At 67.1% G+C, this 225,895-nt stretch carries 222 protein-coding genes, 3 tRNA genes and 1 other RNA gene (2 of these 226 only partly in view); 77 read left to right on the forward strand and 149 right to left on the reverse strand.

The features are described from left to right. From OB895_RS03730 to OB895_RS03745, 4 genes are all read right to left on the reverse strand, one after another. Positions 1-1,090, reverse strand: partial view of a ferredoxin reductase family protein gene (locus OB895_RS03730; protein WP_042538265.1) — the 5' portion only. The gene continues 332 nt to the left of window position 1, outside the view; 1,090 of the gene's 1,422 nt are visible here — the first part of the coding sequence; it begins with the start codon at positions 1,088-1,090; the stop codon falls past the left edge of the window. A 73-nt stretch (positions 1,091-1,163) separates the two neighbouring features. Next, positions 1,164-1,880, reverse strand: a complete 717-nt coding sequence (locus OB895_RS03735; RefSeq protein ID WP_136042897.1) for a VIT1/CCC1 transporter family protein — start codon at positions 1,878-1,880, stop codon at positions 1,164-1,166. A gap of 397 nt (positions 1,881-2,277) precedes the next feature. Further along, on the reverse strand, positions 2,278-2,793 hold the full coding sequence (locus OB895_RS03740) for a P-loop nucleotide/nucleoside kinase family protein (RefSeq protein ID WP_227991645.1): 516 nt from the start codon (positions 2,791-2,793) through the stop codon (positions 2,278-2,280). Between the two features lie 102 nt (positions 2,794-2,895). Further along, complete coding sequence (locus OB895_RS03745) at positions 2,896-3,537, reverse strand: tyrosine-protein phosphatase (protein WP_311879172.1); 642 nt, start codon at positions 3,535-3,537, stop codon at positions 2,896-2,898. Between the two features lie 214 nt (positions 3,538-3,751). Here OB895_RS03745 and OB895_RS03750 point away from each other — a divergent pair, with 214 nt between their 5' ends. The 6 genes from OB895_RS03750 (at position 3,752) to OB895_RS03775 (ending at position 8,680) form a co-directional block, all read left to right on the forward strand. Beyond that, positions 3,752-4,033 carry a metal-sensitive transcriptional regulator gene (locus OB895_RS03750; RefSeq protein WP_129172372.1) on the forward strand — a complete coding sequence of 94 codons (282 nt, stop codon included), beginning with the start codon at positions 3,752-3,754 and terminating at the stop codon, positions 4,031-4,033. Between the two features lie 32 nt (positions 4,034-4,065). After that, on the forward strand, positions 4,066-4,392 hold the full coding sequence (locus OB895_RS03755) for a heavy-metal-associated domain-containing protein (RefSeq protein WP_311879176.1): 327 nt from the start codon (positions 4,066-4,068) through the stop codon (positions 4,390-4,392). 55 nt (positions 4,393-4,447) lie between these two features. Further along, positions 4,448-6,568 (forward strand): heavy metal translocating P-type ATPase, encoded by a 2,121-nt coding sequence (locus OB895_RS03760; protein ID WP_311879178.1) that lies wholly within the window; start codon positions 4,448-4,450, stop codon positions 6,566-6,568. Between the two features lie 51 nt (positions 6,569-6,619). Beyond that, entirely contained in the window at positions 6,620-7,081 is a 462-nt protein-coding gene (locus OB895_RS03765; protein ID WP_311879180.1) for a DUF6153 family protein, read from the forward strand. Positions 7,082-7,163: 82 nt separating this feature from the next. Beyond that, complete coding sequence (locus OB895_RS03770; protein WP_056279253.1) at positions 7,164-7,754, forward strand: DUF305 domain-containing protein; 591 nt, start codon at positions 7,164-7,166, stop codon at positions 7,752-7,754. A gap of 59 nt (positions 7,755-7,813) precedes the next feature. Continuing rightward, positions 7,814-8,680, forward strand: a complete 867-nt coding sequence (locus OB895_RS03775; RefSeq protein WP_311879183.1) for a WD40/YVTN/BNR-like repeat-containing protein — start codon at positions 7,814-7,816, stop codon at positions 8,678-8,680. A 205-nt stretch (positions 8,681-8,885) separates the two neighbouring features. Here the strand turns inward: OB895_RS03775 and OB895_RS03780 are convergent, their stop codons facing one another. The 5 genes from OB895_RS03780 to OB895_RS03800 form a co-directional block, all read right to left on the reverse strand. Next, positions 8,886-9,764 carry a hypothetical protein gene (locus OB895_RS03780; RefSeq protein WP_311879185.1) on the reverse strand — a complete coding sequence of 293 codons (879 nt, stop codon included), beginning with the start codon at positions 9,762-9,764 and terminating at the stop codon, positions 8,886-8,888. Between the two features lie 383 nt (positions 9,765-10,147). After that, complete coding sequence (locus OB895_RS03785) at positions 10,148-13,642, reverse strand: RelA/SpoT-related domain-containing protein (RefSeq protein ID WP_311879187.1); 3,495 nt, start codon at positions 13,640-13,642, stop codon at positions 10,148-10,150. A 346-nt stretch (positions 13,643-13,988) separates the two neighbouring features. Beyond that, on the reverse strand, positions 13,989-14,339 hold the full coding sequence (locus OB895_RS03790) for a CU044_2847 family protein (protein WP_311879189.1): 351 nt from the start codon (positions 14,337-14,339) through the stop codon (positions 13,989-13,991). Positions 14,340-14,866: 527 nt separating this feature from the next. Next, a complete protein-coding gene (locus OB895_RS03795; protein ID WP_311879191.1) occupies positions 14,867-16,240 on the reverse strand; it encodes a restriction endonuclease subunit S domain-containing protein in 1,374 nt (457 codons plus the stop codon). Next, complete coding sequence (locus OB895_RS03800) at positions 16,237-18,237, reverse strand: type I restriction-modification system subunit M (protein WP_311879193.1); 2,001 nt, start codon at positions 18,235-18,237, stop codon at positions 16,237-16,239. Before OB895_RS03800 ends, OB895_RS03795 begins: the two co-directional genes overlap by 4 nt. Before the next feature lie 417 nt (positions 18,238-18,654). Between OB895_RS03800 and OB895_RS03805 the strand changes: the two genes are divergently transcribed. Next, the gene (locus tag OB895_RS03805; RefSeq protein ID WP_311879195.1) at positions 18,655-18,924 is read left to right on the forward strand and encodes a TIGR02391 family protein; all 270 of its coding nucleotides are present in this window, start codon (positions 18,655-18,657) and stop codon (positions 18,922-18,924) included. A 24-nt stretch (positions 18,925-18,948) separates the two neighbouring features. On the opposite strand, the gene OB895_RS03810 is transcribed toward OB895_RS03805, so the two are convergent. The 10 genes from OB895_RS03810 to OB895_RS03855 all read right to left on the reverse strand — a co-directional run bounded on the left by OB895_RS03810 (position 18,949) and on the right by OB895_RS03855 (position 26,839). Then, a complete protein-coding gene (locus tag OB895_RS03810) occupies positions 18,949-20,235 on the reverse strand; it encodes a nucleotide-binding domain-containing protein (RefSeq protein ID WP_311879197.1) in 1,287 nt (428 codons plus the stop codon). After that, positions 20,232-20,843, reverse strand: a complete 612-nt coding sequence (locus tag OB895_RS03815) for an SLATT domain-containing protein (RefSeq protein ID WP_311879199.1) — start codon at positions 20,841-20,843, stop codon at positions 20,232-20,234. Before OB895_RS03815 ends, OB895_RS03810 begins: the two co-directional genes overlap by 4 nt. Before the next feature lie 239 nt (positions 20,844-21,082). After that, positions 21,083-21,955, reverse strand: coding sequence for a DNA-processing protein DprA (locus OB895_RS03820; RefSeq protein WP_311879201.1), 873 nt, complete (start codon positions 21,953-21,955; stop codon positions 21,083-21,085). Continuing rightward, positions 21,952-23,481 carry a YifB family Mg chelatase-like AAA ATPase gene (locus OB895_RS03825; protein WP_079112746.1) on the reverse strand — a complete coding sequence of 510 codons (1,530 nt, stop codon included), beginning with the start codon at positions 23,479-23,481 and terminating at the stop codon, positions 21,952-21,954. The genes OB895_RS03820 and OB895_RS03825 overlap by 4 nt, the downstream gene beginning before the upstream one ends. Continuing rightward, positions 23,478-23,840 carry a YraN family protein gene (locus OB895_RS03830; protein ID WP_042541662.1) on the reverse strand — a complete coding sequence of 121 codons (363 nt, stop codon included), beginning with the start codon at positions 23,838-23,840 and terminating at the stop codon, positions 23,478-23,480. Before OB895_RS03830 ends, OB895_RS03825 begins: the two co-directional genes overlap by 4 nt. A 102-nt stretch (positions 23,841-23,942) precedes the next feature. Then, complete coding sequence (locus tag OB895_RS03835; RefSeq protein ID WP_042541663.1) at positions 23,943-24,269, reverse strand: DUF2469 family protein; 327 nt, start codon at positions 24,267-24,269, stop codon at positions 23,943-23,945. 47 nt (positions 24,270-24,316) lie between these two features. Further along, positions 24,317-24,976 (reverse strand): ribonuclease HII, encoded by a 660-nt coding sequence (gene rnhB / locus OB895_RS03840; protein ID WP_042541664.1) that lies wholly within the window; start codon positions 24,974-24,976, stop codon positions 24,317-24,319. Continuing rightward, positions 24,973-25,707 (reverse strand): signal peptidase I, encoded by a 735-nt coding sequence (lepB, locus tag OB895_RS03845; protein WP_042541665.1) that lies wholly within the window; start codon positions 25,705-25,707, stop codon positions 24,973-24,975. Before lepB ends, rnhB begins: the two co-directional genes overlap by 4 nt. A 118-nt stretch (positions 25,708-25,825) precedes the next feature. Next, complete coding sequence (gene rplS / locus OB895_RS03850; protein WP_042542128.1) at positions 25,826-26,173, reverse strand: 50S ribosomal protein L19; 348 nt, start codon at positions 26,171-26,173, stop codon at positions 25,826-25,828. 177 nt (positions 26,174-26,350) lie between these two features. Next, positions 26,351-26,839 carry an MFS transporter permease gene (locus OB895_RS03855; RefSeq protein ID WP_079112745.1) on the reverse strand — a complete coding sequence of 163 codons (489 nt, stop codon included), beginning with the start codon at positions 26,837-26,839 and terminating at the stop codon, positions 26,351-26,353. A 121-nt stretch (positions 26,840-26,960) separates the two neighbouring features. On the opposite strand from OB895_RS03855, the gene map reads away from it, so the two are divergent. After that, positions 26,961-27,743: a type I methionyl aminopeptidase gene (gene map / locus OB895_RS03860; RefSeq protein ID WP_079112744.1), complete on the forward strand. Its 783-nt coding sequence runs from the start codon at positions 26,961-26,963 to the stop codon at positions 27,741-27,743. A 24-nt stretch (positions 27,744-27,767) separates the two neighbouring features. Here map and OB895_RS03865 read toward each other — a convergent pair whose 3' ends face one another. Further along, complete coding sequence (locus tag OB895_RS03865; protein WP_079112743.1) at positions 27,768-28,505, reverse strand: class I SAM-dependent methyltransferase; 738 nt, start codon at positions 28,503-28,505, stop codon at positions 27,768-27,770. A gap of 90 nt (positions 28,506-28,595) precedes the next feature. On the opposite strand from OB895_RS03865, the gene OB895_RS03870 reads away from it, so the two are divergent. After that, complete coding sequence (locus OB895_RS03870; RefSeq protein ID WP_079113968.1) at positions 28,596-29,168, forward strand: histidine phosphatase family protein; 573 nt, start codon at positions 28,596-28,598, stop codon at positions 29,166-29,168. Here the strand turns inward: OB895_RS03870 and trmD are convergent. Genes trmD through rpsP form a run of 4 tightly spaced genes read right to left on the reverse strand, consistent with a single transcriptional unit; the run spans position 29,165 to position 31,155 of the window. Continuing rightward, positions 29,165-29,875 (reverse strand): tRNA (guanosine(37)-N1)-methyltransferase TrmD, encoded by a 711-nt coding sequence (trmD, locus tag OB895_RS03875; protein ID WP_079112742.1) that lies wholly within the window; start codon positions 29,873-29,875, stop codon positions 29,165-29,167. The two genes, OB895_RS03870 and trmD, sit on opposite strands and share 4 nt — an antisense overlap. Positions 29,876-29,894: 19 nt before the next feature. After that, positions 29,895-30,506, reverse strand: coding sequence for a ribosome maturation factor RimM (rimM, locus tag OB895_RS03880; protein WP_042541670.1), 612 nt, complete (start codon positions 30,504-30,506; stop codon positions 29,895-29,897). Continuing rightward, positions 30,499-30,729 carry an RNA-binding protein gene (locus OB895_RS03885; protein ID WP_042541671.1) on the reverse strand — a complete coding sequence of 77 codons (231 nt, stop codon included), beginning with the start codon at positions 30,727-30,729 and terminating at the stop codon, positions 30,499-30,501. Before OB895_RS03885 ends, rimM begins: the two co-directional genes overlap by 8 nt. Positions 30,730-30,735: 6 nt before the next feature. Further along, entirely contained in the window at positions 30,736-31,155 is a 420-nt protein-coding gene (gene rpsP / locus OB895_RS03890; protein WP_042541672.1) for a 30S ribosomal protein S16, read from the reverse strand. A gap of 209 nt (positions 31,156-31,364) precedes the next feature. Here rpsP and OB895_RS03895 point away from each other — a divergent pair, with 209 nt between their 5' ends. Next, entirely contained in the window at positions 31,365-32,516 is a 1,152-nt protein-coding gene (locus OB895_RS03895; protein ID WP_311879215.1) for a glutamate--cysteine ligase, read from the forward strand. A gap of 3 nt (positions 32,517-32,519) precedes the next feature. Here OB895_RS03895 and OB895_RS03900 read toward each other — a convergent pair whose 3' ends face one another. Continuing rightward, the gene (locus OB895_RS03900) at positions 32,520-33,491 is read right to left on the reverse strand and encodes a sugar-binding transcriptional regulator (RefSeq protein WP_042541673.1); all 972 of its coding nucleotides are present in this window, start codon (positions 33,489-33,491) and stop codon (positions 32,520-32,522) included. Between the two features lie 100 nt (positions 33,492-33,591). Between OB895_RS03900 and OB895_RS03905 the strand changes: the two genes are divergently transcribed. The 3 genes from OB895_RS03905 to glpK all read left to right on the forward strand — a co-directional run bounded on the left by OB895_RS03905 (position 33,592) and on the right by glpK (position 37,690). Continuing rightward, positions 33,592-35,301 carry a glycerol-3-phosphate dehydrogenase/oxidase gene (locus tag OB895_RS03905; protein ID WP_311879216.1) on the forward strand — a complete coding sequence of 570 codons (1,710 nt, stop codon included), beginning with the start codon at positions 33,592-33,594 and terminating at the stop codon, positions 35,299-35,301. A 92-nt stretch (positions 35,302-35,393) separates the two neighbouring features. Continuing rightward, positions 35,394-36,146 carry an MIP/aquaporin family protein gene (locus tag OB895_RS03910; RefSeq protein ID WP_042541675.1) on the forward strand — a complete coding sequence of 251 codons (753 nt, stop codon included), beginning with the start codon at positions 35,394-35,396 and terminating at the stop codon, positions 36,144-36,146. A 29-nt stretch (positions 36,147-36,175) separates the two neighbouring features. After that, entirely contained in the window at positions 36,176-37,690 is a 1,515-nt protein-coding gene (gene glpK / locus OB895_RS03915) for a glycerol kinase GlpK (protein ID WP_042541676.1), read from the forward strand. Between the two features lie 2 nt (positions 37,691-37,692). Here the strand turns inward: glpK and OB895_RS03920 are convergent, their stop codons facing one another. Then, on the reverse strand, positions 37,693-38,628 hold the full coding sequence (locus OB895_RS03920) for a LysR family transcriptional regulator (RefSeq protein WP_042542131.1): 936 nt from the start codon (positions 38,626-38,628) through the stop codon (positions 37,693-37,695). A 79-nt stretch (positions 38,629-38,707) separates the two neighbouring features. Between OB895_RS03920 and OB895_RS03925 the strand changes: the two genes are divergently transcribed. Continuing rightward, the gene (locus OB895_RS03925) at positions 38,708-39,619 is read left to right on the forward strand and encodes an EamA family transporter (protein WP_311879218.1); all 912 of its coding nucleotides are present in this window, start codon (positions 38,708-38,710) and stop codon (positions 39,617-39,619) included. Between the two features lie 6 nt (positions 39,620-39,625). Here OB895_RS03925 and ffh read toward each other — a convergent pair whose 3' ends face one another. From ffh to OB895_RS03945, 4 genes are all read right to left on the reverse strand, one after another. Next, positions 39,626-41,179, reverse strand: a complete 1,554-nt coding sequence (gene ffh, locus OB895_RS03930; protein WP_042541678.1) for a signal recognition particle protein — start codon at positions 41,177-41,179, stop codon at positions 39,626-39,628. 13 nt (positions 41,180-41,192) lie between these two features. Next, positions 41,193-41,714: an RNA polymerase sigma factor gene (locus OB895_RS03935; RefSeq protein ID WP_311879220.1), complete on the reverse strand. Its 522-nt coding sequence runs from the start codon at positions 41,712-41,714 to the stop codon at positions 41,193-41,195. After that, a complete protein-coding gene (locus OB895_RS03940; protein ID WP_153302170.1) occupies positions 41,711-42,328 on the reverse strand; it encodes a hypothetical protein in 618 nt (205 codons plus the stop codon). The genes OB895_RS03935 and OB895_RS03940 overlap by 4 nt, the downstream gene beginning before the upstream one ends. A gap of 74 nt (positions 42,329-42,402) precedes the next feature. Beyond that, positions 42,403-42,999, reverse strand: coding sequence for a TetR/AcrR family transcriptional regulator (locus OB895_RS03945; protein WP_042541681.1), 597 nt, complete (start codon positions 42,997-42,999; stop codon positions 42,403-42,405). A gap of 94 nt (positions 43,000-43,093) precedes the next feature. On the opposite strand from OB895_RS03945, the gene lipB reads away from it, so the two are divergent. Continuing rightward, positions 43,094-43,747 carry a lipoyl(octanoyl) transferase LipB gene (lipB, locus tag OB895_RS03950; protein ID WP_042541682.1) on the forward strand — a complete coding sequence of 218 codons (654 nt, stop codon included), beginning with the start codon at positions 43,094-43,096 and terminating at the stop codon, positions 43,745-43,747. Then, the gene (gene lipA / locus OB895_RS03955) at positions 43,744-44,733 is read left to right on the forward strand and encodes a lipoyl synthase (RefSeq protein WP_042541683.1); all 990 of its coding nucleotides are present in this window, start codon (positions 43,744-43,746) and stop codon (positions 44,731-44,733) included. Before lipB ends, lipA begins: the two co-directional genes overlap by 4 nt. Before the next feature lie 21 nt (positions 44,734-44,754). Here the strand turns inward: lipA and OB895_RS03960 are convergent, their stop codons facing one another. The 3 genes from OB895_RS03960 to smc are packed head-to-tail and all read right to left on the reverse strand — an operon-like array spanning position 44,755 to position 49,739. Then, entirely contained in the window at positions 44,755-45,255 is a 501-nt protein-coding gene (locus OB895_RS03960; protein WP_042541684.1) for a DUF2004 domain-containing protein, read from the reverse strand. A 44-nt stretch (positions 45,256-45,299) separates the two neighbouring features. Then, positions 45,300-46,172, reverse strand: coding sequence for a signal recognition particle-docking protein FtsY (gene ftsY, locus OB895_RS03965; protein WP_042541685.1), 873 nt, complete (start codon positions 46,170-46,172; stop codon positions 45,300-45,302). A gap of 24 nt (positions 46,173-46,196) precedes the next feature. After that, positions 46,197-49,739 carry a chromosome segregation protein SMC gene (gene smc / locus OB895_RS03970; protein ID WP_311879225.1) on the reverse strand — a complete coding sequence of 1,181 codons (3,543 nt, stop codon included), beginning with the start codon at positions 49,737-49,739 and terminating at the stop codon, positions 46,197-46,199. A 545-nt stretch (positions 49,740-50,284) separates the two neighbouring features. Between smc and OB895_RS03975 the strand changes: the two genes are divergently transcribed. The 5 genes from OB895_RS03975 to OB895_RS03995 all read left to right on the forward strand — a co-directional run bounded on the left by OB895_RS03975 (position 50,285) and on the right by OB895_RS03995 (position 54,845). Beyond that, positions 50,285-50,563: a hypothetical protein gene (locus OB895_RS03975; protein ID WP_042541687.1), complete on the forward strand. Its 279-nt coding sequence runs from the start codon at positions 50,285-50,287 to the stop codon at positions 50,561-50,563. A gap of 13 nt (positions 50,564-50,576) precedes the next feature. Continuing rightward, positions 50,577-51,665 (forward strand): GNAT family N-acetyltransferase, encoded by a 1,089-nt coding sequence (locus tag OB895_RS03980; RefSeq protein WP_311879226.1) that lies wholly within the window; start codon positions 50,577-50,579, stop codon positions 51,663-51,665. Continuing rightward, positions 51,662-52,741 (forward strand): GNAT family N-acetyltransferase, encoded by a 1,080-nt coding sequence (locus OB895_RS03985; protein ID WP_311879227.1) that lies wholly within the window; start codon positions 51,662-51,664, stop codon positions 52,739-52,741. The genes OB895_RS03980 and OB895_RS03985 overlap by 4 nt, the downstream gene beginning before the upstream one ends. A gap of 89 nt (positions 52,742-52,830) precedes the next feature. Next, positions 52,831-53,526, forward strand: a complete 696-nt coding sequence (locus OB895_RS03990; RefSeq protein ID WP_056376684.1) for an ABC transporter ATP-binding protein — start codon at positions 52,831-52,833, stop codon at positions 53,524-53,526. Continuing rightward, entirely contained in the window at positions 53,523-54,845 is a 1,323-nt protein-coding gene (locus OB895_RS03995; protein ID WP_079112732.1) for an FtsX-like permease family protein, read from the forward strand. The genes OB895_RS03990 and OB895_RS03995 overlap by 4 nt, the downstream gene beginning before the upstream one ends. 3 nt (positions 54,846-54,848) lie before the next feature. On the opposite strand, the gene mutM is transcribed toward OB895_RS03995, so the two are convergent. From mutM to OB895_RS04025, 6 genes are all read right to left on the reverse strand, one after another. After that, positions 54,849-55,712, reverse strand: a complete 864-nt coding sequence (mutM, locus tag OB895_RS04000; RefSeq protein ID WP_079112731.1) for a bifunctional DNA-formamidopyrimidine glycosylase/DNA-(apurinic or apyrimidinic site) lyase — start codon at positions 55,710-55,712, stop codon at positions 54,849-54,851. Then, on the reverse strand, positions 55,705-56,397 hold the full coding sequence (rnc, locus tag OB895_RS04005; RefSeq protein WP_042541693.1) for a ribonuclease III: 693 nt from the start codon (positions 56,395-56,397) through the stop codon (positions 55,705-55,707). Before rnc ends, mutM begins: the two co-directional genes overlap by 8 nt. 17 nt (positions 56,398-56,414) lie before the next feature. After that, positions 56,415-56,624, reverse strand: coding sequence for a 50S ribosomal protein L32 (rpmF, locus tag OB895_RS04010; protein WP_042541694.1), 210 nt, complete (start codon positions 56,622-56,624; stop codon positions 56,415-56,417). A 2-nt stretch (positions 56,625-56,626) separates the two neighbouring features. Beyond that, the gene (locus tag OB895_RS04015) at positions 56,627-57,175 is read right to left on the reverse strand and encodes a YceD family protein (protein WP_311879906.1); all 549 of its coding nucleotides are present in this window, start codon (positions 57,173-57,175) and stop codon (positions 56,627-56,629) included. Between the two features lie 83 nt (positions 57,176-57,258). Beyond that, entirely contained in the window at positions 57,259-57,756 is a 498-nt protein-coding gene (gene coaD / locus OB895_RS04020) for a pantetheine-phosphate adenylyltransferase (RefSeq protein WP_042541696.1), read from the reverse strand. Positions 57,757-57,786: 30 nt separating this feature from the next. Then, complete coding sequence (locus OB895_RS04025) at positions 57,787-59,961, reverse strand: ATP-dependent DNA helicase RecG (protein WP_194286026.1); 2,175 nt, start codon at positions 59,959-59,961, stop codon at positions 57,787-57,789. A 61-nt stretch (positions 59,962-60,022) separates the two neighbouring features. Between OB895_RS04025 and rsmD the strand changes: the two genes are divergently transcribed. Then, positions 60,023-60,625 carry a 16S rRNA (guanine(966)-N(2))-methyltransferase RsmD gene (gene rsmD, locus OB895_RS04030; protein ID WP_079112728.1) on the forward strand — a complete coding sequence of 201 codons (603 nt, stop codon included), beginning with the start codon at positions 60,023-60,025 and terminating at the stop codon, positions 60,623-60,625. Here rsmD and thiL read toward each other — a convergent pair. Further along, on the reverse strand, positions 60,595-61,590 hold the full coding sequence (gene thiL / locus OB895_RS04035) for a thiamine-phosphate kinase (RefSeq protein ID WP_079112727.1): 996 nt from the start codon (positions 61,588-61,590) through the stop codon (positions 60,595-60,597). The genes rsmD and thiL overlap by 31 nt on opposite strands. Positions 61,591-61,613: 23 nt before the next feature. On the opposite strand from thiL, the gene OB895_RS04040 reads away from it, so the two are divergent. Continuing rightward, positions 61,614-62,120, forward strand: coding sequence for a DUF3515 family protein (locus tag OB895_RS04040; RefSeq protein WP_079112726.1), 507 nt, complete (start codon positions 61,614-61,616; stop codon positions 62,118-62,120). A 15-nt stretch (positions 62,121-62,135) separates the two neighbouring features. Here the strand turns inward: OB895_RS04040 and OB895_RS04045 are convergent, their stop codons facing one another. From OB895_RS04045 to leuC, 6 genes are all read right to left on the reverse strand, one after another. After that, positions 62,136-63,218, reverse strand: coding sequence for a D-alanine--D-alanine ligase family protein (locus OB895_RS04045; protein ID WP_056376676.1), 1,083 nt, complete (start codon positions 63,216-63,218; stop codon positions 62,136-62,138). After that, positions 63,124-64,257 carry an NAD(P)H-dependent glycerol-3-phosphate dehydrogenase gene (locus tag OB895_RS04050; RefSeq protein WP_056376675.1) on the reverse strand — a complete coding sequence of 378 codons (1,134 nt, stop codon included), beginning with the start codon at positions 64,255-64,257 and terminating at the stop codon, positions 63,124-63,126. The genes OB895_RS04045 and OB895_RS04050 overlap by 95 nt, the downstream gene beginning before the upstream one ends. Beyond that, entirely contained in the window at positions 64,247-65,002 is a 756-nt protein-coding gene (locus tag OB895_RS04055; protein WP_079112725.1) for a lysophospholipid acyltransferase family protein, read from the reverse strand. The genes OB895_RS04050 and OB895_RS04055 overlap by 11 nt, the downstream gene beginning before the upstream one ends. Positions 65,003-65,007: 5 nt before the next feature. Further along, entirely contained in the window at positions 65,008-66,375 is a 1,368-nt protein-coding gene (gene murA, locus OB895_RS04060) for a UDP-N-acetylglucosamine 1-carboxyvinyltransferase (RefSeq protein WP_042541704.1), read from the reverse strand. A gap of 65 nt (positions 66,376-66,440) precedes the next feature. Beyond that, complete coding sequence (leuD, locus tag OB895_RS04065; protein ID WP_079112724.1) at positions 66,441-67,037, reverse strand: 3-isopropylmalate dehydratase small subunit; 597 nt, start codon at positions 67,035-67,037, stop codon at positions 66,441-66,443. Positions 67,038-67,039: 2 nt separating this feature from the next. Continuing rightward, positions 67,040-68,491, reverse strand: a complete 1,452-nt coding sequence (leuC, locus tag OB895_RS04070; protein WP_042541706.1) for a 3-isopropylmalate dehydratase large subunit — start codon at positions 68,489-68,491, stop codon at positions 67,040-67,042. 187 nt (positions 68,492-68,678) lie between these two features. Between leuC and OB895_RS04075 the strand changes: the two genes are divergently transcribed. Together OB895_RS04075 and OB895_RS04080 are read left to right on the forward strand one after the other, a co-directional pair. Then, on the forward strand, positions 68,679-69,974 hold the full coding sequence (locus OB895_RS04075) for an O-acetylhomoserine aminocarboxypropyltransferase/cysteine synthase family protein (protein ID WP_079112723.1): 1,296 nt from the start codon (positions 68,679-68,681) through the stop codon (positions 69,972-69,974). Then, a complete protein-coding gene (locus OB895_RS04080) occupies positions 69,971-71,284 on the forward strand; it encodes an LLM class flavin-dependent oxidoreductase (protein WP_079112722.1) in 1,314 nt (437 codons plus the stop codon). Before OB895_RS04075 ends, OB895_RS04080 begins: the two co-directional genes overlap by 4 nt. Before the next feature lie 21 nt (positions 71,285-71,305). Here the strand turns inward: OB895_RS04080 and OB895_RS04085 are convergent, their stop codons facing one another. Then, positions 71,306-71,803, reverse strand: coding sequence for a DUF427 domain-containing protein (locus tag OB895_RS04085; RefSeq protein ID WP_079112721.1), 498 nt, complete (start codon positions 71,801-71,803; stop codon positions 71,306-71,308). A 36-nt stretch (positions 71,804-71,839) separates the two neighbouring features. On the opposite strand from OB895_RS04085, the gene OB895_RS04090 reads away from it, so the two are divergent. Next, positions 71,840-72,433 carry an LON peptidase substrate-binding domain-containing protein gene (locus OB895_RS04090; RefSeq protein ID WP_042541710.1) on the forward strand — a complete coding sequence of 198 codons (594 nt, stop codon included), beginning with the start codon at positions 71,840-71,842 and terminating at the stop codon, positions 72,431-72,433. An 11-nt stretch (positions 72,434-72,444) separates the two neighbouring features. Here OB895_RS04090 and OB895_RS04095 read toward each other — a convergent pair whose 3' ends face one another. Further along, the gene (locus tag OB895_RS04095) at positions 72,445-73,449 is read right to left on the reverse strand and encodes a TerC/Alx family metal homeostasis membrane protein (RefSeq protein ID WP_042541711.1); all 1,005 of its coding nucleotides are present in this window, start codon (positions 73,447-73,449) and stop codon (positions 72,445-72,447) included. A gap of 340 nt (positions 73,450-73,789) precedes the next feature. Here OB895_RS04095 and OB895_RS04100 point away from each other — a divergent pair, with 340 nt between their 5' ends. The 4 genes from OB895_RS04100 to OB895_RS04115 all read left to right on the forward strand — a co-directional run bounded on the left by OB895_RS04100 (position 73,790) and on the right by OB895_RS04115 (position 77,326). Then, entirely contained in the window at positions 73,790-74,347 is a 558-nt protein-coding gene (locus OB895_RS04100) for an RNA polymerase sigma factor (RefSeq protein ID WP_079112720.1), read from the forward strand. Further along, complete coding sequence (locus OB895_RS04105) at positions 74,344-75,426, forward strand: DUF4349 domain-containing protein (RefSeq protein WP_079112719.1); 1,083 nt, start codon at positions 74,344-74,346, stop codon at positions 75,424-75,426. Before OB895_RS04100 ends, OB895_RS04105 begins: the two co-directional genes overlap by 4 nt. Before the next feature lie 113 nt (positions 75,427-75,539). After that, entirely contained in the window at positions 75,540-76,088 is a 549-nt protein-coding gene (locus OB895_RS04110) for an ArsR/SmtB family transcription factor (RefSeq protein WP_079112718.1), read from the forward strand. Further along, entirely contained in the window at positions 76,085-77,326 is a 1,242-nt protein-coding gene (locus OB895_RS04115; protein WP_079112717.1) for an MFS transporter, read from the forward strand. Before OB895_RS04110 ends, OB895_RS04115 begins: the two co-directional genes overlap by 4 nt. Before the next feature lie 82 nt (positions 77,327-77,408). Here OB895_RS04115 and OB895_RS04120 read toward each other — a convergent pair. Next, positions 77,409-77,481: transfer RNA gene (locus OB895_RS04120), tRNA-Glu, on the reverse strand. A gap of 153 nt (positions 77,482-77,634) precedes the next feature. Here OB895_RS04120 and OB895_RS04125 point away from each other — a divergent pair. Next, complete coding sequence (locus OB895_RS04125; protein ID WP_079112716.1) at positions 77,635-78,273, forward strand: MBL fold metallo-hydrolase; 639 nt, start codon at positions 77,635-77,637, stop codon at positions 78,271-78,273. A 2-nt stretch (positions 78,274-78,275) separates the two neighbouring features. After that, on the forward strand, positions 78,276-79,154 hold the full coding sequence (locus OB895_RS04130; RefSeq protein ID WP_079112715.1) for an aminoglycoside phosphotransferase family protein: 879 nt from the start codon (positions 78,276-78,278) through the stop codon (positions 79,152-79,154). On the opposite strand, the gene pepN is transcribed toward OB895_RS04130, so the two are convergent. After that, positions 79,151-81,634 carry an aminopeptidase N gene (gene pepN, locus OB895_RS04135; protein ID WP_079112714.1) on the reverse strand — a complete coding sequence of 828 codons (2,484 nt, stop codon included), beginning with the start codon at positions 81,632-81,634 and terminating at the stop codon, positions 79,151-79,153. The two genes, OB895_RS04130 and pepN, sit on opposite strands and share 4 nt — an antisense overlap. Positions 81,635-81,714: 80 nt before the next feature. Between pepN and OB895_RS04140 the strand changes: the two genes are divergently transcribed. Both OB895_RS04140 and OB895_RS04145 read left to right on the forward strand, forming a co-directional pair. Beyond that, a complete protein-coding gene (locus OB895_RS04140; RefSeq protein ID WP_079112713.1) occupies positions 81,715-82,161 on the forward strand; it encodes a MarR family winged helix-turn-helix transcriptional regulator in 447 nt (148 codons plus the stop codon). A 36-nt stretch (positions 82,162-82,197) separates the two neighbouring features. Further along, positions 82,198-83,055, forward strand: coding sequence for a 3-hydroxyacyl-CoA dehydrogenase (locus OB895_RS04145; RefSeq protein ID WP_042541725.1), 858 nt, complete (start codon positions 82,198-82,200; stop codon positions 83,053-83,055). Between the two features lie 6 nt (positions 83,056-83,061). Here OB895_RS04145 and OB895_RS04150 read toward each other — a convergent pair whose 3' ends face one another. Next, entirely contained in the window at positions 83,062-84,021 is a 960-nt protein-coding gene (locus OB895_RS04150; RefSeq protein ID WP_042541726.1) for a DNA topoisomerase IB, read from the reverse strand. A 210-nt stretch (positions 84,022-84,231) separates the two neighbouring features. Here OB895_RS04150 and OB895_RS04155 point away from each other — a divergent pair, with 210 nt between their 5' ends. Continuing rightward, positions 84,232-85,089, forward strand: coding sequence for a hypothetical protein (locus tag OB895_RS04155; RefSeq protein ID WP_153302169.1), 858 nt, complete (start codon positions 84,232-84,234; stop codon positions 85,087-85,089). A 53-nt stretch (positions 85,090-85,142) separates the two neighbouring features. Here the strand turns inward: OB895_RS04155 and OB895_RS04160 are convergent. Both OB895_RS04160 and gltX read right to left on the reverse strand, forming a co-directional pair. Further along, positions 85,143-85,214 (reverse strand) — tRNA-Gln (locus tag OB895_RS04160). A gap of 169 nt (positions 85,215-85,383) precedes the next feature. Further along, entirely contained in the window at positions 85,384-86,889 is a 1,506-nt protein-coding gene (gene gltX, locus OB895_RS04165; protein ID WP_079112711.1) for a glutamate--tRNA ligase, read from the reverse strand. Positions 86,890-87,061: 172 nt separating this feature from the next. Between gltX and OB895_RS04170 the strand changes: the two genes are divergently transcribed. Beyond that, a complete protein-coding gene (locus OB895_RS04170) occupies positions 87,062-88,306 on the forward strand; it encodes an acyl-CoA dehydrogenase family protein (RefSeq protein WP_228385695.1) in 1,245 nt (414 codons plus the stop codon). An 89-nt stretch (positions 88,307-88,395) separates the two neighbouring features. Here OB895_RS04170 and OB895_RS04175 read toward each other — a convergent pair whose 3' ends face one another. The 6 genes from OB895_RS04175 to OB895_RS04200 all read right to left on the reverse strand — a co-directional run bounded on the left by OB895_RS04175 (position 88,396) and on the right by OB895_RS04200 (position 95,088). Further along, positions 88,396-89,160, reverse strand: coding sequence for a class I SAM-dependent methyltransferase (locus OB895_RS04175; RefSeq protein ID WP_079112709.1), 765 nt, complete (start codon positions 89,158-89,160; stop codon positions 88,396-88,398). Continuing rightward, the gene (locus tag OB895_RS04180; protein WP_079112708.1) at positions 89,157-90,416 is read right to left on the reverse strand and encodes an MFS transporter; all 1,260 of its coding nucleotides are present in this window, start codon (positions 90,414-90,416) and stop codon (positions 89,157-89,159) included. The genes OB895_RS04175 and OB895_RS04180 overlap by 4 nt, the downstream gene beginning before the upstream one ends. Continuing rightward, positions 90,413-91,189, reverse strand: a complete 777-nt coding sequence (locus OB895_RS04185) for a fumarylacetoacetate hydrolase family protein (RefSeq protein ID WP_311879238.1) — start codon at positions 91,187-91,189, stop codon at positions 90,413-90,415. The genes OB895_RS04180 and OB895_RS04185 overlap by 4 nt, the downstream gene beginning before the upstream one ends. Positions 91,190-91,272: 83 nt before the next feature. After that, the gene (locus OB895_RS04190; RefSeq protein ID WP_079113965.1) at positions 91,273-92,373 is read right to left on the reverse strand and encodes a branched-chain amino acid aminotransferase; all 1,101 of its coding nucleotides are present in this window, start codon (positions 92,371-92,373) and stop codon (positions 91,273-91,275) included. Positions 92,374-92,433: 60 nt separating this feature from the next. Continuing rightward, on the reverse strand, positions 92,434-93,477 hold the full coding sequence (locus OB895_RS04195; protein ID WP_042541731.1) for a 3-isopropylmalate dehydrogenase: 1,044 nt from the start codon (positions 93,475-93,477) through the stop codon (positions 92,434-92,436). Positions 93,478-93,552: 75 nt separating this feature from the next. Beyond that, on the reverse strand, positions 93,553-95,088 hold the full coding sequence (locus OB895_RS04200; protein WP_079112706.1) for an MFS transporter: 1,536 nt from the start codon (positions 95,086-95,088) through the stop codon (positions 93,553-93,555). A gap of 112 nt (positions 95,089-95,200) precedes the next feature. On the opposite strand from OB895_RS04200, the gene OB895_RS04205 reads away from it, so the two are divergent. Continuing rightward, entirely contained in the window at positions 95,201-95,746 is a 546-nt protein-coding gene (locus tag OB895_RS04205; RefSeq protein WP_042541733.1) for a TetR/AcrR family transcriptional regulator, read from the forward strand. Between the two features lie 69 nt (positions 95,747-95,815). On the opposite strand, the gene serA is transcribed toward OB895_RS04205, so the two are convergent. The 3 genes from serA to OB895_RS04220 form a co-directional block, all read right to left on the reverse strand. Continuing rightward, a complete protein-coding gene (serA, locus tag OB895_RS04210) occupies positions 95,816-97,420 on the reverse strand; it encodes a phosphoglycerate dehydrogenase (protein ID WP_042541734.1) in 1,605 nt (534 codons plus the stop codon). 114 nt (positions 97,421-97,534) lie between these two features. Next, complete coding sequence (locus OB895_RS04215) at positions 97,535-97,888, reverse strand: hypothetical protein (RefSeq protein WP_042541735.1); 354 nt, start codon at positions 97,886-97,888, stop codon at positions 97,535-97,537. Next, positions 97,885-98,409, reverse strand: coding sequence for a hypothetical protein (locus OB895_RS04220; RefSeq protein ID WP_042542136.1), 525 nt, complete (start codon positions 98,407-98,409; stop codon positions 97,885-97,887). Before OB895_RS04220 ends, OB895_RS04215 begins: the two co-directional genes overlap by 4 nt. 76 nt (positions 98,410-98,485) lie before the next feature. Here OB895_RS04220 and OB895_RS04225 point away from each other — a divergent pair, with 76 nt between their 5' ends. Next, positions 98,486-99,418: a hypothetical protein gene (locus OB895_RS04225; protein WP_153302167.1), complete on the forward strand. Its 933-nt coding sequence runs from the start codon at positions 98,486-98,488 to the stop codon at positions 99,416-99,418. Between the two features lie 75 nt (positions 99,419-99,493). Here the strand turns inward: OB895_RS04225 and OB895_RS04230 are convergent, their stop codons facing one another. Genes OB895_RS04230 through OB895_RS04255 form a run of 6 tightly spaced genes read right to left on the reverse strand, consistent with a single transcriptional unit; the run spans position 99,494 to position 106,528 of the window. Next, complete coding sequence (locus OB895_RS04230) at positions 99,494-100,846, reverse strand: alpha-L-fucosidase (protein ID WP_042541736.1); 1,353 nt, start codon at positions 100,844-100,846, stop codon at positions 99,494-99,496. Then, a complete protein-coding gene (locus tag OB895_RS04235; protein ID WP_311879907.1) occupies positions 100,843-102,387 on the reverse strand; it encodes a M81 family metallopeptidase in 1,545 nt (514 codons plus the stop codon). The genes OB895_RS04230 and OB895_RS04235 overlap by 4 nt, the downstream gene beginning before the upstream one ends. A 56-nt stretch (positions 102,388-102,443) precedes the next feature. Beyond that, on the reverse strand, positions 102,444-103,424 hold the full coding sequence (locus OB895_RS04240) for an ROK family protein (protein WP_228385694.1): 981 nt from the start codon (positions 103,422-103,424) through the stop codon (positions 102,444-102,446). Next, positions 103,421-104,332 carry a carbohydrate ABC transporter permease gene (locus tag OB895_RS04245; protein ID WP_042541737.1) on the reverse strand — a complete coding sequence of 304 codons (912 nt, stop codon included), beginning with the start codon at positions 104,330-104,332 and terminating at the stop codon, positions 103,421-103,423. The genes OB895_RS04240 and OB895_RS04245 overlap by 4 nt, the downstream gene beginning before the upstream one ends. Continuing rightward, on the reverse strand, positions 104,322-105,227 hold the full coding sequence (locus tag OB895_RS04250; RefSeq protein WP_042541738.1) for a carbohydrate ABC transporter permease: 906 nt from the start codon (positions 105,225-105,227) through the stop codon (positions 104,322-104,324). The genes OB895_RS04245 and OB895_RS04250 overlap by 11 nt, the downstream gene beginning before the upstream one ends. Before the next feature lie 44 nt (positions 105,228-105,271). After that, the gene (locus tag OB895_RS04255; protein WP_042541739.1) at positions 105,272-106,528 is read right to left on the reverse strand and encodes an ABC transporter substrate-binding protein; all 1,257 of its coding nucleotides are present in this window, start codon (positions 106,526-106,528) and stop codon (positions 105,272-105,274) included. 201 nt (positions 106,529-106,729) lie between these two features. Here OB895_RS04255 and OB895_RS04260 point away from each other — a divergent pair, with 201 nt between their 5' ends. Continuing rightward, complete coding sequence (locus tag OB895_RS04260; protein WP_079112705.1) at positions 106,730-107,875, forward strand: ROK family transcriptional regulator; 1,146 nt, start codon at positions 106,730-106,732, stop codon at positions 107,873-107,875. Positions 107,876-107,894: 19 nt separating this feature from the next. Here the strand turns inward: OB895_RS04260 and OB895_RS04265 are convergent, their stop codons facing one another. From OB895_RS04265 to OB895_RS04300, 8 genes are all read right to left on the reverse strand, one after another. Beyond that, the gene (locus OB895_RS04265) at positions 107,895-109,157 is read right to left on the reverse strand and encodes an alpha-L-fucosidase (protein ID WP_042541741.1); all 1,263 of its coding nucleotides are present in this window, start codon (positions 109,155-109,157) and stop codon (positions 107,895-107,897) included. Between the two features lie 108 nt (positions 109,158-109,265). Next, a complete protein-coding gene (gene ilvC, locus OB895_RS04270) occupies positions 109,266-110,294 on the reverse strand; it encodes a ketol-acid reductoisomerase (protein ID WP_042541742.1) in 1,029 nt (342 codons plus the stop codon). 45 nt (positions 110,295-110,339) lie between these two features. Next, positions 110,340-110,849, reverse strand: coding sequence for an acetolactate synthase small subunit (gene ilvN, locus OB895_RS04275; RefSeq protein WP_042541743.1), 510 nt, complete (start codon positions 110,847-110,849; stop codon positions 110,340-110,342). A gap of 2 nt (positions 110,850-110,851) precedes the next feature. After that, the gene (locus OB895_RS04280) at positions 110,852-112,654 is read right to left on the reverse strand and encodes an acetolactate synthase large subunit (RefSeq protein ID WP_042541744.1); all 1,803 of its coding nucleotides are present in this window, start codon (positions 112,652-112,654) and stop codon (positions 110,852-110,854) included. A gap of 60 nt (positions 112,655-112,714) precedes the next feature. Next, positions 112,715-114,433 (reverse strand): dihydroxy-acid dehydratase, encoded by a 1,719-nt coding sequence (gene ilvD / locus OB895_RS04285; RefSeq protein WP_042541745.1) that lies wholly within the window; start codon positions 114,431-114,433, stop codon positions 112,715-112,717. Positions 114,434-114,442: 9 nt separating this feature from the next. Beyond that, the gene (gene otsB, locus OB895_RS04290; RefSeq protein WP_079112703.1) at positions 114,443-115,240 is read right to left on the reverse strand and encodes a trehalose-phosphatase; all 798 of its coding nucleotides are present in this window, start codon (positions 115,238-115,240) and stop codon (positions 114,443-114,445) included. A gap of 45 nt (positions 115,241-115,285) precedes the next feature. Then, complete coding sequence (locus OB895_RS04295) at positions 115,286-116,695, reverse strand: alpha,alpha-trehalose-phosphate synthase (UDP-forming) (protein WP_042541747.1); 1,410 nt, start codon at positions 116,693-116,695, stop codon at positions 115,286-115,288. A gap of 51 nt (positions 116,696-116,746) precedes the next feature. Then, on the reverse strand, positions 116,747-118,018 hold the full coding sequence (locus OB895_RS04300) for an MFS transporter (RefSeq protein WP_042541748.1): 1,272 nt from the start codon (positions 118,016-118,018) through the stop codon (positions 116,747-116,749). Positions 118,019-118,251: 233 nt separating this feature from the next. Here OB895_RS04300 and OB895_RS04305 point away from each other — a divergent pair, with 233 nt between their 5' ends. After that, complete coding sequence (locus OB895_RS04305) at positions 118,252-118,530, forward strand: hypothetical protein (protein ID WP_042541749.1); 279 nt, start codon at positions 118,252-118,254, stop codon at positions 118,528-118,530. A 4-nt stretch (positions 118,531-118,534) separates the two neighbouring features. On the opposite strand, the gene OB895_RS04310 is transcribed toward OB895_RS04305, so the two are convergent. Genes OB895_RS04310 through OB895_RS04320 form a run of 3 tightly spaced genes read right to left on the reverse strand, consistent with a single transcriptional unit; the run spans position 118,535 to position 121,186 of the window. Next, a complete protein-coding gene (locus OB895_RS04310) occupies positions 118,535-119,737 on the reverse strand; it encodes an acetyl-CoA C-acetyltransferase (RefSeq protein ID WP_311879246.1) in 1,203 nt (400 codons plus the stop codon). A gap of 23 nt (positions 119,738-119,760) precedes the next feature. Then, on the reverse strand, positions 119,761-120,411 hold the full coding sequence (locus OB895_RS04315; protein ID WP_194286025.1) for a 3-oxoacid CoA-transferase subunit B: 651 nt from the start codon (positions 120,409-120,411) through the stop codon (positions 119,761-119,763). Position 120,412: 1 nt separating this feature from the next. Then, positions 120,413-121,186, reverse strand: coding sequence for a CoA transferase subunit A (locus tag OB895_RS04320; protein ID WP_311879248.1), 774 nt, complete (start codon positions 121,184-121,186; stop codon positions 120,413-120,415). 103 nt (positions 121,187-121,289) lie between these two features. On the opposite strand from OB895_RS04320, the gene OB895_RS04325 reads away from it, so the two are divergent. From OB895_RS04325 to OB895_RS04340, 4 genes are all read left to right on the forward strand, one after another. After that, entirely contained in the window at positions 121,290-122,075 is a 786-nt protein-coding gene (locus OB895_RS04325; RefSeq protein WP_311879249.1) for an IclR family transcriptional regulator, read from the forward strand. 65 nt (positions 122,076-122,140) lie between these two features. Then, positions 122,141-122,578 (forward strand): MarR family winged helix-turn-helix transcriptional regulator, encoded by a 438-nt coding sequence (locus tag OB895_RS04330; RefSeq protein ID WP_311879250.1) that lies wholly within the window; start codon positions 122,141-122,143, stop codon positions 122,576-122,578. Next, positions 122,575-123,801 carry an MFS transporter gene (locus OB895_RS04335; protein ID WP_311879252.1) on the forward strand — a complete coding sequence of 409 codons (1,227 nt, stop codon included), beginning with the start codon at positions 122,575-122,577 and terminating at the stop codon, positions 123,799-123,801. Before OB895_RS04330 ends, OB895_RS04335 begins: the two co-directional genes overlap by 4 nt. 34 nt (positions 123,802-123,835) lie before the next feature. Continuing rightward, on the forward strand, positions 123,836-124,309 hold the full coding sequence (locus OB895_RS04340) for a YbaK/EbsC family protein (protein WP_042541755.1): 474 nt from the start codon (positions 123,836-123,838) through the stop codon (positions 124,307-124,309). Positions 124,310-124,316: 7 nt separating this feature from the next. Here OB895_RS04340 and OB895_RS04345 read toward each other — a convergent pair whose 3' ends face one another. After that, positions 124,317-124,730, reverse strand: a complete 414-nt coding sequence (locus tag OB895_RS04345) for a hypothetical protein (protein ID WP_311879253.1) — start codon at positions 124,728-124,730, stop codon at positions 124,317-124,319. Positions 124,731-124,836: 106 nt separating this feature from the next. After that, positions 124,837-124,909: transfer RNA gene (locus OB895_RS04350), tRNA-Lys, on the reverse strand. A gap of 147 nt (positions 124,910-125,056) precedes the next feature. On the opposite strand from OB895_RS04350, the gene OB895_RS04355 reads away from it, so the two are divergent. Together OB895_RS04355 and OB895_RS04360 are read left to right on the forward strand one after the other, a co-directional pair. Then, positions 125,057-125,854 carry an inositol monophosphatase family protein gene (locus OB895_RS04355; RefSeq protein ID WP_056376633.1) on the forward strand — a complete coding sequence of 266 codons (798 nt, stop codon included), beginning with the start codon at positions 125,057-125,059 and terminating at the stop codon, positions 125,852-125,854. A 22-nt stretch (positions 125,855-125,876) separates the two neighbouring features. Further along, on the forward strand, positions 125,877-126,440 hold the full coding sequence (locus OB895_RS04360; protein ID WP_042542141.1) for a hypothetical protein: 564 nt from the start codon (positions 125,877-125,879) through the stop codon (positions 126,438-126,440). A 30-nt stretch (positions 126,441-126,470) separates the two neighbouring features. Here the strand turns inward: OB895_RS04360 and OB895_RS04365 are convergent, their stop codons facing one another. Then, positions 126,471-126,785 (reverse strand): DUF7882 family protein, encoded by a 315-nt coding sequence (locus OB895_RS04365; protein ID WP_056376632.1) that lies wholly within the window; start codon positions 126,783-126,785, stop codon positions 126,471-126,473. Positions 126,786-126,872: 87 nt separating this feature from the next. Between OB895_RS04365 and OB895_RS04370 the strand changes: the two genes are divergently transcribed. Both OB895_RS04370 and OB895_RS04375 read left to right on the forward strand, forming a co-directional pair. Continuing rightward, entirely contained in the window at positions 126,873-127,727 is an 855-nt protein-coding gene (locus OB895_RS04370) for a transposase (protein ID WP_311879256.1), read from the forward strand. A 125-nt stretch (positions 127,728-127,852) separates the two neighbouring features. Continuing rightward, on the forward strand, positions 127,853-129,028 hold the full coding sequence (locus tag OB895_RS04375; protein WP_311879258.1) for a GmrSD restriction endonuclease domain-containing protein: 1,176 nt from the start codon (positions 127,853-127,855) through the stop codon (positions 129,026-129,028). A 94-nt stretch (positions 129,029-129,122) separates the two neighbouring features. On the opposite strand, the gene ssrA is transcribed toward OB895_RS04375, so the two are convergent. Continuing rightward, positions 129,123-129,492: a transfer-messenger RNA gene (gene ssrA, locus OB895_RS04380) on the reverse strand. Between the two features lie 142 nt (positions 129,493-129,634). Here ssrA and OB895_RS04385 point away from each other — a divergent pair. Next, positions 129,635-130,303: an SIMPL domain-containing protein gene (locus tag OB895_RS04385; RefSeq protein ID WP_311879259.1), complete on the forward strand. Its 669-nt coding sequence runs from the start codon at positions 129,635-129,637 to the stop codon at positions 130,301-130,303. A gap of 9 nt (positions 130,304-130,312) precedes the next feature. On the opposite strand, the gene hflX is transcribed toward OB895_RS04385, so the two are convergent. After that, positions 130,313-131,824: a GTPase HflX gene (gene hflX, locus OB895_RS04390; RefSeq protein ID WP_042541761.1), complete on the reverse strand. Its 1,512-nt coding sequence runs from the start codon at positions 131,822-131,824 to the stop codon at positions 130,313-130,315. 68 nt (positions 131,825-131,892) lie between these two features. On the opposite strand from hflX, the gene OB895_RS04395 reads away from it, so the two are divergent. After that, positions 131,893-132,534, forward strand: a complete 642-nt coding sequence (locus tag OB895_RS04395) for a class I SAM-dependent methyltransferase (RefSeq protein WP_042541762.1) — start codon at positions 131,893-131,895, stop codon at positions 132,532-132,534. 18 nt (positions 132,535-132,552) lie between these two features. Here OB895_RS04395 and OB895_RS04400 read toward each other — a convergent pair whose 3' ends face one another. From OB895_RS04400 to OB895_RS04480, 17 genes are all read right to left on the reverse strand, one after another. After that, positions 132,553-133,206 (reverse strand): HAD family hydrolase, encoded by a 654-nt coding sequence (locus tag OB895_RS04400; protein ID WP_311879262.1) that lies wholly within the window; start codon positions 133,204-133,206, stop codon positions 132,553-132,555. Continuing rightward, positions 133,206-134,078 (reverse strand): diaminopimelate epimerase, encoded by an 873-nt coding sequence (gene dapF, locus OB895_RS04405; protein ID WP_079112691.1) that lies wholly within the window; start codon positions 134,076-134,078, stop codon positions 133,206-133,208. The genes OB895_RS04400 and dapF overlap by 1 nt, the downstream gene beginning before the upstream one ends. A 22-nt stretch (positions 134,079-134,100) precedes the next feature. Continuing rightward, on the reverse strand, positions 134,101-134,574 hold the full coding sequence (locus tag OB895_RS04410; RefSeq protein WP_311879263.1) for a GNAT family acetyltransferase: 474 nt from the start codon (positions 134,572-134,574) through the stop codon (positions 134,101-134,103). Next, entirely contained in the window at positions 134,567-135,094 is a 528-nt protein-coding gene (locus OB895_RS04415; RefSeq protein WP_042541766.1) for a dihydrofolate reductase family protein, read from the reverse strand. Before OB895_RS04415 ends, OB895_RS04410 begins: the two co-directional genes overlap by 8 nt. A gap of 59 nt (positions 135,095-135,153) precedes the next feature. Then, positions 135,154-136,092, reverse strand: coding sequence for a tRNA (adenosine(37)-N6)-dimethylallyltransferase MiaA (gene miaA, locus OB895_RS04420; RefSeq protein ID WP_042541767.1), 939 nt, complete (start codon positions 136,090-136,092; stop codon positions 135,154-135,156). Between the two features lie 14 nt (positions 136,093-136,106). After that, entirely contained in the window at positions 136,107-137,654 is a 1,548-nt protein-coding gene (gene miaB, locus OB895_RS04425; protein WP_311879266.1) for a tRNA (N6-isopentenyl adenosine(37)-C2)-methylthiotransferase MiaB, read from the reverse strand. A gap of 70 nt (positions 137,655-137,724) precedes the next feature. Continuing rightward, a complete protein-coding gene (locus OB895_RS04430; RefSeq protein WP_311879267.1) occupies positions 137,725-138,564 on the reverse strand; it encodes a regulatory protein RecX in 840 nt (279 codons plus the stop codon). A gap of 39 nt (positions 138,565-138,603) precedes the next feature. Further along, a complete protein-coding gene (gene recA / locus OB895_RS04435) occupies positions 138,604-139,647 on the reverse strand; it encodes a recombinase RecA (protein ID WP_311879268.1) in 1,044 nt (347 codons plus the stop codon). 267 nt (positions 139,648-139,914) lie between these two features. Continuing rightward, positions 139,915-140,139, reverse strand: coding sequence for a DUF3046 domain-containing protein (locus OB895_RS04440; protein ID WP_042541771.1), 225 nt, complete (start codon positions 140,137-140,139; stop codon positions 139,915-139,917). Between the two features lie 24 nt (positions 140,140-140,163). After that, a complete protein-coding gene (locus tag OB895_RS04445) occupies positions 140,164-140,472 on the reverse strand; it encodes a helix-turn-helix domain-containing protein (protein ID WP_042541772.1) in 309 nt (102 codons plus the stop codon). A gap of 141 nt (positions 140,473-140,613) precedes the next feature. Further along, the gene (locus OB895_RS04450) at positions 140,614-141,102 is read right to left on the reverse strand and encodes a CinA family protein (RefSeq protein ID WP_311879269.1); all 489 of its coding nucleotides are present in this window, start codon (positions 141,100-141,102) and stop codon (positions 140,614-140,616) included. Further along, positions 141,099-141,674: a CDP-diacylglycerol--glycerol-3-phosphate 3-phosphatidyltransferase gene (gene pgsA, locus OB895_RS04455; protein ID WP_056376621.1), complete on the reverse strand. Its 576-nt coding sequence runs from the start codon at positions 141,672-141,674 to the stop codon at positions 141,099-141,101. The genes OB895_RS04450 and pgsA overlap by 4 nt, the downstream gene beginning before the upstream one ends. Continuing rightward, positions 141,674-144,412 carry an FtsK/SpoIIIE family DNA translocase gene (locus OB895_RS04460; RefSeq protein ID WP_079112685.1) on the reverse strand — a complete coding sequence of 913 codons (2,739 nt, stop codon included), beginning with the start codon at positions 144,410-144,412 and terminating at the stop codon, positions 141,674-141,676. The genes pgsA and OB895_RS04460 overlap by 1 nt, the downstream gene beginning before the upstream one ends. A gap of 82 nt (positions 144,413-144,494) precedes the next feature. Beyond that, positions 144,495-144,989: a GNAT family N-acetyltransferase gene (locus OB895_RS04465; protein ID WP_311879270.1), complete on the reverse strand. Its 495-nt coding sequence runs from the start codon at positions 144,987-144,989 to the stop codon at positions 144,495-144,497. Between the two features lie 73 nt (positions 144,990-145,062). Beyond that, the gene (locus tag OB895_RS04470; protein ID WP_042541777.1) at positions 145,063-146,739 is read right to left on the reverse strand and encodes a ribonuclease J; all 1,677 of its coding nucleotides are present in this window, start codon (positions 146,737-146,739) and stop codon (positions 145,063-145,065) included. Positions 146,740-146,807: 68 nt separating this feature from the next. Next, positions 146,808-147,785 (reverse strand): 4-hydroxy-tetrahydrodipicolinate synthase, encoded by a 978-nt coding sequence (dapA, locus tag OB895_RS04475; protein WP_042541778.1) that lies wholly within the window; start codon positions 147,783-147,785, stop codon positions 146,808-146,810. Between the two features lie 28 nt (positions 147,786-147,813). Beyond that, a complete protein-coding gene (locus OB895_RS04480) occupies positions 147,814-148,260 on the reverse strand; it encodes an EF-Tu/IF-2/RF-3 family GTPase (protein ID WP_082508924.1) in 447 nt (148 codons plus the stop codon). Positions 148,261-148,296: 36 nt separating this feature from the next. On the opposite strand from OB895_RS04480, the gene OB895_RS04485 reads away from it, so the two are divergent. Beyond that, a complete protein-coding gene (locus tag OB895_RS04485) occupies positions 148,297-148,836 on the forward strand; it encodes an NUDIX domain-containing protein (RefSeq protein ID WP_311879272.1) in 540 nt (179 codons plus the stop codon). Positions 148,837-148,880: 44 nt separating this feature from the next. On the opposite strand, the gene OB895_RS04490 is transcribed toward OB895_RS04485, so the two are convergent. The 3 genes from OB895_RS04490 to OB895_RS04500 are packed head-to-tail and all read right to left on the reverse strand — an operon-like array spanning position 148,881 to position 150,924. Beyond that, the gene (locus OB895_RS04490; RefSeq protein WP_311879274.1) at positions 148,881-149,642 is read right to left on the reverse strand and encodes an SDR family NAD(P)-dependent oxidoreductase; all 762 of its coding nucleotides are present in this window, start codon (positions 149,640-149,642) and stop codon (positions 148,881-148,883) included. Continuing rightward, positions 149,642-150,118: a dihydrofolate reductase gene (locus tag OB895_RS04495; RefSeq protein WP_311879275.1), complete on the reverse strand. Its 477-nt coding sequence runs from the start codon at positions 150,116-150,118 to the stop codon at positions 149,642-149,644. Before OB895_RS04495 ends, OB895_RS04490 begins: the two co-directional genes overlap by 1 nt. Further along, a complete protein-coding gene (locus OB895_RS04500) occupies positions 150,115-150,924 on the reverse strand; it encodes a thymidylate synthase (protein ID WP_042541782.1) in 810 nt (269 codons plus the stop codon). Before OB895_RS04500 ends, OB895_RS04495 begins: the two co-directional genes overlap by 4 nt. A 95-nt stretch (positions 150,925-151,019) precedes the next feature. Here OB895_RS04500 and OB895_RS04505 point away from each other — a divergent pair, with 95 nt between their 5' ends. The 3 genes from OB895_RS04505 to OB895_RS04515 all read left to right on the forward strand — a co-directional run bounded on the left by OB895_RS04505 (position 151,020) and on the right by OB895_RS04515 (position 152,534). Continuing rightward, entirely contained in the window at positions 151,020-151,433 is a 414-nt protein-coding gene (locus OB895_RS04505; RefSeq protein WP_311879277.1) for a thioredoxin family protein, read from the forward strand. 22 nt (positions 151,434-151,455) lie between these two features. Continuing rightward, a complete protein-coding gene (locus tag OB895_RS04510; RefSeq protein WP_042541784.1) occupies positions 151,456-152,019 on the forward strand; it encodes a DUF4395 domain-containing protein in 564 nt (187 codons plus the stop codon). Between the two features lie 89 nt (positions 152,020-152,108). After that, positions 152,109-152,534: an OsmC family peroxiredoxin gene (locus OB895_RS04515; RefSeq protein WP_042541785.1), complete on the forward strand. Its 426-nt coding sequence runs from the start codon at positions 152,109-152,111 to the stop codon at positions 152,532-152,534. 6 nt (positions 152,535-152,540) lie between these two features. Here OB895_RS04515 and OB895_RS04520 read toward each other — a convergent pair whose 3' ends face one another. The 6 genes from OB895_RS04520 to OB895_RS04545 form a co-directional block, all read right to left on the reverse strand. Next, complete coding sequence (locus tag OB895_RS04520; RefSeq protein ID WP_052493003.1) at positions 152,541-152,975, reverse strand: hypothetical protein; 435 nt, start codon at positions 152,973-152,975, stop codon at positions 152,541-152,543. Further along, positions 152,975-153,715 carry a 4-hydroxy-tetrahydrodipicolinate reductase gene (dapB, locus tag OB895_RS04525; RefSeq protein WP_042541787.1) on the reverse strand — a complete coding sequence of 247 codons (741 nt, stop codon included), beginning with the start codon at positions 153,713-153,715 and terminating at the stop codon, positions 152,975-152,977. The genes OB895_RS04520 and dapB overlap by 1 nt, the downstream gene beginning before the upstream one ends. 59 nt (positions 153,716-153,774) lie before the next feature. Beyond that, positions 153,775-154,377: a histidine phosphatase family protein gene (locus tag OB895_RS04530; RefSeq protein WP_042541788.1), complete on the reverse strand. Its 603-nt coding sequence runs from the start codon at positions 154,375-154,377 to the stop codon at positions 153,775-153,777. A gap of 80 nt (positions 154,378-154,457) precedes the next feature. After that, complete coding sequence (locus OB895_RS04535; protein ID WP_042541789.1) at positions 154,458-155,486, reverse strand: aldo/keto reductase; 1,029 nt, start codon at positions 155,484-155,486, stop codon at positions 154,458-154,460. Between the two features lie 215 nt (positions 155,487-155,701). After that, entirely contained in the window at positions 155,702-157,978 is a 2,277-nt protein-coding gene (locus tag OB895_RS04540) for a polyribonucleotide nucleotidyltransferase (RefSeq protein WP_042541790.1), read from the reverse strand. 305 nt (positions 157,979-158,283) lie between these two features. Further along, positions 158,284-160,209 carry a GDSL-type esterase/lipase family protein gene (locus OB895_RS04545; protein WP_228385691.1) on the reverse strand — a complete coding sequence of 642 codons (1,926 nt, stop codon included), beginning with the start codon at positions 160,207-160,209 and terminating at the stop codon, positions 158,284-158,286. Positions 160,210-160,363: 154 nt separating this feature from the next. Between OB895_RS04545 and OB895_RS04550 the strand changes: the two genes are divergently transcribed. Together OB895_RS04550 and OB895_RS04555 are read left to right on the forward strand one after the other, a co-directional pair. After that, positions 160,364-160,936: a DedA family protein gene (locus OB895_RS04550; RefSeq protein ID WP_311879281.1), complete on the forward strand. Its 573-nt coding sequence runs from the start codon at positions 160,364-160,366 to the stop codon at positions 160,934-160,936. Positions 160,937-160,975: 39 nt separating this feature from the next. Continuing rightward, positions 160,976-161,152 (forward strand): DUF5302 domain-containing protein, encoded by a 177-nt coding sequence (locus tag OB895_RS04555; protein ID WP_091232420.1) that lies wholly within the window; start codon positions 160,976-160,978, stop codon positions 161,150-161,152. A 60-nt stretch (positions 161,153-161,212) separates the two neighbouring features. Here the strand turns inward: OB895_RS04555 and OB895_RS04560 are convergent, their stop codons facing one another. Continuing rightward, positions 161,213-162,652: a cation:dicarboxylate symporter family transporter gene (locus OB895_RS04560; RefSeq protein WP_079113960.1), complete on the reverse strand. Its 1,440-nt coding sequence runs from the start codon at positions 162,650-162,652 to the stop codon at positions 161,213-161,215. A gap of 160 nt (positions 162,653-162,812) precedes the next feature. Between OB895_RS04560 and OB895_RS04565 the strand changes: the two genes are divergently transcribed. Both OB895_RS04565 and OB895_RS04570 read left to right on the forward strand, forming a co-directional pair. Further along, positions 162,813-164,093 (forward strand): sensor histidine kinase, encoded by a 1,281-nt coding sequence (locus tag OB895_RS04565; protein WP_311879283.1) that lies wholly within the window; start codon positions 162,813-162,815, stop codon positions 164,091-164,093. Next, positions 164,090-164,785, forward strand: coding sequence for a response regulator (locus OB895_RS04570; protein WP_311879284.1), 696 nt, complete (start codon positions 164,090-164,092; stop codon positions 164,783-164,785). The genes OB895_RS04565 and OB895_RS04570 overlap by 4 nt, the downstream gene beginning before the upstream one ends. Before the next feature lie 70 nt (positions 164,786-164,855). On the opposite strand, the gene OB895_RS04575 is transcribed toward OB895_RS04570, so the two are convergent. From OB895_RS04575 to OB895_RS04585, 3 genes are all read right to left on the reverse strand, one after another. Further along, on the reverse strand, positions 164,856-166,208 hold the full coding sequence (locus tag OB895_RS04575) for an FAD-binding oxidoreductase (protein WP_311879286.1): 1,353 nt from the start codon (positions 166,206-166,208) through the stop codon (positions 164,856-164,858). 81 nt (positions 166,209-166,289) lie between these two features. Then, entirely contained in the window at positions 166,290-166,934 is a 645-nt protein-coding gene (locus OB895_RS04580) for an FMN reductase (RefSeq protein WP_042541795.1), read from the reverse strand. Position 166,935: 1 nt separating this feature from the next. Continuing rightward, positions 166,936-168,159 (reverse strand): LLM class flavin-dependent oxidoreductase, encoded by a 1,224-nt coding sequence (locus OB895_RS04585; protein ID WP_056377024.1) that lies wholly within the window; start codon positions 168,157-168,159, stop codon positions 166,936-166,938. 109 nt (positions 168,160-168,268) lie between these two features. Here OB895_RS04585 and OB895_RS04590 point away from each other — a divergent pair, with 109 nt between their 5' ends. Next, positions 168,269-169,426 (forward strand): acyltransferase family protein, encoded by a 1,158-nt coding sequence (locus OB895_RS04590; protein ID WP_311879289.1) that lies wholly within the window; start codon positions 168,269-168,271, stop codon positions 169,424-169,426. Beyond that, positions 169,423-170,286 carry a serine hydrolase domain-containing protein gene (locus OB895_RS04595; protein WP_311879291.1) on the forward strand — a complete coding sequence of 288 codons (864 nt, stop codon included), beginning with the start codon at positions 169,423-169,425 and terminating at the stop codon, positions 170,284-170,286. The genes OB895_RS04590 and OB895_RS04595 overlap by 4 nt, the downstream gene beginning before the upstream one ends. Before the next feature lie 16 nt (positions 170,287-170,302). Here OB895_RS04595 and efeB read toward each other — a convergent pair whose 3' ends face one another. The 3 genes from efeB to efeU are packed head-to-tail and all read right to left on the reverse strand — an operon-like array spanning position 170,303 to position 173,818. Next, entirely contained in the window at positions 170,303-171,616 is a 1,314-nt protein-coding gene (gene efeB, locus OB895_RS04600) for an iron uptake transporter deferrochelatase/peroxidase subunit (RefSeq protein ID WP_042541798.1), read from the reverse strand. A gap of 22 nt (positions 171,617-171,638) precedes the next feature. Next, positions 171,639-172,871, reverse strand: a complete 1,233-nt coding sequence (gene efeO / locus OB895_RS04605) for an iron uptake system protein EfeO (protein ID WP_042541799.1) — start codon at positions 172,869-172,871, stop codon at positions 171,639-171,641. Then, positions 172,868-173,818 (reverse strand): iron uptake transporter permease EfeU, encoded by a 951-nt coding sequence (gene efeU, locus OB895_RS04610; RefSeq protein WP_311879294.1) that lies wholly within the window; start codon positions 173,816-173,818, stop codon positions 172,868-172,870. The genes efeO and efeU overlap by 4 nt, the downstream gene beginning before the upstream one ends. A 158-nt stretch (positions 173,819-173,976) precedes the next feature. On the opposite strand from efeU, the gene OB895_RS04615 reads away from it, so the two are divergent. Next, on the forward strand, positions 173,977-174,981 hold the full coding sequence (locus tag OB895_RS04615; RefSeq protein ID WP_311879295.1) for an isopenicillin N synthase family dioxygenase: 1,005 nt from the start codon (positions 173,977-173,979) through the stop codon (positions 174,979-174,981). A 7-nt stretch (positions 174,982-174,988) separates the two neighbouring features. On the opposite strand, the gene OB895_RS04620 is transcribed toward OB895_RS04615, so the two are convergent. The 3 genes from OB895_RS04620 to rpsO all read right to left on the reverse strand — a co-directional run bounded on the left by OB895_RS04620 (position 174,989) and on the right by rpsO (position 176,592). Next, the gene (locus tag OB895_RS04620; RefSeq protein WP_042541802.1) at positions 174,989-175,318 is read right to left on the reverse strand and encodes a transcriptional regulator; all 330 of its coding nucleotides are present in this window, start codon (positions 175,316-175,318) and stop codon (positions 174,989-174,991) included. Then, entirely contained in the window at positions 175,311-176,168 is an 858-nt protein-coding gene (locus OB895_RS04625; protein ID WP_042541803.1) for a hypothetical protein, read from the reverse strand. Before OB895_RS04625 ends, OB895_RS04620 begins: the two co-directional genes overlap by 8 nt. A 154-nt stretch (positions 176,169-176,322) precedes the next feature. Next, positions 176,323-176,592 carry a 30S ribosomal protein S15 gene (gene rpsO, locus OB895_RS04630; protein WP_017203073.1) on the reverse strand — a complete coding sequence of 90 codons (270 nt, stop codon included), beginning with the start codon at positions 176,590-176,592 and terminating at the stop codon, positions 176,323-176,325. 185 nt (positions 176,593-176,777) lie between these two features. On the opposite strand from rpsO, the gene OB895_RS04635 reads away from it, so the two are divergent. Next, entirely contained in the window at positions 176,778-178,070 is a 1,293-nt protein-coding gene (locus tag OB895_RS04635) for an MFS transporter (protein ID WP_311879298.1), read from the forward strand. A 28-nt stretch (positions 178,071-178,098) separates the two neighbouring features. Here OB895_RS04635 and OB895_RS04640 read toward each other — a convergent pair whose 3' ends face one another. From OB895_RS04640 to OB895_RS04655, 5 genes are all read right to left on the reverse strand, one after another. Then, positions 178,099-178,653 (reverse strand): YceI family protein, encoded by a 555-nt coding sequence (locus tag OB895_RS04640; protein WP_042541805.1) that lies wholly within the window; start codon positions 178,651-178,653, stop codon positions 178,099-178,101. 181 nt (positions 178,654-178,834) lie between these two features. Beyond that, a complete protein-coding gene (locus tag OB895_RS04645) occupies positions 178,835-179,203 on the reverse strand; it encodes an FKBP-type peptidyl-prolyl cis-trans isomerase (RefSeq protein ID WP_042541806.1) in 369 nt (122 codons plus the stop codon). Between the two features lie 222 nt (positions 179,204-179,425). Further along, positions 179,426-179,560, reverse strand: coding sequence for a hypothetical protein (locus tag OB895_RS04650; RefSeq protein ID WP_257788275.1), 135 nt, complete (start codon positions 179,558-179,560; stop codon positions 179,426-179,428). Next, positions 179,520-179,702 (reverse strand): alpha/beta fold hydrolase, encoded by a 183-nt coding sequence (locus tag OB895_RS18235; protein ID WP_042541807.1) that lies wholly within the window; start codon positions 179,700-179,702, stop codon positions 179,520-179,522. Before OB895_RS18235 ends, OB895_RS04650 begins: the two co-directional genes overlap by 41 nt. Before the next feature lie 13 nt (positions 179,703-179,715). After that, a complete protein-coding gene (locus OB895_RS04655) occupies positions 179,716-181,077 on the reverse strand; it encodes a PrsW family intramembrane metalloprotease (protein WP_311879307.1) in 1,362 nt (453 codons plus the stop codon). A gap of 88 nt (positions 181,078-181,165) precedes the next feature. On the opposite strand from OB895_RS04655, the gene OB895_RS04660 reads away from it, so the two are divergent. Continuing rightward, positions 181,166-182,035, forward strand: coding sequence for a fumarylacetoacetate hydrolase family protein (locus OB895_RS04660; RefSeq protein ID WP_079112664.1), 870 nt, complete (start codon positions 181,166-181,168; stop codon positions 182,033-182,035). A 58-nt stretch (positions 182,036-182,093) separates the two neighbouring features. Here OB895_RS04660 and OB895_RS04665 read toward each other — a convergent pair whose 3' ends face one another. Then, positions 182,094-183,554, reverse strand: a complete 1,461-nt coding sequence (locus OB895_RS04665) for an aspartate ammonia-lyase (RefSeq protein WP_042541809.1) — start codon at positions 183,552-183,554, stop codon at positions 182,094-182,096. Between the two features lie 93 nt (positions 183,555-183,647). Beyond that, the gene (locus OB895_RS04670; protein ID WP_311879311.1) at positions 183,648-184,562 is read right to left on the reverse strand and encodes a phosphodiesterase; all 915 of its coding nucleotides are present in this window, start codon (positions 184,560-184,562) and stop codon (positions 183,648-183,650) included. A 79-nt stretch (positions 184,563-184,641) separates the two neighbouring features. Here OB895_RS04670 and OB895_RS04675 point away from each other — a divergent pair, with 79 nt between their 5' ends. After that, positions 184,642-185,208, forward strand: a complete 567-nt coding sequence (locus tag OB895_RS04675; protein ID WP_311879312.1) for a TetR/AcrR family transcriptional regulator — start codon at positions 184,642-184,644, stop codon at positions 185,206-185,208. 25 nt (positions 185,209-185,233) lie between these two features. On the opposite strand, the gene OB895_RS04680 is transcribed toward OB895_RS04675, so the two are convergent. Together OB895_RS04680 and OB895_RS04685 are read right to left on the reverse strand one after the other, a co-directional pair. Next, on the reverse strand, positions 185,234-185,569 hold the full coding sequence (locus tag OB895_RS04680; RefSeq protein ID WP_042541812.1) for a peptidase: 336 nt from the start codon (positions 185,567-185,569) through the stop codon (positions 185,234-185,236). Further along, entirely contained in the window at positions 185,566-186,930 is a 1,365-nt protein-coding gene (locus OB895_RS04685; RefSeq protein WP_311879314.1) for an inorganic phosphate transporter, read from the reverse strand. The genes OB895_RS04680 and OB895_RS04685 overlap by 4 nt, the downstream gene beginning before the upstream one ends. Positions 186,931-187,089: 159 nt before the next feature. On the opposite strand from OB895_RS04685, the gene OB895_RS04690 reads away from it, so the two are divergent. Next, positions 187,090-189,189 carry a S9 family peptidase gene (locus OB895_RS04690; protein WP_079112661.1) on the forward strand — a complete coding sequence of 700 codons (2,100 nt, stop codon included), beginning with the start codon at positions 187,090-187,092 and terminating at the stop codon, positions 189,187-189,189. Positions 189,190-189,615: 426 nt separating this feature from the next. Next, the gene (locus OB895_RS04695) at positions 189,616-189,891 is read left to right on the forward strand and encodes an endonuclease domain-containing protein (protein WP_228385701.1); all 276 of its coding nucleotides are present in this window, start codon (positions 189,616-189,618) and stop codon (positions 189,889-189,891) included. A gap of 154 nt (positions 189,892-190,045) precedes the next feature. Here OB895_RS04695 and OB895_RS04700 read toward each other — a convergent pair whose 3' ends face one another. The 6 genes from OB895_RS04700 to truB all read right to left on the reverse strand — a co-directional run bounded on the left by OB895_RS04700 (position 190,046) and on the right by truB (position 196,361). Next, a complete protein-coding gene (locus OB895_RS04700) occupies positions 190,046-191,074 on the reverse strand; it encodes an ATP-dependent 6-phosphofructokinase (RefSeq protein ID WP_042541814.1) in 1,029 nt (342 codons plus the stop codon). 223 nt (positions 191,075-191,297) lie between these two features. Next, entirely contained in the window at positions 191,298-193,442 is a 2,145-nt protein-coding gene (locus OB895_RS04705; protein WP_042541815.1) for a DEAD/DEAH box helicase, read from the reverse strand. 209 nt (positions 193,443-193,651) lie between these two features. Then, positions 193,652-194,605 (reverse strand): bifunctional riboflavin kinase/FAD synthetase, encoded by a 954-nt coding sequence (locus tag OB895_RS04710; RefSeq protein ID WP_042541816.1) that lies wholly within the window; start codon positions 194,603-194,605, stop codon positions 193,652-193,654. Next, a complete protein-coding gene (locus tag OB895_RS04715; protein WP_228385689.1) occupies positions 194,602-195,048 on the reverse strand; it encodes a hypothetical protein in 447 nt (148 codons plus the stop codon). The genes OB895_RS04710 and OB895_RS04715 overlap by 4 nt, the downstream gene beginning before the upstream one ends. Positions 195,049-195,102: 54 nt before the next feature. Next, positions 195,103-195,471 carry a hypothetical protein gene (locus OB895_RS04720; protein WP_056376593.1) on the reverse strand — a complete coding sequence of 123 codons (369 nt, stop codon included), beginning with the start codon at positions 195,469-195,471 and terminating at the stop codon, positions 195,103-195,105. Continuing rightward, the gene (gene truB, locus OB895_RS04725) at positions 195,468-196,361 is read right to left on the reverse strand and encodes a tRNA pseudouridine(55) synthase TruB (protein ID WP_079112658.1); all 894 of its coding nucleotides are present in this window, start codon (positions 196,359-196,361) and stop codon (positions 195,468-195,470) included. Before truB ends, OB895_RS04720 begins: the two co-directional genes overlap by 4 nt. Positions 196,362-196,463: 102 nt before the next feature. Between truB and OB895_RS04730 the strand changes: the two genes are divergently transcribed. After that, a complete protein-coding gene (locus OB895_RS04730; RefSeq protein WP_269466657.1) occupies positions 196,464-197,363 on the forward strand; it encodes an iron-sulfur binding domain-containing protein in 900 nt (299 codons plus the stop codon). A 9-nt stretch (positions 197,364-197,372) separates the two neighbouring features. Here the strand turns inward: OB895_RS04730 and OB895_RS04735 are convergent, their stop codons facing one another. The 5 genes from OB895_RS04735 to nusA form a co-directional block, all read right to left on the reverse strand. Beyond that, a complete protein-coding gene (locus OB895_RS04735) occupies positions 197,373-199,328 on the reverse strand; it encodes a helix-turn-helix domain-containing protein (protein WP_079112656.1) in 1,956 nt (651 codons plus the stop codon). Between the two features lie 305 nt (positions 199,329-199,633). Next, a complete protein-coding gene (gene rbfA / locus OB895_RS04740) occupies positions 199,634-200,068 on the reverse strand; it encodes a 30S ribosome-binding factor RbfA (protein ID WP_042541822.1) in 435 nt (144 codons plus the stop codon). 71 nt (positions 200,069-200,139) lie between these two features. Next, on the reverse strand, positions 200,140-202,980 hold the full coding sequence (gene infB / locus OB895_RS04745; protein WP_042541823.1) for a translation initiation factor IF-2: 2,841 nt from the start codon (positions 202,978-202,980) through the stop codon (positions 200,140-200,142). A 95-nt stretch (positions 202,981-203,075) separates the two neighbouring features. Next, positions 203,076-203,330, reverse strand: a complete 255-nt coding sequence (locus OB895_RS04750) for a YlxR family protein (protein WP_079112655.1) — start codon at positions 203,328-203,330, stop codon at positions 203,076-203,078. A gap of 59 nt (positions 203,331-203,389) precedes the next feature. Continuing rightward, a complete protein-coding gene (gene nusA / locus OB895_RS04755; protein WP_079112654.1) occupies positions 203,390-204,373 on the reverse strand; it encodes a transcription termination factor NusA in 984 nt (327 codons plus the stop codon). A gap of 130 nt (positions 204,374-204,503) precedes the next feature. Here nusA and OB895_RS04760 point away from each other — a divergent pair, with 130 nt between their 5' ends. Continuing rightward, positions 204,504-205,859 carry a flavin monoamine oxidase family protein gene (locus tag OB895_RS04760; protein ID WP_079113958.1) on the forward strand — a complete coding sequence of 452 codons (1,356 nt, stop codon included), beginning with the start codon at positions 204,504-204,506 and terminating at the stop codon, positions 205,857-205,859. On the opposite strand, the gene OB895_RS04765 is transcribed toward OB895_RS04760, so the two are convergent. Beyond that, positions 205,828-206,868, reverse strand: a complete 1,041-nt coding sequence (locus OB895_RS04765; protein ID WP_079112653.1) for an LOG family protein — start codon at positions 206,866-206,868, stop codon at positions 205,828-205,830. The genes OB895_RS04760 and OB895_RS04765 overlap by 32 nt on opposite strands. Before the next feature lie 117 nt (positions 206,869-206,985). On the opposite strand from OB895_RS04765, the gene OB895_RS04770 reads away from it, so the two are divergent. Further along, positions 206,986-207,489 carry a pyridoxamine 5'-phosphate oxidase family protein gene (locus OB895_RS04770; RefSeq protein ID WP_042541827.1) on the forward strand — a complete coding sequence of 168 codons (504 nt, stop codon included), beginning with the start codon at positions 206,986-206,988 and terminating at the stop codon, positions 207,487-207,489. A gap of 72 nt (positions 207,490-207,561) precedes the next feature. On the opposite strand, the gene OB895_RS04775 is transcribed toward OB895_RS04770, so the two are convergent. Continuing rightward, on the reverse strand, positions 207,562-209,319 hold the full coding sequence (locus tag OB895_RS04775; RefSeq protein WP_079112652.1) for a proline--tRNA ligase: 1,758 nt from the start codon (positions 209,317-209,319) through the stop codon (positions 207,562-207,564). A 42-nt stretch (positions 209,320-209,361) separates the two neighbouring features. Then, positions 209,362-210,132: an isocitrate lyase/PEP mutase family protein gene (locus tag OB895_RS04780; protein ID WP_042541829.1), complete on the reverse strand. Its 771-nt coding sequence runs from the start codon at positions 210,130-210,132 to the stop codon at positions 209,362-209,364. A 216-nt stretch (positions 210,133-210,348) separates the two neighbouring features. Between OB895_RS04780 and OB895_RS04785 the strand changes: the two genes are divergently transcribed. Both OB895_RS04785 and OB895_RS04790 read left to right on the forward strand, forming a co-directional pair. Then, on the forward strand, positions 210,349-211,764 hold the full coding sequence (locus tag OB895_RS04785) for an RNB domain-containing ribonuclease (RefSeq protein ID WP_079112651.1): 1,416 nt from the start codon (positions 210,349-210,351) through the stop codon (positions 211,762-211,764). A gap of 17 nt (positions 211,765-211,781) precedes the next feature. Then, on the forward strand, positions 211,782-212,987 hold the full coding sequence (locus tag OB895_RS04790) for an NUDIX domain-containing protein (protein ID WP_079112650.1): 1,206 nt from the start codon (positions 211,782-211,784) through the stop codon (positions 212,985-212,987). 6 nt (positions 212,988-212,993) lie between these two features. Here OB895_RS04790 and OB895_RS04795 read toward each other — a convergent pair whose 3' ends face one another. Both OB895_RS04795 and ispG read right to left on the reverse strand, forming a co-directional pair. Next, the gene (locus tag OB895_RS04795) at positions 212,994-213,860 is read right to left on the reverse strand and encodes an alanyl-tRNA editing protein (RefSeq protein ID WP_079112649.1); all 867 of its coding nucleotides are present in this window, start codon (positions 213,858-213,860) and stop codon (positions 212,994-212,996) included. A gap of 31 nt (positions 213,861-213,891) precedes the next feature. Further along, positions 213,892-215,022, reverse strand: a complete 1,131-nt coding sequence (ispG, locus tag OB895_RS04800) for a flavodoxin-dependent (E)-4-hydroxy-3-methylbut-2-enyl-diphosphate synthase (RefSeq protein ID WP_079112648.1) — start codon at positions 215,020-215,022, stop codon at positions 213,892-213,894. 251 nt (positions 215,023-215,273) lie between these two features. Between ispG and OB895_RS04805 the strand changes: the two genes are divergently transcribed. After that, positions 215,274-217,157, forward strand: coding sequence for a chorismate-binding protein (locus OB895_RS04805; protein WP_079112647.1), 1,884 nt, complete (start codon positions 215,274-215,276; stop codon positions 217,155-217,157). A gap of 59 nt (positions 217,158-217,216) precedes the next feature. On the opposite strand, the gene OB895_RS04810 is transcribed toward OB895_RS04805, so the two are convergent. After that, positions 217,217-218,533 (reverse strand): M50 family metallopeptidase, encoded by a 1,317-nt coding sequence (locus OB895_RS04810; RefSeq protein ID WP_153302160.1) that lies wholly within the window; start codon positions 218,531-218,533, stop codon positions 217,217-217,219. 82 nt (positions 218,534-218,615) lie between these two features. On the opposite strand from OB895_RS04810, the gene OB895_RS04815 reads away from it, so the two are divergent. The 3 genes from OB895_RS04815 (at position 218,616) to OB895_RS04825 (ending at position 221,676) form a co-directional block, all read left to right on the forward strand. Continuing rightward, complete coding sequence (locus tag OB895_RS04815; RefSeq protein ID WP_079112646.1) at positions 218,616-219,188, forward strand: hypothetical protein; 573 nt, start codon at positions 218,616-218,618, stop codon at positions 219,186-219,188. Positions 219,189-219,277: 89 nt separating this feature from the next. Continuing rightward, the gene (locus OB895_RS04820; protein WP_079112645.1) at positions 219,278-219,964 is read left to right on the forward strand and encodes a YcnI family copper-binding membrane protein; all 687 of its coding nucleotides are present in this window, start codon (positions 219,278-219,280) and stop codon (positions 219,962-219,964) included. An 89-nt stretch (positions 219,965-220,053) separates the two neighbouring features. Then, positions 220,054-221,676, forward strand: a complete 1,623-nt coding sequence (locus tag OB895_RS04825; protein WP_194286024.1) for a Mur ligase family protein — start codon at positions 220,054-220,056, stop codon at positions 221,674-221,676. Between the two features lie 95 nt (positions 221,677-221,771). Here the strand turns inward: OB895_RS04825 and dxr are convergent, their stop codons facing one another. Further along, positions 221,772-222,854, reverse strand: coding sequence for a 1-deoxy-D-xylulose-5-phosphate reductoisomerase (dxr, locus tag OB895_RS04830; protein ID WP_079112643.1), 1,083 nt, complete (start codon positions 222,852-222,854; stop codon positions 221,772-221,774). A 36-nt stretch (positions 222,855-222,890) separates the two neighbouring features. Further along, positions 222,891-223,880 (reverse strand): FKBP-type peptidyl-prolyl cis-trans isomerase, encoded by a 990-nt coding sequence (locus OB895_RS04835; RefSeq protein ID WP_079112642.1) that lies wholly within the window; start codon positions 223,878-223,880, stop codon positions 222,891-222,893. A gap of 123 nt (positions 223,881-224,003) precedes the next feature. Here OB895_RS04835 and OB895_RS04840 point away from each other — a divergent pair, with 123 nt between their 5' ends. After that, entirely contained in the window at positions 224,004-224,783 is a 780-nt protein-coding gene (locus tag OB895_RS04840) for a lysophospholipid acyltransferase family protein (protein ID WP_042541839.1), read from the forward strand. A gap of 14 nt (positions 224,784-224,797) precedes the next feature. Here the strand turns inward: OB895_RS04840 and OB895_RS04845 are convergent, their stop codons facing one another. Further along, on the reverse strand, positions 224,798-225,292 hold the full coding sequence (locus tag OB895_RS04845) for an OsmC family protein (RefSeq protein ID WP_079112641.1): 495 nt from the start codon (positions 225,290-225,292) through the stop codon (positions 224,798-224,800). Positions 225,293-225,373: 81 nt separating this feature from the next. On the opposite strand from OB895_RS04845, the gene OB895_RS04850 reads away from it, so the two are divergent. Further along, positions 225,374-225,895, forward strand: partial view of an asparaginase gene (locus OB895_RS04850; protein WP_228385688.1) — the 5' portion only. Its footprint extends 474 nt past the window's final position; the window shows 522 of its 996 coding nt (coding positions 1-522); the start codon lies at positions 225,374-225,376; the stop codon falls past the right edge of the window.

The following is a 225,895-nucleotide window of genomic DNA, read 5'->3' on the forward strand; positions in this document are numbered from 1 at the left end:
CCGTCTCGAGCAGCGAGACGAGCGGTGCGACCCCGGCGCCTGCGCCGATCATAAGCAGCTTCGTCCCGGTCCTGCGCTCACCGGTCATCTCCCCGTATGGTCCTTCCACGATGACCCTGGTGCCAGGGAGCAGCGCGGTGAGGCGTCGCGTGCCGTCGCCCAGCACACGGGCAGTCAACGTCAGCTCGCTTCCCGGCGCAGCGGAGAGCGAGAACGGGTGCGCGCGAGTCCAGCCTGGTCCATCGAGGAACCGCCAGACGAAGAACTGACCAGCCCTGGCACCGAGCGTCGCGAGGTCGCGACCGGTGACCCGGATGGTGACGCCCCGAGCACCGTCCGCCTCGACCCCCGCCACCCGCAGGGCCCGACGAGTGGACCGCAGCAGCGGCATCCCGATGCGGAAGAGCAGTACCGATCCTGCGGAGAGCGCCCAGATCGACCACCAGTAGACGGTCGCGATCGGTGAGGACAGGAAGTCGGCGCCCGTCCACAGCTGGTGCGGCAGCGCGAGCCCGACGCCCAGGTACGCGTACAGGTGCAGGAGGTGCCAGGACTCGTACCGCAGGTGCCGACGAGCACGCCGGATCGAGGTGACGACCACGAGCAGGATCAGCAGAGTGCCGGCAGTCGCCAGGAGCATGCCGGGGTATTCCCAGATGAAGCTCCACAGCTGGACGAGCGGGTTGATGCCGGCAGCCATCGCGTAGCCCACCGCGAGCAGTGCGATGTGCGCGCCCATCAACCAGAACGACCAGAATCCGACGAAGCGATGCAGCCGCGTGATCCCGTCGCGACCGAATCCGCGCTCGAACAGCGGGACGCGCGCCATCAGCAGCACCTGATAGAGCAGCAGATTCGCCGCGACCAACCCGGTGAGGCGTCCGAGCGTCGTGACGGTCTCGGCGTTGACTCCCAGGACTGCGGTCACTCCACCACAGGCGATCCACAAAGCGACGACGAACAGGCTGGTCGCCCAGATCACCGTGATCGCCGCTGCACGCCAGACCCGCGCGCGGCCATGGGCTGCCCGCCGTGGCTCAGGGGAAGCGGCGGGGACGGAAGCACGCGGTCTCGTCGTCAGAGTGGTCATAGGGGAATCGTGCTGCGCCGACTCTGAGACAGGTCTAAGGAACGGCTCCCGATAGGCAACTCATATCTGTCTCTCAGGCAACGCCACTCGTCCCGAGCAGCGTACCGATCGCGAACGTGACCACCAGCGCGATCGCCCCACCGAGCACCACCCTGATCGTGGGCCTCAGCGCGGGGTTCCCGCCGATCCTCGCGCTCAGGAATCCGGTCAGCGCGAGCGCCAGCAGCACCACCGCGAAAGCGACCGGCACCCGGATCTCGGGAGGCGGGAGCAGTATCGCCAAGAGCGGAAGCAGCGCTCCGAGTGCGAAGGCAAGTGCGGAGGCCCCCGCCGCCGCCCACGGACTGACCACCTGATTCTCCGTGATGCCTAGTTCCGCTTCGAGGTGCGCGGTCAGCGGGTCGTGCGCGGTGAGCTCCTCCGCAACGAGGCGTGCGGTCGCCGGGCTAAGACCTTTCGCCTGATAGATGCCCGCCAGCTCCTCGAGCTCGGTCGCAGGATTATCGGCCAGCTCTCCTCGTTCCTTCTCGATCAGAGCCCGTTGGCTGTCTCGCTGGCTGCTCACCGACACGTACTCCCCGAGCGCCATCGAGATCGCACCGCCGACGAGACCGGCGACACCCGCGGCGAGCAGCGTCGCGGAATCGGTCGTCGCCCCCGCGACACCGACGACGAGCGACGCGACCGACACGATGCCGTCGTTCGCGCCGAGCACTCCGGCTCTGAGCCAGTTGAGCCGCCCAGCGAGATCGCCGCGGTGGGGTTCACCCGGATGCGTCGCCAACATCATCGCCCCGTTCTTTCTCCCGGCGCGGCTATGGAAGGCACATCCCGACGTAGGTCGAGCTCTGCGTGCGCGGAATGCCACTTCGTGAGAGGTCGAGTCATCGGACAAGAGTACGCCCGCCACAAACGCGCCCTCCGCAGCTCGACCGCTAGCAAGTCCGGTCGCGGCACCAACCGAAGGCCCATGCCAGAACGGGGTTCCGGCTCCCGTTAGCGGCGACCGCCCCGGCAACCAAGTGATACCGCGCCGGAAACGATCGTTTTCGGTGGGCCTCCGACCGCGAGCTTCTCATCAACGCTGACCCTGGTGAGACTGGACGTGAACACCCCTCGTGAGCCTCAACGCCGATCGTGGCCGGACAGTGATCGATCTTCAGGTCTGCGTCTCATCGATCGATCGCTCAGTGCGACGGTTCCGCGCCGAGCACCGTCAGGGGACCTTCCTCGGCGGTCGGGGGTTCGAAGTGGTCGAAGTAGTCTGCCGCGACGTCGTTGGAAAGCGCATAGTCGTCCGCGTGCTCGTGGCTCCGTGCCGCGAGTCGTCCCAGTGCGACTGCCCTTGGCGTCGCGAGATAGATCGTCTCAGGCACTACTCCAAGCGGGCGCAGCAAGTTCCGATAGATGAGACGGGCACGCTTGGACCAGAACGAGAAGTCGAGTACCACGTCTTGGTCAGCCGCGACGAGCGCGATGAGGCGGGCGCGGAGCTCCTGCTCGATCTCTTCATGCACATCGCTCGGCAGGGGCATCGTCCGGATGCCCCTGCGCCAGGCTTCCTGGTCGAATGAAAGACGAACCATGCCTTCCGCTTCCAGTCGCCTCGCAACGGTCGACTTTCCGGATCCCGCCGGCCCGCACATCAAAACAACTCTGATCATCACTCCGACGATAGCCCCGCCCGCTCTGGCAACGATCATTTACGGTAGACGCGAAGGTCAAACCGGGCGTAGTGAGGCAGCCGCTCCCCGCCACGTCTCGATGGCAACTCGTGTTTCAGGCGCGATGCACGATTCGCTAAATCAGGCTTCGAGATCCAAGTTCCCGTACATGTCGCGAAACGCGGATTCTGCGGCGTGGCCGAATCGGCCAAGGATTTGCTGTCGTTCTTCGACCTCAATAGATCGTTCGTGCAGCTCAGCCATCGCGTCCGCGTTCGAGAATGACTTGAGGTAGTCGGCGACGGCGGCATCGTCGGTGACATCGACCGCCCTCAGGAGTACGGCGGCGACGAGGCCGGTTCGATCCCACCCTGCCGAGCAGTGGAAGAGGATCGCTCCATCATCGGCGTCAGCGATCGCGTTCAGTACAAGCGCGAGTCTGTCTGGAAGCGCCTGGAGGTGCGCGAGATAGTAGAGGGGCGTGCCCCACCGGCCATCCTCTTCATACTGCTTCCAGAAGTCCGTCTCATCGCTGCTGTCAAGATCTACGTGGATGCGCTTGACCGCCGGGGGGACTTGTCCCGTCGACTCATCTGGTCGACGAAGGTCGATCACGGTGCGTACTCCGTGGGCGTGAATTGCTTGCCACCCCTCCGAGTCGACTCGTTCCAGCCTCTCCGAGCGAATAAACACGCCCGAGGGTGTCACGGTTCCATCTGTGCGCTCTAGACCGCCGAGGTCTCGCACATTGGCGAGACCATCGATGCGGAGCGTGGGTTTCATGTTTGCCAGTCTTGCCGAAAACCCTTGCCGAACCGGGGTTGTGGCAAACGTTAGCGGCAGTGATTCCCTGGCCCGAGGAGTGACAGCGCCGGAAACGATCGTTTACGGCAGGCGCACGAGTTCTCGTCGGACTCGCACCGCTAGAGCTACCAGTCACGCGGGAATGCACACGACTGGCCTTGAGTTGGATACCCCCAGGGGGTATGTTTTAATCATGAACGGGTACACCGACAACAAGGCTGATCTGCGTAAGCGGTTGAGTCGCGTCGAGGGTCAGGTGCGAGGGATCGCACGGATGGTCGACGAAGACAAGTACTGCATCGACATCCTCACGCAGGTTTCTGCAGCGACGAAAGCGCTCGAAACGGTGGCGTTGTCGCTGCTGAGCGATCATCTGAGTCATTGCGTCGCCGAGGCCAGCGCTGAGGGCGGCGAAGTCGCGGCAGAGAAGGTCCGCGAGGCTAACGAAGCCATTGCCCGCCTGGTCCGTTCATGACCGCCACGTCTGTCTACTTGAAGGAGCACACGATGACTGATCGCATTGAACTTGGCCTGAAGGACGAGAACGCTGGCTGCGCGTGCTGTGCCGTTCCATCGAACACCGAGGCATCCACACCCACTGCGGCCTCGTCTTCCTCGGAAGAGGTTTTGGTTGCGGGTATGACGTGCTCGCATTGCGTGTCGAGCGTCAGTGAAGAACTGGCGGCTGTGGACGGTGTCGAGTCCGTCGACGTCGACTTGAACGCCGGCGGCATCTCCCGCGTGACTATCCACAGCGCAGCACCGGTCGATCCTGCTGCTGTGAGGGCTGCGGTCGAAGAGGCCGGGTATACCCTCGCGACCAGCCAGGCCTGAGTCGCTAACTGTCTGCACCCGGGCTCAACCGGGCGCATCTGAGTAAGGAGTTCCGATGAGCCAGCATGAAGAACATAGCCATCGCGCCGCACACGAGAACCACGGCAGCGCGCCGACAACGGAGCATGACCACGCGGCGATGAGCCACGATCACGACGCTTCGCCAGAACATGGCGGCCATGGTGGGCACGGCGGACATGGTGGGCACGGTGATCATGTGGGACAGTTCCGGCGGTTGTTCTGGATCATGCTGATCCTCGCGGTCCCGGTCGTCGGGTTCTCGATGATGTTCTCGATGCTGCTCGGATACCCACTGCCAGACACCGCCTGGGTCGGGTGGATCTCCCCGGTTCTCGGAACCGTCATGTATGTGTGGGGCGGTGCCCCGTTCCTCACCGGCGCGGTGAGTGAGCTTCGCGCCCGCAAGCCCGGCATGATGCTGCTGATCGCCCTCGCGATCACGGTCGCATTCCTCGCATCATGGGGCGCGAGCCTGGGCCTGCTGCACCACGAACTGGACTTCTGGTGGGAGCTGGCCCTGCTGATCGTGATCATGCTGCTCGGTCACTGGATCGAGATGCGCTCTCTCGCGCAGACCACCTCGGCACTGGATTCCCTTGCCGCTCTGCTGCCCGATGAGGCGGAGAAGGTAGAGGGCGACACGACAACCACTGTCGCGCCTGCTGACTTGCTGGTGGGGGATGTCGTGGTGGTGCGCCCCGGCGGGCGGGTCCCCGCGGACGGGCGGATCGTGCAGGGCTCGGCGAGCATGGACGAGTCGATGATCACTGGCGAGTCCCGGCCGGTGCGCCGTAGCGACGGCGATCAGGTGATCGCCGGCACGGTCGCGACCGATTCTGGTGTGCGGGTGGAGATCACTGCGATCGGTGAGGACACTGCTCTGGCGGGGATTCAGAAGCTGGTGACCGAGGCGCAGAGTTCGTCGTCGCGGGCGCAACGGCTCGCTGACAAAGCTGCCGGGTGGTTGTTCTGGTTCGCGCTCGGCGCTGCCGCGATCACCGCGATCGTCTGGACGGTTGTCGGCATGCCCGACGCCGCGGTGATCCGCACGATCACCGTGCTCGTGATCGCGTGCCCGCACGCTCTGGGCCTGGCGATCCCGCTCGTTGTGTCGATCGCGACGGAGCGGGCGGCTCGTGGGGGTGTGCTGATCAAGGATCGTCTCGCGCTGGAAAGCATGCGCACCGTCGACACCGTCTTGTTCGACAAGACCGGCACTCTCACCAAGGGCACCCCCGCCGTCACCGCGATCGACCCCGTTTCCGGCACCGATTCCGACCAGCTGTTGGCCTGGGCCGCTGCCGCGGAAGCCGACTCCGAGCACCCCCTCGCTCGCGCGATCGTCAACGCGGCGAAGGAGAAGAACCTCACGGCCCCTGCCTCGTCCGACTTCGAGTCCTCGCCGGCGGTCGGGGTCCGTGCGCGTGTCGATGGACACATCGTGCAAGTCGGTGGACCGTACATGCTCGAGCAGGAGAACGCCCACGAGCTGCCGGTTGCCGACGAGTGGCGCAATGAGGGTGCGATCATCCTCCACGTCCTCGTCGACGGCAAGGTCGCGGGCGCACTGCGATTGGCAGACGAGATCCGCTCCGAGTCGCGTCACGCCGTCGAGGCCCTCCACGAGCGGGGTGTACAGGTGGTCATGATCACCGGTGATGCCGACGCGGTGGCCGCCTCCGTGGCGGGCGAGCTGGGTATCGACCGGTACTTCGCCGGGGTGCGACCGGAGGACAAGGCCTCGAAGGTGAAAGAACTGCAGGGCGAGGGCCGCAAGGTCGCGATGGTCGGAGACGGTGTGAACGACGCCCCTGCGCTCGCGCAAGCGGATGTCGGTATCGCGATCGGCGCGGGCACGGATGTCGCGATCGCCTCCGCGGGGGTCATCCTCGCCAGCGACGACCCCCGGTCGGTGCTGTCGGTGATCGAACTGTCACGGGCCAGCTACCGGAAGATGAAGCAGAACCTCTGGTGGGCCGCCGGCTACAACCTGCTCTCCGTCCCGCTCGCGGCCGGCGTGCTCGCCCCCATCGGGTTCGTGCTCCCGATGTCCGTGGGGGCCGTGCTGATGTCCCTGTCGACCATCGTCGTCGCGCTCAACGCGCAGCTGCTGCGCCGGCTGGATCTCCGCCCGGACGCAGTAGCGGGTAAGTAGCAAGAAACGGTCAGGGTGACGGACGTAGGCTGAGGAGAACGGGAGGTGGGTATGTCGCTGATCAACGTCGCACAACGGGTGCGGGGACCGCGCACGCTCACCCATACCGTCGTGGCCGTCCTCGCGGTCGCGGTGGGCGTCATCGCGGGTCTGCTGGCGATGCACTCCTTCAACTCGCACGCGACAACTGCCGGCCACCACGACACCGTCGCTGTCAGCACGCAGGCCGATGTATCTGCCCATCACCACGACACGTCCGAAGCCGCCGCCGTGCAGGACTCACCGCAAGTGGATGCGGGATGCGCGACGTGTGGGGGCGGGGACCCGATGACGTGGATGGCGTGCGTCCTCGCGCTCCTGGTCGGCACGATCCTGCTTGGGCGGATCGGGCTCGGCTGGCGGCACGCGACACTGATCGCAATACTTACGGCCGCGACCATACGCTGGCCCGCCCGTGCCCACGCCCTTCCGCCACCGCCTTCTCTCACGGTTCTCTGCATCAGTCGCACGTGATGGCGCGCTAGCCCGCTCTGCGGGCACGCACCCCTGGCACCGGCAATAGCCGGGCCTCATCACCGACCCTTGGAGAACACTCATGAAGATTCGACCCGCGGCCATCGCCGCACTCACCCTCACTGCCCTGCTCGCCCTCACGGGCTGCGTCGTCACGACCGGCTCCGATAACGGCATGGACGGCATGGACCACGGCAGCGGCTCCTCCGCATCCGCCGACGCGAACACCGACGACGTCATGTTCGCCCGCATGATGAAGGAGCACCACGAGCAGGCCATCGAGATGTCCGATCTCCTGCTCAGCAAGGACGGTGTCGATGAGCGCGTCGTCGCCCTCGCGGAAGAGATCAAGGCCGCTCAGGAGCCCGAGATCCAGAAGATGGATCAGTGGCTCGAAGACTGGGACGCGGACATGGGCAACATGGGTGGCATGGACCATGGCGACGGCATGATGTCCGAAGAAGACATGCAGGCCCTCGAAGATGCCACCGGTCCCGATGCGGGGCGTCTGTTCCTCGAGCAGATGATCCAGCACCACGAGGGCGCTGTCGACATGGCACAAGAAGAAGTCGACAACGGTCAAAACAGCGACGCCATCGCACTCGCTGAGACGATCATCGACACGCAAACCGACGAGATCGCCACCATGAAGGAGATCCTCGCAACTCTGTGATCCCTGGGTGGGGTGCGGGGCTCCCGCACCCCACCTCGTGATCTGTTGCGCACACCATCATGCGAACCCTCAAGAAGCTCACGTTGCCCACTTTTCGACAGCGACACCGAGCGGCACTCACGCTCTCCACAACGATGGCGGCCAGCATTGTGCTGGCCGGCTGCGCGGCACCCGCCGAGCCCACCACCGGGCACGACCACGCCGCGTCCATCAGCCACGTCCACGCGATCGTGCCTAACCCCTCCGAGGACGGATACCTCCTGGGTGCCCATGACGGGATCTACACGGCCACACCGGATGGGGAGGTCGGCTCGCGTATCGAGACGACCGACTTCGACGCAATGGGCCTCATCACTGTCGGTGATGCTCTCCTCGCGTCCGGGCATCCCGGACCGACCACGGCCCCAGAACTCGGCTCCCCCAACCTCGGAATCATCCGGAGCGACGACAGCGCCAGATCTTGGACGCCTGTCTCATTCACCGACGAGAAAGACTTCCACGTGCTTGCCGTCGGGAAGAACGACACCCTCTACGGGATCGCCTCGGACTCTGCGGAGCTCCTCCGCACTGACGACCTCGGTGAGACCTGGTCGGCGGTCGGAGAAATTCTGGCGTTCAGCCTCGTCATCGACAGTGAAGGGCAACTGATCGCCGCCACCCCAGACGGGGTGCAAATCAGCACTGATGAGGGCGCCACCTTCGCACCCCTGAACGACGCACCTGCGCTCTACCTCCTCGCCGTGTCACCTGACGGCAAACAGCTGGTCGGTGTCGGCCGCGGCGGACAGATCTGGGCCAGCACAGGATCCAACGCCGAGTGGGTTCCCGCCGGCGTCACCCACGGCTCCGCACAAGCGCTCGCGACTACAAACGACGGCGCAATACTGGTCTTCGACGACAGTGGGTTGACCGCGATAGACAACTAGACGCGACGGAGATTTCTCCAAGAGAACGGCGCTCACCACCCCAGGTCCGCCGAAAGTGCCCGCCGTTAGGAGGTTTCGACAGACCATAGCGGCGGGCCTTCGAGCGCCGAACAACTACGTCTGCCGCAAACGATCGTTTCCGGCAGACGGCTGGTGCAGCATCCTCATGCTGCGCGCACCGCATGTCGCCATGGGGTGTGATGTTTCAACGAGCAGTCGCGTATCGCTGACCAACGAGGCTCACGGCCTCCTGGAACGTGTTCCACGCCACATCGACCGCGCGCTGCGTCACGCCGAGGTCAGCGCTGAATCGAGCAAAGAGGTTGCCTTCGGACGCGCCGTCAGCGATCTCCTCCAAGGACGAGTTGTTCACGGCTCCGCCGAATGACGGGTGTGAGAGACCACTCAGTGATCGCCACGTGCTCGCGGCATACTCGCCGGGAATTGCTATCCAGTCTGGACCCGCGGCCACTGTGCACACTGACCGCACCATATGCACCCACGGGGCTTGTCCCCTCTTCACCTCCGAATGCGAGATGGAGAAGTCTCCCTCGATCTGTCGAACCTTAGCTACGTCCCTTGCGTAGCGCTGCGCGATCGCCGCCTCGGCGCGGCTCAGCTCGTCGACGTCATATGCACCAAGAGCTTTCACGGTCGCCACATCCTCCTTCTTGAGGTCGCGACTATGGATGGCGTCCGACCACCTCGCACGCAGCATCCGGGTGATCCGATCAGTTCGGACGTCGGGCTCGAGGAGCCACTTCACAAGTGCGGATGCTTCGAGGATGGACCGCAGAAGCGGGTAGTGCGCGAAGAGCGGCATCGAGAGCCGGTCTCCTGGCAAGAGCAGACCGCAGAGCGCGCGCATGTTGTCGGCAGCCATCAGGAGTGTCGCGTTCACGAGGTGGCTGCTCGTCATCCACGCTGTTGCCGCGTCGTCGCCAGCGAGGTCGGAACCGATCGCCGGCACAGTAAGCAGCTCCTCGTGTCGAGCGAGCAGGATGGGCGCTTGCTCGATCCGGCGCCGGATATCGGCGGCCTTCCGCAGCTCATCCTCGTCTGTGACCTCGAACGGCCCAGCCATACCGCCCCCTCGCTCTCGGCTCAACCGTAGTCCTGCCGCAGACCACGAGGAGCGCGCCACGCACCCTCGGAGAACGACTGGGGCGGCCGCTCCCAGCTTCGGCATCAAGTCCGCGTGTCGCCTCGAGAGCCCGCGCCAGCGCTGGAAACGCGCTCTCACCTGCTCAGCCCCTTCTTACTTCCCTGTCTGGCCGTTTACCGACGATAAGACCACTTATCCGGACTATCCGGCGCAGCCTCTGTGACTGTGAGGCGTGAAGGCTTGCGGGATCATCTGCGACCGAAGTCATCACGTCTCTTCGCGCTGGTGGTCGGATTCCCGGCACCTTCCGAGAACCAGAGTCTCGCCACATGACAGCTGGGTCCTGCCCGCTGTGTCGAGTTCTACTTAGCGCCGTGAGCGGAAAGGGCTCGGCGGATCGCACGTCGAGCTCGACGAGTGACCACGAGATTCAGCCGTTCCACTGCCGGCACGGACGAAGAGACCGGGGATGACACGATCTCCACGGAGTCCCCCGTCGCAAGAACCGTGCCCAGCGGCATTACGCTCCCGTTGATTCGGGCACTAGTCGCCCCGTGCCCGAGCTCGCTATGGATGGCGTACGCGAGGTCGAGCGCAGTCGCCCCCTCGTCGAGAGCGAACGGCGCACCACCCCTACCGAAGACGTAAAGCCCGCTGACGCCCATGTGTTTGCGCAGAGCTTCCATGAAATCAGCGGAGGCGGCGTTCTCCTTCAGCCACAACTCGGATGAAGAAGAAGCCCGCCGGGTCCTTGGAGGAGGCCCGGGCACCGCGTGGAACGGTGGCGACGGCCTGGACCCCTGCTTCGAGTACCTCGCCATCTCGTGCGTTGTGATTTCGAACTGTACGACTCGACCGTCGATGGCGACGACAGAGGTTTCGAGCGATTGATACCCGTTGTAGGTCGGCGTCGCGATGTAGTCATTGAACCTTCCTGGGAGAGGGGTCCAGCGGGCGTGTAAGGCACCGAGCATCGCATAACAGGAGCGCATGTCATTCGTCCGAACGAGCACAGTCAAGAGGTCGTAGATATCGTCGAAGTCACGCCCGCGGGCGACAAGTTCCTGGTACACCGCATACGAGTTCTTTAGCCGCACCTGGACACGCGCTCGGATACGCAGATCGCGCAAGTCCGCCTCCACCTCAGCGACAATCGCGCCTGCGTAGTCGTCGACATGAGGAAACCGCTGGCGCATCAATGCTTCAATCTCGGCGAATATCTTCGGCTTCATGATCGCGAAGGCGAGATCCTGCATCTCCGCGTGCATAGACTCAAGGCCCAGCTTCTGGGCGATATCGGCGTGGACATAAAGGGAATCCTCCGCTAGGCGCGTAGCTTCCGCCGACAGGAGGAAACCGGCCCTACGCAGCCGTTGCAGACGGTCCGCAAGAAAGACGATCAGCGAGTTCGCATCACGTGCCATAGCAATGACCGCTCGAGGAGCCGACTCGACATCAGAAGCACCACCGCGTACTAAGTCTATTAGCGCGACGCTCGCTACGACCCTGGCGATCCGCTCACCGAAATTCTCCTGGACGAAATAGATGTAGTCGTCCGACGCGGTTTGCCTAAGCAGGAACGCCGCGGCCACAGCGTCGGGGCCGAGTCCCAACTCTGCGACGATCCGAGCCGTTGCCGCCTGGCCCGGTGCCCTCCGGGATGCCGCTTTCACCCGCTTAAGGTCGTGGCGCGGAAACGCGGACCGCAGTACACGGAGGGCGGCGGCGTAATCGGCTGAGTTCTTCCCGCGTCGAAAGATGACCGGCACGAGATCCTGCGTCTTTGGCTCTTGCGGCGGAGGGCTCCGGAGCGATAACTCGTTTAGCACGCCCTCTAACGAGGGCAACCGTCGAAGATCAACCGGGGGAAGCGCTCTCAGCGACGCCGCGATCATATCCATCACTGCTTCGTCGATGAATTCGTACTCGGGGGGTTCCGCAGCTCCGTCTGTGAGTAGCGTGGCGACGCCCCAAGCAAGCCACCGACGAGTGGATGCGTGGACTGTCGTGTCCAGGACAAGGCGCCAGACCGGGTCCACCGCGGCCCGCCTAGCCCCGAGCATGATCATCACCCGCAGCGCCAGGCGGAGGGTTCCGCCCTCCTCACCATCCACGGCTCGAAGTCGATCCTCAGCCACTCGTTTCACGCGACTACGTGTGTCATCAGGGAGCACGACGCCGTCCTCCAAGATCAGAGCGACTCTCTCGAGAGCCTGATCACCCCCGAGTAGCGACTCATCAAACCACCGCCAGAACCTAGGGTCGCTGTGCCACAGCGGAAGGGCGAATCTTAGGAACGAGTCGTTCTGCGCGAGGAGGGTGTTCGCCGTGATGAGTTGCAGGCTCTCAGCGGCTAGGTCGGCGGATGCAGCAACGGCTGTCGCGGCAAAATGCTCACCGAGCACCTGATGTGTGAACGCGGCGCGACGCCGCCCCCAGGTGATCGCTCCGGTGCGCGTTGTTAGCTCCCGGACAACAGCCTCCCAGTCCCCTGTGTGATCCTCTCGCCGGGAGACGAAAGCGTTCACGATTTCCGTCGCCAACGATCCATCGGCCGCGGAGATCCAGCGCAAAGCGGCGACGGACAGCCCTACGAATACCGACTCGGCGACATGGGCCGCCGCCTCCTGCTGGGTGGGCCCCATCCGCGCAGTCCGCTCGGCGATCTGCGGAAACGGCGATGCTCGGTCAGAGAAGTAGCGGGACTCCAACGCTCTCCGGATTTCGGTAAAGAGCTCGGACCTAGTGATGTGATGCGCGCGCACAGTTTCGTTACCACCCCGCGGTTCGAGTATCACGAGTTGACACGCGAGCGAAAGGCTTAGCGGGTTCGAGACCACGTCGCGGGAGAATCGCGAGAGGACCGCTTGCACTGACTGCGCCCGATCCTGCTCTGCCAGGCCCGCCGCATCGAACCAGTTTTGGGCGAGCTGCTCGACCTCTCGCTTCCCGAATGGCGAGAGACGCCAGGAAGGAAGCTTCGCTGCGCGGATCGTGTCAAGGCTCCCGCGAAGCGCGTAGTCGCGCGCGGCGATCGTCAGAGTCGCCGGGAACGCCCCCGTTGCCGACGTTTCCGAGATCAGTCGACGAACCAGTGTCACCCGCGCATCAGGATCGAGCACTTCGTCCAAACCATCGACCATGAGGTGCCACTCGCCGTCGGCGGCCGGAGGAAGGTTCACGAGGCCTTCGGCACGTGAACTCTCTCCATCGAAGACGTCACGCACCAACGCGCCATGAATCGCGTCGCGCAAACTTCCGCTCTGAATCAGATCGGGAGCCGCGACCAGGATTGGCACGCGCGCGTGATTCCCTTGGTCGAAGTCGTGACACATCTTCCGAGCCAACGTGCGAAGCGCGCTCGACTTACCACCACCAGGGTCTGCCGTTAGCGTCCCGCCGTCCGCGAGTGCCTCGCTGATGTCGACCGCAAGTGCCCGCGCTGCGCCGGGTCGCTCTGCGGTCTGCGTCACATAAACGCTCCCGAGCGTCGGCGCCGCAGACTCGTTGATAAGGAGCCCGTACGGATGGCGTTCAACCGTGCAACGGAGCGCCGCAACGTACCGGCTCACGGACCTTCGCGGGATGCGCCACTTTCCCGCTGTGATCTGCTCGTCATCAAGCGTCGAGCGCCACCGTTCGCTGGAAGGATCACGCAGGTCGGTCCAGTTGAGGAACTCGTCGATGGCTTCGAGATGCCCCTCGCCCTCTCGATCGCTGAGACGGACGAGCCCGCATACGCCGCCGGTGCGCAGATTGACCGCCGGGCCGCCGCTGGTGCCGTGAAAGAGGTTACTTCCCTGGACCCGGATCGCCGGTACCCCTTCTTGAGAATAGGAACTGCCAACGATCGTCAACCGGGAATCCTGGCGAATGAAATGCTTATCACCAGTCAGGTACCCATGCGATGCGAGAGGATCATCGTGGCCTCGGATCCTGTTAAGGATCGCGACAACGCATGGAGAGGTCTCAGATACACACACGTGCTTCGGGTGATTCAGCAGCACAGGCCCATCATGCTGCTGGGATCTATGCATGAGGGAGCCGCAAAACTCAGCACCGCAAGCAAAACGAAGCATGACCTCCGAGCGATCCTCGAGCACGTGTCCGATCGTGAGCACACAATCGGAAGCGATTCTGACCCCGCTTCCGCGACCCGCGACGTCGACCGTCGATCTGGCCAGGAGATCGCGGATGTCCTCGTTAGGATCCCGCGGGTGCGTCACGGATGAACTCGAGCTCGATCGAGATACTGGACTTAGCGTTCGCCTTGCCGAATACAGCTACCAACGACCCCGATTCGAGAGCGAACTCGACGCCTAGAGTGACCTTGGCTGAAGTCCACTCGAGGTCCGAGACGGCCGTGATTGCTTTTCGGGCCGCTCCCGCTGACGCGTCAAACGCGGCTTGGAGATCGAGGGCGCCGCGAGTGGAAACTTCCTCCTGACCGGATGAACCAACCACAGAGACGAACGCCCTAGTGCCATCGATGTCTACCGAGACCAGCTCATCCCGCATAGTTGACCCCCAGGTCGTTGCCGGCAGATCGCTCATCTGCTCGTGCTGCTGAGCAGGACACTATCGCATACTTCGCCATCAAGCCGTACTCACTACCGTCGTCCCGCCTCGACCGCCGGGATCATGGGCGCGAACTCGATGTCTGCTTCGCCAACTTCACCATCGTCGCTTGCGACGCCGACGCGCCGCTCTGCGTCGACTACGTCACCATTCCGGCGTGGACCAGGACGGATGAAGCCGAGGCTGGAGGGAAGCAGATTAGCCTGATGGGCGCAGCGTACTGCCCCGTATGATCGAGAGCGCTAAGAGGACCCCCTCACCCAACGCCCATTCAGCTCTTGCGACTTTCGAAACCGCCAAACGGCGTATCCGAGAACGCGGATGTGCTGGCAAAGTTGGCAATGCGATCGGCCCGCAGGTCGACATCCGGCCAGCGCCGCCTGCCGATGCTGCTGTTCCTCGCATCCGACACCGCGGAGCAATCGCCCCAAGCCGACGCTAACCGCGTCTAGTCCATCCGACGCCGCGGCGCCTTCCCGCCGAGGTCCGTACGGGTTGCAGTGCTACGCAGCGACGGCTTTCATCAGGATGGCCTGCTCCAGTCGCGCCACGGTCTCGGCCTCAAGCGCGTTGGCTGCAGCAAAGTTCGCCCAGCATCGGTCCGCCTCGTTCCCGCGCTCCTCATCGACCGGCGGAAGGATAATCTCATTGAGGTTCGCGGGGTCAACGACATCGACAACGGAGCCGAACGCGCTCCCCTTGACTTGGAGCTGGACCTGCTCGGTGGCGAAACACAGGTACAACCAACCAGGACTGATCCCCTCTTTCGGACGCACCCTCATGACGTTATGGCTCGCGAGCCAGCTCGAACGGTCCTCCGTAATGAGAGCGGGGAGGGAGATCCGCTCTTCAGCGCGTCCGCGGGCCCCGAAAACGAGGGTGCCCGCACCAAGTTCGTACGCCTTGAAATCAAGCGCACGGGCTGCGATGTACTGAAGATTGACCGGCTTCAGCTGCAAGAGTTGACGTCCGGACATGATTGGCCGACCATGCGACTCGTCTACGTAATAACGCTTGTAGCGATTCGGCATCGACGTGTCCGCCACAGCGCCGAGATGTGTTCCGCCAGCACGCTTCAAGTCATCGCGAACTCGATCGATTCGAGGGTCGTGGAATGCTGCGTCGAGCCGCCCGCCGAGGCTGCTCGCCCTCAGGGGCCATCCTGCTTTGAGTGGATCCGTCGAGCTGATCTGCGGGAGCTCACTGGCGAACTCACGGACAAGTTCCTCGAGTCTAAGACGCGCCCGCTCACGGGTCCGGATAGCCTCCTGCATTGCCTCCGCGGTCTCGTTCGTCAGTAGTGGGTCTATGAATGGCACCTGCACTGCGCTCAGATCATCGGCTGACAGGTGGTCAATCACGTTTCCGGTCTTGCTTCGCGTCAGGAGCGCCTGGCCCGTAGGCGTGCTGAGAAATGCCAACGTGTATAGGCGGCTAGTCTTGTCGGCGATCTGGAGGCGGAGCATGTCGTCACTCACTACGAACCGGCTGATATACGCATCGGCGTACGCAAGCGGACCAAGATTACGACCCGAGCAGGTTTGAAGGATGGTGCCGACCTCAGGAACGAGTTCTTGCAGGTTCGTGCTTCCACTCTTCGACAACTGGTCGGCAGCCTGAGGCATGTAGTCGAAAATGTCGTACGGCCGCAGGTATGGCAGCGAATCCTCACCCGGTGCGGCGTATACGCGGCGGGTTCGTGACGTCGCTCCAACGCTTCCCAATCCACCGATTCCGGCGACGCGACGAATCTCTGCGCCAGCAAGCTGGAGCGCACGCATGTGATCGTTGGCGAGAACGCCTGGCGAGCAGTGATACTTGGCATCCAGGCGCCCGTCAGCGAACGCCGCACGTGCGCGCACGGGAGCGATGATCATCGCTGCTCCTCGAGCCAGCGACGATATGCCTGTGCAACCTCAGCTAGCTCGTCGTCGACCTGGCGATCCGTGACCTCCACTTCGCGCATCACTTCGGCTCCCGACGTCTGATCAATTTCGGCCACAGTCTCGACTGTCTTCACGAGGGCGTCTTCACCGTCAGCCGTGCGTCGGTAGATGACGTTACCGCGCTTGTCGTGCCCGATCTTCTCCGCCACTGCCATGAACAACGGATAGTCCAACCCAGCGCCCGCTGCGTCTGCCGCTTCGTGTTCATCCAGGCGACGCATCAAGACCATCGAGGTTTGAGTGTCGTTGCCGGGCTGGAACAAGTCACGGTGCATGTCCACGACAGCCAGAATCTGCGCATGCCGCAGAAGCCAATGCCGAACGTACGCGAGGCCGGGGTTATTCAGAATGCCGTTAGGCATCACCATCGCCATCCTGCCCGTGCCTGCGACCAAAAGCTGGAGTGCACGCTCAATGAACAAGATCTCGGGTGGCTGCGATTTCTGAAGGGCCCGGTTACCGTTTTTATCGAGGCGGATAGACCAGTTCCCATCGTCGCCCTGGTCCCAAACTGCGGCCAGCTCGTACTGAGCGAGTGTGTCCTCATCGTCGATTGGGATCCTCGCCCCGAACGGCGGGTTGGAGACAATCACGTCAATCGAGCCGAGGGGGACGGCGTCACGAAGCTGAGACGACCAGCGGTGCGGATTCTCCAGTGTGTTGGCCTGGTACAGCCCACCGGAGCCATCGTTGTTCATGACCATGTTCATCTTCGCCGCGCGGACTAGCGCGGGATTCAGGTCGATCCCAAAAACACACTGGCGGAAGTACTCGTCTCGGCGCTTGTACAACTCCTCACGCTCGAAGTCAGTACCCTGCGAAGGGTCTTCCCACTGCTCGCGCTCTCTGTGCTCGATGTACTCGAGTGCGTGATTCATGCCGGTAATCAGAAACCCCCCGGTGCCGCACGACGGATCGAGGATTCGCTCACCCGGCTGTGGGTCGAGCATCGTAACAGCCATTCGGCAGGCGTTGCGGGGCGTGAAGAACTCGCCTCGGTCGCCTCGCAGGTTAGATCCGACGATCTCCTCGTAGGCGACCCCCTTCACATCCACGGGGGACCGGAGGAGCGAGTATCCCTGCAACTGGGTGACGACATATGCCAGAACATCTGGTTTGAGGTCGATATCCACGTCCTTCGAATCGAAGATCGCGGGGTACTTCTTTACGACGCGCTGTTCGAAAAGAGCCTGAATGCGCTTCTTAGCGGCCGTGGCGACAATCGTGCTTTCCCGTTCAGACGGAGTTGCGAAAAAGTTCAGCTTCGGCGCACGCTCGTCCTCAATCTTCGTGAAGATGAGCTTGAGCAACTCCCAAAACGCTTCGGTCTTCTGCTTACCCTCGTGAGCCGCGATGTAGTTGTGGCAGCGACGGAATGCGAATAGCAGGTTGTCTGCGGTCGCAACCTTCAGGTCCTTGCGTTTGGGACGTTGGGCGTCGGCCTCCGTCTGGCCGTTTGCCGGGATGTCGATGATCTCGTCGAATGACCAGCCACCTTTCCCATCAGGGCGCTTGGCATAGCAGAATCGGTCGGTACCATTGGTCCACATGCCGTACTGCACGTTCAAGCAGGACGCCATGTAGGACTGCAGTTGCCCGATACCCTCGGTGCGGCTGGTCGGCTTAACGTCGGCCTTCTTGGTCTCAACGAGGATGTAGGCGCTCGCCTGAGTCCGGTCCGCATCCTTGCCAAATACGACGATATCGACGCGCTTGCGCGATGCGCCCACTTTGATGGTGAACTCTGGAGCACAGTCCGTTGGCGAGTATTTGTACTGCCTGACGAGCGCTTTCTCAATGTTCTGCCTGACGTATTCTTCGGGAGTGTCGTTGACGAACTTGCCGGTCAAAAAGTCGGCAACCTTCCCATCGGGCACGGACCCGACTGGCGTCACTGACGGGGTTGGCGCGGGGGTCACGTTGGCCACGAAGCTCCTCTGGAGGCTAGACAAAGATTGGTCCAATCTTCTCTCACGTACGGCTGATCGCGCTGGAGGCCCGCCGAACTGTCGAACTGTTGTTCGGCCAGCCTTGAGAGATCGAGGCGAGGATTCACCGTGACGATGCCAGCTACGATGAACCCAAATGATGCCGCTGAGAGGCGCGCTCCTCGATCCAACCCATCTGCGTAGGGGTAGTTTCTCTCGGACAGGGTGGGATGGGAGGCGGGTGCCTCCGACCTAGGTGAGCAGTAAGTCATTGGCGCACTACCGAGCACGGCGCGAAGCCGCCGGTGCAACGTGTCGTCGCTTGAACGCGCCGATGCCGTGGGCTTGGCACATGAGTTGGTCCTCAGACGACGGAGTCTCCCTCTCTCCGGCCTGAGCCTGGACATACTTCGGTCGTTGGGGACCGAGCCGAACGTCAACAACCTAATCCAGGGCTTCGAGCAGCGAGGCGGCTACCATCAGCCCACGCCGCCCAACCTTGAGGCCATGCTGGCTCGGCTCTCAGGGGAACAGCAGGCGATCGCTGATCTGTTCGCCTGCGCAATCGGTGCCTACAAGAATTCGGCCAGTCATCGAACCATTCGGTTCGATGACGCGGTGGAAGCTGCCGTAGTGATCCGGCTCGCCGATCTTCTCCTCCGCATCGCGCATCGCGCTACAGGCTGACGCGCGAGTGAACCTGTCACGCGCTCACGACTTCGCGCTGATCGGCACATCGATGCGGTCCCGTGCGACCACGATGCCGTCCTTCACGACATAGCACTCAACGATGTGGTCGCCGCGGAACTCGGTGCTCTCGTGCCTGCCCGTCGAGCGGTTCGACGAGACGATCTGTCCGCGGATCTTATTACGCCGCTCGGCTTCGTCGCCCTGATTGAGCACCTTCCAGCGGACGTCGTACGGACCGGGGACGGTGTTTTCGGTGACGGCGAAGTCCAGTTCTTTGTTGGGCAAAAGCAAGCTTCTGACCTGAAGGATCTCTCGCAAGGACGCCGGTCGCCACCCATCCTGGGTGACCGTGCAGTCGATCGCGAGCGTGTACTGGATGTCGACCGGGTACTTCTGCTCGATGAACTCCTCTGTGTCATCGAACGAGCGAGCGGACTCGCTGGCCATGAGCGGCACCGCGGTCCCAAACACCTCGCGCCACTTCTTGTTCGCCGAGGTTTTGCCTTCATTGGCGATCGCTTCGAGGCAGCGGTTGTACGCCTTCTTGGCCTTGGGCTGGAACCGAGTCTTCACCTTCACGCGTTGGCTGCTTCCCAGGGCCCAGTAATAGTCCTTATCTGGCTCGTCCTTGAGGAACTCGAAGAAGTCGCGGACCATCAGGTCGAACGACCCGGTCCCGGAAGAGTCGTAGTCGGTCGTCTGCGCGAAGAATCGGTACACCAGGGTGTCGATAAGCAGGCCGCCCATGTTAACGCCGTTGGCGTTCTTCCACGCTCGGGCCATTCGAGCAAGGTGGCGCATGTTCTTCGAGATACGGTCGTTGCACTCCTTGGTCGCCTCGATCTCGGCGCGAGGCTTCGTGACCCTCCACGTCTCGGAGGCCGTATCCGGGTAGTCGAAGCTGCCGTCGGCGTTCTCGAACGCGGGCTGCACTTCAAACTTGAAGGTGTTGCTTTTGAATTGCACACGCACGACGCACTGGTCGACGCGGATGTCGGTGTTCGAGTATCGACCCTTCAAGTCGTCCCGGACGCGCTCGAGCATTCTCCGCGGCCCGCTGTCTCCGTCATAGCTGGCCCGGAGCCCAGGAGGCAAGATGAAAATCAAGTCGAGATCGGACACACCCTTGATGGCGGTGTGCCGGCCGTAGGAACCGACCATGAGCTTGTAGTCGGTGCAGCCGTCCTTCGACCGGAAGTCCTTATTCAACGCCTTAGTAATTTCATTCCTGCGTGAAGCGATCGTGGCCGCCGTGTCGCCGACCTTCAGGTTTGTCAGCAGCGCGTCGAAAATCTCGGACGTCTTCACGATCGTGCCTCGTCTTCGCCGAGCCGAAGCGCCGCGGGGAGGAACAGATCGATTTCTCGAGGAGTGAAAGTCATCTCCTCGTTGTGCTTGAGCCCTCCTTGCGCCCGAGTGAACGCCTTCGGGCTCGTCCTCGGCGCGGCGGCGTAGGCGGCGCGGGTGGCCTCCTGCAGCTCGTCGCGACGAACCCTCGCCTGCTCGTCGGAGACATCACCGGACATCATGTCGGAAATCAGGGAGATGTAGGACTCGCGGACGTCCCAGAGCCGGGAAGCGATGCCGCGATGTGCGTCAGACTCGTCCGCGAACCTGAAGGTCTTCGCACCAAGGCTGATCCATGTCACCATGAGTGCGATGGACGATGTCACGAGGGCGGTCAGTACAGGGTTGCCCAACAGACCGAACACCGCGACCAGGAAAGTGCCCGAGCTGATAGCCGTAAGCGCGATGAGCACCCCCTGCTGCCAGCGGTGCTTGCTGAAGCAGATGTCCGCCTGCTTCTCGTGTGTCTTGTGGCTGTAGACCACCCGCCCGAAGCACTCTCGTACTTGAGCCAGCAGATACAGGTCACCGCTGATTTGGCCCGGCCGGCCAGCCGCCTCATCCGTCATGTCTCTCCGTTCGTCATCGCCCAGGGCGGTTCATGTCAGCGGAAATCTCCGGGCATACGTCCCCCGGAACAGCGACGCCTGACGACAATCGCTGTACGGTCTCCAAGTATGGGTGGGGCCACCGACATACCAGGCTCTCGGTAAAGCGGCGTGATCCGGCGTGGACACGAGCAACGCCAGGGCGTCTTCCGGAACGTGAGCGATACGACGGCGCTGTCGACCAAGTCCCCGTTCGCAACTCACTCGAATAAGCACGATCTGCACAAGCTGTGGAATACCATTTCCACCCCCGGTGGTTGTCCAGCAGTGTTCAACGATCCGCTTCGCCATCCTGCCTCCACGACCACCGTCGCGTCGCTCACCGCAGCGATGAGTCTGTTGCGCGACAGGAACCGCCACTTCGTCGGCGCAGTGCCGCACGGGACCTCGCTCACCACGGCGCCGGTCTCGACGATTCGGCGAAGAAGCTGCTGATGGCCCTGAGGATACGCTCGGTCGACCCCACCGGCGAGGAACGCGACCGTCTTTCCGCCGACTCCGAGTGCGGCACGGTGACCTGCGCCGTCGATGCCGTACGCTCCCCCGGACACCACGACCGCGCCACCTGCGGCCAGCTCGCCGGCGAAGTCACCCGCGAGCATCTCGCCGTATGCGCTCGCGGCGCGGGCTCCGACGATCGCGACTCTGGGGGCCGCGCTCAGCAGCCGCGGGTCACCGCGCACCCAGAGAACGGCCGGCGCATGCACCCCGAGGTCGTCGAGAGAAGTCGGCCAGTGAGCATCACCCGGAATCAGAAGTCGGGCTCCGACGTCCCTGGCGCCGCGCAGCGCATCGACCACGCTCCGCGCGTCGGCTCGGGTCTTCCACCGCGCCCGCCCGTCGGCGAGTGCCCGGCTGCTGACTTCTGGGCCCGCCGCGTTCCCGGCGCCCAATGCGAGCCGGAGCGCGTCCGAAGCACCGAGCTCTTCGATGAGCGCCCCGGCCACACCATCGCCCGGCTCGGTGAGGACCGACCAAGACACCCGGGCGAGCGCCTCCACCGCACCTCCGGAGGGCCTGAGCTGTTCGAGCGACTCTCGGACACCGGCGTCACCTGTGAGTGACTCGATCATGATGCGTACCCCCTCTTGAGAAACAGCGCCTGGCCCACTTCGTCGCGTCCCGGCCTGTCGAGTCCAGCGAGATCGGCCATCGTCCACGCCAGCCGCAGCACCCTGTCGTAGCCGCGCAATGTGAGCGTCCCCCGCTCGAGAGCCCGGTCCAGCGGCGCCCGTGCATCGGCTGGGATGCGCAGATCGAGCTGTCTCAGCCGAGCGCCGGGCACTTCGCTGTTTCGAAGCCATGGGGTTCCCCGCCATCGCGCACAGGCTCGCTCTCGCGCCTCGATGACCAGCGCACGAGCGATCTCGCTCGTCATTCCGGTGCGGTCCCCCACCATCGCCTGCGAGGCGGAAACCCGAGAGACGTGCAGCTCGACATCTATGCGGTCTCGCAGCGGACCCGAGAGTCTCGTCGAGTATCTCCGGATCGCCAACGACGGGCACACACACTCCGCGCCACGAACCCCGTAGTTGCCGCACGGACAGGGATTGAGCGCCACGATGAGCTGGAACCTCGCTGGAAACAGAGCCGTGATCCCCGCTCGACTCACTTCGATCACACCCGACTCGAGCGGTTGTCGCATCGCGTCGAGCGCCACTCTCGAGAACTCCGCCGCTTCGTCGAGGAAGAGCACACCCCTGTGCGCCCGAGAGATCGCCCCGGGGCGCACAGACCTCGTTCCACCTCCGACGAGCGCCGCGACCGATGCACTGTGATGCGGCGACTCCAGCGGCGGCATCACGTCGAGAGCCTGCACCGACTCGCCCGTGAGCGAGCGGATCGACGCCACCTCGAGCGCTTCGTCTTCGGTAAGACTCGGAAGGATGCCAGGCAGCCGTCGTGCGAGCATGGTCTTCCCTGCCCCCGGCGGGCCGCTGAGCATCATGTGGTGTCCTCCCGCCGCGGCGACGATCAGCGCACGCACGGCGTTCTCCTGCCCCACGACGTCGGCGAGGTCCAACTCTTCGGGACGCTCGCGCGCTACCGCTGCGGCCGCGACCGGATCCGCCTCGAGCACGTCGACCTCTGCACCATGCCACACCGCCACCTGCGAGAGGCTCGCCGCAGGGCGCACCTCGATTCCCGGCACGAGCCTCGCCTCGGCCTCGTTGCCCCAGGGGACGATCACGGTGTCGAAACCCGCGCGTGCAGCAGCGAACACCGACGGCAGCACTCCGGGAACGGGCCGGAGCCGACCATCGAGCCCGAGCTCACCGAGATGCACCACGCGGGCGATGGACCGGCTCGACAGCGCTCCCCCGGCTGCCAGCGCAGCGACGGCGATGCTGAGGTCGAAGCCCGCTCCCTGCTTGGGGAGGCTCGCGGGCGAGAGGTTCACCGTCAGTCGACGACGCGGAAGATCGAGCGCGGTGTTCTTGCACGCGTTGTGGACCCGCTGAACAGCTTCGCCGAGTGATTTGTCGGGCAGCCCGATGATCTTGAAATCGGGCGTCTGATTCGAGATGTCCGCTTCGACTTCGACCATGTGTCCATCGACCCCGGTGAGCGCGACCGCCCAGGTGCGAGCCGTCTTCACGACACGTCCACGAGGTGTTCGAGGGTGCTGTGCGCGGGGTCAGCGCCGATGATCCCGATCGCCTCGATCCGGATCATGAGGCCGCCGGCCTGGTCGGGATGATCGGCGGCCCACGCATGGGCCAGTTGCCACAACCGGCGTACCTTGCGGGCGTCCACCGCTTCGAACGGGTGCCCGTGAGCGATGGTGCGTCTTGTCTTGACCTCTACGACTGCCAGATGGCGGCCGCGACAGGCGACGATGTCGATCTCGCCCTGCGCACATCGCCAGTTGCGGTCGAGCACCTCATATCCGATGCCTGTCAGGTATCGAACCGCCTGCTCTTCACCGTGTCTACCGAGCTCGTCTTTCGCTGCCATGGTGACAGCCTGTCGAGCGCCCGCGCCGATCAGCGCTCCGAATGAGCCGCAGCCCCAGTCCCTCGGGACAGCCCGTCAGAAACCTGAGCCGTGCAGAAGAGGTCACTCCCCGTCGAGCGACAGCTCTTGCGGCAGTTCGAACTCGCGGCGCTGCAGCTCTTCGACGTTGACGTCTTTGAACGTCAGCACCCGCACGGCCTTCACGAAGCGGTCGGCACGGTAGATGTCCCACACCCAGACGTCACTCATCGAGATCTCGAAGTAGAAGTCGTGCTCGGTATCACGGCGTACGACATTCACCTCATTGGCGAGGTAGAACCGCCGTTCGGTCTCGACCACATACTGGAACTGTGCGACGACGTCGCGATACTCGCGGAACAGCGCGAGCTCGAGCTCGCGGTCGTAGTCGTCGAAGGCTTCCTCATCCATGATCCCTCCATCCTAGAGTCGGCGACACTGCGATGCCGCACGCAGGCTCAGAACAGAGTCGGGACATCTGTGATGACCCAGGATGATCGGTGATGCGGGGAGAGCCCGAGGCTCCTGATCGCATCGCGATGCTCGAGGCTCGCATATCCCTTGTTCCTGTCCCACTGATACGCGGGGTGGCTCTCGTGGAGCTCGGCCATGTAGGTGTCTCTCGCCACCTTCGCGATCACCGATGCCGCTGAGACCGACGCGCAGTCACGGTCTCCTTTGACCACGGGCCGCACGCGCAGCGGAACCGGATGCACGGGCGAGACGTAGTCGTGATTGCCGTCGAGCAGCACGAGCGCTCCGTCGAGGACCACTCCCGAATCGACCACGCTCTGCACGGCGCGCGATGCCGCGAGCCCGAGCGCCCGCATGATGCCCACCGAGTCGACCTCGGCCGCACTCGCCCAGCCGACTCCCGATGCCTGCACCCATGCCGCGGCCCTCGCAGCGACGTCAGGTCGACGCCTCTCGGTGACGAGCTTCGAATCCCGGAGTCCTTCGGGCACGCGACGGCGCGCACCGGCCGCATCCATCACGGCAGCTCCGACCGCCACCGGCCCGGCAAGCGCGCCGCGTCCGACCTCGTCGAGGGAGATGATGAGATCGCACTCACTCAGCAGCCTGCGCTCGAGAGTGAGCTTCGGAGCGACGACGCTCATTCCGGATCCGGGACGCCGTTGAAGCTGTCGTGGTGGCCGTCGATCGTTCCCATGCGGTCGAAGGGCCATGTCGTGAAGAACGCCTTGCCGACGACGTTCTCGATCGGCACGAATCCGCCGCTGGGGAGATCCTGATGCGCCCGCGAGTCCCGCGAACGATCCCGGTTGTCTCCGAGCAGCCAGAGGGACCCCTCCGGCACGACCACGTCGAAGGGTTCGTTGGACGCAGCGGTGTCGCCGTCCGGGAGATTCAGGTAGCCGAGCTCGTCGATGGGCGCACCGTTGACCGTGATCTGCCCGAGCGCGTTGCAGCAGACGACGTGGTCGCCCGGCAATCCGATCACCCGTTTGACGAGGTGATCCTGAGAGTCCGTGGCAGAGATCCCGATGACGTTGAGCATCCAGTCGAACGCTTCGATGAGCGGAGGCTGAGCCGGAGTCTGCGGCTGCCCGTCGAGCCACCCGCCGGGATCCTTGAAGACGACGACATCGCCGCGTTCGTAGTCGTTCCACCGGGGTGTCAACTCATCGACGAGGATGCGATCTTTCACCATCAGGGTGCGTTCCATCGAGGCCGACGGAATGTAGAAGGAGCGGACGACGAAAGTCTTCACGACGAAGGAGACGAGCGCCGCGATCACGACGATCACGAGGACGTCTCGCAGGAAGACGAGGAACCCGCGACGCCGCTTCGTCGGTGGAGTGGACGCGGCGGCGGAGTCAGTCGTCATGAGGGTTCCTTCACAGTCTCGCACCGCACGGAGACGGCATCATCAAGGGTCGCACACCCCGGGGATAACACAGCACCCCGGGACATCGTGTCCCGGGGTGCTGTGGAGAACCTGCGCGTCAGTTGTCGCGCTTCTCCTTGATCTTCGCCTTCTTGCCCCGCAGCTGGCGGAGGTAGTAGAGCTTCGCGCGACGCACGTCACCGCGGGTGACGACCTCGATGTGGTCGATCACCGGGGAGTGCACCGGGAACGTACGCTCGACGCCCACCTGGAAGCTGATCTTGCGAACGGTGAAGGTCTCGCGCACTCCATCGCCCTGGCGGCCGATGACGACTCCCTTGAAGACCTGGATACGCGAGCGGGTGCCCTCGGTGATGTTCACGTGCACGTTGACCGTGTCACCGGGGTTGAAGACGGGAACGTCTGAACGCAGCGATGCTGCGTCGACGGCGTCGAGGATCTGCATGATCGTCTCTCTCTGCACTCGCCTCAGGTCGGTTGCATGATGTAAGTAGGAACAAGAAGAGGTGTGCTGAACGGAGCCGAAGCGTCCGTGGGCTCCCCTGAGGCAGAACCGGTCACGGCACAAACATTCATTCTGCCATGGATGCCGCACACGGCCAAAACGCCGTGCGCCGCGTCCTCAGTCCCGTGTGTCCTTCTCGCGGACCACGATGACTTCGTGTGCGCGGGTCTCTGGCACCGGCTCATCGACACCCGGCACGGATGACCACGCGATGGTCTCGCGGATCCGTGCTCCGCTCCCCTTCGCCTCGTTCCACAGCTGCCAGAGCTGCAGCCAGAACAGGCCGATGCCGACCACCACCGCTGCCGCGAGCAGCCAGCCGAAGGCGCCGTCGATGAAGCACCCGACCGCGATGGTCAGCCCATGCCAGATCGTGAAGCCGCCGACGTCCCACCAGGAGACCGCCCGCTCGACGCGCACCGACGGACGCGATCGGGTCAGGAGCGTGAGGAGCAGCTGACCGACGAAGACCGAGGGCACCGCGATGAACAGCACCCACAGGATCGCCCATCCGCCCTGGAAGACGCCCCACCCCACGAGCAGCCAGAGCGGCAGCAGGAACGCGGCCGGAATCAGCCACCGGAAGAACGCCTGACGCAACCACATGCCTCAAATCGTACGACGCGAGGCTCCACATCGTCACGGTGTTCGCTGTGAGCGCGCGGTCTCTGCGCGGACGCACGCGTCCGGGAGATCGGGGAGAATGGAGTGGACGAGAGGACAACCGATGATCGAACTGCGCACCCCTGCCGAGATCGACGAGATGCGCGCCGCCGGTCGCTTCGTGGCTGAGACCCTGGCAACCCTGCGCGACGAGACGAAGGTCGGCACGAATCTGCTGTCGATCGACCGTCGAGCGCACGACATGATCCGCAAGGCCGGAGCGGAGTCGTGCTACATCGACTACCACCCGTCCTTCGGTGCCAGCCCGTTCGGCAAGGTGATCTGCACGTCGATCAACGACGCGGTGCTCCATGGGCTCCCTCATGACTACACGCTTCGCGACGGTGACCTGGTATCGCTGGACTTCGCGGTGTCCGTGGACGGCTGGGTGGCGGACTCGGCCCTCTCGTTCGTCGTGGGCACCCCGCGAGAGGAAGACCTGCGCATCATCGACACGACGGAGCGCGCGCTCGATGCGGCGATCGGCGCAGCGGTCGTCGGCAACCGTATCGGCGACATCTCGGCGGCCATCGCGGCGGTGTCGCGCGGCGAGGGGTACTCGATCAACACCGACTTCGGCGGACACGGCGTGGGGCGCATCATGCACGGCGACCCGCACGTTCCCAACGACGGCCGGGCCGGGCGCGGGTTCCCGCTGCGCGAGGGCCTGGTGTTCGCTCTCGAACCGTGGCTGCTCGAGACGACAGACGAGCTCGTCACCGATCCCGACGGCTGGACCCTTCGGAGCGTCGACGGATCCCGGGGCGCCCATTCGGAGCACACCGTCGCAGTGACGGCGGATGGCCCCATCATCCTCACCGACAGGTCGTTCCTCGGCGTCCGCTGACTCCCGATGCTCCGCTCGTGTTCCTCACGCGCGGCGGTAGACGAACACATCCGTGACGATGGGCAGGTCGTACTCGTCGTGGTCGCGTGTCTCGGGATCTGAATCCAGCACCGCTTCGATGGCGGCGAACATCTCCGCGCGCGCTGCCTCATCGGCGACGAGGAAGGTGCTCACGGTCGACCAGCGACCGAGGTACGCGTCGCGTCGAATCCGCTCCGTCGAGTGGATCTGCTCGTGGCGCACGAAGTAGAAGCCGGGAAGCTCATGTGTCGAGGTGCTCGTGGTGACGTCTGCATCCCCCACCGCGGGGTGCGCGATCCGGTGCGCCGCGCGATCCCACGCGCACGTCGGATCGAAACGGTTCCAGATGAGTCCGAGGGTTCCCCCCGGTGTGAGCACTCGCGCGATCTCCGCACACGCGGCCTCCTCGTCGAACCAGTGGAAGGCCTGCGCGACCGTCACGACATCAGCGACCTCGGACTCCATCGGTATCCGCTCGGCGCTGCCGAGATGCGCCTCGACCCCGGGCAGCTTCGAGCGCAGGATCTCGAGCATCGGCTCCGACGGCTCGACTGCGACGACACGCTCCGCCCATCCCCCGAGCAGTTCTGTGAACTTCCCGGTGCCTGCACCCAGATCCAGCGCCGTGCGCACGCTGTGAGGCATCACCACGCCGGCTGCAGCAGGAGGGAAGCCTGGACGGTAACGGTCGTAGTCTGCACCGGTGAGGGTGAACGATTTCGCCAGCGCGTCGTCGACCATGCTGCGACGCTATCAGGCGCCCGCGATCTCACCCGTCCTGCGACAGTGCGACTGTGCCATCCTGAGTGCATGATTCCGGAGGATCGCCACGTGCCAGAGCATCTGTTCCTGGCTCGGCACGGGCAGACCCGATGGAATCTCGAGCATCGGCTGCAGGGGCAGCTCGACTCGCCCCTGACCGAGGACGGCATCCGACAGGCGCAGAGCGTTGCGGAGCGGGTCGCCGATCGCGGCATCACGACCGTGTGCTTCAGCCCGCTGGGCCGCGCACGACACACGGCAGCGATCATCGCTGATCGGATCGGCGCAGACCTCATCGAAGTGCCGGAGCTCGCCGACCTCGACCACGGCGAGATGGCCGGCCTGACCTGGGACGAGATCGATCAGCGATTCCCCAGGGCGCGCGAAGACCGCGCGGCGAACCGATACGGCTGGGCGTTTCCCGGGGGCGAGAGCTATGCCCAGGCGAGAGGACGCGCGCGCCGGGCGCTGACATCCTGCGGATGGGCTTCGAGGGGCGTTCCTCTGCTCGTCAGTCACGAGATGCTCGGCCGGCTGCTGCGAGCACACCTCCGAGGCTTGGACGCGCATTCCGCGTTGTCGCTGAGGCACCCGCAGGACGTGGTGTTCGAGATCGACCGCGGAACCGAGCGGATGCTCTAGTTCTCGTCGTCCGGCAGCAGATCCGGCCGACGGCGACGCGTCCGCTCGATCTGCTGATCGCGACGCCAGGAGGCGATCACGGCGTGGTTGCCGCTCAACAGCACCTCGGGTACGGCCCGTTCCCGCCACACCGAGGGCTTCGTGTAAGACGGGTACTCCAGGAGTCCGTCTTCGTGCGATTCCTCGACGAGGCTCTCCGGGTTGCCCACGACACCGGGGATCAGACGTCCGATCGCCTCGATCATCGCCATGGTCGCGACTTCTCCTCCGTTGAGGACGTAGTCGCCGAGACTGACGAGTCGCACCTCGCCGAGCGACGCCGCATACTCGAACACCCGCTCGTCGATGCCCTCGTACCGGCCGCATCCGAAGATGAGGTGATCGCGGGTGCTGAGGTCACGAGCCGTGGCCTGGGTGAAGACCTCGCCCGCGGGAGAAGGGAAGATGATGGTCGGCCGACGGCCCTCATCGGAAGGAGCCGACGACGCCAGCTCATCGAGCGCGAGCCCCCAGGGCTCCGGCTTCATGACCATCCCCGCTCCACCCCCGTACGGGGTGTCGTCCACGGTGCGGTGGCGGTCGGAGGTCCAGTCCCGAAGGTCCCGGACGCGCAGGTCGAGGATGCCGGCGCTCTGCGCCTTCCCGAGCAGGGAGAGCGTCAGGCCGTCGAAGTACGACGGGAAGATGGAGAGGACGTCGATGCGCACGGGCAGACCGTACCCGTGGTCACTCGGTGGCGTCGGAGTCCGAGGACTCCCCCGCCTCCGTCGCCTCGGAAGCGTCGGGAAGCTCTTCGAAGAGTCCAGCGGGCGGCGTCACGATGACGCGTCCTGCTCTCACGTCGACCGTCGGAACGATCGCCTCGACGAAAGGCACCATGATGTCCTGGTCGCCTGACCTGACGATGAGCAGGTCCTGCGCCGGGAAGTGCTCGACCCGAGCGACTCTGCCCACCACGACACCATCACGGACGACATCGAGCCCAGTGAGCTGGTGGTCGAACCACGCGTTGTCCTCGACCTCGTCGTTGTCCTGATCGATCCAGAGGATCGCTCGGACGAGGGTCTCTGCACCCTCACGATCGTCGACGTCCTTGAAGAACACGACGGGGTTGCCGTTCATCACCCGGTACTCGCGAACGACGACCGTCTTGCCGTGCCACGGAGATGCTTCAGGCACCTGCAACGTGAACTCGGCCCCTGGAGTGAAACGACGCTCGGGATTGTCGGTGTAGAGCTCCAGCTTCAGAGCGCCCTTGAGACCGTGGGCCTTGACGAGGCGCCCGACCCGCAGCTGATTCTTGCCCTGGTTGCGGTCTGTCGACACCACGTCAGTCATCCGCGACATCGACACGCACACGACGCCCGTCTGCAAGAGCGGAGATGAGCGTGCGCAGTGCTTTCGCGGTGCGGCCGCCGCGCCCGATCACGCGTCCACGGTCGTCGGGGTGCACGCGCACCTCGAGGAGATCGCCTCTCGGCGAGGTGGAAGCGTTGATGCGGACATCCTCGGGGTGATCGACGATCCCCTTGACGATGTGTTCGAGCGCGGCGGCGAGCACGACGAATTACTCGGCGTCGGCGGCGGGAGCCTCAGCGGCCTCCGCGTCGGCCTTGGCCGGAGCCTCGGCCTTCTTCTCGACCTTGGGCTTCACGACGGACTTCTTGGACGCGTCGATCTCGAACGGAACCTTGGGCTCCTTGACCTTGAGGGTGGACTTCGCGTCCTTGTCGCCCTTGAACTTGCCCCAGTCGCCCGTGATCTTGAGCAGCGCTGCGACCTGCTCGGTCGGCTGAGCACCGACGGACAGCCAGTACTGCGCACGGTCGGAGTCGATCTCGATGAACGAGGGCTCCTCGGTGGGGTGGTACTTGCCGATCTCCTCGATCACGCGACCATCGCGCTTGGTCTTCGAGTCGGCGACGACGATGCGGTAGTACGGCGCACGGATCTTGCCCAGGCGCTTGAGACGAATCTTGACAGCCACGATTCTCCTGAATTGTGTGGAAGGTAACGAACCGATCGCCTGGAGAGTGGGGTGCACACCCGGCGGAAGCTCAAATAGGGAGGACAAGTGCTGGATAGAGGGTCGAGCACGTCGTCCGACCTTCTATTCTGCCAGATCCGCGGCCAAGGAGCGAAACGGGACGACACGGCGGTTGCCGTGTCGTCTGCACCGCATGTCAGACTGTGCTCGTGAAGCTCGATTTCGCGTCATCGGCCCGGTCCACAGTAGGCCTCGAATGGGAGATCATGCTCGCCGACCCGGTGAGCGGTGATCTCGTAGGCCGCGCCCCTGAGCTGCTGTCGGCACTCGAGCACGAAAGCGCCGACGAACGCCATACGGTGACGGGTGAGCTGCTCACCAACACCATCGAGGTCACCAGCGGCATCGGCGATTCGGTGGCGCACGCGGTCGACGACATCGCCAACGCGATCTCTGCCGTGCGCTCGGCCACGGATCCCGCCGGCATCGAACTGCTCTCCGCAGGCAGCCACCCGTTCGCACAGTGGTACCAGCAGGAAGTGACCGACAAGACCCGCTACCACACCTTGATCGAGCGGACCCAATGGTGGGGCCGCAACATGATGATCTGGGGGATCCACGTCCACATCGGCGTCGAGGATCAGCGCAAGGTCATCCCCATCATCAACGCCCTCGCGGCATACCTCCCGCATCTGCAGGCGCTTGCCGCGTCGAGTCCGTTCTGGGCCGGTGAGCGCACCGGGTACGCGTCCAACCGCGCCCTGGTCTTCCAGCAGCTGCCCACGGCCGGACTCCCCTGGCCACTCGACGACTGGTCCGACTATGAGGCCTATCTCGACGACATGGTGCGCACCGGTGTGATGGCCGATGCGACCGAGGTGCGCTGGGATATCCGCCCCGCTCCGCGGTGGGGGACGATCGAGGTGCGGGCCTGCGACGGCCTCTCGACCCTGCCCGAGCTGGCAGCGGTGGCCGCCCTCGTCCAGGTCCTGGTGGAGCATCTCTCCCGGCAGTTCGACGAGGGTCGCACTCTCGCACAGATGCCGGCCTGGTACCACCGCGAGAACAAATGGCGCGCGGCACGCTACGGCCTCGACGCCAGGGTGATCGTGGATTCGGCGGGCACCCAGCGGCCGGTGCGGGAGCATCTGTCCGAGGTCCTCGACGAGCTCGCGCCGGTCGCGGTCGAACTCGGCTGCGGGCGAGAGTTCGGCAGCATCGAGACGATACTCACGAACGGCGCGAGCTACGAACGGCAGTTGACGATCGCGAACGCGACGGGCGGCGACCTCGGTGCGGTCGTGCAGCACCTGATCCGGGAGTTCCGTTCCGGCCCCGAATCGTCGACCGACGAGCCGTAGAGGTCAGTCCTCCACGAGTCGGCGCGCGAGCCCCTCGTCGAGGACCACATCCGTGATGAGCTCGGCGGCGATCGCTGCGCGGAGGCTCGCGAGCTTCGGAACTCCCGAGACCACGCACACGCGCCTGGGCACCCTTCGCAGTCTGTCGAGGCCCGGACCGGTGGCGCGGGCGTTCACACGGATGTCCCTCCACGAGCCGTCTGCGCGGAAGAAGACCGTCGCCACGTCGCCGATCGCATGGTCTTCGCGGAGGCTCCGGTAGTCGTCGCGTCCGAGATACCCTCCGACGTACACACGGCTGGGCACCTCCGCGGCGGGAGAGCCGAGACTGAACACGGCGATGTCCATCTTCGACTGCAGATCGAGCACTCTCCGGGTGCTGCGCTCGCGCCACATCGCCTCGCGCGTCGACGGATCGTCGAAGAACGCCGGCACGGGGAACTGCTGCACTTGCGCGCCGAACGCGCTGCCGAAGCGCTGCAGGATGTCGCTCGAGTACTCGACGCCGCTCGTCTGCGTGTTGCCCGCGCCGTTCAACTGCACGAACGTCGTGTTGTGCGTCTCCTTCTGCGTGAGACCGCGGCTCACAGCGCTGATCGTCGATCCCCACGCGACGCCCACGATCATGTTGGAGTCGACGAACTGCGAGAGCAGCCGCCCCGCTGTCAGGGCCACACGCTCGAGCCGCTCCACCTCGCTGACGATCTCGGGGATGGGTACGACGTGCGCGACGAGGCGGTACCTGTCTCTGATGCGCTGCTCGAGCATCCCCAATCGCTCCAGAGGAGAGTTGATCCGGATGTCGACGAGCCCGCTCTCGCGAGCGAAGCTGAGCAGACGGGACACGGATGATCGCGAGGTCTTCAGCTCCTGCGCGATCACCTCCATCGTCTTGTCCTGCATGTAGTAGAGCTGCGCTGCGGTGAGCGCGGCGATCAGCTTGGAGTCGCGGGATCCCGCGTCAGGCTGGGTCATGAGGGCCTCCTCGCCTCGATCTTTGCACATATGTGCAGCGGGCTTGCGCGCGCTGGCCACATGGGTCGAAGCTGGGGGCACGCACAGAGAAGGGTCGAAGATGATCGAGTCGACACACTCATCACCGGAACGCGCCGAAGTCCGCGCCGTCCGTGAGTCCGGACGCACGAGCGTCCTTGTCATCGGAGCCGGGATCAACGGGATCTCGACGTTCCGAGACCTCGCACTTCAGGGCGTCGACGTCCTGCTGGTCGAACGAGGAGACTTCGCTTCCGGCGCCTCCGCGGCATCGAGCCATATGATCCACGGCGGCATCCGCTACCTCGAGAACGGCGAGTTCCGACTCGTCCGTGAATCCGTCGAGGAGCGAAACGGCCTGCTCAAGATCGCGCCGCACTATGTGAAGCCGCTCGAGACCACGATCCCCATCTACTCGACCTTCTCGGGCATCCTGTCCGCCCCCCTGCGTTTTCTCACGCACAAGAGCGGCAAGCCCCAGGAGCGGGGAGCGTTCCTCATCAAGGTCGGGCTCACGATCTACGACACGTTCTCGCGCGATGGGGGCATGGTCCCTCGTCACCGCTTCCTCGGTCGCAAGCGCTCGCTCGCCGAACTCCCCTCGCTCGACCCGAACATCAAGTACACGGCCACCTACTATGACGCCTCCATGCACGATCCCGAGCGTCTGGCGCTCGACGTGCTGCAGGACGGGCGCGCGGCTCATCCGGGCGCCGTCGCTCTGAACTACGTCGAGGCGATCGCCCGCGACGGCAAGAAGATCGTCCTCCGCGATCGTGAGAGCGGCACGGAGTTCTCGGTCGCCGCAGGTGTCGTCGTGAACGCATCAGGGCCTTGGACAGACCTCACCAACGACGCGCTCGGCAACGACACGCGCTTCATGGGCGGGACCAAGGGGTCTCACATCGTTCTTGATCACCCAGAGCTTCTCGAGGCGACGCGTGGCCGCGAGATCTTCTTCGAGCACTCTGACGGCCGCATCGTGCTGATCTACCCCCTCAAGGGGCGCGTGCTCGTCGGGACGACGGACATCGACGCGGATCCGCGCGAGGCAGCCGTGTGCACGGAGGAGGAGATCGACTACTTCTTCGACCTGATCCACCACGTGTTCCCGACGATCGACGTGACGCGCGAGCAGATCGTCTTCAACTTCTCCGGCATCCGCCCGCTTCCTCGCCACGAGGACACGGCCCCTGGATTCGTGTCCCGCGACTACCGCATCGAGGTCGACGACAAGGGCGCGGCTCCTCTGGTGAGCCTCGTCGGCGGAAAGTGGACGACGTTCCGCGCACTCGGCGAGTCGCTGTCCGACGTGGTGCTCGATCTGATCGGCCGCACTCGCACGGTGTCGACCGCCGGCCGGGCCATCGGCGGAGGCCGCGACTTCCCGCGCACCGAGAAGGCTCGTCGAATCTGGATCCAGGAGAACCTCCCGGGTGCCGGCGACCGCGCCGAGCGCCTTCTCGCCCGCTACGGAACACGTGCGGCTCAGGTCTGGGAGTTCATCGAGCAGGGTGATGACGCTCCCCTCGCCGGCGACGACCTCTCCACCCGGGAACTCGCCTGGATGGTGGAGAACGAGATGGTCGCGCGTCTGCAGGATGTCGTCATGCGACGCACCAGCATCGCATTCACCGGTCACGCCGACGCGGATGTGCTCGAAGAGCTTGCCGCAGCCCTGGCTCCTCTGCTCCACTGGGATCGTGCACGCCAGGATGCAGAGCTCGACCAGACGCGCACGATGCTCAACGAACGACATGGACTCCAGATCTCGTCCCGCGCACGCGGCTGACGAGACATCCGAACGCCGCCCTCCACGCGGCGTAACTCCCAACAAGTGCCAGAGCTATGGGGCTCTGGCACTCAAGAAAGGTCAATGAAGACATGACTGAAGTGAATCTCGGTCTCTACTTCCTCTCGGAGTTCGTCGGCACCGCAATGCTGATCCTCCTCGGATGTGGTGTCGTCGCCAACGTCGCTCTTGCCAAGAACAAGGGCTTCGGCGGCGGCTTCCTGATGGTCAACTGGGGATGGGGTCTCGCGGTCTTCGTGGGTGTCCTCGTCTCGGCGTACTCCGGCGCCATCCTCAACCCGGCGGTCGGCATCGGCCTTCTCGTCGCCGGCAAGATCGACTTCTCGCAGTTCGCGGTGGCGACCGGCGCCGAGCTGCTCGGTGCGATCGTCGGTGCGATCCTCACCTGGCTGGCTTACAAGCAGCACTTCGACGAGGAGCCCGACCCCGCCAACAAGCTCGGCGTCTTCTCGACCGGCCCGGCGATCCGCTCCTACGGCTGGAACCTCGTCACAGAGGTCATCGGCACCTTCGTCCTGGTGTTCGCGATCTTCGCATTCGCCGACTACGGCGACATCGAGATCGGCGTCCCCGGAGGCCTCGGACCGCTCAGCGCCCTGCCCGTCGCGCTCGTCGTGGTCGCTATCGGTGCATCGCTCGGTGGACCCACCGGCTACGCGATCAACCCTGCTCGCGACCTCGGACCCCGTATCGCCCACGCCATCCTGCCGATCAAGGGCAAGGGATCGAGCGACTGGTCGTACTCGTGGGTCCCGGTGGTCGGTCCGCTGCTCGGTGGTGTCCTCGCCGCCGTCGCAGCGCCCGTTCTGCTCAACCTCGCCTGAACCCGAACCTGACTTCAAAGGAGAACACAATGGCCGACTACATCATCGCCATCGATCAGGGCACCACCTCCAGCCGCGCGATCATCTTCGACAAGAAGGGCAGCATCGTCGCGACCGGACAGAAGGAGCACGAGCAGATCCTCCCCAAGGCCGGCTGGGTCGAGCACGACCCTGCGGAGATCTGGCGCAACGTGCAGGAGGTCATCGGCCTCGCGCTGAGCCGCGGCGACCTGACACGTCACGACATCGCCGCCGTGGGAATCACCAACCAGCGTGAGACCGCAGTGGTCTGGGACAAGACGACCGGCAAGGCCGTCTACAACGCGATCGTCTGGCAGGACACCCGCACGCAGGAGATCGTCGACCGCCTCGCGGCCGACGGCGGCGTCGAGCGGTTCAAGCCCGTCGTGGGCCTCCCCCTCGCCACCTACTTCTCGGGCACCAAGATCGCCTGGATCCTCGAGAACGTCGAGGGCGCACGGGAGAAGGCCGAGGCGGGCGACCTCGTCTTCGGCACGACCGATAGCTGGGTGCTGTGGAACCTCACGGGCGGCGTCGACGGCGGTGTGCACGTCACCGATGTCACCAACGCCTCACGCACGATGTTCATGGATCTCGAGACGCTCGAGTGGCGCGACGACATCCTCGAGGCGTTCGGAGTGCCGCGCTCGATGATGCCGGAGATCCGCTCCTCCTCCGAGGTGTACGGCGCCGCCGAGGACTCGTCTCTGCTCCGGGAGACGCCGATCGCCGGCATCCTGGGTGACCAGCAGGCCGCGACGTTCGGTCAGGCCGCGTTCAACCAGGGCGAGAGCAAGAACACCTACGGCACCGGATGCTTCCTCATCTTCAACACGGGCGAGGAGATCGTCCACTCGAAGAACGGGCTGCTGACCACCGTCGGCTACAAGCTCGGGGACGGACCGACCCACTACGCGCTCGAGGGCTCGATCGCTGTCACCGGATCGCTGATCCAGTGGCTCCGCGACCAGCTCGGGATCATCAGCTCCGCTCCCGAGGTCGAAGAACTCGCGAAGCAGGTGGACGACAACGGTGGCGTATACATCGTCCCCGCGTTCTCCGGCCTGTTCGCACCCTACTGGCGTTCGGACGCCCGCGGTGCGATCGTCGGCCTCACCCGCTACGCGAACAAGAACCACATCGCTCGCGCAGCGCTCGAGGCCGTCGCATTCCAGACCCGCGACGTTCTCGACGCGGTCAACGCGGATGCCGGCGTCGACCTCACCGAACTCAAGGTCGATGGGGGCATGGTCGCGAACGATGCGCTCATGCAGTTCCAGGCCGATGTGCTCGGTGTGCCCGTCGTGCGCCCGGTCGTCGCGGAGACCACCGCGCTGGGTGCCGCGTACGCCGCCGGTCTGGCCGTCGGCTTCTGGAACGGTCTCGACGACCTCTCCGCCAACTGGCAGGAGGATCGTCGTTGGGAACCGTCGATGGAGGACGGCGAGCGTGACCGCCAGCTGCGCCTGTGGCGCAAGGCCGTCACCAAGTCGATGGACTGGGTCGACGAGGACGTGATCTGACCTCAGGACTCTGAGGAGGCGGGCCCGGAGGATTCCTCCGGGTCCGCTTCGTCTTCGACGCGAGGCGTCATCGGCCCGATGACCCGGAGGAACGCAGTGGCGACCGCCCTCGGCGACCGTGCGTCCCAGGCGACGTACTCGACGCGCACCGGTCCTCCGACGATCTCCACGGCGACCGCATGGGGCGCAGCCGCGGCGGCGACGCCCGGCGCCAACAGCGTGATCGCGAGCCCAGCCGACACGAGTCCGAGAATCAGCTCGGCCGAGTCCGCTTCGAACGACACGTCGCGAAGCACACCGGCGACACCGAAGGCGGCATCACTCTGCGCGCGCCCTGACGTGCCCGCGGGGAAGTCCGCGAAAACCTCTTCGGCAAGGTCTTCCAACGCGAGGCGTTCGCGCCGTGCGAGTCGGTGGGTCGACGGCACGACGGCCACCAGGCGCTCGCGGGCGAGCTCTCGCGCGGCGACGCCACTGGGGCGGACGTCCTCGTGCAGGCCCAGCATCGCGACATCGAGCTCTCCTCGGCGCACCGCGGCTGCCAAGGCATCACTGTTGCCCATGCTGAGCTGCACCCGCGCCTCCGGGTGCTCCGCCCTGAACCGCGAGATCGCGTCAGGCACGGAGACCGCGGTGACCGTCGGGATCACACCGAGACGAAGCGTGCCGACAACCCGACCCGCGGCCGCTGCTGCGGCCTCACGCGCCTGATCCGCTGCAGCCAGCGCGGCCCTCGCATGAACGAGGAATGCTTCCCCCGCCTCCGTCGTCCTGACGCTGCGACTCGAACGCACGAACAGGCGCTGGCCGAGTTCGCGCTCCAGCGCCGCGATCTGGTGGCTGAGGGCCGACTGCGTCACGAAACAGCGCTCGGCCGCGCGCGTGAAACTCGACGAGGACGCGACCTCGACGACATACTTGAGCTGCTGCAGATCCACGTATCCATGATCCTCATTCATGGATCCCGTGACAAGCATGCGTTGGACTCATGTGTCCATCGAGATCAGGCTGAGAGACATGAACCGGCTGACTCTGCTGCTCCTCACGTCCCTGGCCCCCATCTCCTGGGGCACGACCTACCTCGTGACGACCGAGATGCTGCCCGCCGGTCATCCGCTGCTGGCAGGTCTCCTCCGATCGCTCCCCGCGGGTCTCGTGGCTCTCGGTCTGGGCCGCGCGCTGCCGCCTCGAGGCTGGTGGCTGAAGTCGCTGGCTCTCGGCATCCTCAACATCGGAGCGTTCTTCCCGCTGCTGTTCCTGGCCGCAGAGCGTCTGCCCGGCGGCGTCGCAGCAGCAGTCGCCGGCGTGCAGCCGCTGATCATCCTCTGTCTGGGGGCGCTCATGCTCCGCGACAGGATCCGCCCTCTGACGGCAGCCGCCGCCGCAGTCGGTGCCGGCGGTGTCGCTCTCGTGGTGCTGGGCCCGGCCGCGGAGCTCGACACCGTCGGCATCATCGCAGCGGTCGGCGGCGTCACCGCTACGGCTCTCGGGATGATCCTCACCAAGCGCTGGGGGCGCCCCGCCGGTGTCGGGCCGGTCGCGTACGCGGGCTGGCAGCTGACGGCTGGCGGGTTGTTCCTGCTGCCATTGACACTCGTCTTCGAGGGGTTCCCTCCCTCCATCGACGGCGGCGCGATACTCGGCTACCTCTGGCTCGGCGCGGTCGGCGGTCTCATCGCGTACACGCTGTGGTTCCGCGGCATCCAGGAGCTGCCCGTCATCGCCCCGGGCCTGCTCGCCCTGCTCTCCCCCGTCGTCGCGACGACACTGGGAACGCTGCTCGCCGGCGAGACGTTCGCCCCGGTCCAGGCGCTCGGACTCTCCCTCGTTCTGAGCGCGCTCGTCACCGGGCAGCTCGCTGCGCTGCGGAAGCCTCGCAGAGAGGTCGCTCCATCGACGCGGGGGCCGCTCGCGGCGGCGCGGCGATGAGTCCGGTCAGCTCTTGCCGAACAGCTTCTGGATCTCGGCGAGGTCGGCTTCACTCGGCGCCTTGGTGCCGCCGAGACCGAAACCGGAGCCGGTCGGGGCGGCCGCGGAGGTGATTCCCGCGTTCTCGGCTGCGCGCTTGGCGGGGTTGCCCGAGCGGGAACCGCCCGAGGACTTGCCCTTCTTGCCGCGCTTCGACGACGCACCAGGCTTGCCCATTCCGGGCATGGAACCCATTCCCGGGATGTTCGGAGTGCCGCCGCGTGCGACGGTCTTCATCATCTTGGCCGCCTGATCGAAGCGCTGGACGAGCTGGTTGACGTCCGTGACGGTCATTCCCGAACCGCGCGCGATGCGCAGACGACGCGAACCGTTGAGCACCTTCGGGTTGCGTCGTTCGCCCGGTGTCATGGACCGGATGATCGCCTCGGTGCGATCGATCTCGCGCTCGTCGAAGTCCTCGAGCTGCTGCTTCATCTGCCCCATGCCGGGGAGCATCCCCAGCATCTTCTTCATCGAGCCCATCTTCTTCATCTGCTGAAGCTGGTCGAGGAAGTCTTCGAGGGTGAACTGCTCGGTCGCGAGCTTCTCGGCCATCTTGACGGCCTCTTCCTCATCGAAGGCCTGCTGGGCCTGCTCGATGAGGGTGAGGATGTCGCCGAGGTCGAGGATGCGACTGGCCATGCGATCGGGGTGGAACGGCTCGAGGTCTTCGAGTCGCTCGCCGGTGGACGCGAAGATGATGGGGCGGCCGGTGACGGAGGCGACGGAGAGCGCCGCACCACCGCGGGCGTCACCGTCGAGCTTCGTCAGGACGACACCGGTGAAGTCGACGCCCTCTTGGAAGGCCTTCGCCGTGTTGACGGCGTCCTGGCCGATCATGGCGTCGATGACGAACAGGACCTCATCCGGGTCCGTCGCCTTGCGGATGTCGGATGCCTGCTTCATCAGGTCGGCGTCGACGCCGAGGCGACCGGCCGTGTCGATGATGACCACGTCGTGCTGGTGGCGGCGCGCGTGCTCCACACCGTCGCGCGACACCTTGACGGGGTCACCGACTCCGTTGCCCGGCTCGGGCGCGTAGACGGTCGCGCCGGCCTGCTGCGCGACGACCTGGAGCTGGTTCACCGCATTCGGACGCTGCAGGTCGGCCGCGACGAGAAGGGGCGTGTGCCCCTCGCTCTCGAGCTGCTTCGCGAGCTTGCCGGCGAAGGTGGTCTTGCCCGAGCCCTGGAGGCCGGCGAGCATGATGACGGTCGGCGCGGTCTTGGCGAACTGCAGACGACGCTGCTCACCGCCGAGGATCTGCACCAGCTCCTCGTTGACGATCTGCACGACCTGCTGCGCGGGGTTCAGCGCCTTGCTGACCTCATCGCCGAGGGCGCGCTCGCGCACCTTCGCGGTGAACTCCTTGACGACCGCCAGTGCGACGTCGGCGTCGAGCAGCGCGCGACGGATCTCGCGCACAGTGCCGTCGACGTCGGCCGCGGTGAGCTTTCCCTTCGTGCGAAGGTTGCGGAAGGTCTCGGTGAGCCGATCGGAGAGCGTGCCAAAGGTAGCCATGGTGACACCGAGTTTACGCGAATCCGGCACCGTTCTCCGCGTTCGGAGCCGCGCCGACCGCGAGCTCGGCCCGGAGCAGTTCTCTCGCGCGCGCGTAACGGCCGCGTGCGGTGGACGAAGGGATGCCGAGAAGCTCCGCCGCATGCACGAGAGACAGTCGATCCCAGTGCACGAGCCGCACGATCTCCGCAAGGTCGGGATCGAGCCGTGCGATCGCGTCACGCACCTCCAGCCCCTCGTCAGCGGCAGGTGAGCTGTGATGCTCCTGCCCCTGCAGCCGAAGCCGATCCGCGAGCGCCCACCGTCTCCGCTGCCCCCTGTCGTGGTTGGCGAGCGTGCCTCGTGCGATGCCGAAGACCCACATCCGCGCGCGTTCCGGTTCATCGGGAAGGTCGGATGACCGACGCCACGCGATCACCATGGTCTCCCCGAGGAGGTCGGCGGCGTCGTCGGGGCCCGCCCGACGCGAGAGGTAGGCGAGCAGGTCGGTCGCGCTCTCCTCCAGCACCCGGGTCAGGGCTGCGTCGCGGCTCATTCCCCGTCCCCCCAGTCCTCGCCGTCGCAGTGCACCTGACTGTGCGATTCGGTGCCCCCGAGCGCCTCGCTGGCGAAGCCGTTCGCAGCGAGCTCCGCGTGCACCAGCTCGTCGACGGCCTGTGTGTGCGCCGTCCAGGCATCGAGATCGGCTTGCCGAGGGTCGGGATCGACCGCAGGGTCGCCGGCACGACTCTCCTCCAGCTCGTGGAGGATCCCCGGAACGAGAGGCGCGGCGGCCGCTTCGACATCCGTGCTCGCGAACCAGTCGTCGACGATGCGATTGACCTCGTCGTTCGTGAACATGTCGTGCGTGTCGAGCGCGCTGAATCGCAGTTCGCACTGTCCCCAGGTCGGCGAGGTGTAGCTGTAGGTCCGATCCGGATCCTCGAGGCCCGGGCTCCAGAGCCAATCCGATGACGCCGCGGCCACACCAGCGCCGCCGACGAGGAAGAGCGCCAGCGCCGCGGTCAGCACGGCTCTCCGACGTCCGCGACGAGGTGGCTGCGTCTCCTCGCGCGCTGCGAGGATCATGGCCCGGATGTCTCCGGGTTCCGGTCTCGCCGTAGCCGGTGCGGAACAGTCGAGCATCTCGTCGAGCGGGTCGGTGGCCATCATGTCTCCTCGGTCGGGAAAGGGGTCTCTCATTCCTGACCTGTCCGGCTCGCGCGGTTTCGTCCGCGGGGAGATCAGGTTTCCGTGCCGCCCCACGGCAATCGGCCGATCGCCCGCACAGCGTCGGCGAATCGGTCCCCCACGGAACCTCGTCCTGCACCGCTCTCCGCCCACGCTCGCACGGCGGCGACCACGGCGGCGGCCCAGGTGGCCGCGGCGATGTCCGCGGTGAGAGCGGTGACCCCCGAACGGCGAGCGAGATCGGCCAGCGCCGCCGCGAGGCGAGCCTGGCGAAGCGCGGCATCCTGCTCGAGTTCGTCGTCGAGCCCCATGGCCGACGAGTTCGTCATCGCGAGAGCCAGGCTGTCCGGTGCGAAGTCCTCGACGAGCTCCGAGAGAATGCGCCGCACATGCGTGCCGTCGCGGTCTTCGGGCACGACGACCAGGTCGTCGACCGCACGGCCGATGCGGTCGTCGAGGCCGGACCAGAGCACATCGCTCTTCGAGGAGAAGTAGTTGAAGAAGCTCGACCGGCTCACTCCGGCACGCTGGGTGATGTCGGCGACAGAGGTGGCGTCGTAGCCCCGCTCGAGGAAGAGCTCACAGGCGGCCTCCGCGAGGGTCTCGCGCGAAGAGGCCTTCGGGCGCCCTGCTCGGCTCGTGCTGCTCATGCAGACACGCTACCGCGCGTCGCTCCTGCGCGCCGCGACCGTCACGGAGGAGTATTCTTAGACGCAATCCATCAATTGATCGAGAGGGACGCCCATGCTCGACATCCTCACCCCCGGACTCGCTCCGAGCTTCGTCCCCTACCCCGCCGGGTGGGACCTGCAACGCAGCATCCACGCCGACGTCGTCGACGGCACTCGCCCGGACACGCTCATCCTGCTCGAGCACGAGGCGGTGTACACCGCCGGCAAGCGGACCGAGCCGCAGGAACGCCCGACGGACGGCACACCGGTGATCGACGTCGACCGCGGCGGCAAGATCACCTGGCACGGACCAGGGCAGCTGGTGGGCTACCCGATCGTCCGGCTGCCCGAGCCGATGGACGTCGTCGCGCATGTGCGTCGCCTCGAGCGCATCCTGATCGACGTGCTCCAGCCACTCGGCGTCGACGGATACCAGGTCGAGGGGCGCAGCGGGGTGTGGGTTCGCCGCCCCCTCTCTGAGGACAAGGTCGCGGCGATCGGGGTGCGCGTGCAGCAGGGAGTGACGATGCACGGCTTCGCCATCAACTGCGACAACAGCCTCGCAGGGTTCAGGGGCATCATCCCGTGCGGGATCACCGACGCCGGTGTCACCACCGTGAGCGAGGTCGTCGGAGCGGACGTCTCCCCCGCCGACATCGTCGACTCGGTGTCCGCCGCCTTCCTCGCCGAATACTCGACAGCCGCACACGCAGGAGCACACGCATGACCGCCGCACCAGAGGGACGCAAGCTCCTCCGCCTCGAGATCCGCAACGCCGAGACTCCCATCGAACGCAAACCGGAGTGGATCAAGACGAAGGCGAAGATGGGGCCCGAGTACACGGCGCTCCACTCGCTCGTCAAGAGCGAAGACCTTCACACCGTCTGCCAGGAGGCCGGCTGCCCCAACATCTTCGAGTGCTGGGAAGACCGGGAGGCGACCTTCCTCATCGGCGGATCGCAGTGCACCCGACGGTGCGACTTCTGCCAGATCGACACGGGCAAGCCCGATGCCTATGACACCGACGAGCCACGCCGTGTCGCCGAGAGCGTCGTGCGGATGAACCTCCGCTATGCGACGGTCACCAGCGTCGCACGAGACGATCTGCCCGACACCGGAGCCTGGCTCAACGCCGAGACGGTGCGGAAGATCCACGAGCTCAACCCGAACACCGGCGTCGAGCTGCTCGCCAACGAGCACAACGCCGACCCTGCCTTCCTCGGGCAGATCTTCGACGCCCGTCCCGAGGTCTTCGCGCACAACGTCGAGACCGTGCCGCGGATCTTCAAGCGCATCCGCCCGGCGTTCCGGTATGAGCGTTCGCTCGATGTGATCACCCAGGCGCGGGACGCAGGCCTCATCACCAAGTCCAACCTGATCCTGGGGATGGGCGAGGAACCTGAAGAGGTCGTCCAGGCGCTGAACGACCTGCACGACGCCGGCTGCGACATCATCACCATCACGCAGTATCTGCGCCCCTCTCCGCGACACCTGCCCGTGGCCCGGTGGGTCAAGCCTGCGGAGTTCGTCGAGTTCAAGGAGGAGGCGGAGCGGATCGGCTTCCTCGGCGTGCTCGCCGGGCCTCTTGTGCGCTCGTCGTACCGCGCCGGCCGGCTGTGGGCGCAGTCGATGGTCTCGAAGGGGCGCGAGATCCCACCGCACCTGGCGCACATCGCCGAGAGCGCGGATCTCGGCTTCGCTCAGGCGGTCTGAGCGATACCGAGGTGGTGAGCGTCAGTCGGCGCTCATCACCGACTGCACGCTGCCGTCGGAACCCAGGTTCACCAGCAGGACGTCGTCGGTGGTGGTCGCGTCGAGCGCGTACTCCAGCACCGCGAACGGCTCCGACCCGCCGTGTTCGTCGGCGAGGATCGTCATGCTCATGAGTCGCAGCGAGCGGATGATGTCGACGGCGGCGTCACCGCTGACGTCGACCAGCACCTCTTCGAGTTCGTCTCCGTAGGCCTCCTGCTGCTGCAGGATGTACTCGGTGACCTCGCTGGTGCGGTCATCGACCTCCGCGAGCATGCCCCGCCGGGACACATCGTCGACGTTCTCGATCCCCGCGATGAGCGAAGCGGCGATGTCGAGCGCGTCGGCAGAGACATCGTCCTGGTCAGGAGCGGTGAGATCGACGGTGACGCTCTGGTCACCGAGCTCCACCGTCTCAGACCAGAAGATCGAGCCGTCGGGCCCTGAGGACAGGAGTCCGAAGTAGTCGTGTTCGATCGCCATAACGCTATGAAACCAGCCTCGTGCTCGCGGCGGTAGTCCCGTGATCAGCCGACGAGCGACTTGACGAAGACATGGGGGGTGAAACCGGTCAGATCATCGATGCCCTCGCCCTGGCCGAGGAGCTTGACGGGGATGCCGGTGCGCTCCTGCACGGCGAGGACGAAGCCGCCCTTCGCCGAGCCGTCGAGCTTGGTCAGGACGAGTCCGGTGACACCTGCATGCTCGAGGAACGCCTCGGCCTGCATCACACCGTTCTGACCCGTGGTGGCGTCGAGGACGAGCAGGACCTCGCTGATGGGAGCCTGCTTCTCGATCACCCTGCGGATCTTCGAGAGCTCGTCCATGAGCCCTCCCTTCGTGTGCAGTCGGCCGGCCGTGTCGATGATCGCGATCTCGATGCCCTCGCGCTGGGCGAACTCGATGGTCTGGTAGGCCACGGATGCCGGATCCTGACCCTCTTGCTGGGGGCGGACGATCGCCGCTCCGCCGCGCTGTGCCCAGGTGGCCAGCTGATCGACGGCGGCCGCACGGAACGTATCGGCTGCTCCGACGACCACGCTGCGCTGGAACCCGCGAAGGAACTTGGTGAACTTGCCGATCGTGGTGGTCTTCCCGACGCCGTTGACGCCGACGACCAGAACGACCGCCGGCCGCTCGGTGAGCTTCAGGGTCGTGTCGAACTTCGCGAAGTGCTCCTCGAGCGTCTCGCGGAGCATCCGCTGGAGATCCTGCGGATCGGTCGTACGGTAGCGCTCGACCTTCTCACGAAGCTCTTCCACGACCCGCTCGCTGATGTCGGGGCCGAAGTCGGCAGTGAGGAGGGCCGTCTCGAGGTCCTCCCATGTCGTCTCGTCGATAGTGGGCTTGACGAACATCCCGCGCAGCGCACGAGTGAGGGACCACGACTTCTCCGCCATGACTCCAGCCTACGGGTAGCGCTGTCAGCCGGCCGCCGCGCGGTCGCCCACGCGCTGTCCGACGACCGCCGACACCCCGTCCTGACGCATCGAGACCCCGTAGAGCGCATCTGCGATCTCCATCGTGCGCTTCTGATGGGTGATGACGAGCAGCTGCGAGCTCTCGCGAAGCTGCTCGAACACGGTGAGCAGGCGGCCGAGGTTGGCGTCGTCGAGCGCCGCCTCGACCTCGTCGAGGATGTAGAACGGGCTCGGGCGGGCTTTGAAGATCGCGACCAGCAGAGCGACTGCAGCGAGGGAACGTTCACCGCCCGAGAGCAGTGACAGCCTCTCGATCTTCTTCCCGACCGGCCGTACAGAGACCTCGATGCCGGTCGTGAGCATGTTCTCGGGATCCGTGAGCGAGATGCTTCCGGTTCCGCCGGGGAACAGCAGAGGGAAGACCTCCCCGAACGCGACCCTCGTGTCTTCGAACGCGCTCGCGAAGATCGTCTGCATGCGCTCATCGAGGTCCGCGATGATCGTGCGCAGGTCCTGTCGCGTCTGCGTCAGGTCGGCGAGCTGCTCGGTGAGGAACGCGTGGCGCTGCTCGAGCGCCGCGAACTCCTCGAGCGCGAGCGGGTTGACCCGTCCGAGCTGAGCGAGCTTGCGTTCGGCCTCGGCGAGCCGTCGCTGCTGAATCCGCCGGTCGAACGGGATCGCCGTGTCGTCGAGCAGGTCGTCCTCAGCCTGGTCGGCTCCGGGATCACGGGGAACGAGCTGATCGGGGCCATATTCCGCTACGAGAATATCTTCGTCGAGCGCGAGCTCCGATGCCACGCGCTCGAGCAGACTGTTGAGGTGCAGCTTCTTCTCGTGGATCTGCAGTTCGAGGCCGTGCACGCTCTCGGTGAGCCCGGCGAGCCGCTCGCGCAAGGAGGTCTCCTGCGCTCGAAGAGCAGTGAGCTCCTGGTTCTGCGCCGATCGCGCGGCCTCGGCCTCGGCCAATGCGACGCGCGCCTCGGTGACCGACCGATCGATCGAGTCCAGGATGCGGGGCAGCTCCTGAGCCACTCCGGATGCCGCTTCGCGCTGTGCGCGTCGGATGACCGCCCGGCGCGCAGCCTCGGCTGCGGCGTCCCGCTCCTGCTCGCGTTGCCGTTCGAGTCCGGCGACGCGAGCCTGGGCAGCACGAACACGCTCACGAAGCGTCTCGATCTCCAGACGCGCTCGGACCTCACCTTCGCGCGCCGTCTCGAGCGCCTCGAGCAGACCGTCACGCGCCGACGCGTCCAGCACCGGCCGGGGGGCGGCGATGGCCGCATCCAACTCGGCCTTCGCCGCGTCGGCCTTCGCCTCAGCATCCTGCACCGCGCTCTGTGCCTGCGCGAGTCCTGATTCGAGCCGTTCGCACTCGGCGACAGCCGACTCGTGGGTGACCGTGACGCGGTTCACCTGTTCCGCGTGGGTCGCCAGCGCGGCGTCGTGCTCGCGCAGCGCCCGGAGCGCGTCCTTCGCCTGGCGACGTGATGTCTCCACGGCCTCGTTCGCGTCTGCGCGAGCCTCGCGCAGTGAATCGACGATGACCTGCACCTCTGCCAGGCGCTCGTTCGCCGCGTCCCGTTCGGCGGCGAGCTCGAGACGGGAGCGTTCGCCGCCGGATCCGGCGCGCAGCGTCTGCGCGGTGACGACATCGCCCGCCGTCGTGACGATCGTCGTGGTCGTATCGCCCGCGAGGTCGAGCGCGAGTCGTGCATTGCGCGCCGCGTCCAGGCTCGCGGCGATGACGACGTGCGACAGGATTCCGAGGACCCCGTCCGGAGCCGTGACCGTATCGATCGCGGGCGTCACGCCCTCGAGAGCGGGCAGCTCGATCGACGGACGCGCAGCATCGGCGACGACGAAATCCACCACTCCCCTGCGCTGGTCGGACGCGTCCTGTGCCAGCTCGAAGGCGTCGGAGGCCCTCTCGACGAGGACGCCCTCGGCCAGCGAACCCAGCACGGCTGCGATCGCGGCCTCGAACCCGTTTTTGACCTGCACCGAGTCACCCACGAGGCCACGAACACCCGTGGCTCCCGCCTTCACGATCTCGGCGGCGCCTCCTGAGATCGCGAGCGCGCTTCCGAGTGCCGCAGCCTTGGCCGTGAGAGCGTCGACCTCGCGCTCGGCCGCGTGCAGGCGCTCGCGGAGCGTCTCTCGCTCGGCCTCGGCCGCCGTCGCGGCACGCTGCGCGCTCTCATATGCGGCGGAGTGCTCTGCCGCCGTGCCCTCCGGCGCCTCCGCGTCGTCGATCGCCTCGAGGGCTTCGGCGGCGTCTCGGCGACGCGCGTTCGCCGCCTCGAGCGCGTTCTCCTGGCGCAGGACCGCACCGCGCACCGCAGCGAGGGCCGACGCGGCCGCATCCGCCGTGCCTCGCAACGAGCTGAGCCGCATGTCGTACTCCGACACGAGCGCGCTCTGCTCGGCGATGTCCACGTCGAGAGTGTCGAGCTCCGCCCGCGCATTCACCACCTCGCGGCTCGCCACGCTCGCCGCGTCCTGAGCGTCGCCGAGGCCGGCGGAGATCTCGGTGATCTCCGCCTTCGCCTCGTCGATCGTGGTCTGCGTGACAGTGATGGCCGTCACGGCAGCATCGTCTTCTTCCGAGCCGAGGAGCGCGAGTCGCTGATTGGCGAGGGTGTACAGCCCGCGCATCCGCTCCTGCACCTGCTCGAGACCGAAGGCCACGCCTCTCGCCTGATCGACCGCCGCCGAGTTCTGATCCTGCTCAAGGCGTGCGATGCTCGCCCGCACCGCCTCTGCCTGATCCGACAGCACGAGCCGTTCGGTGTGCCGCTCATGCTCGGTGCGCGTGTGATCGGCCAGCGCCGTGCGCAGCGCCACCACGTCATCCGCGAAGATCCGAGCCTTGGCATCACGCACGACCGCAGCGATCGTCTGCGCCTCGCGCGCGATCTCCGCCTGCCTGCCCAGGGGTTTCAGCTGGCGCCGGATCTCGCCGGCGAGATCGCTGAGACGCGTCAGGTTGGTCTCCATCGCATCGAGCTTGCGAAGGGTCTTCTCCTTGCGACGCCGATGCTTGAGGATGCCGGCCGCTTCCTCGATGAAGCCGCGCCGATCCTCCGGAGACGCCTGGAGCACCGTGTCCAGGCGCCCCTGCCCCACGATGACGTGCATCTCGCGTCCGAGACCGGAATCGCTGAGCAGTTCCTGAAGATCGAGCAGACGGCAGTTCTCGCCGTTGATGGCGTACTCGCTGGCGCCGTTGCGGAACAGCGTGCGACTGATGGTGACCTCGGCGAACTCGATCGGCAGGGCGCCGTCGCTGTTGTCGATCGTGAGCTGCACCTCGGCCCGACCGAGCGGCCCTCTCGTGGACGTGCCGGCGAAGATGACGTCCTCCATCTTGCCGCCGCGCAGAGTCTTCGCTCCCTGCTCACCCATCACCCAGGCGAGGGCATCGACGACGTTCGACTTGCCCGATCCGTTGGGACCCACGATGCAGGTGACGCCCGGTTCGAACACGAAACTGGTCGGCTGCGCGAAGGACTTGAACCCCTTGAGGGTCAGGCTCTTCAGATGCATGCGGCTACCGCGCTCTCCGGGTGATTCACGCCCATACGCTACCGGAATGACGGCTCAGAACCGGCATCCCGCGCGGGAGCGGAGCGAACGGGAATCGGCCGCGACACGCCGGGCCAGGCCGCGCATGCTTGACGGACACGCCCGGGTTTCGCTACGGTAACCTCCGGATCGCCACACGAAAAGGAGGTTACCGATGATCACTCAGCTCAACGCTCAGGCCACTGGCCTCGCCGCGCCATTCGCGCCGCGCCTTGCGCACTCGGTAACCACCGGCGTCCGTCTCGGCGCTCTCTCGTAGAACCGCAGCCCGAGAACTCTGCCCCCACTCACCCACCGGTCTCCGATCGGTGACGGGGCTTCTCGTTCGCGTGTCTCCGCGCCCCACCCTCTGATCCTTCTCGGATCACGGATCACCGCCGACCCCGGCGATCGCCTTCCGGCGCGCTGGGCTCTCGACTCTCGCCGCGCTCCGCCGGCCGTCTTCTCGGCGCGCCGCGACAGCGCTCTCCTCACCGAACACCACCACCCATCTCGAAGGAATCACCGTGAACACCACGCTGTATCGCAGCATCCCCCACCCTCCGGATACCGAGGACCAGCAGGTCCTTCACATTCCCGCACCTGATGAACTGCGGCGCCTGGCGCTGGCAGATCGTCTATCGCTCAGGATCGGCCTCTGGCTTCTCCAGCGGGCTCAGCGCCCTCGCCCGACGCACCGCGTCACCGCCCTCGAGGCGGACGCGCTGCATCTCGATCGGCGGACCCGCAGCGAGGGCGAGACATATGCCCTGCTCACGTACGACCTGCAGCGTCAGCTGCGCTGACCTGGAGATCACCATGAGCATTCCGCTCACCGCAGATGCGTCGCTGCATCCGCTCGTGCTGCCTGCACGGGCGGATGCGGCCGACGCCGTCGAGTTCCGCGAGCTCGCCCGTGTGCGCAACGCCGTCTACCGCGAGCTCACCGGCCGCACCGAACAGGACCTCACGCCGGAGGCGCTGCTCCCGATCCTGCGCTCCCGCAAGGAGCGCACGACCGCGGTGTGGACGGTGCGCGTCGAAGGAGAGATGGTCGGACGCACGGTCATCGACATCCCGCACGAAGAAGGCTCGCGTGTGGCCATCGCCTCGATCGAGCTCCACCCTCGGGTCTGGGGTCGGGGAATCGGAACAGCGATCCTCCCGCACGTCGAAGCCTTCGCCAGGCTCCACGACCGCACGGTCATCCAGAACTGGACGGAACAACCGGCGAGCGAGGGTCCGAGACTCCAGGCCCGGACCGGCTTCGGCAGCGTTCCCGACGATCATGTCGCGCGATTCCTCGTCCGCCATGGGTTCAGCCTCGAGCAGGTCTGCCGGGTGAGTCGACTCAAGATCGATCCCGAGACGGTTCGTCACGCCGAGCAGCTGCGCGACGAGGCACGCGCGTCGTCTCAGGACTATCGCGTGATCAGGTGGATGCTGCCGACGCCCCCCGAGCGCGTCGAGGGCTACGCGTGGCTCAAATCGCGCATGTCGACCGATGCACCGTCTGCCGATCTCGAGGCGGACGAGGAGGTCTGGGATGCAGAACGCCTGATCGAGTCCGAGAAACGCGTGGCGGAGATGGGCCAGATCATCCAGGTCACCGTCGCCCAGCACGTCGGGACCGGCGAGCTGAGTGCGTTCACCGAGCTCCGCATCGGACCCGATCTCGGCGCGACCACCCATCAGCACGACACTCTGGTGCTCAAAGAGCATCGCGGACACCGATTGGCACAGCTCGTGAAGTGCGACGCTCTCCTGTCGTGGACGGGCCTCGCGCCCGAATCCCGCGACGTGATCACGTACAACGCCGAGGAGAACCGGCCCATGCTCTCCATCAATGAGGCGATGGGGTTCACCGCCATCGCCTATGAAGGAGCCTGGAAGAAGGAACTGTCATGACGACCACCGCACTGACCATCGAGCCGCTCATCGTCCCTGTCGCGCTGGACGCCCCCGACGGCGCGGACTTCCGCGCCTACGGTCAGCTCAACCGGCAGATCTGCGATGAGATGGTGGGTCTGCCCGACATCGCACCCGACGCCGCCCAGTTGCTCGCGTCGTGGCAGGACTCCACCGACACCCTGCAGACCGGATTCGTGGCCAGGAACGGCGACGAGATCGTGGGGATGATCACGATCGCCTATGCCCAGGAGGCGGATGCGAAGGCGGCGGAGGCGGACCTCCTCGTGCCCGAGAAGCACTGGGGAATCGGCGTCGAGGATGCCCTCCTGACGCTCGCCGAGTCGGAGGCTCGTGCCCATGGTCGGTCTCTGGTGCAGCTCTGGACGCTGCACCGACCGATCGAGTCCGAGCGGATGATCTCGCCGAGGACGGGGTGGGGTCGTATCCCGGCGATCCCGCTGTCGGACGCCTTGGAGGCCCGCGGATACGATTTCGAGCAGGTCGAGCGCAACAGCGAGCTCGATCTGCGTTCGGACCCCGCTCCGCTTCAGGTCGCTCTGAGATCTGCGCACGCGGCCGCGGGCGACGACTATCGAGTGCTCCAGTGGATGGCTCCGACACCGCCGGAGTTCCGCGACGGCTATGCAGCGATCCTCGCTCGCCTGTCGACCGACGCCCCGAGCGGCGAGATGGACTTCGTCGCTGAGGAGTGGGACGCGGAGCGTGTCGTCCGCCGAGAGCGACGGCTCACCGGAGCCGGTCAGGCACTGTCGATCGTCGCGGTGCAGCACGTGCCGAGCGGGGACATCGTGGCATACAACGAGCTGCTCGTCGGAGCGGACCGCTCAGGGATCACCCACCAGCTGGGCACGCTGGTGTCTCGCGAGCACCGCGGGCACCGGCTGGGCACCGTCGTCAAGTGCGCGAACCTCCTGCACTGGCGAGAGCTCATGCCGTTCTCCCCCGCAGTCTCCACGTTCAACGCCGAGGAGAACCGCCCGATGCTGAGCATCAACGAGTCGATCGGGTTCGTGCCGGTCTCTTACGCCGGGGCGTGGCAGAAGCGGATCTGAACGAGATCATCCGATCGGTGTACGCGGACGCGAGCGGATCATCCGCCCGGCCGACGCAGCGCCCCTGGCCGAATCGCGAGGCTGGAGGCATGAACGACTCCGTCCTCGACGCACGCTCCCTGACCAAGTCCTACGGCACCACCCGCGCACTCGCCGGGGTGGATCTCACGATCCACCGCGGCGAGTCGGTGGCGATCATGGGCGCCTCCGGATCGGGCAAGACCACTCTCCTCCATGTGCTCGCCGGTATCGTCACGCCGGACTCCGGCACCGTGACCTTCCAGCCCTCGACCGGGGAGCCTGTGCAGGTCGCGGGGCTCGGGGAAGGTGCTCGCTCCCGGCTGCGCAGGGAGCGTTTCGGGTTCGTCTTCCAGCAGGGACTCCTCATCCCTGAGCTCACCGCCGTCGAGAACGTGGCGCTCGCATCGATGATCAACGGCGTGAAGAGAGCGGATGCCACGGCCCACGCGGCGTCCTGGCTCGCCGCGCTGGGGCTCGCCGGGATGGAGGACCGCCGCATCGGCGAGCTCTCCGGCGGGCAGGCGCAGCGCGTCGCCATCGCACGGGCCCAGGCCACCGGCGCGGATCTCGTCTTCGCCGACGAGCCGACCGGAGCGCTCGACTCGCACACCTCGCAGGACGTGATGAACGCACTGCTCTGGTCGACGACCGGGCAGGGGCGGACGCTCCTCGTCGTCACCCACGACGCCGACGTCGCCGCTCGATGCTCGCGAGTCGTGGCGGTTCGCGACGGACAGATCGTCTCGTCGGCGGTGACGGCATGAACGCCCGCGTCCTGACCCTCCTTCTCCGACCCGCGAAGGGTGAGAACGCCGTCCTGGCGCTTCCTGTGGTCGCGTTCGGAGTCGTCACGGCTCTGGTGCTGACAGTCGTGGGCGGAGCACAGTCGTTCTGGACCTGGACAGACGACTACGCTCCGGTCTACCAGGCACTGGCAGCGATCGCTCTCGTCCTCCTCGTCGTACCGCTGACGAATCTCGGAGGGGCGGCTGCTCGCCTCTCGGCCCGCCGTCGCGACGAGCGACTCTCGACACTGCGACTTCTGGGCGTGACTCCGATGGGTGTCAGCGTGGCCACCGTGATCGAATCCGTGCTCGTGGCGGCCTCAGGCGCCGTCGCCGGAGTGGTCGTCCATCTCGCGACCGCTCCCCTGGTCGGGCTCATCCCGTTCCGTGGAACTGCTCTCGGCACCGACGCCGTGATGCTGTCTCCCCTCGGCATCCTGGCGGTCGTGGGCGGGGTCCTTCTCGTGGCGGCCGGCAGCGCCGTGCTCGGTCTCCGACGCGTGATCGTCTCCCCGCTCGGGGTGCGCATGCGGACGACGGTCTCCACCGTGCACTGGTTCCGGGCGATCATCGGCATCTCGGTGCTCGCTCTGGTCTTCGTCCTCGTCAAGGTCTTCCCGTCCGTCGCGGGGCTCGCGGTGACGATCACCGTTCTCGCAGGGCTGTTCGCGGTGGCGCTCGCCGTGCTCAACGTGATCGGGCCGTGGGTACTCAAGGTCAGCGCATCACGTCAGCTCCGCCGGGCCGAGCGAGCCGACCGGCTGCTCGCCGCCCGTCTGGTGTTGGACTCGCCCAAGGCCGCATGGCGTCAGGTGAGCGGGATCGCGATGGCGAGCTTCATGGCCGTCTTCGCCGGGACCGGCGTCGCACTGATGAACGTGATGAACAGCGGAGAGGCGACGGATGCCGATGCAGCACTCGCCGTGGACATGCGCACCGGTCTCGTCATCACGCTGGTCGCCTCCTTCGTGATGGTCGCGGCATCCGTGGGGGTGAATCAGGCCTCTTCCGTGCTCGATCAGCGTGATCTGCACCGAAGCCTCCACCACCTCGGGATGCCCCTCGACACCGTCGACAGCGCACGTCGCCGCGCGATCATGTCACCGCTGCTCGTCACCGCGATCGGATCGGCGACCTGCGCGGCCGTGCTCGTGTTCCCCCTGCTCGGGATCGCCCTGATCACCGCTCCCGAGTCGCTGCTGACGATCGGCATCGTGCTCGCGGTGGGAATCGGCATCGTGTGGGCGAGCACGCGGGCGACCCGGCCTCTGCTCGCCCGGTCGTTCGAGACGGCATAAGCCTCAGCGTCGGCGCTGGCAGCGCGGGCAGAAGTGACTCGACCGGTTCATGAAAGCCTGTCGGCGGATCAGCGTGCCGCACCGGGGGCATGGCTGACCGCCTCGACCGTAGGCGTTGAGGGAGTGCGCGAAGTAGCCGGCCTGGCCGTTCACGTTGACGTACTGGGAATCGAAGCTCGTGCCTCCCTCGGCCAGCGCCTTCGCGAGCACCACGCGGATCTCAGCGAGGAGCCGACCGATCGCGGGTGTCGACAGCGCGTTCGCGAGAGTCTCGGGGTGGATGCGCGCCGCCCAGAGCGCCTCGTCGGCGTAGATGTTGCCCACCCCGCTGATCACCTGCTGATCGAGCAGCACGCGCTTGACCGCGCTGCCCCGCTTTCGGAGCGTGCGCACCAGGATGCCGTCGTCGAAGAGAGGGTCGAGGGGATCGCGCGCGATGTGCACGACCTGGGTGGGGATCATCGTCGGCCCGTCCGGCACGAGGCTGTCGACCGCCAGCGACCCGAAGGTCCTCTGATCGGCGAACACGATGGCGAGCTCTCCGTGCTGCGGGTGCTCGATGCCGATGCGAATGCGCTCGTGGCGTTCCGCTTCGGCATCCGGTGCGCGGAGCAGCATCTGCCCGCTCATCCCGAGGTGCGCGATCAAAGCGGAACCCTCCGCGTCGAGCGGAAGCCAGAGGAACTTGCCTCGACGCTCGGCGGCGGTGAACACGCGCCCTTCCAGGCGCGACACGAAGTCCGATGCCCCCGCGGCATGACGTGTCAGGGCGCGCTCATCGAACACGCTCACCCCCGTGATGACCGAACCGACCGCGGCAGGAGCGAGACCGGCTCGCACCACCTCGACCTCGGGGAGCTCAGGCACGCTCGTTGAGGAAGCGCCACGCACTGAGCGCGGCCGCCATCTCTGCAGTCTTCTTACTGCTGCCCTTGCCGGTCATCGCCACATCGCCGACGCTCACGGTCGCCAGGAAGCGACGATCGTGATCGGGACCGCTCGCCTCCACCGAGTACTGCGGTGGGGTGGCACCGACCCGCGCCGCAAGCTCCTGAAGACTGGTCTTCGGATCCATGGCGGCGCCATAGCGCTCGGGGTCGGCGAGGAGCGGCGCGGTCAGACGGAGCACGAGCTCAGTGGCCGCCTCAGGACCCGCCGACAGGTAGGTCGCACCGATGACGGCTTCCATCGTGTCGGCGAGGATCGAATCCTTGTCGCGTCCGCCCGTCTGCTCCTCGCCTCGACCGAGCCGCAGGTGGCTGCCCAGATCGATGCCTCTCGCCACCTCTGCGAGAGCGACCGTCGAGACGACACTGGCGCGCCGCTTGGCGAGTTCGCCCTCATCGAGCCCTGGATGGGTCGTGAAGAGCATCACGGTGACGGCTTGGCCGAGAATGGAGTCGCCGAGGAACTCGAGACGTTCGTTGTGAGGGATGCCACCATGCTCATACGCATATGAGCGATGGGTGAGCGCCAACTCCAGAAGCTCCGCGTCTATATCGACGCGGAGCTTCTCTGGGAGTGGTCTCGTCCCCCCAGGGACCTCAGTCACGGAAGTGAAGTCGCGACTCAGACGTCGGCGACCTTGCGGCCCTTGTACTCGAGGAACAGCTCGGTGCCCTGCGAGTCGGTGACGACCTTCGCCTGGTGGGGGCGGCTGTAGACGGTCTTGCCGTTCTCGACGGTCTTGACGAGAGCGATGGGCGCCGCCTTCCACTGCGCGCGGCGCGAGCGGGTGTTCGAACGGGATACCTTGCGCTTCGGGGGGTTACCAGCCATGACTAGCTCTCTTCTTTCTCGGCGGCACGAGATTCTTCCGTGCCGTCTTGGTCTGTGATGTTCTGGAGCGCGCTCCACCGAGGATCGATGGGAGCCGCATGCTCCTTGTCGGTGCTCGCTGTCAGCCTCTCGCCCGTCTCCGGGTCGAGCCCGGGGCAATCCGGCTGACACACCGGCTGAAATGGAAGCGCCAATACGGCCGCATCCCTGACTAGAGTTTCAAGATCCACGTGGTCGTCTTGAACCTCGAAGTCAGTTTCTTCCTCACCAGGATACGCGAAAAGCTCCTGGAACTCGACTTCGACGGGCCGAACGATGTCGATGAGGCAGCGACCGCACACGCCGGAGTACTCCGCGTCGACGATTCCCGACACCAGAATGCCCTCATGGACCGACTCGAGACGGACATCCAGGTCGAGCTCGGAGCCTGTCTCGTAGGACACGATCCCCTCGCCCCAGGCATCCTTCAGGGTCACGGAGAACTCGTGTTCGCGCATCTCTCCCGGCTTGCGGACGATGTCGCGGACGGGGAGGACGAAAGGACCACTCATTCGGGAACGCACCCAGCAATGGTACCGGCTACATGCGGTGGGAGGCTGGCTTCGGGCTGAGCGCGGCTCTCAGGAGCGCGACGTCAGATGCCGCGAGACCCGGTGTCGAGGAATGCGGCGACCGCAGGAGGGACGAAAGGCGATACATCGCCCCCGAGCCCCGCCACCTGTCGCACGAGGGAGCTGGACACGAGAGCATGCGCCGGGTCGGGCAGCAGGAAGACCGTCTCGATGTCTGCGAGGTGCCTGTTGACGATCGCCATCGGCGATTCATAGGCGACGTCGATCTGGGAGCGGATCCCCTTGACCAGCACGCCGGCACCCACATCGCGCGCGTAGTCGACCAGAAGGCCCATGCTCCACGATCCGACGATCACGTTGCCGTCCATGCCCTCATCGGCGATCGACTGCTCGATGAGCGACAGCCGCGCCGCGATGGGCAGCATCGCCTCCTTGCCGGGGTTGTGCACGACGAGCACATGCAGCTCGTCGTACAGCTTGGCGGCCCGACGGATGACGTCGAGGTGGCCCAGGGTCGGCGGGTCGAAGGAACCCGGGACGACGGCGATCCGGCTGCTCATGCCACCAGCCTAGGGCACGCCGTGCTCGGGTCAGTTCTTCGCCAGGGCCGCGCGATCGTCGTCGCTCACTCGTCGCTCGATGGCGGATCTGAGCCCCGGGTTCGCGTCGAGACCGGGGTCGGCTGCGAGGATCACCTCGGCGAGCTCGCGAGCTCTGACGATCAGACCGGAGTCCTTGACCACGCGCAGCAGCTTCAACGACGACCGCACGCCCGCCTGTGCTGCGCCGAGCACGTCTCCTTCACCGCGCAGCTCGAGATCGACCTCGGCGAGGGCGAAACCGTCGAGGGTCGCTGCGACCGCGTCGACTCGCTCGCGCGCCACCGAGCCGGCTTCCGCCTCTGTCACGAGCAGACACAGCCCCGGAACACCGCCTCGACCCACCCGGCCTCTCAGCTGATGCAGCTGGGAGACGCCGAAGCGATCGGCATCGAGGACGATCATGGTCGAGGCGTTGGGCACGTCGACCCCGACCTCGATGACGGTCGTGGCCAGAAGCAGGTCGATCTCGCCTCGCGCGAAGGCCTGCATCACCGCATCCTTCTCGTCGGACGGCATGCGTCCGTGGAGAACCGCTCGGCGCAGACCGCCGAGTTTCGGGTGCGTCGCCAGCGCCTCGTCGAGCTGCACCACTCCCCAGCGTGGACCGGATGCGCCCTCGGGTTGCAGGAGCGCGGGCTCACCCGCCTCGGCCGTCTTCTTGGTGGTGTCGATCGCGGCGCACACTGCGAAGACCTGGCGCCCCTGGGCGATCTCCTCGGCGGCGCGCTCCCAGACGCGATTGAACCACCCGGGATGCTCGGCGAGTGGGGCGACGAACGACTCGATTCCCGCCCGTCCCTTCGGCATCGTGCGGATCACCGAGGTGTCGAGATCTCCGAAGACCGTCATGGCCACGGTGCGAGGGATGGGCGTGGCGGTGAGGACGAGGGCGTGCGGGCTGGAGCCCTTGGCGCGGAGAGCCTCGCGCTGCTCGACGCCGAACCGGTGCTGCTCGTCGACCACGACGAGCCCGAGATCTGCGAAGGTCGTCTTCTCGCCGAGCAGCGCGTGGGTGCCGACGACGATCAGGGCCTGCCCGGAGGCGACGCGCAGGGCGGCCTTGCGCCGCGCCGCAGCCGGCATCTGCCCGGTGAGGAGTGTGGGCATCACGAGCGGAGCCAGCTCCGGCCCGAGCATCTTCGATATCGACCGCAGGTGCTGGCCCGCCAGGACCTCGGTCGGCGCGATCAGCGCGGCTTGGCCGCCGGACTCGGCGACCTGGAGCATCGCACGCAGGGCGACGAGCGTCTTGCCCGAGCCGACCTCTCCCTGCACGAGCCGGTTCATCGGCCACGAGCCGACGAGATCCTTCGCGACCTGCTCGCCGACGGTCTGCTGATCGGGCGTGAGATCGTAGGGCAACGAGGCGTCGAACCGCTCGAGCAGACCTCCGGGCTTCGCCGCACGCGCCGTGGCCGAGAGCGATCGCACCGCGTCGCGCTGCTGCAGGAGTGCGGTCTGCAGCGTGAGCGCCTCATGCATCCGCAGCGTGCGTACTGCAGGATCGATGTCGTTGCGGGTCTTCGGTCGATGGATCTGCTCGAGCGCCTCTCTCGCGGTCAGCAGCTCCTCCCGCTGACGGACGTCCGCCGACAGAGGCTCGGGCACGTCACCGAGGCCGTCGAGCACGCGAGTGATGAATTTCGCGATCTGCCAGGTCTGCAGCGTCGACGTCGCGGGATAGATGGGGATCAGCACGGCTGCGCGGGCGTCCGCACGCCGCCTGGCCGCATCCTCGTCGTCGAAGAGCTCGTACTCAGGGTGCGCGAACTGCGTCATCCCGTTGAACTCGCCGACCTTGCCCGAGAAGACGCCTCGCCGACCGACCGCGAGATCCTCGGAGCGCCACTTGGCAGCCCCGAGGTTCTTCGCGAAGAACGTCAGGGACATCTTGCCGATGCCGTCGCCGATCACGACGTCGACCATCGCGCCCCGTCGATTGCGCATCGCCCTGGCACTCGACGACAGCACCTCGGCGACGATCGTCACGGTCTCACCGAGCGGAAGCTCACGGATGGGGGTGAGCTCGCCGGGGTCGGCATACCGCCGGGGGTAGTGCGACACGAGATCGCCGACCGTCTTCATGCCGAACGCCCGATCGAGAGACTTCGCCGGCGTGGAGCCCAGCGCCTCCTCGAGCGACGAATCCAGCGTGAGCGACATGATCCGAGTCTAGGAGGCCGCACGGACACGACGTGCGCCCCGGCTGTCGTATCGTGAACGGGTGACGAGGATCATCGCCGGAAAGGCACGCGGCGCGCGGCTCGACGTTCCCCACGCGGGGACGCGACCCACCAGCGACCGCGTACGGGAGTCGCTCTTCGGAGCGCTGGAATCGGCCGACGCGATCGCCGGAGCGCGAGTGCTGGATCTCTACGCCGGATCGGGTGCACTGGGATTGGAGACGCTCAGCCGCGGCGCGGCAAGCGCCGACCTCGTCGAGCACGACCGAGAGGCTGCGGCCGTCGTGCGTCGCAACGTCGCCACCGTCGCGAAGGCCGGCGCGAACGGCGCGAAGGTGCACCAGAGCACGGTCCGGTCGTTCCTGCTGCGAGCCTCAGGTCCGTACGACCTCGTCTTCTCGGACCCGCCCTACGACCTCGAGGACGACGCGATGACCGCGGATCTCATCGCGCTCGCACCGTGTCTCGCCCCTGACGCCCTCGTGATCATCGAGCGTGCGCGTCGCTCCACGCCTCCCGATCTGCAGGCCGCCGGCCTGGAGCTGATCCGTGAGAAGGCATACGGCGACACCGCTCTCTGGTGGGCCGAGCCGGCTCTCGTCTCAGAGACGCCTCAGCCCGAGGCCGAATCCCAGTCGCGATAGGGGTCCCAGCCGCTCACGTCTGCGGGTGCGTCGTCGACCAGCAGATCGTGCTCGCCCTGCGGGGCCACAGTCCCGATGACGCGGAACCCCGACGGCAGCGTCCCCGGAGGGAAGGTGGCGAGCAGCGCATGATCCTCGCCACCGGCGAGGGCACGCTGCGGAGAGTCTCCGAGCGTCGCGCTGTCGAGGGCGATCGTGACGGCCGAGGCCGCCGCCATCCGTCGCGCATCGAGGGCGAGACCATCCGAGATGTCCATCATCGCGGTCGCTCCGGCTGTGGCGGCGAAGGGTCCGAGGCCGATCGGGGGCGAGGGACGGAGCTGGGCGGCCAGCGCCGCGCTCTCACCCCGTCCGAGCGCGGATGGATCGACGGCGACCGGTGTGTCACCATCACGGAACCTGCCGAAGAGGACGGAGAGTCCGTGGGCGGCGTGTCCGAGCTCTCCGGCCACCGCGACCACATCACCGACCCGCGCACCCGATCGCGTCACCGGCGCCCGGCCCTCGAGATCGCCGAGAGCGGTGACGGCCACGGTGAGGACATCCGAGACGGTGAGATCGCCACCGACCACGGCGCAGCCCGGCGCCAGAGCCGCGCACGCCTCACGGAATCCGTCGGCGAGGCGTTCGACGAAAGAGAGCCTCAGATCGCGCGGAACAGCCAGCGCGACGAGCAGCGCGGTCGGGCGCGCACCCATGGCGGCCACGTCGGCGAGGTTGACTGCGGCAGCCTTCCACCCGAGGTCATAGCCCGACGACCACGCGAGTCGGAAGTCAGGACCGTGCACGAGGGTGTCCGTCGTGGCGACCACGGACCCAGACGGAGCCGCGATCACCGCCGCATCGTCGCCGGGTCCGATGATCGTATGACTGGCCCGCGCAGTCCTCGCCAGGATGGCCCGCAGGATCTCCCCCTCCGAAAGGTCGCCGAGGGTCGGATCATCGTCGCGAGGTCGGGAGGGCATGCAGTCAAAGGTAGCCTGGATGCATGCCCCGCTCTCGTCGTCTCGCCGTCATCGCGGGGTCGCTGGTCCTCGTCGCAGCGCTCTCCGGATGCTCGACCACGATCCATCTGGAGCCGGCCGACGATGCGAACAATCCGGCGTGCGCGGAGGTCTCCGTGCTGCTTCCGGATGCCGTCGGCGATCTGGACCGCGTCTGGACCGATGCCCAGGCCACCGGCGCCTGGGGCGACCCGACGGTCGTGTTGCGCTGCGGCGTCGAACCGCCGGCGCCCTCGACCGAAGTCTGCACCACGATCGGCAGCGTCGACTGGCTCGTGCTCGACCAGGAGGAAGAACGACAGCGTCTGGTGACCTACGGTCGTGACCCTGCCGTCGAGGTAATCATCCGCCGGGGCGAGGAGATCGACTTCCGCACGGTGGTCGAGAGTCTCTCGACGAGCATCCAGTCCGGCCTCGAACCGGCGACGGCTCGGTGCACCGACCGGGTGCGCACCGAGGAATCCCCTGACGCGGGATCGGCCGAAGGCTGAGCGGACGCCGCCCGATCAGCGGCGCAGGCCCGCCTCGATCAGCTCTGAGATCAGGTCGCCGTAGCTGAGTCCGGATGCCACCCAGCACTTGGGGAACATCGAGATCGGCGTGAATCCGGGCATCGTGTTGAGCTCATTGACGACGAGCTCTCCCTCGGCAGTGAGGAACATGTCGACACGGGCGAGGCCACGGCCGTCGACAGCCTCGAACGCTCGGATGGCGGCGTCCTGGATGGCCGCGATCTCGGAATCCTCGAGCTGCGCGGGGCACACCACGTCGACGCCGTCGCCACCGAGGTACTTGCCCTCGAAGTCGTAGAACCCGCGGGACGTCAGCACGATCTCGCCGGGCAGCGACGCGCGTACGCCGTCGGCGCTCTCGAGAACCGCGACCTCGATCTCGCGACCGACCACTCCGCTCTCGATGAGGACCTTGTCGTCCTCCGCGAAGGCGATGGCCAGCGCGGCGTCGAGCTCGTCGGGCCTTTCGACCTTCGAGACGCCCACGCTGGAACCCGCGCGCGCCGGCTTGACGAACAGCGGCATCCCGAGATCGACGGCGGAGGCGCGAACCGACGCGGCATCCCGCTCCCACTCCCGCGAGCGGACCGTGATCCCCGGTGCCACCGAGAGGCCGGCCGCGCGCAGCGCGATCTTCATGAAGTGCTTGTCCATGCAGAGCGCCGAATCGAGAACTCCACCACCCGCATAAGGCACTTCGAGAGTGTCGAAGTAGCCCTGGATCGTCCCGTCCTCGCCGTGAGTGCCGTGCAGGATCGGGAGCACGATGTCGATCTCGCCGAAGCCCTCGACAGTCCCGTCCTGACGCACGACACGGAGCGTCCGGTCGCCGCCGGGCTCGGGCCACAGCACCCTGGTGCCGTTGTCGGCGACCTCGGGCAGATGTGCGGCATCCAGCGGGAACTTCGACGGGTCGTCGTCCTCGAGGACGAAGGCTCCCTCGCGGGTGATTCCGACCGGGATCACCGCATAGCGGTCGCGGTCAATCGCGCCCAGGACTCCGCCCGCCGTTGCGGAACTGATCGAATGCTCGCTGGAGCGCCCGCCGAAGAGCACCACCACCGTCTGCTTGTCCATGGTTGGTCCTCTCACCCTGCGGGGTGTCGTCGTCCGTCGTCAGGTGGGGTGCGATGTCACGCGGGTTCATCTTGCCGTCGAGCACCATCTTCACCTGCTCGACGATGGGCATGTGCACTTCGGACTCGCGGGCGAGCTGAAGCACCGGCGCGACGGACGCGAGGCCCTCGGCTGTCTGCTGCATCTGCTTGACGACGTCCTGGAAGCTGTATCCCTGGCCGAGCAGGCGCCCGGCCGTGTTGTTGCGGCTCAGCGGAGACTGGCACGTCGCGATGAGGTCTCCCAGTCCCGCGAGTCCTTGGAGCGTTTCGGGGTGGGCGCCGTTCGCTACCGCGAAGTCGGTCATCTCGACGAGTCCGCGGGTGATGATCGACGCCTTGGTGTTCTCGCCGTATCCGACGCCGTCGACGATGCCGATCGCCACCGCGATGAGATTCTTCAGCACTCCCCCGAACTCCGTGCCGATCACGTCGGTGTTCACGAACGTCCGGAAGTACGAGTTGCGCGCGGCGCGTGCGACCTCCTCGGCCGTCTCCTGACTGCGTGAGGAGATCACGGCAGCCGTCGGCTGCTCACGGGCGATCTCGAGCGCGAGGTTCGGCCCCGACGCGACAGCGATGCGATCGGGATCGCACCGCAGCTCCTGCTCGATGACCTGACTCATCCGCAGCCCTGAGGTGCGTTCGACGCCCTTCATGAGGCTGACGATCTTCGCGTCGTTGTCGGACAGGAGCGGTCGCAGCGCCTTGAGGTTCTCGCGCAGCGACTGGCTCGGCACCGAGAGGTAGACCTGGTCGACATCACGCAATGCGATCGCCAGCTCATGCGTCGCGGCCATCGTGCGCGGCAGGTTGATGCCGGGCAGGTAGCGCGAGTTGCGCTTGGCCTCGTCGATCTCGTGCGCGAGTTCGGCTCGGCGGGCCCACATCGTGACCTGCGCACCGCCGTCCGCGAGGATCTTCCCGAACGTGGTGCCCCAGCTGCCTGCGCCGATCACGGCGACTCTGGGGCCCGCGGGCGTGCTGCGCTTAGGAGTCAAGGCGACCCGTCTCCTTCTGTCCGTGCGAGGCGGGGTTCCAGCGCACGGCCGGCGCCTTCTCACCGCGCAGCTCTTCGAGCAACGCGGTGATCGCGTTCATCAGCCGGTCGGTGGCCTCGTTCAGCGCCGCAGACTCGCCGGCGCGAGCGCGCAGGTCGGACACGTCGACCGGGTCGCCGATGATGACGTCCACGCGCTTGCGCAGTGGCCACAGGCTCAGACCCTTCTGGTAACGACCCATGATGTTCTGGGTGCCCCACTGGGCCATCGGGATCAGCGGGATGCCGTCGGTCAGTGCCAGCCGCACAGCGCCCGACTTGCCGCGCATCGGCCACATGTCGGGGTCACGCGTCAGAGTCCCCTCGGGGTACACGATCACTCCGCGTCCGTGTTCCACCAGCTCGGCCGACTGCTTCAGCGTCTGCTTCGCAGCGGATGCCGACGACGAACGAGCCACCGGGATCATTCCGGTGCGGCGCAGAATCCATCCGAGCACAGGGACCTTGAACAGGCTCTCCTTCGCCATGAATCGGGGCGCGCGTCCGATCCGCCACACCGCGAGTGCCACGATGAGCGGATCGAACTCCGAGTAGTGGTTGGGAGCCAGCACATAGGCACCCTCACGAGGAAGCTTCTCGGCACCGGTGATGCGGATCTTCGCGAGCAGCGAGATCAACGGCACGGCGATCGCCGCGAGCGGCCAGAACACGCTGGGCCGCGTCGTCTCGCGCGATCGGGAACCCATCGGGCTCACCGGATGACGTCGAAGTCGGCGCCCACGGCATCGAGCTTGGCGAGGAACTTCTCGTAGCCGCGGCTGAGGATGTCGACTCCCGACACCTTCGACTCGCCTTCGGCCGTCAGCGCCGCGATCACGTGGCTGTACCCGCCGCGCAGGTCGGGCACGACGATGTCTGCGGCGTGCAGCGGAGTCGGCCCGGTGATGACGGCCGCCTGCTCGAGGTCACGACGCGGCACGCGCCGCGGCCCGTCCTGCAGCCCTCGCGGGTGCACGACGATGTCGGCGCCCATCTTGACGAGTGCATCGGTGAAGCCGAGACGGTTCTCGTAGACCGTCTCGTGCACGACCGAGCGGCCGTTCGCCTGCGTCAGCGCCACGACGAGCGGCTGCTGCCAGTCGGTCATGAAGCCGGGGTGCACGTCGGTCTCGACGACGACGGGCTTGAGCTCGCCTTCGCGGCGGAAGAGGATGCCGTCCTCCTGGATGTCGAACCAGCCGCCCGCCTTGCGGAAGATGTTGAGGAAGGTGAGCATCTCCTGCTGCTTGGCTCCGCCGACGAAGATCTCGCCGTCGGTGGCCAGCGCCGCGGATGCCCACGAGGCCGCCTCGTTGCGGTCGAAGATCGACCGGTGGTCGTAGCCGCGCAGTGTCTCGACGCCCTCGATGAGGATGACGCGGTTCGGCTCGTACGAGATGATCGCGCCCATCTTCTGCAGCACGGCGATCAGATCCATGATCTCGGGCTCGATGGCGGCGTTGCGCAGCTCGGTCGTCCCCTCGGCCCTGACCGCGGTCAGCAGCACCTGCTCGGTGGCACCCACGCTCGGGTACGGCAGGTGGATGTTGGCGCCGTGCAGGCGGGCTCCGCCCCTGGAGAGACGGATGCCGCTCGGCAGCTTCTCGACGATGGCGCCGAACTTGCGCAGTGCGTCGAGGTGGAAGTCGATCGGCCGGTCGCCGATGCGGCATCCGCCGAGGTCCGGGATGAATGCCTGACCGAGACGGTGCAGGAGCGGTCCGCAGAACAGGATCGGAATGCGGGAGGCACCGGCGTGGGCGTCGATCTCCTCGAAGTGGGCCGACTCGACATCGCTCGGGTCGAAGACGAGTGCACCCGGCTCATCGCCGTCGGAGACCCGGACACCGTGCACCTCGAGCAGCGAGCGCACCACCGCGACATCGCTGATGGCCGGGACGTCGCGCAGCACGCTGACGGTCTCACCGAGCAGCGAGGCGACCATCGCCTTGGTCGCGAGGTTCTTCGCTCCCTTGACGTCGACGCGGCCGCGCAGCGGGCGGCCTCCACGAATGGCGAGGACGTCACCGGTGAGTGGGGGGACTCCGTCCGGAAGAGCGTCGCGCACAGGTGTCGTCATTCGGAGCCTCACTTCATTCAACGGAAATCGGGGCGGGGTCGCCCTCGGCTCCCCCGCCCCGCCGTTCAGTGAACGGGAAGGGTCCGGGGCCGCCACGACTCGCGACGGGCCTCGAACTGCGCGATCTTGTCTTCGTTGCGCAGCGTGAGCCCGATGTCATCGAGCCCTTCAAGGAGCCGCCATCTAGTGTAATCGTCGATCCCGAGGTCAGCCTGGATCTCACCGATCGACGCGACCCGCGCCTCGATGTCCACCGTGATGGAAGCCCCGGGATTCCGGTCGATCTCGGCCCAGATCCGCTCGAGATCCTCTTCCGAGATGGTCGCCGCGACGAGCCCCTGCTTGCCTGAGTTGCCCCGGAAGATGTCGGCGAAGCGCGGGCTCAGGACGACCGCGAACCCGAAGTCGCGCAGCGCCCAGACGGCGTGCTCTCGGCTCGATCCGGTGCCGAAGTCCGGTCCGGCGACGAGCACCGACGCCCCCTGGAAGGCGGGCTGGTTGAGCACGAACTCGGGGTCCTGGCGCCAGCCGTGGAACAGCGCGTCCTCGAAGCCGGTCTTGGTGACCCGCTTGAGGAAGACGGCGGGGATGATCTGGTCGGTGTCGACGTTCGAGCGCTTCAGCGGAGCGGCGATACCGGTGTGGGTGACGAACTTCTCCATGGTCAGACCTCCGCCATCTCGTTCAGGTCGCTGGGACTCGACAGCGTGCCGCGGATCGCGGTCGCCGCGGCGACCAGCGGCGACACCAGGTGTGTGCGACCACCCTTGCCCTGCCGACCCTCGAAGTTGCGATTCGACGTCGACGCACAGCGCTCGCCCGGAGCGAGCTGATCGGGGTTCATACCGAGGCACATCGAGCAGCCGGCGAACCGCCATTCGGCTCCGAAGTCCTTGATGATCTTGTCGAGGCCTTCCGCCTCGGCCTCCAGCCGGACGCGGGCCGAACCGGGTACGACCATGACACGCACGCCGTCGGCCTTCTTCTTGCCTTCGATGATCGACGCGAACGCGCGGAGGTCCTCGATGCGGCTGTTCGTGCACGAGCCCATGAAGACCGCATCGACCGGCACCTCCTTGAGCGGCGTACCAGGGGTCAGATCCATGTACTCGAGGGCGCGCTCTGCGGCGGCGCGCTCGTTGGCGTCGGCGATCTGAGCCGGGTCGGGAACCGACGCCGACAGCGAGCTGCCCTGACCGGGGTTGGTTCCCCATGTCACGAAGGGCTCGAGATCGTCGGCGTCGATGAAGACCTCGGCATCGAAGGTCGCACCCTCGTCGGTCGGCAGGGTGCGCCAGTAGGCGACGGCGTCGTCCCAGTCCTGGCCCTGGGGAGCGTGCGGACGCCCCTTCAGGTAGTCGAACGTCGTCTCGTCGGGGGCGACCATACCCGCACGGGCACCGGCCTCGATCGACATGTTGCAGATGGTCATCCGGCCCTCCATGGACAGCGAGCGGATCGCGCTGCCGCGGAACTCCAGGACATAGCCCTGCCCGCCACCGGTCGTGATCTTCGCGATCACTGCGAGGATGATGTCCTTCGCGGTGACTCCGGGGCGCAGCGTGCCCTCGACGGTGATGGCCATCGTCTTGAAGGGCTTGAGCGGAAGCGTCTGGGTCGCCATCACGTGCTCGACCTCGCTGGTGCCGATGCCGAAGGCCATGGCGCCGAAGGCCCCGTGAGTCGACGTGTGCGAGTCTCCGCAGACCACGGTGATCCCCGGCATGGTGAGCCCGAGCTGCGGGCCGACGACGTGCACGATGCCCTGTTCGGCATCGCCCAGAGAGTGCAGACGGACGCCGAACTCGGCGGCGTTGCGGCGCAGCGTCTCGATCTGAGTGCGGCTCGTGAGGTCGGCGATGGGCTTGTCGATGTCCCACGTGGGCGTGTTGTGGTCTTCGGTGGCGATCGTCAGGTCGAGGCGACGCAGCGGACGGCCCTCCGATCGCAGTCCGTCGAACGCCTGAGGGCTCGTGACCTCGTGCACCAGGTGCAGATCGATGTAGATGAGGTCGGGCTCGCCGTTCTCGCCCTTGACGACGAGGTGGTCGTCCCAGACCTTCTCAGCGAGGGTCCTCGGACGTGCGGGAGCAGTGTCTGCTGCGGGGATGTTCATTGCGTCTCTCCTGAAGCTGGCGGTTCGGCCCACGATGGACTCCGCGACGAGGAGGGGCTCAGAACGAGGTCTCGTCGCGGCCGCTAAGAAGGAGCACGATCCGCATGACGTCAGATTACCACCGCTTCAGCGACCGGAGTCGCCGCGTGACACGCTACTGTCACCCGCACATTCGAGAGGCATCCGCATGACCGACGACACGACCGGCTTCGCCACCAGAGCGGTCCACGCCGCCCGGAATCAGGGCGCCGCGTCGTCGAGGGCGACGCCGATCTATCTGACTGCGGGCTTCGAGTTCGATGACTTCGATCACGCCGCAGACCACTTCGGCACCGGCGCCGGCTTCGGCTACACCCGCACGGGCAACCCGACGGTGAGCGCCGTCGAGCGACAGCTCGCAGCCCTCGAATCCGCCGCGGACGCGGTGCTCGTCGCGAGCGGACAGGCCGCGGTCGTCACCGCTTTGCTGACCGTGGCCGGAGCCGGAGACCACATCGTGGCATCGACGCACATCTACGAGGGCACCCGAGGGCTCCTGCTCGACAACCTCGCACGGCTCGGCATCGAGACGACGTTCATCGACGAGATCGCCGACCCTGCTGCGTGGCAGGCAGCGATCCGCCCGACCACGCGCGCGCTGTTCGCGGAGTCGATCGCGAACGCCCGGAACGACATCTTCGACATCGCCGCTGTGAGCGCGGTCGCGGATGAGTTCGCCATCCCGCTCATCGTCGACAACACGCTCGCGACGCCCTTCCTGCTGCGTCCGATCGAGCACGGTGCCGCCATGGTCGTGCACTCCGCATCGAAGTTCCTCGCGGGTCACGGGTCCGTGCTCGGCGGTGTGATCCTCGATGACGGTCGTTTCGACGCGGATAGGGCCGGTCACAACGCACCGCACCTGGTGCTCCCCGGCCGCGGGGGCTTCCCGAGCGTCTTCGCCCGCCACGGCGGCAACGCTCGGATCGCCTACGCCCGCGAGTCGGTGGCTCCCCGCTTCGGCGCCTCGCCGTCTCCTCTCAACGCGTTCCTGATCGGACAGGGCGCCGAGACCCTCGGCCTCCGGGTCGAGCGCCAGTCCCGGAACGCGCTCGAGGTGGCCCGTTGGCTGGCCGCTCAGGATGCGGTCGAGAGCGTCGATCACGTGGGCCTCGAGACTCACCCCGACCATGCTCTCGCGCAGCGGTATCTCCACGGCGGGTACGGGTCGATCTTCACGTTCACCCTCCGCGGAGGGCTCGACGCCGCACGCGACTTCGTCGAGAGCGTGGAAGTCTTCACGCACATGACCCACATCGGCGACGTGCGCTCGCTGGTGCTGCACCCCGCGACCACCAGCCACTCGCACAGGACACCCGAAGAGCGCGACATCCTCGGTGTGCAGCCGGGAACCCTTCGGCTGTCGGTCGGCATAGAAGACGTCTCCGATCTGATCGCCGACCTCGCTCGGGTGCTCGAGCCGGCGCGAGAGGCCGTCGCATGACCAGGCCCCAGCACTTCGGCTGGTTCCTCGCCCGCGGTTTCGGTCCGCAGGGGTGGGGATACCCGTCTCTGGACTGGGACTACGACTGGACGCGTCCCGAGATCTATCAGGAGGCGGCGCGGACGCTCGAGCAGGCAGGCTTCGACCTCGTGATCATCGAGGACGCGCCGTCTCTCGGCTCGCCGGACACGATCGACCTCCGCGTACGCCATGCCTTCGGCGGGCCCAAGCACGACCCGCTGCTCCTCGCTCCCTACCTGTTCCAGGCGACACGGCACCTCGGAGTCGTGCCCACCGTGAATCCCGCGGCGTACCTGCCCTATACGGCGGCGCGGCAGTTCTCCACCCTTCAGCATCTCAGCGGTCACCGTCTCGGGCTCAACGTGGTGACCGACACCGGCAGCGCGCGTCACTTCTCGGCCGCGGCGCAGCTCGGACACGATGCCGCCTACGACCGGGCCGAGGAATGGCTCTCAGGCATCCGCTCGCTCTGGCGCAGCTGGGGCGACGGAGCGCTGGTCGGCGACCGCGAAACGGATGTCTTCGCGGACGGATCGAAGCTGAGCACCGTCCGGCATCGCGGAGAGCACTACTCTTTCGACGGCCCTCTGAACGCCGTGCCGTTCACCGACGGCGAGCCGGCGATCGTCTCCCCCGGCGGGTCGGGTCGCGGCCTCGGATTCGCCGGCGCCAACTCCGATGTCCAACTCGCCCTCGCTCCGCTGGACGAAGCATCCGTGCGCGCCTACCGCGCGAAGATCCACGACGCGGCGATCGCCGCCGGGCGCTCAGCCGACGACATCAAGATCCTGTTCGCGATCCAGCCCGTGATCACGGCATCCGCCGAAGAGGCCGACCGGATCGTCGCTGCGTCCGCGCACCCCGATGATGCGGCTCTCGTGCAGATCGCGCGCAAGCAGTCGAGCGATCTCGAGACCGACCTCACCGCACTCGACCTCGAGCGGCCGCTCGATGTGTCGATCTTCGGGGAGCACGTCTCGCGCGGAAGCATCCAGCGCCTGATCGGCGACCGTGGCGAGGATGCTCCGCTGCGCGCCCACCTCACCGCCCTCGCCCGCGCCGGCCGCATCGCCGACCGTTCGGGCTTCGTCGGGACGGCCGACGAGTTCGCCGATCTGATCGAGGAACTCGGAGAGTGGGGCAACGACGGCGTGCTGCTGTGGGGCGACTTCCACCCCGTCACGCTGCACCGCACACTCGACGAGCTCGTGCCGGTGCTGCGTCGCCGTGGGATCCTCCGCCGCGACCACGTCGATGGCGGCCTGCAGGCCAACCTCCGCGCGTTCTGACAGGAACGGCGGGGCCGGGCCCTACCAGCCCATGGAACCCGGCACGCCCTTGAAGGGCCCGACGACCGACGACGTGACCCAGCCGCCGTAGAATCCTCCCGGCTGCGGAACGACGACCTCGTCGCCGACTGTGCACGCGTCCATCGGCCCCGCGTACACGGCCACCCGGTCGCGCAGCAGCTCGAAACCGGGCGAAGGATGCGGGTAGTTCCATGCCGCGCCCGCGGCCGTCAGGCCGCCGCCACGCACATCGAGATAGCGCGCGGCACCCTTGAACTCGCAGAACGATGAACCCGGGGCATCCGAGAGCGCGCCCTCGATGAAGTCGGCGATCGGCAGATAGTACACAGGAGGGTGACTCGTCTCGAGCACCCGCACGGCATCGCGCGTATCGGCGACCAGAACGCCGCCGAGGCGGATGGTGACGCGCTCGGGCACCGGCTCGACCCTCGGTGGCCGCGGATAGTCCCATACGGATTCCTGACCGGGCGAGGGGACGATCGGCTGAGGTCTGCGCATCTGTTCACTGTACGTCGCGCGGTGTTGACTGGGGTCATGGCTCAACTACCGATGTTCCCGCTCGGCTCGGTGCTGTTTCCCTACACCCCGCTTCCGCTTCGCGTCTTCGAGCCGAGGTACCTCACGATGATCGGACACCTGCTCGACGACGACGACCCGCAGTTCGGCGTCGTGCTCATCGAGCGCGGTCACGAGGTCGGCGGCGGCGACCGACGCAGCAGGGTCGGCACGATGGCCCGGCTGGTGAGCGTCGCGGCGGACGCCCAGGTGCTGCACACCCTCGCGGTCGGCACGGCCCGCTTCACCGTCGATCAGTGGCTCGACGACGCGCCCTTTCCTCGCGCCGAGGTCACGCAGCTGCCTGAGCTGACGTGGCACGACGCGCTGACCCCTCTGCGGACCGAAGCAGAGGCGATCGTGCGGCGAGTCCTCGCACGCGTGGACTCGCCGTGGGATGCCGACACCGAACTGTCAGACGATCCGCTCGCCGCAGCCTGGCAGCTCGCCGCGATCGCACCGCTGGGCGAGTACGACCAGTTCGCCCTGCTGCAGTCCAACTCGCTCGGCGCCCTGCTGGGCCAGGTCATCGATCTCACCCTCGAAGCGGAGCTCCTCTGGTCAGCCGAGTGAGCGGGCTGCGCTCACTCGACGATCGCTGCCTTCTTCGCCGCCGACTTCTCGCGCGACGACGCGATGAGGCTGGCGACCGTCGCGACGGTCATCGACACGACGATGACGCCCAGCGACACCATGTTGTCGATGTCTGGCACCCATTCGACGTGCTCGCCGCCGTTGATGAAGGGCAGCTCGTTCTCATGCAGCGCGTGCAGGATGAGCTTGATGCCGATGAAACCGAGGATCACGGCGATGCCGTAATGCAGGTACCGCAGGCGATCGAGCAGATCGCCGAGCAGGAAGTAGAGCTGACGCAGGCCCATGAGCGCGAAGATGTTCGCGGCGAAGACGAGGAACCCGTTGGTGGTGATCTCGAAGATCGCGGGAATCGAGTCGATCGCGAAGATCAGGTCGGTGACACCGATCGTGATGAACACGATGACCATCGGCGTCCACATGCGCTTGCCGTCGACCGTGGTGCGGAGCTTGGAGCCGTCGTAGGTCTCGCTGATGTCGATCCGGCGCCGGAGCAGGCGCACGATGAAGTTCTCCTTCTTCACGTCGTCTTCGTGCTCGCCCTCGGGCATCGCCTGCTTGATCGCGGTGTAGATGAGGAACGCGCCGAAGACGTAGAAGATCGGCGAGAAGTGCTCGACGACCGCCACTCCCACGAGGATGAACGCCCCGCGCAGGACGAGCGCGATGATGATGCCGACCATCAGCACCTGCTGCTGCAGGCGTCGCGGGACGGCGAACTGCGCCATGATCAGCACGAAGACGAAGAGATTGTCGATGGACAGGCTGTATTCGAGCGCCCAGCCGGTGATGAAGTCGCCCGCGTTGCGCCAACCGGCCACGTTGCCGAGGAGCACAGCGAAGAGAAGCGCGAGGGCGACGTAGAACACGACCCACAGGGTCGACTCCTTCGTCGAGGGGATGTGGGGGCGAAGGCGGATCAGAAGCAGGTCGCCGATCAGAATGATCGAGAGGACGATCATCGAGGTGATCTCGAACCAGACGGGGATTTCCAAGGGCGTACAGCCTTTCGGGAGGGTAGGAAGAACGCCGAAAGTCTCTCCCACGCACAGAGTGCGTCGCACGACCGGAGCAGCGATGTCGGTGCTCGTGATGACGGTGGATGCGCTTGCGGGATACTCCCTCTCGCGTCACCAATGCTAGCGGAGCGGAAGGGCCGTGGTGGCATGGTCGACGTGACCTCGAACTCGCACCCGGACACCGCCGCGAACGTCCTCCCTCGGCGTCCTCCGGCAGCGGACGCTCGCGAAGGTGCGCGCGCAGCCCGCACACTGATCTGAGACGATGGGGCATCTTCCGACACCTCCCAGGTGAGAGACACCGAACGGAATCGGGATGCCAGTGCAGACGAGTGATCAGAAATGGGCGGCACAGGCCGCGGCAGGTGACGAGAGCGCCTTCCGCGAGCTGTACCGCTCGTATGTCCGCCCGGTCTACTGGATCGCGCATGGAATGCTCGGCTCCCCCGCCGATGCCGAGGATGTGACCCAGGAGACCTTCGTCACGGCTTGGCGCAAGCTTCCGGGGTTCGAGCTTCAGGGAGAATCGATCCTCCCGTGGCTCGCGACGATCTGCCGCTTCCAGGCCGCGAATCGCCTTCGTCAGCGCAGGCGCGACCAGGCCCACACGACGGAAGCGGTGGACGAGACCCTGCCTTCGACGATCAGCGTAGAGGAGCAGGTGATCACCGCAGACCTCGCGGAGCGGATCGCCGCCGAGGTCGGCACGCTGAGCGACCTCGACCGCGCGATCTTGCGACTCTGCGCCGCCGAAGGCTATGCCTACCAGGCCGCGGCCGAGGAGCTCGGCGTGAGCCATGCCATCGTCCGGAACCGTCTCTCACGAGTCCGCACCCGACTTCGCGGTGCCGTGAAGGAAGCGAGCGACGCATGAACGACAAGACCAGCACCGAGCGACTGCCCGAGCTCACCGATGCCGCAGTGGCGCGCATCGAGACAGCCGTGTTCGACCACATCGCCGCCGAGCGGCCACGACGGGCGCCAGCCGCAGCAGGGGCTCGACACCGCCGGCGTCGGTGGATGACGGGTGCCGGGATCGCGGCGGCGTTCGTCGTCGGCGTCCTCGTCACTCCTCCGATCCTCACTGCGGTGGGCGGGTCGGCGACGAGCTCGGCCGAGGGCGGAGACATGGTCGTCACGGAGGAGTCACGCTCCGGCTCCGCCGACCAGGGCGCACCTGGGGCCGCGACGGACTCGGCCGAGTCTGCACCGGCGGTCGGAGATGTCGCAGTCACTGATCGCGAGATCATCGCGACCGCCAACGCGACAGTGGAGGTGAAGGACATCGCGGACGCCGCCGACACGATCGGCGCCCTGGCCGAGTCGCGCGGCGGGTATGTCGAGAGCACTGAGATCGGCAAGAGCGTCGCCGTCGACGGCACTTCGGAGCCGGCGCCTTCCGACCCCGGGTACGGCTGGATCAGCATCCGCGTACCCTCCGCCGACCTCGCCGCCGTCATCGATGAGCTCGCCACCTCGGGCGAAGTGCTCTCCTCATCGATCTCGAAGCAGGATGTCACCTCGACGGCGATCGATCTGCGTGCGCGCGTGGATGCCACCAGGGCATCGGTGCAGCGGCTCACCGAGCTGATGTCGCAGACCGGCACGGTCGCTGAGCTCATCGAGGCAGAGGTCGCGCTCACCGATCGCCAGGGGCAGCTCGAGTCGTACGAGCAGCAGCTCGCATCGCTCGAGGACCAGGTCGCGATGTCGAGTCTCACTGTTCAGCTGACCCGTACGACGCCGCCGACGACCGCCGACCCGGCCGGGTTCTCGGACGGGCTCCTCGCCGGCTGGAACGGCCTCGTCGTCTCAGTGAACGCGCTGGTGATCGCCGTCGGATTCATCCTGCCGTGGATCGCGGTGGCCGGAGTGGTGGTGCTGGTGATCTGGCTCATCCGGCGCGCACGGCGCACTCGTATGGCAGCCGGCGAGCCGCCTGCCGAGAGTTGAGTCGCATCTGCGAAAGGCCCGCCGCTCTCTGCGAGAGGCGGGCCTCATCGTTGTTTTTCCGCGGTATACAAGAAGTCTTGTGAGAACTCAGCACCGGTTCTACGGTTACGTCCATGGAAGACATCTCGGTGATCACGGCGGTGCACCATCCGCTGCGCCGCCGCATCTACGACTATCTGCTTCTCTACGGCACCTCGCAGGTCACCACGCTCGCGCGCTCGCTCGGGAGCCAGGTCGGGAGCATCAGCCACCACCTGAGGATGCTCGAACGAGCCGGGCTCGTCGAACGCGACGAAGACCCCTCCGGCGACCGTCGCACCAGCTGGTGGAAGCCCGCTCGACGTGGGCTCACCTGGTCGGCGGAGGACTTCGCCGACTCCCCCGCCGACGCTCTGCTCGCACGGGAGGCGCAGCGCCAGGGCATCCGGATGCAGATCGAGCGTCTTCAGCGATGGCAGCGCCGCCATGATGACCCTGCCTATGCCGCGTACGACGCCTCGAACACCGAGACGACCGCCTGGGCTTCTCCGGACGAACTCCGTGATCTGAGTGCGCGCCTTCTGCGCACGATGGAGGAATGGCGGGCGTCCGTCGACCTCGAGGACGGACAGGAGCGCACGCCGATCTTCTTCTTCGCCCACGCGTTCCCGACGACGCCATGAGCACCGCGGTCGAACCCGTGCAGCTGTCGGAGCCACCGACGTTCAGACGAGACCGTCGTGTGCACGCGTGGATCGCCGTCAAGGCGCTCTCGGATGCCGGGGATGCCCTCTGGACCATCACCCTCGCCTGGACGGCCGTGCAGACTGCCTCTCCCGCTATCGCCGGGCTCATCGTCGCGGCAGGGACGATCCCTCGGGCGATCGTGCTCCTCTTCGGCGGTGTGATCGCCGACCGCTCCGATGCGCGGCGGGTGATGATGCTGTTCAACGTGCTGCGTGTCGGCGTGCTCGTGGCCGTGGCCCTCTGGGTCCTCGCGACCCCACCGACGGTGGGCGTCCTGCTGTTCGCGGCGATCGCCTTCGGAATCTGCGATGCGTTCTATGAGCCGTCTGCAGGAACCGTCGCCCGCCAGCTCGTGCACCCGGGGGATCTCCCCTCCTATGGTGCGCTGGCCCAGACCGCGTCGCGCCTCGGAACCATGGCGGGCGCGGCGATCGGCGGCGTGCTCGTCGCGTACGCGGGACTGGTGGGCAGCGCGGCGGTCAACGCCCTCACGTTCAGTCTGGTCGTCGCCTTCATCGCGATCTGGCTCCGGCCACGCTTCCTTCTCGCCCGCGCGGCGAGGGAGTCCGTGCTGCACGGCATCGCCCGTGGATTCGCCCACCTCGGCACTCACCCGACCACCCGCACCCTCGTCATCGCGCTCTCAGGCCTCAACCTCGCGGTCGGACCGGCGGTCGGGATCGGGCTCGCCCTGCGCGCGCACGACGAGGGATGGGGCGCTCAGTCGCTGGGGTTGTTCGAGGCGCTGCTCGGACTGGGCGCGGCACTCGGTGCCGTCTCGGTCGTCAAATGGCGACCGCGAAGAGAAGCACTCGCCGGCTTCTGGGCGCTCGTCGTCCAGGGCGTCGGGATCATCGCACTCGGCTGGGGCCCGGCGTGGACGGTCGCGACTGCGGCCTTCGTCATCGGCGCAACCGCGGGCTACGCCTCGGTCCTCCTGAGCGCCACCTTCTCCGCCACCGTCGACACCGCCTACCTCGGCCGGATGGGCTCGATCACCCGTCTCGGTGACGACTGTCTCATGCCCGTCGCCATGGCGGGGTTCGGTCTGCTCGCCTCGATCACGGCAGTCTGGGTGCCGTTCGCCCTCTTCGGCGGCACGATGATCGCACTCATGGTTCTGCCGCTGAGCAACCGCACGTTCCGGCGGCTCGCCCTCGTGCCGAAGACCTGACTCCCGCTGACCTCCGTGAGGGGTGCGATGCGCCCGCACAAACGACGAAAGCCCTCGGAGAACCGAGGGCTTTCGCTTGTTGTGACCCCAGCGGGATTCGAACCCGCGTTACCGCCGTGAGAGGGCAGCGTACTAGGCCGCTATACGATGGGGCCGTCTGGCGGAACGTTTCCGTGCCGCGACAACTCAACAAGTATGCCATGACGATTCTCGCGCCGCCAAATCGAGCCGAGCCCTCGTCGATTCCCGGGCGTGGCGCGCTGGATCGGCGGTTTGCCAGAGACGCCGTGAAGGAGTTGACTCACCTCATGCGCATCACGAAATTCGAACATGCCGCTCTTCGCATTCAGCAGGGCGATGACACCCTCCTCATCGACCCGGGTTCGTTCACCGCTCCCCTGAACGACCTCTCGGGTCTCGTCGCCGTAGTGATCACCCACGAGCACCCCGACCACTGGACGCCCGAGCACCTGGATCGGATCCTCCGCGCCGCCCCCGGCACTCCGATCTACGCCCCTGCAGGCGTCGCACGTGCGGCCGAGGGCTATGACATCTCGGAGGTCGCTCCGGGCGACACCGTGGAGGTGGGAGCGTTCACGCTCCGTTTCTTCGGCGGCACGCACGAGGTGATCCACTCCTCACTCCCCGCTGTCGAGAATGTCGGCGTGCTGGTCAATGAGGTCTTCTACTACCCCGGCGACTCCTACGCGGTTCCGGAGGGTGTCGAGGTCGGCACGCTCGCCGCTCCACTCGGTGCGCCATGGCTGAAGATCGGCGAGGCGATGGACTACGTTCTCGCCGTGCGCCCGCGTCGGGCGTTCGGCACTCACGACATGACCCTGTCGGTCGCAGGCAAGACGATGCACCGGCAGCGGCTGCAGTGGGCGACCGAGCAGGGTGGCGGAGAGTTCTCGGTCCTCGAGCCGGGCGACTCGCTCGACATCTGACCGTGGCGGACTCCCCCTCCGCCGAATACTCGCTCGATGAGAGCGGCGTACGAGACCTTCTCCGGCGGACGAGCCCTGATCTCGCCGGTCTGCCACTGAGGCTGTTCGCCGACGGCTGGGACAACTCGATGTGGAGGCTCGGGTCGGAGCTCCTCGTGCGACTGCCTCGCCGCGACCTCGCCGTGCCGCTCATCGCGAACGAGCAGCGTGCGCTCCCCGCGATCGGACCGGCGCTGGCGGCCATCGGCATCCGCACCCCGGTGCCGCTGATCTCCGGCGAACCGAGCGAGCTGTTTCCGCGGCCCTGGTCGGTCGTCCCCTGGATCTCCGGAACGACGGCGCTCGCCTCCTCCCGATCGGACAACGCGGCGTGGGCACCACGACTCGCCGATGCCCTGAGGGCGCTGCACGCCCCCGGCCCCGCGGATGCTCCGCGCAACCCGGTGCGCGGACGCGCCCTGGCCACTCGAGACGACGCGATGCGACCGCGGCTCGACGCGTTCAGGCACCGCACGGCGCTGCGTGACGCCTGGGTCGCAGGTCTCGCCGCACCGGTCGGCGCGGAGCAGGTCTGGATCCACGGCGATCTCCACCCGGGCAACATGCTGGTGGAGGATGGCACGCTCGCTGCGCTCATCGACTTCGGCGACGTCACGGTCGGTGACCCCGCCTACGATCTCGCCTCGTCGTGGATGCTCTTCGACGCCTCAGGTCGCGAGGCGTTCCGCAGAGCGACCAGATCTCGGTATGACGATGCCACCTGGGTCCGCGCGCGAGCGTGGGCGGCGTACATCGCCCTGATTCTCGTGACCCAGAGCGACGACCGACCCGAGTACTTCACCGTGGGGGCGAGCACCGCCGACGAGCTCGACGCCGACTAGCCCTGCGCAGCCCGAACGCGCAGCGCTCGGGCCAGGTGATCACGCTGCTCGATGACGATCCGGCGCAGCGCGGCGGGCGCCGAGCTGTTGCCGGCAAGCCACGCATCCACGAGATCGAGCGTCGGCGAGGCGGGGAACAGCCCCACGACCAGGCGCTGAGCCAGCTCGATGCTCCGCGTGCCCCACGCGTCGCCGATCCTCTCGAAGTACTCGGCATCGAACCCCGCGATGAGATCACGGCGTCCGCCTGCGCGGAAGCCCGCGATCTCGGCATCGAGATGGTCGTTGCTCAGCGAGCCGTCGTTCCACGCCGCGTCCCACGCTGCAGCCCGCACCGCGGAATCAGGTTGCGACGCGAGTGCCCTGCGAGCGGCCGTCCGACCGCTGCCGGTGTCGTCGGACTCGAGCTGGGCTGCGACGTCATCGGTCCCCGCGTGCCCTGTCGTGACGAGAGCCGTGAGCAGCTGCCACCGCAGATCAGGGTCGACGGTGAGACCCTCCGGGACATCACCGTGCAGGAGCGCGCGGACCTCGGCGGCGTGCACGTCGTCGAACGCCGACGCCGCCGCGAGGGCCCGCGCCCACGAGAGCCGGGCATCGCTTCCGGCATCCGATGCCTGCAGCGCAGCCCACGCCGTCTCCACCCAGGCCCGCTGCTCGGCCTGTCGCTCGCCGTCGCTCGCGTAGTGCCGGATCGCGAAGAGGGCATTCGAGAGAATGCCGACGAGAAGACCGATGTTCGACTCGTGTGGGGCATGCGCGCGCACGATCGAGGTGTATCGCGCCACTGTCAGCTCGCCGTCGCGCGTGGCGTTCCACAGCGACGACCACACGACGGCCCTCGCGAGGGGATCGTCGATGGAGGACAGTGATTCCTGCACCGTCGTCAATGATGCCTCGTCGAGCCGCACCTTGGCGTAGGTGAGGTCGTCGTCGTTGAGAAGCACGAGATCGGCGGAGGGGACCTCGATGGGCGTCCGCTCGTCGTGGATGTCCAGGGCGAGCTGGTCGCGACGCACCACGCGCCCGTCGATGCGGTGATAGAGCCCGACGCGCAGGCGATGCGGCCGAGGATCGCTCTGCACGAGCGTGGCGCTGCCGTCGGCCTCTCGTTCGAGCCGCAGCGTGGACACCCCCGTCGTCTGCAGCCATGCCTGCGACCACTCGGTCATGTCGCGGCCGGAGACCGCGCTCAGCTGCACGAGGAAGTCGTCGAGAGTCGTGTTGCCGAACGCGTTGGCCGCGAAGTATCTGCGGGCACCTTCGAAGAACGCCTCATCGCCGACGAAGGCCACGAGCTGCTTCAGCACCGCGGCGCCCTTGGCATAGGTGATGCCGTCGAAGTTGAGCTTCGCGGCCTCGAGGTCGGTGATGTCGGCGACGATCGGGTGGGTGGTCGGCAGCTGGTCCTGCTGGTACGCCCATGCCTTGCGGTTGGCGGCGAACTTGACCCACGCGTCATGGAAGCGCGTCGCCACCGCTGATGCGTGCGAGCCCATGTAGTCCGCGAAGGACTCCTTGAGCCACAGGTCGTCCCACCACTTCATGGTCACGAGGTCGCCGAACCACATGTGCGCCATCTCGTGCAGAATCGTGTTCGCGCGTGCGGCACGCTGCGCGTCGGTGGCCGCACCCCGCGAGAGATACGACTCGGTGAAAGTCACGAGTCCCGGGTTCTCCATCGCACCGAGGTTGTACTCGGGAACGAAGATCTGGTCGTACTTGCCCCAGGGATAGGGGTAGGCGAAGGCATCCGTGAAGAAGTCCAGACCCTGGCGCGTGATCTCGAGGATCTCCTCGGACTCCAGATACTGCGCGAGCGACTGCCGCGCGAACACACCGAGTGCGACGCGCTGATCATCGCGCGCCCACTCGCCGTCGACACGGGCATACGGCCCGGCCGCGACCGAGGTGATGTAGCTCGAGATCGGGAGCGTCGGGGCGAACTCGACACGCTGCACCCCGACTCCGGCGTCGACCGTCGCCGCGACCTGGTTCGAGAGCACCTCCCAGCCCGCAGGAGCATCGATCACGAAGGTGTACGGCGCCTTGATGTCCGGCTGCTCGAAACACGCCATCACCCGCCGCGAGTCGGCCGGTTCGTATTGCGTGTAGAGGTAGGTGCGATCGTCGACGGGGTCGTGGAACCGGTGCAGCCCCTCGCCGGACCGGCTGTAGCTTCCGACCGCCTCGACACGCACCACGTTCGTGTCGGCGAGGTCGTGCAGCTCGATGCGCGCACCGTCGTAGATCACGTCGCGCTCGACGCCGTTCACGACGACTCGTTCGACGCTCTCCCCGATGAAGTCCAACCAGGTCGAGTGCGCCGTCGTGGTGAACTCCAGCGTGGTGGTCGTGGAGAACCCGCTGCGCGCCCGCTCGGGTGCACCCGTCAGGTCGAGTTCGACGCGGATGCTGCGCACGGAGACGGCGGCGGATCGCGTCGCGGTCTCCTCTCGCGAGAGGTTGGCTGTGTCCATGCCTCCATCCTTCCATCTGGCGTGCTCAGAGGCGGACCCCTTGCGTTGCATCACGCAACAGAACGGCGTAGAGTTGCATTATGCAACAACAGGAGGACTCCGGCGGACGTCGCGGCGACAGCGCCGACGTGCTTCGTTCCCTTGTCGCCATCACGCGTCGAGGTCTCATCGACGCACGCGCGGAAGAACCGAGGCTGTCGATCACCGATCAGTCCATCGTCATGGCGATCGCCGACGAGCCGGGGATCCGTTCGACGGACATCGCACGCATGTTCCGCCTCAACCGATCGACCGTGTCGCGTCAGCTCTCGACGCTCGTCTCTCTCGGCCTCGTGCAGGAGACGCCGTCGGTCTCCGGGCGCGGCCGTCCGCTCGAGCTGACCGCCGAGGGCGAAGAAGCCTTCCGCAACACGCTGCGATCGCTGCAGGGCGTGATCGACGTGCATCTCGCTCAGTGGACGGATGCCGAGGTGCATCGCTTCGCGCACGACCTCCGGCGTTTCGACAGAGGCCACGAACCCGCTTGACCACGGCCCACAAGGCCATCAGAGGAAGAAGAGAAAATGAAGAACATCACTGTTCTCGGCACCGGCGTGCTCGGATCGCAGATCGCGTTCCAGACCGCCTTCCACGGTTTCGACGTCGTCGCCTACGACATCGATCAGCCTGCGCTCGACCGCGCGGCCGAGCGGTTCGAGGGTCTCGCCGCGCGTTACGTCGCCGACGGTGTCGAGAACGCCGCAGACGGCGCCGCCCAGGCGGCGATCGGCCGCATCCGGCTCACGTCCGACCTCGCGGAAGCCGCAGCCTCTGCCGACCTGATCATCGAGGCCGTGCCGGAGAACCTCGAGCTCAAGCAGGGCATCTACCGGACTCTCGCAGACGCCGCGCCGGCGACGACCATCTTCGCGACGAACTCGTCGACTCTGCTCCCCAGTGCGCTCGCGGAGTCGACGGGGCGCCCCGACCGTTTCCTCGCCCTGCACTTCGCGAACGAGATCTGGTCGCACAACACCGCGGAGATCATGGGCACGCCGGCCACCGACCCGGCGGTCTACGACGCCGTGGTGGAATTCGCCACCCGGATCGGCATGGTGCCGATCCAGATCAAGAAGGAGAAGGCCGGATACCTGCTGAACTCGCTGCTCGTGCCCTTCCTCCAGGCCGGAGCCGAGCTGCTGGTCGACGGGATCGCCGAACCCGAGGCGATCGATGCGACATGGCGGATCGGCACGGGCTCCCCGGCCGGCCCGTTCGAGATCTACGACATCGTCGGACTGACCACGGCATACAACATCTCCCGCATGGGAGGCGAGAAGCAGCAGCGCTTCGCCGAGCTGCTCAAAGAGCAGTACATCGACAAGGGCAAGCTGGGCGTGGCGACGAGCGAGGGTTTCTACAGCTACCCGCGAGAGAGCTGAATCCCCTCAGCGCCCGAGGAGCTTGCGGATCGCCGTCTCAGGCGACACCGTGAGATCGAGAGTGCGACCGCGCGCGTAGAGCCGGAACACGCGCGGATCGATGTAGCTACCCCTGGCCACCGCGAGGGTGTTGCCGAGCGCTGACGCCGTCGCCTGCACGGCGAGGCGCTCGGCACGCCGCCGCTCGTTCTTCGTCTCGAGTCGGCCGATCCGCGCGAGGGCGTCAGCCGCGAGGATCGTGCCGTGCAGCGTGCGGAAGTCCTTCGCAGTGAACGATGCCCCGGCCACCTGCCGGAGATAGTCGTTGACCTCGGTCGACGTGAGTCGGACGCGGCGGCGACCCTTGCGGTACGCGAGCAGAGGCGCACGCGGCGAGCCGACGGCGAACTCCGACAGCGCCTCGGCGAGGGCGGCGTCGGAGATCTCGATCGCGGCGAGCTGCTTGCTCTTCGCGGGGAAGCTCAGGGACACGTCGCTGCCGTCGATGCGCACGTCCCGTCGCCGGAGGGTGCTCAGCCCCCGACTGCCGTGCTTCACGAGGTAGCGCTCGGAGCCGATGCGCAGCGCGGCGTCATCGAGGAGCCGGAAGGAGACCGCGAGTGCTCGCTCTCGTGTCAGACCCGGCTCGCCGATGGCGCGCGTGACCTTGGCCCTGGCCGCAGGCAGCGCCGCAGCGAGCTTGAGCGCCCGCGCGAACTTGCGCTGATCCCTCCCCGTGCGCCAGAGCGGGTGGTAGAGGTACTGACGTCGTCCCGCATCGTCGGTGCCGACCGCCTGGATATGAGCGAGCGGATCGGCGGCGATCCACACGTCCTTCCACGCCGGGGGTATCGCGAGGTCGCGGATGCGCTCCCTGTCGGCCTCGACGACGGGGGTGTTGCCCGCGTCGACGTATCGGAACCCTGACCCGGATCGCACACGGCGGATTCCTGGTGTCTCGCCCGGAACGACTCTCGTGAGCGCCATTCTCGTCCTCTCGGTCATGCCTCGTCGGGCATCGGGTGTTTCCCGCTCACGATGGCCGACGAAGAGCGAGGCGTGAAGGGCATGGCGCGACGCACGGGCGACCTGCTAGGCGACGCAGGCTCCTTCAGGCGGTGCAGGGAGGGTGCGGCCGCTGCCCAGGGATCCGATTGTCGGGGCACACCGAGGTCTGCCATCCTCTTGACTATGGCCATGTCTTTCGAGGAATTCCGCACATCCCTGACCAGTGCAGAGCTGCGGGCCGGCCTGGGGGTGCAGCTCACCGACCTCGAAGCGCAGCAGGTCGCCGATGATCCGGCCTCCGCTCAGAGCTGGTACGCGTACTGGCTCTCGACCCAGCCGACGTCTCCCCCGCCACCCGCGGGCCCCGCATTCGATGCACCGCCGCCCGCCTACGACGCGCCACCGCCCGCGTTCGGTGCCCCGCCACCCGCCTACGAGGCGCCACAGCCTGTCTACACCGCGGCTCCCGGCTACCCCTCGCAGGGCGACGTCTCCGTCGGTTCTCCCGCCTATCCGGGGTACGCGCCCGTTCCCGACGGCCGACCCGGCAAGAAGAAGAGGGTAGGACTGTGGGTGACCCTGTCGATCCTCGGCGCCCTGCTGGTGATCGCCGCCATCGTCGTGATCTTCGCCTTCGCCACAGCACGCCATTGGACCAGGACCGATGTTCCTGAGCAGCCCGAGACCTTCCGCAGCGAGGAGTACGAGACCGGTCGCGTCGACGTCACGATGGACGACGTCAACCCGTGCTCGGTGAACCAGGATTGGACCGACTGCACGAACCTGATGGTCGCGACCTATACGGCCGCCTGCGTCGATGTCGAGCTCACCGAGACCGCGACCCTCCTGTGCGCCGAGTACAGCTCCGCGATAGACGAGATGAAGGCGCAGGACGGCGAGGGCTATTACGTCGCGACGCTCGGCAGCTACGGGAGCCTGCATCAGACGCCTGAGATCGACACCCGCCAGGTCTCGAACGACGACTACGAGCCCGCCGTCACCCACGAGGCGGTGTGCTACCTCGGATTCATCGGAGAGTGCGAGTGAGACACTGGACCGGAAACGACAAAACCCCCGCCTGAGCGGGGGTTTTCGTCTTGCTGGGGTACCTGGACTCGAACCAAGAACAACGGAACCAGAAACCGCCGTGTTGCCAATTACACCATACCCCAAGGGCGAAACCGGAGTCTCGCACCGAGAGTCAAGCTTACCCGAGCCGTGGCCCTAATGCCAAAACGACTCGGTCCGTCCGGGCGCGTCGCCCGGTGATCGCTGCGGGTGCGTGACCTCGGCAGCGGGCAGGAGCTCATCGAAGCGATGCTCCCCCGCCCGTCTGCCTCGTCAGTTCGCGAGGAACGCCGACAGCGACCGGAGGCGCCGCAGCGACTCGTCCTTGCCCAGGAGCTCCATGGACTCGAACAGCGGCGGCGAGATCCGACGACCGGTGATCGCGACGCGCGGAGGGCCGTAGGCGATGCGGGGCTTGAGCTCGAGCTTCTCGACGAGCGCCTCCGCGAGAGCCTCCTGGATCTTCTCTGGAGTGAACTCGGTCACCGGCTCGAGGGCGACGACGCAGGCGTCGAGGACCTCGGCGGCGTTCGCGGGCAGCCCCTTGAGCGCGTCGGCATCATACGAGACGTCGTCGGTGAACAGGAACCCCACCATGCCGGGCACATCGCCGAGCAACTGCACGCGCTCCTGCACGAGCGGTGCGACGCGGAAGGCGAGCACGAGCTGCTCGTGCGTCGGCTCATCGAAGAGGCCGGCGGCAGCGAGGTAGGGGATCGTCCTCTCGGCGAAGTCCTTCTCGTCGAGCTTGCGGATGTGGTCGCCGTTGATCGACTCGGCCTTCTTCTGGTCGAAGCGTGCCGGGTTCGGATTCACGTCGACGATGTCGAACGCCTCGGTGAACTCCTCGAGCGAGAACACGTCGCGGTCGTGACCGATCGACCAGCCGAGGAGCGCGAGGTAGTTCAGCAGTCCCTCGTGGATGAAGCCGCGATCCCGATGCAGGAACAGATCGGCCTGCGGGTCGCGCTTGGAAAGCTTCTTGTTGCCGGTCTCGCCGAGCACCAGAGGCATGTGGGCGAAGCGGGGCACGAAGGTGGTGACCTCCGCATCGATGAGCGCCGCGTAGAGCGCCAGCTGGCGAGCCGTCGAGGGCATCAGGTCTTCGCCGCGCAGGACGTGCGTGATGCCCATCAGCGCGTCGTCGACCGGGTTCACGAAGGTGTACAGCGGGATGCCGTTCGGACGCACCACCACGAAGTCCGGGAAGGAACCTGCGGGGAATGTCACCTCGCCCCGGATCAGGTCGACGTAGGTGAGGTCCTCGTCCGGCACACGCAGGCGGAGTGCGGGCTGACGCCCTTCGGCCCGGAAGGCGTCCTTCTGCTCCGCCGTGAGGTCGCGGTCATGGTTGTCGTACCCGAGCTGCTTCGCCCGCCCGGCAGCCTCGTTGCGAGCGTCGATCTCCTCCGCGGTCGAGAAGCTCTCATACAGAGCGCCGGATGCGAGGAGCTTGTCGATCACGCCGCGATAGATGTCGTGGCGCTCGGACTGACGGTAGGGAGCGTGGGGTCCACCGACCTCGACACCCTCATCCCAGTCGATCTTCAGCCAGGTCAGAGCGTCGACCAGCTGCCGGAAGCTCTCCTCGCTGTCTCGGGCGGCGTCGGTGTCCTCGATGCGGAACACCATCTTGCCGCCGTTGTGGCGGGCGTACGCCCAGTTGAAGAGGGCCGTGCGGACCATGCCGACGTGCGGCAGTCCGGTCGGAGAGGGGCAGAAGCGGACGCGGACGTCGGCGCCACTGGCGGTCGTGGTGAGGGGGTGCGGGGTAGCCATATCCCCTCGATTCTAGTTGCCGGGCGGCGTCTCGACCTCCCCGATCCGCCCACGATCGGGGCCGGTGAGAGGGGTCACCGTGGGTAACAGTCACTCACCGTGGGTAACAACCCGCATGCGACCTCGTCGCGCTCCTATCGTTGCCGCATCGACCAATCGGAAGGGTGACGACGTGACAATCACGGATGCAGTGACGACAGGCCTCAGCGATCGCTGGCTGAGCGCACCGAGACCTCAGACCAGCCTCGAATGGATCGAGCGCGCCGAGGAGGTTGCGGACATCCTCGCGGTGGACGCCGTCGAGAGGGACCGCGCGAACGCGACACCTCGTGCAGAGGTGCAGCTGCTCAAGGACTCGGGTCTGGTCACTCTGCTCGGCCCGCGCGTCCATGGCGGCGCGGGCGAGAGCTGGGAGACCGCGTACCGGGTGATCAGAGCGGTGGCCCGCGGCGACGGCTCGATCGGGCAGGTCCTCGGGTACCACTACCTCTGGGCATGGGCGGCGCGTCTCGTCGGAACCGACGAGCAGATCGCCGCGATCGAGGAGCTGTACACCGCGAACGACTACGTCTTCGGCGGCGCGGTGAACCCGCGCGACTCCGATCTGGTGATCCGCGAAGACGGCGACGACCTCGTGTTCTCCGGCCGGAAGTCCTTCTCCACCGGTGGTCGGATCTCGGACCTGACGGTCCTCGAAGGGGTCCTCGAAGGCACCGAGACGCACATCTTCGCGATCGTGCCCACGGCGCAGGAGGGAATCGTCTTCGGGAACGACTGGGACAACCTGGGCCAGCGGCTCACCGAATCAGGGTCCGTCGAGATCCGCGACGTGCGCGTCCCCTGGGCAGCGGCAGCCGGTTTCGTCGACCGGGTGTTCCAGCCTCTGACCTACAACACGCTGAACGTGCCGACCATCCAGCTCGTGTTCGCGAACTTCTACCTCGGCATCGCACAGGGTGCACTCGAGACGGCATCCGCCTACACCCGATCGACCACTCGACCGTGGCCGTACGGCGGCGACGACAAGCAGCACGCGACGGACGAGTGGTACCTGCTCGAGGGCTACGGCGAACTGGCCTCGAAGCTGTGGGCGGATGAGGCGCTGCTGGATGCCGTGGGCTCCGAGATCAGCGCGGTGCTGCATGCTCCACGAGAAGACCTCACTGCACGCCGACGCGGCGAGATCGCCGTGCGCATCGCAGCGGGGAAGCTGCGCATCGTCGACGACGGCCTGGAGGTCGCCACGAAGATCTACGAGCTCACCGGTGCCAGAGCGTCGGCCAACTCTGTCGGCCTCGACATCTTCTGGCGCAACCTGCGCACGCACAGCCTGCACGACCCGATCGCGTACAAGAAGCGGGAGGTCGGCGACTACGTGCTGCGCAACGAGGTGCCTGAGCCGACCTGGTACACCTGATCGCCGCGATGCAGGTGGTCCTCGGTGCCGCACCGACACGGGCGGTCGCGGCACCGAGCGACCGCGGGGCACTCCGGCCGAGGGCGGCCTCAGCCGCGCGACGCCACGGCAACCGCGGCAGAATGCACCAGCGGCAGGCGGCCGGCGATCGATCGCTCGGCGCACACCGACTCGAAGGCAGCACGGAACGAGCGCCGACCGGTGTCGTCGAGCGCTCGGTAGAACTGGCCCGCTCCCCCGACGCCTCCTTCGGCTGACACCCACAGCGCAGTCGCATCCGCCGACCACGTCCAGGTGATCTCCGACACCCGCGGGCGCATCCAGCCCGCATCGTCGAGCATCCTCGCGAAGCCGTCGACGGTCCGCTCGAAGTCCTTCTCCGGCGGAAGCCGCTCGCCCTCGGTCGGGACGAGCGCCGCGCGCTGGCACACCTCTCGCCAGAGCCAGGTCGGCGAGTTCGTCCAGATCGTGGCCGCCACGCGGCCGGCAGAGACGCGGAGAAGCTCTCCGGCCGATGCGCGGGGGTCGGCGACGTGGTTCAACACGAAGTTCGCCACGACCGCATCGAACTCCGCGTCCTCGAACGGCAGCGACGGCAGCGCTCCGTCGCGCACCCGCATCGCCGGGTGCTGCCGCAGCGCGACCTCCCGCATCGTCGGCTCGGGCTCGCACCCTGTCGTATCCCATCCGGCATCCGTGAATGCGGCCGTGAGGAGACCGGTTCCGGAACCGACATCGAGCAGCGAGCGACCCGCAGGGTCTCCGAGCCGCCCGAGCAGAGTCCCCGCCGTGCCGACGCACAGCGAGGCATAGGAATCGGCGTATGCCCGCCCCGTGCCCGCCCAGTCCTTCATCGCCTCGGACGCCCGAGAGGAGAGAGCGCGACGATGGCGACGACGATGACAGACGCGGCGATGCCCAGTCCGGCATAGTCGAAGTTCGAGAGCACCACGCCCGCGAGCACCGCGCCGGCAGCTGCCGAGAGGCTCATGAGCGAGTCGCTGCGACCCTGCCTGCGTGTGCGGATCTCGGGGGCGCTCGACTCGGTCAGCAGCGCGGCCCCTGCGACGGTCGCCGCGCTCCATCCGAGCCCCAACAGGATCAGAGCCACGATCACGCCCCACTCCCGATCATTCGCGAACACGCCGAACGCCAGGGCTGCCCCGAGGAGCACCTGCCCCAGCAGGACCACACGCAGCCGCCCCCACCGGTCGGCGAGGATGCCGAAGAGCGGCGACAGCGCATACATGCCGCCGACATGCAGGGCGATGGTGATGCCGACGAGAGCCGAGACATCGGCCGGTGTGGGAGCCATTCCGTGCGCGCCGTGCGCCATGTGCGCGAGATGCACAGGAGTCATCGCCATGACGGACGCCATCACGACGTGCGAACCGGCGACTGCGAACATCGCGTAGCGAGCCACCACCGGCCTGTCGGCGAACGCCTTGCCTGTAGCCCCCGCAGCAGCCGCTGAGGCGAGCCTCTGCGCGGCCAGAAGAGGATCTGGCCGCAGCGCCACGAGATACAGGATGAGCGCGGCGCATTGAGCGACGAACGAGAAGACGTAGGAACCGGTCTGAGGCGGCATGCCGATCGCGGCACCCACGATCTCACCCGGTCCGAGCAGCAGGGGGCCCGCGACCCCGCCGATGGTGGTCGCCCACACGACGATCGAGAGGTCCCGCCCTCGGTGCTGCGGCGCGGCGAGGTCGGTGGCGGCGAATCGCGACTGCAGATTGCCCGCGTTCCCGGCGCCGATCATGAGGATGCCGACCAGCAGCAGCGGGAACACCCGCAGCGACGCCGCGAGGATCACGACGGCGATCCCCACGAGCGCGAACAGATTGCCGAGCGTCAGTGCACGGCGACGCCCCACCCTGGCGGCGAGGCGAGCGAGAGGGATCGCGCACACTGCGGCGCCCAGCGTGACCGATGCGGTCGCGAGTCCCGACAAAGCGTCGCTGCCGGAGATGTCGGCGGCGAGCAGCGCGCCGAGCGACACGGTCGCCCCGAACGCGATGCCGCCGAGCACCTGGCCAGACGAGAGAACCAGCACGGTTCTCCGCTGGACCGCTGCCTGCTGAGCCGCCGTCAGGGCGACCACGGTCATGATGGGCGCACGGCGTCGCGCACGGTGTTGCGCAGAATACCCAGACCGGTGATCTCGACCTCGACGGTGTCGCCGGCGACGAACTCCCCCACACCAGCCGGCGTGCCGGTCAGGATGGCGTCACCCGGCAGCAGGGTGAAGGCCTCGGATGCATGCTCGATGATCGCCTCGACGGAGTGGATCATGTTGGTCAGAGGCGCCTTCTGACGGACCTCGCCGTTGACCCGGGTCTCGATCGTCGCCACCGACGGATCGAACTCCGTGCTGATGGTCGGACCGAGAGGGCAGAACGTGTCGAAGCCCTTGGCCCGAGCCCACTGGCCGTCCTTGCGCTGAAGGTCGCGCGCCGTGACATCGTTGGCGATCGTGTAGCCGAGCACGTGGTCGAGGGCATCCGCCGCCTTCACGTTCTTCGCGACCCGTCCGATCACGACCGCCAGCTCGCCCTCGTATTCGGTCTGCCCTGAGATCGACGGGCGCACGATCGCGTCGCCCGGGCCGATGACGGCGGTGTTGGGCTTGAGGAACAGCAGCGGCTCCTCGGGGGCGACTCCCCCCATCTCAGCGGCGTGGTCGTGGTAGTTCTTGCCGACGCACACGATCTTGGATCGAGGGATGACCGGCGCCAGGATCACCGCGTCCGCGATCGGGACTCGGTCTCCGGTGGGTTCGTACCCGGCGAAGAGCGGATCGCCCGCGAGGACGACCAGGTCGGTGTCGTCGACGATCCCGAAGAGGATGGCGTCGTCATGGCTGAATCGGGCGATCTTCATGCCACCAGCCTAGCCAGAGCGCCGGACGACGAGACCCCGCTGCGCAGGTCGCGCGGCGGGGTCCCGGGGAGTTCCTGCGAAGATCAGGCGTCGAGGCGCAGGAGCCAGCCGTGCTTGTCTTCGCGGCGGCCGTACTGGATGTCGGTGAGTTCTTCGCGGAGCGACAGCGCGAGTTCGCCGAGCGGCTGCGGCTCATCGAAGCCTTCGCCGACGAGTGCGCCGATCGGCGTCACGACTGCGGCCGTGCCGCAGGCGAACACCTCGACGATGTCGCCGGAAGCCACGCCCTCGTGCCACTCGTCGATCGAGATCGGCCGCTTCTCGACCGTGTAGCCGCGATCCTCGGCGAGCTGGAGCAGCGAGTCGCGCGTGATCCCCTCGAGGATGCTGTCGGACTCGGGCGTGACGACACGGCCGTCCTTGAACACGAACACGACGTTCATCCCGCCGAGCTCCTCGACGTTGCGCTGCTCATCGAGGAACACGACCTGGTCGCATCCCTTCGACGAGGCCTCGCTCTGTGCGAGCAGGCTCGACGCGTAGTTGCCGCCCGTCTTGGCCTTGCCCGTGCCCCCCTTGCCGGCGCGTGCGTAGTCCTCGGAGAGCCAGATGCGCACGGGCTTCACGCCGCCGCTGAAATATGCGCCGGCCGGGCTTGCGATCACGTAATAGGCGACCTTCTGCGCGGCTCGGACACCGAGGAACGCCTCTTTGGCGAACATGAACGGGCGCAGGTAGAGGCTCTGGTCGGCGCCGGACGGCACCCAGCGCCCGTCGACCGCGATGATCTCGCGAAGCGACTGGATGAAGTACTCGGTGGGCAGCTCCGGCAGCGCGAGTCGACGGGCGCTGGCCTGGAGTCGTGCGGCGTTGCGGTCAGGGCGGAAGGTGTGGATCGACCCGTCTGCGTGACGGTAGGCCTTGATGCCCTCGAAGATCTCCTGCGCATAGTGCAGCACGGAGGCGGCGGGGTCGAGCGGGATCGGTCCGTACGGCTGCACGCGCGGGCGGTGCCATCCGCCCTTCGCCGACCAGCAGATGTCGACCATGTGATCGGTGAAGACCACGCCGAAGCCGGGGTTCTCATGAACCTCGGCGACACGGCCGGCCGTCGCGGCGGCCAGGTTCTTGGTCACAGCGAACTCCAGTGGAGCCACGGTGGTCTCGGCGTCGATGGTCGTCATCTCGTCATCCATTCCTCGTGTGGCGCGCATCCTCGCGCCGTCTCAGCCTACGCCTGTCGTTCAGAGCAGAGCAGTGATCGCGGAGCCGATCTCCGCCGTGCTGCGCGCCCCCGTGCGGGACGCGATGTCGGACTCCACGGCGGCACTCACGCGAGCGGCCTCCGCGCCGAGCCCGAGATGGTCGAGCAACAGCGCCACCGAGAGGATCGCCGCGGTGGGGTCGGCCTTCTGCTGGCCGGCGATGTCGGGGGCGGATCCGTGGACCGGCTCGAACATCGACGGGAACGCGCCATCGGGGTTGATGTTGCCCGAGGCGGCCAGTCCGATGCCTCCGGTGACCGCGCCGGCGAGGTCGGTGAGGATGTCGCCGAACAGGTTGTCGGTGACGATCACGTCGAAGCGCGCGGGGTCGGTCACGAGGAAGATCGTCGCTGCGTCGACGTGCAGGTAGTCGACCGTCACCTGGGGATGCTCCGCAGCGACCTCGTTCACGACACGCTGCCAGATGGCACCGGCGTGCACGAGCACGTTGGTCTTGTGAACGAGTGTGACCTTCTTGCCGCGCCGCTCGGCGAGGTCGAAGGCGTACCTCACGACGCGCTCGACGCCGAACGCCGTGTTCACCGAGGTCTCGTTGGCGACCTCCTGAGGTGTGCCCTTGCGGATCGCGCCCCCGTTGCCGACGTACGGACCCTCGGTGCCCTCACGCACGACGACGAAGTCGATGGCGCCCGGATTCGCGAGCGGTCCCGGAGCACCCGCGAACAGCTTCGACGGGCGCAGGTTCACGTAGTGGTCGAGCGTGAAACGCAGCTTCAGGAGCAGCCCGCGCTCGATGTTCGCATCCTTGAGCCGGGGGTCGCCCGGCGTGCCGCCGACGGCACCCAGCAGGATCGCGTCGTGAGCCGCGATCGCCTGCAGGTCGTCGTCCGTCAGCGTGTCGCCGGTCTCGAGGAAACGAGCGGCGCCGAGCGAGAAGCGGGTCTTGTCGAACGTCACTCCGCTGGAGGCGGTGACCGCATCGAGGACCTTCTCCGCCTCGGCGACGACCTCTGGGCCGATTCCGTCACCGGGGATGACGGCCAGCTTCACGACACGCGACATGACACTCCTTGCATCGGGATGAACCGGCCAGCGCTCGGGCGGATGCCGAGCGGGCCGGTTCTCCCAGCGTACTGGTCAGTGCGCGGGGGCCTTGCGCAGTGTGACGGCCGCGATCACTCCGGCGAGAACGACCAGCCCTGCGCCGATCAGCGAGGTGACCATGACGCCCGAGCCGAATGCCGCGGATGCCGCGTCCCACAGCGCGTCTCCGAGCTGTGCGGGAAGCTCCTGCGCGGCGGTGTAGGCGCCCGCGAGGGTCTCGGTCGCTGCATGCGCGGCCTCGGCAGGAATGCCCTCCGGGACCACGAGCGCACCCCGGTAGAACGCGGTGATGAGGCCACCGAGCACTGCCGTGCCGAGCACCGCACCGAGTTCGTACGCCGTCTCGGACACGGCGCTCGCGGCTCCGGCCTTCTCAGCCGGCGCGCTCGAGAGGATGAGCTCGTTCGAGATCGTCTCGGCACCGCCGATGCCGATCCCGAGCACCACGAACGCGATGACGAGGGGCGCGATGCCGTGATCGGACGTCGTGAACGCCACGAGCAGATAGCCGGCGACCGAGAAGACGAGTCCCACCGGCACCAGGATGTGGGGTGGCACCCTGCGGGAGATCGGCACCACGGAGAGTCCGGCCACGATCATCGCGAGCATGCCGGGCACGAGTGCCGCGCCCGCCGTCATCGGCGAGAGGCCGAGCACGAGCTGCAGGTGCTGCGAGACGAAGTAGAGGAACCCGACGAGCGCGACCACGCTGAGGAGGTTGACCAGGATCGCCCCCGAGAACGAGCCCCGGCGGAAGAGGCCCATGTCGAGCATGGGCACTTCAGCGGTGAGCTGGCGACGCACGAAGAGATAGCCCATGGCGACGCCGAGCAGCGCCCAGGCGCCGGCGGTGAGACTCGGCCCGTCGACGGCGAGCGACTTGATCGCATAGACGACGGGGATCATCGCGGCCATCGAGAGCACGATGCTGACGATGTCGATGCGTCCCGGATTCGGATCGCGACTCTCGGGCACGAGCAGCGGCGCCGCGATCAGCAGCGGGATGAGCACGGGGACGGCGATCAGGAACACCGAGCCCCAGTCGAAGTGCTCGAGCAGGAACCCTCCCACGATCGGACCGAGCGCCGAACCTGCGGAGAAGGCCGACGCCCACACCGCGATCGCGAGGCGACGCTGATCGCGGTTCTGGAAGATCGAACGCAGGAGCGACAGCGTCGACGGCATGAGCATCGCGCCGAACAAGCCGAGCAGCGCGCGTGCGGCGATCAGCAGCCCGGCGGTCGGGGCGAAGGCGGCGAGAGCCGACACGGCCGCGAAGCCGGAGGCACCGATCAGCAGCATCCGGCGACGTCCGAAGCGGTCGCCGAGGGTTCCCATGGTCACCAGGAGTCCTGCGAGCACGAGCGGGTACACGTCGATGATCCACAGCTGCTCCGCCCCGGTGGGCGCGAGCGCGATGGATATCTCGGGGAGCGCGAAGCTCAGCACCGTGTTGTCCACCGACACCAGGAGCACCGGCAGCATGAGGACGACGAGCGCCGCCCAGCCACGGGCTCCGACGCGGGGAGCATCCGTCTCTGTCGTCGGGATCGACGCAGTACGGGTCATGGAACACCTCTCAGGATCACGACGGCATCGTAACTAAACCGTCCAGCTGGTATAGTAACAGAATCGTCATCTGTCGGCGTTACGGTGATGAGAGACGAACAGAGGAACCCCGATGCCCCGACCTCCCCTGGCCCGCGAGCGCGTGCTCGACGCGTTCGAGTCGATCGTCATCAATGACGGCGAGCGAGCGGCGACGCTCGACGCGACGGCGAAAGCCGCCGGCGTCTCTAAGGGCGGGCTGCTCTACCATTTCGGTTCGAAAGAGGACCTCGCGGCGGGACTCCTCGATCGTCTCGACGCACTCACCACGGCAGACCTCGAGCGCATGGCCGCGGCAGACGAGGGTCCGGTGGCGTACTACGTGCGCACGTCCGTCATGGAGGACGACGCCTTGGATCGCGCGCTCATCGCCGCATCGCGTCTGGCACAGGGCGGCTCTCTGCCGGCGGGCGAGGCGCTGCGCACAGTGCGGCGCCGCTGGGAGGACATGATCCGTCCGCACGTGCGCGATCGGGCGAGCCTCAACCTCGTGATGCTGCTCAGCGACGGGCTCTACTTCAACAACTCACTCGACGTGAACGGCGAGGAGCACCTCGTCCCCCATCGCGACGAGCTCGACGATCTGATCGCCCTCGTGCTCCGCACCACGGCTCCCTGAGACGGGCGAGAGACAGAGCGGGAGGGACGGCCGCTCGGCCACCCCTCCCGCTCTCTTCGTGCGTCTGGATCAGATGTCGGTGATCTCGATCTGACGGAACAGGTCGGCGTCGATCTCGGTGCGCAGGTCCTCGAGCAGGTCGTCGGACACCGGCGAGTCCAGCGTCAGCACGCTGAGCGCCTGGTCACCGGCGCCGAGCCGCGAGATCTGCATACCGGCGATGTTGATGCCTGCCTCGCCGAACTTCTGGCCGTAGACCGCGACGATGCCGGGGCGGTCGGTGTAGAGCATCACGACGTGGTGCTTCTCGATCGGCAGCTCGAGCGCGTGGTCGTTGATGGCGACCAGCTTCTCTGCCTGCTTCGGACCGGTGAGGGTGCCCGACACCGAGAGCTGCGAGCCGTCGGAGAGAGCGCCGCTCAGAGTGATCACGTTGCGGTACTCGTCGCTCACGTCGTCCGCGAGAAGGCGAACCGCGATGCCGCGCTGGTCGGCGAGCAGCGGCGCGTTGACGTACGAGACCGTCTCGCTGACGATGTTGGTGAAGATGCCCTTGAGCGCCGCGAGCTTCAGCACGCTGACGTCGTAGTCGTTCAGCTCCCCGTGGACCTCGACGTCGAGGCTCGTGAGAGGCGACGTCGCCAGGGCGGCGAAGATCTGACCGAGCTTCTCGACGAGCGAGATTCCGGGGCGCACGTAAGGGTCGATGACTCCCCCGGCGACGTTGACCGCGTCGGGGACGAGGTCGCCGCCGAGCGCGAGGCGCACGGAGCGCGCGACCGAGACACCGGCCTTCTCCTGCGCCTCCTCGGTGCTGGCACCGAGGTGGGGGGTCACGACGACGTTGGGGAGGTCGAGCAGCGGACGAGCGGTTCCGCCCTCGGCGGGCGGCTCGGAGGTGAAGACGTCGAGTCCTGCGCCGGCGATCTCACCGGCGACGAGCGCGGCGTGAAGCGCTTCCTCATCGATGAGGCCACCGCGGGCGACGTTCACGACGAAGGCGGTCGGCTTCATGGCCTTGAACTGCTCGGCGCCGATCATGCCGGTCGTCTCGGGCGTCTTGGGCATGTGGATCGTGAGGAAGTCGGCCTCGGCGACGAGCTCGTCGAGCGAGAGGAGCTGCACACCGAGCTGCTGCGCACGAGCCGAGGTGACGTAGGGATCGTACGCGACGACGCGCATGTCGAACGCGGCGAGGCGGGCGGCGACGAGAGCGCCGATGCGACCGAGGCCGACGATGCCGACGGTCTTCTCGAAGAGTTCCGCGCCCGTGAACGAGCTGCGCTTCCACTGGCCGGCGGCGAGGGAGGCATGGGCCGCGGGGATGCGACGGGCGAGGCTGAGGATGTGTCCGACCGTGAGCTCGGCGGCCGAGATGATGTTCGACGTCGGAGCGTTGACGACCATGACGCCGGCCGCGGTGGCCGCCTTGATGTCGACGTTGTCGAGTCCGACGCCCGCGCGGGCGACGACCTTCAGCTTCGGCGCGTGCGTCAGCGCCTCTTCGTCGATGTGCGTCGCCGAGCGGATCAGCACCGCATCGGCCTCTGCGAGCGAGGCGAAGAGCGCCTCGCGGTCAGTGCCGTCGACGTTGCGGACGTCGAAGTCGGGACCGAGGGCCTCGATCGTGGCGGGAGAGAGAACTTCGGCGATGAGCACGACGGGCTTCGGCACAGGGATCCTTCGGGGCAGCGCGACAGGGGGCCGATGCGCCGCACACCATGGGGGCGCGATCACCTCAACTGTACCCGAGCGCTCCTGCTGCTCCGTGCCGTGTGACGCCGTGGATCAGACCACGGCCGTCACGAGATCCGACATGTTGAGGATGCTGTATCCGATCAGGCTCAACCAGAACACCGCCACGATGCCGAGGCCGGCCAGCAGCACCAGCGCGAGCTCGCCGGCGCGACGGCGTCGTCCGATCGCATACGCGAAGACGAACACGATGGCGGGGAAGACGACGCCGAAGAGCAGCGTCACCCATCCGATCCCCGTGAGGCCGTTCTGCGCCATCGAGATCACATGCGCGACGGCATTCCAGATGGCGTAGGCGTAGAAGAGACCTGCGAGGCCGAGAACGACCGCGCTCAGCCACCGAGGAGAACCGGAGGCTGCGGGAGAAGCCGACTGCGTCCCGGTCATGATCCGATCACCCCCACCGTCACGAAGGGCCATGGCACGAGAAGAACCACTCCGAGCAGGAGCAGCCCGATGCGGATCCAGGCCGCCTTGGCCCGGGTGAGCACCCACACCGCGAGGAACCACAGAGCGGGTGCCGCCACCGCGAGCACGAACCACGGCACGTACATGGCATCGGCCACGATCAGATTGGCGAGCGGCTTGAGCCGGAGGCCACCGACGACCCAGCCGATGCTGTACAGCAGATAGACGCCGCCGACGATCCCGAGTGTCAGGAGCATCGCCGTGCTCAGATGCGCCGGTTCCTGCTCATCGGGCATCGTGACCGTGCCGTCGGCATCGACGTGCCCGACGGCCTCGCTGCCCCGGCCGACGGCGTTCCACCCGTCCGGCAGGGCTGCGTCGTCGGAGGCGTCGCCATGGGGCGCGGACGCCTCTCTGTCAGAGCCCTTCGGTGCGGGCGTCTTCGGCGCGACGCCGTCGTCACCGTCCCAGGTCAGGGCGTCGTCGGAATCGGAAGTCATGTCCTCAGCGTAGGACACGTCGTCCACTATGCTCGGGGGCATCTGGGCCACCGGGGCCCTTTCCGGAAGGAAGATCGTGGCCGAGCAGAACAAGAGCGCCGACCAGAGCCCCTCTGGCGGTTCCGTCGACGAACCCGCAGCCGGGTGGAAGCCGACGGCCGCAGCCAAGTCCAGGGCCACCACGTTCCGCTGGATCGCCGCCGTGCTGTGGGCGCTCGCGATCATCGGCGAGGGCGTCTCGATCTTCTGGCTCCTGCGCCAGCGCGAGTACGTCGGCGAGGACGGAGCCCTCGTCCGCGATCCGGACACCGGCCTGCTCGAAGACCGCGGCGTCACCGTGGTGTTCCCGCAGTGGGCGTTCGTCACCCTCCTCGTGCTGCTCGTGGTGATCGCAGCCCTTGCCATCACCGGTTCGATCCTGTGGAAGAAGGCGAACCGTCTCGATCCCGCCCGCAGGTCCGAGACGGTGCGCTTCTTCGTGCAGAACCAGCTCGGCGCGATCATCGCGATCGTCGCGTTCCTGCCCCTGGTGATCCTCATCTTCCTCAACAAGGACATGAGCAAGGGCCAGAAGACCACCGCCGGGATCGTCGGAGTGGTCCTCGCTCTGCTCGCCACGGTGATCGGAGTGGACTTCAACCCGCCCTCCGTCGAGAAGTACACCGCCGACCAGTCAGCCGTGATCCAGCTCCTCGGCAAAGACGAGGTCGTGTGGGTCGACGGCGGCGCGGTCTACCACGTCTGCGAAGACGTGTCGGACATCCAGACGGGCAGCGAGAAGCGCATCGGCACCACGGCAGAAGCCGTGGAGGCAGGCAAATCCCGCCTCACGCTGAAGTTCGCGTCCGAGTTGAATGCCTGCGGTCTGTCCGTCCCTCAGAACGCCGACGAGATCGAAGACGCGCTGCGCGAGATCCAGGCCGGCGCGGTCGACACCGCTCTCCCGGCTCCTGTCTGGACCAACGGCGACGACGCCCCGCCCGTGATCGAGGACGCACCGTCCGAGTGACGGACGACCGCACGCCGAGAGGGGCCCGGTGCGATGCGCACCGGGCCCCTTCGCGCGAACGGGTTACGGGGCCGGTCAGACTCCGGAAGCGGTGAGCACGGCGACCGCCTCTGCGCGCAGCGCCGAGGGGATGGTCGCTGTGCGCACGCCCGACGCATCGGACGTGGATTCGACCGCTGAGCCGTCCACCCAGCGCAGCGCGCTCTCGTCGAACTCCGCCGGCAGCTCGGCCGTGCCCGTCGTGGGATCGAGCACGTGCATGTGCACTCCGGCTGCGGAGCGCGTGTACCGACGCGGAGACCCGGTCGGCTCCCCCATCCTGATCCAGGGGCGAGTGCCGTAGATCGCGTCGCCATTCGCCCGCAGCCACCCTCCGAGCTCGCGCATCGCACTGCGCTGCAGGGCGGGGATGGAACCGTCGGCGGCAGGGCCGACGTTGATGAGGAGATTGCCGTTCTTGGCCACGACGTCGACGAGGAGTCTGATGAGCGCAGCGCCCGACAGCGAGTGGCGCGAGTCCTCGTCCTGGTTGAAGCCGAAAGAGTAGCCGAGTCCGCGGGTCGACTCCCACGGCTCAGGGATGATCTCGGGAATGTCCGTGTATTCACGGGTGAGGAAGCCGTGGTACGGCACTCCCCACCGATCGTTCACGACGCCGTCGGGCACGGCATCGAAGTAGCGCCGGAGCAGCGCGGCGACCGCATAGTCGTCCCCGGCCTTCCCGCCGTCCGGCCACTCGATGTCGTTCCAGAGCAGGTCCGGCGAGAACCGCTCGATCAGCTCGTCGAGCTGTGCCGCCGAGTAGCGGGCGAAGTGCTCATCGTTGCGGCGGTAGCGGAACAGGTCCGTGTCGGACTCGATCGGCGGAAAATCGCTCACGTGCCAGTCGAGCGCGCCCGAGTAGTACACGCCGAACTTCGCTCCCGCCCTGCGGGTCGCGGCCTGGAACTCCGCGATCAGATCACGACGGGGCCCGCGGGCGACCGCGTTGAATCCTGTCGTCTCGGTGCCCCACAGGCAGAACCCCTCGTGGTGCTTCGTGGTCGGCACGATGTACCGAGCCCCCGCATCCACGAGCTCTCCGACGAAGGAGTCCGCATCGAATGCCGACGCATCCCATCGATCGGCGAGGTCCTCGTACGAGGTTCCGGGGCCGAAGAGTCGCTGGTGCCGTTCCCAGGTGGGGCTTCCCGCGATTCGCACCGTGTTGCCGTACCACTCGGCGTACTGGTGCCACGCGTAGGCGTCTTCCGTGGGGATGTTCACGCCGTCGCCGTGCTGCACCGCCCATGCCGGCACGGAGTAGAGACCCCAGTGCACGAAGAAGCCCAGCTTCGCGTCGCGGTACCAGTCGGGCACGCCGTTCGTCGGATACACAGGCGCCGCAGTGCCGAAATCGGGGCCTGTGCGCTTCTCGAAGTTCATCATGCGATGGTCTCCTCACGGTCGCCGCGGCGTCCGACCACGGCGGTCAGGTCCGGCGTGCCGGACGGGTCGAACGGGTACACGCCCGGCTGCAGCCGATGATGACCGAGCCGCAGAAGGTCCTGGTCGACGCCACCGGGCGTGAGCGCGAGCGTCCAGCCGCGAGCGAGGTCGTACAGCTCGGGCTCCAGATAGCCGATCTTGACGACCACCATGTCGGCGGTCGTGGGTTCCAGCCCCAGCATCCGGAAGTCGGCCAGATGATGGAAGGGCTTGCGGCGCTCGGTGATGATCGCATGCAGACCGCCGACGGCGATCACGACCTGCGTGCCGGCGTCCGGATCACCCTCGGTGATCGAGAAGACGGTGCCGGTGATCTCGACGGGCCCATGCGGGCCGTCGTCCACTCGGGCTCCGGCCGACAGCGACACCGTGGCGCCGGCTCCCGCAGCGACCGCCTGGGCGACCGCGTCGGCATCGAACACCGAGGCGACCAGAGCGGTGTGCGAGCCGTCCGTCAGCTCGCGGCGGTCGAGCAGGTGCGCAAGAGTCCAGGTGACATCGCCCGCGCCCCCGGCCGTGGGGTTGTCTCCCGAGTCGGAGATCAGGTACGGACGCGCGGCATCCGGCGCGAGAGCCTTGGCGAGGGCCTCCTCGAGCGACCCCGTCTCGGCGACGAAGACGAAGTCCTCGCGCGCCTCCCAGAACATCCGGGCGATGCGCTCCGCTTCGCGGGTGATGACCTCGCGATCGTCACCGGTGACCACGACGTACGCCTGGCAACGTGGTTCATCCGCCCAGGCGTAGCCGATCCACACCGAGGCGTCGACGACACCGGGAAGTGCGTCGATCAGCGGGAGTTCGGCGTAGATCCCCCTGGCGGGTTCCAGTCGGGTGCTCGTCTTCTCACCCGGCAGCAGCACCGGCACTGGTACCCACGCGGTATACGGGCGCCGGCGCTGCGGATCGGCACCGCACTCCCCCCGCAGCCGGGCGAGGAGTTTCCACACGGCTCGTTCCTTGGTGTTCAGCCAGTCCTCGTGCGGTGCCATGCGGTAGCAGGTGAGCAGGTCCACGGCGTCGCGCAGCGTCTCCGAGACGTTGCCGTGCAGATCCATCGACGTCGACACCAGCGTGTCGTCCCCGAGCGCCTCCCGCACAGCGAGCGCGAGATCCCCCTCGGCGTCGTCCATGCCGACGACGCTCATGGCGCCGTGGATGTCGAAGAAGAACCCGTCGAATGGCCCGTGCGCGCGGATGCCGTCGACGATGGCCGTCTTCATGCGGCTGTAGGTGTCAGCATCCACGGCACCACCGGGAAGCGATCGGCCGTGGGTCAGCGGCACCCAGTCCGCGGCCTCCGCGAGCTCACGCCCCTCGTCGAGGAAGGGATAGTAGGCGCGCAGCTCCGCACCCGTGCGAACGGTGAACGCCTCGTCGCCGGAGATGTGCGGCGAGAATGTACTCGATTCGATCGAGATCCCGGCGATCCCGATCCTCGGTCGCTCGAGCCCGCCCGTCTCGACGCCAGGAAGCGCGCCCATCCAGATCTCGCTGGCCTCGGGTCGTGCGGTCACTGCTGTCTCCTCTGTCATGTTCGTCATGATCTCTCTCCCGCCGTCACGAGGGTCCGGCGCGCCGCTTCGATGGCGCCGAGCGCGACGGCATCCGCACCCAGCCGCGCCGGTGCGATGACGAGCGGCAGGCCGGAGACGGGAGAATCGGTCCGCAGCGTCTGCTCGATCGCCGGTGCCAGCAGATCCCAGGCCTCTGAGACTCCTCCTCCGACGATGGCGCGAGGGAGATCGAGCAGGGTCGCCGCGCTCGCGCACGCCAATGCGACCGCGCGGCCGGCCGACGCGAACACCTCGACGGCGATGGGGTCACCCGAGCGTGCTCGCTCGGCGACGGTGCGCGCGTCTTCGACGGCATCTCCGACGCGCTCGGAGTATCGGCGTGCGATCGAGGTCCCGGAGGCCAGGGTCTCGAGGTGACCGACCTGGCCGCAGGTGCAGACGAGGTCGCTGTACCCGGGGGTATGGCCGATCTCACCCGCTGCTCCGTGCGGACCATGCCGCAGCCGTCCGTCGATGATCACGGCGCCGCCGACTCCGGTGCCCAGCATCACGCCGAGCACGTCGTCGGCACGGCGATCGGCAGCCACCTCGCCGAGGAGGAAGGCGTTGACGTCGTTCTCGACGCTCACGGGCACCGAGAGCCGCGAGGACAGCGCATGGGCCAGAGGGAAGCCCGCCCACCCGACGAAGGTCGCCGAAGCCGCGCGGATGGTGCCGGTCGCATGATCGACGACCCCTGCCGCTCCCACGCCGACCGCGACGAGCTGCGCCGAGGCGCGGGCGACGAGATCACGCACGAGCGTCGCCGCGGCATCGGCCATCGCGTCGCCGCCCTCGCTCGCGGGCGCCGCGACGCTGGCGCGCGTGACGATCGTTCCCGATTCGTCGACGAGGAGACCCGCGATCTTGGTGCCTCCGATATCGATCCCGACGATGCCCTGCGATGCCCCGGGCGGTCGTGCATCCGGCGTCACCGCCATCTGTTCCTGATCGGTGACCGTCATCGTCCGCCGAGCCCCGCCATCGCGATGCCCTTGACCAGGTGCTTCTGCAGCACGATCACGAGCAGAGTCGTCGGGATCATCGAGATGATCGCCGCTGCCATCTGCAGATCCCACCGGGTGCCGGTGAGCCCCGCGAAGCTCGCGAGACCGACCGGAAGCGTGCCGTGCGCGTCGTAGTCGACTGTGACGATCAGCGGCCACAGGTAGCTGTTCCAGAACGTCAGGAAGGTGAAGACCGCCAGCACCGCGACGGCCGACTTCGACAGGGGCAGGATGATCTGCAGGAACGTGCGGACGGGACCCGCGCCGTCGACGCGGGCGGCCTCTTCGAGCTCATACGGGATACCGCGGAAGAACTGCCGCATCAGGAAGGTTCCGAAGGCGCCGAATGCGAAAGGCAGCACGAGCGCCTGATAGGTGTCGACCCAGTCGAACCACTGCATCACCTGGAACATCGGGATGACGAGCACCTCGGCCGGAACCATCAGAGTCGCGAGGAACAGGATGAAGACGGCATCCCTGCCCTTCCAGCGGAGGCGCCCGAACGCGTAGCCGGCTGTGGTCGAGACGACCAGCACCACGAGGGTTCCGAGGATAGCGACGATGAACGAGTTCGCGATGTACGTGACGAAGGGGCCGTAGGCGAAGACGTCCACGAAGTTGCTCCACCGCAGCTCGGAGCCGACGAGCGTGGGCGGCATCGAGAACATCTCGGTGTTCGGTTTCAGCGCCGAGAAGAACGCGTAGACGATGGGCGAGACGAAGATCAGCGCGGCGATGTAGATGCACACGTGCGCGATGACGAGGCGGACACGGGCCGCCGGCGTCGTCGCTGCACCACGTGCGCGCCGCAGCTCTCGGGGTGTGCGCATGGCCGCGGTGGGCGTGGTGAGGGTCTCAGTGCTCATAGTGCACCCACTTCTTCTGTGCGGCGAACTGCAGGCCGGTGATCGCGATGATGATCGCGAAGAGGATCCAGGCGGCCGCGGCGGCGAGGCCGAGGTCGCCGAACGTGAAGCCCTGCTCCCAGATGAACATGACGAGCGGCTTGGTGGCGTTCCCGGGCCCGCCGCCGGTGAGCAGCTGGGGCTGGACGAACACCTGGAGGGAGGTGATCATCGTCATGATCGTCGCGAAGAAGATCGCCGGCGAGATCATCGGGATGATGATGCTCCAGACGCGGCGGAACCCCTGCGCACCGTCGATGCTCGCCGCCTCGAGGACACTCTCGGGGAGCTGCTCGAGAGCGGCGGAGAAGATCAGCATGTTGTACCCGAGTCCCTGCCAGACGCTCATCGCGACGACCATGATCATGGCCCACGAGGGGTCGGCGAGGAAGTTGGGCAACTGGATCCCGAACCAGGTCTCCGAGAGACCGTTGAACAGGCCCTGGGGCTGCAGCATCATCTTCCACACCAGGACGTTCGCGACCATCGGGGTCACGACCGGGATGAAGAAGAGCACACGCAGGGCTCCGCGTCCGCGGATGCGCGGACCGAGGCCGAGGGCGAGCACGAGCGAGAGAGCGACGCTCAGCGGCACGTAGAGCAGCGTGTACACCGCCGAGTTGCGCAGCGCCGGCCAGAAGTCGGGGCTGCTGGTGAACAGCCTGATGTAGTTGTCCGCACCGTTGAAGGTCCGCTCGCCGAAGGTCGGCCAATCGAAGACGCTCATCACGATCGACAGCCCCACGGGCACGATCGTGAACAGGGCGAGCCCCACCAGGGCTGGGCTGGCAAATCCCAGCGCCTGGCGGGCCTCGACCTTGGCGAGCGATCCTCGACGTCTCGTCGTGATCGTCATCTCAGTTTCTTTCGTTGATTAGTGCAGCAGAGAGCGGAGTCGACTCACTCGCCGAACTGCGCCTGAGCGTTCGACAGCAGCTCTTCCATCGTCATCTGGCCGTTGTAGACGCTGACGAGGTTGGGCTGGATGTAGCTGTCGAGCTTCTGCCAGTTCTGCGTCATGTAGAGCGGCACGGTGTCGCCGAAGGCCGCCTCGAACACCGACTGCACCTGACCGCGGTACTCCTCGTCGATGGACTCGAAGTACAGCGGCTGCGACGAGATGCGAGCGGGGTACGAACGACCAGACGACGCGATGTAGTCCTGCGCATCCTCACCGAGGAGCGAGCCCATCACCTTAAGGGCGGCTTCGGGGTTCTCGCAGTTCGCGGAGATCCCGTAGCCCGAGCCGAGGATCGGCCCCGGGTTGCCGTCGACGCCCGCGGGCAGCGGAGCCATTCCGGCGGCGAAGCCGGACTCGTTGTTCAAGTAGGTCACCGCGTTCCAGGTGCCGTCGACGGCCATCGCCGCGTTGCCGCCCGAGTACTGGTTCTCACCCCAGCCTGTGTCGGAGGCGGACGCCACGGGCGCGGCGACCTTCTTCTCGTCGACGAGCCCGGCGTACCAGGACGCCGCGTCGACGAAAGCCTTCTCGTCGATGTGAAGCGAGCCGTCCTCCGACGCGGGCTGCGTCGCCGAGTAGGCGATCGGCATCGACATCCACTGGTAGCCGCCCATGCCCATGGCGAACCCGTACTTGCCGTCCTTGGTGGCGTCGGCCGCGATCTTGTCGAAGTCGTCGAACGTCCAGCCGATCTCCGGGGTGGCGGCGCCCGCTGACGTCAGCATGTCCTGGTTGTAGTAGACGAGCATCGTGGCGACGTCGAAGGGCACGCCGTAGACCTTGCCCTCGAAGCTCAGGATGCCGTCGGCGCTCGGGTTGAACTCCGACCAGTCGATGCCTGCCGTCTCGAGGTCATCCGCACTCAGCTCTCGGAAGCCCTGGGTGTAACCGCCGAGCTGTGCTCCGCTCATGCCCGTGACACAGGCCATGTTGCCACTCGCCATGTTCGTCGTGAGCTTGGTGAAGAAGTCGCTCCAGGGCGACGTCTGCAGCTTGATCTTGATGTCGGGGTTCTGCTCCTGGGCGAAGGCGACCTGCGCCTCCAAGGCGTCCACATCGGATTCGCTGCCGGCCCACATGTCGACGACGATCGTGTCGCCGTCGGCCGAACCGCCGGCGTCTCCACTCGCACAGCCGGTCATCGCCACAGCGACGCCGGCGACAGCGACGGCTGCCCCCACACGCAACTTCTTCATTGAATGCCTCCTCGGGAAGGATCAGGTTATTTCGAAGATCGAAGCAACCTAGTAGGATTTCGTATGAAGTGAGGCTGTCACACTTCACAATCCCTTGCAAGCCGAACATCCGATGTTTATCGGAGCTTGATAATTCGTAACGAGTCAGAAACGCAGGCTTGGACCGCTACGCTGACCTTGCTTCGATCACGAAGGAGCCTCATGCCCGACACCTCGCCCCTCGCCGTCGAGGATCAGCACTCTCGACGCATCCTCGATCTCGTCGCGCGCGGGGAGGCGCACTCCCGCAGCGAGATCGCCGCGCTGCTCGGCGTCGCGGCGTCGACCGTCGGGCTCAGGGTGCAGTCGCTCCTCGATGCGGGCGTGCTGGAGGAGGCAGGCGACGGCACCTCACGCGGGGGAAGACGACCACGCGTCCTGCAGATCGCCGGCGACGGCATCGTGCTGTCCGCCGACCTGGGCGGCCAGCACGCTCGGATCGGAAGGCACTCGCTGAGCGGCGCGCTGCTCGGCGTCGAGTCGATCGCGATCGATCTCACCGACGGCCCGGAGGCCACCCTCGGGCGCATCGCCGAGGTCTTCGAGCGCCTCGGCGCAGACACGCGGATCCACGCGATCGGCGTCAGCCTTCCCGGGCCTGTGGACACGCTCACCGGATCCGTCGATCAGCCTTCTCGCATGCCCGGCTGGCCGGGCTTTCGGGTCGGCGAGCACCTGGCTGGTCGCTTCGGAACGCATGTCACGGTCGACAACGACGCGAACCTCGCCGCGCTCGGCGAGCACCGCGCGCAGTTCGGCCACACGCACCACAGCATCACGGTGAAAGCGGGCACTGCCATCGGCAGCGGGGTGATCGTCGACGGGCACATCCACCGAGGCGCCACGAGCGCTGCCGGCGACATCACGCACACCCGCATCGACGGCAGCGGTGACATCCCCTGCTCGTGCGGCAACACCGGATGCCTCGAGACGGTCGCCAGCGGCGCGAGCCTCGTGCGTCAGATGCGCGAGCGCGGCGACGACACCGTGCGCACGACCGCCGATGTGCTGACGCTGGCGAGGGATGCCGATCCGCTCGCGACCTCGCTCGTACGGACTGCGGGCACGCACCTCGGCCAGGCACTGTCGGGGGTCGTGAACTTCTTCAACCCGCACGCGGTCTTCCTGACCGGGGGCATGAGCGCCTCCGAGCCGTTCATCGCCGCAGTCCGCAGTCGCGTCTACGAGGCGTGCCATCCCCTGGCGACGCAGCGACTGCGCATCGAGGCCGCGACGACGGGAGCGGATGCGATCCTGCACGGCGCCGCCCGCCTCGCGCTCGAGGGCATGGACGTGGCGGCGGGCTGATCCGCCGCCACTCCCCGCCTCACGCCGAGAGCGTCAGCTCGATCACCGGCAGCAGCACGTCGGGGCGCCTGACGGGCAGATGGACGGTGAGCGTCCCCTCGGCCTCTCCTGCCGGGGTCATCAGGTCAGCCTGCTGCTCAGGGTCGGATGCGCTCGTCTTGAGCCACGACCCGTCATGCAGCAGCCGCGCATATGTCACTCGTCCGGCGAGATCCGGAAGGTGGACGAATCCCATCGGCCAGGAGAACAGGCTCAGGTACAGACGATCGCCCTTGCGGGTGTACACGCCTTCACGAGGAGGCGTGAACTCGGCGTGCCCCGCCCCGATCACCGCACCTCCGTGCAGCCGCATCCATTCGCCGATCTCGCCGAGCGTCGCGGCGTCCCGCGGAGCGATGGCCCCGCGCCCGTCCGGACCGATGTTGAGAAGCATGTTGCCGCCCATCGAGACCGAATCGACCAGCATCTGCGTCAGCATCGTCGACGACTTCTGGTCGGTGTTGTCCCTGTCATACCCCCACGACCCGTTGAGCGTCTGGCACGCCTCCCACGTCAGGGCGACACCGTCTCGGACGATCGGCGCGGTGGGCTGATACTGCTCGGGGGTCACGAAGTCCGCGGGGATCCCGAGGCGGTCGTTCACCAGCATGTTCGGCTGGAGCTCGCGGCACAGTGCGAGCAGACCGGGGGCATCCCAGTCGTCGGGCCCCTTGCCGGACCAGCCGTCCTTGGCCTCGGGGTAGGTGAAGTCGAAGAACAGGTAGTCGATCTCGCCGTAGGCGGTCAGCAGTTCACGCACCTGAGCATGCAGGTACTCCCGGTAGATCGCCATGTCCCTGCCCACGTTCAGTTCGTGCGCGTCGGCATCGTCTCGACGAGGGTGGTTCCAGTCGATCGTGAAGTGGGGATGATGCCAGTCGATCACCGAGTGGTAGAGCCCCACCTTGAGACCCTCGGCGCGGAGTGCGTCGACGTACTCGCGCACCAGATCGCGCCCTGTCGCCGCGACGGAGGTGAAGTCGGTGCGCTGAGAGTCCCACAGGCAGAATCCATCGTGGTGCTTGGTGGTCAGCACGACATAGCCCATCCCCGTGTCCTTCGCGGTGCGCGCGAGGGCGCGAGCATCGAACAGATCAGGATCGAAGTGCTCGAAGTAGGGGCGGTAGTCCTCGTCGGTCAGGCGTTCGTAGTTCTGCACCCACTCATGCCGGGCGGCGCCGCTGTAGAGGCCGAAGTGCACGAACATGCCGAAGCGGGCGTGATCAAACCATTCCTGTCGCATACCTCCATCCTGGCACAGACATCCGATGTCTAGCGAGGTGAACGGTGCAGACGCAGAAGAACGGGCACCCCCGGAGGGATGCCCGTTCTTTCGAAGATCGAATCAGCGTCAGCGCGCAGCGCTGCCGTCGACGTAGTCCTCGTCCTGCTGCTTCCATGCGAAGAGCGAGCGCAGCTCCTTGCCGGTGGCCTCGATGGGGTGCGTCTCCTCCTTGGCCCGCAGCGCGAGGAACTCCTCGCCGCCGTTGTCCTGGTCGTCGATGAAGCGCTTCGCGAACGCACCGCTCTGGATGTCGGCGAGGATCGCCTTCATCGACTCCTTGACCTCGGGGGTCACGACGCGGGGGCCCGACACGTAGTCGCCGTACTCGGCGGTGTCGGAGACCGACCAGCGCTGCTTGGCGATGCCGCCCTCCCACATCAGGTCGACGATGAGCTTCAGCTCGTGCAGCACCTCGAAATAGGCGATCTGCGGCTGGTAGCCAGCCTCGGTGAGCGTCTCGAAGCCGGCCTGGACGAGGTGGCTGACGCCACCGCACAGAACGGCCTGCTCACCGAACAGGTCGGTCTCGGTCTCCTCGGTGAAGGTCGTCTTGATGACGCCGGCACGGGTGCCGCCGATGGCCTTTGCGTACGACAGCGCGGTCGCCCAGGCGTTGCCCGACGCGTCGCGCTCGACGGCGATGATGTCGGGGATGCCACGACCGGCGACGAACTCGCGACGCACGGTGTGGCCCGGTGCCTTGGGTGCGACGAGGATGACGTCGACGCCCTCGGGAGCGTCGATGTAGCCGAAGCGGATGTTGAAGCCGTGCGCGAAGGCGAGCGTCTTGCCCTCGGTGAGGTTCGGGGCGATCGACTCGCTGTAGATCGTGCGCTGGTGCTGGTCCGGCGCCAGGATCATGATGAGGTCGGCCCACTGAGTCGCCTCAGCGACGGTCTTGACCGCGAATCCGGCTTCCTCCGCCTTCGGCGCCGACTTCGAGCCCTCCTTGAGCGCGATCGCGACCTCGACACCGGAGTCGCGAAGGTTCTGCGCGTGCGCGTGACCCTGCGAGCCGTAGCCGACGATGGCGACCTTCTTGCCCTGGATGATCGACAGATCGGCGTCTGCGTCGTAGAAGATCTCGGTGCTCACTGGTTTTCTCCTTGATTGGTGTTCGTGTACGTGTAGGAAATCTGGTCAGCCGCGCAGGACGCGCTCGGTGATGCTCTTGCCGCCGCGGCCGATGGCGAGGAGACCCGACTGCGCGATCTCCTTGATGCCGAACGGCTCGAGGGCACGGAGCATGGCGTCGACCTTGCCCCGATCACCGGTGACCTCGATCACCAGCGCGTCGGACGCATAGTCCACGACCGAGGCGCGGAACAGGTTGGCGACCTCGATGACGTTCGACCGGTTCGCGTTGTCGGTGCGGACCTTGACGAGCATGTGCTCGCGCTGCACCGAGGTCGGGAAGTCGAGCTCCACGATCTTGATGACGTTGATCAGCTTGTTGAGCTGCTTGGTCACCTGTTCGAGAGGCAGGTCCTCGAGGTCGACGACGACGGTGATGCGCGAGATGCCCGGCACCTCGGTCACGCCCACCGCGAGCGAGTCGATGTTGAAACCGCGGCGCGCGAACAGACCTGCGACGCGGGTCAGCAGACCGGGGGTGTTCTCCACAAGGAGGCTCAGCACGTGAGTCGACATGGTCAGTCCTCCTCGTCGAATGCGGGCGCGTGCTCGCGGGCGTACTGGACGTAGCTGTTGCTCACGCCCTGGGGAACCATCGGCCACACCATGGAGTCGGCGCTGACGACGAAGTCGATGACGACGGGGCGGTCGTTGGTCTCGAGAGCGAGCTTGATCGCCGCGTCCACCTCCTCCTCCTTCTCGACACGGATCGCGAGGCAGCCGTAGGCCTCGGCGAGCTTCACGAAGTCGGGGATGCGCACAGTGCCGTGACCGGTGTTCAGGTCGGTGTTCGAGTGGCGGCCGTCGTAGAACAGCGTCTGCCACTGGCGGACCATGCCCAGCGACGAGTTGTTGATAATCGCGACCTTGATCGGGATGTTGTTGATCGTGCAGGTCGCGAGCTCCTGATTGGTCATCTGGAAGCATCCGTCGCCGTCGATCGCCCACACCACGCGGTCGGGCTCGGCGACCTTGGCGCCCATGGCAGCGGGGACGGAGTAGCCCATCGTGCCCGCTCCCCCGGAGTTCAGCCAGGCGTTGGGTCGCTCGTACTTGATGAACTGCGCAGCCCACATCTGGTGCTGTCCGACTCCGGCGGCGTAGATGCCCTCCGGGCCGGTCAGCTCACCGATCCGCTGGATCACGTACTGCGGCGCGAGGAGCCCGTCGGTCGTCGGCGCGTATCCGAGGGGGAACTCGGTGCGCAGGCCGTCGAGGTACGACCACCACTCCTCCGTGTCGGGAGTTGTCGTGTTGACGGCCGAGCGGAACGCGGATTCGAGGTCGACCAGCACGTCGCGGACGTCTCCGACGATCGGCACATCGGCCGTGCGGATCTTCGAGATCTCCGCCGGGTCGATGTCGACGTGCACGACCTTGGCGTTCGGCGCGAAGAGCGCAGCCTTGCCGGTCACACGGTCGTCGAACCTCGCGCCGAGCGACACGATCAGGTCGGCCTCCTGCAGCGCAAGCACCGCAGGGACGGTGCCGTGCATGCCCGGCATGCCCAGGTGCTGCTGGTGCGAGTCGGGGAACGCGCCGCGAGCCATGAGCGTCGTCACGACCGGTGCGTTCGTCGTCTCGGCCAGGGCGAGCAGCTCGGCCGACGCACGACCACGGATCACACCGCCACCGACGTAGAGCACCGGCTTCTTGGCCTCGGCCAGAAGGGCGGCTGCCGCATGGATCTGCTTGCCATGGGCCTTCGTCACGGGGCGGTACCCCGGCAGATCGTACTTGGGCGGCCAGACGAACGGCGCCATGGCCTGCTGTGCATCCTTGGTGATGTCGACGAGCACCGGACCGGGGCGGCCCGTCGATGCGATCTCGTACGCCGCCGCGATGGCGCCGGGGATCTCGGATGCGTCCTTCACGAGGAACGAGTGCTTCGTCACCGGCATCGTGATTCCCACGATGTCGGCCTCCTGGAACGCGTCGGTGCCCATGAGCGTCGAGAACACCTGGCCGGTGATCGCGAGCAGCGGCACCGAGTCCATGTAGGCGTCAGCGATCGCTGTCACGAGGTTGGTCGCACCGGGGCCAGAGGTCGCGATGCAGACACCGACCTTGCCCGACGACGATGCGTAGCCCTCGGCGGCGTGGCCCGCTCCCTGCTCGTGCCGCACCAGAATGTGCCGAAGGTCGGCCGCATCCATGAGCGGGTCGTAGACGGGGAGGATCGCGCCGCCGGGGAGGCCGAAGACATCCCTGACGCCGAGGAGCTCGAGCGTGCGGACGACAGCCTCTGCTCCGGAGATCTCCGGTGCGGCGGATTTGGGTGCGGGCGGCCTCGGCACAGCCGAGACGGTGTCAGCAGTCATGACACTCCTTCTGATGGTCTGTAGGCGACGTCGGAGGCTGGATGCCGGATTCGACGCGGATCAGCCGGTCGTCGCGCCCTCGGCGGCTGACCGCACGAGACGCGAGTACTTGGCAAGAACGCCACGGGTATAGCGCGGGGGTAGCGGCTCCCAGCCAGAGCGGCGGGAGGCGAGCTCCGCCTCGTCGACGAGTAGGTCGAGAGAGCGAGCTGCGATATCGACCCGTATCAGATCACCATCGCGCACGAAGGCGATGGGACCTGCGTCCACCGCTTCGGGTGCTATGTGGCCGATGCACAGGCCGGTTGTGCCGCCTGAGAATCGTCCGTCAGTCAAGAGTAGTACATCTTTTCCGAGCCCCGCGCCCTTGATGGCCGCGGTGATGGCCAGCATCTCGCGCATACCCGGTCCGCCCTTCGGACCCTCGTAGCGGATCACGATGACGGTGCCCGCCTCGATCTCGCCGTTGGCCACGGCGTCCATGGCCGCACGCTCGCGCTCGAACACGCGGGCGGGGCCCTCGAACACGGCGGCGTCGAAGCCGGCCGTCTTCACGACCGCGCCCTCGGGCGCGAGCGAGCCGTGCAGGATCGTCAGGCCGCCGGTCGCGTGGATCGGGTTGTCGAACGTGTGGATGACCTCGCCGTCGATCGGCTGCGGGTCGAGATCCGCGAGGTTCTCGGCGAGCGTCTTGCCCGTCACGGTGAGCGCGTCACCGTGCAGCAGCCCCTCGTCGAGCATCGCCTTCATGATCACGGGGATGCCGCCGTGGCGGTCGACGTCGTTCATGACGTACTTGCCGAACGGCTTCATGTCCGCCACGTGCGGCACCTTGTCGCCGATGCGGTTGAAGTCGTGCAGGCTCAGCTCGACATCGGCCTCTCGCGCGATGGCGAGCAGGTGCAGCACGACGTTCGTCGAACCGCCGAGGGCCATCGCGAGCGCGATGGCATTCTCGAACGCCTCCTTGGTGAGGATGTCGCGGGTCGTGATGCCCTGACGGAGCAGGTTCACGACGGCCTCGCCGGATCGGTGCGCGAAGTAGTCGCGGCGGCGATCCGCGGCGGGCGGGGCGGCCGAACCGGGAAGGCTCAAGCCGAGGGCTTCGGCCACCGACGCCATGGTGTTGGCCGTGTACATGCCTCCACAGGCACCTTCACCCGGGGCGATCGCGCATTCGATGCGCTTGAGGTCCTCTTCGCTCATGAGACCGGCGCGGCACGCGCCGACGGCCTCGAACGAGTCGATGATCGTGACGTCCTTCTCGGTGCCGTCGGAGAGCTTGACCCATCCGGGGGCGATCGAGCCGGCGTAGAGGAAGACGCTGGAGAGGTCGAGTCGGGCGCTGGCCATGAGCATGCCGGGGATCGACTTGTCGCAGCCGGCGAGCAGCACCGAGCCGTCGAGCCGCTCGGCCATCATCACGGTCTCGACCGAGTCGGCGATGACCTCGCGCGACACCAGCGAGAAGTGCATGCCCTCGTGGCCCATCGAGATGCCGTCGGACACCGAGATCGTGCCGAACTGCAGCGGGTAGCCACCACCCGAATGCACGCCCTCTTTCGCCCCCTGCGCGAGACGGTCGAGGCTCAGGTTGCAGGGCGTGATCTCGTTCCAGCTGGACGCGATGCCGATCTGGGGCTTGTCCCAGTCGGCGTCGCCCATGCCGACGGCACGGAGCATGCCTCGGGAGGTCGTCGCCTCGATGCCGTCTGTGACGACGCGGCTGCGGGGCTTGATGTCGATGGGCGCGCTGGTGGAGGGATCATGCGAGGACATGACGGAAGTCTATTCCCGCCGAGAGGTGCGCTCGTCCGCGAGCGCCTCCAGAAGCAGCGCGATCTGTTGTGGGTTCTCCACACGAAGCTCGGCGGCGCTCTCCCCCGGGCCCACACGCACGCCCAGATCATCGCCGGTGAGCACCCGCATCGCGTCCTCGTCCGTGACGTCGTCACCGGCGAAGAGGATCGCGGTCGCATCGAAATGCTCGCGAAGGGCGGCCATCGCGGCGTCCTTCCCCTCGTTCCGAGAGGAGAACTCCAGGACTCGGTGTCCTGCGCGTCGCCGCCAGTGGGGGAAGCGCTCCGCCACCAGCGCGTCGATCTCGGCGAACACGGCCTTCTCGACCTCGGGAGTGGCAGTGCGCGTGTGCACGCCCATCCCGAAGGTCTTCGGTTCGAGCTCGGCACCCTCGTAGCGATCGATGATCGGTCGTGCCGCCTCCCACAGCTCCTCACGGGAGCCCTCGGCGGACTCGGCGCCGTCGGTCGCGGCATCGCCGACACCCGGGTACCAGTACTGGGCACCGTGCGAACCGGCCAGAGCGATCAGCGAATCATCCGTGTGCTCGGTGATGACTCTCAGGTCGTGCATGCTGCGCCCCGACACGTAGGCGACCACCGTGTCCGGCAGAGCGGCGAGCCGCGTGACCTGCGTCGCGACCTCGGGCAGCGCCCTGGCCGCCATCGGGTCGGGGATGAGCGGAGACGCCGTGCCGTCGAAGTCCAGTGCGACGACCAGCCTGGGCGTCGCGGCGATGGCGCTCAGCGCCGGGTCTGCTTCTCCGGGGGTCCAGCTACGGGTCACAGGGTCTCCAATCGAGGCGGTGTCCTCCCAGTATGACCCGGCGGATCAGCGTCGGCGGACCTCCGCGAGCGCGCGGAGGAACGACGACGACCAGGCGTTCACATCGTTCTCCAGCACACGGCGCCGCAACGACCGCATCCGCTTGCCCTGCTCGGCCGGCGTCATGGAGACCGCCGTCATGATCGCGTCCTTCAACCCGGCGATGTCGTGCGGGTTGACCCGCACCGCCTGTCGCAGCTCATCGGCGGCTCCCGTGAACTCGCTGAGCACGAGCACACCGCGGTTGTCGGCTCGGGTCGCCACGTACTCCTTCGCCACGAGGTTCATGCCGTCGCGCAGGGCGGTCACGAGCATGACGTCGGCGGCGAGGTACAGCGCGACCATCTCCTCGCGCGGATAGCCCTGGTGCAGATACCGGATCGCCGTGTGACCCATCGTGTCGTGGTCGCCGTTGATGCGCCCGACCGCGAGCTCGATCTCGTCCCGCAGGTGCACGTAGGCATCGACGCGCTCGCGACTCGGACTCGCGACCTGCACGAAGGTGACGTCGTCGACGCTCAGCTGGCCGTCTTCGAGCAGCTCGCCATACGCCTTGATGCGGTGTCTGATGCCCTTGGTGTAATCGAGCCGGTCGACGCCGAGAAGGATCTTCTTGGGATTGCCGAGGCTCGCTCTGATCTCCGCCGCCCGTGCCCGCACCTCGGGGCGGGCAGCGAGCTCGAGATACGGAGCCGTGTCGATGGAGATCGGGAACGCCCGGGCGACCGCGGTGCGTGTGCGTCCGTCGTCCGTCGGGATCGCCACTGCTGATCCCTTGACCTCATAGCGCAGGCGACGGCGCACCGCCGTCAGGAAGTACGTGGCGTCCTGCGCGCGCTGGAATCCGATGACGTCGGCGCCGAGCAGACCCTTCAGCACCTGATCACGCCAGGGCAGCTGGGCGTAGAGACCGTGCGCCGGGAACGGGATGTGATGGAAATAGCCGATCGTGACGTCGGGTCTCAGCTCCCGGATCATCTGCGGCACCAGCTGCAGCTGGTAGTCGTGCACCCAGACCGTGCCGTCGGGCGCGACGACATCGGCGGCGGCCTCTGCGAACCGGCGGTTGACCTTGACGTACGCCTCCCACCACTCGCGGTGATACTGCGGCGGCGCGATCACGTCGTGGTACAGCGGCCAGATCGTGTCGTTGGCGAAGCCCTCGTAGTAGTCGGCGACCTCTTCGGCACTGAGCGGCACGGGAATCAGGTCGATGCCGTTGATCTCGAATCGGTCCAGCTCGAGGTCGGCCTGGCCCGGCCACCCGACCCAGGCCCCCCGCGCGCTGCGCATCATCGGCTCGAGGGCGGCGACCAGACCGCCCGGGGAGGTCCGCCACTCCTCGTCTCCGTCAGGACCCACAACCCGGTCGACGGGAAGTCGGTTGGCGACGACGACGAAATCTGCGACTGACATGTGTGGATGCTCCTGACGATGCAGTGGGGGTGCTCCTCAGGCTACAGAAGCTCAGACCGAGGCTACGCGAGGTCGAGTGGCACTGAGGGGCCAATTGACAAGGGCGGCCGTGAACGCTACGCCGGCGGCGATGATCGGCAGGACGAGGGCGCTTCCTGTGCCCACGTTCTCGGCGAGCTCCCCTGCCACCGCCGCGCCGAGGGACTGACCGACGACGATGCCCGAACCGAGCATCGTCATCACCGTGGCCGAGCGTCCGAGCGGGCTGCGCGCGGCGCCGAAGCTGTACTGGGTCACCAGGGTCGGTCCGATTCCGATTCCCATGATCGCCAGCGCGACCATCATCATCGCTGGCGAGTCGACGAGCAGCAGCAGCAGGCTGCCTCCGAGCAGGATGCCCGAGAACAGCAGCCAGCGCGCCCGCAGCGAGAACCGCACCGGAAGCCAGGCGACACCGAGGGCGAGGATCGCCGAGCCGACGCCCATGACGCCGTAGAGGAGTCCCGCCTGCTCGGGGGCGCCTCGATCGGCCATGAAAGACGTGAGCGCCGTGAGCATCGTGCCGAAGAACATCCCCACACCGAGGATTCCGACGACGACGATCAGCAGATGCGGGCTAAAGAGCTCCGACACCTTGGACGGGGCCCTGCCGTCTTCATCTCGGTGCACGGACACGGCGCGCGCACTCGGATGCAGGGCGAATGCGCCGACGAACACCACCGTGAGCACGGCCGCTCCGATCAGCGGTGCCCAAGGAGCGAGCGCCGACGCGAGGATGCCGACGATGAAGGGGCCGAACACGAACACGGTCTCATCGGCGGCGGACTCGTACGCCATGGTGCCCGAGACGGTGCGGGTGCGGAGCGCCTCCGGCATCCGGTCGGCGATCATCGTGACGAGCCTCGATCGAGACATGGGGGCGACCTGCGGGGCTGTCGCACCGATGCCGAAGGCGGCGATCAGCACCAGGGCATCCGCTCCGCCGGTGTAGACGACGAGGGTGAAGATGACCAGCATCGCTCCGTTGGCGATCGCCAGGATGAGCAGCACCGTGCGCTGGCCGAAGCGATCAGCCGCGGCGCCCAGCAGAGGCCCGAAGCACGCCGTGCCCAAGCCGACCGCTGCGGAGGTGAGTCCGCCGAGCGAGAGCGAGCCGCGCGCCGAGACGACGACGGTGAGGACTCCGACGACCATCATCGCGAACGGCAGTCGGGCGATGAACGCGATGATGAAGTACGGCAGGCCCGCGATGCGGAGCAGTCCTGGTGTCTCCGGCGTGGGCGTGGGGGCGTGGTGCTGAGGCGTGGGTGTTGCGTGTGTCATGGGCTCTCGCGCGTCCGCAGACGCGGGGTCGGGTGCCGCCGCTGTCCGCCGGAAAGCCGACGGCCGGTAGATACACGGATTGCGGCCGCGGCCGAGCCGCGACTCCCCCATTGTACCGCGCGGGTCAGAACCGTCTCTGGATGCCCTCGGTCGACGAGTCTTCGTCCTGACAGAATTCGCGCCGGATTGTCAAGGCTGAGCGCCGTGAGGCGGTCGGAAGGTAGCGTGAAGGCATGAACTACCTCTCGGGAACCGGACTCCTCGGCGCGATCATGACGGGAACCACCCTGCTCCGCGGCTCCCGCGACACGCAGCTCACGTGGCGATCTGCGCTCGCGTGGGTGAGCTGGGGCATCAGCCTGGCCCTCGCGATCGGCGCGGTCGTCGACACCCGGCGGGCGAAGCAGGGACGCCCCGTCTCGCCGGACTCGCCCGTCTACGCGAAGCAGCAGCGGGAGCACGAGAAGCAGGCCAAGAAGGAGTCGAAGGGCATCAAGCCCCTCAAGCGCTGACTTCTCAGCGTGTGAGGATCAGCGCCTCACCCTGACCACCGCCGCCGCACAGCCCGACGGCAGCGGTGCCCGAACCGCGGCGCGCGAGCTCATGAGCGACGTGGACGACGAGCCGCGTGCCGGATGCTCCGATCGGATGGCCGATCGCGATGCCGCCGCCGTGGATGTTGACGACGTCGCTGCTCAGACCGAGCTCGACCTGCGATCGTGCGACCACGGCTCCGAACGCCTCGTTGATCTCGACGACATCCAGATCCGCCGGTGCGATCCCCTGCTTCTCGCAGGCCCGCTCGATCGCGCGGGCGGGCTGGGCCTGCAAGGAGTTGTCCGGGCCCGCAGTCTGACCACTCGCTCCGACGGTGACGAGCACCGGCCATCCCTTGGCCTCCGCGGTGCCGCGAGTGGTGACGACGACCGCCGAGGCCCCGTCGGAGATCTGAGACGAGTTGCCCGCCGTGATCGAGCCGCCGTCGGCGAACGCCGCCCGAAGACCTGCGAGCGACTCGACGGTGGTGTCGGGTCTGATCCCCTCGTCGGCGGTGACGAGCACCGGCTCTCCGCGACGCTGTGGCACCGCCACCGGCACGATCTCGTCGTCGAACATCGCGGCCGCCTGCGCCGCCGCGGCGCGCTGATGCGACAGTGCGGCGACCTGGTCCTGCGCGTCCCTGGTCAGGTCGTAGCGGGCGTTGTGGCGTTCCGTCGACGCGCCCATGCTCTCTTTGTCGTAGGCGTCTGTGAGGCCGTCGAAAGCCATATGGTCGAGCACCTCGACGCTGCCGTACGTCCATCCGTCGCGCGAACCCATGAGCAGGTGCGGAGCTCTGGTCATCGATTCCATCCCGGCCGCGACGACGACCTTCGCGTCGCCCGTGCGGATCATCCGAGACGCGTCGATGATCGCGGTGAGACCGGACAGGCAGACCTTGTTCACGGAGTGAGCCGGAACGTCCCAGCCGATGCCGGCGCCGATCGCCGCCTGTCGAGCGGCGTTCTGGCCGGACCCGGCCGCCAGGACCTGACCCACGATCACCGCGTCGACGTCAGAGGGATCGATGGATCCCTGTTCGAGCGCGCCTCTGATCGCGAACGCACCGAGCTGCGGGGCGGTGAAGCTCGCCAGCTGGCCTTTGAGCCGCCCCTGCGGGGTGCGCGCGGCGGCGACGATGACGACGTCCTGGTCTTTCGGGTGGTCGTGGGCGCTCATCTCAGCCCCTCCGTTCTCTGGGTTCATCGGTCGAGCATCTCTGCGGGAATGGCGAGCGGCGGCTCGGTCGAGTCGACGACCTGTTCCACTGTCACGCCCGGTGCGAGCTCGACCAGCGCGAGACCATCGGGTGTGACGTCGATGACCGCCAGGTCGGTGATGATCCTGTCGACCACGCCGCGTCCGGTGAGGGGAAGCGAGCAGTCGTGCACGATCTTCGCCGATCCGTCTCTCGCGACATGCTCCATCAGGACGATGACGCGCGCGGCGCCATGCACGAGGTCCATCGCGCCACCCGGGCCCTTCACCATCTTTCCAGGGATCATCCAGTTCGCGAGGTCTCCCGTCGCGGACACCTGCATGGCGCCGAGGATCGCGGCGTCGATCTTTCCGCCTCGGATCATGCCGAAGCTCGTCGCCGAATCGAAGAACGCCGCACCGGCGAGCACCGTGACCGTCTCCTTGCCCGCATTGATCAGATCAGGGTCCACCGCATCCTCGGACGGGTACGGCCCGACCCCGAGGATGCCGTTCTCGGACTGCAGCACGACGGTCACGCCGTCCGGCACGTGGTTGGGCACGAGCGTCGGCAGCCCGATCCCGAGGTTGACGTACGACCCGTCCCGCAGCTCGGCGGCAGCGCGTGCTGCCATCTCATCGCGCGTGAGTGCCATGTCAGACTCCTTCCGCAGCGACGGTGCGTCGCTCGATGCGCTTCGGGATGTCAGTGCCGACCTCGACGACGCGATGCACGAAGACACCGGGCAGATGGATGCGGTCCGGGTCCAGCTCGCCCGGTTCCACGAGCTGCTCGACCTGCGCGATGCAGACTCGTCCGGCCATCGCCGCGAGCGGATTGAAGTTGCGGGCCGCCTTGTTGAAGATCAGATTGCCGTGCCTGTCCCCCGCCAGCGCGTGCACCAGTGCGAAGTCGGTGGTGATGGCCTCCTCGAGCACATGGTCACGTGGGCCTGCCGGCGTGTCGAAGGAGCGCACGTCCTTGGGCGGGGACCCCACCGCAACGCTGCCGTCGGGGTTGTAGCGCCGAGGAAGCCCACCCTCGGCAACCTGCGTGCCGACACCGGTCTGCGTGAAGAACGCCGCGATCCCCGATCCTCCCGCACGAAGCTTCTCGGCCAGCGTTCCCTGCGGCGTCAGCTCGAGTTCGAGCTCGCCCGAGAGGAACTGCCGCTCGAACTCCTTGTTCTCGCCGACGTACGAGGACGTCATCTTGCGGATGCGTCCGGCAGCGAGCAGGATGCCGAGACCCCAGTCGTCGACTCCGCAGTTGTTGCTGACGACACTGAGTCCTGCCGTGCCCTGAGCGAGCAGCGCCTCGATCAGTGCGATCGGGTTGCCGGAGAGTCCGAAACCTCCGACGGCGAGGGAAGCACCGTCTCCGATGTCTGCGACCGCCTCCGCGGCATTCGCCCACTGCTTGTCGATCACGCATTCTCCTTCGAAAGACGTACCTGTTCAGCATCCGCCTCTCCGGCCCCGGAAGATAGGCGGCTCTTGCGATGTGGACGCATCAGGGCCTAGCGTCCACATTATGGAATCCGCCGTCGTCGTTCCGGGAACGCAAGCGATCGCCCGCGCCGCGAAGCTCCTCCGACTGGTCACCTCCAGCGGGCATGACGGTGCGTCGCTGCAAGACCTCGCACGAGCCGCTGAGCTGTCTCGCTCCACCGCCCATCGGCTCCTGTCCGCGCTGCGCGCGGAAGGCCTGGTCGACCGTGATGAGTCCACCGCTCGCTGGATGCCGGGCCCGGAGCTGTTCCTCATGGGATCGGTCGCGGCCGCGCGCTACGACGTGACCGCCCTCGCTCGGGACATCGTTCGATCACTCGCGGTCAAGACGGAGGAGAGCGCCTTCCTCTCCGTGCGCAGGGCAGACGAGACTGTATGCCTGCTCCGCGAGGAAGGGTCCTTCCCGATCCGGTCGTTCGTGCTGAGCGAGGGCGTCCGGTTCCCTCTCGGCGTGGCAAGCGCCGGCCTCGCCATCCTGGCCTTCCTGCCTGACCACGATGTGGACGCCTATCTCGAACGGCATCCCGACCTGGAGACGGCGTGGGGCCGGTCACACGGCGCTCGCCCCCTGCGTACACGCCTCGCGGAGACGAAGGAGCGGGGTTACGCGGTGAATGCCGGTCTCATCGTCGAGGGCAGCTGGGGCATCGGTGCAGCGGTCTTCGATCGGTCGGGGAGGCCTGAATGGGCCCTCAGCCTGACCGGCGTGGGGTTCCGCTTCGAACCCGATCGGATCGGCGACCTCGGCAGGACGCTCCTCGCCCACGCGCACCAGCTCTCCGCGCGGATCGCAGGGGCACGGCGCTGACCTGATCTGACCTGACCCGACCTGACCTGACCTCAGTACATACCAACGGGTATATACTCGGTGGTATGAATCGTCAGGATGTCATTCCCTCACTCGTGCTCTCGGGGTACGCGCTCGGCCGCATCGCCGCGCAGGACGCCGGCAACGACGCACCTGCCGCACAGTGGCGGGTGCTGAGCCTGCTCGAGCAGGCGGGGCCGAAGAGGGTCGGAGAGCTCGCGGCCGCGGCGCGCACGACCCAACCCGGGATGACCCGGCTGATAGGGAATCTGGAGCGCGAGGGACTCGTGCTCCGCTCCCCCGACGCCGAGGACTCGCGCGCGATCGCCGTCGCCATCACCGACCCAGGCTCCCGAGCGCTGCAGGCATGGCGCGAAGAGTTCCGCGACACTCTCGCTCCGCGCTTCGCCGACCTCGACGCCGACGAATGGGGCGTCCTGACCCGCGCTGCCGAGATCCTTGCAGCGCACACCACCACAGAGTCGACAGGAGCTACAGTGTGAACACCCCCGCCACCTCCGTGTGGAAGCAGCCAGCCCAGGTGTGGGCCGTCGCATTCGCGTGCGTCGTCGCCTTCATGGGCATCGGACTGGTCGACCCGATCCTCCCGGCGATCGCTGAATCGCTCCAGGCGAGCCCGGTCCAGACCGAACTGCTGTTCACGAGCTACCTCGCGGTGACCGGACTGGCCATGCTCGTCACCAGCTGGATCTCGAGCCGCATCGGCGCGAAGAAGACACTGCTGATCGGACTGGCGCTGATCGTCGTGTTCGCTCTCTTCTGCGCGCTCAGCGGCAGTGTCGACGCGATCATCGGCTTCCGCGCAGGGTGGGGTCTCGGCAACGCCCTGTTCATCTCCACCGCACTGGCGACGATCGTCGGATCGGCGACCGGAGGCAGCTCCGCGGCCATCGTCCTGTATGAGGCGGCTCTCGGCCTCGGCATCGCGATCGGCCCGCTCTTGGGCGGCCTCCTCGGCGAGCAGAGCTGGCGCGCACCGTTCTTCGGCGTCGTGGTGCTGATGGCGATCGCGTTCCTCGCGGTCCTCGTCCTTCTGCGCGGCCCCGCTGAGAAGCGCACACCGGTGCCGTTCTCGGCGCCTTTCAAGGCCCTCGGCCGCCCCGCCCTCGCCGTGCTCGCCACGGCGGCGTTCTTCTACAACATCGGGTTCTTCATCCTGCTCGCGTTCTCGCCGTTCCCCCTCGGCTTCGGAGCGATGGGGATCGGCTTCACCTTCTTCGGGTGGGGCATCGCGCTCGCGGTCACGAGCGTGTGGGTCGCACCGCTGCTCATGCGCCGGATGTCACGCACCCGTGTGATCCTCACGGTTCTCCCGCTTCTCGCCGTCGATCTGATCGTCGCCGGGTTCCTGGTGGAGTCGTCAACGGCACTCGTCGTCTGCATCGTCGTCGGCGGACTGCTGCTCGGAGTGATGAACACCGTGCTCACTGAGGCTGTCATGGAGGCGACGGACCTGCCCCGATCGGTGGCCTCCTCGGCGTACTCCTCGGTGCGATTCCTCGGCGGAGCGATCGCTCCGCCGCTCGCGGCAGCCCTGTGGCACGCGTTCGACGCGACGGTCCCGTATCTCGTCGCAGCCGCCGCAGTGCTGGTCGCCGCGCTGACGATCTTCCTCGGACGCAGAATCCTCGCGCACATCGACGAAGAGCCGGATGACGCCACCGTCGAAGACGCCGAAGCGATCCTGCTGGGCGACGCCGCGTGAGACTCGAGCCTGCTGCTTTCGATACCGTGGGGTCATGAACGACCTCCCCGAGCGCAGCAGGCTCGTGCAGCAGCACCTCGTCGACGCCGGTGTCGCGGCAGAGATCCGCATCCTGCCGGATTCCGCGCGGACTGCCCCCGAGGCTGCCGCCGCGATCGGATGCGATGTCTCCGCGATCGCGAACAGTCTCGTTTTCGTCGCCGACGGGACGCCGGTTCTCGTGATGACGAGCGGCGGTCACCGGGTCGACCTCGACGTCCTGGCGCGCAGCACCGGCGCGGCCACTATCGCGATGGCACCGGCATCCGTCGTGCGCGAGGCCACGGGCCAGGCGATCGGCGGAGTCGCCCCGGTCGGGCATCCGACGCGGCTGCGCACCTACATCGACGAGGATCTTCGCGAGCACGGAGAGATCTGGGCCGCAGCCGGGCACCCGCATACGGTGATGCCGCTGACCTTCGAGACCCTTCAGCACCTCACCGACGGAGACGTCATAGCGGTCGACTGAGCGACCACTACTTCACGGTCACCGTGATCTCGGCGGTCTGCTGATCGTCTGCGTCTTCGGGAACCGCCCCGCGGAACTCGTATTCGAACTGGATCACCGTCGTGCCGTCGCCGACCGGTGCGAACCGATACGAGACCTCGCTCGGAGCACCGGTCTCGCCGTCCTGGCCGAGGTAGCGGGATCGCTCATCGCCAGGCCCGAGCACGGCCGGGTCTGGCTCGCGAGTGATCACCCACGCATCGCCGACTGTCGGATTGATCTCACCGAAGTCGACCACGAGGGCTTCTCCGGGCGCGAGCGTGACCGATGAGGTCGTGTAGGCGACCGTCTTCTCGGCCGCAGAACAGCCCGTCAGTCCCAGACCGAGAGATGCTGCGACCGCCACGACGGCGCAGGCCTTCACCAGTCTGCCCATGGCCATCCCCCTAGCGTTTGCATCACGCTAGCGCACCGAGTGCATGATTCCCGGCATCTCCGTGGGTGCAGAAAAGCCCCGATGACTGGCGAGAGTCATCGAGGCTGATCCGTGCACCCCCTCGGACTTGAACCGAGAACCCACTGATTAAGAGTCAGTTGCTCTGCCGATTGAGCTAGAGGTGCGTGGCCCGGGAATTCCCCGGCCGAGGAATTACATTACCAGCGGATCGCCGCCGGACGAAATCGAGTCGGGTCGTCCGCGTCCGCCGCGCGTGTCGCCCCATGTCAAGCCCTCTCAGACTCCCTTGTTCAGGCGGTTATCCTGGATTCGTGACCGCCTCCCCCCGCGTCGACGACTTCTCTCGCGACCTCGCACTCGCCCTCCGACTCGCCGATGCCGCCGACGCGCAATCCCTCCCCCGGTTCGACAGTCCCGACCTCGAGGTCTCGACCAAGGCCGACAACTCGCATGTCACGGACGCCGACCTCGCGACCGAGCGGGCGATCCGCTCGCTCCTGGCGACCGAGCGGCCCGACGACGGCATCTTCGGCGAGGAGTTCGGCGCCGAGGGCAGCACCCACCGGCAGTGGATCATCGACCCGATCGACGGCACCGCCAACTTCCTCCGCGGAGTGCCGCTGTGGGGCACCATGATCGCCCTCGCGGTCGACGGAATCCCGCAGGTCGGCGTCGTCAGCATGCCTGCCATCGGACGCCGCTGGTGGGCCGCTGCAGGTTCAGGAGCGTGGACCGCCACGGACGCCGAGCCGCGCCGCATCCGAGCGTCCGCCGTGTCGTCTCTCGACGACGCCAGCGTCAGCTTCCAGAGCATCGCCCAGTGGGCTGAGTCCGGGCACATCGACCAGTTGCTGACGCTCGCCGATCGCGTGTGGCGCGATCGTGCGTACGGTGACATCTACGCATACATGCTCCTCGCCGAGGGGCGGATCGACATGGTCGCAGAGTTCGGCGTCAAGGAGTACGACGTCGCCGCCGCTGTGCCGATCGTGCGGGAAGCCGGCGGTCGGATGACCGGGTTCGACGGTGCGGAGACGATCTCGGATCTCTCGACACTCGCCACCAACGGCATCCTCCACGAGGCCTTCCTCGACCTCCTGCACGACTGACCCCCCGATGAAGGCTCGCGCGATGAACCGCTTCACCTCCGCCGCACTGGGCGCTCTGCTGCTCGCTGTCGCGCTCACCTCCTGTGCCGGGACGCCGGAGGGATCCGCCTCGCCCACTCCGGACGCGCCGAAACCCTCCCCCTCAGCCACAGCCGAGCCCGTGGCGTCTCCGAGCCCCACATCCGCGGCGGAGCCCACCTGCGACACGATCGTGTCGGCCGGCACGGTGAAGGTGCTCACCGATCAGGGGTGGACGTTCGAGGAGAAGGAATTCGTGGTCGGCGGCGTGACGCTCGCCGATGGTCTCCTCTGCTTCTGGGCCGACTACAGCGTCGCCTCCGACCATGGCCAGCTCTACGGATGGTCGACGATCAGCGCAGAGGATGCCGCCTCCGCGCAGTCCTCCCTGCTGACAGAAGGCTGGACCCGGGAAGACGGCCCCGACGGCATCTACATCACCGAGAACCCGCAGTTCGCGATGGGCACCGACGAAGACGGATACGGCATGACCTATCTGTTCGGCGACGGATGGGTCAAGTTCGCGGATACCCGCCAGGGTCTGATCCTGATCGAATGGGCCGGCTGACGGCACTCCAGTCCGCCCGTTTCGGTGCGCTCATCGCACCGGCGCGTCGATCACCTCGTCCACGAGGAGGATGCCGCCGGTGGAGTTCACCGACTGCATGAGATCGTCGATCCAGCGTGGGTTCAGCTGCGGCTGCTCCGGCTCGTCGAAGGTGAAGCGCAGCGGGATCGACGGGTGGATCCAGATGGTGGACCGCCCGCCGGGCTCTCCCTCGGGGTGGCGCCACGACAGCGTGAAGCTCTCCTGTCGGCGGAGCTTGGTCGCGATGACGATCTTCAGATGCGCGAGTGCTCGATCCTCGATGTGGATCGGAACGTCGGACGCGCCATAGAACAGCGTTGCCATGCCAACCAGAATACTGATCGGACGGCGATTGGTGCGCACGCGCCGCGGCCCCGAAGAGCCGATCATGAGCGGTGTATCGTCGCTCGCATGGATTCGGAGCTCGCTGACATCGCGGTGACGCTCTACACCGGTTCGCCGACCGAGTTCATCACCGCACGAAACGCCCGCGCCGCCGACACCGACGACCCCGCTCTCGCGGCCCGAATCCGAGCCTTGAAGAAGCCGTCGGTCGCGGCCTGGGTGGTGAACGTCTTCGCGCACGAACGCAGCTCGCAACTCGGAGAGGCGTTGCTACTCGCCGAAGAACTGCGCGAAGCGCAGGCGGATCTGGACGCTCGCGCTCTCGCACAGCTCGGACGCGACCGGCGCGCCCTCACCAACAGGCTCGCCGCGGACGCCGCCGAACTCGCCGAAGCGCGCGGACAGCGCATCACGGCGTCGACGAGAGAGGCGGTGCAGCAGACCATCAGCGCCGCCTTCTTCGATCCGACCGCTGCGGCCGCCGTCGCGTCCGCTCGGTTGGTGCGGGAATTGGAACCCGCCGGCACGTTCGCAGACATCGCCGACAGCATCGTCGGCGGGGGCGCTCCCGACGCCCCCGCGGTCGCCGCCAAGCCTCTCGATGAGGTCAAGGCGCGCAGAGAACGACGGGACGCGGAACGGACCGTCAGAGAAGCGGAGAGGACGCACGATCGCGTGGTCCGCGAGGCGGCCACAACGGACCGGGCGCTCAGGGATGCATCCGTGCGTGTCGACGAGCTCGCACATCGCGAGCAGGAACTCGAGGCAGAACTGGCGAAGGTGCGGCGCGATGCGAAACGTGCACGAGGTGAGGCCGAGAAGGCGGAGACCGAGCAGGAAGCACTCGCGCAGCGCGTACGAGACGCGGAGGACGATCTCCGCGCTGCACGGGAAGCCCTCGACGGGCTCGCCAACGCCTGATGTCAGCCTCTGATAGCCCGCCGGCGGAGACACGCGACGCAGAGCCCGCTCGTCAGTCAACCGATATTCTGTGTGTATCCTGAGCGCGGGACTCCACCGGCGGAGCCGAATTCACAAGGAGTGGCATGCGCAATCGGGTTCTCGTGGCCGCTCTCGTCACCGCCATCGTCACCGCAGCGCTCACACCATCGGTGGCACTGGCAGCGCCTCCGACGTCGGCGGAATGGGTACCCGTGGCCACGCTGCTGGATCAGTTGCGTGTCGAGGCTCCTTCCACCGTCAAGTACAACCGCGACCAGTTCTTCGAAGGCGCAGATCTCGACGGGGACGGCTGCCGCACCCGTCAGGAGGTTCTCCTCGAGGAGACCGACATCCCCGCGACCGTCACCGGCGTGTGCACCGTCACTGCGGGTCAATGGTTCTCCTACTACGACAACGTCATACACATCGACCCCGCCGCAGTCGAAATGGATCACCTCGTCGCGCTCAAAGAAGCGTGGGGGTCCGGAGCGTGGGCATGGACCGACGCACAGCGACAGGGATACTCCAACGATGTCGACGACTACCGCACGCTGACAACGGTCACCGCGGCCGTCAACACCGCGAAAGCCGACAAGGATCCTGCGTCCTGGCTGCCCTCCTACGGTCCCATGCGGTGCACTTACGTCTCCGAGTGGGTCGCGGTGAAATGGCGTTGGAACCTGTCCGTCGACCCCGCCGAGAAGAACGCCATCCAGACGCTCCTCACTGAGTGCAGCTGGCGGGACACCCCCCTCCCGGCTGTTCCCGCTGTGGGGCGGCCATCCGCGCCGCCGTTGCCAGAACCCGTCGCCGTCTACCGATTCTGGAGTCCCGTCTACCAGGGTCACTTCTACACCACTGACCCGACAGAGCGCGATCAGATCATCGCGCGCTGGCCCGGTGTGTGGACATATGAGGGACAGCGATACACCGCGTTCACGACCCAGGTCGCAGGCACCATTCCGCTGTACCGATTCTGGAGCACTCAGTATTCGGGGCACTTCTACACCGCAGACCCGGCAGAGCGCGCCGCGGTGATCGCCAAGTGGCCGAGCATCTGGAAGGACGAAGGGGTCGCCTACTACGTGTACCCGGCGAACTCCGCTCAGCCTGACACTGTTCCGGTGGCACGATTCTGGTCGAGCTCGGCGGCCCACCACTTCTACACCGCCGACGCGGCAGAACGCGACGCAGTCCTCGCCAAGTGGTGGAGGGTGTGGTCGCACGAGGGCGATGAGTTCCGTGTGCCGTCCTCGGGTGTCCCCAACCCTCATGAGTAGCGACCGGAGCGGCCGCGCTCACGGTCGCGCAAAGAAGGCCCGCCTCCCGGGTTGATCACCAGGGAGGCGGGCCTTCTTGCTTGTGACAGCGACGTGGTGGAGCTGGGGGGAATCGAACCCCCGTCCAACGCTGAGTCTCCACGCCTTCTCCGGGCGCAGTCTGTGAAGACGTTCTACTCGGCTCCGACCTTTGTCACAGACACCTAAGTCGACGAGCCCAGCCTGGGAAGAGTCCCACGTGACGTCCAGACGCCATCACGCAGCAAGATTCCTAGATGACGCCAGGATCCGTATCGGAATCACATACGGCCTGACGGACTATCGGGCTCGCTTATGCAGCGAGGGCGAAGTCGTTGCGCTTGGTTTCGGCAACTATTGTTTTGCAGAGAGCGTTTACGAGATAACTCTGCATCCTCGGCCCGCTTCTCGTGGATTCACAGGCGCTGTCGAAACCGATCAGCCCCGTGGTCCTTCTCTCGAAGGAGCCGCTGTCACACTGTTGATTTTTCACCTCGGGAACCGGAGTCCCCGAGCCTCATAGACTACAACGTTCGCAGCGGCTGCGCCATTCCTGGGCTCCTCAGTGCGCTGGCGTAGAGTCGCGACATGAGCGAAGTCACCGTCACCGTCCGGGGCGAGCATGAGGCGCGGATCGCGCCCGAGCGCGCCACCATCCGCGTCAGCGTCCGCGCCGAAGGCGCCGAGCGAGCAGCAGTCGTCGACCGCGTCATGCGTCTCACCGAGCCTGTGCGCGAGAGCATCGTCGCACGACATGACACCGGTGTCGTCGTCGAATGGTCGAGCAAGCGACTGTCCGTGCGCGCCGAACGTCCGTGGAACAACGAAGGCAAGCGTCTCGCCCCCGTGCACTACGCCAGCATCGATCTGACTGCGACCTTCGCCGAGGCGTCCGAGCTCTCACTCTGGGTATCGGACGTCTCGCCGTGGGACGGAGTCGAGGTCGGATGGGTCGACTGGCATCTCACGACCGAGACGCGCTCCCGGATCGAGCGCGAGGTCGCGGCAGCGGCAGTCGGAGTGGCTGTCACACGCGCGCAGGCGTACGCGACGGCGCTCGGACTCGGCACCGTCGTGCCTGTCGAGATCGCCGATGTCGGGCTGATCGCGCCGACACCCGTCCAGCCGTTCTCCGGCATGGCGAAGGTGCGCGGCGCCATGATGCAGGAATCCGACACAGGCGGTGCGTCGATGGAGTACGAGCCTGACGAGATCGTCATCTCGGCCACCGTGGAGGCGCGCTTCCTCGCTCGCTGATCCGGGCCGTCAGGCGCTCACGGCGAACGGTGCGAGATCGGCCGCGAGCCGCTCCGACACACGCGCATGCACGACCGTGCCCTGCTCGCTGTGGTCCACCGACAGGAGCATCCCCGTCTCGTGGATCGCCGCGACCAGATCGCCGCGGTCATACGGAACCACCGCGTGAACCTCGACAGCGGGCTTCGGAAGCGCCTCTTCGATGGCTGCTCGAAGCTCCTCGATGCCCTCACCCGAACGCGACGAGACGAAATGCGCTTTGGGCTCGAGGCCCTGCAGCACGAGACGCTCATCGTCGGCGATGAGATCCGCCTTGTTGAAGACGACGATCTCCGGCATGTCACGCACGCCGACGTCGCCCATCACGTCACGCACGGTCTGCAGCTGACCGGCGGGATCGGGGTGCGATCCGTCGACCACATGCAGCACGACATCCGCCTCGCCGACCTCTTCGAGCGTCGAACGGAACGCCTCCACGAGCTGGTGCGGAAGGTTGCGAACGAACCCGACGGTGTCGGTCAGCGTGTACACACGTCCGTCTGAGGTCTCCGACCGGCGCACCGTCGCGTCCAGCGTCGCGAACAGCGCGTTCTCCACGAGCACCCCGGCGCTCGTCAGAGCGTTGAGCAGGCTCGACTTGCCGGCGTTGGTGTAGCCCGCGATCGCGACGGACGGAATCGTGTTGCGCTTCCGCTCGGCCCGCTTCGCCTCTCGCGCCGGGCCGTAGTCGCGGATCTGTCGGCGCAGCAGCGCCATCTTGGTGCGGATCCGGCGACGGTCGAGCTCGATCTTCGTCTCACCGGGGCCGCGCGAGCCCATACCGGCGCCGCCGGCACCGACCTGGCCACCCGCCTGACGGCTCATCGAGTCACCCCAGCCGCGCAGACGCGGCAGCAGGTATTCGAGCTGCGCCAGTTCGACCTGCGCCTTGCCCTCCCGACTCTTGGCGTGCTGACTGAAGATGTCGAGGATCACGGTGGTGCGATCGATGACCTTGACCTTGACGACGTCCTCGAGGGCTCGTCGCTGGCTGGGGGCGAGTTCGGTGTCGGCGATCACGGTGTCGGCGCCGGTGGCTGCGACGATGCCCTTCAACTCCTGCGCCTTGCCTCGGCCGATGTAGGTCGCGGCGTCCGGATGCGGTCGTCGCTGCAGAACGCCGTCGAGCACGACCGCGCCCGCGGTCTCAGCGAGGGCCGCCAGCTCACGAAGCGAGTTCTCCGCATCGTCCTGGGCCCCCTGCGGGTACACGCCGACCAGCACCACGTTCTCGAGGCGCAGCTGCCGGTACTCGACCTCTGTGACATCTTCGAGTTCGGTGGAGAGACCGCCGACGCGCCGCAGCGCATGACGATCCTCGAGGTCCCACTGGTCGCCGTCCGACGAGGCGTGCGAGGCCGTCGACTGGTCTTGCAGCGCCTGCGCGGCGCCGAAGACACGAGCCTCCGTCCGCTTCTCCGCATTCGCGAGTACGCGATCGACTGCTTCGTCACCTGTGGAGTGTGTGGTGGTCTCCGTCATCCGTCCCTAATCTCTGGGTTTTGTTGCGAGCCTTAACCTTAGCCCGCGCTGTCCGCTACGCTCACGGTATGGGGTCCGACCATTACTTCACCGCGGCCCCGGCAAGCCCCGAGAACCTGCGATCGATCCGTGTGACGCTCGCAGGCCGAGAGCTGGACGTCACCACTGCTGGCGGCGTCTTCAGCCCGGATCGGCTGGATGCCGGTACAGCCGTCCTTCTCGCAAACATGCCCCCGGTTCCGCCGGGAGGCCATCTTCTCGACCTCGGAAGCGGGTGGGGGCCCATCACGCTGTCGATGGCGCTGGCTGCGCCCCATGCGACCGTGTGGGCCGTCGACGTGAATGAGCGGGCTCTCGATCTCGTGCGGCGCAACGCCGCGGCTCATGGTCTCAAGAACATCAACGCCTCCTTGCCCGAAGATGTTCCCGCCGACGTCACATTCCGCTCGATCCGTTCGAACCCGCCGATCAGAGTGGGCAAGAACGAACTTCACGGACTGCTCGAGAAGTGGATCCCCCGGCTCGACGAGCGCAGCGACGCCTGGCTCGTCGTGCAGCGCAACCTCGGCGCGGATTCGCTGCAACGGTGGATCGGCTCGACGTTCCACCCTGGTTTCAGCGTCCATCGGACCGCCACGTCCAAGGGGTACCGCATCCTGAAGGTGCGCAAGCACGGAACCCCTCCGACCGAGCCGATCACGCTCGTCTGAGCCCTCGCAGCGACGACGTCACCGACCCGCGAGTTCTGGAAGATCGCGCATATCCGTGAACACGATGGCGCCCTCGCGCTCCAGCCACTCAGCTGGGGTGAGTCCGCCGGCATAGCCGAGAACACGCATGCCCGCGGCGCGGGCGGCCTGGACTCCGAATCGACTGTCCTCGACCACCACGCAGCGTTCAGGGCTGACGCCGAGCCGCTCAGCCGCGTGCAGGAAGAGATCAGGGGCAGGCTTGCCGTTCGCGACGTCGTCTGCGCTGAAGATCCGCCCGTCGAATCGCGGCAGGAGCCCCGTCTGGCCGAGCGTCCGCCGGATCTTCGCATGGGCGCCACTCGATGCGACGCACGTCGCTGTCGTGATCTCGTCCAGCGCTGCCTCGACCCCGTCCACCGCCGTCAGCTCGCGCGCGAATGCGTCGAGGTACCACGGCTGGTAGGGCGCCTCCCAGTCGTCGGGAAGCGGTCGTCCCCGGTGTGCTTCGACCTCAGCGCGGAAGTGCGCGGAGGAGCGTCCGACGAACCGGTGCAGGATCTCGTCGTGGGAGAGAGACCATCCGAGGTCTGCGAGAACCCTGCGATCCACCTCGATCGAGAGCTTCTCGCTGTCTACGAGCACCCCGTCACAGTCGAAGACGACCAGGTCGATCTGGCCGGTCGTCGACATCAGATCAGGTCGACCTCGCCGCTGAAGACGAGCTGGGCCGGCCCGGAGAGGGCGACGTGCTCACCGTCCTCTGCAGGGAACATGCGCACACCGAGAGTGCCGCCCGGGACCTCCACGCGCCAGTTGTCGGGTGCCTTCGAGCCGGCCCAGTAGCGCACGGCAAGAGCCGTGGCCGCGACACCCGTGCCACAGCTGAGGGTCTCCCCCACGCCGCGCTCCGAGACGCGCATCGAGACGTGTCCGATGCCGTCCCTCACCAGCGGCTCCCCCGGGACGACGAACTCGACGTTCGCCCCCGCGGGAGGGGCGGGATCGAGCACGGGAGCGCGGTGCAGCTCGAGAGACGACAGCTCCGCCTCGGAGGCGAGTGCGACCACGACATGCGGATTTCCGACGTCGATGCCCAGACCGGGTCTCGTGACAGGGAGCCCGTCGGCAGTGACGAGCGGGTCATCGCCGGAGAGCTTCCACAAGCCGAGATCCACCTGGTACCCCGTCTCGCTGCGCGTCACGTCGCGGACACCCGCACGCGTTCCGATCGGGAGTGTGGAACCGGGCTCGATCGTGGCGAGGCCGGAGCGCACGAGATAATGCACGAAGACGCGGATGCCGTTGCCGCACATCTCAGCGATGGACCCGTCTGCATTGCGGTAGTCCATGAACCACTCGGCGGCGGGCTCCTCCGCGAGAGCAGCCTGCCCGTCTGCGATCGCCGCAGAGCGCACCACACGAAGGATGCCGTCGGCGCCGATGCCTCGGTGTCGATCGCAGAGGACGGCGACCTGCTCGGCGCTCAGTTCGAGAGCGCCGTCGGGGTCGGCGATGATGACGAAGTCGTTGCCGGTGCCGTGTCCTTTGGTGAATGCGACCATCCACCCAGTCTAGAGATCTCGGCTATGCGTCGACGATCAGACGCCTGCCCGTGTTCGACACCGAGAATCGCTCGTATCCGAGGTCGTCGTAGAAGCCCAGCGCTTCCTCGTTGCCCTCTCTGACCATGAGCTGCACCTTCGGGCAGCCCATATCCAGAAGAAGTCGCTCGGCTTCGCGCACGAGAGAGCGCGCGATCCCCTGATGACGGTGCGACCGGGCGGTGGCCAGGTAGTACAGCCATCCCCTGTGCCCGTCGTAACCCGCCATCACGGTGCCGATGATCCGCGCTGATGTCGACCGTTCCTCGTCCTCGACGACCAGGAACAGCTCGGGCTGCACCGTGAGCTTGCGCTCGATGTCGAGCCGGGGGTCGTTCCACGGCCGCGTGAGGCCAGCCTCGGTCCAGAGAGCCACCACAGACTCCGTATCCGCACGATCGAATGCGCGGACCTCCCAGGTCTCGCGCGAGCTCACGGGAGTCGACGGCTCAGCCATGCAGCACACGGTAACGGCCGCACATGAAGTTGCGGTTGCGTGCGACCTCGAGAAGCTCGAGGTCCAGTGCTCTCGGCAGCAACGGCGCCCCCGAGCCGAGTGTCACAGGCGCGTACTGCACCCACACCTCGTCGAGAAGACCGGCATCGGCGAACTGCCCGGCCAGGTCGCCACCGCCGACGACCCACAGATCCTTGCCCCCGGCGGCCGCGACCATCTCGGAGTGCACGGCGGCGACGTCACCCTGCGCCGCGCGAATGTCAGCGCCGGCCGGAAGCTCGAGCGGTCGGTGGGCGAAGACCCATGTCGGCTGCTCGTACCCCCATCGCCCTTCCTCGTGGCGCATGACCCATTCGTATGTCGATGCTCCCATCGCCAGAGCACCGATCGTCTTCTCGAAGCCGGCGTACGACATGGGTCCTTCTTCGTCGATGTCCTGCTTCAGGAGCCAGTCGAGGGAGTGCTGATCAGTCGCGATGAAACCGTCGATGCTGCTCGCGGTGTAGAAGTGGGTGGCCATTGATCAACCATCTCACCAGGCACCGACATCCAGCCACCGAGATCGGTGAGTCTGCGGGCTCAGGGGGCGACGAGCGAAGCGGCGTCCACCGGTGGTTCGTGCCACGTGAGGCCGGGATAGCGCTTGAACCACGACACCTGGCGGCGGGCGTAGCGGCGGGTGAGCGCCTGTGTCTCGGCGATCGCCTCGGCCTGAGTGAGCCGGCCATCGATCTGCGCGAGCGCCTGGCTGTAGCCGATGGCGCGCCGAGCTGTCACGCCGTTCTCGAGCCCCTCGCGACGGAGCCCCTGCACCTCGTCGACCAGGCCCGCTTGCCACATGCGCTCGACGCGGGCGTCCAGCCTCTCGACCAGGGCTCCGCGGTCGACGTGCAGGCCGATGAGACGCGTGTCGGCCTGCCAGAGCGCGGGCTGTTCCGGCAGAGACGCGCCGTGCGTGACGCTGCCCTGCTCGAGGACTTCGAGCGCACGGATCACGCGTCTTGCATTCTTGGGGTCGACGCGGGAGGCCGTCGCGGGATCGAGCTTTCGCAGCCGGTCGAGCATGCCACCGACACCCTCGCTTTCGAGCTCGCGTTCGAGCCGCTCCCGGATCACCGGATCACGCGGCGGGAAGGCGAAGTCGAACACGACGCTGGACACGTACAGACCCGATCCGCCCACGAGGATGGCGTCGGCCCCGCGTCGCTGGATGCCCGTGATCACGGACCGCGCCAGCGGCTGGTACCAGGCGACGGCGGCTTCCTCCTGCACCTCCCGCACGTCGAACAGGTGGTGGGGAATCCCCCTGCGATCGTCCGGGGCCAGTTTCGCCGTGCCGATGTCCATTCCGCGGTAGAGCTGCATGGCGTCGGCGTTCACGATCTCGGCGGCGTTGCCTCGGCTGCGCAGCACCTCAGCGAGATCGAGGGCGAGATCGCTCTTGCCCGTTCCTGTCGCGCCCACGATCGCCCAGAGCCGCGGAACCCTGTCCGCGTCGCTCGACGCCGGATCGGTCATTCCTCGAGCAGTGGTCACCTGCCGACGCGGAGCGTCGGCAGACCGAGGGATACGGCACGCGTGCCATCGCCGGACGTCGGTGCCGGCACTGCACAGGACTCTGCCTGTCCTCGGTCCCAGGCGTCCCCGCCACGCGTGCGACGGATCTGCAACGGGAGGCCTGTCGGGTCGTCTGCGAGCAGGTGGAAGGGCGCCGCATGGGTGATCGTCACCGAGACGACATCACCGGGCCGTGGGACAGCGGAACCGGGAGTGACCTCGAAGTGGACGAGTCGGTTGTCCTCGGCGCGTCCGGTCAGACGGTGGGTCTCGGCATCCTTCTTGCCTTCGCCCGTCGACACGAGGACATCGACCTGGCGTCCGACCTGCTTCTGGTTCTCCTCGAGGGAGATACGCTCCTGAAGCGCCATGAGCCGGTTGTAGCGCTCCTGCACCACAGCCTTGGGAATCTGGTCCTCCATGGTCGCGGCGGGTGTGCCCTCACGGATCGAGTACTGGAACGTGAACGCACTCGAGAACCGGGCCTGTTCGACCACCCGCATCGTGTCTTCGAAGTCCTCCTCCGTCTCACCGGGGAATCCGACGATGATGTCGGTGGTGATCGCGGCGTGCGGAATACGATCACGGACGCGATCGAGGATCCCGAGGAATCTCTCGCTGCGGTACGACCGGCGCATGGCCTTCAGGATGCGGTCGCTGCCGGACTGGAGCGGCATGTGAAGCTGCGGCATCACGTTGGGAGTCTCTGCCATCGCGTCGATCACATCGTCGGTGAAGGCGGCGGGGTGAGGACTCGTGAAGCGGATCCGCTCGAGCCCGTCGATCTCGCCTGCGGCGCGGAGCAGCTTGCCGAAAGCCTGGCGATCCCCGAACTCCACGCCGTAGGAGTTGACGTTCTGTCCGAGCAGAGTGACTTCGATGGCGCCGTCTTCGACGAGCAGGCGGATCTCATTGAGGATGTCGCCCGGGCGGCGGTCTTTCTCCTTGCCCCGAAGACTCGGAACGATGCAGAAGGTGCACGTGTTGTTGCACCCGACCGAGATCGACACCCAACCGCTGTGCGCAGAATCGCGCTTCGTCGGAAGCGTCGAGGGGAACACCTCGAGCGACTCCAGGATCTCGAGCTCGGCGTCACCGTTGTGGCGCGCGCGCTCGAGAAGGCCGGGAAGCGAACCCATGTTGTGCGTGCCGAAGACGACGTCGACCCACGGCGCTTTCTCCAGCACGGCCTGCTTGTCCATCTGCGCCAGGCAGCCGCCCACGGCGATCTGCATCCCGTCCTTGCGTCGCTTCACCGAGGCGAGCTGGCCCAGGGTTCCGTAGAGCTTGCCTGCGGCATTGTCGCGCACCGCGCACGTGTTGATGATCACCACGTCGGCCTCGGCACCGTCGGTCACGCGGACATATCCTGCGCTCTCGAGCGAGCCAGAAAGTCGCTCGGAATCGTGGACGTTCATCTGGCAGCCGAAGGTGCGGACCTCGTAGGAACGCTGGCGTCCATCAAGATCGATTGCTGCGGACGATGACGCGATGATCGTCGGCTCACTGCGAGGGATATTCATGATCCCCCCATTCTACGAGCGGTTGCGCGACACCGCCGCTGAGGCGAGGGGCTCGAGCCCCTCGCCTCAGTCAGTCCGAGTCGACGAATCGAACCCCGGATGAAGACGAGCCGAAAGAGGTCTCAGCAAGGGCAGACTTGGCGGCTGTCATCGCGACCGAGCCGTTGTAGCCACGGCGGGACAGCTGACCGACCAGACGTCGCAGCGCTGTGTCGCCGTCGAGACGAGACATGGCTCGTGCTTTCGAGCGTGCGTACTCGAGTGCGCGCTCGGCGTCATCGTCGGGAACGTCGTCAAGGGCCGCATCGATCACATCGCGAGGAATGCCCCGTTGCGAGAGCGCCCTCGACAGCGCAACTCGTCCCTGCCCCTTGCGCTCGATCCCGGATGTCACCAGCTGGCCGGCGAGAAGCGTGTCGTCGAGGTACCCTCGTCGACAGAAATCATCGATCACATCATCGATCGCACCCGCATCGAGCCGCACGGCGTTCTTCTCATAGCCCCTCAGCACCATCCGCGCTTCCGACAGAGAGAGCGAACGAGTCCGCAGCTTGCGGACGAGGAGCTCTTCTGCGTCGGCACGCAATTGGGAGGGGTCGACGCCCGGGACATCGTCGAATCCCAGATCCTGCGACTGCAACGCGCGCAGACGCGGTGCGGACCGAGCCGCTGCGCCGCGAGCAGGATGTCGCTCACTGGGCCCACGAGAGTCGATGGGCGCGACGGGATTCGAATCGCGGCTCGAGACGCCCCCTGTCGACTGCCACACCCCGGCGTCGGGCGCCGAACGAGCTGTCGCGCTTTCGACCTCCGGACCTTCCCGGTCGACCGACTTCGCGCGTGTGTCGTCACGACCGAAAAGGGGGATGATGGGGGCGAGCTGCTCAGGCCCGCCCCCGCCATCACTCATGGTTCACTCCGGGTGTTCCCCAACCGCGAACCATCACGCTCATGCCGGACGACGCTCGGCGAGCTCGTCAGCAGGTGCCTCGGTGGCTCCTCCGATGCCGAGCTTTTGCTTGATCTGCATCTCGATCGCAAGCGCGACATCGGGGTTCTTGAGGAGGAACGTCCGCGCGTTCTCCTTGCCCTGGCCCAGCTGGTCGCCGTCGTAGGTGTACCACGATCCGGACTTCTTCACGATGGCGTGCTCGACACCGAAGTCGATCAGGCTGCCCTCGCGCGAGATGCCGACGCCATACAGGATGTCGAACTCCGCCTGCTTGAACGGCGGTGCCATCTTGTTCTTCACCACCTTGACCCTGGTGCGGTTTCCGACTGCATCGGTGCCGTCCTTCAGCGTCTCGATGCGGCGGATGTCCATGCGAACCGACGCGTAGAACTTCAGCGCCTTTCCACCCGCGGTGGTCTCGGGCGATCCGAAGAAGACGCCGATCTTCTCGCGCAGCTGGTTGATGAAGATCATCGTGGTGTTCGTCTGGTTGAGTCCACCCGTGAGCTTTCGCAGTGCCTGCGACATCAGTCGAGCCTGCAGACCCACGTGGGAGTCACCCATCTCGCCCTCGATCTCGGCCCGAGGCACGAGAGCCGCGACGGAGTCGATGACGATCAGATCGATGGCGCCGGAGCGGACGAGCATGTCCGCGATCTCGAGCGCCTGCTCACCCGTATCGGGCTGCGAGACGAGAAGAGCGTCGATGTCGACACCGAGCTTCGCGGCGTAGTCGGGGTCGAGCGCATGCTCGGCATCGATGAAGGCGGCGATCCCGCCGGCACGCTGGGCGTTTGCAATCGCGTGCAGCGTGAGCGTCGTCTTACCCGAGGACTCGGGGCCGTAGATCTCGACGATTCGTCCACGCGGGAGCCCTCCGACGCCGAGGGCGACATCGAGAGCGATCGAACCGGTCGGAATGACGGCGACGGGTGCGCGCTCGTCGCTGCCCAGTCGCATGACCGAGCCCTTTCCGAACTGACGGTCGATCTGGGCGAGTGCAGTCTCGAGGGACTTCTCGCGGTCAGCGGGTGATGGCATGACGTGCTCCTTATGCTCGCGTGGTGCCGCCTGTAGGCTGTCGCGGTCCTCCCGGCTGGGCGGAACTCTCCGACAAGGCGTATGGCTCTTCGGCTTGCTGTTCACCGTACGAGGGGCCTCGGACATTGCGTCGTCAGCTCCGCGAATCAGGGAGAACACCGTCTCCGAACCACTTGTGCAGAAGACTACGCCCGTTTCGAACACATATTCGACGACACGCCGTCACGGCATGTCGTTAGTCGAACGCTCGTCGTATGCGTCGGAGGGTCATCGCTTGCGCGGCTCGAGGCGCCCGGCGCCGTGCCGCCGCTCCTGAGGCACATCGGTCTCGGCGCACAGCGCCAGCCAGATGTCACGCGGGGGAACGCCCGCGTCCAGAGCCTGGTCCGCAGTGCGTCCGGCGAGCTGGGTCAGAATGAGGTCACTGACGAGGGACGACCCTCGACCACCGAATTCCGCGTCGACTGCGCGGAGAAACTCACTGCGACGCATCAGAGAACGAAGAGAATCCGACGCTCAGTGAAGCGAAAGCTCTGGCTCGACGGAAGCCACGAGGTCATCGGGAACGACATCGGGGAAGACCTGGATGCCCTCGAGAACGGAGATGCGGTCGCCGACCTCTCGCATGATGATCGAGATGGGAACATCCAGAGCATCGGCCACCGAGGCGAGAATCTCGCTCGACGCCTCTTTCTGGCCCCGCTCGACCTCACTGAGATAGCCCAGGGCCACGGATGCCTTGCTTGCAACCTGCCGGAGCGTACGCCCCTTCTGCAGGCGGAAGTCCCTCAGCACATCGCCGATTTCCTGTCGTACAAGAATCATCGGAACCTCCTCCCAGATCGCCTTCTCGAGGTCTCCCTCGAGGAGACCGCCAGTCTAGTCCTACCGACCTTCACAAAATCTACCTTCGCACGCTGTGCTTTCGGTGTGAGCACATAGGACATAACGGAACCCGCGCATCAGCTATTCCCGCAGGATCCGCACGAGCATGGCCACGGCCGCATCGACCGTCTGAGCGCGGATCTGGGCGCGATCGCCGTCAAACCTGAATGCCTCGCTCACGGACGTGTACGGGGTCACCACGGCGATGTGCACCGTGCCGACGGGCTGACCGTCGGGTGAGTCCGGTCCCGCGATCCCCGTGGTCGAGACGCCAACGTCAGCAGGGACTCCGGAGACCTGCAGCGCGCGACGCGCCCCAGCCGCCATCTGCAGCGCCACGTCGGGGTGCACGGGCCCGTACGCATCGAGCAGGTCGTCGTCGACCCCCAGAAGCGTGTGCTTCACAGGGGTGGCGTAGGCGACGATCGCTCCGCGCAGCGACGCCGACGCGCCTGGCACCGAGACGAATTCCGCAGCGAGAGCCCCGCCCGACAGCGACTCCGCGATACCGAGGGTCCAGCCACGCTCGATCAGCGCGGCGAGCACCTCCGACGCCGACGCCGACGTCACGACGGCTGCCGTGCCCCTCGCACCTGCGCCACGATGTAGTCGATGCCACTCGCGACGGTGAGGATCAGCGCCAGGATCATCAGGATCGCCGTTCCGACCACCCACAGCTGGGGTCCTATCACCACGTGCAGCGGGAGCAACGCCCAGGAAAGAGCCACGGCCTGAACCGCGGTCTTGATCTTGCCCATCCACGCGGCCGCCACGACGTGCTCCTTCGCGACCATGAGGCGGTGGATCGTGATGCCCCACTCGCGGATCAGGATCACGATCACGACCCACCAGTTGAGCTCCCCGAGCACGGCGAGTCCGATGAAGCCCGCTCCCGTGAGCAGCTTGTCAGCGATCGGATCCCACAGCTTGCCGAAGTCGGTGACGATGTTGTGGCGACGCGCGAGGTAGCCGTCGACCCAGTCGGTGGAGATGCCCACGACGAACAGGATCGCCGCAACCCAACGGATGACGATGTCATCGAGCCCGTAGGTACCGCCCATCAGGAGCAGGATGAAGAAGATCACCGCAAGCGGTATACGCGCGATGGTGATCGCGTTGGGGAGCTGCCGTGGAATAGCCATCAGTCTCGTCCTGTCAGTCCCCAGGCGTCTTCGTCGCCGTCGTCTTCAGCTTCGACCACCGGCAGCCCCTGGAACTGGGCCTCGACCGGGTCGTGCGGTGCTCCGGCCGCGGTTGCGGCAGAAGTGGGAGCGGCCGGCTTCGGTGGAGCGTCGTCGCCGCGCAGTTTCGCCATGACCTGGGGCAGCTGCTCGGCCGTCGCCAGCACGTCACGCGCCTTGGAGCCCTCAGACGGGCCGACGATCTCTCGCGACTCGAGGAGGTCCATCAGGCGACCCGCCTTGGCGAATCCGACGCGCAGCTTGCGCTGCAGCATGGATGTCGATCCGAACTGCGACGACACGATGAGTTCGGCGGCCGCGAGGAGAAGCTCGAGATCGTCCCCGATGTCCTCGTCGACCTCCTTCTTCTTCGTGGGCTCGAGTGCTTCCTGCACGTCCGCGCGGTAGTCGGGACGAGCCTGACGGGTGACGTGCTTGACGACCGCGTCGATCTCCTTCTCGTCGACCCACGCTCCCTGCAGACGGAACGGCTTGGATGATCCCATCGGCGAGAACAGCGCGTCGCCCTGGCCGATGAGCTTGTCGGCACCGGGGCTGTCGAGGATCACTCGGCTGTCTGTGACGCTCGTCACCGCGAACGCGAGGCGCGACGGGACGTTGGCCTTGATCAGACCGGTCACGACGTCGACGCTGGGGCGCTGGGTGGCGAGCACCAGGTGGATGCCGGATGCTCGCGCGAGCTGGGTGATGCGGACGATCGAATCCTCCACATCGCGCGGGGCGACCATCATCAGGTCTGCGAGCTCGTCGACGACCACCAGCAGGTACGGGTACGGCTTGAGCACGCGTTCGCTGCCGACAGGGAGCTCGACCTCACCGGCGCGCACCGCCCGGTTGAAGTCGTCGATGTGGCGGAATCCGAACGACGCGAGGTCGTCGTACCGCATGTCCATCTCCTTCACGACCCACTGCAGCGCCTCGGCGGCCTTCTTGGGATTCGTGATGATGGGCGTGATCAGGTGCGGAACGCCCGCATAGCTCGTCAGCTCCACCCGCTTCGGGTCGATCAGGACCATCCGCACGTCCGTGGGCCGAGCGCGCATGAGCAGGCTCGTGATCATCGAGTTGACGAAGCTGGACTTACCCGACCCTGTGGAACCGGCGACCAGGAGGTGCGGCATCTTCGCGAGGTTCGCGATGACGATGTTGCCGCCGACGTCTTTTCCGACGCCGATCGTCATCGGATGCGTGCTCTTGTGCGCCGCGGGCGACCGCAGCACATCGCCGAGCGCGACCATCTCCTTGTCGGCATTGGGGATCTCGATGCCGATCGCGCTCTTGCCCGGGATCGGCGAGAGGATACGCACATCGTTGGACGCGACCGCGTAGGCGAAGTTGTTGCTCAGCTGGAGGATCTTCTCGACCTTGACACCGTGGCCGACCTCCACCTCGTACTGGGTGACTGTCGGGCCACGAGAGAATCCGGTGACCTTCGCGTCGACCTTGAACTGGGTCAGCACGCTCGTGATCTGTTCGATCACCTTGTCGGTCGCTTCAGAACGCATGACCGGCGGCGGTCCTTCGACCAGCAGCCCCGGCGAGGGAAGCACGTAGGGGGTCACGGGCGCCTGCGGCCCCTTCTCCCCCGGCCCCGGGGTTCCGAAGCCGTCGAGTCCCGGCAGCTCGGGCATCTCGCCCGTGTCGGACTCGTCGTCGAGGAGCGCCGTGGTCTGCTGCCCGGCCAACGACTCGGTCACCGAGCGCACGTCGGACAGCACCTCCGTCGCGGCATCCGAGGCGTTCTCCACGACGACGGCCTGGTCGTATGCAGGAGTCGGCTCCGAGGTGGTGAGCAGAGCGGTGATGTCGTCGGATCCGAGAGTGCCCTCGTCGGGGTCCTCCTCGCGGCCGGTCTTGTTGCGTCGCCACCATGGCAGGACATCAGGATCGTCGACCTTGTCTGCCTCGTCGATCGCAGCGGCATCCTTCGCGGGCTTCTCAGGCCGCTCGGCGTCGAACATCCACGCATAGAGATCCCCGAGCCGCTGACCGATGCGGTTCGGCGGAGTCTTGGTCAGGATCAGGACGCTGAGAGCAGCGACCACCGACAGCACGATGTACGCGCCCACCGGGGTGAGGTACGACAGCGGCTCCCCGAGCATCCACCCGAACAGCCCGCCTGCCTCGCTGAGTGCGGGCATGCCGTCCTTGGGCTGCGGTCGCACGAGCAGGCCCGCGGAATCGATGCGGCCGGCCGCGGTATGGCAGAAGCCCGCGAGGGCGAGGATGAAAAGTCCGAACCCGATGCCGATTCGACCGTTGTCGTGCACCGACGAGGGATGCCGGAACAGCCAGCCGGCGAGCAGCAGGAGCAGGACCGGCATGACGAAGGCCACGCGTCCGACGAGAAGCCCTACCGAGTAGGCGCTGATGTTGGCAGCGACCTCGTTGCCGATGAAGAACCATTCGTTGACCGCACCGGCGATCGCCAGCAGCACGAGCAGGAACGGGAAGCCGTCGCGCCGATCGTCCTTCTCGAGGGTCTCGGGTCCGAAGGCTCGGAACAGTCCGCCGACACCGTGGGCGAGCCCGTTCCAGGCCCGCACCGCCACCGGGGGCTTGTCGATCTCGTCGATGTACTTCTTGGGCGCTGCCTGAGCCTTCGGAGCAGCCTGCCTCTTCGGGCGAGGCGTGGCGCTCTCGGACGCGCGCGCTGACTTCGTGGTACTCCTGGCCATACTCTCACGTTACGTCCAGAGGGCGACATAGGCCCGTAATGACGCGGCATTCCGCGGTCTTCCGCCGGCGGGCGGCGATGGTTCAGGACGTGCGGTACACCATCGTGTCGCGGACGCTCCCTGCGTCGGTGACCACGAAGCCCTCCGATCGGTACAGGGTCCGCGCGAAGTTGTCCCGTTCCACGCTGAGGCTGAGCCGAGGGTGCCCTTGGTCACGAGCGTGGACCACGAGACGTCGGAGCAGCGTGCGACCGACTCCGTGAGCACGCCAGATCGGCTGCACGCCGATGATGAGCTCCGGCACGGCGGTCCCGACGAATCCGAAACCCGCGTCGTCCGGCGACAGCATGCGATACCACGCGGCGCCGATCGGGCGCCCGTCGGCATCGACGGCGAGGAAGCCCGCATCCGCCGGCCGCATCCATCCGGCCACATAGCGCCGGTGCTCGACCGCGGTGAGGATCTCGTGGCGTGGTCGTGCTGCGCCCGAACGCCAATTCGCCGCCTCGACGACCATGTCGCCGAGGAAGCTCCCGTCCGCCTGTACGGCGGGTTGGATCGAGAAGACGTCCGGCATGAGGTGAGCGTACGCCGCCGGCGTTACAGCCGAGTGTCGGTCGACTGTGAACCCGCAGGCGACGCAGCTCCGATCACGCCTCGATGACGAGTGGGACGATCATCGGACGACGACGCAGCTTCTGGTTGACCCAGCGCCCGATCGTGCGGCGGATGACCTGCGAAAGCGCATGGGTGTCGCGCACGCCGTTGCCGGAGGCTTCCTTGAGCGCTGCGATGATCTTCGGCGTCACGTCGTCGAAGACGGAATCGTCTTCAGCGATGCCGCGCGCGTGGATCTCGGGTCCCGAGATGATGCGCCCCGTCGCGGCGTCGACGACGACGATCACCGAGACGAAGCCCTCTTCAGCCAGGATCCGGCGGTCCTTGAGGTCGGCGTCGGTAATCGCGCCGACAGTCGAGCCGTCGACATACACGAACCCGAGGTCGAGCTGACCGACGACGCGAGCGTCGCCATCCTTCAGATCGATGACGGTGCCGTTCGAGGCGATGATGGTGCGCTCGGCGTCGATCCCCGTGTCCTGAGCCAGTTTCGCGTTCGCGATCAGGTGACGGTACTCGCCGTGGACGGGAAGCACGTTCTTGGGCTTGAGGATGTTGTAGCAGTAGATCAGCTCGCCGGCTGCGGCGTGCCCCGAGACGTGCACCTTGGCGTTGGCCTTGTGCACGACGTTCGCGCCGAGCTTGGTCAGTCCGTCGATCACGCGGTACACAGCGTTCTCGTTCCCGGGGATCAGGCTGGAGGCCAGGATCACGGTGTCGCCCTCACCGGGCTCGATCGCGTGGTCGAGGTTGGCCATCCGGCTGAGGACGGCCATGGGCTCGCCCTGCGAGCCGGTCGACATGTAGACGATCTTGTCGTCGGGAAGGTCTCGCGCCTTCTTGTAGTCGATCAGCAGGCCGCTCGGCACCTTCAGGTAGCCCAGGTCCTCGGCGATCGTCATGTTGCGCAGCATGCTGCGCCCCAGCAGTGCCACCCGGCGCCCGTGCGCCGCTGCGGCGTCGAGGACCTGCTGCACCCGGTGCACATGGCTGGAGAAGCTCGCGACGATGACGCGCCTGGGAGCCTTGCCGATGACCTGGTCGAGCACGGGTCCGATCGAGCGCTCGGTGGGCGTGAAGCCCGGCACGTCGGCGTTGGTCGAGTCGACGAGGAAGAGGTCGACTCCCTCCTCGCCCAGGCGGGCGAAGGCACGGAGGTCGGTGATGCGTCCGTCGAGCGGCAGCTGATCCATCTTGAAGTCGCCGGTCGCCAGCACGAGGCCGGCGGGGGTGCGGATCGCGACGGCGAGGGCATCGGGGATCGAGTGGTTGACCGCGACGAACTCGAGGTCGAACGGTCCGACCTTCTCGCGCTGCCCCTCTTTCACGGTGAGCGTGTACGCCTTGATGCGGTGTTCCTTGAGCTTCGCCTCGACGAGCGCGAGGGTGAGGCCGGAACCGATCACGGGGATGTCGCTCTTCAGACGGAGCAGATACGGGACCGCGCCGATGTGGTCTTCGTGCCCGTGTGTGAGGACGACGCCGACGATGTCGTCGAGGCGGCCCTTGATCGGCTCGAAGTCGGGCAGGATCAGGTCGACACCCGGCTGGTGCTCCTCAGGGAAGAGCACGCCGCAATCGACGATCAGGATCTTGCCGTCGAACTCGAAGATGGTCATGTTGCGACCGATCTCGCCGAGGCCGCCGAGTGGGGTGACCCGCAGCGTCCCCTCGTCGAGTGCTGCGGGTTCTGCGATCGGGGTGGACATGCTGTCTCCTCAGTCGGACACTCCACGCGTCCGTTCGTTCGTTGTGACGCGGCTCGCCGCGCCCGGTGTCAGCGGGTCGTGCCGTGCACCTTCGGCAGGGCACCGCCCGCGGCCGCGTTGCGGTCGGGGCGGAAGTTGGAGAAGTCTGCGCCGGGGACGTCCTTCACGAGATCGAGCTCGTCCTCGATGAGAGCGGCCTCCCACTCTTCGGGACCGACGAGCGGCAGACGGACGCGAGGGCTCGAGATACGGCCGAGCCCGTGCAGGATGTACTTCGCCGCGACGGTGCCCGGCACGTGCGTCATGACGGCGCGCACGAGAGGCTCGAGCCGCTTGTGCTCAGCGGTCGCGGTCGTGAGGTCGCCGCGGTTGACGGCATCGATGATGGTCCGGTACGGCGCTGCCGCGACATTCGCGGTCACCCCGATCAGACCGGTCGCGCCGATCGCGAGGTGCGGCAGCACGTTGGCATCGTCACCCGAGAAGTACATGAGGTCGGTCTGATTCAAGACGCGGCTCACCTCGGAGAAGTCGCCCTTGGCGTCCTTCACGGCGAGGATGTTCGGGTGCTTCGCGAGCCGGAGGATGGTCTCGTACTTGATCGGCACGCCCGTGCGACCGGGGATGTCGTAGAGGATCACCGGGAGATCGGTGGCATCGGCCACGAGCCGGAAGTGGGTCAGGATGCCGGCCTGCGTCGGCTTGTTGTAATACGGCGTGACGATCATGATGCCGTCTGCGCCGGCCTTCTCACTCGCCTTGTACAGCTCGATCGCGTGCGCGGTCTCGTTGGATCCGCCGCCCGTGATGATCTTGGCGCGGCCGGCGGACACCGACTTCCCGACCTCGACGAGCTTGAGCTTCTCGGGGTCCGTCAGGGTCGAGGTCTCGCCGGTCGTTCCCGTCACGACGATCCCGTCAGCACCGGCGGTGATGACGTCATCGATGTGCTTCTCGACGGCGGGCCAATCGACTTCACCGTCGGCCGTCATCGGAGTGACGAGCGCGACGAGAACCTGTCCGAAAGGGTTGCCCGAGTGCGTCATGCCCCCAGCGTATCGGTTCGCGTGCCGCTCACCCAGACGGGGCCGGGCGGATGACGTCTCCGCGGGCGATCTCGATCTTCTCGCGGAGCACCAGACCGGACAGCTCTCCGACCGTCACCTCTTTCACGTGCTTCCGGAACATCTCGATGCCGGTGATCCGCGTCTGCGCCTGCAGAGCTCCGTCGCGCACCACCACGATGTCGTCATCCACTCGCAGCACGCCAGACGTGACCGTGCCCGTCGCCACTGTTCCGCGTCCGGTGATGGTGAAGACGTCCTCGACCAGGAACTCGGTCGACCCCGAGGGCACCGACAGCGAAGCGGGCGCCGGAACGCGAGTGCTGTCGCCCGTCGCCGTCTCCCCCGCGACGCCGGAGGTCATCGCAGCGAGTCGCGCGGCCTCCGCTTCGTTGTATCGGCGCAGCATCTCGTTGGCATCCTCAGAGTCGCGCTTGCGCCCGAACAACCATCCCATGCAGTCGATACTAGGGATCCGAATAGGCTCGACTCCATGGCATGGGTCACACGCGCGTCGTCGACGGTGTACGAGAACCGGTGGATCGAGGTGCGCGAGGACCAGGTCACGGGCCCCGCGGGCGACGGGATCTACGGCGTGGTGACAATGCGGCATCCGGCGGTCTTCGTGGTCGCGCTCGATGACGAGGACCGCGTCTGCCTCGTCTCCCTCGAGCGCTACACGACAGGCATCTCGATCGAGGTGCCTGCCGGGGGAAGCGACGGCGAAGATCCGCTCGTGGCCGCGCAGCGAGAGCTGCTCGAGGAGACGGGGTTCGTCGCCGACGAGTGGACGTCGCTCGGGACCATGAACGCGCTCAACGGGATCGCCCACGCACCCGAGCATGTGTTCCTCGCCCGCGCCATGACACGGGCGGATGACTCGACGCACACCCGAGCGGAGGAGGGCATCGACGCCGTCACCTGGGTGCCTTTCTCCGAGGCGCTCAGCATGATCGCGGACGGCCGGATCACCGATGGAGAGACCGTGGCAGCGATCGCCTACGCCGGCATCCGCCTCGGTAGATTCCGCTGATCCGCGCAGCGATCGCTCGTGCCGGAGTGCCGTCGGCCTTCAGATCAGACGCGGCCTCGTCGCGCGACACCGGCGGTCAGCGCGCTCGGCACCAGACTCGCGATCGCCACGATCGCCTTGTAGCGCAGCGAGGGAATCGAGACCGCCCTGCCCCGTGCCGCGTCCCGGAGCCCCTCGCGCACCACGTCACGTGCGTCGAGCCACATGAACGCAGGAACACCCTCGTGCCCGGGTGCGAGCCCCATCCGCTCGTGGAACGACGTATGCGTGAAACCGGGGCACACCGCGGTCACGCTGACCTTGTCGGAGGCGTACTCGACGTTCGCCCAGCGGCTGAAGCCGATGAGCCAGCTCTTGCAGGCCGAGTAGGTCGAGCGGGAGATGAACCCGGCGACGGACGCGACGTTGATGATGCGGCCCCCGCGGCCGCGCATCGACCCGAGTGCCGCATGCATGAGACGCATCGACGCCTCGACGTGGACGCGGAGATGACGCACCTCGTCGTCGATGTCGTTGTCGGCGAACTGCAGCGGCAGGCCGAATCCGGCGTTGTTGATCAGCAGATCCACCGGATCGGAGGCGTCGCGGAGACGGTCGGCCACGCGGTCCACATCGGCGGCCTCCGCGAGATCCGCGACGAGGATTTCGACTGCGATGCCGTATTCGCTGCGCAGCTCGGCGGCGACACTCTCGAGAGCGTCCGCCGACCGCGCGACGAGCACGAGGTCGGCGCGCCGACGGGCGAGCTGACGAGCGAACTCGACACCGAGTCCGGCGCTGGCACCTGTGATCAGCGCGGTGGGCATCAGCGCTCGTATCCGAGGAAGCGGTAGCGGATGCCGGAGCGGGACGTCTGCCACTCCCCCTCGTCGACGAGTCGCCACCCGGCCTTGGACGGCGCGTAGGCGTCACCGGTGACATCGATGTCGAGCTCGGTGACCTCGAGGCGGTCGGCGTCGGCGATCACGAGTCGGAAGATCTCGGCTCCGCCGATGATCCAGACCTTCTCATGGCCTCGCACCGCATCGGTCACGGCCGCCGCACGACGGGCACCTTCCGCGGACCAGTCCTGCTGGCGGGTGATGACGATGTTCTCGCGTCCGGGGAGCGGACGGAAACGCTCCGGAAGCGAGTCCCAGGTCTTCCGTCCCATGATCACGGGCGCGCCGAGCGTGATCTCCTTGAAATGCGCGAGATCCTCGGGGACGTTCCAGGGCATGCCGCCCTCTGCTCCGATGACGCCGCCGTGGGCCTCCGCCCAGATCAGTCCGACCCACGTCATACCGCCACCGCCGCCCGGATCGGAGCGTGGTGCTGGTAGTCCTCGACGATGAAGTCGTCGTAGCCGTAGTCGAGGATCGACTCCGGCTTTCGAGCGAACCGCAGCGTCGGGTACGGGTATGCCTCGCGAGTCAGCTGCTCGTTCACCTGCTCGAGGTGGTTGTCGTAGATGTGGCAGTCGCCGCCCGTCCAGACGAAGTCGCCTGGCTCGAGTCCGACCTGCTGCGCCACCATGAGTGTGAGCAGGGCGTAGGACGCGATGTTGAAGGGGACGCCGAGGAAGAGATCGGCGCTGCGCTGATAGAGCTGGCAGGAGAGCTTGCCGTCTGCGACGTAGAACTGGAAGAGCGCATGGCAGGGAGCGAGCGCCATGTCAGGGATGTCCGCCGGGTTCCAGGCAGACACGATGAGTCGACGCGAGTCCGGAGTCTGACGGATCTGCTCGATCACCTGCGCGAGCTGATCGATGCTCTCGCCGTCGGGAGTCGGCCAGCTTCGCCACTGGACTCCGTAGACGGGGCCCAGATCTCCCGAGGCATCGGCCCACTCGTCCCAGATCGTGACGCCGTGGTCCTGCAGCCATTTCACGTTCGAGTCGCCCCTGAGGAACCACAGGAGTTCGTACGCGATCGACTTGAAGTGCACGCGCTTCGTCGTGATCAGGGGGAACCCCTGTGAGAGGTCGAAGCGGATCTGCCTGCCGAAGACGCTGGTGGTCCCGGTGCCGGTTCGATCCGACTTGTGGGTGCCCGACTCCAGCACGTCTCGGAGAAGGTCTTCGTACGGCGTCGGGACGGCTGCGCTCATGTGTGCCAGACTACCCGCCCCGAGGACGGAAGAGTCGGATCGTCACGATGCGACACATCGTCCTCGACGCTCTCAGATCGCCGTATTGTCGAGCCATGTCTCCCGTGCTCGCCCTCGGTGTCGCCGCAGCGCTGCTCGTGCTCGCCGTCGCCATCGGCGTCGTGCTGCGTCTGCTCGACGGACGGCGTCGCCGCGGCGGTCACCTGCGTTTCGATCCGGTCGATGCCGGTGACTCGCAGCTGGGCGCCCGAGCGACCTTCGTGCAGTTCAGCACGGAGATGTGCACTCGCTGTCCTCAGGTGCGGCGGATGCTGAGCGGCTACGCCGCCGAGACGGACGGGCTGAACCATGTCGAGGTCGATCTGACGCATCGGCCCGATCTGTCGGCCCGCTACAGGGTCCTGCAGACACCGACGACATTCGTCGTCGACGGTTCAGGCGCCGTCCGCGCACGATTCCACGGAGTGCCGCATCGTCACGCACTGAGCGAAGCGCTGGCCGCCGTATGAGACAGACGAGGACGGAACGCAGATGACCACACCCGCAGGCATCGACCCACGAGGGCCGCGCTTCGCAGCCACGATCACGACGGTGCTGCTGCTCGTCGCGACGTTCCTCGGGCTCATCGGCATCTCGACCGCCAGGACGTTCGGCTGGTTCGCCTATCAACCGCTGGCGTCAGCCGACCTGGATTCGGACACCTGGGCTGTCAGCTCGGCGACGCTCGCACAGCGCGCGCTGGACCCGGCGTTCCTCCTCACCGTCGTGATCGCCGTGCTGTTCCTGTGGGGTGTGCTGTCGCCGAGGACCGCGCCCTGGGGTGTGCTCTTCCGAAGGCTGGTGCGTCCGAGACTGGCACCTCCGAGCGAGCTCGAGGACCCGCGCCCTCCCCGCTTCGCTCAGGGGGTCGGTCTCTTCGTCGTGACGATCGGTCTCCTGCTGCATCTCGCCGGCGTGCCCTGGGCGCTGCCCATCTCGACCGCTGCCGCCTTCATCGCGGCGTTCCTCAATGCCGCGTTCTCGTTCTGCCTCGGCTGCCAGATCTATCTGCTGCTGCAACGAGCAGGCGTCATCGGCCGCGCTGCGTCCGCCTGAGGCTGCAGTTCCGCCGCGAGCGACCGGTCGATAGGCTGGCCGAACACGCGATCCGCACATCGAGCAGCGCGCGAGACAACGGAGGAATCATGCCCGTCACCAGCGAAGCAACCACCACCTGGACCGGATCCCTCGCAGAGGGCTCGGGCACAGTCGCGTTCTCCTCGTCGAAGCTCGGCACCTTCCCGATCAACTGGAAGGCTCGCAGCGAGGGCAGCGACACCACCACCACCCCTGAAGAGCTGATCGCCGCGGCTCACGCCTCGTGCTTCAGCATGGCGCTGTCTCACGCGCTCTCGGAGAACGGCACTCCGCCGGAGCGCGTCAACACGAGCGCCTCGGTCACCTTCAAGCCCGGGGTCGGAATCAGCGGGAGCCACCTGAACGTCAACGCCGTCGTTCCGGGGCTCTCCCCCGAGGACTTCCAGAGGATCGCCGCTGAGGCGAAGGTCGGCTGCCCGGTCTCCCAGGCGCTGGCCGGCATCGAGATCACGCTCGAAGCCACGCTCGCCTGAATCGGATCAGCCGCGAGCGACGCGAATAGCCTCGCGGATGCTGGCGCGGGCGTCCTTGCGGCGCCCCGCCGCATCCTGAACCACGCCGAGTCGGTACCGCGCGCGCCAGTCAGTCGGCGCGGCGTCCGCTTCCTCCGCATACCTCGCGATCAGCGGGTCGGCGTCGGCTCGGGCGATCCGACCGCTCGGAGTGAGTTCGGACTCCGCCTCGGGCATTCCCCCTTCGGCATCGAGCGCGCGCCCCAGCCGATCGGCCGCGAACCCGAACTGCATCTCGCGGACGAGCGCCCAGGCGCCGATCGGAGCGAGCACGATCAACGCCACGCCCATGCCGATCGACACCGGTGTCCCGACGGCGAAGAACATCACGGCCAGCCACACGGAGACCGCCAGATAGACCAGAAGCGCCGCGGCCATCAGACCGACGCCGATGCGCGACATCACGAGCGGATGCCGATATCGATCATGCTCTCCAGCCCGACGAAGACCCCGTTAGCCTGAGCCGCGAACGGGACCGCCAGACGGATACCCGGAGCGTACGCGAGCGCCGGCTCGACCGTGTCGTGAGTGAACGTCAGGGATTCACCCGGCCCCGAGAGGATGACCTCCTGCTTGGCGATGACGCCAGGGCGCCGGAGCGAATGGATCGGCACGCTGCCCACCTGCTGCCCCCTCGCACGCTGGTCGGCATGCGGAGCACTGACGGGACCCTGCTCGGCTCGAGCCGCGGCGATGAGTTCCGCGGTGCGCACCGCGGTGCCGCTCGGAGAGTCGACTTTCGCCGCGTGATGAGCCTCGACGATCTCCGCCGATCCGAAGAATGGCGCAGCTGCCGCAGCCAGCGCTGAGCCCAGCACCGACCCCAGCGAGAAGTTCGGGATGAAGACAGCACCGGTTCCGGCGTTCTCGACCAGCGGACGCACCAGAGCGATGCGCTCCGTGGACCACCCGGAGGTCGCGACCAGGACGTTGATCTGGCGTTCCACCGCAGCGCGCACGACATCGACGCTCACCTGAGGCGTGGTGGCGTCGATCACGAGATCCGCCCCGTCGAGTTCAGCGAGGTCGCTCCGAGAGGTGAGCACGCGACTCACCTCGAAGCCCTCGAGCCCGTCGATCACCGCACCGATGATCGATCCGAGCTTCCCGGTTCCGCCGACGAGTGCTACCTGCGTGGTCATGCGTTCAGTCTATTTCTCGGGGGCACCACGACCGCCGCGGCGGGCCGGGGTATCGGGAATCAGACCGACATCGCGTCAGGGATGCCGGTGCGCAGCTCGAACGGAAGATGCCCGGTGTCGTTGTGGGTGAGCAGCGTCCACGGACGCCCCTGCTTCTGCGCGATCACGGTCAGCCCGCAATGCGCCTGATTGAGAGTCATCCATCGCCACTCCGGTGCGCCGAGGACCTCCCGCACGAACCACGAGATCACGAAGTTGTGGGTGATGAGCACCTCGTGCACGTCGCCCGGCTTGCGCACCAGGAACTCGTTGACCGCGTCGAACATCTGGGCACGGCCGGCGTCGAGCTCGGCCTCGGTGACCGAGCCGAAGAACGGCTCGTACGCTGCGGGCGTCTCGTCGGTCATTCCCGTGGGCACGCAGTCGAAGAGGAGGGCGGTCGGTTCGGGGTCGACCGACGGGAGTCGGTGCGCGATCGCCCGTGCCGTCTCGTTCGCGCGCAGGAGAGGCGAATGCCACACGGCATCGAGCGGAAGTCCGGAGAGCCGGTCGGCGATGAGTTCGGCCTGACGCTGGCCGCGTGGCGACAGGGGGCCGTCGGCGAGACCGTGTTCGGCGTCCTGATGTTCACCGTGTCTGACCAGATATATGTAATGCGTCACAAACTCGCTCGCTTCATCGACAGCATCCGCCGGGATTCACTCCACCCTATGCCAGGTCTGTGACAGAGGCGTTACGACGCTCAGTTGCCGGCGCGGGTGAGTTCGGCGACCTGTGCGCGCGAGAGCGTGACGCCGGCGCCCTGCATCAGCTCGTCGACATGGTCGCTCGCGAAGGCGTTGACGATCGGTGCCGCGATGGTGCGCTGCGCGAGCAGCCAGGCGATCGACACGGCTGCCACCGGAACCTCGAGTTCGATCGCCACCTGGTCGAGAGCGCGCAGGATCTTCGTGCCACGACGGTTGAGGTGACCACGCAGCTGCTCTCCGCGCACGCCCTGCGAGGTGAGCGCCTTGCTGCGGTGCCTGCCGGACAGGAAGCCGTGCTCGAGAGCGTGCGACGGCGTGACTGCGAGGCTCTGTGCGCCGGCGACGAGACGCAGATCGCCCTCGAACGGCTGACGACGGATGAGGTTGTACGGAGAATCGATCACCTCGATGCGCGGGTACCCCGCGGATGCGAGGATGCGCGCCTCGACGAGCCGCTCGGGTGCGAATCCATACGCCCCGAGGGCGCCGATCTTGCCTGCGTCGATCATCCACTCGACGGTCGCGAGGGTGTCTTCGAGGTTCGTCGTGCGGTCGAGCGTCGCGTCGAGATACAGCACGTCGATACGGTCGACGCCCAGACGCGTGAGCGAGCCTTCGACCGCGCGCACGAGGTTCACCGAGCCGAGACCCGGGTTGTCTGCGTGGGCGCCGATCCGCACACTCAACAGGGCGCGATCACGTCGCCCCCTGGACTGCAGCCACTGGCCGATGATGTGCTCGCTGCGTCCGCCGGAGAACCCGTCTGCCGTGTGGATCGCGTTGCCGCCGAACTCGACGTAGCGGTCGAGGATGCCGTGGCTCGTCTCGAGATCGACGTTCCAGCCGAACTCGGCCGCGCCGAGCATCAGCGGGAAGGTCTCGAGTCCGGTCTCGCCGAGAGGTACGCGGATGCTCTCTCCTATTCCCGGGCCGACGATGGGTATGGGCGCGGAGGGGTGCTCTGCCGTGCCCTGCTGCGCACGCTCCACCGACGCTCCTGCGCCTACGCCGAACAACCGCATATCCTCACCCCCGTCGATCGGTGCGTACCGACCTACGTCACTGCCTCGAATGCACCCCCCGGTGCGTACTTTCGAGAGTAAGCGAGATCCGCGAACGCGCTGACCAATCCAGGGAACGGCGCGAGAACTTCCGATAACGGTTTGGTCACATCGGATACGACGAAGCCCGAGCCGTCCGCGAGGACGACCCGGGCTTCGTCAAGAAGCGCCGTCGATTACTCGGCTGCGGCCTCTTCGCCTGAAGCTGCGTCCGCTGCGGGAGCGTCATCGAGCACGGGCTCGAGCGACAGCTTGCCGCGGTCGTCGATCTTCGTGATCTTCACGAGGATCTTCTGGCCGACCGAGAGCACGTCGTCGACGTTCTCGACGCGCTTGCCACCGGCGAGCTTGCGCACCTCGGTGACGTGCAGCAGGCCGTCCTTGCCAGGAAGCAGCGAGACGAATGCACCGAACGTCGCGATCTTGACGACGGTTCCGAGGAACTGCTCGCCCACCTCGGGGTTGGTCGGGTTGGCGATCGCGTTGACCTGGGCACGGGCGGCCTCGGCCGAGGGGCCGTCGGTCGCGCCGATGTAGACGGTGCCGTCCTCCTCGATGGAGATCTGCGCACCGGTCTCGTCCTGGATCGCGTTGATCGTCTTGCCCTTCGGGCCGATCAGCTCGCCGATCTTGTCGACCGGGATCTGCACGCTGATGACGCGAGGCGCGGTCGGCGCCATCTCGTCGGGAGCGTCGATCGCGGCGTTCAGGACGTTGAGGATCGTCAGACGAGCGTCGCGGGCCTGCGTGAGCGCACCCGCGAGGACCGACGTCGGGATGCCGTCGAGCTTCGTGTCGAGCTGGATGGCGGTGATGAACTCGCCGGTGCCCGCGACCTTGAAGTCCATGTCACCCAGAGCGTCTTCCGCACCGAGGATGTCGGTCAGCGCCGCGTAGCGGGTCTCACCGTCGACCTCATCGGAGACGAGACCCATGGCGATGCCGGCGACGGGTGCACGCAGCGGCACGCCCGCGTTCAGCAGCGACAGGGTCGACGCGCAGACAGAACCCATCGAGGTCGAGCCGTTGGAGCTCAGCGCCTCGGAGACCTGACGGATCGCGTAGGGGAACTCCTCGCGGCTCGGCAGAACCGGCACGAGGGCGCGCTCGGCGAGGAAGCCGTGCCCGATCTCGCGACGCTTCGGCGAGCCGACACGGCCGGTCTCACCGGTCGAGTACGGCGGGAAGTTGTAGTGGTGCATGTAGCGCTTGCTCGTGACGGGCGACAGCGAGTCGATCTGCTGCTCCATCTTGAGCATGTTCAGCGTGGTGACACCCAGGATCTGGGTCTCGCCGCGCTGGAAGATCGCGGAACCGTGCACGCGCGGGATGACCTGCACCTCGGCGTCGAGCGGACGGATGTCCGCCAGGCCACGACCGTCGATGCGCGCGCCCTCGGTGAGGATGCGGCCGCGGACGATCTTCTTCGTGACGGACTTGTACGCCGCGGAGAACTCGAGCGGCGCGGCGGCAGGAAGGTTGCCCGCCTCGGTCGCCTCGATGAGCTCGGCCCGGACGCGGTCCTTGATCGCGTCGTCCGACGTCTGACGCTCGACCTTGTCGGCGATCTGGTAGACGCCGACGAGGTCGTCGTAGGAACGGCCTGCGACGAAGTCGTAGACCTCCTGGCTGTATGCCGGGAAGACCGGGTAGACGCCCGGCTCCTTGGACGAGGTCGCTGCCAGCTCTGCCTGAGCCTTCACGAGCTGAGCGATGAACGGCTTCGCTGCCTCGAGCCCCTGCGCGACGATGGTCTCGTCGGGCTTCGTGGCGCCGGCCTTGATCAGGTTCCAGCTGCCCTCGGTGGCCTCAGCCTCGACCATCATGATCGCGACGTCTTCGGTGCCATCGGACTTGGTGACGACGCGGCCGGCGACGATCAGGTCGAACACGGCCTCCGACACCTGCTCGGCGTTCGGGAACGCGACCCACTGGTCGGCGTGCTCGCCGTGACCGGGGATGAACGCGAGGCGCACACCGGCGACGGGACCGGAGAACGGAAGGCCCGAGATCTGCGTCGACGCCGAAGCGGCGTTGATCGCGAGAGCGTCGTAGAACTCTCCCGGAGCGATCGACATCACGGTGATGACGACCTGGACCTCGTTGCGCAGACCGTCGACGAACGACGGGCGCAGCGGACGGTCGATCAGACGGCAGACGAGGATCGCCTCGGTGGAGGGGCGACCCTCACGACGGAAGAACGAACCGGGGATCTTTCCTGCGGCGTACGAGCGCTCTTCGACATCGACCGTCAGCGGGAAGAAGTCGAAGCCCTCGCGGGGGTGCTTGCCCGCGCTGGTGGCCGAGAGGAGCATGGTCTCGCCGTCGAGGTACGCGGCGACTGCGCCCTGAGCCTGCTGCGCGAGGCGGCCGGTCTCGAAGCGGATGGTGCGGGTGCCGAAGCGGCCGTTGTCGAGAACGGCCTCGGTGGCGGTGATTTCAGGACCTTCCAAGAGGTCTCTCCTTCTTTGTTTAGACTCGCGAGTCCGTGTGACGCGCGAGCGCATTCATGAAGGAGCGGGTTCTGACGGATATGGGCGCGCGGGCATTCCCGCGAATCTCACCTGCGCTGGCCACCAGTAGAAAGCCACCCGACGTCGCGCCGAGGAACCCACCACAGGGGACCAGCTCTCCGCCGATCGCTCCATGAGTCGATATGAAATTGTCCGGTCGACATACGCCGACCGCGTCCAGCCTATCAGCGGGGCATTGAAAGTCCTCGCTCCGGCTGTCCTTCCACGCCGCGACAGCCCGGAAGTCAGCCGACGGTGACATCGCTCGGGGCGCTCGATCGCCCGAGATAGACGTAGTCGTCGTGCTTCGCGACCCGCCCGTCTCCCGCCGTGCGTCCGTGCAATCGTCGCCATACCCATGGCAACGCGTGCCGACGCCACCAGAGCCCCGCCCCGATCGGCTCGTTCTCGTGCAGAGCCGCGTCCAGGGCTCCGAGGGCGTCGGCATGCGGCACGGCGAGCATCTCCCCCGCCCGGTACGCGAGGAATCTATGTCCTCGGCTGCTCAGGTGCACGAGGTCCTCACCCCAGTTCGGGCGTTCGGGGAGCGAGGGGTGCAGGTCCGTGTCGATCAGGATCGCGCCGGTGCGTGCCGCGACGCCCGTGAGTGCCGTGGCGAATGCCGCGAACCGCTTCGTGTACATCGCGGCCGCGCGCCGACGGGGAAGGAACGGGGTGACGAGGAGGACATCCGCTCCGGTGCTCCGGAGGCGCGTGACCGCACCCTCGAGCTCTGCGGCGAGCGCCGCCACGTCGACGTGGGGCTTCACGAGGTCGTTGGCCCCGATGAGGATCGACACGAGATCCGGTTCGAGTTCGAGTGCCCGGGGAAGCTGCGTGGCGCACACGTCGCGCACGCGCTTGGACCTGATGGCGAGGTTCGCGTAGTGGAGCCCCCCTCGTGCGGCGAGCAGAAGCGCGAGTCGGTCGGCCCATCCGCGCAGCGCTCCGTCGGGTGCAGGGTCGCACAGTCCCTCGGTGAGCGAGTCTCCCAACGCCACGTATCGCTGCCAGCGACGCGCGTCGACGGGGACACTGGGCTCCGGGCGCGTCAGGCGGCGAGCGCGCAGTCCGGCATCCACAGCACGGAGCTCTCGTGCCTCGTCGAAATGTCCCAGCAGCTGATCGCAGATGCTCGACCAGCTGCGCCCCTGCACCGCCGCGAGTCCTGCTTCGCCGAAGGCCCGGCGTTTGCGCGCGTCTCCGGTGAGATCGGCGACGCGCATGCGCAGGTCGTCGAGATCGCCCGGCCGATAGAGCCATCCGTCGATCCCCATGCGCACGAGCCCGAGGGGACCGCCTCGTCCGGTGGCGATGACGGGCACCCCGCTCGCGTGCGCCTCCTGCAGGGTCTGGCCGAAGGTCTCGCTCTCCCCCGGGTGCACGAACACATCGAACGATGCCATCGCTTCCGCGAGTGCATCGCCCTCGAGGTGCCCGAGGAAGAGAGCGTCGGGCAGCAGCGCTTCGAGCCTGGGCCTGCTCGGGCCGTCACCGACGATCACGAGACGCGTCCCCGGGATCGTCTGCAGCACACCCAGGTCCTCGACCTGCTTCTCCGGGGCGAGTCGGCCCACATAGCCGATCACGACCTCCGACCCCCACTCCGCGCGCAATGTCACGCTGCGTCGGTCGGGTCGAAAACGCTCAGCATCGACGCCTCTGCCCCACCGGCGGATGCGATCGACACCGAGTTCGGCGAGCTGCTGCGCCGAATCAGCCGATGGTGCCAGCGTCAGGGTCGCCCGCCGGTGGAGCCGAGCGATGTGCGACTGCGCGACGCCCGTCGCCGCGGGGATGCGGTACCTCTGCGTGTACGCCGCCACATCGGTCTGATACGCGGCGACCGATGCCACGCCGAGGTGCTCCGCGGCGAGCGCGCCTCGCCAGCCGAGGGCGAAGGGGGAGGCCAGATGAACGACATCCGGACCGAAACGGCGCAGCGATGCCGCGACCTGGCGTGCCGGCGAGGTGCCCACCCGCACGTTGCGGTAGCCGGGGAGCGCGAGGCTGGGCATGGATTCGACAGCGGCGCCGTGGACCCGAGCGGGCATGCCGACCGCATCGGGTGCGATCACGTGCGCGTCATGGCCTGCGCGTTCGAGGTGGCCGAGGATCTGCAGCACGGATCCGGTGACACCGTTCATGTGCGGAAGGAAGGACTCTGTCACGATCGCGACTCTCACAACCTCAGGATGCTGCCAGCGTCAGCCGCGAGACGCGGGAAACGACCCCTGGCACCAGAAGTTCACCGGATGCTGGAGCGCTGGTCACCGGCTATGCGGACGTTGGTTCCCGTTCACCTGCGCCGAGCACTGTGGAGGCGTGCCGTCCGATCTGCTCAGCAGCCCGTGGGCCCTCGTGATCATGGGCCTCCTCGTGCTCGGCGACTCGTTCTTCGTCGTCGTCCCCGGAGAGATCGCTGTGACCGCCCTGGGGGCCATCGCGTCGACCACGGGCGCTCCCCCGCTCTGGGCGGTGATCGTGTGCGCGGCAGCGGCGGCCGCAGTCGGTGACACCGCCTGCTATCTCATCGGTCGCACCGTCGGCACCGAGCGCTGGCGATGGATGCGTGCGCCGCGTGTGCGCCAGGCCCTCGACTGGGCCCGACGCCGCCTCGAAGGCGGGACAGCGACGGTGCTCTTCACCGCTCGGTTCGTGCCGTTCGCGCGATTGGCGATCAATCTCGTCGCCGGCGCCTCGCATATCGCCCCGGGTCGATACCTGCTGCTCGTCGCAGTGGCGGCTCTCGGATGGGCTGCGTACCAGGCGTCCGTCGGTGCCGTCGTCGCCGCGCTGGTGCCGGGCGGCCCTGTCGTCGCGATCGCGGTGTCGGTCGCCATCGCGGTGGGACTCGGTGCTGTGATCGACGTGGTGTCCCGCCGGTCCCGGAAGTGATCCACCCACCGGTCAGGAGCGTGCCCTAGGCTGGCGAGCATGAGCACCGAAGAAGGCGCCTCCTCCAGCGAGGAGATGAAGCGCAAGTTCAAGGAAGCGCTCGAGAAGAAGAACGCGCACCACCGGCAGGGCGAAGCCCACCTGGATGGCGACTCCGCCGTCCACGGCGCGCCCGCCCCGCAGACGCGGCGCGAGTTCCGACGCAAGAGCGGTTGACCACACGGATGCGGGAGCCGACCAGCGTCGACTCCCGCATCCCTCTCACCCGCTCGCCGCTCAGTTCCGCGCTGCTCGAGCCCGCGCTCGCTCCTCCTTCGCGGCCATCTCATCGAGCGCCGACTCCTTGAGACCCTGGATGTCGACGGCCTTGCTCTCATCTGCCATCCCGTGGTCGTCCACACCGTCGAGCGACGACTCTTCGAACGGCAGCGCGCCGCTCAGCACCCGCTGCACCCGCTCGCGATCGATCTCGCGGGTCCAGGTGCCGATGAGCAGGGTCGCGACCGCGTTGCCGGTGAAGTTGGTCAGAGCGCGCCCCTCCGACATGAACCGGTCGATGCCGACGATCACGCCGACGCCGTCGACGAGATCAGGGCGGTACGCCTGCAGACCGCCCGCGAGCGTGGCGAGTCCTGCCCCCGTGACACCGGCCGCTCCCTTGCTCGCGATGATCATGAACACCAGCAGCCCGATCTGCTCGCCGATGGTCATCGGCTGGCCCATACCGGTGGCGATGAAGAGCGAGGCCATGGTCAGGTAGATCGCGGTGCCGTCGAGGTTGAACGAGTATCCGGTGGGCACCGTGATCCCGACGACCGGCTTCGAGACGCCGATGTGCTCCATCTTCGCGATGAGACGCGGAAGAGCGGACTCCGACGACGAGGTGCCCACGATCAGCAGGTACTCGCGGGCGAGGTACTTCACCAGGTTGAAGATGTTCACCCGGGTCACCGCATAGAGCAGCGTCCCCAGAACGACCACGATGAACAGGATGCAGGTGATGTAGAACGCGACCATCAGCACCCCGAGGCTCCAGATGGCGGCGATGCCCGTCTTCCCGACGACCGCCGCGATCGCTCCGAACGCGCCGAGCGGCGCCAGCCACAGGATCATGCCGAGGATGCGGAACACCAGCTTCTGCAGGTTCTTGACCGCATCCATGATCGGGGCGCCCTTGTCGCCGAGCCCCTGGAGGGCGAAGCCGACCAGCAACGCGATGAAGAGCACCTGCAGCACGCTCTCACCGGTGAAGGCGGAGAAGAAGGTCGTCGGGATGATGCCGAGGATGAACTCCGTGGTGGTCTTCGCCTCGGTCTCGGTCGCGTCGTAGCTGGAGTTCGCCATGTCGAGGCCCGCACCCGGGTGGATGATGTTGCCGACCACGAGTCCGATCGCCAGCGCGAAGGTCGACATCACCATGAAGTAGAGCAGCGCGAGTCCGCCGATCTTGCCCACGGTCGCGGCCTTCGCGATCGAGCCGACGCCCACGACGATCGTGCAGAAGATGATCGGCGCGATCATCATCTTGATGAGCGATACGAAGCCCTTGCCGATCGGTTCGAGACTCTGACCGACCTCGGGCCAGATGAGGCCGACCGCCGCGCCGAGCACGACCGCGATGATCACCGAGACATACAGCCATGTGTGCCTGTCCCACGCCTGCTTGCCGCGCCGCCAGTGGAATCCGGGAAGCGAGAACCCTGTCGTGATGGCCATGTTTTCCTCCTTGATCATGAACGTCTTCGTCTCATGCCCTCTGGCGCCCTCGCCTTCGGTAAGCTCACCGTCGCGGACTTCACACGGCAGCGCCATTTGTGGTCGTATTGGTCATCACCGATATGCCGGCTCCGCGATCACCGACGATCGGAAGGACGCGATGAGACCCGCCCGCGACTCCAGGAGCATCGCTTCCCGGGTCTTCCTGGTGCTCCTCGCGTCCGCCGTCGTGGTCGGCGCACTGGTCGCCGTGTTCCTCGTCGTCGACGCGCAGCGCAGTGCACACGCGGAAGCGGAGCGTGTGACGGCGGCCACATCGGTGTCGCTCGCCTCGTCACCCCTCGTCATCGATGCACTCGCGACCCAGGAGCCGGACGCAGCGACCCGGATGCTCGAGCCCTACGCACTCGACGTGATCGCGAACGCCGATCTGGACTTCGTGACGATCATGACGCCCGACGGCCTCCGACTCACCCACCCTGATCTCGACCAGATAGGCGGTGACTACCTCGGCACCATCCCGGATTCGCCACGGACGCTCACCGAGGTCTTCACCGGCACGCTCGGCCCGTCGGTGAGGACCATCGTGCCGGTGCTCGCCGCCGACGACGAACTGGTCGGATGGGTGTCGTCGGGAGTGACGATCGAGTCGATCTCCGAGACCCTGATCCGGCGCCTGCCCCTCTCGATCGGCATTACGGCCGGGCTGGTCGCCCTGGGCGGCCTCGGCGCCTGGATCGCACGTCGATTCACCCGAGGCATCGCCGGCGATCTGCCACCGGGAAAGGTGCGCGACGCCGTCTCGTCGTACGAATCGCTGCGCACACTCGGAGACGCTCTGCGCGCCCAGACGCATGAGCACGGGAATCGGATGCACACCGCCGTCGCGCTTCTCGAGCTCGGACGCAGCGACGAGGCGATCGAGATCCTGACCGAGACCTCACGCCAGAGCCAGTCGCTCGTCGACCAGGTGACCGCACGGCAGGCGGGCGATCCTGCCGTGGGCGCGCTGCTGCTCGGCAAGGCATCGCAGGCCAGGGAGCGCGGGATCGACTGGCGGGTCCACATCGACCCGGACACCCCCGCGTCGCCCCTCTCGCCCGTCGACAGCGTCGCCGTGCTCGGAAACCTGATCGACAACGCCATGGATGCCGCAGCGGCGGGCACCGAGCGCTGGGTCGAGGTCGTGCTGCGGCCGTCCACGGAGGGAGGAATCGTCCTCGAGGTGTCGGACGGCGGTGACGGCATCCCCTCGGCGCTGCACGAGCGGGTCTTCACTCACGGGTACTCGACGAAGCCGACGGGAGCGCAAGGACGGGGCGTCGGGCTCGCCCTCGTGGAGGCGGTCGTCGTCGGGGCCGGCGGCTCCGTGGATCTCACCTCTCATCCGACCACTTTCACCGTCGTCCTCCCGTCGGCACGAGGACGGAGGACACCGTGATCCGGACCCTGATCGTCGACGACGACGCTCTGACCCTCGAACTCCATCGCTCCTATCTCGAGAGGATCGACGGCTTCGTCGTCGGCGGCGAGTGCACCGGAGCCCGTGCCGCGCTCGCGGCGGTGCTCGAACAGCCACCGGACGAGCCCTTCGACCTCGTGCTCCTCGACATCACGATGCCCGACGGCTCGGGCATCGACGTGCTCCGCGGACTCCGCGCCCGTGCGGCGGCGGTGGATGTGATCGCCATCACCGGTGTGCGCGACGCCGCGACCGTGCGACAGATGGCCGCCCTCGGGGTATACCAGTACCTCGTGAAGCCGTTCCCGTTCGCGGTGTTCCACGAGCGCCTCACTGCCTATCGAACGTATCGGGAGCAGGCGCGTTCGACGGCCGGCGAGGCGACCCAGGCCGAGATCGATGCGCTTCTCGGACGCACCACCGGGACCATCCCGATTCCCAAGGGCCTCTCAGCGGCCACGCTGCAGAAGGTGACCTCCGAGCTGCGTTCCTCGGGCGCCCCGGTGTCGGCGAGCGAGGCGGCCGCACGGCTCGGGATGTCGCGCGTGTCCGTGCGGCGATATCTGGAGCATCTCACGGATTCGGGCGTCATCTCGCGCAGCGCCCGCTACGGCGCGCGAGGCCGCCCCGAGACGGAGTACCGCTGGATCCGACGCACCGACGCGGACTGACGTCGATCCGGCGCTGTTGTCGAGCGCTCGCGCTGTCGGTCGTCAATCCGTCCGCGAGCACGGACCGCGGTCAGCGCGGAAGCCGCCCCTCGTGGATCAGCGACTCGGGATCCGCGGCAGCCCTGACGTCGCGGAGGCGATCGATCGACGCCGGATCACCGCACCGCTCGAGAGTCTCGCCCGGACCGAGGAAGGTCGGGACCGTCTGCGGTGCGGCGGCCCTCGCCAGCACGTCCCGGAAGCCGGCCATGCTCGCCTCACCGGGTTCGCTCGGCACCCCCGGGAAGACGGGTACGAGGGCGTGGAGGAGCCAGCCGGCCCCCTGAAGCGTCGCGAACCCGGCCCGTCGAGGTTCATTCAGGGCGCCACTGAGCATCCGGATGTCGATGCCCATGATCGGCCACTGCTCCGGCAGCCCGCGGAAGCGGAAGAGGTCGTCGATCGTCGCGTCGTCCAGCGACGAGAGCGCTGCCGACACGCCTTTGCCCGGCGTCGGCTCGGTGGGCTCCCCGCTCGACGCGGCGACGGTCTTCGGCGACGTGGCCCCTGACACCTCACGGCGAACAGTGCCGGCTGCCCGAACGCGCTTGATCAGGTCATCGGCGGCTCCGGCGGTGGACAGCGCCTGCACGGTGAGGAAGCTGCGTCCTCGGATCTCCTCGGGAAGCTGGGGAGCGTCGGGCATGCGCATCGAGCTCACGAACACGTTGAGTGACGCCGCGGCCTCTGCGGACAGGTCTCGGACAGCCCGCATCACCGACCCGGCGTCTGCGGCCTCGAATGTGAGCTCGGTGCCCCACAGCGCCGGGGTGGGAACCAGGTCGATCTCGAGTGCCGTCACGATTCCGACGATGCCGCCGGCCCCGCGAAGCGCCCACATCAGCTCGGGGTCGCTGTCGTCATCGACACGCTCGTGGGTCCCGTCGCTGCGCAGCACCCACGCGGCCCTGAGGTTGTCGGACCCCAGCCCTGCCGTGCGGCTGAACCAGGAATGGCCGCCGCCCAGGGTGTACCCCGCGACGGCGACGACGGGGCTCGTACCGGCCGGAGCCGCCCAGCCGGTGCCTTCGAGCGCCTCGACCACCGCCCCCCAACGGACGCCGCTGCCGACCCGGACCACGCCGGAACCCAGGTCGACCGACAGCTCGTCGAAGGCGGCCATGCGGACGACGACGGCGTCGGCCAGATCTCCGTCGGCCCCGTGACCGGTGGGCTGCACCGAGAGCGTCGCTCCCGCGTCGCGGGCGGCTTGGAGAAGCGTTCGCAGATCGTCGACATCGACCGGCACGGCAACACCCGCCGGATGCTGTTCGATCGCCAGATTCCAGGGACGGCGCGCGGCTTCGAAGGAGGCGTCGCCGGGAAGGATGAGATCGCCGCGCAGGGCATTCCGCGCGGATTCGAGCACAGAGCGAAGGGCCATGAGGTCACCGTACGACGCCCTACGGACATCGTCTACGGCCTCATGGCCCTGTGCGCGTTTCCCGGTCGAGCCGGGGATGGATCACTCTCCGGCGAGACCGCCGAGCATGTGACCGAAGGATCGGCCCTCTCCGAGATACGTCGCAGGGTCGTAGGGATCGGCCGTCGCAGCCACCTCGCGCTTCGCGATCGCCTCGGCCAGCTCGCGCGCGCCCTTCTCGACGCGCTTCGCGAGAGGAGCGACCTCGTCACCAGTCCCGCCCCAGTCGCTGGATGCAGCGAAGACGCCGGTCGAGACCGCGTCGGCATGCAGGTATGCGAAGAGCGGTCGGATCGCGTAGTCGATCGCGAGCGAGTGCCGAGCCGTGCCGGCGTTCGCTCCGATCAGCACCGGCTTGCCCGTGAGCGCATCAGGGTCGAGCACGTCGATGAACGACTTGAACAGACCGTTGTAGCTCGTCGAGAAGATCGGCGTGACGGCGATGAGCGCGTCCGCCGAGACCACGGTGTTGATCGCGGTCTCGAGTGCGGGCGGCGCGAATCCGGTGAGGAGGTTGTTCGTGATGTCGTGCGCGTAATCCCGCAGCTCGATCACGTCGACGCTCGCCTGGATGTCGTGACCGGCGAGGGACTTCACGGTCTCCGCCGCCAGACGATCCGCGAGCATCCGCGTGGAGGACGGATTCGAGAGCCCGGCGGATACGACTGCGATGCGACGAGTGCTCATCTCAGGCCCCCTTCCGGCTGAGTCCGAACGCTGCCCCCGCAGGAGCGGGAGAGTCCTGATAGGGCGAGTCACCCGTCAGGTTGTCGCCGCGGTTGGCGCCGGGCCGTGCCTGACGCGTCGGACCGTCGCCGAACTCCGCCTTCACCCGTGCCGCGTGCGTGGGAGCATCCGGCACGCCGGCCGGGCGGTCCTTCGCCATCTCCTTGCGGAGCACGGGCACGACCTCGGAGCCGAGGATGTCGAGCTGCTCGAGCACCGTCTTCAGCGGAAGGCCCGCGTGGTCGATGAGGAACAGCTGGCGCTGGTAGTCGCCGTAGTGCTCGCGCATCGCGGCATAGCGGTCGATGACCTGCTGAGGCGAACCCACCGTCAGCGGAGTCATCTCGGTGAAGTCCTCCATGCTCGGTCCGTGACCGTACACGGGGGCGTTGTCGAAGTACGGGCGGAACTGGTTCACCGCGTCCTGCGACTTCGCCGCCATGAAGACCTGGCCGCCGAGGCCGACGATCGCCTGCTCAGGCGTGCCGTGGCCGTAGTGCGCGTAGCGCTGACGGTACAGCTCGATCAGACGCTGGTAGTGCTCCTTGGGCCAGAAGATGTTGTTCGCGAAGAAGCCATCTCCGTAATACGCGGCCTGCTCCGCGATCTCGGGTGTGCGGATCGATCCGTGCCACACGAACGGTGCGACTCCGTCGAGGGGGCGCGGCGTCGAGGTGAAGCCCTGCAGCGGGGTGCGGAACTTGCCCTCCCAGTTCACGACGTCCTCACGCCACAGCTTGTGCAGCAGGGCGTAGTTCTCGATCGCGAGCGGGAGACCCTGCCTGATGTCCTGGCCGAACCAGGGGTAGACCGGTCCGGTGTTGCCGCGGCCGAGCATGAGATCCATGCGGCCGTCGGAGACGTGCTGCAGCATCGCGTACTCCTCGGCGATGCGCACAGGGTCGTTGGTCGTGATGAGCGTGGTCGACGTCGAGACGATCAGACGCTCCGTCTGCGCCGCGAGTGCGGCGAGGAAGGTCGTGGGACTCGACGACCAGAAGGGCGGGTTGTGGTGCTCGCCGATCGCGAAGACGTCGAGACCGACCTCTTCGCTGTGCTTGGCGATCGCCAGGGTCGCCTTGATCCGCTCCTGCTCACTCGGCGTCTCGCCGGTGGTCGGGTCGCGCGTGATGTCGCTGACCGACATGATGCCGAACTGCACCGGGACGCCTGCCTGCTCGCTCATGATTGCTCCGTCTTCTCCGAATCGGGTGCCCTGCATCCGGTTCTATTCATTTGAATGTATCTGAGTCAACGCGATGCGGACAACTTTATTCCCCGAGTAGCCTCAGAGGATGCACAGCGACGGAGCCGCCACGACGAACCCCGCCACCGGATCCGTCCAGAAGCCTCGCAAGCGCGTCCCGTTCTGGGACAACGCCCGATACGCCTGCATCGTCCTGGTCGTCCTCGGTCACGCCATCCAGCGTCTCACGTACGATTCGGACATCGCGCTGGCGGCGTATCTCGCGCTCTACGCCTTCCACATGCCCGCGTTCGCGATCATCTCCGGCTACTTCTCGAAGTCCGGGTCGCCGACGCGAGTCCAGATGGCGCGCGTGATCACCGACATCCTGCTCCCCTATGTCATCTTCGAACTCCTGTGGACTCTGACGAAGTGGCTGGTCGAGGGTCAGGCCGACCCGAACCTCACAAAGCCCTCGTGGACGCTGTGGTTCCTGCTCGCACTCGGCATCTTCCGCCTCGTACTCCCTTACCTCGCGCTGCTGCGCTGGCCGCTGCTGTGGACGGTGATCATCTCAGTCGGCGTCGGCTACCTCCCCAACGTCGACAGCACGTTCTCGCTGTCGCGCACACTCGGCCTGCTGCCCTTCTTCGCTTTCGGATGGTGGCTGCGCGAGCGCGAAGTGGTCGCACGCCTCCGTCTGCTCGAGGCGCGTCCCTGGTGGACCCGCGTCGCCAGTGTCGCCCTGCTCGGCGCGGCCGGCTTCGCCGCCTGGCATTGGATAGACCTCTGGAAAGAGATCGACCTGCGCCACTGGCTGTTCTACGAGGATGCGTACGCGGACCTCGGCGGAGAGCAGTGGTGGGCCGGCGGCGTGCGCATCGCGCTGATGCTGCTGGCGGTGCTCCTGAGCGCCGCGTTCTTCGCTCTGATCCCCCGACGCACATACTGGTGGACGAGATTCGGCCAGTACACGATGTACGTGTTCCTGCTGCACTCGTTCGTGCTCTACCCGTTCCGCGAGTCCGGCGTGCTGCGCGATCTCGATCCGACGTGGCTGTGGCTGCCGCTCGTGACCCTGTTGTCTGTGGTCCTTGCCCTCGCTCTCGCGACGAAGCCGGTGCGCTGGCTCTTCCGTCCTCTGGTCGAGCCCCGCCCGCAGTGGCTCTTCCGCGATCCTGAGCTCGCTCGACGCGAAGGCCACCGCAGCGACCCGACCGGGTCTCGTCGGCCGCGCCAGGGGGCAGCGGCTAGCCTGAAGGAGTGACCAGAGCCGAGACGATCCGCGACCGCCTGGCCGACCACGCGGATGCCTCGGGATTCGGAGCCCACGGGCTTCACGTTCTGGTGGGAGCCGACGTCGCAGAGCACCGGTGGACCGCTGACGTCCGCGAGGAGATCCACTCGGTGGCGAAGGGCGTATGCGTCCTCGCGGCCGGAATCGCCGCCGACGAGGGTCTCGTGTCGCTCGACGCTCCGATCGCCGAGTACGTCCCGGATCTCCCGCTCGGAGACGGCGTCGATCGGATCACCCTCCGACGCCTGCTCTCGATGTCGAGCGGAATCGACCTCCCCTGGTCGGAGACCATGATGACCGACTGGCCCGACCTCGCGCGCGAGTTCCTCTCGCGCCCGTCGCGTGGTCACGTCTTCCAGTACTCGAACGCGAGCACCTACACGGCCATGGCCGTGCTCGCGACACGAGTCGGCGACATCGTCGACTACCTGCGACCGCGGCTGCTCGCGCCTCTCGGCATCGACGACCTCGAGTGGGAGCGGTGCCCGCGCGGCCGAATCGTCGGCGGCAGCGGCATCGCCCTGCGCACCGAGGAGACGGCACGCCTGGGCCGACTGATCCGAGATCGCGGCGAATGGGAGGGGCGGCGTCTCGTCTCCGCCGCCGTCATCGACGCGATGCACGCCGATTGGGTGACGGCGGGCCAGAACCCCGGCTACGAGCGCTACGCGCTGTCGGGATGGGACGGCCCGGGCGCGGCCTGGCGCCTGCACGGCGCCTACGGGCAGCTGCTGATCTTCTCCGGCGATGCCGTCGTGACCATCACCGCTGACGACCACTTCGGCGCAGACGCCATGTCGGCGTTCGTGGCTGAGACGCTCAGCGCCTGACCGCGTTCCGCGTCCGTCAGGCGAAGAGCCCGGCGCCGACGTACGATCCGGGCTTCGCCCCGGCCGGGATCGCCCAGATGCCCGAGCCGACGTGCCTGATGTACTCGTTCATGCGGTCGGTCGACAGCCGTCGCTGCAGAGAGATGAACTGCGACGGATCGCGCTGGTACGACAGGAAGAAGAGTCCCGCGTCGAGGCGGCCGAGATCATTGTTGCCGTTGACGTAGTTGAACCCGCGGCGAAGGATGCGGATGCCGTCGTTCTGATCCGGATGCGCGAGCCGCACGTGCGCGTTCCGGTCTATCGCAGACGAGCCGAAGTCCGGTGCGGTGAACTCGTCGCCGCCCGACAGCGGCGCCCCCTCCCCCTTGTCACGACCCACGATCGTGTTCTGCTCCGAGAGCCGCACCCGATCCCAGGTCTCGATCAGCATCGCGATCTTCCGCGCGACGAGATACGAGCCTCCCGTCATCCATGCGGGCTCATCCGATTCGCCGACCCACACGTTCGCGTCGAGCGCGGCGGCGTCATCGGCGAGGATGTTGGCCGTGCCGTCCTTGAATCCGAACAGGTTGCGCGGGGTCGCCTGGGCGGAGGTGGTGCGGGAGGTCTTGCCGAAACCGAGCTGCGACCAGCGCAGCCGAGCACGACCGAAGGCGATGCGACTGAGGTTGCGGATTGCGTGCACCGCGACCTGCGGGTCATCTGCGCAGGCCTGGATGCAGAGATCGCCGTGCGAGGCCTGCGGGTCGAGGTCGTCGCCCAGGAAAGCGGGCAGCCTCTCGAGCTTCTGCGGGCGGCGTGCGGCGATTCCGAAGCGGTCGCCGTCCTCGTTCTCGAACAGGCTGGGCCCGAATCCGAATGTGATCGTGAGACCGGCGGCAGGGAGGCCGAGAGCTTCACCGGTGTCATCGGGCGGCACCTCGGCGTCGCCTCCGACCGCGCCCGTGGCGCTCACCTCGAGACCCTTGGTCATTCGCGACGCCGCATACGTCCAGTCCTGCAGCAACGTGATCAGGTCGTCACGATCGGTCCGCGGCATCATGTCGAACGACGCGAAGTGCAGATGCTCCTGCACCGGAGTCGTGATCCCCGCCTGGTGCGCGCCGAAGAACTCGTAGGCGATCTGCGCATCCGCCTCGGCTCTGGCGCGGCCGAGGGCCACGCCGCCGGCCAGTCCGCCGCCCACCCCCACCGCGAGGGAGGCGACTCCCCCGCCGATCGCGAGGCCGAGGAGCCCGCGTCGGCTGAGGCCTGCTGATGGGGATGCCGTGGCTGCCGACTCCGGCGCGGAGTCGACAGTCGCAGCATCGTTCGAGCGTTCGTTCACGGGCGGGATCGTCCCCTTCGAATCAGTCGAGGACTGTGCCGGTGAGCTGCGACAGCGGCTCGGCGAGAGCGTTGATGAGGTCGGTGAACTCGCGCTTGTCGGCGTCGGTCAGCTCCGCGTAACCGACGAAGCCCGCCTCGAGCGAACCGTGGGCTGCCAGCGACTCGTCGAGAGCCGCGTATCCGTCCTGGATCTCGGTGACGAGCGCGGCGCCGTCATCGCCCTGCGCGGTGGCGAAGTCCTGCACGAGGGAGAAGGCCATCTTGGAGCCCTCGACGTTGGCCGCGAAGTCGTAGAGGTCGGTTCCCGACCACCAGTCCTCTTCTCCGGAGATCTTGCCGGTCGCGACCTCGTCGAGCAGCGCGATCGCACCGTTCGAGATCCCGCCGATCCCCTGGTCGTCCAGAGCGGTCGTGAAGTCGTCGGAGTGCACGTAGTCGTAGAGCTCCTGAACGTCTGCGAGCAGCTGGTCACCGTAACCGGCGCGCTCCTCGGTCGTCGAGGGCGCCCAGTCCTGCCAGGCCGGTGTCTCGCCGTCGGCGTTGAGGGCGTCCTGCGCCGGCACCCAGAGGTCCTTCTCGATGCGGTGGAAGCCGGTCCAGTCGAGACCCTCGGCCACAGCGTCGACCTCTCGGTAGTCGATGCGAGGATCGAGGGTGCCGAGAGCCTCGGCGACGGGCTCGATGCGCTCGTAGAAGGCCCGAGTCTGCGGGAAGAGCGCGCGAGCGGTCTCGTCGTCGCCCGACTCGTAGGCGGCGACGAACTCGTCGACGGACGGCACGAGCTGTCCGACCTGGTCCTTCACGAACGCCGCGTAGAGGTCGACGGCCTGCTGCTTCTGGTCGGCATCCTCACCCTCGACCGCGACGCGGTCTCCGGTCACCGTGAACTCCGACTTGCCGACGCCCTCGCCGATCATCCCCGGCTTGCACAGGGTGAAGTACTTGCCCGGCTGCGCCACCACGGTGAGTGTGCGGGAGGCGGATGGCGCGATGTTCTCGACCTCGCCCACGATGCGCAGTCCGTCGTCGGCGAGCAGGTAGAACTCCGAGGTCTGGCCGCTGTCGTTCGTCACGTCGAACGTGAGGGTGCCGCTCTCGGCAGTCGTCGCAGAGACCGCGCACTCGGAGTCGGTCGACGAGACGTCGAACGCGGCGCCTGCTGCGACATCGCTCTTGGCGACGCAGCCGCTGAGAACGAGTGCTGCCGCGCCGGCTGCGGCGACAGCACCGAGGATTCGGCGAGAGGTGGTCATGCTGCTCCTTGCTGGGTGAGAGTGGGAGTCGAGACGTCGCGGTCTGCGGACGTGGACGAGCGAGGCGTGGTCGGCCGACGGGAACGCAGCCCGCGGACGAAGAAGAATCCGACGACGACGAGGTAGGCGGCCCAGGCCGTCACCTGAAGCCACGTCATCCGCGGCATGAAGCCGACGGTCGCCTGCAGGATGGTGGCCCATGCTCCGTCCGGGGCGATCACGTTCGTCACGTCGAACGCCCATCCGAACGGGAACGCCGCCCAGCCGAGCGCCACGGCGCCGGTGACGGCGTCGATGGGAGCCGCCGAGGTGAAGGGGCCGGGTAGGGCACCTGCCTCCTGCAGGTCCATGATCGCGTATGCCAGGACGCCTGCCGCGACGATCACGAGGAAGCCACTCGTCCAGGTGAAGAACCGGCGGAGGTCGAGTCGGACGGCACCGCGGGCGAGCAGCCATCCGATCACGACGGCGGCGACGAGACCGAGCATCGCCCCGAGCAGGGCGGAGGGGGCGTCTCCGAAGGACTGGACCATCGACCACAGGAGCAGGGTCGTCTCGATCCCCTCCCTGGCCACGGAGACGAAGCCGATCGCGATCAGCGCCCACAGGCCTCCGTTCGTGAGAGCACGATCGAGTCCGCCTTCGAGGGTCGCCTTCATGGTGCGCCCGGCCTTCTGCATCCAGAAGATCATCCAGGTGACCATGCCCACCGCGAGCAGCGAGAGAAGGCCGCCGATGAGCTCCTGCGCCTCGAACGTGAGCGAGTAGGCACCGAAGGTGAGGACCGCGCCGATGCCCAGAGCGAGGGCGATCGCCAGCCCCACACCGGCCCAGAGCCTCGGCAGAGCGTCGCTGCGCCCGAGACGGCGGAGGTAGGCGACGAGGATGCCGACGACGAGAGCGGCCTCGAGGCCTTCGCGAAGACCGATCAGGAACGTTGCGAGCACGGAATGGAGACTCTCTGAGAAAAGACTGAGGTAAGGCATCCCTTACCTCAGAGAGGTTATCACCAGATCGTGGTCGCCTCATTCACGTGCTCGAACCGGCGGGAGTAATGCGACGCAACACTCGACCGCGCACCTCGCGACCGATTTACGCTCGATGCATGGCTGATCTCTCGCTTCCCATCCTCGACCTGTCCCAGCTCGATGCCGGCCCCGAGGCCGCGGCACGGTTCCGGGACGAACTGCGTGCAGCGACACACGATGTGGGCTTCTTCTACCTGACGGGCACGGGGGTCTCCCCCGAGCTCGAAGCTCGCCTGCACCGGGCCGCGCTCGACTTCTTCGCGCTGCCCGAACAGGACAAGCTCGCGATCGAGAACGTCAACAGCCCCCACTTTCGCGGATACACCCGTGTCGGCGGCGAACGCACGCAGGGCAAGATCGACTGGCGCGAGCAGATCGACATCGGCCCCGAGCGCGAACCCGTCGAGGGCGGACCCGCTTTCAACCGCCTCACCGGCCCGAACCTCTGGCCCGAGGCCCAGCCCGAGCTCAAGACGGTCGTCACCGAATGGCACGACACTCTGACCGAGATCGCGCACAAGCTGCTGCGCGCCTGGGCTGTGACGCTCGGAGCGGAGGAGTCGTACTTCGACGAGCCCTTCCGTGACCCCTCGACGCTCATCAAGATCGTCCGCTACCCGGGCACTCATGAGCCGGAGCCCCAGCAGGGCGTCGGCGCCCACAAGGACTCCGGCGTGCTCACGCTGCTCTGGGTCGAGCCGGGCAAGGGTGGACTGCAGGTGGAGCGGAACGGCGAGTGGGTGTCGGCTCCGCCCGTTCCCGGCGCGTTCGTCGTCAACATCGGGGAACTGCTGGAGTACGCGACCGGTGGCTATCTCAAGGCGACCAACCACCGCGTGATCTCCCCCAGGGCACCGGAGGAGCGCATCTCGATCCCGTTCTTCTTCAATCCGGCGCTCGACCAGCAGCTGCCGCTCCTCGACCTTCCAGCCGATCTCGCTGCAGAGGCGACCGGCATCACCGAGGACCCGAGCAATCCGATCCACGCGACGTACGGGGAGAACGCCATGAAGTCACGGCTGCGCGCCCACCCCGACGTCGCTGCGATCCACCACCCGGACCTGGTCGCCACGAAGGCCTGACCACCGACTACAGCGCCGGGCCGCCTCCGAGCGCGACGATCTCGCGCAGCGCCTGGAGGTGGCCGGCGAAGGCCGCTCGCCCCGTCGCGGTCGAATACACCCAGGTGCGCGGACGACTGCCGAGACTGCCCTTGCGGGCGACGACATAACCCGCCGCCTGCAGGTGCGTGATGGCCTTGCTCAGCGGAGAGTCTCCGCACTGGAGGATCTCGCGGAGTGTCGCGAAGTCCAATTCGATGCCCTCCCCGAGCGAGGCCATCAGCGAGAAGCGGATCGGTGACGCGAAGTTGTCGTCGAGCCGGGTACGGGGATGCGGCGCCGGCGGCGACTCAGTCACGGAGAGCCCGCCCGGGGACGAAGGAGACGGCGACGAACAGGATGATCACGGCGGCCCCCGCCAGCGCTCCCGCGTCGAGGGGAACGGGAAGCAGCACGGCTCCGGAGAGCGCCGACACCGCGACCGCGAAGATCGCCAGGTGCGGCCATCGCCAGGATGCGCCGATCGCAGGAAGCCCGAGATCGCTGCTGAACGCGAACATCCAGATGAACAGCATCAGCAGGACGAGCATGACCAGAACACTCGCGAGCACTCCGTCCGGCGCCGACGCGAGCGTCATGAGCACCCCGAGCGCGACGCCGACGAGGATCGTCCCCCAACGAATGACGCGCGAAAGTGGCTGTGGGTGCGAGCGCGGCGGACGGACGTCGCCGGACGCACGAGCGAGCTGCACGGCTCCGTAGCCGCCCAAGCCCACCAGGACGAGTGCGGGTGGGATCAGCACCCCGATGGCTGGGAAGCCCGGCGCCCAGACGGCGAAGCCGAAGACGACGAGCGCCGTGGCGACGAGCAGACCGCCCGCGAGCAGCGCCGGCCACTTCGACCACGAGGGGCGGCGCTGCATGCCGCTGCGCTGCGCCATGCCACTCGCGAGCTGAACCCACAGGAGGAAGCTGAAGACGATGGTCTGTGACGCGAGCACGCTGTCGGCCCGGAGGGCGAACGCCAACACCGCCAGATACGCCGCTGTCGCCACGGCATTGACGATCTGCAGCCATGCCAGTGCTCGACGGTCCACCTTGCGTTCGCGACGCGTGGCGACCGCTGCCGCCTCATCGAGATATCTCTGAGCGATGTCGGCACTGGGAGGCGCGAGCACCTCGTAGCCGTCGACAGGTTTCTGCTCCATGATGCCCCCTCGCGCTTTCCATTTGGAAAGCTTCTTACTTTCCTACGGGAAAGCTGGCGCGAGGTCAACCCCTGGAACATGACGAAGGCCGCCCCACACCTGGGGCGGCCTTCTCAAGAATGTTCTGCGCGATTGTACGCTGGAGCGCTCTGCGTTATCGGCGGAGACCCAGGCGAGCGATCAGCGAGCGGTAACGCTCGATGTCGACGCTCTGGAGGTAGCCGAGCAGACGACGGCGCTGACCCACGAGCAGGAACAGGCCACGACGCGAGTGGTGGTCGTGCTTGTGCTCCTTCAGGTGCTCAGTGAGGTCCTTGATGCGCTGCGTCAGCATCGCGGCCTGCACCTCGGGGGATCCGGTGTCACCGGGGTGCGTCGCGTACTCTTCGATGATCGCCTTCTTGACGTCTGCTTCCAGTGCCATAGATTCGATCCCCTCTCTGCTTGTTGCGCGGTGCCCGACGCCTGATGCGTGAGCTCTCTTTATCCGCGGCCGATCAAACGGCAACCTGAAGAGTCTACCAGGACTCGATGCCGCTGGAGGACCGCGACTGCGCTCGCGCGATGGCGCCTCGGATACTCTCGAATCATGCATGACGGACACCCGGCGTGAGCGACGCACGCAGCCATCTGATCGACCTCAGCCCCCTCAAGGCCAGCCCGGCGTTCGCGCGGATGTGGATCGGCTCGGTCCTCGCAGGGATCGGCGGGCAACTGACGATCGTCACGGTGATGCTGCACGTGTTCGCGCTCACCGGGAGCACCTTCGCAGTCTCGATGATCGCCGTGGCCGGGCTCGTGCCGATGGTCCTCGCCGGGCTGTACGGCGGGATGCTCGCCGACGCCTTCGACCGTCGCAGGGTGGCGTTGATCGCCGCCACGGTGACCTTCGCCTCCACCGCGCTGCTCGCGGCACTCACCTGGAGCGGCGCGGAGGCCATCTGGTGGCTCTATGTGCTGAGCATCGTCAACTCCGCGGCGAATTCGGTCGGCATGGCCACCCGCACGGCGATCGTGCCGCGGCTCATCCCCCGCGACAAGCTCGCCGCCGCTTCCGCCCTCAACGGAGTGGCATTCGGACTCACGGTGATGGCCGGACCCGCCATCGCGGGAATCCTCGTCGCACTCACCGGGTACGGATGGACGTACACCCTCGATGTGATCCTGATGCTGTCGATGTTCCTCGGACTGTGGAGCCTGCCTCCGCTTCGCCCCGAGGGCGAGACCGTGAGGCCGGGCTTCGCGTCGCTCGTGGACGGGTGGCGATTCCTGCGCCGAGCGAGCAACATCCGGATGCAATACGTCGTCGACATCATCGCCATGACTTTCGGGCAGCCGCTCGTGCTGTTCCCGGCTCTCGGGACGGTCCTCCTCGGCGGAGGAGCGGTGACGACCGGCATCCTCACCGCAGCCGTCGCAGCGGGCACGTTCGCTTCGAGCCTCTTCTCCGGACGGGTCGTGCAGTATCGCTGGCACGGGCGCGGCATCGAGCGGGCGGTCGAGGCCTACGGCGCATCGATCCTTTTGTTCGGCGCGGTCCTGGTGGCCGGGGCCCTCTCCGGCGGGGCGACCGAACAGGCTCCGAATGTTGGGCTGATCGTCGCGGCGTGCGTGGCACTCGCCCTCTCGGGCGCATCCGACAACGTGAGCTCGATCTACCGCAACACCATGATGCAGGCGGCGGTGCCAGACGCGATGCGCGGCCGCCTGCAGGGCCTCTTCATCATCGTCGTCGCCGGTGGCCCTCGCATCGGCGCCCTCTACGCCGGCACGCTCGCGACCCTAACAACTCTCTGGTTCCCCCCGCTGCTCGGCGGATTGCTCGTGATCGCTCTGGTCGCGCTGCTCGCACGGCGCAGCCCGGGGTTCCGTGCGTACGACGCAGAGAACCCCGAGCCCTGATGGGCCCGGGGTTCTCGAGATCAGGCGATCAGTCCTGCTGCAGAGCGCCCTGCAGGTCGAGGCTGATCGTGACGTCCTTGCCGACCAGCACTCCGCCGGTCTCGAGTGCTGCGTTCCACGTCAGGCCGAAGTCCTCGCGGTTGATGACCGTCTTGGCCGAAGCGCCGGCCTTGTAGTTGCCCCACGGGTCGGAGCCGAAACCGCCGAAGTCGAGCTCGAAGCTGACGGGCTTGGTGATGCCGCGGATGGTGAGGTCGCCGTCGACGAAGAGCTCGCCGCCCTCGGCGCGCGCACCGGTCGACACGAACTCCATCGTCGGGAAGTTCTCGGTGTCGAAGAAGTCGCCGGAACGCAGGTGCGTGTCGCGCCCCTCGTCCTTCGTGTCGATCGACGTGACGTCGACGCTCGCCTCGACGCGGGCCTCGAGGGGGTTCTCGGGGGCGATCAGGGTCGCGCTCTTGACGCCGAAGGTGCCCCGCACCTTCGAGATCATCATGTGGCGCACGCTGAAGGTGACCTCGCTGTGCGACGGGTCGAGCACCCAGGTGCCGGGACGGTAACCGGGAATGTCGATGCTGGTCATGGTTTCTCCTCGGGAGACATCAGCCGCAGTACGCGGCAACGGATGAGGGGCCGTGTTCACGGCGTCACGCGTTACAACTTACATGCACATGCATGTATTCCCCGAACACGCAGATTCACCTCCTGCAACGGAGAAGGCGCCGGACCCACGAGGGTCTCGGCGCCTTCCGGCTTTGATCGGGTCAGCCTACGGCGACGAGATCGATGATGAAGATGAGGGTCTTTCCCGAGAGGAAGTGGCCTCCGCCGACGGGGCCGTATGCCAGGTGCGGCGGAATGACGAGCTCACGCCGTCCGCCCTCCTTCATACCGGGGATGCCGTCCTGCCAGCCCTGGATCAGGCCGCGAAGCGGGAACTGGATGGTCTCTCCGCGACCCCACGACGAGTCGAACTCCTCGCCCGAATCGAACTCGACACCGGCATAGTGCACGGTCACGGTGTCGCCGGGCTTGGCCTCGGCGCCGTCTCCCTCGATGAGGTCTCGGATGACGAGCTCCGCGGGGGCGGGCCCGGTGGGTGCGTCGAACTCAGGCTTTGTGCGATCAGTCATGCTCTCCATCAAACCTGAGCCGTGGGTCGCCGGTCAACGCGATCGCTCCGCTGAGGGCGAAACGGCGATGTGTGCCGACTCGAACCCTCCAAGCCCTTGACACCCGCCCGCACCGGGTGCACCCTGTTTACAGATCAACTCAGCGCCCGGGTAGACATGCAGGCATCGCCGCAGCACCGGGCGCTGAGTCTTGCTGCGGGGCATTCGTCTCTCGCGTCAACATCAGACGCGATGCGCCTCGGCCGCGAACTCGACGAGCAACGATGCGAGCTCGTCCGGCTGGCTGAGCGCGACGCAATGGCCGGCCAGGATCTCGTCAGCGACGACGCCCAGGCGCTCGAGAGCGAGGTCCCGCATAGTCGATGAGAGTGAGCGACTCGTCATCACCCGGCAGATCGGGCGCGATCACCTCGTGTCCACGATCCCTCAGTGCGGCTGCGACGCGATGCCATGACCATCCTGTGTCTCCCGCTCCGTGAACGAGGATGAAGACGGCCATGACGGAGCCTCCTTCAGTACGCCAGCAGAGCGGCCCGCGTGGCGCGCGTGCGTGCGAGCAGGGCCTGTTCGTCTGCCGGGGCCATCGGGTCGCGGCCCGTGATCGCCCGCTGACGGACGGAAGCCAGCATCGTCGCGTCCTTGATGAACTCGCGCATCAGCGGACGTCGATCACCGCGCAACTGCGAGGCCCAGGCGAGGCCGGTCTTGCGCCCCGCCGGGGTCGCCAGCATCGTGACCTCTTCAGGGGTGAACCATCCTGCAGCCGCGTAATCGCCCAGACGAGCCTTCGTCAAGCGCGATTCCTCTCGCCGCAAGGCGATGATGCCGAAGATGAACCCGACGAACAGGGGCACCTGGAGGACGAAGTAAAGGAGGAAGAAGTTCGCGAAGGACGAGCCGTTCCACAGGCCGTGCAGCACCATCGCGCCCAGCATCCCGAGAAGGCCGAAGCCGAGCGCTGCACCTGTGGAGGCGTGACGTCGAGCGGCAAGGCCGATTGCGAGGCCGGTGAGCGATGTGAACATGGCGTGCGCGAACGGCGACATGATCGCACGCAGGATGAACGTCACCGTCAGCTGCTCTCCCCCGCCCTCGATGAGGCTGATCGCGAAGTACTGGATGTTCTCGGTGAACGCGAAGCCGGCACCCACCAGCGCGCCGTAGACGACTCCGTCGACCGGTCCGTCGAAGGACCGACGCGCGATGAGGAAGATCAGGAAGACTCCGAAGCCCTTCCAGAACTCCTCGACGATGGGAGCCTGGATCACAGCGCCCGCGACCTCACCCCTGAGCCCCAGTACGGCGGTCAGCCCCAGGTCGACGAGAAGGGTGAGTCCCACGGCGGCGATGGCACCCCAGGCGATCGCGAAGAACACGAGCGACTTGGGCTCGGGCTCCCACCGGTCGATCATGCGCACGACGAAGAAGACGATCGCGAGCGGCACGAGCGCGAGCACGAGCCCGATGATCGATGCGAGCGGGCCGAGGAACAGCCCGAAGTAGGCGATCAGGCCGAGCAACAGCAGACCGAGGAAGCCGAACAGCGAGAACAGGGCGACTCGTCCGCCTCGGCGCGCCGCGGGCAGTGCAGGAAGACCGGGGGCAGGCGAAGGGGCGGCAGGGGCCGGAGGGGAATACGGGGTCGGCTGCGCGAGCACCGACGCGTAGTCCGCACGCTGCGAGAACTGCGTCGGCGCATAGCTCGACTGCGCGTATTGCTGAGCGGAGTACTGCGGCGGACCGGCCTGCGGCTGCTGAGGATAGGCCTGGGGTTGCTGAGGATAGGCCTGGGGTTGCTGAGGATACGCCGGGGGCTGCTGCTGTGCTGGCGGCGGCGTGTACGGCGATGGCTGGGACGGTCCTCCGGAACTCATAGCCAAAGCATATGGCGAACAACCAACTTCCCCCGGGTCTGGTGACTTCCTCCAGGCAATCGAGCCGGGCAGCGGATAGCGTAGGAGCATGCGGTTCGCTCATCTGCGTCGTGCCGACTCCCCTGCTGCGCATCTCGCAGTGGTGGAGGGTGCCGATGCCATCCTCGTCTCCGATCTCCTTCCCGACCCCCCTGCGACGCTTCAGCAGCTGATCGAGGGCGGTGAGCAGATGCTCTCCGCGCTTCGCGCCGCTGTCGAGAGCGGCACCGCCACCCGGCATCCGCTCGAGGGCTGGTCATTCGTGTCAGCGGTCATCGCTCCCCCCGCGGTGCTCGCGGTCGGCCTGAACTACGCCGCACACTCGAGCGAGCTCGGCCTGAAGACCGACGCGGCTCCAACCGTCTTCACCCTGTGGCCCAATTCGCTCACGGGCCATCAGCAGACGACGTCGTGGCCGCGAGCACTGAGCGAGGCCGTGGACTACGAGGCGGAGCTCGGCGTGCTGATCGGCACGCCTGCGAAAGACGTCGCAGAGGCCGACGCCCTGTCGTACGTCTGGGGCTACACCGTCGTCAACGACATCACCGCACGCAACGTGCAGTTCTCTGAGGCGCAGTGGTCACGGTGCAAGTCCTTCGACGGCTTCACCCCGACCGGTCCGTTCGCCGTCACGGCCGACGAGATCGCCGACCCTCAGGACCTGCACATCTGGGCCGTCGTGGACGGCCAGACCGTGCAGGACGCGAGCACCGACCAGATGGTCCGATCGGTCGCGAAGCTCATCGCACACCTCTCGCAGTCGCTCACGCTGCTGCCCGGCACGCTGATCTCCACCGGCAGCCCCGGAGGAGCCGGCTACTCCCGTGACCCGCAGATCTTCCTCCGCGATCGTTCGACCGTGACAGTCGGCATCGACGGGATCGGCGAGCTCACCACCCACTGCCGCGTGCTGGACTGAGCCGGACGCGGATATGAGAAGGGGCCCCGGCGCATGCGCCGGGGCCCCTTCTCGCAGATCAGATCTCGATGAGGTCCTCGGACGAGATCACCGGAATCGCAGCGGTGATCGCCTCGAGTCCGGACAGACGCGCGGGCGACAGCTGCTTGATGACCTCTTCACGCGACATCAAGCCGGCCTCGACGACCAGGTCGGCCACATTCCGGTTGGTCAGGAGGGCGGTCTTGGCCAGAGCAGCCGCGGCAGCGTATCCGATGAACGGCGTGAGAGCGGTGATGACGCCGACCGAGGCGCCGACCATGGCGCCGAGACGATCGCGGTTCGCAGTGATGCCGTCGACGCAGTTGACGCGCAGCGTCCACATCGCCTGGCGCATCCAGGTGATCGACTGGAAGATCGAGTGAGCGATCACGGGCTCGAAGGCGTTGAGCTGAAGCTGCCCCGCCTCGGCTGCCATCGTCACCGTCATGTCCGCACCCGCGACCGCGAACGCCACCTGGTTCACGACCTCCGGGATCACCGGGTTCACCTTGCCGGGCATGATGCTGGAACCAGCCTGCATGGCGGGCAGGTTGATCTCGCCGAAGCCTGCCTGCGGACCGGACGACAGCAGTCGCAGGTCGTTGCAGATCTTCGACAGCTTCATCGCATTGCGCTTCAGCGTCGAGGAGAAGGACATGAACGAACCGGTGTCGCTCGTCGCCTCGACGAGGTCGGCGGAGGTGACCAGGTCGAGCTCGGTGATCTCGCGCAGGTGCTTCAGCACGGCGGGCGCGTAGTCGGAGTGGGTCGTGATGCCCGTGCCGATGGCCGTGGCGCCCATGTTGATCTCGAACATCAGTGACGCGTTCTCGGTGAGGCGCGTGTGGTCGTAGCCGAGGGTCGAGGCGAAGCCGTGGAACTCCTGGCCCAGAGTCATCGGCACAGCGTCCTGCAGCTGGGTGCGTCCGACCTTGAGCACGTCGTGGAACTCATGCGACTTGTGCAGGAACGAGATGCGCAGCAGATCGAGCTCTTCGAGCAATGACCGGAGCGTCAGCGACAGACCGATCTTGACAGCGGTCGGGTAGACGTCGTTGGTCGACTGGCTGCGGTTGGTGTGATCGATAGGCGACAGGAACGCGTAGTCGCCCTTCTCACGCCCGGCGAGCTCGAGCGCGATGTTGGTGATGACCTCGTTGGCGTTCATGTTCGTCGAGGTGCCGGCGCCGCCCTGGATCACCCCGACGGTGAACTGGTCGTGGAACTCGCCGTCGATCACACGCTGAGCGGCCCGGTCGATCAGATCGGCGCGCTCGGGGTCGAGGACCCCGATCTCGCGGTTGGCCCTGGCGCTGGCCTGCTTGACCATGGCCAGCGCGACGACGAGGTCGGGATAGACCGAGATCGGGCGCTTCGTGATCGGGAAGTTCGCGTCGGCGCGGGCAGTGTGGATCCCCCAGTACGCGTCGGCGGGAATCTCCATGCTCCCGAGAGAGTCGGTCTCGGTGCGGGTGGGGGCAGGCGCGGCAGAAGCCATGTCACATCCTTGTGGGTAGTGGCGAGTGTGTGGTGCGGGGGATGCTCCCAGTCTACGCCTGCGTGCATGCGCCGCCAGGGATACGACGGCGGGTCAGCGTTTGCGCGAGAAGGCCTCGAGTCGTTCGTCGGGGCTGAGTCGCGCCATCCTCTCGAGCCATTCCAGCGAGAAGTGATCTCCGGTCGGCGCGTCCGTCACGGGCACCACGGTGTGGGTGATCGTCTCAGGACGCACATGCACGATCTGGAAGGCCTGTGCGGCATCCATGCCGTTCACGTCGGCGGCAGGGCGCGCGACATTCATGGTGTAGCAGGTCGCCGAAGCCACGCTGACCGGCACGCCCGCGAACGTGCCGTGCGAGGAGTAGTGCAGGTGACCGGCCAGGATGCCGCGCACGTCCGTATCGCGGATGACCGCCGCCAGTTCGTCCTGGTGCCGCAGCTCGAGGATGTCGAAGAGCGGCAGGTGGCTCGGCAGCGGCGGGTGGTGCATCGCGAGCAGAGTGCCGTGCGGCGCCGGTTCACTCAGGATCTCCCCCAACCACGAGAGCTGACCGGCGTCCAGGTCACCGTGATGCCACCCCGGCACACTCGTGTCGAGCGCGATCAGTCTCAGCCCGTCGAGGTCCCATACCCCCGTCACCGGCTCCTGGGTCGGAGGCAGATCGAGCAGCCCCTCTCGCAGGGCCGGGCGCTCATCGTGGTTGCCTGCCACCCACACGATCGGCGCCGCCAGCTCTTGCGCGACGGGCTCCACTGCACGACGGAGCCGGCGATACGCGTCCGGCTCCCCCAGATCCGCCAGGTCTCCGGTGATGACGATCGCCGCCGGGTGCGGATGCACAGCCCTGATCGCCTCGAGAGTGCGGGCGAAGTTCGACTCGACGTCGAAGCGTCCGCCGAGCCGCACGCCGTTCGCCAGGAAGTGCGGGTCGCTCACGTGGATGATGACGTGACTCGCGGGATCATGGCGACCGAAGACGAACTCGCTGTCGGAAGGCACTGGCATGGTCTCAGCCTAGGCCGCACGGCGACATCGGACCATGACACCTCCACGGCAGCTGTAGTAGTCGCGATAGTGTGCTCGGATGGCGAAGAACGAGACGAGGCGACGGAACATCGCGGATGCGGGGCTGAGCGTCCTGGCGACGGACGGTTCTCGCGGGCTCACGCACCGCGCCGTCGACACGGTGGCCGGCGTGCCGGTGGGCACCACCTCGAACTACTTCCGCAGTCGGGATGCGCTCATCGAGGGCCTCGTCGAGCGGATCGGCGAACGTCTCGCCCCCAGCGACGATGACCTCGCCCGCCGATCATCCGAACAGCCGAGCAGGGAGCTCTTCGCCGACTACGTCAGAGACATCGTGCGTCGTCTGACCGACGACCGCGACGTCACGCTGGCGCTGTTCGAGCTGAGGCTCGAAAGCAGCCGTCGCCCCGAGCTGGCCGCCCTCCTGGGGGCATGGCAGCGAGCGGGCTTCGATGCGGATGTCGCGTTCAGCACGGCAGCGGGGCTTCCCGGCGGCCGACGCGAGATCGCGCTGTTCCACTACGCGATCGACGGGCTTCTGCTCGATCGGCTGACGTCTCCGATCGATCCCGACACGTCGACCGACGAGATCGTGGACGACCTCGTCACCGGCCTTCTGCGCTGAATCCGGACGCCGCCGGACACTCCGGTCAGTGCCCGACGACGATGATCAGGATGCCGGCCACCACGGCCACCGCACACAGCGCGAAGCACCCGTAGGCGCCGTACAGCGCGATGCGTCGCTGCGCCTCGGTGAGAGGACTCTTCTTCGCCGCCTTGGCGGCCTGCTTCGCCGCCCGCTTGAGCTCCTTCTCAGAGATCACGGTGATGGCGTCGGTGAACTCCGCCGGACTCACGACCGGCGCGTGTCCGCTGCGGACCAGCAGACGCAGACCGAACGCGTAGAACGTCACCACGGCGCAGGCGCCGATCAGAGCGGCGAGGAACACCTGGACGAATGCGCCCCAGTCGATGCCGACACTCACTTCGACTCCTCGCTGTTCGTCTTCTCCGGGTTGTCCGTCTGCGTCACGACGCCCGTCTTCGGCGCCTTCTTCGCGGCCTTCGCCGCAGCTTTCGCCTTCGCATCCGATCTGGCCTTGGCCTTGGCCTTCTCTCGCGCCTCTGCGCGGGCCTTCGCCTCGGCCTTGGCCTCGATGATCCGCTGCTGCCTGCGCGTGGGCGGCGTCGTGTCCGGGTGCTCGATCGCGAGCCCCGACTCGGCGACGTCGCTCATCGCGTTCGCCGAGGTCACTGCATCTTTGCGTGAGCGCAGGAACAGGCCGATGATCACGGCGAGTGCGAGGACGGTGTCGATCGCGATGCCCCAGAGTCCGAGCCATGTGATCAGCAGGGCCGCGAGAGCGCCGACGGCACCTGCCGCCGGAAGTGTGAGGAGCCAGCCGATGGCGATTCGACCGGCGGTCCGCCAGCGAACCGTCGACCCCCGACGGCCGAGGCCCGAGCCGATGACCGAACCCGATGCCACCTGCGTGGTCGACAGAGCGAAGCCGAAGGCGCTGGAGGCGAGGATGGTCGCGGCTGTCGAGCTCTCCGCCGAGAAGCCCTGCGCGGGCTTGACCTCGGTCAGGCCCTTGCCGAGCGTGCGGATGATCCGCCACCCTCCGAGATACGTTCCGAGAGCGATCGTGACCGCACAGGCGATGATGACCCAGAGATACGGGTCCGCCTGCTCGCTGTTCTGCCAGCCGACCGTGATGAGCGCGAGGGTGATCACGCCCATCGTCTTCTGGGCGTCGTTCGTGCCGTGCGCGAGGGCCACCAGCGATGACGTGAAGATCTGACCCCAGCGGAAACCGTCCCGCCCGTCGGGCTTGCCGTCGTAGCGCCGGGTGATCGAGTACGCGAGCTTGGTCGCCGCGAACGCGATGATGCCGGCCGTCAGCGGGGCGATGAGTGCCGGGAGGATGATCTTCGACAGCACCATGCCGAAGTCGATGCCGCCGCCCCCGACGCCGACCAGCGTCGCTCCGATGAGACCGCCGAAGAGCGCGTGGGACGAGCTCGAGGGCAGACCCAGGAGCCAGGTCAGCATGTTCCAGGTGATGGCGCCGATGAGACCGGCGAAGATCATCGGGAGGAACACGTCGCCCTGGATGGTGTCCTCGCGGATGATCCCGTGCGACACGGTCTTGGAGACCTCGGTCGAGAGGAACGCGCCGACGAGGTTCAGCACCGCCGCGAGAAGGACCGCTGTCTTGGGCTTGAGTGCGCCCGTCGCGATGGGGGTCGCCATCGCGTTGGCCGTGTCGTGAAACCCGTTGGTGAAGTCGAAGAAGAGTGCCAGCGCGATAACCAGCACGACGATGAGGGCTGCGGTTTCCACCGTTCGCTTTCGGTCGTTGAGGAAGAAAGGAGAGGTGTCGACGGGATCGACGTGACGAACGAAGAGTTCACCGTGGGTTTTACTTCCGTTAACCGGCCCCGGTAGATCCTCCCACCCTCTCGGGTACCGGTCAACTCGACCTGGGCTAGCGTGGAACTTGTGACTGATGCCCCGATCGCAGACCGCCGCTCGACCCTCCGCACGCACCACGGCGACACATTCGATGATCCCTACGAATGGCTCCGCGAGAAGGACTCCTCCGAGGTGATCGCACATCTCGAGGCCGAGAACGCCCACACCGAGCACGAGCTCGCACACCTGGCGGATCTGCGCGACACGCTCTTCCACGAGATCAAGGGCCGCGTGCAGGAGACCGACCTCTCCGTGCCGACGCGTCGCGGGAACTGGTGGTACTACAGCCGCACCGAGGAGGGCGCGCAGTACGGCATCCACTGCCGGACCGCGGCTGCCGAGGACGACTGGACTCCCCCGGTGCTGGAACCTGGCGTTGCAGTGCCCGGCGAGGCCGTGCTGCTCGACGGCAACGTCGAAGCCGAAGGGCACGAGTTCTTCTCGCTCGGCGCGTTCGACACCTCGGACGATGCGACGAAGCTGCTCTGGGCCACGGATTTCGAGGGAGACGAGCTCTATACAGTGCATGTGCGCGACCTCATCACCGGAGAGACTCTCCCCGATGAGATCCCCGACACCGGTGGCGCGTTCTTCACACCTGACGGAACCGGGATCCTCTACACCACCCGCGATGACGCGTGGCGTCCTGACACGCTGTGGCTGCATCGCCTCGGCACCCCCGTCGCGGACGACGTGAAGCTCTTTCACGAGCCCGACGAGAAGTACTGGCTCGGAGCCGGCATCACCCGCAGCCGCAGGTACCTCGTGATCGCTGTCGGATCGAGCATCACCAGCGAGGAGTATCTCGTCGATCTCGAGGGCGATCTGACCGCCGCACCTCAGATCGTCTGGCCGCGCCGTGAGGGCGTCGAGTACTCCCTCGAGCACGCCGTGGTCGACGGCGAGGACCGCCTCTACATCCTGCACAACGACGACGCGCTGGACTTCGAGCTCGTCTCGGTGCCGGCATCCGACCCGCAGGGAGACCGTCATGTGGTCCTCGCGCATGAACCGGGACGCCGGTTGCTCGGGATGGATGCGTTCCGCGATTTCGCGACGGTGGAGTACCGCCGCGAGGGGCTCGAGCGTGTCGGGCTGCTCGACTACGCGACCGACGCGGTGAACGACATCGTCTTCGACGAGCCGCTCTATTCGGCCGGGGTCAGCGGCAACCCGGAGTGGCACTCGCCGTTCCTCCGGCTCGGCTACACGTCGTTCGTGACCCCGGGGACCGTCTACGAGCTGGACCTCGCCACGCGGGAACTACACCTGCGCAAGCAGGTCGCCGTGCTCGGCGGGTACGACCCTCTCGATTACGGGCAGAAGCGCGACTGGGCGACGGCATCGGACGGCACCCGGGTGCCCGTCTCTCTCGTCTGGAAGCGCTCGTTCGGCGAGCCGGGCTCGGAAGTGCGACCTGTGCACCTCTACGGCTACGGATCGTACGAGCACTCGATCGATCCCGGCTTCTCGGTCGCGCGGCTCTCAGAGCTCGACCGAGGAATCGTCTTCGCCGTCGCGCACGTCCGCGGCGGCGGTGAGATGGGTCGGCAATGGTACGAGGACGGCAAGCTGCTGAACAAGCGCAACACCTTCACCGACTTCGTCGCGTGCGCCGAGCACCTCATCGAGCAGGGAGTGACGTCTCCTGAGCGCCTCGTCGCCGAGGGCGGAAGCGCCGGCGGGCTCCTCATGGGAGCCGTGACGAACCTCGCCCCCGAGCTCTTCGCCGGAGTCCTGGCGGCTGTGCCGTTCGTCGACGCGCTCACGACGATCCTCGACCCCTCGCTCCCCCTGACGGTGATCGAGTGGGACGAGTGGGGCGACCCGCTGCACGGTGCCGACGTCTACGAGTACATGAAGTCGTACTCGCCGTACGAGAACGTGCGGGACGGAGTGGACTATCCGCGGATCCTGGCGGTGACCTCGCTCAACGACACCCGAGTCCTCTACGTCGAGCCCGCGAAGTGGATCGCCGCCCTGCGCGTCGCCGGAGCATCCGACGCTCTGCTCAAATGCGAGATGGTCGCCGGTCACGGCGGTGTCAGTGGTCGCTACAACTCGTGGAAGGAGCGCGCCTTCGAGCTCGCCTGGATCCTCGACACGGTGGGCCTCGCCTCGGAGTGACGCTCGACACTCGGTGATCTGAGTTCAGGGCGACCGGCTGAGATCAGGGCGCACCGCACAGCATCAGCCTGATCTCGCGCTGTTCTCCTGCTTCCGACAGCCGCACTCACTCCTGCACATTCGGCGATTGATCCGATTCGATTCACATCAGAGCTGCCGGGTCCCACCAGAGGGCGTACCGCTGCAGAGTGACTGCATGCGACTGCAGGACTGGCTTCGCGAGCGCGACGGAGCCGCACACACCGGGGAGATCTACGCGGCTGGATTCAGCAGACATGCGGTCGCCTCGGCTGTCGACTCCGGGCGGATGCTGCGGCTCCGCCGATCTTGGATCGCATCGATCGGCGCAGTGCGCGGGCATCACGCATCGCTGCGGTCGCTGACGTCCTGTCCGATTCCGGGCTCGAGACCCACTTCGTCATCCTGATGCGCTCGATCGGGGTGGTCGCCGTCCAGCAGGTGTGGGTCGACGGGCACCCGCTGGATGCCCTGATCGGTGATCGCCTCGCGGTCCAGTTGGACGGATTCGCCCATCACAGCAGCGCCCAGGATCGACGGCGCGACATCGAGGCAGACGCTCGATTGCGCTTGCGCGGTTACACCGTGCTCCGATTCGACTATCACCAGGTGCTGTTCCAACCACAACTGGTCCTGAACATGGTGCGTGCGGCGATCGCCCAGCAGTTGCATCGTCGGGGATGAACGGCGTCACCAACTGGGTTCAGGACGACCGCCTGAGATCAGGAGAGTTCAGTCGGAATCCTCCTGATTCGCGTCGGTAGCCCTGTTCTCACCTCCACACCCGTGCGGAGTGACGGGGAACAGGCGGATGCCGAAGGCACCGCCTGCTCCGGTCTCAGCCGAAGAGCGCTGCAGCCTCGTCGTAGCGGCTGCGGGGAACCGTGTTCAGCTCGCCCAGTGCCTCTGCGAACGGGACGCGGACGATGTCGGTGCCCTGCATCGCGACCATCTGGCCCCATGCCTTCTCGACGATCGCGTCGGCCGCGTGGAGTCCGAGGCGGGTCGCGAGCACACGGTCGAACGCAGACGGTGATCCGCCTCGCTGGATGTGTCCGAGGATCGTCGCTCGGGTCTCGATGCCCGTGATGCGCTCGATCGCGGGAGCGAGCTGATCGCCGATGCCGCCGAGACGAGGGCGGTTGAAGGCATCGAGGCCCTTGTCGCTGTAAGCCTCGTCCATGCCGAGCAGCTTGAACCCCTCGGAGACGACCACGAGCGGTGCACGACCACGGTCATGCGCGCTGGAGACGAGAGCGGTGATGTCATCGATGGACATCGGCACCTCGGGGATGCAGATGGCGTGCGCGCCCGCCGCCATGCCCGCGTGCAGAGCGATCCAGCCGACGTGACGACCCATGACCTCCGCGACCATGCAGCGCTGGTGCGAGTCTCCCGTGGTGCGCAGGCGGTCCATCGCGTCCGTGGCGATGTTGACGGCCGTGTCGAAACCGAATGAGTAGTCCGTGGCGCGAAGGTCGTTGTCGATCGTCTTCGGCACACCGATGACGTTGATGCCGTCCTTGGCGAGGCGGTCGGCTGCTGCGAGAGTGCCCTCGCCGCCGATCGCGATGATGCCGTCGATCTTGTGCCCGTACAGCGTCTTGGCGATGTTCTCGGCGCCACCGCGCTCACCCTCGTAGGGGTTCGTGCGACTGGTGCCCAGAATCGTGCCGCCGACCTTCGACAGACCCTTCACCTCGTGTCGGGTGAGGGGGAAGAAGTCGCCGTCGACCACGCCGCGCCAGCCGTCACGGATGCCGACGAACTCGAGGTCGTAGGTGGTGGTGCCCTTGAGCACGATGCCGCGGATGACCGCGTTGAGTCCGGGGCAGTCGCCACCGCTCGTCAGAATGCCGATCTTCATGCTTGCCTCAGACGGTTCAGGGGAAGGGGGAACAGGCGACGATGCCTGCGATCGACACTAGCGCTCCGAGCCGACCGGGCGCCATTCGAGACGATGAAAACCGGGGATCTTGCCGACGATTCGAGACGATCAGCGAGAAATGAGCGAACATGTCACCGAACACCAGAAATCGGCGTCAAGAACCGAAGTTCTTAACGCCGATCTCCGTGGAATCAAGCGTGTGTCACACGGCTCCGAGCGCCTCCCGGAGCAGATGCATGAGAGCGCCCAGCTGCACGGGCTCGGCGGCAGCCTCGTCGAGTGCCTCGCCGTCGAGCGCACGGGCCGCGAGACCCTGCTTCTGATCGATGAGCTCTGCGATCTTCGCGTCGATGGTGTGCGCCGCGATGATCCGCCAGGCGGTCACCGGCTCGTCCTGACCGATGCGGTGCACCCGGTCGATCGCCTGCGTCTGCTCGGCCGCGGTCCACGACAGCTCCGCCAAGACCACGTTCGACGCCGCCTGCAGGTTCAGACCGACACCGGCAGCGGTCAACGAGCACACCGCGATACCCACGGCGGGGTCGCTGTTGAAGTCGTCGATCGCCTGCTGACGGACGGTCGAGGTCTGGTCGCCGCGGATCGAGACCGACCGGATGCCGGCGGAGGCGAAGTGCGCCTCGGCCTGATCCATCACGTCGATGTGCTTCGCGAAGAACACGACCTTGCCCACGGAGCGCTGGAGCTGGGCCGCATAGTCGGCCGCCAGATGCGCCTTCGCCTGTCCGATGCGGCGCACCATGGTGAAGACGTTGTCCCCACCGGTGCCTGCGGCCTTCGACTCCTCGAGCTCGTTCTGAGCGACCAGGCGCACGATATCCTGGTCGATCTCGCCCGGTGCGAGTCCGCGATCCCCTCGCGCCTCGATGATCCGCCGGTAGCGGGCGGCGAGCCGCTCGCCCAGCTCGCGCTCGGCCTGACGGATGCCGCGGCCGAACTCGTCATCCAGCTGCACCGGGAGGTCCGCGATGAGCTTGTCGGGCAGATCGGCTGCGACGTCCTTCTTCTTGCGCCGGACGATCCCCATCGAGATCACCGCTTCGCGGGCCTCCGGGTAGAACGCCTTGTCGGCGGGGGTGAAGCCGGTCGCGTCGAGCTTCTCCATCAGCTCCGGGCCCGGCTTCTCGCCTGTGGTCCAGCCGAGGAAGCGCCAGATCGCGTCGAAGTCCTCGACGTCGTTGATGAGCGGTGTGCCTGTGAGCGCGAGCATCAGGGGCTTGCCACCCGGAGTGCGCTCGCGCACGCGGTTCGCCAGCGACAGCACGTTCTGCGAACGCTGCGAGCTGAGGTTCTTGATGAAGTGCGCCTCGTCGACGACCATGCCGCGAAGACCGATCGAGGCGAGCCACGACATGTGACGGTCGAGGATCTCGTAGTTCACGATGAACACGTCGGCGAACGCGTCGATGTCGGTGCCGTCGCCCTGGATCACGGTCGCCCTGCGCTGCGGGGTCCACCGCTCGACCTCTCGCGCCCAGTTCATTTTGACGACGTTGGGCACGACGACGAGCAGCGGGTAGGCACCGGCGACGGATGCGGCCAGCACCGACTGCGCGGTCTTGCCGAGGCCCGGTTCGTCAGCGAGCAGGAAGCTCCTGTGTCCTTCGCGCACCGCTTCGAGGAAGCGCGACTGATGCACCATGACCTCGAGGCCCTTGGGAGAGAGGTGGTCGTACTCGGGGGCCGGCGGCAGGTCCATGCTCGCGGCTCCTCCCCCGGCTCCGGTCTCGAACGCCTTGTACAGGGGGCCCATGAGCTCCCAGCCGTCCAGGCGTCGACGCGGAGTCGTGGCGGCGCGCGGGGTGAGATCGGGGGCGAGGAACGGGTTCGCCAGCTGGCGCGCCTCGACGGAGGGCGGTGTGACCTGGCGCTCGGGGATCCCCGCGGACACCATCGGCGTCTGCACGGGAGCGACGTCGGCGATGATGAGCTCTTCGGGAGCGAGTTCCGCTCCCGACTCGAGCAGCCAGTCGCGTCGCATGCGCTTCGCAACAGGCGAGGTCGCCTGATCGGCCTCGAGAAGCTGGATCAGCGAAGTGTCGCGCGCTGCGGTCTTCGCAAGGATCGTCGCCACGCCGTCAAGCCGCTTGAGCAGCTCGGCGCGGGCGGCATCCGCGATCTCAGGATCGGCCTTGACTCGTGCGCGCTCTTCACGCACCAGGAACGCGATGACCTGGAACTTGACCCGGTTCGTGGGTCCGAGCTTTCCCCGCTGCGACTTCGCCTCGATCTCACGCACCTTGCGGGCGAGGATCGGGATGAGGGGTGCCTCATCGTCGCGACGAGACGTCTTCTTGCGCCGTGTTGCGGCGGTTGCCGTGGTCGGCATGCTCCTCCTGAGCGTGAAGGCCGGAGCATCCGTGGGATGCGTCGGCCGTTCTCGGTGTCCGCGTGTGGCGTGAGCCAGGACCGTACGAACAGTATTTCCGGTGATCGTCTACGAGCGAATGACGCGCGAGGATCAAGGACCACCGAGGCCCATTCTATGCCATGCGACCTGAGCGACGCAGATCAGGACACGCAGAGTTCGACCGGAGTTCAGCTGGAGCTGCGCGACAGCACGCTCTCGGCATCCGTCACGTCGGCGGCCATCTGCGCCTTCAGCTTCTCGATCCCCTCGAACGCGACCATGCCGCGCAGACGCTCGACGAACTCGACGGTCACGTCGTGACCGTACAGATCGAGATCGGTCTCGCCGATCACGTGCGCCTCGACCTGCCGCTCGAGAACGTCGTCGAAAGTGGGGTTGGTGCCCACCGAGATGGCTGCCCGATGCCTGAACCCCGTCTCGTGATCGACGAGCCATCCGGCGTACACCCCGTCGGCGGGGACGAACGAATCGACCGACGCCGAGAGATTCGCGGTGGGAAAACCGAGTTCGCGTCCGCGTTTGAGTCCGTGCACCACCTCGCCGCGCACGTCGACGTTGCGGTCGAGCACGCGGGCGGCCGCGGTGACATCGCCGGCCATCAGCAGTTCACGGATCCACGTGGACGAGACCCGACGGTCGGATCCGTCGAGGAACACGTCGTCGACGACCTCGACCGTGAATCCGTACCTCGGCCCGAGTTCTCTGAGGAGCTCGGGGTCTCCTGCCCCGCCCCGACCGAACCGGAAGTCCCTGCCGACGAGGACGGTGGACACATGCAGTGCACCGGTCAGGATGCTGGCCACGAAGTCTTCGGCGCTGCGCGCCGCGAGTTCTTCGTCGAACGTCAGAAGCAGTGTGGCGTCGAGCCCGAGTTCTCCCAGCAACTCCAGCTTGCGCTCGACCGTGACCACGTTCTCGGGGCAGCGATCCGGTCGAAGCACCGCGAGTGGGTTGCGGTCGAAGGTGACGGCGACGGCGCGGACTCCCGACTGCGCCGCGATCTCCTTCAGACGCCGGATCACCGCGCGGTGACCGGCGTGCACGCCGTCGAACTTTCCGATGGCCACGGCGGAGGGGCCGAAGCCGTCCGGCACTTCGCTCGGGTCACGGAAGACGATCATGCGCTGGCCTCGGCGTGGAGAACAGATCGAGTCTCTCGCGTCGGGCTGTGGGTGCGCAGCCACCAGATGCCGAAGATCGGCAGCACCAGCGGGATGAACAGGTACCCTCGCCCGAACATCGACCAGACCGTGTCGTGCGGGAACAGCTCGGGGAAGAAGATGCTCAGAGCGCCGACCACGAGGACTCCGGCGAGCTCGAAGACGATCGCCACCCACGCCACCGCGTACCAGCCGCGTCGGCTCGCGAGAACGAGCGCCAGCGTGGCGAGGATGTACACGACAGCCGCGAGGGCTGAGAGGGAGTAGGCGAGAGGCGCCTCGTCGAACTGTCGGAAGATCTGCACGAAGCTTCGGCCGGTGGCCGCCAGCGCCATCACGGCATAGACGATCACGAGGACACGGCCGATGCCGGTCATGCGGGAGGTGGGAACGGTGGTGCTCATAGCGTCCTCCATTCTAGATCCGGGCGGGAAGAGGCGGATGCGCTCCCGACCGGCTCAGGCCACCTGAACGGTCCAGATGACGTGCATGCGCCACACCATGATCGCCACGGCGAGAGCGGCCACACCGAGGATCACTGTGCTCCAGCGACTCCTCTCCATCAGCGCCCACAGCACCGCGCCGATGGGCAGCAGCACAGCGGAGACGAGATAGACCCAGTACTCGAGCAGGTCGCCCGTCGGAGGGTTTCCGGTCAGGGGTGCCGCGATTGCGGCCACGACCTGGACGACGAGGAGCAGCTCGACCAGGGCGAGCGCGCCGACGGTGTAGTCGCTCGGACGCCGGCCGGCCAGACCGAGGGCGACGCAGAACAGCCCCGCCGCGGTCGCGACCGCCACCTGAGCGATGGTCAACCAGAGGATCATCTGGGTGCCTCCGGCATGTTCATGGCGCTCTTGAGGTCAGCACCGCGTCTCTCGACGACGCCGACGAGGACGCCCTCCTCGTCGATCGCGGCCGCCAGAGAGCCGGTCAGTCGATCGGCCTGTCCCATGAGCCTCTTGCCGTGACGAAGATCTCTCGCTTCCTCGGCCGACACCGACAGCGAGTCGAGGACCCTGGCGGCCGCGGCGGCCGGGGTGAGCAGCGCCGTCTCCACCACATCGTCGACCGCCACGGCATCCGCGACGTCGAAGTCCCCCACGCGTGAGCGCCGCAGCGCCGTCAGGTGCCCGCCGACTCCGAGCGCTGTGCCCAGGTCTCGAGCGAGCGAGCGGATGTAGGTGCCGGAGGAGCAGTCGACGACGACATCGAGATCCAGGAATCCGTCGCCGGAGCGCTCGGCGATGAGATCGAAGCGCGAGACCGTGACGTCGCGGGCGGCCAGCACGACCTCCTCCCCCGCGCGCACGCGGTCGTATGCGCGGCGTCCATCGACCTTGATCGCCGACACCGAGCTCGGCACCTGGGAGATCGCACCGGTGAGCTCCCTGATCCCGGCGGACACTCGCTCGGGGGTCACCGACTCCCATGACTCGGCAGAGGCCCGCGTCAGGATCTCACCGTCGGCGTCGTCCGTGCCGGTCGTCTGCCCGAGTCGGATCGTGGCCTCGTAGGTCTTGTCGGCTCCCACGATGTACGTGAGCAGTCGCGTCGCGCCTTCGACCCCGATCACGAGCAGACCGGTGGCCATGGGGTCGAGGGTTCCCGCATGCCCGACCTTGCGGGTGCCGAGCGCACGCCTGGTGCGTGCGACGACGTCGTGGCTGGTCAGTCCAGCTGGTTTGTCGACGAGAAGGATGCCGGGCGAGACCATCTCTCAAGCCTACGATGCGTCTGAACGCTCCACCGCACGTCCCGCCTCGCTCGCGCCACGACCGGCCCTCGGCTCCCATCCCGGTTCGCCTAGGCTGTCGAGGTGCCCTCGACATCGCTTCCCGCCTCCGCGGTGTCTCTGCCTCTTGCGGACTGGTATCGGGGCGCAGCACGAGATCTGCCGTGGAGGCGCCCTCGATTCCGTGAGGACTTCGGCGCCTGGGGAACGCTGGTCAGCGAGTTCATGCTGCAGCAGACACCGGTCAACCGGGTGATACCGCACCTCGAGGCGTGGCTCGACAGGTGGCCCACCCCCGCGGCGATGGCTGCCGCCTCGACCTCCGATGTGCTCCAGCAGTGGGCCAATCTCGGCTATCCCCGCCGCGCCCTGTGGCTGCACCGCGCTGCCGTCGAGATCACGGAGCGACACGGAGGCGTCGTGCCCAATGACGTGGATGCGCTGCTGAAGCTCTCGGGAATCGGCGACTACACGGCCAGAGCTGTGGCCGTCTTCGCATACGGCGACCGACACCCCGTCGTCGACACCAACACTCGTCGCGTGATGGCACGCGCGATCCTCGGCCAGGCGCAGCCGGGCCCGCCCTCGCGCCGTGATCTCGAGCTCATGGATTCGCTGCTCCCCGCGGATGTCGTCGAATCCGCCGTGTTCAACGCCGCGGCGATGGAGCTGGGCGCCACCGTCTGCACGGCGCGGTCGCCGCGCTGCGAGATCTGTCCCTTGGTCGGCGTGTGCGCGTGGGTGGCTGCAGGGCGGCCGGACACCGGTGACACCCGGAGGCGCCAAGCGACCTTCGAGGGCTCTGACCGTCAGGCGAGAGGCGCCGTGCTGCGGATCCTGCGAGCCGCTGCACCTGACGCGGTCCTGATCGACTCCGTGCTCGCCGAGTGGCCGGATCCTCTTCAGCGCGACCGTGCGATCGACTCCCTCATCGCCGACGGCCTCGCCGAGGCCGATGGCGAGATGCTGTCGCTCCCCCGCTGACTCCGACGGTCAGACGAACTGCCCTATCCGATGGGCGAGCACCGTCAGCTCGACGCGGGTCCTGACCTCGAGCTTCGCGAAGACCCTGCCCAGATGAACCTCGACCGTGCGCACCGACACGTGGAGCGAGTCGGCGATGTCGCGGTTCGGGGCACCACCGACCACCAGCATCGCGACCTCCAGCTCTCGAGCGGTGAGCATCGATGCCCAGACTCGGCGGCACGATGAGAGCGGATCTCCGGTCGCTGCGCCGTCGGTGACCTCCACCCGCTCCAAGCGTACGGCGACCGCCCTCGCCCAGGCGGTCGCGCCGGAGACCTCGAGGAGGTTCCGCGCCATCGCCAGGTGCTCTCTGCCGATGGCGATGTCACCCTTGATCAGCGATCTGGTGCCGATCATCGCCTCGACTCGCCCGCGCGAGAACGGCGAGGTCAGAGTGCGTGCCGCTGCGACGACGAGCGGACGCTCGACACGCCATTCGTCATCCGAACAGCTGGTGATCTGCACCCGCAGTCGCTGGGCGAGACCGATCTCGGGCGGCTCGATCCGATGCGGACGCCACGATGCACCATGCGTGACGACGATCGCCTCCTCGAGTCCGGGAACAGACAGCGTCGGCTGCGGAGCGCCGCGGTCGCGCCAGAGCCGCATGCATGCCGCAGCCTCGGCCGAGTTGCCCGCCAGGAACGCCTCGATGCCTCGATCCACGAGCTGATCGATGCGCGGAGGCGCGGGAAGTGCGGCAGTGAGAGCCTTGGCGAACGGCCCGAGGTGACCGAGAACCGCCAGGTCGAGCCGTCGAGCGACGACGACGCCGAGTCCGGCGAACGGCACAGCGACGGGCAGCTCGAGCGCGGCATGCAGCATCCGGTCGCGCGCAGCGCCGATGTCTCCCCGCCACATCAGGAGCAGGACTTCGACGACCGCTCGATACGCCGCGACCAGTGGACTGAGCTCGAAGCCCGCGACGAACGGGTCGACCTCGACCCCGACCGCCGAATCACCCGCGGCGAGCAGGCTGAGGCCCCTGTCGACGTCTCCGTCGACTGCCGCTCGCAGGGCGCGGAACAAGCTTCCGGTGAGCGGGCCTGCGCCGCTCACGTCGTCTCCGTCGTCGTCGCCGATCACCAGCCATGCGAGCGCGACGACCGGGTCGCGGAGTTCTCGATCGGCCCCGACGCGCGCGCTCGCCTTTCTGAGAGCCTCGAGCCACGGACGCATCCCCCGGCGGTCGCCCCGTTCGGCGCACAGCATCGCCGCGAACGCCGATGCCCGGGCCCACGAATACCACTGGTCGGCGTCATCGACGCGCGGCTGGATGACGCTCGTGTCGACCTCAGGCACGGCCCCACGGAGATGCGCCTCGGCGACGAGCAACCCGCCGAGACCCTGCAGACGATAGAGCTCGTCACCGCCGGGAAACAGACTCCCCAGTCGTCTCGCCGCGTCGACCGCGTAGCCCGCGGCGATGGCCGCGACACCGGCGACGAGAGTGGCCTCATCCCGCTCGACCCCGCTCGAGTGCGCGGCTGCTTCTGCCGCGAGGTGGAAGGCCCGCTCGCTCAGTCCCGCCTCCGAATGCTCCCTGGCGATGCGCGTCAGCTCCCCCGCGGTCGCCGGTTCGCCGTGCATCGCCGCTCGAGCGCCGTGCCAGTCGGCGTCGACCCGCTCGCCGCGCGCGTCGAAGAGTCGGTGCAGTCTCGAGTGCACCGCGGCGGCCGACGAAGACGCCGTCGTCGCACGCAACCAGATCGCCAACCGGGGGTCGGCGAGACGGACTCGGCCCGCGTGGATCTCGAGAAGCGCTCCGAGCGGACCGTCGACGAGTTCTGCGGCGGACCGTCCCGCGAAATCCACCAGCGGGTCGAGCCTGTCGTCGAGCCGCAGAGACACGGCGACGAGGATCTCACGGTCGCGGTCGTCGAGCTCCAGCTGAGCGAACAGCGCCTCGACGGACGGCACCATCGGCAATGGCGACGGCAGCGCCCTGAGACCGTGCCGCTGAGCAGCGTCGAGTCGTGCCGCGACCGCCAGGATCGTCTGCGAATCCTCCGACAGCTCGAACGCGAGTCGCGCCGCGACATGCGGCGCGCAGCTCAGATCATGCTCGAGAAGGTCGTCGAGGATCGCCTCGACGACCGCGGGTGCGACCGAGGCCGCCCCGTGCGCGCGCGAAAAAAACGATGCCGAACCCCCCAGTCCCCGCGGGCGATCACCCGTTGAGCTGAGGTTATCAAGACACTCCGACGCCCCGAAGAGGGCGCCGATATTCAGGACTTCGTGTCGTCGTCTTCGTCGCGGAGGTACGGATCCGCGTCGCCCGCGTGCGACGCGGACGATGCGAGCTTCGCCACTTCGGCGTCGCGCTGCTGCGCTTCACGGAGGAGAGCCGAGATGTGATCGGCGTTCTCCGGCAGGGCATCGGGGATGAACTCGAGCGTCGGCACGAGGCGCGTGCTGAGCTGCTTGCCGACCTCGCTGCGCAGCATGCCAGTGGCGGAGGTCAGCGCCTCCCCGCTGGAGAGGCGCTCCTCTTCGGTACCGAGCACCGTGTAGAACACCGAGGCGTGCTGCAGGTCACCCGTGACACGGACATCCGTGATCGTGACGAAGCCGAGGCGCGGGTCTCGCAACCCCTTCTCGAGGCGCTCCGCAAGGATCACTCGAATCCGATCAGCCAGACGGGCCTGTCGTTCACCAGCCATTGTTCTCTCCCTCTACGTACTCTTCGGGCGAGGATGCATCACGCACCCTCGCCCGAAGATATCGAACTCGATCAGCCGCGAGGCTTCTCGATCAGTTCCGTCGTCTCGATCTCGTCACCGATCTGGATGTCGTTGAACTTGCCGAGGCCGATACCGGCCTCGTAGTCCGTACGCACCTCGGTGACGTCGTCCTTGAAGCGACGCAGCGACTCGATGGCCAGGCCATCTGCGATGACCACACCGTCGCGGATGACGCGAGCCTTGGCGTTTCGCGTGATCGTTCCCGATCGCACGATGACACCGGCGATGTTGCCGAACTTCGAGGAGCGGAACACCTCGCGGATCTCGGCGACGCCCGACTGGACCTCTTCGTACTCCGGCTTGAGCATGCCCTTGAGCGAGCTCTCGACCTCGTCGATCGCGTTGTAGATCACCGAGTAGAACCGGATGTCCACACCTTCACGCTGAGCGCGCTCGCGCGCCTTCGTGTCGGGGCGGACGTTGAAGCCCACGATGATCGCGTTGTCGATCGTCGCGAGGTTGACGTCGGACTCCGTGATCGCACCGACACCGCGGTGGATGATGCGGAGCTGCACCGAATCGTCGACCTCGATCTTGAGCAGCGACTCCTCGAGTGCCTCGACGGCACCGGAGACGTCACCCTTGATGATGAGGTTGAGCGACTCGACCTTGCCCTCTTCGAGAGCACGGGTGAAGTCCTCGAGCGAGATGCGCTTGCGGGCCTTGGCCAGCTGGGCGTTGCGCTCGACTGCTTCACGCTTCTCAGCGATCTGACGGGCCATGCGGTCTTCTTCGGTGACGATGAAGACATCGCCTGCACGCGGCACCGAGTTCAGACCCTGCACCTGCACCGGACGCGACGGGTAGGCCTCGAGGACCTGCTCGCCGTTCTCGTCTGCCATCGCACGCACACGGCCGTAGGCCGTTCCTGCGACGATCGCGTCACCGATCCGAAGTGTTCCGGACTGGATCAGCACCGTGGCGATGGATCCGCGGCCCTTGTCGAGCTTCGCCTCGATGGCGACACCGCGAGCGGCCTTGTTCGGGTTGGCCGTGAGGTCGAGACCCGCGTCGGCGGTGAGCAGCACAGCGTCCAGGAGTTCCTGGATTCCGGTGTTCGCCCGAGCCGAGACGTCGACGAACATGACGTCTCCGCCATACTCCTCTGCGACCAGACCGTACTCGGTGAGCTGCTGACGGACCTTGGCCGGGTTGGCGTCGGGCTTGTCTACCTTGTTCACCGCGACCACGATCGGCACGTTCGCCGCCTGGGCGTGGTTCAGCGCCTCGACCGTCTGGGGCATGATGCCGTCGTCGGCTGCGACCACGAGGATCGCGAGGTCGGTGACCTGCGCTCCACGAGCACGCATGGCGGTGAACGCCTCGTGACCCGGGGTGTCGATGAAGGTGATGGCACGCTCGATGCCCTCGTGCTCCGTCCACACCTGGTACGCACCGATGTGCTGGGTGATGCCGCCGGCTTCACCCTCGATGACGTTGGTCTGGCGGATCGCGTCGAGCAGGCGGGTCTTACCGTGATCGACGTGACCCATGACGGTGACGACGGGAGGACGGATCTCGAGGTCGTCCTCGCTCTCCGCCTCCAGCTCGGCCTCGAGGTCGAGACCGAAGCCCTCGAGGAGCTCCTTGTCCTCGTCCTCAGGCGAGACCATCTGGATCTTGTATCCGAGCTCCTCGCCGAGCACCTCGAACGTCGCCTCATCCAGCGACTCGGTGGCCGTGGCCATCTCGCCGAGGTTGAAGAGGATCGTCACGAGGGTTCCGGGCTGAACCGTGTAGCCGGTCAGCGTCTCGATCTTGTCGGCGAAGTCCGCGATCGACGCACCACGGCGCATGCGGATGATCTCCCCGTTGCCGCGGGTGACGTTGACGCCACCGACGACCGGGGCGCTCCGCATCTCGAACTCCTGCCGCTTCGCCCGCCGCGACTTGCGCTGCTTGCTCTTGCCGCCGCCCTTGCCGAAGGCACCTGCGGTACCTCCACCAGGACCACGGCCGCGACCGCCGCCACCACCGGGGCGACCTGCGAAGCCACCGCCGGGACGAGCACCGGGACCGGCACCGGGTCCACCGGCACCGCCGGGACGACCGGGGCCGCCGGGACGCTGCTGGAACGGTGCACCACCGGGACGACCACCCTGACCGCCGCGCGGAGCGCCGGGACGGGGAGAACCGGGACGAGGCGCACCGGGACGCGGGGCACCGGGGCGCGGAGCCTGCGGACGCGGGATGTTGCCGGGAGTCGGGCTCGGCCGCTGGCCCATTCCCTGCGCCGAGGCGAAGGGGTTGTTGCCGGGACGAGGACCTGCCGGACGCTGGCCCATGCCCTGCGCCGACGAGAACGGGTTGTTGCCCGGACGCGGTGCGCCGGGCTTCGGTGCGCCGCCGTCGTTCGACTTGGGCGCAGCGGATCCGGACGTACCCTCGGCCGAAGCAGCAGGCTCGGCCGGAGCCTCTGCGGCCGGGGCGGGAGCCTCAGGAGCCGGAGCGGCAACGGGCTCTTCCGGCGCGGGGGCCGGCTTGGGTCCGGGCTTGGGCCCGGGAGTCGGTCCACCCGTCTTGGCGGCACCGGGCTTCGCGGCACCGGGCGTTGCAGCACCGGACGTTGCAGCACCGGGCGTCGCCGCACCGGTCTTGGCCGCACCGGGCTTGGCGGCACCGGGCTTGGCCGCAGCGGGAGCCGTGTCAGCGGATGCCTTCAGCGAGGCGTCCGACTCGATGGCAGCGCGAAGCTTGCGCGCCACCGGCGGTTCGATGGTCGAAGAGGGGCTCTTGACGAACTCTCCGAGTTCCTTGAGCTTTGCAAGTGCGATCTTGCTGTCGACGCCGAGTTCGGCGGCGATCTCGTGTACGCGTGGTTTACCAGCCACAATTCTCCTGTCTGGGGTCGGTCCACCCAGACAGGGCAGACCACTAGTCGCGGACGGGTCTCATTTCGAGCCGTTCACTTTGTTTCCATAGCCGTTCAGCCTTTGTTTCTTGGTGGGTATTGTTCGATGATCCGCGTATCCAGATTGCCGGATGCGCGAAGTGCTCGGCCGAAAGCTCGGCGCCGCAGAGCGGCATCCATGCATTCCGGTGTCGGATGCACCCACGCGCCTCGCCCTGGCAGGACGCTTCGCTCATCGATGATGAGGATGTCGTCTTGGGACACCACTCTGAGAAGAGCGGCGCGGGGAGCACGCGTGCGACAGCCGACGCACGTTCGTACGGGTTCCATCTTACACCTGTGTTCCCGTCCGACTCGCGCGACGGGCGCGAGTCGGACGTGACGAGCGGTCAGTCCAGGACGCTGTCGGGCTGGATGTCGATCTTCGCGCCGGTGAGCTTCGCAGCCAGACGAGCGTTCTGACCCTCCTTGCCGATGGCGAGGGAGAGCTGATAGTCGGGCACCAGTGCACGCACGGCCCTGGTGTTCGCATCGAGGATGAACGAGCTGGTCACCTTGGCCGGCGAGAGGGCGTTCGCGACGAAGGCGGCGAGCTCCGGATCGTGATCGACGATGTCGATCTTCTCGCCTGCGAGCTCCTCGGTGACGGCGCGCACGCGACGCCCCATCTCACCGATGCAGGCACCCTTGGCGTTGATCGCCGGGTCGTTGGCGCGGACGGCGATCTTGGTGCGGTGTCCGGCCTCGCGGGCCAGCGAGACGATCTCGACGAGACCTGCGGCGATCTCGGGCACCTCGAGTGCGAACAGCTTGCGAACGAGACCGGGGTGCGTGCGCGAGACGGTGATCTGCGGCCCCTTGAGGCCCTTCGCGACGCTCGTCACATACACGCGCAGACGCGAGCCGTGGGTGTACTCTTCGCCCGGCACCTGCTCCTCGGGAGGAAGGATCGCCTCGACAGCTCCGAGGTCGACGTGGATCATGCGAGGGTTCGGCCCCTGCTGGATCACGCCGGCGACGATGTCGCCTTCCTTGTCCTTGAAGTCGCCGAGCACCACGTCGTCCGCGATGTCGCGCAGACGCTGGCTGATGACCTGCTTCGCGGCGAAGGCGGCGATACGGCCGAAGTCATCCGGCGTGGCATCCTCTTCCCCGATGATCGCGCCCTCTTCGTCCTTGACGACCTGCAGCACGGCGACGTGCCCGGTCCGACGATCGAGCTCGACGCGGACACCCTCGGGGGTGGCGCCCTCCGCGGAGACATGCTTGGAGTAGGCGGTCAGGATGGCCTGCTCGATGATCGAGACCAGCTCGTCGAAGGGGATCGCCTTCTCCTTCTCGATCCCACGCAGCAGACTCAGTTCGATATCCATGACGACTCCCTATTCAGCTCTCGTCGCGCGGGTGTGCACGCGCGACATCCGTACCACGATACCCTGTGCCCACCGCCGGTCGCCACGAGGCGGCCGCACCGATGCGGTGCCCAGCATGCAGGAGGACTCAGTGACGACGTACGACACCATCGTGATCGGGGCGGGGATGTCCGGGGTGACGGCGGCTCGCATGCTCGCCGATGCCGGAGCGGACGTCATCGTCCTCGAGGCGAGGGATCGCATCGGCGGCCGGATGCACACCGATCGCACCGCAGGATTCCCCGTCGATCTCGGCGCGTCGTGGGTGCACGGCATCGAGGGCTCAGCGCTGTGGGATCTCGTGCAGGCTCTCGAGATTCCGACGCTCGAATACACCGTCGGCAGCTTCCAGGCCGGAGGGCGGCCGATCGAGAACTTCGACGGCGACGGCAGGCCGATGGATGCCGCCCGCACCTCCCAGTGGGTCGCCGAGGTCGAGGAGGCCGATCGCCTGCTGCTCGACGAGATCGAACGTTCCTCCCCCGGCGACACCTATCTCGATGTCACCGAGCGCGCGCTCGACCGCACCGGCTTCGATCCTGAGCGCATCGATGAGATCCGGGAGTTCTTCCGTCATCGCGTTGAGGAGCAGTGCGGAGCGTGGATCGGCGACCTCGACGCGCACGGGCTCGACGAGGACGCGATCGACGGAGACGAGGTCATCTTCTCCCGCGGGTACGACGAGCTCCCGCGGCGCATCGCCGCCGGACTCGACATCCGCCTGAGCCTGGCGGTCACCCGGATCGAGCGAACGGATGCCGGAGTCACCGTGACGACCGAGAACGGAGAGTTCTCCGCACGAAGCGCCCTGGTCACCGTGCCGCTCGGCGTGCTCAAGGCGCGGTCGATCGACTTCACCCCTCCCCTGCCCGAGGCTGTCGCCGGGCCGATCGAGCGACTGGGCATGGGGGTCTTCAACAAGATCTTCATCCAGTTCCCGGAACGCTTCTGGAACGAGGACAGCTACGTGCTGCGGGCACTCGGCGAGGCCGGCGAGCACTGGCACTCCTGGTACGACGTGTCAGCCGTCAGCGGACTTCCCACCCTGCTGACTTTCGCGGCCGGTCCGTTCGGCCGCCGGATGCAGGAGCTGTCCGACGACGAGATCGTCGCGGATGTCGTGCGCGCTCTTCGCGACCTCTACCCCGATGCCGTCGGCGAACCCACCGCTCACTGGGTCACCCGTTGGGGCCACGACGCGTTCTCGAACGGCTCGTACTCGCATCTCGCGGTCGGGTCGTCGCACCACGACCACGACGAGCTCGCGGGACCGGTCGACGCAGTGCTGCATTTCGCCGGCGAGGCGACGTGGGGAGACGAGCCGGCGACAGTGGGGGCGGCCTTCTATTCGGGCCACCGCGCGGCCGAGAGGATCCTCGGCGGCTCCGTGGATCTCGCCCGGTTCGCCGCTGGGATCAGAGCGCGGGAGCGGACTCCAGCGAGTTGATCGCGCCGATCAGGCGGAACAGACTGCCGACCTGACGCTGATCGAGGTGCAGGGCCAGTCGCGGAAGATGCAGCACGTCATCGTCGGCGACCTCGGGCGACCGCGGAGCAGTCCTCTCGATACGTCCGCTCGCCAGCATCCCGGCGAACTGCTCGTTGAGCTGCTCCACCTCGGTATCGGACGGCTCGGCTCGGAGGCGGAGCACCAGGGTGTCTCCGAACCACCGCAATGAGTCGTAGTTGCGCCAGAACCCTGCGATCACGGAGGCGGCCGACTCGACGGAGTCGGTGATGACGACGCGGTCGAAGTCGCCCTCGGAGATCACGCCCGTGGGCGCCAGATCCTCGTCGATGAACCGCTTGAGACCGTTCCAGAAGGTGCCGCCTGGCTCGTCGAGCAGGACGATCGGCGTCGGCTCGGCCTTGCCTGTCTGCTGCAGCGTGAGCAGCTCGAACATCTCGTCGAGCGTGCCGAACCCGCCAGGCAGGCAGATGAAGCCGCTGGACTCCTTGATGAGCATCAGCTTGCGGGTGAAGAAGTACTTCATCGCCACCACGTGCTCGCTCGCCGCGATCAGGCTGTTGGCCTTCTCTTCGAACGGAAGCCTGATCGACACCCCGAGTGAGAGCGCCGGGCCCGCACCCTCCGCCGCAGCCTGCATGATCCCCGGGCCTGCCCCGGTGACGACCATCCACCCATCCGCTGCCAGAGCGGCGGCGACGTCACGGGCCTGCACGTAGAGCGGATCATCGTGCCGGGTCCGAGCCGAACCGAACACCGTGACCTTGGGCACGCCCTCGAACGGAGCGAACAGCCGGAAGGCGTCTCGCATCTCGGCGAGGGCGGCGGAGGCGATCTTGAGGTCGAGACGGTCGGTGCCGTCCTCACCCAGCAGGACCGCCGTGCGCATCATGCGCATGACCAGCCTGCGGTCGGTCTTCACCCCGGCCTCGTCGAGGACGTTGTTGATCTCGGCACTCAGCGATTCCGGCAGCGGTTCGTCGGTCATGCCCTCAGCCTGTCACGAGGGGGTGTCGGCCGGGTCGACGCAACGCCGCTGTGATCATCCTCATCGCGCGGTGTCAATACCCGTGCGCACGGACGTCATCCGAGGCACAGTGTCGGCATGACTGAGATCACTGGACCGGAAGCACTCGCACGCGTGACCGAGCTCGTCGAGGACATCGACTTCACGATGCTGACGACGACGGACGACGACGGCAACCTGGTGAGCAGACCGATGTCGACCAGGCAGATGGACGATGCCGGAGACATCTGGTTCTTCACCGCGGAAGACACGGAGAAGGTCGAAGAAGCACGAGCCCACCATCAGGTCGGCCTCTCGTATTGCGATGCCAAGGGCATGCGATATGTCTCGGTGGCCGGGAACGCCTCCGTGGTGCACGACCGCGCGAAGATGGAGGAGCTCTACTCGCCCTCGCTCGACATCTGGTTCGAAGACGGCCTCGACACCCCCGGCATCGCACTTCTGAAGGTGACGCCGACGGTGACCGAGTTCTGGGAGCCGGCCAAGGGCAAGATCGCGATGGCGGCCGGGGCGCTCAAGGCACTCGTCACCAAGGACACCCCCGACGACGACATCATGAACCACGGTCGCATCGTCTGCTGACAGACGGTTCGCCCCCGGACAGACGAAATGCCGCGCACCTCGGACGAGGTGCGCGGCATTCTCCGTCCGCGCTCAGCGCCGGGACAGCTGCTGCAGGGCCTCTTCGACCGACACCGCTTCGCGGTCACCGGTGCTGCGATCCCACAGCTCGACCTGGCCGTCGGCAGCGCCACGGCCGACGATGACGATCTTCGGCACGCCGACGAGCTCCGCGTCTCCGAACTTCACACCGGGCGACACCTTCGGACGGTCGTCGTAGAGCACGTCGAGGCCTGCGGACTCCAGTTGCGCCGAGAGCTCGGTCGCCACGTCGAAGGCCACCTGATCGCGGCCGGCTGCGACGACCTGCACATCGAACGGTGCGACGGATGCCGGCCAGATGAGACCCTTCTCATCGTTGTGCAGCTCGGCGATGATCGCGAGGATGCGCGTGATGCCGATTCCGTACGAACCCATCGTGACCGTGACGAGCTTGCCGTTCTCGTTCAGCACCTTGAGGCCCAGGGTCTCGGCGAAGAACCTCCCGAGCTGGAAGACGTGACCGATCTCCATGCCACGAGCGAGCTCCACGGGTCCGGAGCCGTCGGGCGCGGGATCCCCGGCCCTGACGTTCGCGATCTCGACGACCCCGTCGGCGAAGAAGTCCCGACCGGCGACGACCGAATGCGCATGCTTCTGATCGATGTTCGCACCGGTGATCCAGCTGGTCCCCTCGCTCACGCGGGGGTCGACCAGGTAGCGGATCCCGGTCGCGGACTCCTCTCCGAGCACCGCGCCGGTCGGTGACCACGGACCGATGTAGCCCCGCACGAGCAGCGGGTTCTTCTCGAAGTCGTCAGCGGTGGCGGTCTCGACCTCGGCCGGAGCGAAAGCGACCTCCGCGCGCTTCTCATCGACCTCGCGATCGCCCGGGATCCCGACGACGACGAGCTCGCGCGTGCCGTCCACATGCGTGAGCGCCAGCACGACGTTCTTGAGGGTGTCGGCAGCGGTGTAGTCGCCATCCAGGTTCGCGTTCGCGTGCGCCACGAGCGTCTCGATCGTGGGAGTGTCCGGTGAGTCGAAGACGATCGGCGCAGCATCGGCGTCGAAACCGATGGCGTCAGGGACCTCGGTCGAGAAAGCCTCGACATTCGCGGCGTATCCCCCCGCGCTGCGCACGAAGGTGTCCTCACCGACAGGTGTCGGGTGGAGGAACTCCTCGCTTCGCGCGCCGCCCATGAGTCCGTTGTCGGCATTCACGATCACGTATTCGAGACCGAGCCGCTGGAAGATCCGCTCATATGCGTCCCGCTGCGCCTGATAGCTGGCCTCGAGACCGGCATCCGACGCGTCGAACGAGTAGGCGTCCTTCATCGTGAACTCGCGACCGCGGAGCAGGCCAGCCCGCGGGCGTGCCTCATCGCGGTACTTGTCCTGGATCTGATAGATCGTGAGGGGCAGATCCTTGTACGACGAGTAGAGGTCCTTCACGAGGAGCGTGAACATCTCTTCGTGCGTCGGCGCGAGAAGGTAGTCCGCGCCCTTCCGGTCCTGAAGGCGGAAGATCCCGTCGCCGTACGATTCCCAGCGTCCGGACAGCTCGTAGGGCTCGCGCGGAAGCAGCGCGGGGAAGTGGACCTCCTGCGCGCCGGCATTCGCCATCTCCTCGCGCACGATGGCCTCGATGCGCGCCTTGACCTTGAGGCCCAGAGGCAGCCACGTGAACACGCCCGGTGCCGCGCGGCGGATGTAGCCGGCGCGGATCAGCAGCCTGTGGCTGGCGACCTCTGCTTCTGCAGGGTCTTCGCGGAGCGTGCGGAGGAAGAAGTTCGAAAGACGAGTGACCACCGGGCAAGTCTACTGACCGGTGGTCACCCGTTTCGCGTCGCGTCAGTTGAGCGCAGGGAGGCCGTTCGGGATCACGCCGCCCGCATACAGGCTGGCGGCGAGCTCCTGAACAGCGGTGAGCGCCACACGCTGCGGGAGCGGCCCGTACGAGATGCGGGCGACGCCCAGCTTCTCGTACTCGGAGGCGGCGAGGGTTCCAGGGAGCCCGATCACGCTGAGCTTGCCTTCGCCGAGACCCTCGACGAGCTGGCGGGTGATGTTGGCGTCGAGCATTCCGGGCACGAACACCGCGGTGGCTCCGGCGTCGAGGAACGCCCGTCCGCGCTGGATCGCATCCGCGACGCTTTCCGCGACAGGGCGGTGGCCGGCGCGGACGAACGCGTCGGTGCGCGCGTTGAGCGCGAACGGCACGCCCTCGGCCTCCGCTGCCTTGACGATGGCCTCGACTGCGGCGACGGATTCGTCGAACGGCTTGAGGCGGTCTTCGATGTTGGCTCCGACCACGCCCGCGCCGATCGCCAGGCGGGTGGTCTCCCCTGCGTCGCCGTATCCGTCATCGAGGTCGGCGGTCACCGGGACCGAGACGGAGGCCGCGATGCGACCCACCATGTCGATCATGATGTCTCGGGAGATCGTGCCGTCCTCGAAACCGAACGAGGCGGCGATGCCGTGACCGGCAGTCGCGATCGCCTTCGTCTCGGGAAGCTTCGCGACAGCGCGGGCTGACACGACGTCCCACACATTCACGACGCGGAGGATCTCCGGGGCTTCATAGAGTCCGATCAAGGTCTTGGCCTTCGCAGCAGTGGTCATACCCCCACGCTAACGCCCAGTATTCCGGTCTGGGTCGGACGGACACGCGAATCACAGGTTCCGAGGGGTCGCAGCGCATCACGGACCCTCCGCCTCCTCTCCCGTGTGCGCCTCCACCGCTGCTCAAGACAGCCAGCCGCCGGCCTCCTGAGGAGTTCCGGGCGACCCGGCTCGGGGGCGACGGCTGTCTCGTCCGCGGCGTCATAGTGTGGGGACATGCCTCAGCGCCGATCGCACGTCGCCCCGTCAGCCGCGCAGACCGAGCTCGCCGCAGCGCTCGCCGCGCTGAGAGAGTCCCTCGACGCGCCCACGGACTTCCCCGCCGCTGTCGTCGCCGAAGCAGAGGCCACGAAAGCGGCGACTCCCGAGCTCGATCTGCGCGACATCCCCTTCGCGACCCTCGATCCGCTCGGGTCACGCGACCTCGACCAGGCGTTCCACCTCGAACGCGACGGCTCCGGCTTCGCAGTCCGCTACGCGATCGCCGACGTCCCGGGGTTCGTTGCGCCCGGCGGAGAGGTCGACACGGAGGCTCGGCGCCGCGGCCAGACACTGTACGCCGCGGACGGGACGATTCCCCTGCATCCGAAGATCCTCAGCGAGGACCGCGCATCGCTCCTGGCCGATGTGGATCGCCCTGCCCTGGTCTGGACGTTCGCGCTCGACTCCTCGGGCACCGTCACGGACTTCCGCCTGGAGCGGGCACTGGTCCGTACCCGCGCCCAGCTGGACTACGTCAGCGCCCAGGCCGCACTCGACCGCGGCGAAGGCGGTCCCGCGGCGCTGTTGCCGGAGATCGGCGCATTGCGGATCGAGCAGGAGAGGATCCGCGGCGGCGCGAGCCTGAACCTCCCGGACGAGGAGGTGACCAGAGCGGCCGATGGCAGCTACGCGATCGAGCGCCGCCATCCTCTTCCCGTCGAGGAGTGGAACGCCCAGCTGTCCCTCATGACCGGTATGGCGGCGGCGTCGCTGATGCTGGACGCCGGCACCGGCATCCTTCGAACCATGCCGCAGCCCGACGAGAAGGCCTTCGACGCGTTCCGCCATCAGACCGAGGCTCTCGGACGACCGTGGACGACGGGACGATACGGCGACTATCTGCGTGACCTGGATCGCGCCGACCCGATGACCTTGCCCGTTCTCGAGGCAGCCGCGACCCTGTTCCGCGGCGCCGGCTACGTGACTTTCGACGGCTCCGCCCCGAGCGACGCACAACAGGCTGCGATTGCGGCGCCCTACGCCCACGCGACCGCTCCCCTGCGTCGACTCGTCGATCGCTGGTCTCTCGAGATCTGCCTCGCCGTGTCGGAAGACCGGGACGTGCCCGGCTGGGTTCGCGAGTCGCTGCCCGACCTCCCTGCGCTGATGCAGAGCTCCGGGCAACGCGCGTCCAGACTCGACTCGGCGACGATCAACTGCGTCGAAGCCGCACTGCTCACGCCTTTCGTGGGCCGGACGGTCGAGGCGACCGTGATCGAGATACGCGGCGAGCGCGCGACGGTCCAGCTCGCCGACCCTGCTGTGACCGCATCCGCCCCTGTACCCGCCGGCACGGTGCCCGGCGGACGTGTCTCCTTGCGCCTCGTCAGCACCGACGTCGCCCGAGGCGAGATCGAGTTCGCGATCTGACCCCTAGGCTCTGCTCCATGCCCACATCGCCCTACGTCAGCGGGATCCGCGAACGCATCGGTCACGATCTCCTGCTGCTCCCCGCCGTCACTGCCGTCATCCGGCGAGATGACCGCTTCCTGCTGTGTCGGCGGGTGGACGCGTCGGAGTGGGGCCTGGTCGGCGGCGGGGTCGAACCCGGTGAGGATCCGAAGGATGCCGTGCTGCGCGAGGTGCGCGAAGAGCTCGGGATCCGTGTCGGCATCGATGGTCTCGTCGGAGCGTACGGCGGCGAGGAGCTCCTCGTCCGATACGCCAACCACGACGTCGTCAGCTACGTCACGACCGCGTTCCTCTGCTCGATCCCTGATGGCTCGCCCCTGGTCTTCGCCGACGGAGAACTGGCCGAGACAGGGTGGTTCGCGCTCGACGAGATCGCAGCGTTGCGACGTGATCGAGCCATCGACCGAATCCTCGGAGATGCGGTCGACCTCGCCCGAGCTCCCGCCGCGACCCCGATCGTCGAGGAGGATGAAGATCGCGCTGTCGGGGTGGACCACTTCGCCGTCGCAGCACGATTCGTCACCGCCCGCTTTCCCGGCGCCGGCGTGGCCATCGTGGCCGGAAGCACGGCACGGGGCGATCGCACCGCGACGAGTGACATCGACCTGCTGCTGGTCGGCGATCAGCTCTTCGATGTCGACGGGCAGACGAGCGAAGCCTCGACGCACGAGTTCGAGGGCGAGATCTTCGAGGTCTTCGCATACACGCCGACGGGGTTCGACGAGTGGGCGGCACGAGGCATCGCGCAGCATCGACCGGTGACGGTGCACATGCTGGTCGACGGCACCGCGATCAGAGACGATGGCCGACTGGCATCGCTCCGCCGGCAGTGGCGGAGCGTGCTCGACTCAGGGCCATCGCTCAGCGCGAGTGAGTCCGCGTTCCGTCGCTACGTCATCACCGATGTGCTCGACGATCTGGCGGACGCGACAGACCCTCTCGAGCAGCGTGTGGCGGCATCCGTCCTGTTCGAGCGGATCGCAGAGCTCATGCTGCTCACCGAGGGGCGGTGGATAGGGACGGGCAAATGGTTGCCGCGACGCCTCCGCGAGCTGAGCGTCGAGCGAGCGGACCGCTTGACCGTCCCTCTGCTCGAGAGCGACTACACGACCTTCGCAGCCCGCGTCTCGGATGAGCTCGAGCGCGCCGGCGGTCGAGTGCAGTCCGGCTTCGTTCGCTGAGCGGACTCAGACCGCGGGAACGGCCTTCGTGGTCATCACCAGCAGCTGCGGATCCGTCAGGTCGAGCGCCACCGAGATAGAGACGAACTCGGAGAGAGACTCCACATGCGTTCCGCCGCAGAGGATCTCCGCATCGCCCTCCGGGAGTTCGCAGTGCCAGCTGCGACGATCCACGATCGCGGGGCCTTCGGGCGCCACGCGGCTCGCCGCACCGGTGGAGACCCACGTGGCCAGCTGCGCGTTGATCGCCGCCTCCCGCTCTCCGAGCGTCGTCACGAAGGTCTCTGTGTCGAATCCGGCCCTGCGCAGGCTCTTGCCCAGGCGGTACTCGTCGACCGCGCCGTCTTCATGGATGCGGCTGGACTGGTTCGCCCTGGCCTCGAAATTCGGGTTGCCCAGGGCATCCGCACCGGGATCCTTGCGCCACAGATCGCCGAGCGCGATGTCCAACGCCAACGACGCCAGGTGGCACGCGGTGTGGCCGCGGCTGAGGCCCGCCCGTCGTGGGGCGTCGACCGACAACTCGACGCGTGCCCCCTCGACCAGCCAGGATGGAGCGTCGCCGGCGATCGGGTGACCGACGAGCCACGTCCATCCTTCGACGCCGCGCTTGACCGGGATGTCGGCTCCGACCGCGAACTGGCCCTCGTCCGACACGGCGGCCATCACGGCCTCGGCGACACGGACGACGTTCCCTTCGGCAGAGAGCTCGCCTGTGTCTCCTGGCTGGTCCGGCCAGGTGTGGTCGACCGGGTGGAACGGGGTCGCGTCGACCACGACGATCGTTCCCCGCGATGATGTCTCGACCCGCGAGACAGTGCTCGACCCTCTGAGGTCGCCTCCGGCGAAGGACACGATCGTGGACGACGGCATGGAACTCCTCATGTCGGATCGACGGGGTCGGTCAGGCCGTGACGACCTGCGCGGTGCCGAGCGGCGCCTCAGGCCCCATCTCAGCGGCGATGCGGTTGGCCTCTTCGATCAGAGTCGCGACGATGTCGGCCTCCGGCACGGTCTTGATGACCTCGCCCTTGACGAAGATCTGGCCCTTGCCGTTACCGGATGCGACACCGAGGTCAGCCTCACGCGCCTCGCCCGGGCCGTTCACGACGCAGCCCATGACGGCCACTCGCAGCGGGACGGTCATGTCCTTGAGTCCCTCGGTGACGTTCTCGGCGAGCGTGTACACGTCGACCTGGGCGCGTCCGCACGAGGGGCACGAGACGATCTCGAGCTTGCGCTCGCGGAGGTTCAGGGACTGCAGGATCTGGTGACCGACCTTCACCTCTTCAGCCGGCGGCGCTGACAGAGACACACGGATGGTGTCTCCGATGCCCTCACCGAGCAGGATGCCGAATGCCGTGGCGCTCTTGATCGTGCCCTGGAACGCGGGGCCCGCCTCGGTCACACCGAGGTGCAGCGGCCAGTCGCCCCGCTCGGCGAGCTGACGGTAGGCCTTCACCATGACGATCGGGTCGTTGTGCTTGACCGAGATCTTGAAGTCGTGGAAGTCGTGCTCCTCGAACAGCGAAGCCTCCCAGACGGCGCTCTCGACGAGCGCCTCAGCGGTCGCCTTGCCGAACTTGGTCAGAATGCGGCGGTCGAGCGAGCCCGCATTGACACCGATGCGCAGCGAGACGCCCGCAGCCTTGGCGGCCTCGGCGATCTTGCCGACGTTGCCGTCGAACTCACGGATGTTGCCCGGGTTCACCCGAACTGCGCCGCAGCCCGCGTCGATGGCGGTGTAGATGTAGCGCGGCTGGAAGTGGATGTCGGCGATGACGGGAATCTGGCTCTTCATCGCGATGATCTTCAGCGCGTCGGCGTCGTCCTGATGCGGGACGGCGACGCGGACGATCTCGCATCCGGATGCGGTCAGCTCCGCGATCTGCTGGAGAGTCGCGTTGATGTCCGTCGTCTTCGTCGTCGTCATGGACTGGACGGTCACGGGGGCGTCACCGCCGACGAGCACCTTGCCCACCTTGATCTGGCGAGACTTGCGGCGCGGGGCGAGGACTTCGGGGATCTTCGGCATCCCAAGATTCACTGCTGGCACAACCCCCAGCCTACGCCGCCTGCATGCACGCAGGCTGGATGCCGCACGGCTCGGACGCGCGTCACACGACCGGGGCGGCGGTGCGCGGTGTGATAGTTTTCAGCCCATGCTCGCGAACTGCACCTGGTGGCCCGCCTCTTAGGCGGTGTGTTCGCGTTCCCACGAATCCAGACCGCCTCCGGGGCGGTCTTTTCGTTGAGCCGAGCCGGAGCCATGCACAGGAGACACCGATGACCCTCTCACGTCTTTCCGAGCTCACCGCAGATCCCGCGGCGTCGTTCGTGCTGATCGCCCGAGACGGCGCCGACACCGTCGAGCTGCTCACCGGCGAGGTCGTCGATGTCGAACTGCTGGCTGACATCCCGCTGTCGATAGACGGCATCCCCCGCGAGATCTTCACCATGGTGCCCTACCGTCAGGTGCGCGAGCGCGGCTTCGTCGCCCAGGATGACGGCGCGCCCCTGCGCTGCATCGTGGTCGATGAGCACCTCCACCTGCCCACGTCTGCGCTGCTCGCCGAGCTTCCGACGGATGCCGTGCCGCTGAGCGACGGCGGCTTCGACATCGCCGACGACGAGTACGCAGGGATCGTCGAGACCGTGATCGCCGACGAGATCGGACGCGGTGAAGGCGCGAACTTCGTGATCCGTCGCGACTTCACCGCCGAGATCGAGGTCGACGACCGAACCGCCGCGCTCACCTGGTTCCGGGCTCTTCTCGCGCACGAACGAGGCGCTTATTGGACCTTCGCAGTGGTGACACCCGGGCACATCGCGGTCGGCGCGAGCCCTGAGGCGCACGTCGTCGCGCGCGGCGGCGTCGTCACGATGAATCCCATCTCGGGCACGTTCCGCCACCCTGCGGGAGGAGCCACGAGAGAGACGCTCGTCGACTTCCTCTCCTCGACGAAGGAGACCGAAGAGCTCTTCATGGTGGTGGACGAGGAGCTCAAGATGATGAGCGCCGTATGCTCCGACGGCGGACGCATCACCGGCCCGCATCTGAAGGAGATGTCGCGCCTCACCCACACCGAGTACATGCTCCGCGGGCGCAGTGCGCTCGACCCCCGCGACATCCTGCGCGAGACGATGTTCGCGCCGACCGTGACCGGCTCGCCGATGCAGAACGCATGCGCGGTGATCCGTCGCCATGAGAAGAAGCCGCGCGGCTACTACTCGGGCGTTGCCGCCCTGTTCACTCCGAACGACGCCGGAGGGCACGACCTCGACGCACCGATCCTGATCCGCACCGTGTATCTCCAGAACGGCTCGCTCAGTGTGCCCGTGGGCGCGACGCTCGTGCGCCACTCGGACCCGCACGGCGAGGTGTCGGAGACCCACGGCAAGGCCGCCGGCGTGCTCGGCGCCATCGGGGCGATCGATCGCGACAGCGTCGCCGAGGCGCGCGACGATGCCGACGCGCCGGGCGAACGGCTGCCCCTCGCCGACGACCCCGTAGTCGCTGAGCTCCTCTCCTCGCGCAATGCGCGCCTGGCCGACTTCTGGCTGAATCCGCAGGGTGACGATCTGACCGGGCCCTTCGCCGGGCGCTCGGCGATCGTCGTCGATGCGGAGGACCGCTTCACCACGATGCTCGCTCACCAGCTGCGCCACCTCGGACTCGATGTCACGATCCGCGCCTGGAGCGACGTCGACGACGCCGAGCTCGACGCGGCCGACCTCGTGGTCGCCGGCCCGGGGCCCGGCGACCCCCGTGACGTCGAGAGCTCTCGGATCACCAGGTTGCGCGAGGTCGTGTCGCGACGTGTGGACGCCGGGTCGCCACTGCTCGCCGTGTGCCTGAGCCACCAGATCCTCAGCGATCGCCTCGGGATCGCCCTGACGCCCCTCGCCGCGCCGCATCAGGGGCTGCAGAAGTCGGTCCCCGTGTTCGGCGAGGACGCCTCGATCGGCTTCTACAACACCTTCACAGCCAGGGTGATCCCCGGCACGACGTCGACGGGAACGGTCGAGGTGTCGGCCGACCCCGGATCAGGCGACGTCTACGCGCTTCGCGGCGAGCGCTTCGCATCGGTGCAGGGCCACCTGGAGTCGATCCTGTCGCGCGACGGCATCCGCACTCTCGAGCGTCTGGTCTCGCACGCGCTCGCCTGATCCGAAGGCGGATGCCGTCGCGACCCGCCCGTCCAGCCAGCCGACCCCGCGAAGGCGACTCAGCCGCCGAAGATGTTCACCGGGTTGAAGACATCGGCGAGGAGCAGCACGGCCCCCATCACGATGAGCAGTGTCGCCACGACCACGGTCAGCGGCACGAGCCTGGTGGCGTCGACGGGCGGGGGCGGCGGTCGCCGGAACAGCTTCGCCCAGGCGCGGCGGATGCCGTCCCACAGCGCGACGACCACGTGCCCGCCGTCGAGCGGCAGCAGCGGGATCAGGTTGAACACGAACAGTGCGACATTGAGGGATCCGAGAAGCCCGAGAAGCACGGAGAAGCGGTTGACGATCGGCGCATCGATCGCCGCGACCTCACCCGCGATGCGTCCGACCCCCACGACGCTCAGCGGCCCGTTCGGATCGCGCTCAGACCCGGTGACCAGTGAGACGCCGGTCTCCCAGATCCGCACCGGAAGGGTGACGATCATCGACCCCACGCGCACGACGGTATCGGCCGCCATCTGGGGTCCTGCCGACAGCGGCTGGGGGACGAAGCCCATCTGCGCCGCCATGCCGACGTAGCCGACCTCCCGGACGACGGGCTGCCCGTCCTCGCCGATGACCGGCTGCCCGCTCGCATCGGTGATGGTGCGCTCAGCCTCGATCGGCGTGATGCTCAGGGTCTCCTCCGCACCGTCTCGAAGCACCACCAGTTCCAGGGTCTCTCCTGGAGCGGCCTGCACGATGGCGGTCGCCTGCGCGAAGGTCGACACGGGCTGACCGTCGACGGACACCAGCACGTCGCCAGGCCTGATGCCGGCCTCGGCAGCCGGCGTCGCCGGGTCGTCGGCCTCGCACTCGGTCGCCGTCGATCCGGCGGGCAGGACGCACTGGTTCACCGACGCGATGGTCGTGGTCCCCTGCTGCACTCCGATGCCGGACACCAGAACAGTGAAGATCACGATCGCGAGGATCAGGTTCATCAACGGGCCGCCGAGCATCACGACGACGCGCTTCCACACGGGGAGACGGTAGAAGACGCGGTCCTCAGCACCTTCGGCGATCGTCTCGTCGTTCGCCGATCGTGCGTCCTGCACGAGAGCACGGAAGACGCCCTTCGCCGGGCCCGATGCGGTGGAGGCCGGGTACATCCCCGACATCGAGATGAATCCGCCGAGCGGCAGCAGCTTGAAGCCGTACTCCGTCTCGCCGATGCGCTTGGACCACAGTCTCGGGCCGAAGCCGATCATGTACTGGCCCACACGCACGCCGAAGAGCTTCGCCGGCAGGAGGTGGCCGACCTCGTGCAGACCGATCGACAGGCCGAGGCCGATCAGCATGAACACGATGCCACCCAGATAGAGCAGTGCTTCCACTCCCCCAAGCTAGTGCTCGTCGCCTAGGAATAAGCCCCATGTGCTGCGCAGGGCGATGACGCGGCGCGGTTAGGCTTGAGTCGTGACCTCCCGCCAGCTGCGACTTCTGCGCGCAGCCGCGGCGTCCGGTGCCGCAACCCTCGTGGCCGCGGCATCGCACACCACCGCGGGCGGAGCCGCCCCGCATCCGCTCTTGGTCATCGCCGTCGCAGCGCTCCTCGTGCCTCTCGCGGCGCTGCTCATCGGCGCCCAGGTCTCCAGATCGCGCGTCGCTCTGACGGTGCTGGTCAGTCAGGGGCTCTTCCACCTCGTGTTCCAGCTGCTCGGCACACCGACCGGCACGACGGCGCTCGGCGGCCACGAACACCATCTCGACCTCGCCGCCCTGGGCCCGGTGGTCGCGACGACCGCTCCTGATGCGCTCATGATCGTCGGTCATGCCATCGCAGCGATCGTCACCACCGCTCTGGTCTGTCACGGCGAGTCGTCGGTGCGAGCGATCGCCGGCTGGGTGCAGGCACGCCTGCGCCGCACGGTCGCCCTGTTCCGCCCGACCCATGAACGTCCCGCCTTCCCGGTGTTCGCGATCCGAGTGCCGACCGAGAACGACTTCTCGGTATCGGTCTCGCGCCGCGGTCCTCCTGTGCACGTCTGATCACGTATCGCCTCCCCGAGGCGTTTCCACCTTCCCGCGGATGCCGCGCACACCGACGCGCCCGCAGATCAGCACACAGGAGTACCACCATGCGTTCCACCACCACCCGCCGCAACATCACCGCAGGACTCGTCGGCGGCACGATCCTCGCTCTCGCCCTCCCCACGATGGCCAGCGCCCACGTCAGTGTCAGCCCGGATGAGCTGACTGCAGGAGACCACGGCGTGCTCACCTTCTCGTTCGCCCACGGCTGCGAGAACTCGCCGACCACCTCGCTGAAGGTGACGATGCCCGAGGGCCTCGCATCGGTCGCGCCCACCATGGACAGCGACTGGACGATCGACATCGAGAAAGGCGATGACGGCCTCGTCAGCGCCGTGACCTACACCGCCATCGCGCCGGTGCCCAATGAACTGCGCGGCGCAGTGAGCATGGCTGTCGGGCTCGACGAGGACACGCCCGACTCGCTCGCATTCCCGGTCGTCCAGACATGCGTCGAGGGCAGCACCGAATGGACGCAGCTCGCAGAGGACGGCGAAGACCCGCACAGCCTCGACGCCCCGGCTCCGGTCGTCGAGGTCGTCGCCGCGTCCGCTGACGGACACGGGGAGCACGGCTCCGCGGACGAGGCCGGAGACGCGGACACCGCGAATTCGGATGCCGACGACGATGCGGTCTCCGCGAACGCGCTCGGCACGGCACTGGGCGCGGGCGGCCTCGTCGCCGGCATCGCCGCACTCGTCGTCTCCGTACTGGCGTACCGCCGCAAGGCGTGACGCCCCGGCGCGTCTCCTCGGCTCGATGGGGCCGAGGAGACGTGCCGCACCCCGTGTTCTCCTCGGAGCCGTGAGATCATTGATGCGACATGTCGATTGAACAACAACCGAGCCTGCCTCCCGTGCTCCGCCCCGCGAACCCGCCCCGGCGTGAGCTGTCCGAACTCGCCTCTCGATTCGCACGAGACGTCCGCGGCGAGGTGAACGGTGTCACCCTGTCAGGGATCACCCTCGCCACCGCCGACCTCCGCCCCGGCGAGGCCTTCGTCGCGATCCGGGGTGTGAACCGCCACGGGGCCGAGTTCGCGGCCACCGCCGCCGAGAAGGGTGCCGTCGCGATCATCACCGACGAGGACGGCGCCGACATCGCCGAACCGGCCGGACTCCCCGTGCTCATCGTGGACGACCCCCGCGCCGTGCTCGGTGCGCTGAGCGCCTGGGTCTACGGCACGGGCGCAGGCGAACCGCTCCCGCTGCTGTTCGCCACCACGGGCACCAACGGCAAGACGAGCGTCTCGCATCTGCTCGAGGGCATCCTCGGCCAGCTCGGCGTCGTCACCGGACTCTCGTCGACCGCCGAGCGCCACATCGCCGGTGAGGTCATCGTCTCGAGACTGACAACCCCGGAAGCCTCCGAGATGCACGCGCTGCTCGCGCTGATGCGCGAGCGCGACGTCGAGGCCGTCGCCGTCGAAGTCAGCGCTCAGGCGCTGTCCCGTCACCGCGTCGATGGCATCCGCTTCGACGTCGCCGGCTTCACCAATCTCAGCCATGACCACCTCGACGACTACGCCGACATGGAGGAGTACTTCGAGGCCAAGCTGGCGCTGTTCCGACCGGATCGGGCGACGCGCGCAGTGGTATGCCTCGACTCACCGTCGGGCGCCACCGTCGCGCAGCGCTCGGAGATCCCCGTGGTCACCGTCGGCACCCCCTCGATCGCCGCGGATCCCGAGGGCGCGGCCCGCGCGGACTGGGTCGTGGTGATCGACGACGAGCGCGCATCCGGAACCACGTTCACGCTGACCGGCCCGGCAGGAAGACTGACGACGACCGTTCCCGTGATCGGCCCGCACATGGCGGCGAACGCCGCCCTCGCGATCGTGATGCTGCTCGAAGGCGGCTACGAATGGGACCGCATCGCCTCGGCGCTCGACCGTGACGGCGGCATCCTGGCGCATCTCCCGGGTCGCACCCAACTCGTCTCCGGCGACACCGGCCCTGTCGTCTTCGTCGACTTCGGGCACTCTCCCGACGCGTTCGAGAAGACCCTCGCCGCGGTCCGCCGTGTCACACCCGGCAAGGTGCTGATGCTCTTCGGAGCCGACGGCGACCGCGATGCCAGCAAACGCTTCGATATGGCGCGCACTGCCGTGGAGGGCAGTGACATCCTCGTCGTGACGGACCACCACCCCCGCTTCGAAGACCCCGATTCGATCAGGGCCACTCTCGTCGCCGGCGCCCGCGCGACGCGGCCAGACGCCCAGATCCACGAGTACTCGCCTCCCGAGGCGGCCATCGTGGCAGCGGTCGGCCTGGTCGGAGAGGGCGACTCGATCCTGTGGGCGGGTCCGGGGCATCAGGACTATCGCGACATCCGGGGCGTGCGCACGCCCTATTCGGCCCGCGAGCTGGCGCGACGTGCGCTGCGTGCGGCCGGGTGGCCGGTGCCCGATTCGCACTGGCCGGTCCCCTACCCCGACGAGGACTGACCCGAGCGCCGATGCCGTCGCGATTCACGGCGGCGCGGCAGCGGGGCGGCCCTCGATCGTCTCTCGCCTCGAGCGGGTGACCGCCTGAGCGCGGATCAGGCGCGCGCGATCAGCTCGTCAGCCTTGCGGCGCGCCCACTCCTCGGCCTCGGCGAGCGATTCGACCGTCAGCGTCTGCGGCGGCTCGTGGGCATCGACCACGCGCGAGATCGTGTCGACGATTCCGAGGAACGGCAGGCGTCCCTCATGGAAGGCATCGACCGCCTGCTCGTTGGCGGCGTTGTAGACGGCGGGGAATGTCGCGCCCGCACGGCCCACGGCCTTGGCGAGGTCGACAGCCGGGAACGCGACGTCGTCGAGCGGCTCGAAGGTCCACGAGGTCGCCTGGGTCCAGTCGAGGGGCCGTCCGACCCCGCCGACGCGACTCGGCCAGTCGAGCCCCAGCGAGATCGGCAGACGCATGTCGGGCGGCGACGCCTGGGCGATCGTCGAGCCGTCGATGAACTCGACCATCGAGTGCACGATCGACTGCGGGTGCACGACGACCTCGATGTCGTCGTAGGCGACGTCGAACAGCAGGTGCGCCTCGATCACCTCGAGACCCTTGTTCACCAGCGTCGCGGAGTTCGTCGTGACCATCCGACCCATGTCCCACGTCGGGTGCGCGAGTGCCTCCTGGGGGGTGACCTGGAGCATCTGCTCGCGTGAGCGCCCGCGGAACGGCCCACCGGATGCCGTCACCACCAGGCGCCTCACCTCGGCGTGGGTGCCGCTGCGCAGCGCCTGCGCCAGGGCCGAGTGCTCCGAGTCGACAGGGACGATCTGGTCATGCGCGGCCGCAGCGAGAACCAGCTCACCACCGACGATGAGGGATTCCTTGTTCGCGAGAGCGAGGGTTCTGCCGGCTTTCAGCGCCGCAAGAGTGGAACCGAGTCCGATCGACCCGGTGATCGCGTTGAGCACTACGTCGGCCTCGACATCGCGGACCAGCTGCTCGGCCTCGGCCGCACCCAGTGCGGTGCTGTCGACGTGGAAGCTCGCAGCCTGCTCCGCGAGCATCTCGGCGTTCGTCCCGGCGGCGAGGCCGACGAGTTCGAAACGTCGAGGATTGGCGCGGATGACGTCGAGCGCCTGCGTGCCGATGGAGCCGGTGGAGCCGAGGACGATGATGCGACGCATGCCGCCAGCCTATGGCAAGCCCCCGGCCCGTCTGCGTTACGGCGCCTGCTCGACCGGAGTCGTCGCGAGGATGTCGACGACGAAGACGAGGGTCTCTCCGGTCAGATCGGTGTCGTTCTTCTCGCCCTCACCGTAGCCGTCCTTCGGAGGCATGGCGACGACCACCTGCGACCCGACCTTCTGGCCTTCGAGGGCCATCTTGAACCCGGGGACCACTCCGCTGGTCGGGAACTGCGATGGCGCTGCGTCCCGGCTCCAGCTCGAGTCGAACTCGGAGCCGTCCGACCACTTCACGCCGCGGTACTGCACCGTGACGAGGTCGCCCGCTCCGACGACGGCGCCGTCACCCTGCTTGAGGACGGCCACCTCCGTCTCGGTGGGGGCGTCGGCGTCGGGGATCGTGATGGTGGGAGAACCGGCGTCGTCGAGCTCGACGACGGGCATGCCCTCGGTCGCATCGACGTCGGAGCCGGAAGCCGTCGTGGGAAGCTGCTCGATCGTCTCGACGTAGAGGACGCTCGGGTTCATGCCCTCCTGCGCTGCAGGAAGGGTCAGGACGACGCTCGAACCGATCGGGAGGCACTCCGCCGCGACGGTGAAGACGGTGGACTGCGTCGGATCGACGATCTGCTGCGGCTGCTGGACGGCGAGGAGAGCGGACAGGACTCCGTCGGGCCCGCGCTCCGAGGTGCTGAGCACTTCGTTGGTCGTGGCGTCGATCAGCTGGTAGCGCAGCGACACGAGGTCTCCGGGCATGACGTCGTCGCCATCGCCCTCGACCACGACCGAACGCTCGGCCTCGGCGAGATCCGTGCCCTCGGGTACGGAGACCTTGGCACCTGCGCCGGATCCCTCGACGGACACGGCATCGGAGCCTGCCCCCGACGCGATGTCAGCGAGGCAGGAGCTCTCGGAGCCGGCATCCGGGGTGGCGGTCGACTCCGGAGTCGCGCCACCGGAGCACCCGGCCAGCAGAAGGGTCGCCGCGGCGACGGTGGACAGGACGATAAGCGGACGCTTGCGCACAGTTGAACCTCAGGATCGCGGGCGGGACACCCCATCATCCCTCACGCCCCTTTGCTGATGCTGGGAGGCGCGCGCTGGCGCTTCATTCCCGCCGCGGCATGATTGCCGGGGTAATCTGCTCTGATGACGTCAGAGCAGTCCGTGGAGCCCGAAACTTCGCCCGCAGAGACTGAGAAGCCTCGTCACGCAGGCTTCGCCTATGCGCTCGGTCGCAGCCTCATCACCCCGCTCGCGCGCACGATCTACCGCCCACGCATCGAGGGCAGGGAGAACGTCCCGAAGGACGGCGCGGTGATCTTCGCGAGCAATCACCTCTCCTTCATCGACTCGATCGCGATTCCGGTGGCCTCTCCGCGTCCCGTGCATTTTCTGGCGAAGTCCACCTATTTCGAGGGGACGGGGTTCAAGGGCTGGCTCAGCAAGACGTTCTTCGAGTCCATCGGCGCCATCTCCGTGCGCCGTGGTGCGGGCAAGGCCGCCCTCGACGCCCTCGACGTGCAACGCCAGCTGCTCGACGAGGGCCTCGCCGTCGCTCTCTACCCCGAGGGCACGCGTTCGACCGACGGACGCCTGTACAAGGGGCGCACGGGTGTGGCCTTCCTTGCGCTGCAGACCGGAGCACCTGTCGTCCCGGTCGGATTGATCGGCACGGACAAGGTCATGCCCGTCGGCGCCAAGATGCCCACTCTGAAGGAACGCATCACGGTGCGCTTCGGCGAACCGCTCGACCTCTCGCCCCACGGCCCCGCCACGAGCGGTCGCGCCCGCAGACTCGCGACGGACGAGATCATGGCCGCGATCCATGCCCTGTCCGGCCAGGAGCTTGCCGACGCCTACAACGAGGCTCCCGCGCAGAGCACGATCGAGAAGATCAAGCAGGCGCTCCCCCACGAACGCCGCTGACGCGGACCGACCGCTCAGTCCGTCTCTGCGCGCACCGACGCCTCGTGCCGCACCGGGAAGTTCATCGAGTTCGCGATGAAGCACCATTCGTTGGCCTGCGCATGAGCACGCTCGGCCGCGTCGATCATCGACACATCCGCGACGACCACCTCCGGACGCAGCATCACCTCGACGAACGCGCCGCCGCCTTTCCCGTCCTCCCGCATCATCCCCGAAGCCGAGTCCCGATAGGAGACGACGACGACGCCTGCAGTGACGCAGGCGTGCAGGTAGGAGAGCAGATGGCACTCGGAGAGCGAGGCGAGCAGCAGATCCTCGGGATTCCACCGCGACGGATCGCCACGGAACGGCTTGTCGGCTGAGGCGAGGATGTCGGGCTTGCCCGCGACCTCCAGCGTGACATCGCGACGATATTCGCGATAGCCGCTGGTGCCGGTGCCGGAGTTGCCGGTCCAGGTGGAGCTGAGTGAATAGCGATGCTCGCCGAGCGGCACTGGTCTATCTGCCATGTCGACAGTCTGCCACCAGGAAGCCCTCGACGATCCCCGTGCTTGGCACTGCGTGCACCCAACCGACGATATCCTTGGGAGGTGCTGGAGACTCTCACCGTTCAAGATGCCGTGGAACTCGCCGTCGTCGAACGGAGCGGATTCATCGAGTCCCGCCACGCGGGAGCAGCGGTGGTGCTCTCGCCCGATGGCGACATCGTCGCGCGCTATGGGAACGCGGACGCTCTGATCCTGCCTCGCTCCAGCCTCAAGCCGTTGCAGGCCGTGGCGTGCATCACCGCAGGAGCCGCTCTGGAGGGCGCGCAGCTCGCCATGTCCACCGCGAGCCACAGCGGCACCGACCGTCATGCCGCGGTCGTCCGCGACGTCCTCACCGAGGGCGGCCTCACCGAGGACCACCTGGGTTGCCCGCCGGCGTGGCCCGGCGATACGTCCGCCCGTGACGAGCTCGTGCGCGAGCACGGTGCGCAGACCCGCATCCGCATGAACTGCTCCGGCAAGCATGCGGCGATGCTTCGCGCCTGCGTCGCGACCGGCTGGCCCACCGACAGCTACCTCGACCCGACTCACCCGCTGCAGCTGCACATCCGCGAGGTCATCGAG

The sequence above is a fragment of the Microbacterium forte genome (genome assembly GCF_031885415.1).
GTDB lineage: Bacteria > Actinomycetota > Actinomycetes > Actinomycetales > Microbacteriaceae > Microbacterium > Microbacterium forte.

Excerpts from the sequence above, each read along its gene's own strand:
- OB895_RS04430 (WP_311879267.1), bottom strand. The coding sequence starts at position 138,564 with ATGAGTGATGGCGGGGGCGGGCCTGAGCAGCTCGCCCCCATCATCCCC.
- OB895_RS04200 (WP_079112706.1), bottom strand. The coding sequence starts at position 95,088 with ATGACCCGTACTGCGTCGATCCCGACGACAGAGACGGATGCTCCCCGC.
- OB895_RS03865 (WP_079112743.1), bottom strand. The coding sequence starts at position 28,505 with ATGGTCGACGACGCGCTGGCGAAATCGTTCACCCTCACCGGTGCAGAC.
- OB895_RS04180 (WP_079112708.1), bottom strand. The coding sequence starts at position 90,416 with ATGACCGTGGTCGCCCTGACGGCGGCTCAGCAGGCAGCGGTCCAGCGG.
- OB895_RS04770 (WP_042541827.1), top strand. The coding sequence starts at position 206,986 with ATGACTGAGATCACTGGACCGGAAGCACTCGCACGCGTGACCGAGCTC.
- map (WP_079112744.1), top strand. The coding sequence starts at position 26,961 with ATGATCGAACTGCGCACCCCTGCCGAGATCGACGAGATGCGCGCCGCC.
- OB895_RS04365 (WP_056376632.1), bottom strand. The coding sequence starts at position 126,785 with ATGGCAACGCTGTTCTATGGCGCGTCCGACGTTCCGATCCACATCGAG.
- OB895_RS04825 (WP_194286024.1), top strand. The coding sequence starts at position 220,054 with ATGTCGATTGAACAACAACCGAGCCTGCCTCCCGTGCTCCGCCCCGCG.
- OB895_RS04495 (WP_311879275.1), bottom strand. The coding sequence starts at position 150,118 with ATGACGTGGGTCGGACTGATCTGGGCGGAGGCCCACGGCGGCGTCATC.
- OB895_RS04310 (WP_311879246.1), bottom strand. The coding sequence starts at position 119,737 with ATGAGCGCCCACGACCACCCGAAAGACCAGGACGTCGTCATCGTCGCC.
- OB895_RS04705 (WP_042541815.1), bottom strand. The coding sequence starts at position 193,442 with ATGCCGACCACGGCAACCGCCGCAACACGGCGCAAGAAGACGTCTCGT.
- OB895_RS03770 (WP_056279253.1), top strand. The coding sequence starts at position 7,164 with ATGAAGATTCGACCCGCGGCCATCGCCGCACTCACCCTCACTGCCCTG.
- OB895_RS04305 (WP_042541749.1), top strand. The coding sequence starts at position 118,252 with ATGAACTACCTCTCGGGAACCGGACTCCTCGGCGCGATCATGACGGGA.
- OB895_RS04585 (WP_056377024.1), bottom strand. The coding sequence starts at position 168,159 with ATGAGCGAGCAGGCAGGCGTCCCGGTGCAGTTCGGCATCATGTCGGTC.
- OB895_RS03980 (WP_311879226.1), top strand. The coding sequence starts at position 50,577 with ATGAGCATTCCGCTCACCGCAGATGCGTCGCTGCATCCGCTCGTGCTG.
- OB895_RS03940 (WP_153302170.1), bottom strand. The coding sequence starts at position 42,328 with ATGGCCACCGACCCGCTCGACGAGATGCTCGACTGTTCCGCACCGGCT.
- dapB (WP_042541787.1), bottom strand. The coding sequence starts at position 153,715 with ATGACCACGCAGGTAGCACTCGTCGGCGGAACCGGGAAGCTCGGATCG.
- OB895_RS04565 (WP_311879283.1), top strand. The coding sequence starts at position 162,813 with ATGAGACCCGCCCGCGACTCCAGGAGCATCGCTTCCCGGGTCTTCCTG.
- OB895_RS03760 (WP_311879178.1), top strand. The coding sequence starts at position 4,448 with ATGAGCCAGCATGAAGAACATAGCCATCGCGCCGCACACGAGAACCAC.
- OB895_RS04535 (WP_042541789.1), bottom strand. The coding sequence starts at position 155,486 with ATGCGGTTGTTCGGCGTAGGCGCAGGAGCGTCGGTGGAGCGTGCGCAG.
- miaB (WP_311879266.1), bottom strand. The coding sequence starts at position 137,654 with ATGAATATCCCTCGCAGTGAGCCGACGATCATCGCGTCATCGTCCGCA.
- OB895_RS04385 (WP_311879259.1), top strand. The coding sequence starts at position 129,635 with ATGAGCGAAGTCACCGTCACCGTCCGGGGCGAGCATGAGGCGCGGATC.
- OB895_RS04375 (WP_311879258.1), top strand. The coding sequence starts at position 127,853 with ATGCGCAATCGGGTTCTCGTGGCCGCTCTCGTCACCGCCATCGTCACC.
- OB895_RS04055 (WP_079112725.1), bottom strand. The coding sequence starts at position 65,002 with ATGGGTTCCCGATCGCGCGAGACGACGCGGCCCAGCGTGTTCTGGCCG.
- rimM (WP_042541670.1), bottom strand. The coding sequence starts at position 30,506 with ATGACTGACGTGGTGTCGACAGACCGCAACCAGGGCAAGAATCAGCTG.
- OB895_RS04280 (WP_042541744.1), bottom strand. The coding sequence starts at position 112,654 with ATGACTGCTGACACCGTCTCGGCTGTGCCGAGGCCGCCCGCACCCAAA.
- OB895_RS03995 (WP_079112732.1), top strand. The coding sequence starts at position 53,523 with ATGAACGCCCGCGTCCTGACCCTCCTTCTCCGACCCGCGAAGGGTGAG.
- OB895_RS03815 (WP_311879199.1), bottom strand. The coding sequence starts at position 20,843 with ATGACGGATGAGGCGGCTGGCCGGCCGGGCCAAATCAGCGGTGACCTG.
- OB895_RS04575 (WP_311879286.1), bottom strand. The coding sequence starts at position 166,208 with ATGGCCCTTCGCTCTGTGCTCGAATCCGCGCGGAATGCCCTGCGCGGC.
- OB895_RS03780 (WP_311879185.1), bottom strand. The coding sequence starts at position 9,764 with ATGGCTGGGCCGTTCGAGGTCACAGACGAGGATGAGCTGCGGAAGGCC.
- OB895_RS03925 (WP_311879218.1), top strand. The coding sequence starts at position 38,708 with ATGAACCGGCTGACTCTGCTGCTCCTCACGTCCCTGGCCCCCATCTCC.
- OB895_RS04370 (WP_311879256.1), top strand. The coding sequence starts at position 126,873 with ATGGATTCGGAGCTCGCTGACATCGCGGTGACGCTCTACACCGGTTCG.
- miaA (WP_042541767.1), bottom strand. The coding sequence starts at position 136,092 with ATGACCGATCCGGCGTCGAGCGACGCGGACAGGGTTCCGCGGCTCTGG.
- ftsY (WP_042541685.1), bottom strand. The coding sequence starts at position 46,172 with ATGGCGGAGAAGTCGTGGTCCCTCACTCGTGCGCTGCGCGGGATGTTC.
- OB895_RS04015 (WP_311879906.1), bottom strand. The coding sequence starts at position 57,175 with ATGAGTGGTCCTTTCGTCCTCCCCGTCCGCGACATCGTCCGCAAGCCG.
- OB895_RS04360 (WP_042542141.1), top strand. The coding sequence starts at position 125,877 with ATGAACCGCTTCACCTCCGCCGCACTGGGCGCTCTGCTGCTCGCTGTC.
- lipB (WP_042541682.1), top strand. The coding sequence starts at position 43,094 with ATGCTCGACATCCTCACCCCCGGACTCGCTCCGAGCTTCGTCCCCTAC.
- OB895_RS04590 (WP_311879289.1), top strand. The coding sequence starts at position 168,269 with ATGCACAGCGACGGAGCCGCCACGACGAACCCCGCCACCGGATCCGTC.
- OB895_RS04155 (WP_153302169.1), top strand. The coding sequence starts at position 84,232 with ATGTCTTTCGAGGAATTCCGCACATCCCTGACCAGTGCAGAGCTGCGG.
- coaD (WP_042541696.1), bottom strand. The coding sequence starts at position 57,756 with ATGAGCAGCCGGATCGCCGTCGTCCCGGGTTCCTTCGACCCGCCGACC.
- OB895_RS03905 (WP_311879216.1), top strand. The coding sequence starts at position 33,592 with ATGATCGAGTCGACACACTCATCACCGGAACGCGCCGAAGTCCGCGCC.
- lipA (WP_042541683.1), top strand. The coding sequence starts at position 43,744 with ATGACCGCCGCACCAGAGGGACGCAAGCTCCTCCGCCTCGAGATCCGC.
- OB895_RS04460 (WP_079112685.1), bottom strand. The coding sequence starts at position 144,412 with ATGGCCAGGAGTACCACGAAGTCAGCGCGCGCGTCCGAGAGCGCCACG.
- rnhB (WP_042541664.1), bottom strand. The coding sequence starts at position 24,976 with ATGAGCGTCGTCGCTCCGAAGCTCACTCTCGAGCGCAGGCTGCTGAGT.
- OB895_RS04185 (WP_311879238.1), bottom strand. The coding sequence starts at position 91,189 with ATGAAGATCGCCCGATTCAGCCATGACGACGCCATCCTCTTCGGGATC.
- dxr (WP_079112643.1), bottom strand. The coding sequence starts at position 222,854 with ATGCGTCGCATCATCGTCCTCGGCTCCACCGGCTCCATCGGCACGCAG.
- rplS (WP_042542128.1), bottom strand. The coding sequence starts at position 26,173 with ATGCAGATCCTCGACGCCGTCGACGCAGCATCGCTGCGTTCAGACGTT.
- OB895_RS04345 (WP_311879253.1), bottom strand. The coding sequence starts at position 124,730 with ATGGCCATGGGCAGACTGGTGAAGGCCTGCGCCGTCGTGGCGGTCGCA.
- OB895_RS04490 (WP_311879274.1), bottom strand. The coding sequence starts at position 149,642 with ATGCCCACCGCGCTGATCACAGGTGCCAGCGCCGGACTCGGTGTCGAG.
- OB895_RS04110 (WP_079112718.1), top strand. The coding sequence starts at position 75,540 with ATGGAAGACATCTCGGTGATCACGGCGGTGCACCATCCGCTGCGCCGC.
- OB895_RS03990 (WP_056376684.1), top strand. The coding sequence starts at position 52,831 with ATGAACGACTCCGTCCTCGACGCACGCTCCCTGACCAAGTCCTACGGC.
- dapA (WP_042541778.1), bottom strand. The coding sequence starts at position 147,785 with ATGACGCACTCGGGCAACCCTTTCGGACAGGTTCTCGTCGCGCTCGTC.
- OB895_RS04650 (WP_257788275.1), bottom strand. The coding sequence starts at position 179,560 with ATGCGGGACCTCGCTCTCGAGCGCCTGGGCGTCGTCGCTGACGAGATC.
- OB895_RS04175 (WP_079112709.1), bottom strand. The coding sequence starts at position 89,160 with ATGAAGGACTGGGCGGGCACGGGGCGGGCATACGCCGATTCCTATGCC.
- leuC (WP_042541706.1), bottom strand. The coding sequence starts at position 68,491 with ATGAACATCCCCGCAGCAGACACTGCTCCCGCACGTCCGAGGACCCTC.
- OB895_RS04660 (WP_079112664.1), top strand. The coding sequence starts at position 181,166 with ATGCGGTTCGCTCATCTGCGTCGTGCCGACTCCCCTGCTGCGCATCTC.
- OB895_RS04780 (WP_042541829.1), bottom strand. The coding sequence starts at position 210,132 with ATGACCACTGCTGCGAAGGCCAAGACCTTGATCGGACTCTATGAAGCC.
- OB895_RS04445 (WP_042541772.1), bottom strand. The coding sequence starts at position 140,472 with ATGATTCTTGTACGACAGGAAATCGGCGATGTGCTGAGGGACTTCCGC.
- OB895_RS04750 (WP_079112655.1), bottom strand. The coding sequence starts at position 203,330 with ATGGAACCCGTACGAACGTGCGTCGGCTGTCGCACGCGTGCTCCCCGC.
- OB895_RS04140 (WP_079112713.1), top strand. The coding sequence starts at position 81,715 with ATGCAACAACAGGAGGACTCCGGCGGACGTCGCGGCGACAGCGCCGAC.
- OB895_RS04325 (WP_311879249.1), top strand. The coding sequence starts at position 121,290 with ATGGAATCCGCCGTCGTCGTTCCGGGAACGCAAGCGATCGCCCGCGCC.
- OB895_RS04785 (WP_079112651.1), top strand. The coding sequence starts at position 210,349 with ATGCCTCAGCGCCGATCGCACGTCGCCCCGTCAGCCGCGCAGACCGAG.
- OB895_RS04735 (WP_079112656.1), bottom strand. The coding sequence starts at position 199,328 with ATGGTGCCGTCCGTCGAGGCGCTGTTCGCTCAGCTGGAGCTCGACGAC.
- OB895_RS04205 (WP_042541733.1), top strand. The coding sequence starts at position 95,201 with ATGCCCCGACCTCCCCTGGCCCGCGAGCGCGTGCTCGACGCGTTCGAG.
- OB895_RS04470 (WP_042541777.1), bottom strand. The coding sequence starts at position 146,739 with ATGTCCACCCCGATCGCAGAACCCGCAGCACTCGACGAGGGGACGCTG.
- OB895_RS03835 (WP_042541663.1), bottom strand. The coding sequence starts at position 24,269 with ATGGATGAGGAAGCCTTCGACGACTACGACCGCGAGCTCGAGCTCGCG.
- OB895_RS04340 (WP_042541755.1), top strand. The coding sequence starts at position 123,836 with ATGAACGACCTCCCCGAGCGCAGCAGGCTCGTGCAGCAGCACCTCGTC.
- OB895_RS04235 (WP_311879907.1), bottom strand. The coding sequence starts at position 102,387 with ATGGGCGCGCTTCCTGGCGTCGAGACGGGCGGGCTCGAGCGACCGAGG.
- ffh (WP_042541678.1), bottom strand. The coding sequence starts at position 41,179 with ATGGCTACCTTTGGCACGCTCTCCGATCGGCTCACCGAGACCTTCCGC.
- OB895_RS04255 (WP_042541739.1), bottom strand. The coding sequence starts at position 106,528 with ATGAAGAAGTTGCGTGTGGGGGCAGCCGTCGCTGTCGCCGGCGTCGCT.
- OB895_RS04790 (WP_079112650.1), top strand. The coding sequence starts at position 211,782 with ATGCCCACATCGCCCTACGTCAGCGGGATCCGCGAACGCATCGGTCAC.
- ispG (WP_079112648.1), bottom strand. The coding sequence starts at position 215,022 with ATGCCGAAGATCCCCGAAGTCCTCGCCCCGCGCCGCAAGTCTCGCCAG.
- recA (WP_311879268.1), bottom strand. The coding sequence starts at position 139,647 with ATGCCATCACCCGCTGACCGCGAGAAGTCCCTCGAGACTGCACTCGCC.
- OB895_RS04075 (WP_079112723.1), top strand. The coding sequence starts at position 68,679 with ATGACCGACGACACGACCGGCTTCGCCACCAGAGCGGTCCACGCCGCC.
- OB895_RS04295 (WP_042541747.1), bottom strand. The coding sequence starts at position 116,695 with ATGTCAGTCGCAGATTTCGTCGTCGTCGCCAACCGACTTCCCGTCGAC.
- lepB (WP_042541665.1), bottom strand. The coding sequence starts at position 25,707 with ATGACGACTGACTCCGCCGCCGCGTCCACTCCACCGACGAAGCGGCGT.
- OB895_RS03775 (WP_311879183.1), top strand. The coding sequence starts at position 7,814 with ATGCGAACCCTCAAGAAGCTCACGTTGCCCACTTTTCGACAGCGACAC.
- OB895_RS04045 (WP_056376676.1), bottom strand. The coding sequence starts at position 63,218 with ATGGACAAGCAGACGGTGGTGGTGCTCTTCGGCGGGCGCTCCAGCGAG.
- OB895_RS04220 (WP_042542136.1), bottom strand. The coding sequence starts at position 98,409 with ATGACTTCCGATTCCGACGACGCCCTGACCTGGGACGGTGACGACGGC.
- OB895_RS03945 (WP_042541681.1), bottom strand. The coding sequence starts at position 42,999 with ATGAGCAGCACGAGCCGAGCAGGGCGCCCGAAGGCCTCTTCGCGCGAG.
- OB895_RS04625 (WP_042541803.1), bottom strand. The coding sequence starts at position 176,168 with ATGGAGCAGAAACCTGTCGACGGCTACGAGGTGCTCGCGCCTCCCAGT.
- OB895_RS04645 (WP_042541806.1), bottom strand. The coding sequence starts at position 179,203 with ATGACTGATCGCACAAAGCCTGAGTTCGACGCACCCACCGGGCCCGCC.
- OB895_RS04500 (WP_042541782.1), bottom strand. The coding sequence starts at position 150,924 with ATGAGCGCAGCCGTCCCGACGCCGTACGAAGACCTTCTCCGAGACGTG.
- OB895_RS04520 (WP_052493003.1), bottom strand. The coding sequence starts at position 152,975 with ATGTCGCGCATCGGCGTCGGTCTGATGGCCGCGGCGCTTCTGGTCTAT.
- OB895_RS04795 (WP_079112649.1), bottom strand. The coding sequence starts at position 213,860 with ATGCCGTCGTCCACGATCGTGTCCTTCGCCGGAGGCGACCTCAGAGGG.
- OB895_RS04560 (WP_079113960.1), bottom strand. The coding sequence starts at position 162,652 with ATGGCCATCACGACAGGGTTCTCGCTTCCCGGATTCCACTGGCGGCGC.
- OB895_RS03910 (WP_042541675.1), top strand. The coding sequence starts at position 35,394 with ATGACTGAAGTGAATCTCGGTCTCTACTTCCTCTCGGAGTTCGTCGGC.
- OB895_RS04190 (WP_079113965.1), bottom strand. The coding sequence starts at position 92,373 with ATGACGACCATCGACGCCGAGACCACCGTGGCTCCACTGGAGTTCGCT.
- OB895_RS04840 (WP_042541839.1), top strand. The coding sequence starts at position 224,004 with ATGACGTCAGAGCAGTCCGTGGAGCCCGAAACTTCGCCCGCAGAGACT.
- OB895_RS04665 (WP_042541809.1), bottom strand. The coding sequence starts at position 183,554 with ATGGCTTCTGCCGCGCCTGCCCCCACCCGCACCGAGACCGACTCTCTC.
- OB895_RS04085 (WP_079112721.1), bottom strand. The coding sequence starts at position 71,803 with ATGCGCAGACCTCAGCCGATCGTCCCCTCGCCCGGTCAGGAATCCGTA.
- rbfA (WP_042541822.1), bottom strand. The coding sequence starts at position 200,068 with ATGGCTGGTGAACGACAGGCCCGTCTGGCTGATCGGATTCGAGTGATC.
- OB895_RS04615 (WP_311879295.1), top strand. The coding sequence starts at position 173,977 with ATGGCTGATCTCTCGCTTCCCATCCTCGACCTGTCCCAGCTCGATGCC.
- hflX (WP_042541761.1), bottom strand. The coding sequence starts at position 131,824 with ATGACGGAGACCACCACACACTCCACAGGTGACGAAGCAGTCGATCGC.
- OB895_RS03830 (WP_042541662.1), bottom strand. The coding sequence starts at position 23,840 with ATGGCAGCGAAAGACGAGCTCGGTAGACACGGTGAAGAGCAGGCGGTT.
- OB895_RS04025 (WP_194286026.1), bottom strand. The coding sequence starts at position 59,961 with ATGTCGCTCACGCTGGATTCGTCGCTCGAGGAGGCGCTGGGCTCCACG.
- OB895_RS04465 (WP_311879270.1), bottom strand. The coding sequence starts at position 144,989 with ATGCCGGACGTCTTCTCGATCCAACCCGCCGTACAGGCGGACGGGAGC.
- truB (WP_079112658.1), bottom strand. The coding sequence starts at position 196,361 with ATGGTCTCGCCCGGCATCCTTCTCGTCGACAAACCAGCTGGACTGACC.
- OB895_RS03935 (WP_311879220.1), bottom strand. The coding sequence starts at position 41,714 with ATGAGCCGCGACGCAGCCCTGACCCGGGTGCTGGAGGAGAGCGCGACC.
- OB895_RS04125 (WP_079112716.1), top strand. The coding sequence starts at position 77,635 with ATGCGCATCACGAAATTCGAACATGCCGCTCTTCGCATTCAGCAGGGC.
- OB895_RS04040 (WP_079112726.1), top strand. The coding sequence starts at position 61,614 with ATGCCCCGCTCTCGTCGTCTCGCCGTCATCGCGGGGTCGCTGGTCCTC.
- OB895_RS04400 (WP_311879262.1), bottom strand. The coding sequence starts at position 133,206 with ATGTCGACGACCGGCCAGATCGACCTGGTCGTCTTCGACTGTGACGGG.
- OB895_RS04240 (WP_228385694.1), bottom strand. The coding sequence starts at position 103,424 with ATGACGGTCACCGATCAGGAACAGATGGCGGTGACGCCGGATGCACGA.
- OB895_RS04410 (WP_311879263.1), bottom strand. The coding sequence starts at position 134,574 with ATGGCTGAGCCGTCGACTCCCGTGAGCTCGCGCGAGACCTGGGAGGTC.
- gltX (WP_079112711.1), bottom strand. The coding sequence starts at position 86,889 with ATGGCTACCCCGCACCCCCTCACCACGACCGCCAGTGGCGCCGACGTC.
- leuD (WP_079112724.1), bottom strand. The coding sequence starts at position 67,037 with ATGGAGAAGTTCGTCACCCACACCGGTATCGCCGCTCCGCTGAAGCGC.
- ilvN (WP_042541743.1), bottom strand. The coding sequence starts at position 110,849 with ATGTCGACTCACGTGCTGAGCCTCCTTGTGGAGAACACCCCCGGTCTG.
- OB895_RS04555 (WP_091232420.1), top strand. The coding sequence starts at position 160,976 with ATGAGCACCGAAGAAGGCGCCTCCTCCAGCGAGGAGATGAAGCGCAAG.
- OB895_RS04720 (WP_056376593.1), bottom strand. The coding sequence starts at position 195,471 with ATGATCCTCTGGTTGACCATCGCTCAGGTGGCGGTCGCGACCGCGGCG.
- OB895_RS04485 (WP_311879272.1), top strand. The coding sequence starts at position 148,297 with ATGGCATGGGTCACACGCGCGTCGTCGACGGTGTACGAGAACCGGTGG.
- thiL (WP_079112727.1), bottom strand. The coding sequence starts at position 61,590 with ATGCCCTCCCGACCTCGCGACGATGATCCGACCCTCGGCGACCTTTCG.
- OB895_RS04395 (WP_042541762.1), top strand. The coding sequence starts at position 131,893 with ATGGGGTCCGACCATTACTTCACCGCGGCCCCGGCAAGCCCCGAGAAC.
- nusA (WP_079112654.1), bottom strand. The coding sequence starts at position 204,373 with ATGGATATCGAACTGAGTCTGCTGCGTGGGATCGAGAAGGAGAAGGCG.
- OB895_RS04265 (WP_042541741.1), bottom strand. The coding sequence starts at position 109,157 with ATGCGACAGGAATGGTTTGATCACGCCCGCTTCGGCATGTTCGTGCAC.
- OB895_RS04195 (WP_042541731.1), bottom strand. The coding sequence starts at position 93,477 with ATGTCGCGTGTCGTGAAGCTGGCCGTCATCCCCGGTGACGGAATCGGC.
- OB895_RS03765 (WP_311879180.1), top strand. The coding sequence starts at position 6,620 with ATGTCGCTGATCAACGTCGCACAACGGGTGCGGGGACCGCGCACGCTC.
- OB895_RS03755 (WP_311879176.1), top strand. The coding sequence starts at position 4,066 with ATGACTGATCGCATTGAACTTGGCCTGAAGGACGAGAACGCTGGCTGC.
- OB895_RS04580 (WP_042541795.1), bottom strand. The coding sequence starts at position 166,934 with ATGAGCACTCGTCGCATCGCAGTCGTATCCGCCGGGCTCTCGAATCCG.
- pepN (WP_079112714.1), bottom strand. The coding sequence starts at position 81,634 with ATGGACACAGCCAACCTCTCGCGAGAGGAGACCGCGACGCGATCCGCC.
- OB895_RS04080 (WP_079112722.1), top strand. The coding sequence starts at position 69,971 with ATGACCAGGCCCCAGCACTTCGGCTGGTTCCTCGCCCGCGGTTTCGGT.
- OB895_RS04440 (WP_042541771.1), bottom strand. The coding sequence starts at position 140,139 with ATGCGTCGCAGTGAGTTTCTCCGCGCAGTCGACGCGGAATTCGGTGGT.
- OB895_RS04765 (WP_079112653.1), bottom strand. The coding sequence starts at position 206,868 with ATGACCGACGAACCGCTGCCGGAATCGCTGAGTGCCGAGATCAACAAC.
- OB895_RS04480 (WP_082508924.1), bottom strand. The coding sequence starts at position 148,260 with ATGGGATGGTTGTTCGGGCGCAAGCGCGACTCTGAGGATGCCAACGAG.
- OB895_RS04710 (WP_042541816.1), bottom strand. The coding sequence starts at position 194,605 with ATGATCGTCTTCCGTGACCCGAGCGAAGTGCCGGACGGCTTCGGCCCC.
- murA (WP_042541704.1), bottom strand. The coding sequence starts at position 66,375 with ATGACGACACCTGTGCGCGACGCTCTTCCGGACGGAGTCCCCCCACTC.
- OB895_RS04640 (WP_042541805.1), bottom strand. The coding sequence starts at position 178,653 with ATGACCAGCATCGACATTCCCGGTTACCGTCCCGGCACCTGGGTGCTC.
- smc (WP_311879225.1), bottom strand. The coding sequence starts at position 49,739 with ATGCATCTGAAGAGCCTGACCCTCAAGGGGTTCAAGTCCTTCGCGCAG.
- dapF (WP_079112691.1), bottom strand. The coding sequence starts at position 134,078 with ATGGTCGCATTCACCAAAGGACACGGCACCGGCAACGACTTCGTCATC.
- ilvD (WP_042541745.1), bottom strand. The coding sequence starts at position 114,433 with ATGTCCTCGCATGATCCCTCCACCAGCGCGCCCATCGACATCAAGCCC.
- OB895_RS04510 (WP_042541784.1), top strand. The coding sequence starts at position 151,456 with ATGACCACACCCGCAGGCATCGACCCACGAGGGCCGCGCTTCGCAGCC.
- efeO (WP_042541799.1), bottom strand. The coding sequence starts at position 172,871 with ATGACCACCTCTCGCCGAATCCTCGGTGCTGTCGCCGCAGCCGGCGCG.
- pgsA (WP_056376621.1), bottom strand. The coding sequence starts at position 141,674 with ATGGCTATTCCACGGCAGCTCCCCAACGCGATCACCATCGCGCGTATA.
- OB895_RS04820 (WP_079112645.1), top strand. The coding sequence starts at position 219,278 with ATGCGTTCCACCACCACCCGCCGCAACATCACCGCAGGACTCGTCGGC.
- OB895_RS04655 (WP_311879307.1), bottom strand. The coding sequence starts at position 181,077 with ATGAGTTCCGGAGGACCGTCCCAGCCATCGCCGTACACGCCGCCGCCA.
- OB895_RS04150 (WP_042541726.1), bottom strand. The coding sequence starts at position 84,021 with ATGGCGCTCACGAGAGTCGTTCCGGGCGAGACACCAGGAATCCGCCGT.
- glpK (WP_042541676.1), top strand. The coding sequence starts at position 36,176 with ATGGCCGACTACATCATCGCCATCGATCAGGGCACCACCTCCAGCCGC.
- OB895_RS03735 (WP_136042897.1), bottom strand. The coding sequence starts at position 1,880 with ATGATGTTGGCGACGCATCCGGGTGAACCCCACCGCGGCGATCTCGCT.
- OB895_RS04300 (WP_042541748.1), bottom strand. The coding sequence starts at position 118,018 with ATGACACACGCAACACCCACGCCTCAGCACCACGCCCCCACGCCCACG.
- OB895_RS04330 (WP_311879250.1), top strand. The coding sequence starts at position 122,141 with ATGAATCGTCAGGATGTCATTCCCTCACTCGTGCTCTCGGGGTACGCG.
- rpsO (WP_017203073.1), bottom strand. The coding sequence starts at position 176,592 with ATGGCACTGGAAGCAGACGTCAAGAAGGCGATCATCGAAGAGTACGCG.
- OB895_RS04115 (WP_079112717.1), top strand. The coding sequence starts at position 76,085 with ATGAGCACCGCGGTCGAACCCGTGCAGCTGTCGGAGCCACCGACGTTC.
- OB895_RS04670 (WP_311879311.1), bottom strand. The coding sequence starts at position 184,562 with ATGCCAGTGCCTTCCGACAGCGAGTTCGTCTTCGGTCGCCATGATCCC.
- OB895_RS04695 (WP_228385701.1), top strand. The coding sequence starts at position 189,616 with ATGCGCTCGATCGGGGTGGTCGCCGTCCAGCAGGTGTGGGTCGACGGG.
- OB895_RS03855 (WP_079112745.1), bottom strand. The coding sequence starts at position 26,839 with ATGTGGTTGCGTCAGGCGTTCTTCCGGTGGCTGATTCCGGCCGCGTTC.
- OB895_RS04215 (WP_042541735.1), bottom strand. The coding sequence starts at position 97,888 with ATGACCGGGACGCAGTCGGCTTCTCCCGCAGCCTCCGGTTCTCCTCGG.
- OB895_RS04250 (WP_042541738.1), bottom strand. The coding sequence starts at position 105,227 with ATGACGATCACGACGAGACGTCGAGGATCGCTCGCCAAGGTCGAGGCC.
- OB895_RS03820 (WP_311879201.1), bottom strand. The coding sequence starts at position 21,955 with ATGATCGAGTCACTCACAGGTGACGCCGGTGTCCGAGAGTCGCTCGAA.
- OB895_RS03750 (WP_129172372.1), top strand. The coding sequence starts at position 3,752 with ATGAACGGGTACACCGACAACAAGGCTGATCTGCGTAAGCGGTTGAGT.
- OB895_RS03795 (WP_311879191.1), bottom strand. The coding sequence starts at position 16,240 with ATGATCATCGCTCCCGTGCGCGCACGTGCGGCGTTCGCTGACGGGCGC.
- OB895_RS04315 (WP_194286025.1), bottom strand. The coding sequence starts at position 120,411 with ATGGCACTCACGCGCGATGAGATGGCAGCACGCGCTGCCGCCGAGCTG.
- OB895_RS18235 (WP_042541807.1), bottom strand. The coding sequence starts at position 179,702 with ATGGCCGTCTTCATCCTCGTTCACGGAGCGGGAGACACAGGATGGTCA.
- OB895_RS04805 (WP_079112647.1), top strand. The coding sequence starts at position 215,274 with ATGACCCTCTCACGTCTTTCCGAGCTCACCGCAGATCCCGCGGCGTCG.
- OB895_RS04715 (WP_228385689.1), bottom strand. The coding sequence starts at position 195,048 with ATGAGCACCACCGTTCCCACCTCCCGCATGACCGGCATCGGCCGTGTC.
- OB895_RS03900 (WP_042541673.1), bottom strand. The coding sequence starts at position 33,491 with ATGACCCAGCCTGACGCGGGATCCCGCGACTCCAAGCTGATCGCCGCG.
- OB895_RS04245 (WP_042541737.1), bottom strand. The coding sequence starts at position 104,332 with ATGAGCACTGAGACCCTCACCACGCCCACCGCGGCCATGCGCACACCC.
- OB895_RS04515 (WP_042541785.1), top strand. The coding sequence starts at position 152,109 with ATGCCCGTCACCAGCGAAGCAACCACCACCTGGACCGGATCCCTCGCA.
- OB895_RS04230 (WP_042541736.1), bottom strand. The coding sequence starts at position 100,846 with ATGATGAACTTCGAGAAGCGCACAGGCCCCGATTTCGGCACTGCGGCG.
- OB895_RS04415 (WP_042541766.1), bottom strand. The coding sequence starts at position 135,094 with ATGGCCACCCACTTCTACACCGCGAGCAGCATCGACGGTTTCATCGCG.
- OB895_RS04505 (WP_311879277.1), top strand. The coding sequence starts at position 151,020 with ATGTCTCCCGTGCTCGCCCTCGGTGTCGCCGCAGCGCTGCTCGTGCTC.
- OB895_RS04105 (WP_079112719.1), top strand. The coding sequence starts at position 74,344 with ATGAACGACAAGACCAGCACCGAGCGACTGCCCGAGCTCACCGATGCC.
- OB895_RS04260 (WP_079112705.1), top strand. The coding sequence starts at position 106,730 with ATGCCCGACACCTCGCCCCTCGCCGTCGAGGATCAGCACTCTCGACGC.
- OB895_RS04090 (WP_042541710.1), top strand. The coding sequence starts at position 71,840 with ATGGCTCAACTACCGATGTTCCCGCTCGGCTCGGTGCTGTTTCCCTAC.
- OB895_RS03960 (WP_042541684.1), bottom strand. The coding sequence starts at position 45,255 with ATGGCGATCGAACACGACTACTTCGGACTCCTGTCCTCAGGGCCCGAC.
- OB895_RS04700 (WP_042541814.1), bottom strand. The coding sequence starts at position 191,074 with ATGAAGATCGGCATTCTGACGAGCGGTGGCGACTGCCCCGGACTCAAC.
- OB895_RS03985 (WP_311879227.1), top strand. The coding sequence starts at position 51,662 with ATGACGACCACCGCACTGACCATCGAGCCGCTCATCGTCCCTGTCGCG.
- OB895_RS03745 (WP_311879172.1), bottom strand. The coding sequence starts at position 3,537 with ATGAAACCCACGCTCCGCATCGATGGTCTCGCCAATGTGCGAGACCTC.
- OB895_RS04100 (WP_079112720.1), top strand. The coding sequence starts at position 73,790 with ATGCCAGTGCAGACGAGTGATCAGAAATGGGCGGCACAGGCCGCGGCA.
- OB895_RS03790 (WP_311879189.1), bottom strand. The coding sequence starts at position 14,339 with ATGAGCGATCTGCCGGCAACGACCTGGGGGTCAACTATGCGGGATGAG.
- OB895_RS04675 (WP_311879312.1), top strand. The coding sequence starts at position 184,642 with ATGGCGAAGAACGAGACGAGGCGACGGAACATCGCGGATGCGGGGCTG.
- rpmF (WP_042541694.1), bottom strand. The coding sequence starts at position 56,624 with ATGGCTGGTAACCCCCCGAAGCGCAAGGTATCCCGTTCGAACACCCGC.
- OB895_RS04845 (WP_079112641.1), bottom strand. The coding sequence starts at position 225,292 with ATGGCAGATAGACCAGTGCCGCTCGGCGAGCATCGCTATTCACTCAGC.
- OB895_RS03740 (WP_227991645.1), bottom strand. The coding sequence starts at position 2,793 with ATGATCGTTGCCAGAGCGGGCGGGGCTATCGTCGGAGTGATGATCAGA.
- OB895_RS04145 (WP_042541725.1), top strand. The coding sequence starts at position 82,198 with ATGAAGAACATCACTGTTCTCGGCACCGGCGTGCTCGGATCGCAGATC.